This is a genomic window from Actinoallomurus vinaceus (assembly GCF_039542055.1).
In the GTDB taxonomy this organism is placed as follows: domain Bacteria; phylum Actinomycetota; class Actinomycetes; order Streptosporangiales; family Streptosporangiaceae; genus Actinoallomurus; species Actinoallomurus vinaceus.
The window spans coordinates 617,313-844,419 of record NZ_BAABHK010000002.1 but is presented as its reverse complement, the minus strand read 5'-3'; the positions used below and the strand labels follow the sequence as shown (position 1 = coordinate 844,419).

The window sequence follows — 227,107 nt, the reverse complement described above, 5'->3', positions numbered from 1 at the left end:
AGCAAGGGCTGGCACGCCACGCAGGTGGGCCGGACGGTCACCTTCACCTGGACCTTCACCGCGCGCCACCGCACCACCGACTGGCAGTACTACATCGGAAACACGCGCGTCGGCGTGTTCAGCGGCAACGACACCCAGCCGCCGGCCACGGTGTCGCACACCGTCAACCTCGGCAACGTGTCCGGCCGCCAGAAGCTGCTGGCGATCTGGAACATCGCCGACACCGCGAACGCCTTCTACTCCTGCGTGGACCTGCAGGTCGGCTAGGCCGTAGAGCCCGGCTCGGGAGCGGGTGGCCGGCACGACCGCGCGTGCCGGCCACCCGCTCCCGAGCCATGCCTGAACATCTGGGTGGGGCCAGGCTGTCCGAACGCGATGGGGCTCGGCCATCCGTCCTGCCGGAACTCCAGGCCCAGTCGCCCGACAGGCCAGGCTCGACGGTTATCTCGAACATCTAGTGATGGGTTCAGCAGTAGACGATCAGCCATTCACCCACGTAGAGATTGTTCAGATTCTTGCCGGGGTTGAGGGCCTGGAGCTGGGCGAGAGTCATTCCGAATTCAGAAGCGATGGACCGTGCGGTTTCCCCAGATTGAACGGCATGGCCGCACTCCAGTGCGGATCGAGTTCCGGGCGCACTGGTCGATGCGAACGTTACCCCTGACGTTGTTCCAAGGATCGACGCACATGCCACAGTCGTGACGACCGCCTTTTGAAACACGCTGAAACGCATTAGATCCTCCTGAAACTATTGAAACGGCTCGGTGTCCGGCATCGCCGCGCCGCTGTCGGCCTTCTACTGCGGGCGCAGTATGCCCCGGCTACTCCCTGGGGCCAACGGAGGCGCGTCGGGCTGCGGATACCGTGGGCGGGTGAGTCCGCTGACCGAGGTCAGGCGCGTCGCCGGCTGCCATCCGTTCCTGTCGGACGGGCTGTTGGCGGCGGCGGTGTACGCCCTGGCCCTGTGGGTGCCGTCGGGGCCGCATGACGTCGGGCCCGACCCGTCGACCTGGCAGATGGCGGTGTTCGGCGCGCTGGCCGCCGGCCCGCTGACGGTGCGGCGGCGCTGGCCGACCGCCGCGCTGGCGTTCACGCTGGCCGGGACGGCGTGTTACCTGGCCGTGGACGGCAAGGAAGGCCCGCTCCTGCTCGCGCCGATGATCGCCGTCTACACCGTCGCGCTGCGCGGCGCACGCCGGACGACGGTCATGACCGCCGCGGCGTCGGGATTCGTCCTGATCATCGCCAAGCTGGTGGGGGTGGCTCGCGATCCCGCGGTGCACGGGCTGGTGCTCTTCGATCCCCGGCTCGTGAGCGTCATCGCCCAGATCGCCCTTGCCACCGCGGTGGGCGACGCGGTGCGCAATCGCCGCGCCTACGTCGCGGCCATCGAGGAACGCGTGCGCCGCGCGGAGCGGACCCGTGAGGAGGAGGCCGAGCGGCGGGTCATCGAGGAGCGGCTGCGGATCGCCCGTGAGCTCCATGACGTGCTCGCCCACCACGTCGCGTTGATCAACGTGCAGGCCGAGGTGGCGGCGTACGTCATGGAGACCGATCCGGATCAGGCGCGCGAGGCGCTGTCCCACGTCCGCCGCGCGGGCCAGGAGGTGCTGGACGACCTCGGTGCCACCGTGAGCCTGCTGCGCCGGCCGAACGCGCAGCTCGAATCGGCCCCGGAGCCCGCTCCCGGGCTCGACCGGCTGCCCGGCCTGCTCGAGGCGTTCGCGGCTGGCGGGCTGACGGTCGACCTGCGCGTGGTGGGGGAGCGGCGCGAGCTGCCCGCCACCGTCGATCTGGCGGCGTACCGCATCGTCCAGGAGGCGCTGACCAACGTGCACAAGCACGCCGGCGACGCCCCGGCGACGCTGCGCATCGCCTACACGCCTCGGGAGCTCCGAGTGGAGATCACCGACTCCGGGCCCGGCGGGTCGGCTCCGGGAGAGGGGACCGGTCACGGCCTGCTCGGCATGCGGGAACGCGCGTACTCGGTCGGCGGCGCCTTCGAGGCGGGTCCCCGGCCGGAGGGCGGCTTCCGCGTCCACGCGGTGCTGCCGTCGGCCGACCATTCGCCCCGGCCCGTGTCGCCACCCGCCCGAGCGGCAGGGACGGGGCCCGCATGACGATCCGCGTGGTGCTGGCCGACGACCAGTCCCTGGTGCGGGCGGGTTTCAAGGTGCTGGTGCAGGCCGCGCCCGACCTCGAGGTGGTGGGTGAGGCCGCGAACGGCGACGAGGCGGTCGCGCTGGCCCGCGAGACGCGCCCGGACGTCGTGCTCATGGACATCCGGATGCCCGAGTCCGACGGGCTGGTCGCGACCCGGACGATCACCGCCGACGCGGCGCTGGCCGCCGTACGCGTGCTGGTGCTGACGACCTTCGAGATCGACGAATACGTGTTCGCGGCGTTGCGCGCCGGCGCCAGCGGATTCGTCGGCAAGGGGGTGCAGGCCGGGGACCTGCACGAGGCCATCCGCACGGTCGCCCGGGGGGACGCGCTGCTGTCCGCGGCGGCGACGCAGGCGCTCATCGCCCGTTTCCTCAGCGGCCCCGGGGACGTCGCCGACGGCGCGGCGGAACGCCTGTCCGACCTGACCGAACGCGAACGCGAAGTGGTCGTCATGGTGGCGCGCGGGCTGTCGAACGACCAGATCGCCGAGCGGCTGCGCATCCGGCCGCTGACGGTCAAGACCCATGCGAACCGGGCGATGATGAAGCTCGGGGCGCACGACCGCGCGCAACTGGTGATGATCGCCTACGAGACGGGGCTCGTCCGTCCGGCCGCCCCGCCGCGGTAGCCGTCCCGGTCGTCCGAGCGGCCCCCGCCCGGCCGCGTAACCGGCCGGCCACCTCGCCGTAGTATCCGCACCGGCCGCCTACTGCGGGCGCGGTATGCCGAAGACCCTTCCCCAGGTGGACGGGAACGACCGTCCCCCGGCACCAGGATTGTCCTGGCATCCGATGACAACTGGGGGTTCCTCTCATGTCCGTTCTCGCGCGATGGTGCCACCGCCATCGCATCGTCGTGGTCCTGTTGTGGCTGGCCGCGCTCGTCGGCCTGGGCGTGCTGTCCCAGACTGCGGGCTCGGCCTACAAGGACGCCTTTTCCCTGCCGGGGACCGAGTCCACGAAGGCCCTGCAGCTGCTGCAGAGGTCCGCGCCGGCGCAGTCGGGCGACTCGGCGACCGTCGTCTGGCGCGCGCCCGCGGGCGGCACCGTCCGTGACGACGCCGTACGGCGGAAGATGACCGCCACCCTCGCCAAGATCTCCAAGCTGCCCTCCGTGACCTCGGTGACCGGCCCGTACGACGGACCGCGGGGTGCCCGCCAGATCAGCGGGGACAGCAGGACCGCCTACGCCCAGGTCGGCTTCGACAAGCAGGGCGACAAGCTGGCCAAGGCGGACGTGCAGCGTGTGATCGACACCGCCGAGGCCGCCCGGGGCGACGGCCTCCGCGTCGAGCTCGGCGGCAACCCGATCAGCCAGGTCGAGCGGACCCCGCCCGGCAACTCCGAGCTGATCGGGGTGGCCGTCGCCGCGATCGTCCTGCTCCTCGCCTTCGGGTCGCTGTTCGCGATGCTGCTGCCGATCCTCACCGCCATCGCCGGTGTCGGGAGCGGCCTGATGGTCGTCGGCCTGCTCACCCACGTCGTCACCATCGGCCAGATCGGGCCCACACTGGGCGCGCTGATCGGCCTCGGCGTCGGCATCGACTACGCGCTGTTCATCGTCACCCGGCACCGTACCGGCCTGAAGAACGGGCTGAGCGTCGAGGAGTCGGTGGTCAAGGCCATCGACACGTCCGGCCGCGCGGTGCTGTTCGCCGGGGGCACCGTGGTGATCGCCCTGCTCGGGCTGTTCGTCCTGGGCATGAGCTTCCTCAACGGCATGGCCATCGCCTCGGCGGTCACCGTGGTGTGCACCGTACTGGCGGCGATCACGCTGCTGCCGGCGCTGCTCGGCCTGCTCAAGACGCGGGTGCTCAGCCGCCGCGAACGCCGCCGCCTCGGGGCCCACGCGGCGGGCGGCGCGGCCCGGCCGGACGTCTGGACCCGCTGGGCGGGTGTCGTCGAGCGGCGGCCTCGTACGCTGTCCGTGGTGGCTCTCGTGGTCGTCGCGGTGCTGTGCGTGCCGGTGTTCTCGCTGCGCCTGGGCTCCTCCGACGCGGGGAACAACCCGACGTCCACGACCACGCGCCAGGCGTACGACCTGCTGGCCGAGGGCTTCGGCCCGGGGTTCAACGGCCCGCTGCAGCTGATCGCCGAGACGCACGGCGCGGCCGACCAGCAGGCCTTCGCCCGCCTGGTCGGGGAGGTGTCCCGTACGCCGGGGGTGGCGACCGCTGTCCCGCTGCCCGCTCAGCCGGGTGCGACGGTCGCCATGGCGCAGGTGATCCCGACGACCTCGCCCCAGTCCGCCCAGACCTCCGACCTGATCGGCCGGCTCCGCCACGACGTCGTCCCGGCCGCCGAGCGCGGCACGTCGCTGCGGGTCTACGTCGGCGGCGCGACGGCGATCTTCGACGACTTCGCGGACGTGCTGACCGGCAAGCTCCCGCTGTTCCTCGGTGTGATCATCACACTCGGGTTCCTGCTGCTCATGCTCGCCTTCCGCAGCCTCCTCGTGCCGGCGATCGCCGCCGTGATGAACGTGCTGTCCGCCGGTGCGTCCTTCGGCGTGGTCGTCGCCTTCTTCCAGTGGGGATGGGGCTCGGATCCGCTCGGGGTGGGCGCCGCCGGGCCGGTCGAGGCGTTCCTCCCGGTGATCATGCTGTCGATCCTGTTCGGCCTGTCAATGGACTACCAGGTGTTCCTGGTCAGCCGGATGCATGAGGAGTGGGTGCACAGCGGCGACAACCGCCGGGCCGTCACCGTGGGCCAGGCCCACACCGGAAGGGTCATCACCGCCGCCGCGACCATCATGATCGCGGTGTTCGTCGCCTTCGTCTTCGGGGGCCAGCGGGTCATCGCGGAGTTCGGCATCGGCCTGAGCGCCGCCGTCGCGCTGGACGCCTTCATCCTGCGGACGATCCTCGTCCCGGCCGCGATGCACCTGTTCGGCCGCGCCAACTGGTGGCTGCCCTCCTGGCTGGAGCGCCGCCTCCCGCACCTGTCGGTCGAGCCGCCGGAGGAGCGGCCGATCGAGGACGCCGCACCCCTGGAGCCGGCCTCCCGCTGAGATTCAAGGCGGGGCGGTCGGTGGCGACCGCCCCGCCTTCGGCGCTCCAGAGATTCCCTATGCGTCGTCTTGCCGTCCCTTGCCATTGATGCGGGCAGGTTCAGGAACAGGCCTGGCCGTGCCGATGACGATCGGGGGATCTCGTGGCGGATGAGGACGCTGTCTTCGATGTGATCGTGATCGGCGCTGGACCGGTCGGCGAGATCGCCGCCGCACGCGTCGTACGGGGCGGGCTCACGGCCGCAGTCGTGGAGAAGCGCCTGGTGGGCGGCGAGTGCAACTACTACGCGTGCGTCCCGAGCAAGGCACTGCTGTGGCCGATGGAACTGGCGTACGCGGTGAGCCGGATGCCGGGCCTGGGGCTGCGCGGCCCGATCGACACGCCCGCGGTGCTGGCCCGGCGCGACGAGGTCGTGTCCAACTACGACGACAGCGGCTATGTGGACTGGGTGGAGAAGCTGCCGGCGACGTTCGTCCGCGGGCATGGGCGCCTGGCCGGACCGCGCCGGGTGGAAGTGACGACGCCGGACGGCGACGTCCGCGGGCTGCGGGCGCGGCACGCCGTCGTCATCGCCACCGGCAGCGCCCCGGACGTCCCCGACGTGCCCGGGCTGCGCGAGGCGCGTCCGTGGACGAATCAGGAGGCGACCAGCGTCCAGCAGGTGCCCAAGCGGCTCGTCGTGATCGGCGGCGGGCCCGTCGCCTGTGAGATGTCGCAGGCCCTGCACTCGCTCGGTGCCCTGGAGACCACCGTCATCGTCCGGGACGGCCGCCTGCTCTCCAGGATCGAGCCGTTCGCCGGGGAACTGCTGGCCCTGTCGTTCGCCGACGCCGGCATCGACGTGCGCTTCGGCCGCTCCCCGGTCCGCGTCGAGCGGCTGGACCCGGGCGGCCCGGTGACCGTCCACACCGACGACGGCGCGCGGATCGAGGCCGACGAGATCCTGGTCGGCACCGGCCGCCGCCTGGCCGTCGACGACATCGGACTCGGCACGATCGGCCTGGAGCCCGAGGGCCCCATCGAGGTCGACGCGAGCATGCGGGCGACGCAGGTGCCGGACGGCTGGCTGTACGCCACCGGGGACGTCAACGGGCGCAACCTGCTCACCCACATGGGCAAGTACCAGGCCCGGATCTGCGGCGACGTGATCGTCGCCCGCGCCAATGGCCGGCCCGACGACCTGCCGTCGCTGCGCGACACCGCCGACGACCGGGGCGCGCCGCAGGTCATCTTCACCGACCCGCAGGTGTGCGCCGTCGGGCTCAGCGAGGCCCAGGCGCGCGCCGCCGGGTTCCCCGTACGCGCCGTGGAGTACGACCTGGGTCAGGTGATCGGCGCACTGCTGCAGTCGCCGGGCTACACCGGCCGGGCGAAGCTGGTCGTCGACGAGGGTCGCCGCGTGCTCCTCGGCGCCACCTTCGTCGGCCCGGCGACGGTCGATCTCCTGCACGGAGCCACCATCGCGGTGACCGGCGAGGTCACCCTCGACCGGCTCTGGCACGCGGTTCCGTCCTTCCCGACCACGAGCGAGATCTGGCTGTACCTCCTGCTCGAGTGCGGCCTGTGAGGTCTCGAATTTGCGGTAACCACCGAGCTCCCCCAACACTCGGCCAAATCACGGCAATAGGGCCAAGGGCGGGCGAATAACTGGGAATGGCTCTGCCATGGAGGCCGGTCCGCGGAGGTGGTCATGGCGACTTACGAGTACGCGTGTCCGGGCTGCGGCTCCTTCGACGTACGGCTGGCGCTGGGCACCGCGCCCGCGACACGGGAGTGTCCCGTGTGCGGGCGCGAGTGCCGTCGCGTGTACTCCGCGCCGGCGCTGACGCGCACGTCCCCGACCGTACGGGCGAGCCGGGAACGTGAGGAACAGAGCCGGGAGACGCCGGAGGTCGTGTCGGAGGTGCCGCCGTCCCGACGGGCCGCCCGGCGGCCGCACCCGGCGCTCGCGCGCCTGCCGCGGCCGTGACCACGGCCCGTGATGCGAGATCGCGGGCGGGAACGACGTGACGACGCCCCGGGGCCGGCGGCCGAGGGGTGAGGTTGATGGCGAACGTAGGGCTTCTCTATGTGGGAGCGGTGCTGTTCCTCAACGGGATGATGCTGCTCGGAAAGGTCGCGCCCAAGGCCGCGGCGATGCTCAACCTGTTCGTCGGCGCGATGCAGGTGGTCTTCCCGACCGTGCTGATCGCGACGGCTGGAAAGGACACCCGCACGATCCTGGCGGCATCCGGGCTGTACCTGTTCGGGTTCACCTACCTGTACGTCGGGATCGGGCTGCTGACCGGGATCGACACCAGCGGCGTCGGATACTTCTCGCTGTTCGTGGCCGTGATGGCGGTCGGCTACGCCATCGTCAACTTCCGCATCCTGCGGGACCCGCCGTTCGGCGTCATCTGGCTGTACTGGGCGTTCCTGTGGTTCCTGTTCTTCGTCCTGCTCGGGCTGAAGGTCGAGGGGATCACCACGTACACGGGCTGGGTGACGGCGATCGAAGGCTGGGTCACCGGCGCCATACCGGCGATCCTGCTGCTGTGCGGCTACTGGGGCACGCACACGCCGGTCGCGGTCCTGCTGGCGGTGTTCGCCGTGGTGGTCTTCGGCGGCCTGTGGTTCATGGTCGGCCCGGGACGCCATGTGCGCCACCGGCCCGGCGGCGTCGCGGCGCCGGGACGGCCCTGAGGACCGCCTCCTGATTTGAGATCGTGAATTCGGCAGGGGAGTGAGTGACCATGCCAGACGTCGTATTCCACGTTGACCAGTCACGGTCAATGCGTGATCAGAAGATACCCGGCCACAACAGGTGGCATCCGGCCGTCCCGCCCGCCGACTCCGTACGGCCGGGCGACGAGTTCCGGATGGAATGCCGGGAGTGGACCGACTGCCAGATAGGCAACAACAACTCCGCCAACGACGTGCGGGACGTCAACCTGAAGCTGGCCCACATGCTGAGCGGCCCGATCCGGATCGAAGGGGCCGAGCCCGGCGATCTGCTGATCGTCGACATCCTCGACCTCGGGCCCGTTCCGCAGCACGTCGGCGACGCGGCCGGCGAGGGCTGGGGCTACACCGGCGTGTTCGCCAAGGTCAACGGCGGGTCGTTCCTGACCGACTACTACCCGGACGCCGTCAAGGCGATCTGGGACTTCCACGGCCAGCAGGCCACCTCGCGGCACCTGCCCGGCGTACGGTACACCGGCATCACCCACCCGGGGCTGTTCGGTACCGCGCCGTCGCAGGAACTGCTGGAGCGGTGGAACCGCCGGGAGCAGGCCCTGATCGACACCAATCCCGACCGGGTGCCGCCCCTGGCACTGCCGCCGGAGCCGGACGGCGCGCTCGCGGGCCACGCCCACGGCAGTGACGCCGACAGGGTCGCCCGGGAGGGCGCCCGCACCGTGCCGGCCCGCGAGCACGGCGGCAACCAGGACATCAAGAACTTCAGCCGCGGATCCCGCGTGTTCGTCCCCGTCTTCGTCGACGGCGCGAACCTCTCCGTGGGCGACCTGCACTTCAGCCAGGGCGACGGAGAGATCACCTTCTGCGGTGCCATCGAGATGGGAGGCTTCATCGACTTCCACGTCGACCTGATCAAGGGCGGCATGGAGAAGTACGGCATCATGACCAACCCGGTCTTCATGCCGGGCAACGTCGAGCCCAGGTACTCGGAGTTCATGAGCTTCGTCGGCATCTCCGTCGATCCCGACGACGACACGAACCTCTACATGGACGCGACGCAGGCGTACAAGTGCGCCTGCCTCAACGCCATCGAGTACCTCAAGAGGTGGGGCTACAGCGGCGAGCAGGGGTACCTGATCCTCGGGTCCGCGCCGGTCGAAGGGCGGATCAGCGGGATCGTGGACATCCCGAACGCGTGCTGCACGCTGTACCTGCCCACGGCGATCTTCGACTTCGACATCCGTCCCACCAAGGACGGTCCGCGAAGCGCCAACCGTGGGGCGTGCGCCGTCACATCCTGACCGGCCGTGGACGGTGCGCCGTCCTGAACGCGATCGTGGCGCCGGAGCCGGGGGTCTCCGGCGCCACGCCATTCCCGGCGGGGGAGTGGGCGTCAGCGGGGAGCGCCGAGCGCGGCGGGGGACAGGTAGCGCCGCTCGACGTCGTCCAGGGCGCTTCGGACCCCGCCGAGCGCGACGGCGGTGTCGCCGAGGGAGGACAGCGCGAGCCGGGGCCGTACGAGGGTGCGGCGGCCGAGATGCCGCTCGACGACCGCCAGCAGCCGCTCGCCGGCGCGGGACACGCCTCCGCCGATCACGATGAGCTCCGGGTCGAGGAGCAGGCACGCGGCGGCGAGACCCCGGGCGAAACGGGCGGCGATCTGGTCGATGATCGACTCGGCGAGGGCGCTGCCGGCCGACGCGGCGTCGAACAGCGCGGCCGCGTCGTCGTGCGGCCTGGCCCGCAGCATGACCTCCGTCAGCCGGGTGTCGCCCTGACCCTCCGCCTCCGCGAGCGCGAGTTCGATGATGGCGGAGGCGCCGACCTGGTGTTCGAACGGTCCCATCGTGTCGCGGGTGACGCCGTCGGATCCGGGGTGCTCGGCGAGGTCGAGGAAGCCGATCTCACCGGCCGCCGCGTTCGCCCCCTGGAGCAGCCGGCCGTCGATCATGATGCCCGCGCCTACACGGGCGCCCCACTGCACGAACACGAGGTCCTCCGTCGCGGTCGCGGTCCCGCGCCAGCGCTCGGCGAGGACGGCGAGGTTGACGTCGTTGTGGACCGCGATCGGGCCGGCGAGCAGCGAGCGGAGCTCGGCGGCGACGGGAAGGGAGGCCCAGCCGGGGATGCTCGGTGCCAGCGTCACCGCGCCGGTCGTCGGGTCGACGAGCCCGGGGCTGCCGATCGCCGCGGACAGCACCCGGTCGGCCGGGACGCCGGCCTCCGCCAGGACGTCGGTGGTGATGCCAAGGAGGGCCCGCAGGACGTCCTCGCCGCCGTGGAGCCGGTGGGTGTCGTGGCGTTGCTCGGCGATCACCTTGCCGTCCAGGTCGGCGACCATGGCGAGGATCTTGTGCGGCCCGACGTCGGCGCCGAGGACGTGGCCCGCGCCCGACCGGAACCGGATGACGGCCGCGGGTCGGCCGATCCTGGCCTCGCGGCCGGCTCCGGGTTCCTCGCCCTGATCGGCGTCCTCCGCCCAGCCTTCGGCGCGCAGCGTCTCGATGGCCCGGGTCACGGCGGGCCGGGACAGGCCCGTGGCCGTGACCAGGTCCGCCACGCGCTGGGGTCCTCCCGCGCGCAGCGCGTCGAGCACCGTGGCGACGTTGATCCGCCGCAGCACATGCGGTCCCGTCCCGGCCGACGCCGACTCCATCGTCACAAGATCACCCCTTGACCGGACCCGTGGCGGGCGCTTTAGTTACGAACGATACGTTACTAAGTTCCGCCGAGCCGCCCGTGTCCGGAGAACACCGGACCTTCCACCCACCCCCCCGCCGTTCCGCGTCTTCCGCCCCAGAAGGCAGGTTCGCCATGCGATCGTTCCTCCGCCGCGCCCAAGGGCACATCCAGTGGATCTCCGTCCGGCTGCGCGGCGTCCAGAGCGCGCCTCGCCGCGTTGTCGTCGGTCGGCAGCCAAAACCAGGCTGCCTCCCTCCTCCGCCTTGCGAGGCGCACTCTGGACGCCGCTCGCTACGAACAAGATCCACCGGACGCGCCCTGGCGCTCGCCGTGCCCCCGGCGCTGGCGCTGGGCCTCATCACCCCCGGATGGGCCGCGGCCCCCGGGCCCGCCCGCTCCCGGCCGGGATCGCCCGCGCTCGTCCAGGCGACGACCGGCGCCTCCGGCTACGGAAATCCCTACAACGACTACCGGCGCTCCCCGTACGGGGTGATGCAGACCTCGCAGGAGCAGCAGTCCCTGCCGCCGGTCAAGGACGACCCGAACGAACCGTTCGACTGGTACCGCTATCCCCGCGCCGCGATCGGGGTGTACGGCGGACCGGAGCGGTCGATCATCACCCCCGAGGGCTACCTGCAGACCGAGTACGGAGCGCTCACCTTCGCCACCGGAGACTCCCGGACTCCTGTGAACCAGCGGGTCAAGACCTGGGTGGACGGCTACCTGCCGATCATGTCGGAGCAGTTCGACTCCGGCGGCGTCCAGCACGCGATCCGGTTCTTCGCCGCCAAGGTCCCGGACGTCGCCAAGGTCCCCTTCACCCAGCCGTACGGCCTGCCGGCCAAGAAGGTGACGGCCGACGTCGACAACATGGTGAACTTCGTCAAGGTCAGCCTCACCAACCCGGGCTCGTCGCCGGTCACGCACCGGTTCTCGGCCACCCTGGACGTCACCAAGGGCATCGGCGCCCTGAACGGCAACACCGGCCCGAGCAAGCCGACGGATCCGGGGTGGGACGACGACCACCGCGTCTACGGGGGCGACGGCAAACTCCTCCTGGTCTCCGGGCAGGCGCCGAGCGGCGTCGACGGGGCCACCCAGGACTATGACGTCACCCTGGCACCCCACCAGACCCGGACGCTCACGTTCGCGATGCCGTACTTCGTGGGACAGGGCTCCGACACGGCGCCGATCAAGGGCGCGGGCTACGACGGGTACGAGCAGCAGACCGCTCAGTTCTGGCACCGGACCCTCGACCAGGCCGGGACGGTCCTGCAGGTCCCAGGAAGCGGCGTCGAGACCAAGGTGCTCGACGCCTACAAGGCCAACCTGGCGTTCTCCCTGATCCTGATGAACGTCATCGACGGCCGGTACTACTGGAACGCCAACCCGACCATCTACGCCCACTACTGGCTGCGCGACACCGCCTTCGACATCGACGGCATCCTCAACGCGGGCTTCACCGACGTCGCCAAGCAGGTCACGCTCGAGATGCTCGACTGGCAGTCCGACTCCGGGCAGTTCATCTCCCAATCGGGGCAGTACGACGGCAACGGGGAGGTCCTGTGGGCCTTCGCCAACTACTACGAACGCACCCATGACACCGAGTTCGCCCGCCAGGTCTGGCCGGCCGTCCAGCGGGCGATGGACTGGGAGTGGCAGGTCCGCCGGCAGTACTGGCAGTCCGACGACGGCCTGTTCCCCGCCTCCACGATGAAGGACGACGAGGGCGTCCGCGGGCACGTGCTCACCTACGACCTGTGGAACATCGCCGGCGAGGAGGGGGCCGCGAAGATCGCCGAGGCGGTCGGCGACGGCGCGACCGCCGCGACGTGGAAACAGCGCCGCGCCGAGTACATCGGCATCCTGCGGTCCAAGCTCGCGCCGCAGGTGAAGAAGCTGGGCGTCATCCCGCCGACGACCGAGGGCATGGCGGCGCCGGGCGTCCGCGACGGCTGGTACGGCGGCGTGTACGGGATCGACTGGGGCAACCTCGAGGCCGTCTGGCCCGCGAACGCCTTCAGCCCGGACGACCCGTGGATCACCAAGAGTCTCGCCGCCTGGCGAGGTAAGACGTTCGAGGGCATCTTCGGCTACCCGTCCGGCGGCGTGGAGAGCACCCTGCACTCCTACACGCCGATGTCCCTGTCGATCACCGACATCCTCCGCGGCGACCAGGACGCGGCGCTGTCGTCGCTGTACTCCCTGCTGACGCACACGTCGGCCGCGCACATGGCCTCGGAGGGCATGGCCTCGGCCCAGCGCTGGGGATGGTCGTCCACGGACCAGACGCAGCCGCACGCCGAGTTCGCCGGCAAGTATCTGACGTTCCTGCGTGACATGCTCGCGTACGAGGCGTCGGACGGGTCCCTGCACCTGGCCAACGTCTGGTCGCCGCAGTGGAGCAGGCCCGGCCAGACCGTGGGCTTCACCGGGGACACCGACTTCGGGCCGATGTCCTACACCGCCGCCGTCGACGGGAAGGGCGCCACGATGCGCCTCACGCCGCCGACCCGCGGCACCCCGGACAACGTCGTGATCTCGGCGCCGGGCGGGACCGTTCTCACCTCGGTGACCGTGGACGGCCACCGCGCCGGCCGGATCTCCGGGCACCAGGTCACCCTGACCTCGCCCCGGAAGGCGAGCGTGATCCGGCTCAACTGGACGAGGACACGGTCCGTGCCGCAGCTCGGCGTCGCCCGCGCGGCCGCGGACTACGAGGCGAACTACCAGCGGATGACGTCGCCGATCGACGCCACGGTCACCGCCGTCAAGGCCGATCACCACGCCATCGAGGCGGGCGCGCCGCTGACGGTCACCGGGACGGTGGTCAACGACGGGGGAGCCGGCTACCTCGCCGACCCCCGCGTCGTGCTCTACGTGAACGGCCAGGCGACCCAGACCGACACGACGACGTTCGCCCGGGGGATCGGGTTCACCACCCCCGCGCGGGTCGTCTCCTTCGGCCACCACGGCGAGGGCACCGTGCCCGTGGTGTTCTCCCCGCAGTTGTGCGCTCCGGGGCACTACACGATCGGCATCGGGCTCGGATCGGCGGCGCCCACCCGCACCGTCGAGATCGACGTCCGCGCACCGTCGAAGGCCACGCCGCCGACGGCGACCCTCGAGCTGTCGCCCGGCTCGCCGTACGTCGACGGCGGCGGGAAGGCCACCGTCACCGGCAAGGTCACCAACACCGGCTGTCTCGCGGTGACGGGAACGAAGGCGACCCTCGCCGCGCCGGACGGCTGGACTGCGACGCCGCAGGACCCGGCCGACCTCGGCACCATCGAACCGGGCGCCTCGGCGACCGCGTCCTGGACGCTCACCCCGCCCGCGACGCTCCCGGATCCCGACACGAGCGTGAGCGTCGGCGCCTCGGCGACCTTCGCGGACGGCACGGGCGGCACCGGGAAGGCGAGCGGTTCGACGACCTTCACCGCCTTCGCCGCGCCGTCGGCCGACTATCGCTCCGTCGCGGGCACCGCCACCCACGTCGGGCAGCTCGGCGACCGGTACGCCGTCTTCGCCGACGGCAAGGACCAGTGGGGACGCACCGACCAGTTCGGCGCCCTCTACCGCAAGGGCGCGGGCAAGGAGGCCATGACGGTGACGACCAAGGTCACACGGCAGGACCCGACGGGTGTCTGGGCCAAGGCCGGCATCGTCGTCCGCAACGACCTGTCGGCCAAGAGTCCCGGCTACGTGATCCTGGCGGCCACACCCGCCAACGGCGTCGTCATGCAGTGGGACGCCAACGGCGACGGCTACCTGGACACCACGCTGAACACCGGTTTCTCCGGCTACCCCGTGCAGCTCAAGCTCGTACGGTCCGGAGCGACGTTCACCGGGTCCTTCAGCCTCGACGGCAAGACCTGGCAGCAGGTCGCCACCGCCCAGGTGCCGAGCGCGGCGGCCACTCAGGACGTCGGCCTCTCGGCGGCGGCCGTCACGGGTGACGCCTCAGGCAAGATCTCCGGCACGGAGTTCACCGGCTTCGGCATCGAGTAACGGAGAGTCGACACGGGCGCCCGCGCCTCCCGAGACCCGGGAGGCGCGGGCGCCCCCGTCTTGCCAGGGGAGTGCCCGGTCCACGATGCCGGGGCGGAGTAACGCGCCCGCGCTCGTACCGCCATCGCCCAGCGGGTATGGCTCTGAGCAGGGACCCGGGGAAGGAGGCTGTGACATGACGCTGTTCCTGGCCCTCATCATCGTGGCGATCGGGCTCGGCATCGCCGGAGTCGCGGTGAAAGGCCTGTTCTTCCTACTGATCATCGGCATCCTGGTCTTCCTGGTCGACCTGGTGCTCGGCGGATTCCGGATCGGCCACCGTCGCGGTGCCCGCTCTGCCCGCTGACCCGCCACGTCGCCGGCCTACACCAGCGTGTCCGTCTCGATCGCGGCCGCACGGAGCGCGGCGGCGAGGCGGACCGCGGGCTCCGGTAGGGGCTGCGGGAGCCGTGCGAGCAGGATGCGCCGTTGTTCTTGCGGCCCGCCTCGTACCGGCAGGACGCGGACCCCGGCGGGAACGGCGCGGGCGAGCGCGGCGGGCACGGTGGTGATGCCGCAGCCGGCGGCGACGAGGTGAAGCTTGGCCAGCCAGTCGCGAGCGGTGTGGGCGACGTCGGGCCGCTCGTCCAGGCCGGGCCAGACTCCCAGCACACGGTCCTCGCCCGGGCCCGCGATCCAGCGCTGGCCGTGCAGATCGGCGACGTCGGCGAAGTCGCCGCGCGCGAGCGGGTGGGTGGCGGGTACCGCCAGGAGCAGGCTTCGTTCGGTGAGCGTCTGTAGTTCCAGGGCCGGTGTCTCGGTGTCGGGCGGGCGGAACGGCGGTGCCGACGCCAGCAGGGCGAGGTCGAGGGTGCCGGCTCGCAGCGCGCGGACCAGCGCCGGTGTGCTGCCCTCGCGGGTGATCACGGTGATGGCCGGGTGCGTGCGGCACAATGCGGCCAGCGCGCGAGGCAACAGCCCGGCCCCGGCGCTGGCGAACCAGCCGAGCCGGACCGTGCCGTGCTCGTCGGGCAGGCCGGCGAGCTCGCGCGCGGTGGCGTCGACCTGGTCGATCACGGTGGCGGCGCGACGTACCACGATGTGCCCGGCGGAGGTCAGCCGCACCCCGTCGTGGCGTCGTTCCAGGAGCGGCGTGCCCGCCGCGCGTTCCAGTGAGGCGATCTGGCGGGAGACGGCGGACTGGGTGTAACCGAGCGCGGCAGCCGCGGCGGTGAGCGTGCCCCGCTCGGCCACCTCGCGGAAGACACGCAGTGCGGTCAGGGAGGCGTCGGTGAAGGCCATGACATTTAGGCATACCACGGTTGAGAAAGTCTCGCTGGTGGCATGGCCGCCGCCTTCCTAACGTGGTCGGTATGAACCTGATTCAAACCCCGTTCGGTTTCGCCAATACCGCGGCCGAGGTCGCCGCCGGCATCGACCTGACCGGCCGGCGTGCGGTGGTGACCGGCGCCTCGTCCGGCATCGGTGTGGAGACGGCGCGCGCCCTGGCCGCCACCGGCGCCGAGGTCACCCTGGCAGTGCGCGATGTCGCCGCGGGCGAGCGCGTCGCCAAGGACATCACCGCGACCACCGGCAGCACGGCGCTGCACGTCGCGCCGCTGGAACTGACCGACCCCGCGTCGGTCGCCGCGTTCACCGCCGCCTGGGAAGGGCCGCTGCACATCCTGGTCGACAACGCGGGCGTGATGGCCTGCCCCGAGCGGTACACGCCGCAAGGCTGGGAGTGGCAGTTCGCCACCAACCACCTCGGCCACTTCGCGCTGGCCGCCGGGCTGCACGCCGCGCTGGCCGCCGACGGAGCGGCCCGCATCGTCGTGGTCAGCTCCACCGGCCACCAAATCTCGCCGGTGGTCTTCGACGATGTGAACTTCGCCTTCCGGCCCTACGATCCGTGGCTGGCCTACGGCCAGTCGAAGACGGCGAACATACTGTTCGCCGTCGAAGCGACCCGGCGCTGGGCCGGCGACGGGATCACCGCGAACGCGCTCATGCCCGGCGCGATCTACACCAACCTGCAGCGCCACACCGGCGGTCGCGGCAGCGGCAGGGTCCCGCCGGAACTGATCAAGTCGGTGGAGCAGGGAGCGGCGACCTCGGTCCTGCTCGCCACCTCACCCCTGCTGGAAGGTGTCGGCGGACGCTACTTCGTCGACTGCAACGAAACCGAGACCGTCGACCGGCGCAGCGGCACCCTGCACGGCGTGGCCCGTTACGCCCTCGACCCGGCCAACGCCGAGCGCCTGTGGACCCTCTCGGAGGCCCTGCTCGCCGACACCGAAGGAGTGGCATGAGCACCACGCCGAAGGTGGCTCTGGTCACCGGGGCCACCCAGGGCCTGGGCCTGGCTCTGGTCGAAGGACTCGCCCAGCGCATGGCCTCCCACGACACCGTCTATCTCACCGGCCGCGACCTCGACCGCGTCACCCAGACCGTCGAAGCCATGCCCAGTGGCGGAGCCCGCGTCCGCGGCGAGATCCTCGACGTCGCCGCCCCCGAGGCTGCCGACCGGCTGGCCGCCCGATTGAAGGAACTGCACGGCGGCGTCGACATCGTGTTCAACAACGCCGTCATGCGGGTGGGTCCCGACGACGACCCACGCGAGATCGTCGAGGAGTACGCCGAGGTCAACAACTTCGGCACCACCCGGGTACTGCGCGCTTTCGCGCCACTGCTGCGGGACGACGCGCGCCTGATCGTCGTGGCCAGCGCGCTGGGCACACTGCACTTCCTCGCGCCCGTGCTGCACGACCGCTTCGACGGCCTGGCCTCCCTGGACGAGGTGGACGAGCAGGTCACGGTCTGGCGCGACGCCGTCAAGGACGGCAGCGCCCGCGGCGGACCCTGGCCCGGCTTCGTCAACATCCCGTCCAAGATCGGCCAGGTCGCCGCCGTGCGCACGCTCGCGCGGCAACGACACGAGCAGGACACCCCGCGCGGCATCCTGCTCGCCGCCGTCTGCCCGGGAATGATGAACACCCCCACCTCCGCCATGTGGTGGGACGTCGGCAACGCTCCCACCCCGGCCGAGGCCGCCGTCGCTCTCCTGGATCTCGCGCTCGAGCCGGTCAGACCGGGCCACTACGGCGAACTCCTCCGCGACGGAGAAGTCCTGCCGTGGGCTCCCCGAGCGTACGGCGGGAAAAAGGCGCGCCGGCCCTGACCAACGGCTGACCAAAACCGCGCGGGCGTCCTCTTCTCCGCAGCACCGGCCAGAGGGGGTTCCAGCGCCGCGACCAGCACCGACACGTACGCTCAGGCCGAGACGCGGACACTCGCGACCGGGGCGGTGGGCTCTTGGCCGGGTGCGGCCGCGGCCTCCTTGGGGCAGTATCGGGCGGGGAGTGAGGTGCGGGTGGGCGGCTTCGGGTGGCGCGATCCGGCTTGGTCGCTGATCGGCCGGGAGAAGGAGATCGAGTTCGTCGGCTCCTTCGTCGAGCGGGCGGCTGTGGAGGGCGGCGCGTTGCTGCTGTCCGGGGAGGCCGGTGTCGGCAAGACCGCGCTGCTGGAGGTCGCCGTGGCGCGCGCGAAGGCGGCCGGGGTCGGGGTCTTGGTCGGGATGGGGGCGGAGTTCGAGGCCGAGGTGAGCTTCGCCGGGCTGCACCAGCTCCTGGATCCGGTCCTGGACGAGCTGCCCGGGTTGAGCCCGGTCCATGCGCGGGCGTTGGGTGTGGCCCTGGGCTTGCGAGTGGGGGAGGCGCCGGCTCAGCTCACGGTGGCCGGTGCGACGCTGGCGCTGCTACGCCATCTCGCCCTCGCCCGCCCCTTGCTGGTAGTGATCGACGACCTGCCGTGGCTCGATCGGGCCAGCGCCACCGTGCTCGGCTTCGTGGCGCGCCGGCTGGCAGGCCACCGGGTCGGGCTGCTCGCCGCGGCGCGGTCGGGGCCGGAGGGATTCACCGGCTGGGGTGACCTACCGGAACTGGAAGTGCCCCCACTGGACGACGCCGGGGCGGCGGCCCTGCTGGCGGCTCGGTTCCCGGCGCTGACGCCGCGGGTACGCCAACGGCTGTTGGCTGAGGCGCAGGGCAATCCCCTGGCTCTGCTGGAGTTGCCGGTGGCGCTGGCCGGGCCGCAGCACGGCGCGCTGCCGGCCGTGCTGCCGCTCGGCCGTCGTCTGCGCGCGGTGTTCGCCGCGCGGATCGGTGGCCTGCCCGAGGAGACTCGGCGCCTTCTCCTGCTGGCCGTGCTGGACGGTACCGGGGACCTGGGCGTGCAGGGTGATACCTCCGGCATCGCTGCGGCGGAACGGGCGGGGCTGATACGTGTCGTCTCCGGCCGGTTGATGTTCCGCCATCCGCTGACCCGGGCCGCCGTGGTGGAGCTGTCGACGATCGAGCAACGCCGCCAGGCACACCGGGAACTGGCCGAACGACTCGCCGATCAGCCGGCACGCCACGCCTGGCACCTGGCAGAGGCCGCCGAGGGGCCCGACGAGCGCGTCGCCGCACTGCTGCAGGACGTGGCGCACGCGAACCTGTTCCGCGGCGACGGTGTCGGCGCCATCGCCGAGCTGATCCGTGCCGCCGAGCTCAGCCCCGGCGGCACCGGTCGCGCCGATCGTCTGGCCGAGGCCGCCTATCTCGGGTCGATCGTGACCGGCGACCTGCAGGACGCGCCCCGCCTCCTGGAGGCCGCCAGACGCGCCGCGGCCGAGCGGCGGCCGCCGCTGTCCGTGGCGGTCGCCGGTGCCTACCAGTTGCTCAACGGCGACGGCGACGCCGATACCGCGCACGCCCTGCTGGTCGCCGCGATCGAAGGCCTGGACGACCCGGGCGACGCCGGCAACAAGACCCTTATCGAAGCTCTGTACACCCTTCTGATGGTGTGCTTCTTCGGCGGCCGCACCGAGCTGTGGACGCCCTTCCACGCCGCGGTCGATCGGCTCAGGCCAAGCACGCCCGAGCTCCTGGACGTGCTGCGGGGCACCTTCTCCGATCCCGTGCGGCTGGCGGCGCCGACGCTGGGCAGGCTCGACGCCGCCATCGCCGGCCTGGAGGAGGAGATCAATCCGGCCAGGGCCGTACGCATCGGGATCGCCGCCTCCTACCTGGACCGGCTGGCCGGCTGTCGCGGAGCTCTGCGCCGGGTCGTACGCGACGGACGCGACGGCGGGGCGGTCACCTCGGCGATCGAGGCGCTGTACCTGCTCGGTAACGATGCCCTCTTCACCGGACAGTGGGAGTACATGGAGGAGGTCACCGACGAGGGACTGGCCCTGTGCGACGCCCACGGCTATCGGCTGCTGACGTGGCCGGGGATCTTCTTGCGCGCGGTGCTTGCCGCCGTACGCGGCCAGGAGGACGTCGCCCGGGGCCTCACCGACCAGATGACCGCATGGGCCGGGCCGCGGCGCCTGCGCGCGGTTCACAGGTACGCGGCGCACACCCGTACGCTCATGGCGCTGGGCCGCGGCGACTTCGAGGACGCCTACCGGCACGCCGTCCAGGTCACCCCGGTCGGCGAGCTCGCCTCGCACGTACCGCAGGCGCTCTGGCTGGTCATGGAGCTCACCGAGGCCGCCATGCGCAGCGGCCGCACCACGCGGGCCGCCGCCCACGTCGCCGCCGCCCGTCATGCGGATCTGCCCGGCCTCTCGCCCCGGCTCGCCCTCGTCACCGCGGGAGCCGCCGCGATGGCCGATCCCGACCTGCACGAGCACGTCCTTTTCGAGGAGGCCATGGCGGTCCCCGACGCCGACCGCTGGCCGTTCGACCTGGCCCGGATCCGGCTCGCGTTCGGTGAACGCCTCAGGCGTGTCAAGGCCACCACCGAAGCCCGCGCTCACCTGTCCGGCGCGCTGGAGGCGTTCCAGCGACTGGGCGCCCGCCCCTGGGCGGCACGCGCCGCCGCCGAGCTGCGGGCCACCGGCCTGTCCGTCGGGCAGACCGAGATCAGCGGCCCGGCCTCCCTCACGCCCCAGCAGTGGGAGATCGCGCGACTTGCGGCCACCGGCCTGACCAACAAACAGATCGGCGAACGGCTGTTCCTGTCGCCCCGCACCGTGGCGACCCACCTGTACCAGCTGTTCCCCAAGCTCGGCGTCACCTCCCGCGCCGCCCTCCGCGACGCGCTGGCCGACCACCCATCCAAGTCAGATGACTGAATCGAGGTTGTTCGCAGCGGCCTAACGTCGCCTGTACGTCACCCCCTCTTCTGTGAAGGAGATCTCCCATGAGTGCAGGCGTGCGCAACGTCGTCCTGGTCCACGGCGGATTCGTGGACGGGTCAGGCTGGCAGGGCGTCTACAACCTGCTGCGGCAGGACGGCTTCAACGTCGCCGTCGTGCAGAACCCGACCCTGTCCCTGGAGGACGATGTCGCCGTGACCCGGCGGGTCATCGACGCCCAGGACGGCCCGGTCGTGTTGGTCGGCCACTCCTACGGCGGCGTGGTCATCACCGAGGCCGGCTCCCACGACAAGGTGGCGTCGCTGGTCTACATCGCGGCGTTCGCGCCGGACAAGGGCGAGTCGGTGAACACCCTGATCGCCGACCCGCCGCCCGGCGCCCCGGTCCCGCCGATCCTGCCGCCCGCCGACGGCTTCCTCTACCTGGACCGCGAGAAGTTCCCCGCCTCCTTCGCCGGCGACCTGCCCGCCGAGCAGGCCGCGTTCATGGCCGACTCCCAGGTCCCCTGGGGCGTGGACGCGCTGGCCGGAACGGTGAGCGAGCCGGCCTGGCGGCACAAGCCCAGCTGGTACCTGATCGCCGCCGACGACAAGATGATCCCCCCGCCGGCGCAACGTGCGATGTCGGAGCGCGCCGGCTCGGTAACGGCGGAGAGCCCCGGCAGCCACTCGGTCTACCTGTCCCAGCCCGCCGCGGTCGCCGCCCTCATCAAGCAGGCCGCCGAGTGATCGCGAACTGACCTCCGGCCGCCCGGCGTCCTCGCCCGCCGGGCGGCCCAGGCTTCCTGCTGGACGGCAAGGACCACAACCGACCTACGGCCGGCCTGGGCATTCCCGGCCGTTCCCGCGTAGTCCGGTGCGGCGGCTTCTGCCCAGGTCAGTGCGATTTTCCTATGAAATGATCTCGTGAGGTACCCGGCCCAGGGGATCCTCCGAGCCGCGATGAGTCCTGCGGCGTCCGGCGGTCGTACTGTCGAACCCGTTACCGAGGAGGACTTCTGATGCGCAGTGTGACCTATTCGATGGGCGTCTCACTTGACGGCTACATCGTCGGGCCGGACGGCGGCTTCGACTGGACGGCGCCCGATGAGGAGGTCTTTCGCTCCTGGATCGACGAGATACGAGAGGTCGGCGTCCACCTGTTGGGACGGCGGCTGTACGAGACGATGCTGTACTGGGAGACCGCCGACCAGGATCCATCGCTCGACGACTCAATGCTCGAATGGACCGCGATCTGGAAGCCGCTCCCAAAGGTGGTGTTCTCCACCACGCTGTCGGCGGTGCAGGGCAATGCCCGCCTGGCCTCCGGCGGCCTGGCGGAGGAGATCGAGCGGTTGCGAGCCGAGCCGGGGGAGGGCGACATCGCGATCGGCGGCGCGACTCTCGCCGCCGAGGCGGCCGCGTTGGGTCTGATCGACGAGTACCGGGCCAGGGTCTACCCGGTGCTGGTCGGCGGTGGCGTTCCGTTCTTTCCCCAGCGCGAGCGCCGGGTGGATCTCGAGCTCGTGGAGACCCGCACCTTCAGCTCGAGAGTCGTCTACCTCCGCTACCGCGTGACGCGCTAGCCGGCTCGTCGTTGAGCAGCCGCCGGGCCCATACGGCGACGGCCGGGGCGTCCGGCCGCGCCGCCGGATCCTTGACGGTCAGCGCCCGCACCAGATCCCGGGCCGTCCCCGTAGTCGTACACGCCGGCGAGTCGCGGATGGGACCGGGCGGCCAGGTGACGACCTTCCAACCGCAGCCTCTCCCGGTACTCCTCGTTGTCGGCGTGCTCCGGCCGCAGCAGCTTGACGGCCACGCAACGATCGAGCACGGCCCCCTCGGCCCGCCAGACCTCGCCCACGCCACCGACCGCCAGCCGCTCCCGCAACCGGTAACCTTCCCCGACCAAAGCCCCCGCCGAAGCGGGGGCTGCACGGCCGCACACGCCGGAGGCCGTAAATCAGGGAGGGTCAGGCTTGCTCGATCTCGTCGCGGCTACCGACTGCCACCTCAACGCAGTCCGTGTTTGATCCGCCGCTATAGGTGGACTTGCGGAAGTCGATCATCTGATCTCCTCCATGACTCGCTTGATCAGGTCCCGGGATGCCGACCGGACAGGGCGTCTGCTCCGATCTCGTCGAACCGTAAAACGAACCGTGCTACGCCTGTCCCATCGCGTCGGCATGGACGGTGCGGTGCCTGGTTCGTCCGCGTTCGCGGGTCAATAGCGGCGGCAAAGGCGGAAGGGCGGCCTCGGCCCTCGCCGGGCGGTGCTTGGCCGGTCGCCGTCAGGTGAGCGTTCCACGGGATGGCGACGACGCTCCCGCACTCGAGTTGCAGCCACTCGGTCTCGGCGGCGCGTACGGCCGGCAGTTCAGCCAGGCCAGGACCCTCAAGACGCCGACTGAGCTGGACAGACGCCACCGCACTGGACTGCGCCGGAACGGCCGGGAACGCCCGGGCCGGCCGTCTCGCGTCAGGGCCGGTTGCGCGAAAATGATCACGGCATGTGCGGAACTGGGCGATCATGAAGGGGTGAGCGAAGGCAGCGCCATCGATGTGACCACTCCGAGCACCGCGCGGATCTATGACTTCCTGCTGGACGGCAAGGACAACTTCGCGGCGGACCGGGAGGCGGCGGCGCGGCTGCTGGAGGCGTCGCCCAGCGCCAAGGCCATGGCGCAGGGGAACCGTCGCTTCATGGTCCGGGCGGTCCGCGTGCTGGCGGAGGCGGGGGTCCGGCAGTTCATCGACCTCGGCACCGGCATCCCCACCTCGCCCAACGTGCACGAGGTGGCGCGGCGGATCCACCCGGACGCCCGCGTGGTGTACGTCGACCACGACCCGATCGTGATGGCGCACAACCGGGCGCTGCGGGCCCGGCCTGAGGGCGTCGCCGCGATCGAGGGCGACGTCCGGCGGCCGCAGCAGATCCTGGACCACCCCGAGGTGCGGGAGCTCATCGACTTCGACCGGCCGGTCGGCGTGCTGTGCCTGGCGGTCCTGCACTTCGTCTCCGACGAGGAGGACCCGGACGGCGTCCTCGCGGCGCTGCGCGCCCGGATGGCGCCCGGCAGTCACCTGGTCATGAGCACCACCTCCTCGGAGGGGTTCTCCGATGAGGAGGTCGAAGCGATCACTGGGAGCTACACCGGTGTGACGTCCGGGCTCACGTTGCGCTCCCGGGCGCGGATCGAGCGCTTCTTCGACGGACTGGAACTCCTGAAGCCCGGCGTGGTCGACATCTTCAAGTGGCGGGCTGACGAGCCGCTCGTCGAAGGCGGGAAGCTGCTCGCCGGCGTCGCCCGCAAGAACGCCTGACCACCACGGTCACCTGGTTCCCAGGAGGCGGGACAGCGCGCCGAGCACGGCGGGCCAGGCGTCCGTGAGCGGGTCGATCACCGCGAAGTGACCGACGCCGGGCAGCTCGTCGAGGGTGCAGTCGTCTCCCGCCGCCCGGGCCGCGCTCGCGTACGCCCGTGACTGCTCGACCGGGACAGCCTCGTCCGCCGACCCGTGGACCAGCACGGACGGGATCGAGGAGGGCAGCAGCGCCGACGGGTCGGCGAGCGCGGTGCGTTCGGGGAGCCCGGCCGCCGGGCCGCCCAGCAGTTCGTCGGCGGCGCCGTTGCTCAGGCCCAGCTCCGACGCCACGGCGAGGGCGGCCACGGGAGCCAGCGCGACGACGCCGCGTACGGCAGGAGGCTTGGCCAGGTGCCAGGGGGCCGACGCGGGCAGGCGTGCGCGGGAGGCGGCCCACAGAGCGAGGTGCCCTCCTGCGGAATGGCCGAGCAGCACGACGTCGCCGATCCCGCCCGGGACGGCCTCGGCCGCGAGTGCCGGCACGGTGTCGACGGCGCGGGCGACGTCGTCGAAGGTGCCCGGCCAGCCGCCGCCGTCCTGACCGACGCGGCGGTACTCGATCGCGGCGGTGGCGAAGCCGCGGGAGGCCAGGTCGTCGGCCATCGGGCCGGTGTGCGCCCGGTCGAACCGGGAACGCCAGAAACCACCGTGCACGATGATCACCAGCGGGGCGCGCGCAGCGCCATCCCGAGGGAACCGCAGGTCGGCGACCTGGTCCGGCAGGCGCCCGTAGGCCACCGTCGCGTCCGGATCGGGCGCCGAACGGGTCAGGACGTCGGAGGACGGACGCACGGGATGCCCTTTCTAGAAGCCCGGGAACACCCGGCGCAGGTCGTCGAGCGTGATCGCGTCCGAGGTGAGTGCGACCGAGTCCGGCGTGTGCGCGGGGGCGTGCCGGCCGGTGACGAGGCGCAGCCACCACTCTCCGGGAGCGGTGAGGACCCCGTCGGGCCGGTCGGGGGACTCCACGAGCGCGACCGCGGGACGGGTCTCCTGGTCCGACCCTCGCTCCGCGAGCGCCACCGGGTCGCGCACGTCGAGGCCGAACTCTCGCTCCGGGGCGGTCGTCCGGATCGCGAGGGTCACCTGGCGGCCCCCGAGCGCGTCGGCCTTGCCGAGGAAGCCGACAAGCATGCCGGCGTGGTCGATCAGCAGGTCGGTGCCCTCCGGCGACAGGGTCGCCCCGGGGTCGAACGCGACCTCGATATCCCACGTGTGATGGGTGAACTCGCTGAGGCGCAGGCCCGTCGCGGTGGCGACGTCCACCGGGACCGGCATGAACCCCATGTCGATGCGCAGCTCTTTCCTGGTCGCGGCGTCGAGCTCCTCGTAGCGGGTGACGAGCACGTCGTTCGAGCGCACGAACGCCTCGGCCCGTTCGGTGGGCGACATGGCGTCCCACCGCGCCCAGACGGTCTGGGCGAACTCCCCGCCGGGATGGCCCTCGCCGCTCAGCGCGCCGTCGAGCACGGCGAGGAAGATCTCGGCGCCGCTGCCCAGGTGGCTCAGCACCTGGGAGACGTCCCACTCGGACGCTCCCGACGGGCGGGTGAGGTCGGCCTCGCCGAACCCGCGTACGCGGGCGGCGAGCAGGTCGTGGCCGGTGCGCAGCGCCTCGATGTTCCGGTCGGCCCGCTCTGTCATCCTCGGTCTCCCAACGGCATTGTGATCGTACGGGGGCATCGCGGAAGCCATCATGTCACCAAGGCCTTCCCGCCTCAGGAACGGAGTCCCGGAGATCTCCGGCGGGGGGAGGGAGACCACGTAACATCGGCACATGAACGCGCGCCGGGACGTCGAGCACGTTCGTCCCGCGTCGCTGCCGGCCGGCCGCGACGGCGACGTGCGGAGGGCGAACGCCATGGCCTGGGGCGGCGGGTCGCCGGAGGCCGGTCCGCCGGAGACGGGGGCCGCCCGGCTCACGGTCCGCGACATCCTGGGGCTGGACTTCGTCGCGACGTGGGGGCCGGAGGTCGTGGCGGGCGCGGCGCACCTCGACCGGCCGGTCCGCTGGCTGCACGTCGCCGAGGCCGCCGACGTCGCCGTGATGCTCACCGGCGGGGAGATGGTGCTGACCACCGGCCTGCTGCTGGCCGACGACGAGCGGGTCCAGACGGAGTACATCGAGTCGATGCGCCGCGCCGACGTCGCTGCGGTCGTGCTCGGCCTCGGCAGGGCGTTCCGGACCACGCCGGAGGCCATGCGCCGGGCGGCCGAGCGCTGCGGGGTGCCGCTGATCGTCCTGCACCGGCCGGCGCCGTTCGTCCGGCTGACGGAGGAGGTCCACTCGCGCCTGCTCCACGGCCGGTTCGCCACGCTGGACCTGTCCGACCGGATCCGGTCCTCTCTCACCGCCCTGAATCTCTCCGGCGCGACGTTGCAGCAGCTGCTCGACGAGATCGCCTGCTACGGCGGTTGTCCCGTCGTGCTGGTCAACCTCGCGCAGCGGGTCCTCGCCTCGGCCGGCGACAAGGCGTCGCTCAGCGAACTGCTCCGCGACTGGGACCGTGTGTCCCGGCAGGTCGCCGAGCTCGCCGGGAGCGGACCGGTCACCGTCGAACCCGACGGGTGGATCGTGGTCTCCCTGGAGGCCCGTGGCCGGCGGTGGGGGCGTCTGGTGTTCTTCGGCTACGCCGGCTCCGACGAGTTCGGCCTCGTGCTGGGCATGCGGGCGGCCGAGGCTCTGGCCATGCACCGCCTGCTCGGCGACCGCGACCACGGCTGGGAGGCGCAGGCAGCGGAGGCGCTGCTGCTGGACCTGGCCTCCGGCTCGGCCCGGCCCGAGCAGTTGGTCACCCGCGTACGGGCCGCCGGCCTGCCGGTGAACCGCCGGACGTTCGTTCCTCTGGTGGTCCGGCTCCTCGCCGACGGGCCCGGCGAGACGGAGCACGACGGTGTCCCGGAACTGATCGAGCGGGCCGTGTCGGAGGTCCCCGAGGTGGCCGGGCTCGTCGCGCGGATCGGCCAGGAGAGCACGGCCGCCCTGCTGAGCATCTCGTACGGTGAGGACTCCGACGCCGCCGTGTGCCGTGTCGCGGTGCGCATCCGGGAGGCCCTGAACTCCCGCGGCCGCAGAGCCGTGCTGGGCGCCGGCTTCGCCTGCTCGGTGCTGGACGAGGTGCGCCGGTCCTTCGTCGAGGCGGTCCACGTCGCCGACGCGGCCGTGGCCGCGCCGCCGGAGGGTCCCGTGGCGCGGCTCGGCGACGTACGCCTGCGCGGGCTGGTGCGCCTGCTACGGGACGATCCGGAGCTCCAGGCCTTCATCGAACGCGAACTCGGCCCACTGCTGCGCGAGCCGTCGCTGCTCGGCGTCCTGCGCACCTACATGGAGACCGGACGCAACAAGTCCCTCGCCGCTCAGGCGCTCCACGTCAGCCGCCCCACGCTCTACCGCCGTCTGCAGCGCATCGAGGCGCTGCTCGGCATCGACCTGGAGGACTGGGAGCGCCTCACCTCCCTGTACGTCGCCCTCCTCGCCCACGAGGGCCAGCGCGCGACGGGCGCCTGATCCCGAGTCAGCGCCCGGCTTCGGCCATCGGGAGTATCCGGGGCGCGATGGCGGCGGCCGCCGTGCCGGCGGCCGAGGACGCGGCGACGGTTCCCCAGCCGATCGGGCCGAGCGGCGTGCAGCCGAAGAAGTGGCTGACGCCGGGCGTCTCAACGATGCCGACCAGCACCGCGGCGGAGGCGACACACGTGACCAGGACGAACGGATTGCCTCGTCCGATGATCAGGGTCTGGCCCAGTTGGGTGCTCACCAGTGCCGCCAGGCCCATGGTGTCGGCCCGGCGCGATCGGCCGGTGAGACGGCCCGCGTACCACGCGAGGCTCGCACCGAGAGCGGTGGCGCCTCCGCGGGTGGCGAGGGTGCGTGCCAGGTCGGCTCCGGACAAGGTGACCGGACCGGCGGCGAGGATGCCGTCGCCATGTCCGCCAGGCGAACGATCGTCGGTTCCGAGCGCGACGGCGAGGGCCGGCAGCATGTCGGTGAGCATGTTCACCAACAGCAGTTGCCGGGTGTTGAGGGGGGCTCTGCCGCCGATCGCGGTGCCGAGGAGTGTGAAGGCGACCTCCCCGGCGTTACCGCCCACCAGGATCGACACCGCGTCGCGTACCCGGCTCCACAGTGCGCGTCCCTCGGCGAGCGCTTCGATGAGGCGGAGCGGGTCGGAGTCGGTGAGCACCAGGTCGGCGGCGCCGCGCGCGGCCGTGGACGACCTGGCGGCCATACCGATTCCGACGTCGGCGAGCCGGATCGCCGCCGCGTCGTTCGCGCCGTCCCCGGTCATCGCCACGACGTGCCCGGCCTGCTGCAATGCCTGCACGATACGGACCTTGTGTTCGGGTGAGACCCGGGCGAACACGCTCGTGCGGCGCACCCGGTCGAGTCGCTGCTGTTCTGAGAGCCGGTCGAGTTCGGCTCCGGTGAGGACCGCATCGCCGTCGGGAATGCCCAGCTGCCGGGCGACGGCCGTGGCGGTGGCCGGGTGATCACCGGTGATCAACGTGATCCGGACACCTGCCTGCGTGAGCCGCTCGATCGTCGCCGACGCGGTGGGCCGCGGCAGATCGGCGATCGCGACGAATCCGAGCAGGCTCAGCTCCTGGGCGAGCGCGTCGATGTCGCACGGCGGGGGTTCACCGTGGGGATGGCTCTCGGCGACGGCGATGACCCGCAGCCCGTCGGCGGCGAGGCTCTCGATCCGGGCGGTGGCGGCCAGCAACCGGTCCGGCGTCATTGGCCGGCCGTGATGGTCTCGGGTGCAGCGGCCGAGGATCACCTCCGGTGCCCCCTTGACGGCCAGGGCAGGGCCGGGAGAGTCCGTGCCGAACGACGCGGCGTATCCCCGGTTCGTCTCGAACGGGATCTCCCACGACAGCTGCCAGTCCTCATCCGGGCCGAGCCGCTCACCGGCCCGCTCCACGATGGCCCGGTCGGTGGCGTGGATGATCACGTCCTCGGCCTTGGGGCAGGCGCGGGCGGCGGTGCGCAGCAGATGACGCCCGTGGTCGTCGTCCTCGCGCAGTTCCCGGTCGATGTCGGCGAGGCGGGCGAGGGTGAGTCTGCCTTCGGTGAGGGTGCCGGTCTTGTCGAAACAGAAGGTGTCGACGCGGCCGAGCGCCTCGAGGGTCCGCGGCGACCGCACCAGGATCCCGTGCTTGGACAGCCGCCGTGCCGCCGCCAGCTGGGACACCGTCGCGACCAGCGGCAGCCCTTCGGGAACGGCGGCGACGGCGATCGCGACACCGGAGGCGATCGCCTGCCGGACCGGCACGTGATGGGCCAGCGACAGCGCGGTCACCGCGGCGCCCGCGATTCCGGCCGTGGGCATGGTGATGCGGGTCAGTTCTCCCAAACGTGCCTGCACACCGATCGGCTGCGTCCCATCGCCGACGGCCGACGCGGCTCTGCCCGCCTCGGTGGCCGAACCGGCCGCGACGACCACTCCGCGTGCCCTTCCGGTGATGATCGTCGTGCCCTCGTACAGCATGCAGGACCGATCCGCCAGATCGGCACCGGGGGTGGCAGCAGGGTCCTTGGGCACGGGCAGTGACTCGCCGGTGATGGTGGCCTCGTCGACCTCCAGGAACTCACACTCCAGCAGCCGCACATCCGCCGGGACGACATCGGAGCCGTGCAGACTGATGACGTCTCCAGGTCTGAGCCGATCGGCGGGCACGGACCGGACGGACCCGTCTTCGGTGATGAGCCGCGCGGGCAACCGCTCACCGAGCAGCAGGGATCGCAGGGCACGTTCGGCGCGGACCCGTTGCAGCCCGCCGATCACCGCGTTCCCCGCCATCACCCCGCCGACCAGCGCGGCGTCGACGCCCGATCCGACGATCGCCGAGGCCGCCGCCCCCAGCGCCAGCACCGGCGTCAACGGGTCCCGTAGTTCCCCGCTCACCGCGTGAGCGAGCTGTGCCGTCAGCCCGACGGACCGCGTCCTCTCGCGGTCGCGTTCCCCATCCGCGGTGGCGGTTTCGCTGAGCCGGTGAAGTACCTGCTCGGCGGCCATCTCGTGCCAACGGCCTCGTGGTGCCGGTTCGGGTACGGGGGACCGGGCCAGCCGCCGGGCGCTGATCGCGCCGCTGAGAACGGCGACGCCCGCGGCGCTGTGGGCGGGGGCGAGCCCGGCCCGGGTACGCCGCCGGCCCGATGCCGCGAGCAACGCTCCCAAGGCGCCACCGCCGACCGCCAACCTGGCGGATCGTTCGCTGACCTGCCGTGCCACCTGAACGCTCCGCAGAACCCGCCAGGCCTGCTCCAGACCCGAACCGCAGATGAGATCGGCGGACCAGCACACCCACGGCCCGCGCAGCACGGCGACCCCGACATCCGCGGCGGCCAGGGCCGCGCCGTCGCGGTCACTGATCACCAGCACGCAATGCCCCTCCGCCTGCAGCCGGCGGACCCGGTCGGCGACTTCCGCCCCGGCCGGTACCGTCTCATCCGCGCAGGAGGCGAATTCGGCGACGGCCGGATGCTCGGTCAAGAGCACCCGAAGTCCACCGGATCGCGCCGCCCCGATCAGCGCGTCGGCCAGCGGATCCGGTTCACCGTCGCCGGCGAGCACCACCGAGTCGATGACCACCGTCGAGACACGGTCCAGGTGGCGGAGCGCGGAGGTGTTCATCGGCAGTATCCCCGCCCGGCTCAGCTCGTGGCAGAGCATCGCGGCGAACCCCTCACGGCCGGTCCGGGCCGCCTTCGGCACCGTCCCGAGCAGCAGGTCCGCGGCCTTACCGGCATCCCGGGTCCAGGCGAGCACGCCGCCTGCGGCGGCCAGCGCGGCGAGCGAGGATCGCTCGCTGGTCTTCTCGATCGGGCCGGGCGGCAGCGGCACCGGGCGGGCCGGGCGCGATGCGGCGATCGGCACGGACTGATACGCGCGCAGTTCCAGTGCCCGTCGTTCCCAGACCAGCCGTCGTGATCGTGCCTCCATCAGGCCCAGCGCACGTGCGGCCACGTCCACCGCCAGCGGGAACGGATCGGCGGTGGCGACGTAGGCAGCGGAATCGACAAGCTGGAACAGTAGGTCCGAGTGCGTCCTACCGAGCCGGCCCTCCAGCGCGGCGCGCAACCGCGGCTGGGATTCGGCCAACACGATCGGCAGCCGTATCGCCTGGGACGGCAGCGTACGCAGGCTCACCCGGCCCGCGGTGGCCAGCACCATTCCGGCCAGGCCGGAGGCGAGCGCCACGGTCGCCGCGTACTCCGGCGACCGGTCACCGGGAATCTCCGGTTTTGAGCGTGAAAAAGGCTGCGCCTGTGCCTCGTGTTCCTCTTCAACCGCCTCGATGGTGCCGAGGATCGCCTCAAGATCCACGTGGTCCTCGTCGAATGAGACGAGAACCTGCTGAGTGACGGCGTTGATCTCGGCCCAATGCACGCCCTTCAGCCGGCCGAGAGCCTCGGTGACCTCATCGCCCAGCACGTCCCCAGCGGCGAGCGCCAGCCCGCGGACCTCCAGATGAGCCTCACCGTCACGGCACCACATCCGCCGCCGAAGCCGGTACAGCCCCACGTCGCGCAGTTCTCCGGCCATCGCGACGAAGATCTCGCCGGCGCGTAGCCTCATCTCACCGGCCGCCGCGGGCACCCGCCACGCCCCGCCCGCAGCCGGCAGCACCGCCGACACGACCCGGCCGCCCCACTCGGACACGGCACGGCGACCCGTCCCCGCCCCGCGGCCGGTCCAGCGGGCGGCACGCCCGGCCACGCACCCGGTGGCCGCCACACCGCCACCGGCCAGTCGCAGCGACCATCCCGCGGCCGCCATCGCCGAACCCCCGAGAGAACCGATCACACCCACCCACCCGCCCATGTCATCGACCAGGCGATACTTCCCCGGCGCAGGTGGGATATCCCCCCGCGACGAGTAAGGAGATCGTTGTAGCTTTCACGGCCGCCGACGGCCGGGCGGCGACATGCTCTCGGGCGTCCCCGCACGTCAAAGCGGTCCGATCGACCGCCCGCCCGGGGTGGGAAGCCGGGCGGCCGGGCCGCCGGATTGATCGCGCTTCGCCGGTCGTCCTAGTGTCGTCGCGAACGCTCCCACCTGCGTCGCCGTGTCCCGCTGTACCAGCATCACGACCTGGGGCGTCACCGACAAGTACTCCTGGCGGAGCGGCAGCACCCCGCTGCTGTTCGACGGCAACTACGCCAAGAAGCAGGCCTACTACTCCGTCATCTCCGCCCTCGGGGGCTGATCGGGCGTCCGCGAACGACGGCGTCCCTCGACCGCCACAACGGTCGAGGGACGCCGCTGCGCGCCGAGGGCTACGCCGGGGCTCCTTCGACCGGCGCGGGCGTCACCGCCCGACCGGTCGCCGGGAACAGGCGGGTCAGCAGGATGTACAGGACGAACGCCGAGGCCAGGCCGACGGCCCAGCCGTAGTCGGCGAGGGGTTTGAGCATCGGGATCATGCCGTCCGCGGGGAACGGCCCCGTGCCGGGCGCGGAGTACGAGCCGCCGATGGCGAGGAAGCCGCCGACCGCGAACGCGGCGACGGCGCGCCAGTTCCAGCCCCCGTCGTACCAGTAGCGGCCCTCCGCCCGGTACAGGTCGGCCAGGTCCAGCCGGGTGCGGCGGAGCACCCAGTAGTCGGCGATGAGGATCCCGGCCACGGTGCCGAGCAGGCCGCCGACCGTGCCGAGCCAGGTGAAGATGTACGCCTGCGGGCTGGCCAGCAGCTTCCACGGGAAGATGACGACGCCGATGACCGCCGTGATCAGGGCGCCGGTGCGGAAGGTGATGTGACGCGGCGCGATGTTGGACAGGTCGAACGCGGGCGAGACGACGTTGGCGGCGATGTTCACCGAGAGGGTCGCGATGAGCACGGTGACCAGCGCGTACAGGACGCCCGCCCAGTTGTCGAGCTTGGCCGTGAGCTCGATCGGATCCCAGATCGCCTTGCCGTACACCGCCTGCGAGCCGGAGGTCACCAGCACCGACAGCAGCGCGAACGCGGTCATCGTGGTCGGCAGGCCCAGCGACTGGCCCCAGAACTGTGCGCGCTGGTTCGCGCCGTACCGGGTGAAGTCGGGGATGTTCAGCGACAGGGTGGACCAGAAGCCGATCATGCCCATGAGAGCCGGGAAGAAGACCTTCCAGAAGCCCGAGCCCCAGCCGAGTTTGGACGGCTGGTCGATGATCGGACCGAACCCGCCGGCCTTGACGCTCATCCAGATCAGCAGCGCGATCGCGCCGACGATGACGAACGGCGCCGCCCAGTTCTCGAAACGGCGCAGCGTCTCCATGCCGCGCACGATGATGCCGATCTGCAGGACCCAGAACAGCGCGAAGGACAGCCACTGCGTCCAGGGATAGCCGCCGACGTGGGCGGCGCCGGTCCACCAGTCGCCGAGGAGCTTCCCGGCGAGCAGGAAGATGCCGGACCCGCCGATCCAGGTCTGGATGCCGAACCACGCGCAGGCGACGGCGGCGCGGACCAGCGCGGGCAGGTTCGCGCCCCGGACCCCGAACGAGGCGCGCGCGAAGACCGGGAACGGGATGCCGTAGCGCGGCCCGGCGTGGCCGGTGAGCAGCATCGGCACGAGGACGATGACGTTCGCGAGGGCGATCGTGAAGACCGCCTGTTTCCAGTCCATGCCGAGTGCGACGAGGCTGGAGGCGAGCGTCCAGGAGGCGAGGTTGTGGGCCATGCCGACCCACAGCGCGGTGAAGTTGTAGGTCGTCCACCGCCGCTTGGCGATGGGGACGGGCAGCAGGTCCTCATTGGCGTACGGGCCGGTGGGCACGGCCGCGCCGGGCGGGAGCTCGACGCGGCCGCCGGAGACGGTGGGTTCGGCGGGCGAGGGCGAGGTGGCGGTCATGGGCGGCTCCTCGGGAGGGGCTGGGACGAAGGGGACGCCGTAGGAATGGTCGGCTTCCGGAGGCGACCGGCAGGGGCCCTCCGGACGGTCGCCTTTCGGGGGCGACGGGCGGTCGCCCCCGGACGACGCCGGACGGCCGGCCGCGTCGGGGTCAGCCGGTGAGCGCGGGGATGATCGTCTTTCCGTAGGCGTCGATGGTCGATTCCTTGGCGTCGTGCATGTCGTAGACGGCGAACTGGTCGACGCCGAGATCCCGCAGGGCCGCGAGCTTGGCGATGTGGGTCTCGGCCGGGCCGATCAGGCAGAACCGGTCGACGATCTCGTCCGGGACGAACGCGGTGTCCGGGTTGCCGGAGCGGCCATGGTGCGCGTAGTCGTAGCCCTGACGGGCCTTGATGTAGTCGGTGAGCTCGGCCGGCACGAGCGAGGACGCCTCGCCGTACCTGCTCACCAGGTCGGCCACGTGGTTGCCGACCATGCCGCCGAACCAGCGGCACTGCTCGCGGGCGTGCGCGAGAGCCTCGGGCGCGTCGTCCTCGGTGACGTACGCGGGCGCGGCGACGCAGATGGTGACCTCGCCGGGGTCGCGGCCGGCGGCGACCGCGGCGTCCCGGACGGCCTTGACCATCCACTCGGTGAGGTAGAGATCGGCGAGCTGGAGGATGAAGCCGTCGGCCTTCGCACCGGTCAGGGCCAGGGCCTTCGGCCCGTACGCCGCCATCCAGACCGGCAGCCGGGCGCCCTCCTCCACCCACGGGATGTGGATGGAGGTGCCGTCGACCTCCGTCGTGCGCCCCTCCGCGAGGTCGCGGATGACGTGCATGGCCTCGTCGAGCACGGCGAGGGTGTTCGGCCGGCGGCCCGCCACGCGCATCGCGGAGTCGCCGCGGCCGATGCCGCAGATCGTGCGGTTCCCGAACATCGAGTTGAGGGTGGCGAACGTCGAAGCGGTCACCTCCCACGTGCGGGTGCCGGGGTTCGTGACCATGGGGCCGACGATCAGGCGCTGGGTCTGCGCCAGGATCTGGCTGTAGATCACGAACGGCTCCTGCCACAGCACCGCCGAGTCGAAGGTCCAGCCGTGGGTGAAGCCGGCCTGCTCGGCGCGGCGCATCAGCTCGATGACGCGCGAGGCGGGCGGATCGGTCTGCAGGACGAGTCCGAACTCCATGTCACGCGCCTTTCAGCCGAGGTACTGGCAGGTCTCGCGGGCGGTGAACCGGCCGTGGCCGGCCCGCCCGGTGTAGGACCGGTCGTCGACGACGACCTCGCCGCGCGACAGGACGGTCTGGACCCGGCCGGTGACGGTCCGCCCCTCGTACGCCGAGTAGTCGACGTTCATGTGGTGGGTCTCGGCGGACATCACCTGGGTGGCGCCCGGGTCGTAGATGACGATGTCGGCGTCGGCGCCGGGCGCGATCGTGCCCTTGCGGGGATACAGGCCGAACATCCGGGCCGGGGTCGCGCAGGCGATCTCGATCCAGCGGCGGCGGGAGATGTGGCCGTCGACGACCGCCTGGTGGAGCAGGTCCATGCGGTTCTCGACCCCCGGCAGCCCGTTCGGGATCTTGGAGAAGTCGCCCAGGCCGAGCTCCTTCTGGCCCTTGAAGCAGAAGGGACAGTGGTCGGTGGAGACCACCTGCAGGTCGTTGGTGCGCAGGCCACGCCAGAGGTACGCCTGGTGCTCCTTGGGCCGCAGCGGCGTGGAGCAGACGTACTTGGCGCCCTCGAAGTCCGGCTCGGCGAGGTTGTCGGTGGACAGGAAGAGGTACTGCGGGCAGGTCTCGCCGAAGACGTTGAGACCCATGTCGCGGGCCTGGGCGAGCTCGGCGACGGCCTCCATCGCCGAGACGTGGACGACGTACAGCGGCGCCCCGGCCACCCGGGCGAGCTGGATCGCGCGGTGCGTGGCCTCGGCCTCCAGCAGCGCGTGGCGGACCTCGCCGTGGTACCGCGGGTCGGTACGCCCGGCGGCGAGAGCCTGCTCGACCAGCACGTCGATCGCGATGCCGTTCTCGGCGTGCATCATGATCAGCCCGCCGTTCCCGGCGGACCGCTGCATCGCGCGCAGGATCTTCCCGTCGTCGCTGTAGAAGACACCCGGGTAGGCCATGAACAGCTTGAAACTGGTGACGCCCTCGTCGACCAGGCCGTCCATCTCCTTCAGCGTGTCCTCGTTGACGTCGGAGAGGATCATGTGGAACGCGTAGTCGATCGCGCACTGCCCGTCGGCCTTGGCGTGCCAGACGTCCAGCCCGCTGCGCAGCGACTCCCCGACGGTCTGCACGGCGAAGTCCACGATCGTCGTCGTGCCGCCCCACGCGGCCGCGCGGGTGCCGGTCTCGAACGTGTCGGAGGCGGACGTCCCGCCGAACGGGAGCTCCATATGCGTGTGCGCGTCGACCCCGCCCGGGATCACATACTTGCCGGCGGCGTCGATGACGCGGTCGGCGGACTCCGCCCAGCGGCGCGCGACCTCGCTGTCGCGGGCGGCGAGCGCGGTGACCCGGCCGGACTCGATGAGGATGTCGGCGTTCGTCTCGTCGGCGGCGGTGATGACCAGCCCGCCGCGGATCACGGTGGTCCCCATGCGGCTACCTCCCTCGGTCGGCTCTGCCGGTCACTGGTCGATGAGCGGGCCGTAGGCGTCCGGGCGGCGGTCCCGGTAGAACGCCCACTGCTGCCGGACCTCGTCGATCAGGCCGAAGTCGAGGTCGCGGACGACGAGCTCCTCCTCCTTACCTGAGGCGACGTCGCCGACGAACTGGCCGCGCGGGTCGACGAAGTAGCTGGTGCCGTAGAAGTCGTTGTCGCCGTACTCCTCCACGCCGACCCGGTTGATCGCGGCGACGAAGTACTCGTTGGCGACGGCTGCGGCGGGCTGCTCCAGCTTCCACAGGTACGACGACAGCCCCCGGTGTGTCGCCGACGGGTTGTAGACGAGCTGCGCGCCGGCCAGGCCGAGGGCGCGCCAGCCCTCCGGGAAGTGCCGGTCGTAGCAGATGTAGACCCCGATGCGGCCGACGGCCGTGTCGAACACCGGCCAGCCCAGGTTGCCGGGCCGGAAGTAGAACTTCTCCCAGAAGCCCTTGACCTGCGGGATGTGGTGCTTGCGGTACTTGCCGAGGAAAGTGCCGTCCGCGTCGATGACGGCCGCGGTGTTGTAGTAGAAGCCGGACTGTTCCATCTCGTAGACCGGCACGACGATGACCATGCCGGTCTCGCGGGCGAGCGCCTGCATCCGTTGCACGGTCGGCCCGTCCGGCACCGGCTCGGCCCACCGGTAGTGCTCGGCGTCCTGGACCTGGCAGAAGTACGGAGCGTTGAAGACCTCCTGGAAACCGATGACCTTCGCGCCCTGCGCGGCGGCCGCGCGGGCGTGCTCCTCATGTTTCGCGATCATCGTTTCGGTGTCGCCCGTCCAGGTCGCCTGGACGAGGGCCGCGCGCACGATCGGGCTCATCGGATCTTCCCTCCGGAAAAGATGTCGTCCCTAAGGACGAAAAGGGCAACGCCCGCCTATGACGGCTGACGCTACGAGCCCGCCGATAGGACGTACAGTGCCACGCTGTAACGCGATCCTCTTTCCATGTTCCACCACGTCACCTGCTGCGATCCTGCTCAGGCGCATGTTAGGGACAGAAGTGACCGGTGTTAATTCCCGGTTTCCTCTTGTTCGATGACCCAGCGCGCGATCTGTGTTCTGGAGTGGAACCCGAGTTTGTGGAGGATGCGCTCGACATGGCCCTCCGCAGTGCGCTCCGCGACCACGAGCGCGGTGGCGATCTGCCGGTTGCTCATGCCTTTGGCGACGAGCCGGGCGACCTCCGTCTCCCGCCGGGTGAGCGGCGAGTCCGGAGCGGCGCCCGGCGGACCGGAGGAGGGCGAGGGCTGTTCGAGGGCGTAGGCGAGCGCCTCGTCGTCGGGCATCGAGGCTCCGCGCCGGACGGTGGCCCCGAAGGCCTCGTCGCCGAGGGCGGCGCGGACACGGGCCTCGCACTCGTCGTGATACGGGACGAGATTCCCGTACCCGGACAGCGGCGCTCTGATCGCCTGCCAGGTCCGCCGCCGGATCCCGATGAGCAGGGCGGCCCTCTCGTGGTTCCCGCCCGTGGCGGCGATCCAGGCCAGCACCTCTTCGGCGACCGCGACGCCCAGCCGGTCGTCGAGCGCGTGGTTGAATCGCAGGCTCTCCTGTTCCAGGGAGGCGGCGCGCCGCAGGTCGCCCTGGCGCCACACCTCGACGCCGAGCGCGAACATCGTGTACGCCTTGTGCCATCCCTCCCCGTGGGCGTCGCACTCGGCGATGCCCTCTTCCGCTGCGGCGACGGCGCGTTCGGATTCGCCGCGCAGGGAGTAGGCCAGGGCCAGCCGCATGAGCGAGAGCACCAGGCCGGCCAGGTCACCGGTGGTCCGGTGCTTGGCCACGGCCTCCCGATAGCAGGCGATCGCCGCTTCGGCCTGGTCCCGGGAGACGGCGATCATCCCGGTGTAGAGCGCGACATAGCCCTGGACCGACGTCAGCCCGAGACGCTGCCCGATGGCACGGCTCTCTTCGAGCATCGACTCGGCCGCGTCGAGGTCGCCCTGAATGATGGCGATCCAGCCGCAGGTCCACAGGGCGCGCGCCCGGACGGCGTCGGGCCGGGGACATGCCGCGAGACCCTGCTCGAGCCAGTCGCGGCCTTCACCGAGGTAGTAGCTGCTGATCCAGTGGTAGAGCAGGTCGGTGGCCATGCTCAGGCCGGTCGCGGCGTCGTCCGGATCGGCGTGGTGGTGCTCCAGCGCGGCGCGCAGGTTCGGGTGGTCGGCTCGCAGCCGGGTGAACCACTCCACCTGCGACGGACCGAACAGGTTGGCGCACGCGTCGGCGGCCAGTCTCCGGTAGTGGTCGCGGTAGCGGCGCCGCAGCGTCGCCTCCTGCCCGGACTCGGCGAGGCGTTCCCGGCCGTACTCCCGGATGACATCGAGCAGCCGGTATCGGACCGCGGACGGGCCCTCCTCCCGGGTCAGGACGGACTTCTCCACCAGCCCGGCCACCAGGTCGACGATCTCCTCTTCGGCGATCCCGTCACCCGCGCAGACCGCTTCGGCCGCGGCCAGGTCCAGACCGCCGTTGAACACCGAGATCCGCGCCCACAGCAGGCGCTCCTTCTCGTCGCACAGGGCATGGCTCCAGTCGACCAGGGCGCGGAGGGTCTGGTGGCGGGGCAGCACGGTCTGTGAGCGCGTCGTCAGCAGCCGGAAGCGATCGTCGAGCCGGTCGAGGAGCTCGTGCGCGGACAGCACCCGCAACCGTACGGCGGCCAGTTCCAGCGCGAGCGGGATGCCCTCGAGCCGCTGACAGATCCGCTCGACCGCGTCGCGGTTCTCGTCCGTGACGGCGAAGCCGGGCACCACCGCCTGGGCCCGTTCCGCGAAGAGTCGCATCGCGTCGGAGGTGGCGGTCGCGAGGGGGCGTCCGTTGCCGCCCGGCAACGCCAGCGGTGGCACGGCCAGCGTCCGCTCGGCGAAGATCGTCAGCGGCTGCCGGCTCGTGGCGAGGATCCGCAGCTCCGGTACGGCGGTCAGCAGGGCGTCGGCCAGGACGGCGCACGCCTGCACCAGGTGCTCGCAGTTGTCCAGGACGATCAGCGTCCGCGAGCCGTCGAGGTGTTCGGTGAGCACCTCGAAGGGTGGCCGGGAGGATCGATCGCGGATCTCCAGGGCCTCGACGATGGCGTGCACGAGCAGCTCCGGCCTGTCCAGAGACGCCAGCTCGATGAACCACACCCCGTCGGGAAAGACCCGTTGCAGGCAGTCGGCGACCTTCAGGGCCAGCCGGGTCTTACCGACCCCGCCGGGACCGGTGAGCGTCACCATCCGGCTCTCGGACAGCACCCGCCGGACAGTGTCGATCTCCTGCCGGCGTCCCACGAAGCTGGTCAGCTCGGCGGGCAGGTTCGACGTTCGGCGTCGGTGCAGGACGTTGGACGACATGGCGCGCACGAGAGGTATCCCTGGAGCCCGGCCCGGCCTCCTCGGCCGGGCCGGATCCGGCTCAGGGCATGCGTCCTTCCGGGGCCGGCTCGAGCCGGGCCCCGTCGTAGAACCCGGCGCCCATGTACACCAGTGGGGCCGTGTCCAGGCAGGTCGCGGCGAGGACCCGGCCGATGAAGATGGTGTGCGTGGCGGCGCGGACGCGTTCGCGGACCTCGGCCTCGAGACTGGCGCACGCTCCGTCGAGGATCGGACTGCCGTGCTGACCCGTATGCCAGCGCACGTCGCGGAACTTGTCGGGGTTCTTGGTCGCGAAGTGCCGGGCCACGCCGACCTGGTCGCCGGCGAGGAGATTCACCGCGAACCGCTCCGCGCGGAACAGCGGTTCGTAGGTCGAGGAGGTCTTCGCCACGCAGACGAGGATCAGCGCAGGATCGAGCGAGACGCTGGAGAACGCGTTGACCGCGAGGCCGCGCGGCGTGCCGCGGTCCATGGTCGTGACGATGGTCACGCCGGTGACGAACTTGCGGTGGAACGCACGCAGCTGATCGGCGTCGACGACCGGTGGGGCGATGTTCGTGGTGTTTGTCATGTGACGTCCCGGAGGGTCAGGATGCCGAGAGTGGTCAGGAGATCGCGCGGATCCCAGGTGACCCACTCCTCGGCGACGAAGGGTCCGTCGAAGCGCGCGATGGTGATGCCGGAGACGACGACCTCGCGTTCGGTGGGCGGCACGTCGAGGAACTCTCCCTGGTGGGTCCCCACGCTGTGCCAGCGGACCACCGTCTTCTCATTCTCGCTGATGAGGTCGTCGATGGTGGTACGGAGGTCGGGAAAGGCCCGCTTGACCATGGTGATGGCCTTCTTCAGGCTCGTGGCGTCCTGATCTCCGGACTGTGTGTGGCGCACGTATCCGGGTGCGAGCAGCTCGTCGAGCGCGTCGACCCGGCCGTCGTTCCAGGCGCGGTGCCAGACGTCGGCGATCCGCTGCTTCCGGTGCTCGGTGGCGTTCATGATCCCGTCCCGATGGTGCTCGTCGGTCCGCCCGGGTCAGCGCATGACGAAGGGGTCGGCCATGGGCTCGTCGCTGGTGTTGATCCAGACGCTCTTGACGCGTGTGTACTCATGGATCACCTCGGGTCCGTTCTCCTTGCCGAGGCCGCTCTGCTTGAAACCGCCGAGCGGCGACAGCGGTGACATGGCACGGTAGGTGTTGACCCACACCGTGCCCGCGTCGATGGCGGCCGCCATCCGGTGCGCGCGGGCGAGATCGCGGGTCCAGACGCCGGCCGCCAGCCCGTACGACGTGGCGTTGGCGAGGGCGACCGCCTCCTCCTCGTCCCGGAAGCGCATGACGGTCAGCACCGGGCCGAAGATCTCCTCCTGGCAGATCCGCATCGTGTTGTCGGTCTCGGTGAAGATCGTCGGCTGGTAGTACCAGCCGTCGCCGAGCCCTTCGGGTTCCGCGGCCCCGAGCACGACCTTGCCGCCCTCCTGGAGGCCGAGCCCGACGTAGTGGCGGACCTTCTCGAGCTGTTCGCGGAGGGCCAGCGGACCGAGCTCGGTGGCGTCGTCCAGCGGATCGCCGAGGCGGATCGCCGCCGCCCGCTCGGTGACCAGGCTCAGCACCTCGTCGTGCACGTCCTCGTGCAGGAACGCTCGCGATCCGGCGACACAGGTCTGCCCCGCGGCGGCGAAGATGCCCGCGACGATCCCCATGGCGGCGCTGCGCGCGTCCGCGTCGGAGAAGACGATGTTCGGCGACTTGCCGCCGAGCTCGAGGCTGACGCGGGCCAGCCGGGAACCGGCGGTCCCCGCGATGGCCCGCCCGGTCTCCGTGCTGCCGGTGAACGCGACCTTGTCGATGCCCGGATGCTCGACCAGCGCGGCGCCCGCCGCGCGCCCGTGTCCGGTGACGACGTTGACGACGCCGGGCGGGAAGCCCGCCTCGTCCAGCAGCGCGACCAGCCGCAGCAGGGAGGCGGAGGTGTGCTCGGACGGTTTGACGACGACGGTGTTGCCGGTCGCGAGCGCCGGCGCGAGCTTCATGGAGGTGAGCAGCAGCGGGGAGTTCCACGGCGTGATGGCGCCGACCACGCCGACCGGCTCGCGCCGCGTGTAGTTGAAGATCGCGGGATCCATGGTGTGCAGCACCTCGCCGCCGACCTTGTCCGCGATCCCGGCGAAGTAGTAGAAGTACTCCGGCAGCACGGCCAGCTGCCCGCGCATCTCACGCAGCAGCTTGCCGTTGTCCAGCGACTCACACCGTGCGAGGTCCTCGGCGTGCTCGCCGATCAGGTCGCCGAGCCGGCGCAGCAGCCGGCCGCGCCGGGTGGCGGTCAGGCCGCGCCAGCGCGGGTCCTCGAACGCCGTACGGGCGGCGCGCACGGCGCGGTCCACGTCGGCGGCGTTCCCGGCGGCGGCCTCGTACCAGGGCCGGCCGGTCGCGGGATTGAAGCTGGGGATGTACTCGCCGCTCTCCGGGGCGACCTGCTCACCGCCGATGTGATGCTGATGCCGCGGAAGGGTCGTGGCGGATGTCGGCACTGGCGCTCCTGACATGGGTGCGGATTGCATGGCAGAGCTCGGCGGGCCGCTCGAGCGGCAGCAGGTGCCGTGCTCCGGGGATGATCAGGGACCTCGCCCGGGGGATCGCGGAGGCGATTCGCCGGGCCATCGCGGGCGTGGATCCGGGATCGTCCGATCCGGTCACGGCCAGGGTGAGAGCGGAGATCTCGCCGAGGCGGGGCCACAGGTCCCGGTCGGCGGTGGCGAAGACCTCATAGCAGGCGAGGTACGACGTCCGGTCGTTGGCGAGGAGCGTGGCGAGCACCTCACGGCGCCGCCGTGGCTCCCGGGCGGCCCACTCGTCGGAGAACCAGCGCTCCACCGCCGCGCGGGCGGCGCCCTCGAAGTCGGCGGCCGCCCGGTCGAGCCGGGCGCGCACCGCGGCGGCCTCCTCCGGGCCGCGATCGGCGACCGAGGCGACCAGCGTGAGGCTGCGCACGCGGGCCGGGGCGGCGAGTGCGAGCTCCTGGGCGACGAGGGCGCCGAGCGAGAAACCGACGACATGGGAGGCGCCGGCCGCCACCTCGGCGACATCGGACGCCAGATCGGCCACCGTGATGCCCGGCTCGGCACGCGGCGAGCGGCCGTGACCGCGAAGCTCGACGACCGTGACCCGGTGGTGCCGCGCGAGCTCCGGCAGACATCGGTCCCACATCGACCGGTCGAGCCCGACCCCGTGGATCAGCACGAGGTCCGGGCCGTGCCCGGTCGTCCGGTGGTGGATCACTGCTCGCTCGACAGCGGTGCGAGCCGCGCCTGAGGCCGTCCCTGCGCGGCGGCGGCGAGACCGACGACGATCTCATCGGCCCGGGGCGCGTCGGCGACCCGCGCCTCGACGGTCTGATGGTGCGACCGCGTCGTCGCGTCGGTGACGTGCTTGAGCGGGATGTCGAACACTGTCCCCGCCGGAGCGCGTTTCTCGACGGCGGGCAGCAGCGTGGTGGCGTTCGCCGCCGTGCGGAAGTGATCGCCGAACTTCAGGGTGTGGATCAGCGCGGAGCCGTGCTCGATCTCGCCGTCCAGCCCGACGATCGCGGCCTTGCCGTACGCCTCGACCGGAGCCCCGAGAGCCTCGACGACACGTGGGGCGAGCAGGGCGCCCAGCTCGGGGGCCACCTTGTCGATCAACGGGGCCAGGTCGTCGACGAATCCCTCGCCGGCCCAGGGGTTCTCGATGACGGCGAGGACGACGGCGGTGCGCGCCGCGGGCCGTACGGCGTTGCCGCCCTCGGAATGGATCTCTTCGACGAAGGTGACGATCTTCCGGACGTTCATGGGGTGGCGCCCTCCAATTCGGTGATCTCGACGGCGGAGTCGGTGGTGCGGTCGCCGATGCGGGCGTTGGGCCGCGAGCCGGACGACGCGGCGGCGATGACGACGATCTCGTCGGGGCGCGGAGCGTCGCCCACCCGGATCTCCACGGTCTGATAGTGCGAGCGGGTGGCGCTCGCGGTCTTGTGCCACAGCGGCACGGTGAGCGGTGCGCCCGGAGCGGCGCGCTGCTCGGCGAAGGCGATGATCGAGGTGCCGTCCACTGCGTCGCGGAGGACATCGCCGAAGTACGGGGTGTGGATCAGCGCGGAGCCGTGCTCGGTCTCGCCGTCCACCCCGACGATGGCCGCCTTGCCGAACGCCTCGACCCGGTCGGCGCCGCCCAGCGCATCGATCAGCCGGCCGGTCAGCGCCCGGGCGAGGCAGGGCGCCACGTCGCGGACCTCGGGCTGGAGATCGGCGACGTAACCGCGGCCGTGCCACGGGTTGCGGATGACCGCGGCGGCCACGGCACGGCGGGTGATCCGGTCGACCGGCCGGCCGAGTTCGGCGACGACGTCCTCGGTCATCGTGACGATCTTGCGGATGAGCGGGTCCACGGTCAGCCGCCCTGCGCTCCGGCGAACTGCGGCATGACCTTCTCGGCGAACAGCTCCAGGCTCCGCATGGCGTTCCGGTGCGGCAGGCCGGGATGGGTCGTCCACAGCAGCAGGTGCTGGAGGTTGATCTCGTCGCGCAGCTCGGCGACCTTCTCGGCGACGTACTCGGGGGTGCCGACGAGCATGTTGCGCGGGAACAGGAAGTCGAACGACAGCTCGTGCTCGTCGGTGAGCTCCTCGCCGGCGTTCATCAGGTTGCGCAGCCCCCGCCAGTGCATGATCCACCGGTAGGAGGTCATCACCGCCTCTTCGAACTCCCGCCGGGCCTGCTCCATCGTGTCGGCGACGTAGACGTCGCGGACCAGCCCAATGCCCTCGCCGAGCGCATACTCGCGGCCGGACGCCTCACTCGCGGCGTCCCGGTACAGCGCGAAGCGCTCCTTGAGCGCCGAGACCGGCGGCAGCCAGAACATGCCCTGAATGCCGCGCTCGGCCGCCCACCGGATCGACCGGGGAGAGTCGATGACCTGCCACAGCGGCAGCGGCGACTGCAACGGGCGCGGGGTGACGGCCATCTTGGTGATGACGCCGTCGTCGGTGAAGTCGGGGGTTGAGGGGGAGAGCGGGTGGCTCCAGCGGACACCCGGGGCCGGGAACTCGTAGCAGCGGCCCTTGTGCGCGAAGAACTCACCGCTCCACGCCTTCTGCATGATCTCGAGGGTCTCCTCGAACAGCGCGCGGTTCTGCTCCTCATCGCGCGGATCGGCCAGCGCGTTGAGGTTCAGGGCCTCCCGGCCGTACAGCCCCCGGCCGACTCCGACCTCCACCCGCCCGCCGGACAGCCGGTCGAGCATCGCGATGTCCTCGGCGAGGCGCAGCGGGTGCCAGAAGGTGGCGATGTTGGCCGCCTGTCCGATCCGGATCCGGCTCGTGCGGGCGGCGATGTCCGCGCCCATGAGCACCGGGTTCGGCGTGATCTCGAATCCCTCGTGGCCGAAGTGGTGCTCGGTGTACCAGATCGACCAGAATCCGGCCTTGTCGGCGGCGCAGGCGAACTCCCGTGCCTCGTCCATGACCTGGTGATATTCGCCCAGTCGTCCCGGCGCGCCGAGGTTGTGGAAGATCGAGAAGCGCATAGGGTCACCTTTCTTCTTCGCCCGCGCTGGAGCGGTCCTGCGTCTCCATTCCGGCCACGAGCGCGTGGTGGCTCGCCCGGACGTGTTCGCGCATCACGCGTTCGGCGCCATCGCCGTCTTTGGCCTCGATGTACTCCAGGACGCGGTGGTGCTCGGCGTTGGAGTTGACCAGGCGCCTGGGCTGTGCCAGGGACGTGCGCACCAGGCGGTGGTAGGCCAGCTGGTTCATCAGGATGCGGTAGTGGGCCTCGAGCTTGCCGTTGTCCGCGCCCTCGATGAGCAGTTCGTGGAACTCGTGCACCAGCTCGGCGTAACGCTCCACGTCACCGGCGGCGACCGCCTCGTCGGCCGCGCGGACGCTGGCGCGGAGCCGATCGAGCTCGGGGACCTGACCGCGGAAGGCCAGCAGGCGGGCGGCGGCGGCCTCCAGCAGCTCCTTCATCTGGAACAGCTCGGTGACCTCCCGGCGGGACGGGGTGGAGACGAAGGTGCCCACACGCGGCCGGATCTCGACGAGCCCCTCCGTCTGGAGCTGCTTGAGAGCCTCGCGGATCGGGGTGCGGCTGACACCGAACGCCTCGGCGAGGGCCACCTCGGACAGGCTCGACCCGGGGGTGAGGTCGCCCTTGGTGATCTTCCGGCGGAGCCTGTCGGCGACGCCGGCCTGAATGCTGACGCCGCCGTTGCGCTGCGCCCGTCTCCCGGGCTCGGCCGTTCTGGAGGACTCTTGCATGGTACGAGACGGTAAGTTGGCCGGCCCAACGCGTCAAGGCATCTCCGACCCCTTACCTTCGCATGCAGGTAGGTCGCGTTGATCGAATCCGTGTCGAGCTATTGACAGTGCCGAGGGCTTGGGTCGACCCTCGTGGCTACCATGCAAGTCGATAGAGATACGGAGCGCCCCATGGCCCACATCGACTCTGCTGCCGACGCCAGGGACCGCGGCTATCGCGACGCCATCGCCAAGGTCGAGCCGTACGGCGTCGACCACATCCCCGACGCCGAACGGCATGGCCGGCCCAGCTCCCAGTTCTTCACGTGGTTCGGGGGGAACCTCACCCTGCCCCTGCTCCTGCTCGGGTTCTGGCCGATCTACTTCGGGCTGTCGCTGCCCCAGGCCCTCCTGGCCATCGCCGTCGGCACCGCCGCGGGCGCCCTGCTCATGGGCGTGCTCGCCGCCATGGGGACCCGGCTCGGCCTACCGCAGCAGGTGCAGGCCCGCGGGGCGCTCGGCTACTACGGCAACTATCCGTCCGTGGCGATCGTCAACGTCTTCGCCGCGGTGGGCTGGGCCGTTGTCAACACGATCATCGGCGCGGAGGCCCTGAAGGAACTGCTGCCGGTTCCGTTCTGGGCCGGGATCGTCGCCATCTCGGTGGGGCAGGGACTGCTGGTCGTGTTCGGGTACAACATGATCCACTTTGTGAACCGGATCGGCAGCGCCCTGCTCGGCGTCCTGTTCCTCGCGATCACGATCGTGGCTCTGACCAAGGCGCACTGGACCGTGCACGCCGATCCGCACGCATCCTTCTACGTCGGCGTGGCGGGCGGCTGGATCACCTCCGCCGGATATTTCTTCTCCTTCCTGCTCGCCTGGGCGCCCTTCGCCTCCGACTACTCCCGGTACCTGCCCGCCGACACGCCGGGCCGCCGGGTGCGGCTCAACACCGCGGCGGGCAACTTCTGCGCGATCTTCTGGCTCGGCGCCATCGGCGCCCTGGTCGCCAGCGCGGCGGGCAAGGCCGGCGTCATCGAGTCGGTCAAGCACCTGACCGGTGGCTTCGCCCCGTTGGCGATGCTCACCATCGTCGTCTCGACCTTCCCGGTGAACGGGCTCAACCTGTACGGCGGCGCGATCTCCCTGCTGACCCTCCGAGTGCCGGTGTCCCGCAAGGTCGCGGCGATCGTCGCGACCATCCTGACCATGGTGCTGTCGCTCTGGCTGAGCGGCGACATCTACGCCAGGTTCCACGACTTCCTCGTCGCGTCCGGCTACCTGATCGCGCCCTGGGTGGCCATCGTCTTCCTCGACTACTTCCTCGCCGACAGGGTCAACAGGATCAACGAGTTGTACGACCGCTCACGGACCGTCGAGTGGGGCTTTCTCGCCTGGCTGATCGGCTGTGCGGCGTCCCTCCCGTTCTGGGTGTCCAACGTGTGGACGGGCCCGGTCGCCCACGCGCACGCGGGTCTCGGCGACATCTCCTACTACGTCGGTGCGGCCGTCGCCGCCGTCGTGTACCTCCTCACGTACCGTCTCTCGCCGCTGTCGGGGTACCTGCACGGTCGGAGGAGCAGCGCCGTGCAGCCGGCGCAGACCGGAGTCGCCGACTCCGGAACATCGTCCGTCCAGGCGGGGTAGCCCGGCACACGTCCGGCGCGCCGGTGGGGCAAAGGCCCACCGGCGCGCTTGTGTTTTGGGGGAGTGACCCACGTCATACCAGGCATTCAGAGGGCCGATGCCCCGTTCCCGCGCCGCGCCGTGCCCGACCTCGCGCCGGTGTATGAGGCCCTGATCCGGCAGGGTGCCGGCGAGGTCATGAAACCCGGGCCAGCTCCGGCGTGTTACGTAGCGGTCACTGGAGGGCGTTGAGTTGCTGTGGTTGCTTACGATGGCGAAAGCGAGGTTGTGCTCGACGGCGTTTCGCTGGTGGGTGGTCGGCGCCCTGAGGGCTGATCTCGAGCGAGTGCTGGTGCTGGCCGCGGTGGACCGGCAGCAGGCCACGCTGGAACGCGCCGAGGACGACCCGGCGAGGGTGTTGCTGCGGGTGCAGTTGCCCACCCGCCCGGATCCGCGCTCGTATGCCGACTGGTCCTGGGTGGCCTGTCCGATCACGCGGCCGCCCACCGTTCCGCCGGACGCGGTACTGCACCTGCCCACACTGCGCCCCACAACCAGGCTGGGCGGTGGTGGCAAGGTGCTCGCCGACCTGGCGTTCTCCCACGCCGTCCCCAGAGCCGAACGGACCGGGCACACGGTGGCGCTGGGTGTGGACTGGGGGCTGAACACCCTGCTCAGTGTCGGGGCCTGCCGTTTGTATCCCGACGGCCGCATCACCGCGTTGGGCGCCGGGGCGATGTTCCGGGCCGGTGGGGTGATGGCGCGCCAGCACCGGCTGCGCCGCCACGGCGAACACCTGCACGCCAAAACCGACACCTACACCCGCCTCATCGGCAGCAACGAGGACCACCACCTGGCCGCCAAACGCGCCAAGCTGGCGGCCGAGAGTCGGCATGTGGCCGATCGCGGTCGGGTCTGAACGACGCACTGGCCTGGTCGGCGGCGCGCTGGGCGGTGGATCAGGCGATCGCGGTGGGTGCGAGTGTGATCTATGTGGAGGATCTGCGGTCGATGGAGGCCAAGGGCATGGGCCGCACCCTCAACACCCGGCTCTCCGAGGCCGTGCGGGGGCAGATCGTCGGTAACATGCGGCACCTGGCCGCCGAGGCCGGCATCGCCGTGGTCACCGTCCCGGCCCGCAACACCTCAAAGCACTGCCCGCGCTGCCTGCTGCCGCTGCGGCACTGCAAGGCCCCCGACCGGCCCACCACACCCGGGTGGAAGTGGGCGCTCTGCCCCGACCCTGACTGTGGCTGGCAGGGTGACCGTGACCACGGTGCATGGCGGCGCATCGCCGCCCGTGGCATGACCCACCAAAACAACACCACCGTCGTCGATCGCGCCACCGGTCAGATGGCCATCGGCCGTATCGTCGGCACCCTCGAAGCGAGCGCGGTCATCACTGCGACCGCGACTGCTCCAGCGAGCGGGAGTGACCGGTCCAAGACTGGGCCGACCCCGCGCCGACCTCCACGCCCCGCGCCCAGGCGACGCAGGGCACCCTCCACCCCCGGCCCTCAAAGGCCGGCGGGTCAGCGTCCGGAGGGACACGCTCACACGGACCACAGACCGCCCCGCGCGGCCTGCCGGTACCAGGGCGTGCGCACCACTATCGTGCACACGATCAGCCCAAGCACACCCACCACCAGCCGGGGCCGCCCACGGCACCGGCCGCGAGGGGCGGCACTGGGCGCAGGCTTCCACCTGCACGCCCACGCCAACCCACCCCGGTGGACAGATCCCCAGTCACAACGCCCAGAATCAATATGACTACGGATCCCTAAGCTGATCAGAGACGCTGGAAGAGCGCGAGGTCTCGCACTGCGTCGTGAACTCCCCGGACCCGGCCCGGCTCCGCGCGTTCTACGAACGCCACCTCGGGTTCCGGCTGTCCGACACGCTGTCGCGCACGGGCGATCTCATGTACTTCCTGTGGTGCAGCCCGCTGCACCACAGCTTCGCATCGCTCGCGGCCCCGCACGTCTCCCTCCACCACGCGTCGTTCGAGATGCGCGGCGTCGAGGAGTACGTGCGGGGCACCGGCCGGGCGCTGCGCGCCGCATCCCGGACTCCACGACGTTGACGACCCGCTGACGCAGGATCAGTGGGGCACCGCCGACCCGATGAGCGAGGTGATCGCCAAGGAGCAGTTCAACGACCCGGACGTGCTGTTCACCGCGCCGCCGGTGTGACGAGATGGAACCTCCCGAGAAGGGCGCGGCCGTGGAGTCCTTCCGGCTCTCGGCGGAGCGGGTCGAGCCGCGTGGCTCACAGGGGCAGGGGCCGGTCCTCGACGATGCTCTTCATGACGAGGGTGGACGTGAGGCGCTGGACGCCGGGGAGGGCGGCGAGACGGTCGTCGTAGAGCCTCTGGAAGGCGGGCAGGTCGCGGGCGATGACGCGCAGGAGGTAGTCGGGGTCGCCGAAGAGCCGTTGGGCCTGCAGGACGTGGGGAACGGCGGCGACGGCCTCTTCGAAGGCGGCGATGGTGTCGCGGTTCGCGTCGCGCATGGTGACGAAGACCAGCGCGTCGAAGGTGAGGCCGAGGGCGTTGGCGTCGAGGTGCGCACGGTAGCCGCTGATCGCCCCGGAGCGTTCCAAGGCGCGCAGGCGGCGATGGCAGGGCGAGACGCTGAGGCGGACCCGCTCGGCGAGTTCGGTGATGGTGAGGCGACCATCCTGCTGGAGCTCAGCAAGGATCCTCCGGTCTACGTCGTCCATGTAGCAGATTCTTCCCTATCCGCGCCGTATCGGGGAAAAGGTTGGAAGCACATTCCATGCATACTTCCCTAATCTCCTTTCCGGGGCCCTCAGGCCTTCTGGGGCTCCGCGAGTGCGAAGGAGAAGTGAGGTCATGGCGATCGGTACCGTCGCCGCGTTCTGGGCGGTGTCCTTCCTGTTCGTGCTGACACCGGGGGCGGACTGGGCGTACGCGATCGCGGCCGGGCTCCGGCACCGGACGGTGCTGCCGGCGGTGGGCGGGATGCTGGCCGGGCATCTGGTGGCCACCGCGGTCGTGGCGGCCGGGGTGGCCGCGCTGGTGGCCCGCACCCCGCTGGTGCTGACCGCGCTGACGGTGATGGGCTCGGTGTACCTGGTGTGGCTGGGGATCGGCACGCTGGCTCGCCCGCCGGCCCCGCAGACCAGCGGGGAGCAGGTGGCCGGCTCGTGGGTGCGGCGGGCGGTGAAGGGCGCGGGGGTCAGCGGGCTCAACCCGAAGGTGTTCCTGCTGTTCCTGGCCCTGCTGCCGCAGTTCACCGACCCGGACGCGCGCTGGCCGATCGCGATTCAGATCGCGATGCTGGGGTCGGTCCACGTGGCCAGCTGCGCCGTGGTCTACACGGGGGTGGGCACGGGAGCGCGCCTGGTACTGCGGGTACGGCCCACGGCGGCCCGGGCGGTGATCCGCTTCTCCGGCGCCGCGATGGTCGGGATCGGTGTGCTGCTGCTGGTGGAGCGACTGGCCGGTTAGACGCGGACTCCGCCACGGAGTCAGGGGATGCCACGAAAGACCAGCTCAGCGGTCACCCGGCGCCGCAGTGCCGCGTTGAGTCGCCGCAGGGCCGGGCGCGAAGCGTCCGGCCCTGCGGCGACGAGAGGAGATCGATGGTTCCCGGCGCCGAGGCGCCGATCGGCGCGTCAGGCGGTCGCCGTGGCCTCGGCCGCCGACAGCTCGTCGGCGTCCTCCTGGACCCGGCCCCGGAGGGCGACGAGCGCCAGCAGGCAGGAGACCAGCGCGGCCGCGCCGCAGACGACGAAGCCGATCGTGTAGCCGTGCCCCAGCGCGTCCAGGGCGATGGGCGCGGCGCCGCCGGGCGGGGAAGAGGGCGGGACGGAGTTCACCGCCAGTGGGCCGCCTTCGGCGGCGACGTGCCCGGCCGCGGCCTTGACCTGCGGGCTCAGCGACGAGGTGGCCAGCCCGGTGGTGAACTGCGAGGCCGCCCGGCTCAGCGCGACCGCGCCGATCACCGCTGGGCCGAGCGTGAAGCCGAAGTCGCGGAGCAGGCTCGTCGCGGCGCTGGCCATGCCGGCGTAGTGGATCGGCACCGTGTTCACGGCGGTGGCGGTGATGGAGGAGACGGTCAGCGCGAAGCCGACGCCGACCAGGCCGAGCGGCAGGACCAGGGAGGTCAGCGCCCGGTCGGAGACCGGCAGCGTCGCGGCGAGGAAGTCGCCGGCGGCCATCAGCGCCAGGCCGATCGTGAGGATCCAGCGGCCGGCCATCCGCTCCAGCAGCCGGGACGTGACGGGAAGCAGGACCAGCGCCAGGCCGTTCAGCAGCAGGAACGCCACGGAGGAGCGCAGCGGGCTCTGGTGCTGGATCGGGCCGAGTCGGATGCTCGTCGCGTACGCCGTGCCGAGGAAGCTGAACATGCCGACCACGGCGACGAACGACGCGATCGCGAACGCCCGGTTGGTGAACAGATCCAGGCGCAGAAGGGGGGAGCGGGCCCGGCGCTCGGCCACGATGAACAACACGACGAAGATCGCCGCGATGGCGAAGGCGGCGAGCACCGGGGCGGAGCCCCAGCCGTCGGTCGGCCCCTGGATGACCGCGTACAGCAGCGCGAACAGGCCGATGCCGATCGTGACCTGGCCGCCCAGGTCGAGTGAGCGTCCTTCCGGCGCGCTGGAGTCGGTGGCCAGCAGGAGGCTGACCACCGTGCTGACGACGGCGATCAGCGTGACCACGACGAAGGCCCACCGCCAGGATCCGTAGTTCCCGGTGATGCCCCCGAGCACCGGCGCGATGAAACCGCCGGTGGACAGCGACGCCGCCCAGATCGCGATCGCCCGGGAACGGGTCTGGTGGGTGCGGGTCCCCGCCGCCACCATGGCCAGGGAGGTCGGGAACAGCGCGGCCGCGCCCAGGCCGGCGATCGCCTGACCGGCCCAGAGCAGGTGGACGCCGTGGCCGGCGGCGGCGACGATCTCACCGACGACGATCAGTGATGAGCCGCCGACCAGCAGCCGCTTGCGGCCGAAGAGGTCGCCGAGCACGCCGAAGGTCAGCTCGAGCACGGTGACGGGCAGCAGGAACGCGTCGGAGATCCAGGTGAGCTGCGAACCGATCGGGTGCAGGTCCTCCTGGAACAGGCCGTTGAGGGTGGCCGGGATGGCGAGGGCGATCTGGGCGAGGCAGACGGCGAGGCAGCCCGCGATGAGCGTGCCGAGGGGGAGCCTGGCCGGCCCCGGGTCGGAGTGTTCGCGCAGCGACATGAGGGTTCCTGGGGAGAAGAGCGGTGGGATGGGACGCCCCGGTCGGTGGCGGTTCGCTCGGCCGGGAAAGGGGCGGCTCGGCGGCCGCCGACGAGGTGGCGGGCAGGGGAGGGGCGGTTCGACGGCTGCCAAGGTGGCCTGCTCGGGAGGAGACGGCTCGGCGATCGGCTCGAAGAGGCGGTTCGGCGGCCCCCGGCGGGACGGTCAAGTCAGGGGGGTGGCTGACGGTCGGGTGGGCGGAAGGCCGTTCAGCGTCCGCGGGCGCCGACGAGCGGGCCGGGGCGGTAGGGGACGAAGGCGGCGCCACCGAGGTTCAGGGCCAGCGCGGCGCGCTGCAGGGCGGCGGGTTCGGCGACGTCGTCCCAGCGCCCGGTCGCGACGCGGTGGCCGATCGCGTGCACGCCCGCCACCATCTCGGCGGTGGTGAACGCGCAGTGACCCTGACGGGCGACGTACGCCTGCCGGAGCCGGGCACCGTCGCCGGCCGCCCGGACCCGCGCGGCGAACGCCGCCTCCTGCTCGACGGGGACCAACTGGTCGGAGGTGGTGTGCAGGTCGAGCAACGGCGCCGCCAGGCCCTGCCCCGCGGTGGAGGTGGCCTGCAGCGTGCGCCGTGCCTGCGCGTCGGCGTGCAGGTGCGCGCCCCGGGTCAGGCTCGTCAGGTCGGCGCGCAGGTCCAGGCCGGCCTCGCGGTAGAGGGCCCGTACCTCGGCGGCGTGCTCGGACCGGCGCAGCAGTGCCGCGTAGTCGACACCGGCGTTGAACGACGTGTTCCCGCCCGCCGACTGTTCGATGGACCAGCGGCCGTTCTCGATGAACGCGAGGAGTCCCTGGCTCAGCCAGGCGAACTGCTGCGCCTCCTGGCCCTCGGCGTCGCCGGCGGCCGGCGGGTTCTGGCCCGGGGCCCAGTCGGTCAGGTTGAGGTACGCGGCGGCGAGCGCGATCCGGGCCCGTCCGGCGGGAGTCGCCTGCGCGGCGGTGACGGCCGCGGTCAGCCGCTGCGCGGTCGCGGCGGCCGCGCCGGCGTCGGCGAACCCGCTGAGCGGGACGTCCTGGCCGGGCAGCAGCAGGGAGGCGATGGCGTACTCGGCGTCGTACTGGTAGTCATCCAGGTCGACCCCGCCGCCCACCAGCCCGCACAGGCCGAGGGCGCCGTCCACGCGACCCGCCCCGTCGCGGGCGATGCGGGCGTTGACCAGCCCGCCCATGGACTGCCCGACCGACAGGGTCCGGGCGGGCCGGGCGACCGTACGGGTGAAGGCGTCCAGGGTGGCGAACTGGTCGCGTTCGGCGCTGTTCAGCGCCCACCAGGAGCCGTGCGGATCGTACGAGGAGCCGGCGAGCGCGTAGCCCTCGGCGAGGAGGGCCGTGCGGGCGTCGTCGGAGGGCGCGTCCTGCGCCGTCGTCGGCCCGTAGCCGTGGCTGAACAGCAGGAGCGTGCCGTTCCAGTGGGAGGGCAGGTCGGCGACCCAGGTCGCGCCGTCGGCGAGCGTGCCGCCGAGGTGGGACGGGACGGCGGGCGGGGTGGCGGAGGCGGATCCGGTCAGGGCGGCCGCGCCGAGAGCGAGAGCGGCGCTGACAGCGGGGATGCGGAGGAGGCGTCGAGGCACGGAGGCGCTCCGTTCTCGGGAGAGATGTGTCCTGGGACACACGGAGGAACGGCACGAATGTATGGCTGTTTTTTTACCGCCGTCAAGACTGTGCCGAATGTTGATGAACGGCGTCCGCCGCTCAGCGGTCCGGGCGGCCTCGCACACGCCGGCGACAGGCCGCGGACCTGGACCCGTTGCCGCAGGCGGTCATCCCGCTTGCCGTAGGCGGTCATTGCGCTTGCCACAGGCGGTCGTCCCGCGCGGGCGCGCGTGGCGAGGGCGAGCGTCACAGGTCGAGGATCAGGCGGGGGCCGCACGACCGGGAGACGCAGATCATCATGGTCTCGCCGCCCGCCCGCTCCTCATCGGTGAGGACCGAGTCGCGGTGGTCGGGCTCGCCCTCCAGCACGTCCGTCTCGCAGGTCCCGCACGTGCCCTCGGTGCAGGAGTAGAGCACCTCCACCCCGGCGGACCGGACGACGTCCAGGACGCTCCGGTCCGGTGGCACGGTCAGCGTCCGCCCGGATCGGGCCAGCACCACCGCGAACGAGGACGTCCCCGCCGGTGCGGTCTCCTCCTTCGGCTGGAACCGCTCGATCCGAAGGGCGCCCGGCGGCCATCCCGCTCGGCACCGCTCCTCGACGGCGGCCAGCAGCGGCTCGGGACCGCAGCAGTACACCAGGGTGCGGTCGTCGGGCTCGGCCAGGAAGGCGTCCAGGTCCAGCAGCCCCGTCTCGTCCTGCGGCCGAACGCTCACCGCGTCGCCGTGGACGGCGAGTTCGTCGAGGAAGGCCATGGACGCACGCGTGCGGCCGCCGTACAGCAGCCGCCATCGGGCGCCGGCCCGCTCGGCGGCCGCCACCATCGGCAACAGCGGCGTGATCCCGATGCCGCCCGCGACGAACAGGTAGCGGTCGGCGGGCCGCAGGGCGAAGTTGTTCCGGGGGCCGCGCACCCGCAGCCGGGAGCCCTCGACGAGCCGGTCATGGACGTACGCGGAGCCGCCGCGGCCGCCCGGCTCACGGAGTACGGCGATCCGCCAGACCGCACGGTCGGCCGGCGATCCGCACAGTGAGTACTGCCGGACGAGGCCGTCGGCCAGGAGCAGGTCGGTGTGGGCGCCGGGCTCCCAGGCGGGCAGCGGCCCGCCGTCCGGGCGGCGGAGCGTCAGGCGGACCACGCCGTCGGCGGCGTGGTCCCGCCCGACGACGATCACCTCGGTCTCGTCTCCGGCGTTGCTCACGGTCGATGCAGCCTCTCTCAGTGTGCGGGGACGCTCGGGCGTCCGCGACGCGTCGGGACGCGTCTCAGCCGGTCGCCGCGCCGGCGGTGAGCGGGGTGCCGCCGGGAGGCCCGGCCGTGGCCGGCGGGCGGTGCCCGGCGGGGTGCGCGAGCAGCCAGTCCCACAGCTCGATCGGCTCCTGGGCGGTGTGCTCGGCTCCGCAGTGGCAGATGCCCAGCAGCGTGTCGGTGCCGGGCAGCCAGCGGACCCGGTAGACCTGCGCGGATGCCCTCGGGCCGGTCATCGCGCGCCGGTCCCGGCCGGGGCCTCCTCACCGGCGGCGAGGCGCGCCAGGATTCGGCGGGCCGCCAGGCCGCCCGTGTCGATGTTGATGCTGAGTTCCTGGTAGCCGTCGGGTTCGGCGGCGATGACCTTCTCCAGCGTGTTCAGCGCCTCGACGTCCTGGAGCACGACCGTGCGGTTGGACTCGCGCAGGAAGGCGCTGACCTCCTCGTCGTCGCGGGCGAAGTCGCGGGCGACGGCCCAGAAGTCGTACGTGGTGTTCTCGGTCGACGGGGTGATGGCGTAGACGACCTCGACGTGGAAGGCGCCGCTGTCGTCGCCGTCCGGGCCGGGCGTGACCCCGGTGGGCGCGACGCGGCTGTGCAGGATGTACAGGCACGGCGCGTGGTACTCGATGTCCTGGAACCGGTCGATCCGGCCCTCGACGCCGGTTGAGCGGGCGTAGAACGGCGGGCACTCGGCGTCGTGCATGTGCCGGCCGACCCGGACGATGCCCGCGTCCTCGTCGACCTCCGTGGTGATCGGCGTCTCGGCGACTTCCGGGGTGCCGATGTAGCCGCCGTGCAGGTAGGTCTCGTGGGACAGGTCGAGGAGGTTGTCGACCAGCAGGCAGTAGCGGGCGTCCAGGGGCTCCATTCCGCTGACCGTCGTCCACTCCGGATCGGCGAGCCAGGGCGCCCGGGGGACGCCCGCGGGGTCGGCGAGCGCGCGGTCGCCGACCCAGACCCACACGAAGGAGTCCTGCTCGACGACCGGATAGGAGGCCACCCGGGCGGTGCGCGGAACGCGCTTCTGCCCCGGGACGGAGACGCAGCCGCCGTCCGGCGCGTACGTGAAGCCGTGGTACCCGCAGACGATCCGGTCGCCGTCCAGTCGGCTCTCCGACAGCGGGAACCGCCGGTGCACGCACCGGTCGGCGAGCGCCACCACCTCGCCGGCCTCGGTGCGGTAGAGCACCAGCGGCTCGCCGAGCACGGTCCTCGCCAGCAGGTCCCGGCCGACCTCCCGGCCGTAGGCGGCGACGTACCACTGATTCCTCGCGAAAGACGTCATCGGCCCCTCTTTCCGCAGGTGGAGGTGGCCTCAGCGTCGCGCCCGGAGAGCCGCGACCGCCATGCCCTTTCCACCTGGTGGAAGGCCGGTCCCGCGGTCCGAGCGGTTCCTTCCAGGGCGCCATCCCAGTGCCCGCGAGATCCCGCCCGCGGCGACCTGCACAGTGGCCGTCAGCGCCGGTACCCGCGCGTCCTCGGCGTCCACCACGACGGACACCGCGGCGACCACGTGCCCGTCGGCTCCCCGTACGGGCGCGGCGAGGGAGATCGCGTCCTCGGTGATCTGGCGGTCGCTCACCGCGCAGCCGCAGCGCCGCACCTCGGCCAGCACGCGGCGCAGCACGGCCGGGTCGGTCACGGTGTACGGGGTGAAGGCGCGCAGCGGCCGGGCGCACACCGTCTCCTGCAGCGCCCGGTCGCCGTACGCCAGCAGGACCAGCCCCACTCCGGTGGCGTGCAGCGGCCAGCGCGCCCCGACCCGGCTGAGCACCCGGACGGCCGAGCGCGCCGAGATGCGCTCGACGTAGACCGCCTCCAGGCCGTCGCGCACCGCGAGGTGGACGTTCTCGTGGGTCGCCTCGTACAGGTCCTCCAGGTACGGCATCGCCGTCTCCCGGAGCGCGAGGCCGCGTGGGGCCAGCGACGCGACCTCCAGCAGCCGCAGCCCGATGTGGTAGCAGCCGTCGGCGTCGCGCTCGAGGGCTCCCCAGGCGACGAGCCTGGCCACGAGCCGGTGCGCGGTGGCCAGGGGCAGGCCGGCCCGGCGGGCGATGTCGCTGAGCGACAGCGCCCGCCGGTCGGCGGTGAAGGCGTCGAGGACGCCGAGCAGCCGGTCGGCGACCGACGTGCCCGGCCGGCCGAGGTCCGGGGACATGGCGGGGCCCGTCAGGCGTAGAAGCGGTAGACCGCCTGGGCGACGCACGCCGGCTTGTCGACGCCGTCGATCTCGACCGTGAGGTCCACGACCACCTCGACGCCGTCGCCCTTCACGTCGGTGATCGACGCGATCGCGCCGTGCACCCGGATCTTCGAGCCGACGCGGACGGGGGAGGGCAAGCGGACCCGGTTCAGGCCGAGGTTCACGGCCATCCCGACGCCGGTGACCTCCAGCAGCTCGCTCCAGAGGGGGATGAGCAGCGACAACGTGAGGTAGCCGTGCGCGATCGTGCCGCCGAACGGCCCGTCCTTGGCGCGTTCCTCGTCGACGTGGATCCACTGGTGGTCGTCGGTCGCGTCGGCGAAGGTGTTCACCCGGTCCTGGGTGATCTCCATCCACCGGCCGTATCCGAGGTCGGCGCCGGCCTGGGCCTTGATCTCATCGAGGCCGTTGACGGTGATGGTCACGGAGTGCCTGCCTTTCAACTCGTCGCCGGCCCGCCGTCGGGGCCGCCGTGCGCGGAGCGGATCGCGGGCTTGAGCAGCTTGCCGCTGGGAGTGCGCGGCAGCGTGCCGGCGAACACGACCGACTTGGGGATCTTGTATCGGGCCAGCCGGCCCTCCAGGTGGGCGAGCAGTTCCTTCTCGCCCGGGTCCGCGCCCGGCTCGGGAACGACGACGGCCCGGCCGACCTCGCCCCAGCGGGGATCCGGGACGCCGATGACCGCGCAGTCGCGCACCGCCGGGTGCTCGAGCAGAGCGTCCTCGACCTCGGCGGGGTAGATGTTCTCCCCGCCGGAGATGATCACGTCCTTGAGCCGGTCGACGATCGTGACGTAGCCGTCCTCGTCGGCGCGCGCGACGTCTCCGGTGTGGAACCAGCCGTCGCTGATCGACTCGGCGGTGGCCTGGGGAAGGCCCCAGTACCCCGAGGTGACGTTCGGCCCGTGGACCAGCACCTCGCCGCGCTCGCCGGGCGCGACGTCCCCGCCGAGTGGGTCCACGAGACGCACGTCGGTGAAGAAGTGCGGGACCCCGGCGGAGCCGGCCTTGGCGAGGGAGTCGGCCCGGTCGAGCAGGAGCACGCCGGGGGAGGCCTCCGTCATCCCGTAGCCCTGGACGAAGGCGAGCCCGCGATCCAGGTAGGCGCGGATCGTCCGGGCCGGCACGGGAGCGCCTCCGCACAGCAGCGACCGCACGCTGGACAGGTCCGCGGCGGCGAACCCGGGCTCGGCGGCGATCTGGTCGTACATCGCCGGCACCCCGAACAGGCAGGTGACGCGGTGTCGCGCGACCAGCTCCAGGGTCCGCGCCGCGTCGAAGGACTGCTCCAGGACGACCGTGCCGCCCTTCAGGAGCGTCGGCAGGCAGGTCATGTTGAGCGCGGCGGTGTGGAACAGGGGCGCGCTGACGAGCATCACCTCGTCACCGGCCAGGTCGACGTCGACCAGGACGTTCATGCTGTTCCAGGTGATGTTGCCGTGCGTGAGCACGGCGCCTTTGGGACGCCCGGTCGTCCCCGAGGTGTACATGATCAGGCAGGGGTCGCCGAGGCCGACCTTCTCGTCGATCGGGTCGGCCGGAGCGTCGTCGACCAGCGCGTCGTACGGGAGGTCCGCCGGATGCACCGGTTCGCCGACGGCAAGGCTCGCGCGCGGGGCGGCGCCCGTGTGGACGGCCTTGAGGGTCTCGACGCCGCGGCCGGTGTGCACGAGGACCGAGCTGCCGGAGTCGGTGATCTGGTAGACCAGCTCCGGGTCGGCCAGGCGGCTGTTGAGCGGCACGAAGACGGCCCCGAGGATGCCGGTGGCGAACAGCGTCTCCAGGTACGCCGGATGGTTGGGCCCCAGGTAGGCGACGCGGTCACCGCGCCGTACGCCCCGCGCGCGCAGCACGTGCGCCAGGCGCGTGGCGCGGTCGTGCAGCGCGGCGTAGCTCGTGAGGCGGTCCTCGAAGACCAGCGCCGTCCGGCCGGGGGTCTTGCGGGCCCGGCGCGCGGTCCACGAGCCGATGCCTTGGTTGCGCATTGAGGGCTCCTCTCGCCCGGCGTGGACCCCAGGTCAGTCCTTGCGGAGGCCCAGGAGCCGGGCGGCGTTCTCCTTGAGGATCCTGGGGCGGACCTCGTCCTTGATCGGCAGCTTGGCGAAGTCCGCCAGCCAGCGGTCGGGGCTGATCATCGGATAGTCGGAGCCGAAGAGGACCTTGTCCTTCAACAGCGAGTTGGCGTACTGCACCAGCTGCGGCGGGAAGTACTTCGGCGACCAGCCGGACAGGTCGATGTAGACCTTCGGCTTGTGGGTGGCGACCGCCAGGGCCTCGTCCTGCCAGGGGAAGGACGGGTGCGCGAGGATGATCGTCAGCTCCGGGAAGTCGACGGCCACGTCGTCCACCTCCATCGGGTTGGAGTACTTCAGGCGGATGCCGCCCCCGCCCGGCGCGCCGGCGCCGATGCCCGTCTGCCCGGTGTGGAAGACCGCGGGCACACCGAGCTCCTCCATCACCTCGTACAGCACGTACGCCCGGCGGTCGTTCGGATGGAACGCCTGCACGTTGGGGTGGAACTTGAAGCCCCGCACCCCGTACTCCTCGACCAGCCGCCGCACCTGGCGGGCGCCGGCCTTCCCCCGGGCGGGATCGACGCTCGCGAAGGGGATGATGACGTCCGGGTTGGCGCGGGCGGCCTCGGCGACCTCCTCGTTCGGCACGGGCGGGTGGCCGGTGGCCGACTCGGCGTCCACGGTGAACACCACGGCCGCCATCCGCCGCTCGCGGTAGTACGCCGCGATCTCGGTCAGCGTCGGGTGGCGGTGCTCGGTCTTGAAGTACGCGCCGGCGGCGGCGTCCAGCTCGGCGGACAGGGAGTGCTCGCCGCGCTCGGAGACCTCCGCGTGCGTGTGCATGTCGATCGCCGTCACGGCGTCCACGTCGATCATCGTCGTCTCCTGACCGGTCACAGCTTCGGCGCCGGGATGCCGTACGTCTCCGGGCGCTGGCCGGCCGACACGGGCCAGGCGGCCGCGATCGCGTCGGCGGTCCAGCCGCCGTCGGTGTAGGCGGCACTGACCTCCTGCGGGTGGGACCACAGCGAGAGCTTGTCCCCGCCGATGCCGATGCACTGCCCGGTCACGTCCTTCGACGCGTCCGAGGCCAGGTAGACGACCAGCCCGGCGCAGTCCTCGGGCGTACCGAAGGCGTACCCCTTGCGCAGCGCGTCCGGCAGCGGGGTGCCGTCCTTCTCGTACGCCTCGACGTACGGGGCGAACGCCGGGATGGTCCGGGTCATGGCGGTGGCCGCGTTGGGGACCACGGCGTTCGCGGTGATGCCCGCCTTGGCCAGCTCCATCGCCCACGTGCGCACCATCGCGGCGATGCCGGCCTTGGCGGCGGCGTAGTTGGTCTGGCCGAAGTTCCCGCGCTGCCCGGCGGGGGAGCCGGCGACGATGATGCGCCCGCCCTCGCCCTGCTCCCGCAGCCGTGCGGCCGCGGCGCGCACGCACGTGAACGTGCCGCGCAGGTGCACCCCGATCACGGTGTCGAAGTCCTCGTCCGACATCTTCCACAGCACCCGGTCGCGCAGGACGCCCGCGTTGGTGACCATCACGTCCAGCCGGCCGAACTCGTCCACGGCCCGGGCGACCAGCGCCTCGGCGGTCTCCGTGGTGCCGACCGGGCGTACCTCGGCGGCGGCCCGGCCGCCGGCCTCGGTGATCTCCTTGACCGCCGTCCCGGCGGCGTCGGCGTCCACGTCGTTGACCACGACGGCCGCGCCGGCGGCGGCGAGCGCGGATGCGTAGGCGAAGCCGAGGCCGCGGCCGGCGCCGGTGACGACGGCGACCTTGCCGGTGAGATCCATCAGGAGGTCCTTTCGGAACGCGGAGCCCGGAGACGTGCCTCCGGCAACGCTAAAGCTAGGCAGATCTCGTACCGTCGTCAATATGTTGCCCAATGATTGCTCGCATCACCGCACGTCGGAACCGACCAGCGCCTACGCTGTCCTGGTGACCCGTACCGATCAGGTCGAACCCGACATGTCCTCCGTCGCCGCCCTCGACGGGGGCGACGCGGCGGAGAGCGCCCCGCGCCCGCAGTCGCTGATGCTCAGCTTCTTCGGCATCCACGTCCTGGGGCGCCAGGTCGCGCTGTCGTCCGCCAGCATCATCGAGGTCCTGGCGCGTGTCGGGGTCGGCGAGGACGCCGTACGCTCGACGCTCACCCGGATGGTCCGGCGCGACCTCCTGGAGCGCCACCGGCGCGGCCGCAAGATGTACTTCGGGCTCACGCCACGCGCCGTCGAGGTGCTGCGCGACGGGCATCGGCGCGTGTGGCAGACCGGCGCCGTCAACCGCGCGTGGGACGGCACCTGGACGATCGTCGGGTTCTCCCTGCCCGACTCCTGGCGGCGTGAGCGGCACGACCTGCGCTCACGCCTGCTGTGGGGCGGGTTCGGACCGCTGCAGAGCGGCATGTGGGCCGCGCCCGGCCGGGTCGACGTCGCCGCCCTGGTCGACGGTCTCGGCCTCGACGCCCACCTGAAGGCGTTCCAGGGCGCCGCCGTCGCACCCACCGACGCCGCGCGCCTCATCGACGCGGCCTTCGACGTGCCCGGCATCGCCCGCCGCTACGAGGCGTTCCTGTCCCGGTGGGACCGGCCGGAACCCGCCGCCGAGGCCGACGACCTCGCCCGCCAGCTGCTGCTGCACACCGACTGGCTGGACCTCGTCCGCCGCGACCCCCACCTGCCCGCCGAGCACCTGCCCGCCGACTGGCCCGCGGTCCGCGCCGAGAAGGTCTTCCACTCCCTCGCCCACCGCTACGAGGAGCCGGCCCGCGCCCGCGCCGCCGAGATCCTCGACGGAATCGCCCTCGACTAAGCCGGGCGCACGCCTTCCGGACGCCGAGAGCGGGCGGATCCGGCGTCCGTTCCGAGGCGGCGCCGGGACCGGGCAGGCCCGGCGTCCGATCGCAGCGGGCGCCGTGGGACGGTTCGGCGTCCGGTCCTGGGCGGTGTCGTGGGTGGGTCCGGGGCCCGGTCCGGGGGTGCCGTGAGACGGCCCGGCATCCGATCCGGGGGGTGCCGTGAGACGGCTCGGGGAGTCAGCGTGAGGCCTCCGGGGACGGCTCGGTGTCGGTGATCCGCATGATCGAGGGCCTCTCCGTGGCGCGCAGCCCACGGGCCACGTCCTCGGCGCCGCGCAGCAGGCGCAGGGCGTTCTGCCAGGTCAGCTTGGCGAGGTCGGCCTCGCTCCAGCCGCGGCCGAGGAGTTCGGCGATGAGGTGCGGATAGCCGGACACGTCCTCCAGCCCCGCCGGGGTGAACGCGGTGCCGTCGTAGTCGCCGCCGATCCCGATGTGATCGATTCCCGCCACCTCGCGCATGTGGTCCAGGTGGTCGGCCACGGTCGCGGCCGTCGCGACCGGCCTCGGGTGCGCGGCCTCGTACGCCCCCTGCACCTTCATCGCCTCCGGCGTCGTGTCCAGCGGGGACAGGCCGTGCGCGCGCATGTTCTGGTCGGCCGCCCGCGTCCATGCGATGGCCTCGGGCAGCACGAACTTCGGCACGAACGTCGCCATCGCCACCCCGCCGTTGGCGGGCAGCCGCTCCAGTACGTCGTCGGGGATGTTGCGCGGATGGTCGCACACCGCTCGCGAGGAGGAATGCGAGAAGATGACCGGCGCCCGGCTGACCCGCAGGGCGTCGCGCATCGTGTCGGGGGACACGTGGGACAGGTCCACCAGCATGCCGAGCCGGTTCATCTCCCGCACGACCTCCTCACCGAACGTGGTGAGGCCGTGCGCGGCCGGCTCGTCGGTGGCGGAGTCCGCCCACGGCACGTTGTCGTTGTGCGTTAGTGTCATGTAGCGGACGCCCAGCTCGTACAGCGCCCGCAGCGTCGCCAGGGAGCAGGCGATCGAGTGCCCGCCCTCCGCGCCCAGCAGCGAGGCGATGCGTCCGTCCGCCCGAGCCGCCTCCACGTCTTCGGCGGTGAGGGCGAGCCGCAGTTGATCGGGGTAGCGCTCCACCAGCGCCCGTACGCAGTCGATCTGCTCCAGCGTGGCACTGACCGCCGCGTCGCCCGCCAGGTCCGACGGCACGTACACCGACCAGAACTGCGCGCCCACCCCGCCCGCGCGCAGCCGCGGCAGGTCGGTGTGCAGGAAGGCCGACTGGTCGACCGCGACGTCACGGCGGTCCAGGTCGTACCGGACCTGCTCGCGCAGCGCCCACGGAAGGTCGTTGTGACCGTCCACCACCGGGTGTTCGGCCAGCAGCGCGCGAGCGCGTTCCACCATGACCGGATCGGCGACATATGCCATTGCTGTCCTGGGCCCTCACTGTGCTCGGATGATCGTTTGGTACTGGTCCCAGCCTAGGCGGACGACCGGCCCGGAGGTAGACGCGGTGGGGACCACCCGGCGCCATGCCGACCGGAGCCCTGCCCGTCGCGTCGCCACGTCCATGAACCTTCGGCGGTCATCGACGGCGCTTCGGAATATTGGCCCGGAGAGATAGTGATTTGTTCCGGCTGCGGCCTCCTACGGGGGCTTCACCGTCACTTTGGCATTTCCAGTACGGCCGTTACTGGCAGATCAATGGACCGCGCGATAACTTGCGTTCTGCCTATCTGGATGCGTGAGTGCGCGGGGGAATGCTTTATTGCTGTACGTGTCACTCTGCCCTGAAGGTGACTCATATCCGGCTACATCCATCGCGAGACGGCGCAGGAATCGCCGCGCGGTGGGAGATGGAGACGAGAATGAAGATCCGCGTCGCCATAGGTATGGTGGCCTTGCTGTCCTGCGGGACGATCGGCTTTGCGCGAGTCGGCGACGCGGCGACGGTGGACGGGCACGACACGCCGTCGACCGCCGCCGCGCCACCTGACGCGCAACGCTCTGACCGGCCCGTCCGTGTCACCGAAACCCTACGGGCGCCGGTCGCGGGCTCGCAGCCCGCCCAGCAGCCGACGTATCTCGGGCGGTACCGGATTCACAGTTCCTACAACAACAGGTGTCTCGACGCGGATCTGGGCACGATCAACGGGAACGGCACCAAGGTGCAGTTGTGGGACTGCATCGCCGCCAACAGGAACCAATGGTGGTACGCGTACGGCTACGGCACCTACATTCGGTTCCAGAACGTCTACAGTGGACGCTTCCTGGACGCGGATCTGGGCACGATCAACGGCAATGGCACGAAGGTTCAGCTGTGGGACTTCATCAGCGGTAACCGGAACCAATGGTGGCCGGTCATCAACTATGGCTCCTACTCGCGGATCGTCAATTCATACAGCAACCGGTACCTCGACGCGGATCTGGGCACGATCAACGGGAACGGCACGAAGGTTCAGCTGTGGGACTTCATCAGCGGAAACAGGAACCAGTGGTGGTGGTTCGAGAGGATCTAGTCGCCGTCTCGCGGTAGCGCCGTGAGGATCCGTCACCGGCCGGCCGAGCGGCAAAGGCCGGCCGGTGACGGGCGCATCGACGTGCCGGGTTCCCGACCGCCGGCCGGCCGAGGCCGCCGGGCCGCGGCGCTTCCCGGGCGCGCCTATCCCGGGACGGCGCCGGGGCCGCCGGTCAGGGTCCGGAGTGGGCGGCGGCGACGTCGCGGAGCAGGTCCACGAACGCGGACAGTGCGGGCCGGTCGCCGAGCGGCTCCTTGACCACGACGAAGATGGACCGGACCGGCGTGGGCCGGGTGATCGGAACGCACGCCACCGCGGTGGCGGGCAGCAGCCCGAGCGCGAGCCGCGGCACCACGGTCACGCCGAGGCCGGTCGCGACGAAGGCCGCCGCCGTCGCATAGTCGTGGGCCTCCACCACGAAGTCGGGCGTGAAGCCCGCCGCACCGCACGCCTCGATGATCGTCTCCCGGCAGAGTGTGGTCGGCCACTCGTTGTCGACCCACTTCTCGCCGCTCAGCGCGCCCAACTCGACGGTCTCCTCGGCGGCGAGCGGATGCCCGGACGGCAGGACCGCCACGAACGGATCGTCCAGCAGGGGGACGGCCCGCAGGCCCGCGGGCACCTGAACGGCGTCGTCCATCACCATGATCTCGGCGTCCGCCGGCTCCCCGGTCAGGCCCTTTCCCAGCCGGAGCTCCAGGCGGACCTCGGGAAAGCGCCGGTCGAACTCGGCGACGATGGGCGGTATCAGCACGGCCCCGGCCGTGGCGAAGTAACGCACGGTCAGCCGCCGCGACTTACCCGCCCGCAGGTCGGACAGGGCGGTCTCCGCCTCGGCGATCCGCCGCTGGATCCCGCGGGCGTGCGAGGCGAGGAGCCGTCCCTCCTCGGTGGGGCGGACGCCCCTGCCGTGGCGCTCCAGCAGCAGCGTGCCGGTCTCGCGCTGCAGTGCCGCGATGTGCTGGCTGATCGCCGACGGGGTGTAGCCGAGGTGGGCGGCGGCCGCCTGGATCGAGCCGGTCTCCACGACGGAACGGAGCACCGCGAGGCGGTGAACGTCGAGCATGAACGCACAATGTAGTGCCACTTAAACGTGCGCCAGAAATCATCGCTTGTGCTGTCGTTTCGGCAGCGCCCAGAATCCACCGCATGAGCAGCGAGAAGATCGTTCGTCTGGGCGTCATCGGCCTGGGCGCGATGGGGTCCGAGATGCTGGACGTGGCGGCGCGCCACCCGGAGTTCGACGTCGTGATGGCCGCCGATCCGAGCACGCCGGCGCTCGACCGGGCGCGGGCGGCACACCCGGCAGTCAGCTACGTCGCGGAGCCGGAGCGGCTGCTCGAAGAAGAGGGACTCGACGCCGTCTACATCGCCTCGCCGCCCGCCACGCACGCCGCCTTCGCCGTACGGGCCATGAAGGCGGGCAAGGCGGTGTTCGCCGAGAAGCCGCTCGCGGTGGACCTGGCCGAGGGCGAGGAGATGGTCGCCGTGGCGGCGAAGACCGGGGCGGTGAACGCGCTGAACTTCGTGCTGTCCGACCGGAGCGCCGCGCTCGCGGTCGCCCGGGCCGTCCGGAACGGCGAGGCCGGGACCGTGCTCGGCGTGGAGATGCGGTTCGGGTTCCCCGAGTGGCCGAGGTCCTTCCAGCGGGACGCCCACTGGGTGGCGGGGCGTGCGCAGGGCGGGTTCCTTCGCGAGGTCGCCTCGCACTACGTCTTCCTCACCGACCGGCTGCTCGGTCCGCTCTCTCCCGTGCACACGCGAGCGGCGTACGGCCCGGCGAGCGAGGACACCGCGACGGGCCTGTTCCTCGCGGGCGACGTACCGGTGCGGCTGTCCGGGCAGGTCGCAGCCGGCCCGGAGAGCTATGAGTGGACCCTCTACGGAAGCGACCGGTCGTACCGCATCACCGACTGGGCGGACCTGTGGGTCGGCGACGTCTCCGGCTGGACCCGCGTCGATCCGGAGGGACCGCGCGGTAGTGAGGAGACCCGCCTGGGCGAGTTCGCGCGAGCCGTCCGGGGAGAGGAGCACACCCTCGCCGACTTCGCCGCCGGTCTGCGCGTCCAGCGCGTCGTCGAGCGCTTCCACAGCGCACCGTGATCGACCTGCGTGCGGAGTATGAGGACGCGAGGCCGCTGGCAGGGACGACCGCGGCCTCACCTCGCAGCACGAGCATAGGATGGGCATGCGATTTCGGGGGAGGTCGCGTCCGCGTGAGTAAAGTGCGCGTGTCCTGGGCGTGACGGCATGCTCGAGGGCGAGTGGGAGATGCATCGGCCCGCGGTCTTCGGCGTACCGCAGGGTCCTCAACCCGGAGAAGATCACGCACCTCTGAGCCGTCACACCCGCGTGGGCTGCCTCGTCTCCCTGATGACGACCCAGAGCGGGACCGGCGAAAGGGGACGTCACCATGGCCCGGCCGGGCGACGACGGCCCGGCGGTCGTGGCGGCGGTAGTGAGCCTGCCGGCCCCACGAAAACCCATCACGAGAGGAACCGTCATGCGAGCCATCACCGTCCGAGACCGCGCCGCCGGTATCGGCGGACTCTCCCTGACGGAAATGCCGTACCCTCACGCCGCCGAGAACGACGTCATCGTGCGGGTGCATGCCGCGGGATTCACCCCGGGAGAGCTCGACTGGCCGGGTACGTGGACTGATCGCGCCGGCCGTGACCGGACGCCGAGCGTGCCCGGACATGAGCTGTCGGGTGTCGTCGCCGCGCTGGGTTACGGAACCACCGGCCTAAGCGTCGGCCAGCGGGTGTTCGGGCTGACCGACTGGACGCGCAACGGCTCACTGGCCGAGTACGCCGCGGTGGAGGCCCGCAACCTCGCCCCGCTTCCGGCGGACGTCGACCACACCGTGGCCGCCGCACTGCCGATCTCCGGGCTGACCGCGTGGCAGGGCCTGTTCGACCACGGCCGCCTCGCAGTGGGTCAGACCGTCCTGATCCACGGCGCCGCGGGCGGTGTGGGTTCGATCGCGGTGCAGCTCGCGCGCGAGGTGGGAGCCCGAGTGATCGGCACGGGCCGGGCCGCCGACCGGGACACCGCACTCGGTCTCGGCGTGGATCTCTTCCTGGACCTGCAGACCGATCAACTGGAAGACGCCGGTGAGGTCGACGTGGTGTTCGACGTGATCGGCGGCGAGATCCTCGACCGCTCGGCCGCACTGGTGCGCGCCGGTGGCACGCTCGTCGCCATCGCCTCGCCATCCAAGGTCCAGCCCAAGGACGGGCGGGCGATCTTCTTCGTCGTCGAACCCGATCGCGCCCGGCTCGCGGACCTCGCCCAGCGGCTCCGGGACGGACGGCTCAAGCCGATCGTCGGGGCCGTGCGGACGCTCCCCGAAGCGCCCTCCGCGTTCGCCCCGGATCGGCGCACCCCCGGCAAGACGATCATCCGGATCATCGAGGACCGGGTAGGAGAGCAATCATGATCGGAATACGGCCTGCCTGCGGCTTCCTGGCTGCCGGCATGGTGGCCACGGCCACCGCATGCGCCCCAGCGGCACAGCGTGCGACCGGCAGGGTGGCCGCTGTTGCCACGGTTTCGAAACAACCGTCCGAGACGTTGACGCCTCTGCTCGAACAGGCGCTTCCGAACGTCAAGGGCAAGAGGTTCACCTCGGCGATCGTGGACTTCCCGCCCAACGCGCGCGCGGTGCCGCATCGGCACGGCTCGGCTTTCGTTTACGCCTACGTGCTCCAGGGCACTGTGCGCAGCCGGCTGGCCGGCGGGCCGGTACGTACGTACCACCAAGGACAGAACTGGGTCGAGCAGCCCGGTGCCCACCACCTGCTCACCGAGAACACCAGCCGGACGAAACCGGCGAAGCTGCTGGTCATCTTCATCTCCAACACGGGCGAAAAGCTCAAGGTCGACGATCCGCCAAGGTAGGACGGCGGTCAGCCGATCGGCATGGCTGAAGAGCACGCTGACGGGGCGTGACGCGGATTTCCTTTCGGCCTGAGTTCCAGGCGACCTCGATCGCGCACCATCCCGTCAGCGCATGCCTTGAAGTTCACGCTCCCAATCGGCTCTGGTCAGCGCGTACTCGACCACGCCGTGCTCGAAGCCCTCGATGGAGTCCAGCCCGTCGCGGTGGAAGGTGCGTACGAGTGTCAGGCCGGCCTTCTCCATCACGCGCCGGGAGCCGAGATTGACCGTCATCGTCTCCGCGACCACCCGTTCCACTCCCAGCTCGGTGAAACCCTTGCGGATCAACGCACGCGACCCCTCGGTGGCGTAACCCTTGCCCCAGGCCGACCTGCGCAGCCGATAGCCGAGCTCGATCTCGCCGTCACGTGGTTCGTCTATGTTCGGTCGGAAGTGGAACCAGCCCAGAAACCGTCCGGTGGCCTTCTCCTGCGCCGCCCAGAACCCGAAACCTTCGAACCGCTCGTAGTAGCCGAGAAGTCGCGGGATCCGGTCACGGATCTCCTCGCGGGGAGTCGGCCTGCCACCGGTGAGGAAGCGCATGACCTCGGGATCGCTGTCGAGCTCGACCAGGTTGTCCTCGTCATCCTCGGTGAATTGGCGCAGCGTCAAGCGGCTGGTCTCCAGGAAGATCGACATTTCTCGATTATCGCGTCTCCGAGACCGCGTGCTCGCGCCCCGATCGCCACCGGGCACCCCGGCGCGGCGGCACGTCGGCGCCCCAACCGCGGCTGCGGCCAACACCGCCATCGTCCGGTCAGCGCTGAGGGGCCTCGCGGAACACGATCCAGCGCATGACGCTGTACATATAGACCGCCTCGCACAGGCCTGCGGTGATCCGGGCCAGGTGGTACTCCAGGCCAAGCCAGACGAGGCCGTCGCCGACGCCGAGGATGAACACGACGTAGTTGATCCCGATGGCCACCAGATACAAGACGACCTGCGGCCCGGCCGGGGCGTGCGAACGGAAATTAAGCCTGCGGTTCAACAGGAAGCTCAGCCCGAACGCCAGCAGATAGGCCGAGGTGATGGCCAGCGGCAGCGGCCAGCCGAGACCACCGTGGAACACCGTCAGCAGTCCGAGGTCGATCGTGAACGTCAGCCCGTTGATGAGCGCATAACCCAGGAAGCTGGCCGCGACGACGCGGGACAGGCCGAAGGGCAACCTGCGTACGACGACGGCCATGAACGCCTGGAAGCGCCCCCGGTCCGCACCGGCGACGGCGTGACCGGCCGCCTTGGTCTGGGGGTCCTGAGGGACGGAGACGGCCGTGTCATCGCGAAGGCTCACCAAAAGAACTCCCTGCCGGAACGTACTGGCTCCAGACACGCTAGAGGTCTCAGGGGTGGCCGCACCTCGACTCCGAGAACGATTCCGGAGTCATCCGCAGGACGTAGCCCGTGTCGGTCACTTGGTGCGGAGCACGAGCACACGGCTGTCCACGAGAACGAACTCGGTGGGGGATTCATCGCTACCACCTTTGGGACGGCGGTCAGCCGATCGGCATGGTGACGGCGATCGGCCAGGCCAGCAGGACGCCGCCGAGGACGGCGGTCAGCCATACCGGTGCGCGGAGCGTACGCAGGGCCGCCGCCTGGACGGCCTGCCACACCAGCAACGCTGCGAGGAGCGGTGCCACCAGCAGGACGAATGACGGCGCCGTGCCGAGGAGGACGGCCACGCCCAGGCCGGCCAGCGCCCCTGCGGCGGTCCAGGCGTGGATCATCGTCGCGGCGAGCCGGTCGTACCCGGCGCACAGCGCCTCGACTCCGCCGAAGAACGCGGCGGCGCACGCGGCGACCGCGATGAGGGCCCAGGGCCGTGGGCCGACGGGAACGGCATGCGCCCAGCCCAACTGCGCCGGTACGGCGAAGGACGCCACCGTCAACAGGACCAGCGTGACGGCCGCCACGGCCGTCACCGGCCACGAGCGCCCGCCGCCGTTCCTCACCTCACTGTTCCCGGCGTCGGCACGCCTGATGAACAGTGCGACGGCCAGTGTCACGATGCCGATGACGCCGAAGAACCCGGCGAGCGGACCCGCCACGGCGAGTGGCAGCAGGCGCCGGGGGATCACCGCCATCGCCGCCACGGCCGTCAGGACGGCGACCGCCGGGACGCCGAGCGCGAGGGGGAGCGGGAGCCGGCGGCGGTCCCGGCCCGACCCGGAGGGCCGCCCCAGGAGAGCGGAGGCGATCGCGCCGAAGCTCAGCACCGCCGCCAGGTGCAGCAGCATCGCCGATCCGGCACGCTGCACGGGCCGGATGCCCACCCCGTGGCCACCGGCGGTGGAGCGGCCGAAGGACGTGTCGAACCAGGCCGCGACCTCGCGGTGGGTGCGTGGGCTGAAAAGCACACTGACGTGTTCGACACCGCCGACGAGTACCGCCCGGCGCGCGGTCCCGGCTCGCGGATCGCCGTACGTGACTCCGGTCTGCCCTCCCGGATAAGCCGCCCGCAGCGCGTCGACGGCGCCCTCGCGGTACCCGGGGAACTCCAGGCCGCCGGCGAGCAGGAGCAGGTCCCGGGGACGCGACACGGAGCCGACCGGCATCAGCCCCTGAGAGACGGTCACCGTCGCGCGGATGGCCGGATGCGCGGTGGCGTACCGTACGACCGCGGCGGCGCCCATCGAGTGACCGAGCAGGCCGATCCGCTCGCCGTCCACCCACGGCATGCTTCGCAGATGCCGGACCGCGACGTCCAGGTCGCGGGCGAGGCGCGCGTCGGCGGCCGGGCCGTCTCCGGCGTCGGGCAGCCGTTCGGTGTTCGCCCCGCCGCCGGCGAGATCCACCAGCTCCACGGCGTATCCGCGGCGCGCCAGAGTGTCCGCGAAGCCCCGCATGAGCTGCATGCTTGCGGCGAGACCATGCGCGACCACCACGCCGGGGAGCCGGCCCGTCGTCTCTGTGGGCCGGACGACCTCCACCGGCACTCCGGCCACCACGGCGGAGCTCCGCTCGATGCCCTGGTCCGCCGTGGCGAGGCCCACGGCCCCGACCGCCGCGGACACCAGGGAGATCAGCAGCGCCACGCCGCGGAGCGGCGTGAAGAAGGCCGGTGGGCGGTCTGTCTCGGCCGTCCGCCGGCGCGGCCCCACGTCTTCCTTGGTCTCCAATGTCCGTCCTCTGCCGATCGAGCGACCCCCACCGCGCAGGCGCCTGGAGGACAGGCGCCCACGGTACGGCTCATCGGAGGACGCGGAACCACATGTTTGTTGCTTTTGACGCCTCGGTCAGGCCGAGGGGTTCGAGCCTGTCGGTCGGAGGTGGTCCGGTGAGGCACGCACGTCGCCGTCCGGCCCGGTGACGAAGCCACCGTGGACACGCGGTCAGCGCGCGGAGAAGGCCTTGCGGTAGGCGCTCGGGGGGACGCCGACGGTGCGGGTGAAGTGGTGGCGGAGGTTGGCGGCGCTGCCGAGTCCGGAGTGTTCGGCGATCCGGTCGATGGACAGGGCGGTGGTCTCCAGGAGTTCGCGGGCGTGATCGACCCTGATGTTCCGCTCTTCAATACGAGAAACTGGCAGCCCGCGGGGGTCCTCGCCGGTCACTCCAACGACGTCTGGTCCGTGCGCTGGTCACCCGACGGCAAGTCGCTCGCGACCGGCTCACACGACCACACCGCCATCATCTGGGATGCCGCTTCAGGTGAGGCGGTCCGCGTCCTCGCGAGCCCGTCCGGCTCCGTCCTCGCCCTTGACTGGTCGCCGGACGGCACGCTGCTGGCGACGGGGTCGCTGGGGCGCCGGCTGTGCATCTGGGATGCGCTGACGGGCCGGCTTCGGAACACTCCGGGCGGCAGCCCCGAAGAGACGGTCCGAGCGGTCCGATGGTCGCCTGACGGACTCCGGATCGCCTGTACCTCGGCCAACCGGCTGGTCTTCCTCGAACTCCTCGACGACGAACTCCACGTCATGCCGGGCCACACCGACCTGGTCTGGTCCGCTGCCTGGAGCCCTGATGGGCGCAAGATCGTCACCGGGTCCGAGGACGGCACGGCGCGGATCTGGAACACCACGGCCCGCGGGGCTGAGATCGCGATGCTGGAGGTGGTGACCGGCGAAACGGACAGCAGAAGGGGAACGGCCGCGCTCTCACCCGACGGCACGACGATCGCCATCGGTTCCTGGGATGGGGACCTTCTTGTCCAGTGCATCGACCAGAGAGACCTGTCTCCTGCTCTGTCCGGCCATGAAAAGGACATCAACGCCGTCGCCTGGTCACCAGGAGGTGAGAGCGTCGCCACCGCCTCGGACGACAGGACCATCCGTGTCTGGAACCCTTCGGACCGCAGCCATCAGGTCATTGCTCGTTGTTCCAAGGAGGTCGAGGCCCTGGCCTGGTCCCCGGACGGACGGCGACTGGCCGTGGGGAGCAAGGACGCCATGGTCCGAATTCTCGACCTCGAGGATGCGAACCGTTCCACAGAGCTCGCGGGTCATGCCGACTGGGTCGGATGCCTGGCCTGGTCACCGAGTGGAAGACTGCTGGCCTCGGGATCCGCCGACCACACCGTCCGTGTCTGGAGCCCTTTCTCAGGGAGAGACAGTGCTGTGATCGGCGTTCATTCGGGATCGGTCGGTACGCTCAACTGGCTTCCCGACGGCAACCGAGTCATCTCGGCATCGGCCGACCGGACGATTCGCATCTGGGCCGTCGACCTCTCCGATCACGACCTCCTCCGCATCGCGAACACAAGAGTGACCCGGAGACTCACCATCGGCGAACGGCGCGCGCATCTCCTGCCCGAACAGACGGTGATCACGTCGGGGGATGAGCGTTGAGCCAGGCCGCGGCTCGGCGAGCTGACGCACGTGGGCGTCGGCCGGGTTCGGCGGCCGCCCGGTGGCGGATAGCGTTGGCGTCCTATGACAGCCACTCTTGTCGCCAAGGACCTCGCCGCCGGGCACGGCGACCGTGCCCTGTTCTCCGGCCTCGACCTGGTCGTTTCCTCTGGAGAAGTCATCGGGCTGGTCGGCGTCAACGGCGCGGGGAAGTCCACCCTGCTCCGGACCCTCGGTGGGTTGCTCACCCCCGAGGGCGGTTCCGTGACGCTCAGCCCGTCGTCGGCGGCCGTCGGCTACCTGCCACAGGAGCCGGAGCGGCGCGACGGCGAGACGGTGATCGACTTCCTCGCCCGGCGCACCGGGGTGGCGCGGGCTCAGCGGGACCTGGACGCAGCGACCGAGGGTCTGGTCGGCGGGCGTGAGGGGGCCGAGGACGAATACGCCTCCGCCCTGGAACGGTGGCTGGCCCTGGGAGGCGCCGATCTCGAGGACCGGGCCGGGGAGGTGGCCGCCGAGCTGGGACTGGCGGCCGGCCTCGACCAGCGGATGACCTCGTTGTCCGGCGGGCAGGCGGCCCGCGCGGGGATGGCGTCGCTGCTGCTCAGCCGCTATGACATCTTCCTGCTCGACGAGCCGACCAACGATCTGGACCTGGACGGGCTGGAGCGGCTGGAGCAGTTCGTCACGAGCCTGCGGGCCGGTACGGTGCTGGTCAGCCACGACCGCGAATTCCTGGACCGGACGGTCACCCAGGTGGTGGAGCTGGACCTGGCGCAGCAGCAGGTGAACGTCTACGGCGGCGGTTACGCGGCGTACCTGGCCGAGCGGGAGGTCGCCCGCAGGCACGCCCGCGCCGACTACGAGGAGTACGCGAGTAAGGTCGCCGCGCTGGAGCAGCGGGGCCGTACGCAACGGGAGTGGGCCGCCAAGGGCGTCCGGAACGCGAGGAAGAAGGCCCGGGGCGCCAACGGGGGAGACAACGACAAGGTCGGCCGGAACTTCCGCGCCGACGCGAGCGAGAAGCAGGCCTCCAAGGTCCGCCAGACCGAGCGTGCGATCGAACGCCTCGACGTGGTCGAGGAGCCCCGCAAGGAGTGGGAGCTGCGGATGGAGATCGCCGTCGCGCCACGCGCCGGTGCGGTGGTGGCCACCCTGCGCTCCGCCGTGCTGCGGCGCGGAGACTTCACTCTCGGACCCGTCGACCTCCAGATCGGCTGGGCCGAACGGGTCGCGATCACCGGAGCCAACGGGGCGGGCAAGTCGACGCTCCTGTCGGCGCTACTGGGCCGGGCCGCTCTCACCGAAGGCCACGCCGCGCTCGGCCCAGGCGTGATCATCGGCGAGGTCGACCAGGCGCGGGCCCTGTTCCTCGGCGAGAGTGCCCTCCTGGACGCCTTCGGCGCGGAGGTTCCCGACCTGCCGCCGGCCGAGATCCGTACCCTGCTGGCGAAGTTCGGCCTGCGCGCCGCGCACGTGACCCGCCCCGCGGCGACACTGTCCCCTGGTGAGCGCACCCGGGCGGCCCTCGCGTTGCTTCAGGCGCGGGGCGTGAACCTGCTCGTCCTGGACGAGCCGACCAACCATCTCGACCTGCCGGCGATCGAACAGCTGGAGTCCGCACTCGACTCCTTTCCCGGAACCCTGCTGCTGGTGACCCACGATCGCCGGATGATCGACGCAGTGCACACCACCCGCCGTCTGCACCTCACCGACGGCCGCGTCGCCGAGATGCACCACCCGGGCTGAACCAGAACGGGGCCGGCCTGGAAGTTCGTGCGGATGGGGTGGGCGGAAAGGGCAGCCGTGGCGGCGAACATGGAGCATACTGGCAGGTAATGAAGAGTTCCCGCGCCGTCGCTCGGCGTCACCTGCCCACCAGTCCCTTCAAAGCCCCGGTCATCCCACCTGTTGAGGAGTTCGCCTTGCAGGACAAGGTGAGCCATGACAGGTACGGCCTCGGTGTGGTCACCGATGTCGAGGAAGGCATCGCCGTGACCGTGGATTTCGGCTCACAGACGGAACGAATCCCGGCGCCCTACGCCAAGCTCGTCAAGCTGTGAGACGGCCGGCGCTACGAGCCGTAGCGCCGCGCCGACACTCCTGCTGCCGCCGCGGGCATGCCCGCGGCGGCGTCGAACTCACGCATGCCGTGTGGTCGCCCGCTCAGGCCGCGATCATTGTGGCGGCGTTTCGATTCTGCGGCTGTAGGCGGTCATCGCGCTGTGCGCGTGTCGCCAGGTGATGTGGTGGCTGCTGGAACCGATCGGCGTCCATGCTCGGGCGAGAAGCCGAAAGAAGTCGTCATCGGCACATCGGCCGCCCGCTCCTTGCCCGATGTAGATCAGTAGGTCGCCTGTGTAGGCCTCGAGGGCCTCGTTCGCCCACGGGTCGCCGTTAGACGGCCAGCACAGCAGCAGCGCCCGGTCGGGATGGTGCCGGGCTGCGGTCGGGCCGTCTCGCCGGATGGCGAAGTACTCAGTGCCGTCGGTGTAGGCGTTGGCGGAGGAGCCGACGGGCTCGTAGGCGATGGCGTCGATGCCGGCTTGTGTTGCCTGCCACGCCCAGTAGCCCGAGCCCGCACCGATCTCGACCAGCCCGCGCCCGTGGAGGATCTGGGTGAGCCAGGCGATGTCACCGGGTGAGGGGATCGCCCAGGAGTAGCGCTTGGTCAGCAGGTGATGCCCGACGGGAAGCCCGCGGGCGAAACCGTCAGGACAGACGCCCTGCCCGGCTTCGCGCACCGACGGCAGCTGTCGGACGATCTTCCAGTACGGGTTGTCGACACCGGCGGGGGTGACCTGGTCATAGGCGCTGCCGGCGATCCGGAAGGCCGCCTCATGGCTCGTGAGGCCGGATCGCCGCGCCCACCACTGGTGGATCTCGGCGAGCTCTGCTGACACGGTCACCCTGACCTCCTTGGCAGACTCCTCGGACGATATCCCCCCGACTGCGGACGAAGGAATGAGGATGCAAGGTCCGGCGCTTGGTCACGTCGGGGGATGAGCGTTGAGCCAGGCCGCGGCTCGGCGGGTTGACGCGCGTGACAACCACGCGTCCTGAACCACCTCTGCCAGCTCGTCCCGGGTGAGCTCACCGATACGACTGGCTCGCAAAAGCACAGACGGGTGGCCGTTGAAATGCGCGGTGGTGAAACACGGCGACGCCTCGTCCTGTACCAGGATCTTGTCCGTCCACACCGGACGCAAAAGGCAAGGAGTATCCACTCCCTGCCATTTCCAACGTATAGCGCACTGGGGGGCTTGCGGCAAGACCCGGGTCGTGCCGCAGAATCTCCGGCGAAGCCAGAACCTGCGGAAATCAGGGATTCGCGGAGTGCGCGTGCTCGCAGGGCGTGGGCCGTCGTCCCGCGCGGATCAGCTGGCCGAAATGCAATCTCAGTGAACGGGGGGTTCATGTTCGACGTGATCATTGCCGGCGGCGGACCGACCGGCTTGATGCTGGCCGGTGAGCTGCGGCTGCACGGCGTGCACGTGCTCGTGCTGGAGAAGGACGCGGAGCCGACCAGGCAGGTCCGCGCGCTCGGCCTGCACGTGCGCAGCATCGAGGTGATGGACCAGCGCGGTCTGCTGGAGCGGTTCCTCGCGCACGGCCGGCAGCACCCGCTCGGCGGTTTCTTCGCCGCCATCACCAAGCCCTCGCCCGACCGGCTGGACACCACACATCCCTACGTCCTCGGTATCCCGCAGACCACCACCGAGCGCCTGCTGGCCGAGCGCGCCACAGAGCTCGGCGCCGAGATCCGGCGCGGCTGCGCGCTGGTCGGGCTGAGCCAGGACGAGGACGGGGTGACCGTCGAGCTGGCCGATGGCAGGCGGCTGCGCTCGCACTATCTCGTCGGTTGCGACGGCGGCCGCAGCACGGTGCGCAAGCTGCTCGGCGTCGGCTTCCCCGGCGAGCCCACCAGGGTCGAGACGCTGCTGGGCGAGATGGAGGTGGACGTGCCGCCGGAGACGCTGGCCGCCGTGGTGGCCGACGTCCGCAAGACCAATCTGATGTTCGGCCTCGGGCACTTCGGGGACGGGGTGTACCGCGTCGTCGTGCCCGCCGAGGGGGTGGCCGAGGACCGCTCGGTCCCGCCGACCCTCGAGGAGTTCAAGCGACAGCTGCGGGTGTTCGCCGGCACCGACTTCGGCGTGCACTCACCGCGCTGGCTCTCCCGCTTCGGCGACGCCACCCGGCTGGCCGAGCGCTACCGGGTCGGCCGGGTGCTGCTGGCCGGCGACGCGGCGCACGTCCACCCGCCGACGGGCGGGCAGGGGCTCAACCTCGGTATCCAGGACGCGTTCAACCTGGGCTGGAAACTGGCCGCGGAGGTCGGCGGTCGGGCACCGGAGGGGCTGCTGGACAGCTACTACACCGAGCGACACCCGGTCGCCGCCGCTGTGCTGGACAACACCCGCGCGCAGATGGTGCTGATGTCCACCGATCCGGGTCCCCGGTCGGTGCGCCGGCTGATGGCGGAACTGATGGAATTCGAGGAGGTGAACCGGTACCTGATCGAGAAGATCATCGCGATCGGGGTCCGCTACGACTTCGGCGGGGGCCATGAACTGCTCGGCCGGCGGATGCGCGACGTGGGGCTGAAGCGGGGGCGCCTGTACGAGCTGATGCACGGCGGACGCGGGCTGCTGCTCGACCAGACCGGCCGGCTCTCGGTGGCGGGGTGGGCGGATCGGGTCGACCACGTCGTCGACGTCAGCGACGAACTGGACGTACCCGCCGTGCTGCTGCGCCCGGACGGCCACGTGGCGTGGGTCGGTGACGACCAGCAGGATCTGCTCGACCACCTGCCTCGGTGGTTCGGCGCCGCCGTCGGCTGTCGATGACTGGACCGCGGGTGCTGATCGGAAGCGGAGTTTCAGTACTTCTTGCTGTCGTGCATCACCCGTCGGCGAGGCGTTGGATGGTGGCGCTCAGCCAGGCCTGGAGATCAGCGGGGTCGCCGAGTTCGGAGCGCAGGACCCGGCGGCGGGTCGAGACGCCGAGCACGAAGGCGTCGATCGCTGCGGCTCGGCTGCGGGCGTCCGCGTCGTCCAGGCCACTGTCGCGCAGGTAGCGGTGCAGCGGCTCCAGCGAGTTCGTGTCGAGGAAGGCGGCCAGCGCCTCCGCAGCCTCCGGGCGTTCGCCGGACGCGCGTTGCAGCACGAGCAGCGGATCCTCCCCGGGTGCACCGAACCAGCGCTGGACGATGCTCGCCGCGAGGCGCGAACCCAGCGCGGAACGGTCGCCGTCGAAGGAGATGGAGACCGGGATCTCCACCCGGGTTGCCGCCAGGAAAAGGCCATCCTTGCCGCCGAAATAGCGCGTGATGAGGTTGGGCGACACGCCGGCCGCGTCGGCCACGCCTTTGACGGTGATCGCCGCGTACCCGCGCTGGGCGAACTGGCGTTGCGCGTGTTCCAGGATCCGCTGTTTGGTGGCGGCCGCATTGCGCGAGGTCATGTGTACGAGCATACACATAATGTGTACGCTGATACACATGAACGACGAGATGCGGGAACGACTCCAGCGGGCGCGGCGTGTCACGATCCCGTGGAGTGACGACGGGACGCGCGGTATCAGTGGCACTCACCTCGACGAACTGCTCGAACGCTGGGCGAACGGGTACGACTGGGGCGTGCACGAGCGCCGCATCGGCGAGTTCCCTTGGGCGACGGTGCAGGCAGGCGACACCGACCTGCGTGTGATCCACCAGCGGTCCGCGGATCCCGGCGCCCCGGTTGTCGTGCTGCTGCATGGCTGGCCGGACTCGGTGTTGCGTTTCGAGCGCGTCCTGCCTTTGCTCACGGACATGCATGTGGTGGTTCCCGCGCTGCCGGGCTTCCCGTTCGCGGCCCCGCTCACCGCTCCCGGTATGTCGGTCAACCGGATCGCTGGGATCGTCGCGGATGCTCTCGATGAGCTTGGTTACTCGCGGTACACGGTGTCCGGCGGCGACGTGGGTGGCACCGTCGCGGAGATCCTCGCGGCCGAGCACCCGGACCGGGTGGCTGCGCTGCACCTCACGAACATCGCACCGCAGCGTGTGCTCACGGCGGACCCGGCGAAGCTCGCGCCCGACGCGGCGGCCTACCTCGGCCGGTCGGCGCAGTGGTTCCGGACCGAGGGCGGGTACATCGCGGAGCAGTCGACGCGGCCGAACACGCTCGCCGTCGCCCTCGGCGACTCACCCGCCGGCCTCGCGGCGTGGATCGTCGAGAAACTGGAGTCCTGGTCCGACGAGTCGGCCTTCACCCCGGACGAGCTTCTCACCTGGGTCACCGCCTACTGGGTCACCGGCACGATCGGCACCTCTTTCACCACCTACGTCGAACCGGCCGCCCTCCCTGACCGGATCGACACGCCGACCGTGCTCTCCGTGTTCCCGCGCGACATCAAACCGGAGCCGCGAAGCTACGCCGCGGCGTTCCTGAACATTTGCGATTATGTGGAACACCGTGCCGGCGGCCACTTCGCAGCCTGGGAACAGCCCGAGGCTTACGCCGACGACGTACACCGCGCGGTCAAGCTGGGCGGCTGAAACGGAGCGTGCGGATGCTCCACCACTGCAACGCCGTGCGCCCGGCGGTGACGAACCGAGTGGTGCGCGAGGCGAGTTCTTGAGCGCCGATACGGTTGGGAGGTGACGACCGACCGCCCGGGCCGGGCCGACGAGCCATGGCAGCGGCGGTGGACGTGGAATCGGCGGGTTTCGCCGCGTTGGCTGCTCGTCGGACACACCGGCACACCGCAGTACCCCGACGAGGACGCCTTGGCGTTGTGCGCCGACATTGACGGGCTGTTCATCGATCTGCCGCCCCGGCCGCGGGAACGCTTCACACTCCTCGGCTGTATGCCGGACGGCGCGCTCGCCTCAATCCTCGACCGCGTGACCACCGGGACCGCCGGCCCCGAGCGAGCGTGGCTGGGCAACCTTTGGGTATCGGCGAGATCCGACGACCCGGCGACGCGGCACGGCTGGATCGGCGAGGAACTGCTCGATGTGACCGTACTGGACCACCGGCCGTCAGAGACCTCGCCGGGGCGTGTCGACATCGAGTTGGAGGGCCTGGTCGGTGTGTACGACCGCACGGACGGCGTCGATCGTCCTGATGACGTCACCGGATTCGTGCTGAGCGGTCCGGACGACACGCGGTGCGGTGTCTGCGTCGACGTCACCGGCGTCTTCCGGGAGCCGACCGAGCCGCCGGTGCCGCACGTCATCCTGGTCGGCTGCCGGCCTGAGCCGTCGCTGCTGGCCGCGATCGCCGCAGTACAACAGTCGACAAAGGCCGGCCTGCGCCGCCGCCGGGTGTCGGCGCAGGTCGGAGCCGTCGCCGCCGACGGTTCGGTGGTTTCGCTGGTCAATGGCTTTGTGTCCGGGACGCTCGTGTCGAGCGTGTCGTCCGCGCTCGGTGCCGGCCTCCTCGACGTCACCATCGCCAGTGACGCACGTGAACCGTTCCCGGCGGGGACGCGCGGCATTCTGGACCTGTGGTTCACCGGCCGACCCACCGAACGCAACCTGTGGGCCCGCTATGACCGGACGCTGCGGCACGAGTGGGCCGGCGTGGCACTGGCCCATCATCGCTCCGATGCCCCGGACCAGCCGGCAGGGACCGTGTTCGACCTCGACGGCCGCTTCGTCACCGACATCGAGGGCTTCTACTGCGCCGTCGGGGAGGCGATCAACGGTCCGGGTGGCTACTTCGGCTGGAACCTTGACGCCCTCAATGACTGCCTTCGCGGACGGTGGGGTGCTCGAGCGCCGTTCCGACTGGTCTGGCGCGACTCGGCGGTGGCCGGTGAACACCTCGTCGCCGGCTACGACCGGCATCGGTACGCGCCAACGGTCACCCTCGACTCTCTCCTGCAGATGTTCGCCGAACACGGCGTCGAGGTCGAACTGCGCTGAGCGCCTCACCCCACCCCTCTGCCCGCACATGCGCCTAACCCGGCGCAACAACGGCCAGAACGTCGTCGCCGCCTCCCCGCCGGCGGAAACCTTTGAGAGCGGCGGGAGCGTGCGGTGCGCGGCGTCGACCACCCGGTGTGTTCGGGCTTCATATGGGCCCGTCGGGCTGGGCTGTGGGGACCGGGCCCCGGGTGTCACTGTGCGTCGGGCTCAGAGGCGGTGGTCGTCTGATGGTCGGTCGTGTGGTGCGGTGATTCGTCGATCGGGAATTGGATCAGGCTCATCAGGCGGGGGCTTCGGCCGGGTTCCGGCCGGTTGCGCGTCCTGGCCGCGACGACGGCGCGGAGCTCGCCGATCATCTCGGTGAGCTCGTCCTGGCTGAGCCAGAGGATGCCCTGCCGATAGCCCACCAGGTCGGCGTACGGGTCGGCGCCGGGACGGTCGAGGTAGGCGTTGAACTCCGCGTGCAGGGCGGCCATGGCCGCGGCGAACCCGTGGCGGTGGTCGTCCAGCGACATCGACGCGCCCGCCTCCGCGTCGATCATCGCCCGGTCCCGACGCAGGCGGTAGCGGCGCTCCACCGCACCTCGTACCCGCTGCTCGCCGGCGACCTCCAGCACTCCACCGTCGGCCAGCAGGCCGACATGCCGGTACACGGTGGTCTTCGGAACGTCGGGCAGGCTCGCGCAAAGGTCGGCGGTCGAGCCGACACGACCGCCGGACAGGGCGTAGACGATGCGCAGCCGTACCGGGTGCAGGAGCAGATCTAGCGTGTCCATCGCCGAATTATCCCATGTTCGGTACCATTCCCAATATTGGGAACATTCGAGCGAGGGGTACGAATGACCGAGGGCACCTCCACGGCGACGGCCAGACTGAGCGGCCAGGCGGTGATGCCGCTGCGCACGCTGGATCCGCACGCGCCGCTGGACGATCTGGAATGGCTGGATGAGGCGATCGGCGATGCGCGGGTGGTGGCGATCGGCGAGAGCGCGCACTACAACGGCGAGACTTACCGACTCCGCCACCGCCTGCTGCGCTACCTGGTCGAGCGGCACGGGTTCAGCGCGTACGCGATGGAGTCGGGATTCGCCGAAGGATGGCGGACCGACGCGTGGGTACGGGGCGGTGACGACGATCTCGGCCAGGTCCTGGCGAACGGGATGACCTCACTGATGGGACTGTGGACCCAGATGCGCGCACACCTGGAGTGGATGCGGCACCACAACCGGACCGCCGCACCGCCGGTCGGCTTCTACGGCGCCGACCTGTCCGGCTCCAACGCGTCCCTGCTGCCGAGCCTGGACGCCGTCATCGCCTACCTGGCGCAGGCCGATCCCGACTACCAGGTGGATCCGAACATTCGGGAGACGGCCGCCGTCTTCGCCGCGTCATCGGCGTTCTCCATCCCCGCGGCCATCGGCGCCTACGCACAGCTCGCGACCCAGACCAAGGACGCGCTGACCGCGGGCCTGGCCGAACTGACCGTACGCCTCACCGGACGCCGCCTCGAGTACGCCCGGCGGACCACGGCCGGCGCGTACGAGCGCGCACTGCGCTCGCTGCACCTCACGATCGTCCTGGACGCGCTCGCCGGCGCGATGGCCCGCGGCGACCGGCCGACGGTGATGTTCGACCGCGACGCCGCGATCGCGGACAACCTCGAGTGGATCCTGCGCCGCGAAGACCGGATCGTGCTGGCCGCCCACAACGGCCACATCCAGCGCTGGCCCTGCCTCCTGCCCGGCATGCCGGAAGCGGCGACCCCTGCGGGCATGCACCTGGCCGACCGGCTCGGCGAGGACTACCTCGTCATCGGCACGACCACGGGAACCGGCCAAACCCTCAACACCGATGCCGACTTCTACACCGGCACGCTCTTCACACGGATGGGGCCGCCGGAGCCCGGCACCATCGACGCGCTCATGGCCGCCAGTCACGACGGGCCCTTCGCGACCGACCTCCGGCGGCTGTCACCGGCCGACGCCGACGCCGTCCGCGCCGCCGCCCGGCAACGTTTCGGCACCTTCCATGTCGACCTGAACCCACTCGACGCCTACGACCTCATCGTCCACCTCCCCAACGTCACGGCGGCCGAACCCGACCCGGCCGCCCTCGCCTGCTCTCCCGACGACGTACAAGAGACGTTCTCGCGCTGGAACCCGCAGTGAAACCCACGTCGACACGACCGGAAACACCAGCACCCTCTTCTGCCGCGATCCGGTTCGCCTCGCTGGCAATGGGCCACGCTCCTTGATCGATAGAACGGGCGTGGCGAACGATGTCAGGAGTGTGCCGACCGGGGCGCCTCGGCGGCGAGTTCCCGTATCGTGTCGGCATGCCGGGCGATGACAGCACGATCGGGGACGACCCGCTCGTTGACGGAATGGCCCTGTCCTTTCGGCTGCGGCGCGATTTCACGGTTACCGACGCCGACCATCTCCTTACGGCCGCGCGCCGCATCTTCCGGGAACTCGATCCTGACACGAGCGCCGCCGAAGCCGCCGCGATGGTGAGCTGCGCCGCAGACGCGTTGTTCGTCATCTTTGAGCACGCTGGCCTGCTCGGTGACGCAGCCGATGACCGGCTGTCCGGTCACGCCGTCGACGGGCTCGCGGTCGGTGGGTGGCGCGCGCAGATCGTCGTCGACGAACCGGCTCCCTTGTCGCCCGAACCCAGGAGTGACTGTCTTCGTGGTGACGTCTTCGCGCTTCCATCCAGCCACAACGAAGACTGATCGTGGCACAGACAAGCGAATTTCGGCAGCACTTCGCAATGCACCCATCCGCCGCGTTGTCCCTACACGTCTGGCCACGGCGGGGTACTGGGCGCAGCGTCGGTTTATGACCGGTTTTGAGCAACAGGCGCCGGAAGTGGCCGGCGTCACGACCACTGGGCCGCTGCGAATGGCAGCTGCGGCCTACCTGGCCCGCTATCTCGGCTCCCGGCCGGCTCCGCTCATCCTGGACCTGGGGTGGGCGAATCGGCCGCGGCGTCAAGGTCGCCGACGAGCGTGTCCGGCGTACGCATGTGCCAGGCGTCGGTGATGAGTTCTTCCAGACGGTCGAGGTCCACTTTTTCCAGCCACAGCATGACCAGAGGCATCCCGTCGTAGGCGGGCGTGGTGAAGAAGCGTTCCGGCTCGCCGAGCAGCAACGCCTGCTTCTCCGCCTCGTCGCCGACGTACAGTACGGCGATGTCGGTCCGGATGACACGCGGCTTGCCCGGTCTGCGCTCGGGGTAGGACCAGACGAACCCTTTGCCGGCGACCCGGAAATCGAAGCCGTCGCTGTCGATCTCGACCACGTGAGGTAGCGCAAGCGCCAACCGGCGGACGTCATCGTCGTCAGCCATCGTGGTCGCTCCCGGACACCGCCTTCTGCACATGTGCAGGCTATCGGCCCCGATACCGCGAACGGGAGCCGAGTTGGGTGGATCTGTCGCAGCCGGGCACCTCCAAGGTACTCGTAGTCGTGATCCACGCTCTGGTCTCGCACGGCCCGAAGTCACTCTCATGCCGACGAGCGGATGTTCCGCGGAGTGGTCTCGGCTACGTGCTGGGCGTCCAGGTTCGAAGCCGGTCCCCCGCCATTTCGGCGAAGGCCCCACTGACCGGGTTGTGGGCCACTGGCCCGAAGCCGCTCACCAGCCCTGTCCTGACCCCGTGGGCGGGGTCCCACACCTCAAGGCCTGCCGTAGCGCTCACGTAGAGCAGACCCTCATGTGCCCACATCATCCCCGCCGGTCCGGCGAACATCCCAATTCGACGACCGCTGGGGGCGTCGAAGAGCTCAACACCGTCGATCATCGCCTTGTCATGAGGTCCGATTCGCTGGATGGCGACGGTGTCGTCGTCGATCCACGCCGCGGGCTGATCCCAGGCATAGTCGCGGTAGCTGAGCGCCCAGCCGTGCTCGGTGGCGTACACCTCACCGGCGAGCCATGCCGCCACGTCGATGAGCACGGGCACACCAACAGGGCTCCACACCCACCCGTCGTCGAGGAGCCAATTCTCTCCGGGACTCGGTCGCAGTGCTCCGTGGAAGTAGTTCAGGGCATGCTCTGGTGGCTGGTCCTTTGTCCAGGTGGTGTCGCGTTCGGTCAGCAACCGGCCGGTGGACAGGTCGAACGCATCCAGACGGTTCCAGTCCGTGGCCGCTACCACTGCCGTTGTCCGGCCCGCGCGAAGGAAGGTGATCGGGAACGGGGTTGTTTCGACGTGATACTGGCCCCGGTCCAGTGTCAGGACGGTCGAGCCACTGCTCAGCTCCACCACGGTCCCGTGCTGACCGTAGTCACTCACGACCGCCGCGAAGCGACCGTCCGGCGAGGCGTGCAGCGCAGGCCCGCGTCGTCGCTTCGCTCACTCATTCGGCGGCTCGGCAACCAGTTCGACCGGCCCGAGGGCGCGGACATCGCCTGCGTCGGGGACTTCCACCAGTCCGTCGGCAGTGAGAACCAACCAGCCGCCGGGCAACCCGACCAGGCACCTCGCGTTCAACGGGCGGACAGCGCGATCCCGTGTCGTCCATGTGCCCGTCAGCGGTGTGTCACGGTGCCGCACCGGCACCTCGAGCCGATCATGGTGACGGCTCACCCTGTCGCGGACGCCACCATCATCCTGCCGGAGGATTCTCCACGTCGCCACGGCAGGCGTAGCCGAGGACCGCACATGCAGCCGCAGCAATGTCCGGTCATGCCGCGATGAGTCGGCGACGTCCGACGTACACGCTCGTTTGCCGATGAGCGGATACGCCATGATGGTCCGGTGATACCGCCTGGCGTGTCGACGACCGACTACCACACCGCTGGGGAGCCGTTCCGGATCGTGGCAGACCCGCCGGTGGCGCTGCCCGGGGTCACCGTCGCGGACCGGCGGATGCGCGCGCTGAACAGCCCGGATGCCCAAGGGCTACGGGAATTGCTGTGCTTCGAGCCGCGCGGGCACGCCGACATGTACGGCGGATTCCTGGTGCCTCCGGACGACGAGGGCGCCGACCTGGGCGTGCTGTTCTGGCACAAGGACGGCTTCTCCACTGCCTGCGGGCACGGCACCATCGCCCTCGGCGTCTGGGCGGTGGACACCGGGCTGGTGCAGGCTCCCCGGGACGGCGCCGTCGACGTCGTCATCGACGTCCCGTCGGGGCGGGTCACCGCGCGCGTGCACCGCGACCGCGGGCGCACCGTGGCCGTCGACTTCATCAACGTGCCCAGCTACGTGCTCGCCCGCGACATCGTGCTGAGCACATCCCGCGGCAACGTCGCCGTCACCGTCAGCTATGGCGGGGCCATCTACGCCGGCATCGACGCCACCAGCGTCGGCCTGGCCGTGAACCCGTCACATTACCGAGACCTCATCGCACTGGGCCGCGAGGTCAAAGAGGCGCTGAACGACAGCGAGCACGCCGTACATCCCAGCGATCCTCGGCTCAGCGGGATCTACGGCACGATCCTGCACGAGGACCTCGGCGTCGTCGACGGCCAGGTGCATCAGCGCAACGTGACGGTCTTCGCCGACGGCGAGGTCGACCGCTCACCCTGCGGATCCGGCACCTGCGCGCGGCTGGCCGTTCTCGCCGAGCAGGGCCGCGTGGCGCCGGCGGGTCCGAGCATGCGCCACGAGTCGATCGTCGGGTCCCTGTTCACCGGCACCGTCGTGGCCACGACCACCGCCGCCGGCCGCCCGGCCGTCGTCCCGCAGGTCACCGGCATGGCCTACCGGACGGGTGAGCACACGTTCGTCGTCGACCCCGCCGACTCGCTGGTCCCCGGGTTCGTGCTCCGGTGAACGCCCCGCTGGTCCTCGACGCCGACGCGGTGCGCGCCGCCTGCGGCCCCGTCGACGCCGTCGAGGCGATCACCGCTGCTCTCGTCTCCGGACTCGATCCGGCCGCCGACCTGCCCCGCCACGCCGTTCCCGTACGCGCGGGCCAGTTCCTGCTCATGCCGTCGGAGGGCTCTCGCTCCGGGGCACATGTGGGGATCAAGGTGGCGACCGTGGCGCCTGGCAATCCCGCCCGCGGCCTTCCCCGCATCCAGGCGTCCTACCTGCTCTTCGACGCCGGCTCCCTCAATCTGGTCGCTGTGCTCGACGGTACGGCGCTGACCACGCTGCGCACGCCCGCGGTGTCCGTGGCGGCCGTTCGACCGCGCCTGCTGGCCGCATCCGGCCCGCTGCGGCTGGCGGTATTCGGCGCCGGACCCCAGGCGCACGGGCACGTCGCGACCCTGGCCGCGGCACTGACACCGCACCGGTCGCTCGCGACGGTGACTCACCTCGTCCGAAACACCCGGGTCAAGCCCGCCGACGGCGCGGACGTCGTCGCCCTGGACAGCCCGCAGGCAGACGACGTGCTACGCGCGGCGGACGTCATAGTCTGCGCCACCTCGGCCCGGACCCCCCTGTTCGACGCCGACCTGGTCCTCGACACCGCCGTCGTCATCGCCGTCGGCTCCCACGAACCAGACGCCCGGGAGGTCCCCGCCGCGCTGTGTGCCCGAGCCACGGTCGTCGTCGAAGACATCGCCACCGCACTCCGTGAGGCCGGCGACGTCTGCCTGGCTCTTCACGAAGGCGCCCTGCAAACGCAAGAACTCGTGCCGATGCGCGACGTCGTCACCGGGCACACCAACCCCGCGCCCGACCGTCCGTTGCTGTTCAAGAGCGTCGGCATGTCCTGGCAGGACCTCGTCACCGCCGAGGTCGTCCTGTCCAGAGCCGGCTGACCCTGCCGCTTGGACGTCGCGACAGGTAGGTCAGGGGATGTCGATCCGGACCAGATAGCCGACGAACGCCAGCTCATCGCGTGCCGGCGTCCAGCCGTCGGCCGAAGTCACTGCGCTGAATGCGGCCGAGCCCGCCACGGGATAAAGCGTCCGCGATTCCCCTCCCGGCCGTGGCGCATACCGGCAGTGCACCGCGGTAATCCGGCTGACTTTCGCCCGAGTGACCGGGGTCTCCTCTGACAGGCCGCCATGGTGCTCCTCCGCGGCGTCCACCGTACCCGCGACATCGCTGCCGAGGACCGATGCCAGCCACCCTGAGTCCACTTCGCGAAGTGTCCAGGACACTTCCGAACCGACCGTGAACGGTTCACCGCAGCACTGCATCTGCCAGTTATCGACCCAAACGGTCATCTCCACGGAACGAGTCCGCCCGACCGCGCTCAGCTTCTCTACCCGGTATCCGCTCATGCCGCGATCCGCGCGTTGAGCAGCGTCGCGAAGGCCGGATCATCCTGACGTCCGGTCGTGCCGATGAGCGGGCACTTCGTTCTGCCCGTCCACCGAGAAAACCCGTTGCGAGTGGCCGACATCGAGAGTCTGATTGACTGGCCATTAATCACGGGAGGGAACATGACGCGCATGGCGCTGCCCACCCCCACATTGCACACCGCTCGCCTTCGGCTGCGTCCCTTCGACGACGCGGATGCGGACGACCTCTTCGCGCTGCACAGCAGCGCCTACGTGCTGCGCTACTGGGACGCGCCGCCGTGGAGCGAACGAGTGCGCGCCGAGCGTTTCATCACGGCTTGCCGGCAGATGGCACAGGGAGGCACCGGGGCGCGGCTGGCCGTGGATCGTATCTCCGACGGGACGTTCATCGGCTGGTGCAGCCTGAACCGGTGGAATCCGGACTACCGCAGCGCATCGCTAGGCTACTGCTTTGATGATGCAGCGTGGGGCCACGGCTACGCGACGGAGGCCGCGCGCGTTTTGCTGCGGTGGGCATTCGACACGCTGGACCTAAATCGCGTCCAGGCTGAGACCGATACGCGCAACGTGGCATCTGCCCGCGTGCTGGAGAAGCTCGGCTTCGTGCGTGAAGGGACGTTGCGGGAAGACTGCGTCGTGAACGGCGAGGTCTCTGACTCGTGGGTCTACGGGCTGATCAGGCGGGAATGGCGGCCGTCGTCCGAGCCAGTTCCCGCCCGCTGAATCCTCGCTCCCTCGCGAGACGTCGCCCGGCACCCGGGTGCTTCGCTTCGCCGCGTCGAGGGGCCAGCATCGGGCACTCTCATGCCGCCGATCGCGCTCATGGCTCATCGGCTCATGGCCGCGAAGCGGCGGTCATTGGTGGTGTTCAGCGTTTGGTGGAGACGAGCGTGGTTGCGTCCGAGGCCGTTAGGTCTGTGTCGGAGGGAAGTTGTTGGCCGGCGCCCCCGCCGAGGGCGGGTAGGTGAACTGCGAGTTCACGCGGGGCTCACCCGCCGTCTTCGGTCAGCCGATTCGGGTGAGGCTGTCGATCGCGGTGATGTCTTCGGGTGCGAGGTGGAAGCTCTCGAGTTCGTAGTTGGTGGCGATGCGTTCGCGGCGCGATGACCGGGGCAGGATCACGATGTCGTGTTCGAGATGCCAGCGGAGGACGACCTGGGCGGAAGTGACCTGGTGCCTTCGGGCGATCTCGGTGAGGACCGGGTTGCGCAGGTCGGTGTTCTTGAGGCCGCTGTAGCCCTCGACAACCACCCCTCGGCGGCGGTGCTCCTCCAGCAGAGCCGGGTCGTGCTGGGCCGGGCTCCACGGAATCTGGTTGACGGCCGGCTGCTGTCCGCTGCTCTTGGTCAGCAGGTCGATCTGTACCGGGCTGTAGTTGCTGACTCCGACGTTGCGGACCAGCCCGGCGTCCTTGGCGGACAGAAGTTCCTGCCAGGTCGAGACGAGCTCGTCCTGGCCGGTCGGCCAGTGGATCAGCCAGAGATCCACGTAGCCGGTGTTGAGCAGGCGAAGGCTCGACTCCAAGGTACGACGGGCATGCCGCGCGTCCTGCGGGCGGAGTTTGGTGGTGACAAAGACCTGCTCACGGTCCAAGTCGCTGTCTTTCACGGCTCTACCGACGTCCGATTCGTTCTGGTACAACGTCGCGGTGTCGATGTGCCGATAGCCGATCTCCAGCGCCGCACGCACCGACTCGTACGCCGTCTTAGGCCGCAGCTGCCACGTCCCAAAACCGATCAACGGCAGCGCAGTCCCACCAGGCAGGTTCACTGTCTTAGTCATGCGTAGCATTCTGCCCCCACACCGTAGCTTGATCGACAGCTACTCGCCTGCCCGGGAAGCCATGGCTCTTTGTCGAGCTGCTGGTGCGGACCCTGCCGCCGCGCTAGCCGAGGCATGTCTAATCAAGATCAACAGTAGGCTGCCGGGGGCCGACGGCGCTCAATCTGGTGAGCGGCCCCGAGCCCGGCTGACAAGATCAGCATCTGGATGCGGTCTATTCGTGTGTCGAACACCCTCTTCTGCCGTGATCCGGTTCGCCTCGCTGGCAATGGGCCACGCTCCTTGATCGATAGAACGGGCGTGGCGAACGATGTCAGGAGTGTGCCGACTGGGGCGCCTCGGCGGCGAGTTCCCGTATCGTGTCGGCATGCCGGGCGATGACAGCACGATCGGGGACGACCCGCTCGTTGACGGAATGGCCCTGTCCTTGCGGCTGCGGCGCGATTTCACGGTTACCGACGCCGACCATCTCCTTACGGCCGCGCGCCGCATCTACCGGGAACTCGATCCGGACACGAGCGCCGCCGAAGCCGCCGGGACGGTGAGCTGCGCCGCAGACGCGTTGTTCGTCATCCTTGAGCACGCTGGCCTGCTCGGTGACGCAGCCGATGACCGGCTGTCCGGTCACGCCGTCGACGGGCTCGCGGTCGGTGGGTGGCGCGCGCAGATCGTCGTCGACGAACCGGCTCCCTTGTCGCCCGAACCCAGGAGTGACTGTCTTCGCGGTGACGTCTTCGCGCTTTCGCCCCGCGACCACGAAGACTGATCACAGCGCGGACGAGCGATATAGGCAGCATCTCCAACGCACTCTTCTGCCGCGTGTCCTACACGTTTGGCCACGGCTGGGGGCTGGGCGCAGCGTCGTTGTATGACTCGTTTCCGGGAACAGGCACCGGAGGTGGCCGGCGTCACGTCTGCCGGGCCGCTGCAGATTGCGGCTGTGGCCTACCTGGCCCGCTACAAGGGCACCTCACGGATGCACACGGAGTCCGACCTTCGGATTTACCTGAGCTGGTGTGTCGACCACGACCTGAACCCGCTGAAGGCCCGGAGGGGCGACGTCGAGTTGTACGTGCGCTGGTCTCAGGTGGAGCTGAGCGTTCTCGAAGCGACCGGCAGCGACATCACCGACCTCGGCGAAGAACACGGCCACCGCGTTCTGCGCGTGGTCGGTAAAGGAAACCGGGCCACGCTGGTGCCCCTCCCACCAGCGGTCGGGCGTGCGATCGACCGCGCCATCGCGGACCGGATGAGTGGGCCGATCCTGCTCAACGGCCGCGGAGCGCGGATGGATCGGCACGCGGCGACCCGCCGGCTTCGCCAGCTCGCCGAGGCCGCGGTCATAAGAATGCCGCGACTGCATCCGCACATGCGGCGTCACACGTTCGTCACCACGATGCTGGACGCCGGTGTCGACCTGCGGGATGTACAGATCGCCGCCCGACACGCCGACCCGCGCACGCCGATGCGTTACGACCGAGCACGCAACAACCTCGACCGCCATCCCAACTACGTCCTCGCCGCCTACATGGCCTCCGGAACTTAACCCGGCGAACACGCTCGTCTGCCTACGAGAGGGCAAGAAGAGTGATCAGCCAAGGGTTGTCTCGTCATCACCCGGAGTCGACACCAACCCGGTACTGGGTGAAACTCGAGTTCAGCGGAAGTCGTCGGCATGACCGACGGCCCATTGGGCGTAGGTGTGCGCTGGCGCGCCGGTGACCTTTTCGACGATGGTGGAGGTCAGGGCCGGGACACCGGAGCCGGCGGCCCACTGACTCACGATCGCCTCGGCCACGACCGGATGCATTGTCCTGCCGACTTCCGCGCGAGCCTGCTCGTCGGAGACGTGTTCGATCCGGATGGAGCGGTCGATGGCCTCGCCGATGTGCTCGACCTGGCGTTGCAGGGTCAGGGACTCGGCCCCGTAGACCGTGTAGGTCTGGTGCGAGTGGCCCGGTTCGGTCAGGGCGGCCACCGCAAGCGCCGCGATGTCCTTCTCGTGCACCGGCGCCGATTGTGCCAGTGGATAGGGCAGGCGGACGACGTTGTCGGCGCGGATCGAGTCGGCCCACCAGGTGCGGGTGTTGACGGCGAAGCTTCCCGGCCTGAGGAACGTCCAATCCAGGCCGGACCGTTGGATGGTCTGCTCGATCGTGCGGTTCAGCAGGGGGACCGGGTGGTCGGCATCAGGTTCCAGCACCGACACCGACGAGAGCAGAACCACCTGGCGGATCCCCGCGGCTGCGGCCGTCGCAACGACCTTCTCGATGTTGTAGGGCCGCTGGGGGTCGAGCATTCCGTACAGGAACATCTTGTCGGCGCCGTCGAACACTGTAGGCAGCGTCTCGGGACGGTCCAGGTCGGCGCGGACAGCGTCCAGCCCTGGCGTCAAGTCCGCGGCTGGGGTTCTCACGACTGCTCTGACCTGCTCACCGGCGGCCAGCAGACCATCGGCTACGTGATGGCCCACATTACCTCGAGCGCCGAAGACGACTACCACCATGACGAGACCTCCTGTTGGTGTGCACGTGAATTGCCGCGTAATCGGCGTTGCCAGTGGAAACCCGCTTCGGCACGGGGATGTCGACGGTGCCGGACCTTCGCCACGCGGCTGGCGGTCCGGCGGCAGCGGGCCCACCCCATGTTCCGGGTTACCGGTCAGGGCTGGATGTTCTCCAAGTCCTCCAGCAGGCTCGGGTGCTTCGGCTCCCAGCCGAGCGCCTGCCGGGTGTGGGCGCTGGATGAGGGCTGGTCGGCCGCGAAGATGACGCCGAGGGGGCCGTAGGTCTCCACCGGCACGGACTCGACGGGCAGGCCCAGCCGCCGGCCGATGACGGCCGCGATGTCCCGCACCGGGTCGCCCTCGTCGGCCACGGCATGCCAGGAGGTGCCGGCTTCGGCCTGCTCCAGGGCGAGCCGGAAGAGGACTGCGGCATCGAGGGCATGCACGGCCGGCCAGCGCTGCGTGCCGTCGCCGGGGTAGCCGGACACTCCGCTCTGACGCGCGATCCCGGTCAACACACCGGCGAACCCGCCCGCGCCGTCATTGTGGACGGTCCGCGGCAGGCGGACGGCCGAGCTCCGGACCCCGCGCGAGGCCAGGCTCAGGACTCCCGTGACCGCACGACCGCGACCACCGACCGGCCCCTCGGTCGGAATCGGGTCGGCCTCGGTGGAGGCGCGGCCCGGCACGGCGGGCGTGCCCGAGCAGGCGACGAAGGGACGGTCGCTGCCGACGAGCTCCTCGCCGAGGGTAGCGAGGGCGGCGCTTTCCTCGGCGACCGCGTTCGCCAGGGCTTCGGGGCTGCTGAAGTCGTTGGCGAAGGCCAGGTGGATCACGCCGTCGGCCTGGGCGGCGCCGGCGCGCAGGACGTCCAGATCGGCCAGCCCTCCCCGGATCGGCTCGGCGCCGGCCGCCGATGCGGCCTGCGCGGAGGCGTCGGAGCGGGTGAGTGCGAGGACGGTGTGGCCGTTGCCGAGCAGCTCGGCGACGACGGCGGACCCGATCAGACCGGTGCCGCCGGTGACGAAAACACGCATGGAACTCTCCCACAAGTGATGGGACTCTTGTCTCATCACCGTACCAGAGTGATGGGACAAGAGTCCCATCACGTATGATCGACCCATGGGTCGATGGGAGCCGGGCGCGCGCGAACGCCTCGTCGTGGCTGCCGTCGACCTGTTCACCGAGCAGGGCTACGACGCCACGACGGTCGCGCAGATCGCCGAGCGCGCCGGGGTCACCAAGAGCACCTTCTTCCGGCACTTCCCCGACAAACGCGAGCTGCTGGTAGCCGGGCAGGAGTCGCTGAGCCGGCTGCTGACCGAGGGCATCGCCGAGGCGCCCACCGACGCCAGCCCGCTCGAGGCGGTCGCTGCGGGTCTGGAGCGCGCCTCGACCGCGATGGGCCCGATGAGCCGGGAGATCGCCCCGCGTCTGAAGGCGGCCGTCGCCGCCAGCGCCGAACTTCAGGAGCGTGACGCCCTCAAGAGCGTCGGCCTCGCGGCCGCGATGACCGCTGCCCTGGTCGCCCGCGGCGTGCCCGATCCGACCGCCGCCCTCGCCAGTGAGCTCGGCGTCCTCGCCTTCAAGCGGGGGTACGCCGAATGGTCCGAAGGCGACCGTGCCCCCGAGGACGGGTTCGCCGCCTACCTCCTGAAGGCCCTCGACGAGCTGCGCGCCGCGAGCGCATCGCTGGGCTGACCGGACCACCCGCTCGTCGGCTACATGCCGAGCCACACCTCAGCCGTTCTGCCCGTACTGATGTCGGAACGCATTCTCATGCCGCTGAGCGGGAGCCGTGACCGGAAACGGTGCGGTGAATCGACGGCCGAGTGCCTTCCCATCACCTGCACGCAGGAGATCAGGGGAGTCCGTCCCTGGTCTCGTCGAGGCGGTAGTGGAGGCGTAGGGCGGGCAGGGACCACAGGCTCAGGGTGTGGTCGGTGCGCAGGACGCCTTCGGTGTCGACGAAGATGTGGAACTTCTCGTGTACGGGGATGCGCCGGGCGCGGATGGGGGAGTCGTCGCCTCGGTCGAGGACCAGGTAGGCGCCGTCGTCGCCCCAGCGTCCGGCGGGGGAGGTGAGGGTGAGGCCGCCGTCCGGTGTGACCTCGGGGCGGAGAAAGACCACCAGCCGTCCGTTCGGAAGCGGGAACACCGCGCGTACGCTGGGCTGTCGCCGGCCGGGCAGGGTGACGTGCTGGTACCAGCCGCTGAACACGGTGGCGCCGTTCGCCCGGAGTCGCCGCCGCCAGGAGGTGCCGATCAGCCGGCCGTCGGCGTCGATCACGGGCGTGATCTCGCTGCTCATCCCGTGCGCCACGTCCAGCGGTCGCAGCGGGAGGCTCAACTGCTCGAGCCGGCGGGCGAACAGGGCCGAGATCAGCCAGCCGAACGGCCAGGCGACGGGCGACCACTGCGACCAGAGTTCGAGCCGCCACCGCGTGGTGTGCTCGTAGAAGTCGCGCACCTGTGGCCGCAGAGCGGCCGAGTCGAAGGCCGGGCCGTCCAGCGACGCGATCGACCGCAGCAGCCCCGTCGTCTCTTTCCCGTCCATCACCCGGGCGTCGTGCCGTGCCGCCTCCCGTTCGAGCCAGGAGTCGCCGACCCGGTCGCGGTCGCCGTGGGGACCGTCGAGCCAGGGCTCTACCCGGAGATCGACCCGCCGCCCGGTCGAGCGCACCCACTGCTGCGTCCACCGGTCGAGCAGCCACCCCGCCCCTTCTGCCACGAGTCGAGGCTACGCAAGAATGATCATCTCTGGCGATCGCCAGGCCACTCCCGGCAACGACCGCCAGTGCCGACGCACGCCCGGCGATCACCGCACCGCTTCCAGCGGCGATCGCCGGGGGATCGGGTCAGGCGATCTGCCAGACGTGGAGCAGGCGGTCGTGGCTGGTCAGCACCTGGTGCCAGGTGGACGGGATGCCGGGGAGGACGGCCTTCGCGGTGTCGCCGCAGCGGGGGCAGGCGTCACTGCCGACGCTGAAGACGACCACGTAGTCGCCCGCCGCCGGACCCGTCGCGTTCGTCAGCGGCCGGAGGTGGCCGCGCCACACCCGGTGGCCGGTCGGGCTGACGAAGTAGATCGGGAGGATGCGGTACAGCTTCGCGTCCGCCCACACCGTCCGGGCGCCCGAGTGGGCCAGCCAGGAGCGGAACTCCGGCAGCGCGTCCGACGACACGCGCGGTGAGCCCGCCCAGCCGGGCTTACCCGGGAGGCCGAGCACGGACAGCCCGGTCACGGCCAGCCCGACGCAGCACACGACCACCGCGGGCGCGGCCGACCGGACGCGCTCCGGCAGCCGTACCGCGCGGGCGAGCAGCCACAGCACCGCGACGCCGCCGAGGACGAAGGCGGGGAACAGGGGATACCAGTACCGCAGGAGCTGCAGGCGCAGCTTCGGATGCGCGGGGTCGAGCACGCCGCCGAGCAGGGTGAGCGGCACCCACAGCAGCCCGATCCACAGCGCGAACACCCCGGCCCGCCGCACGTACGGCCCGCCGCCTTCCGCCCCTCCCTCGGCCGGCCGTTCCTCGGGAGAGTCGTTGCGCCGCACCCACGCCCGTACGAGCCGGACCGCGCAGAGTACGCCGGCGCCGAGCGTCAGGGCGAGGAGGAGCAGCATGCCCGGTCCCTCGGGGAGCGCGGCGAGCTGCTGCGGCAGCCGCCACAGGTAGACCCACAGTGGCAGGTCGTGGAAGGTCTTGGCGACCTCCGGGCGGGACGGCAGGTTCCCGAGGCCGGAGCCGGCGTGCAGGCGGGCCAGCGGGTCGCGGTAGAGCCACGCGTTGAACGCGGTCTCGCCCACGCCCGTCAGCGCCACCGGGACGAACGCCCACAGCGCGTCCCACCGGCCGATCCGCCGCCACAGCAGCACGGGGACCAGCGGCCAGACGAACACGATGAACTCGCGGACGAGGTAGCTCCACCCCATCAGCACGCCGATCGCGACGAGCCAGATCCGGCGGTGCGCGAGCAGGCCCTGGCGGATCGCGACGGCGAGCGCGACCGCGGCGGTGAACAGGGCGGTGGCGGGCAGGTCCGGCAGCAGTTCGGTGCCGGCGACGACCACGATGCCGACGCAGGCGAGGACCACCGCCGACACCGCGCCGACGAGACGGTCGAACAGCATGCGGCCGATCGCGTACACGGACGCGAACAGCAGCAGCGCCGCCGCGACCGGGAAGGCGTGGTAGGTCACCTCGGAGTACCCGAAGAAGCGCATCACCAGGGCGGTCGGCGCGGTCAGCCCGATCCGCAGGTACTGGTGGTTGAAGATCGGGTCTGCGGGCCGCGACGGGAAGGACCGGGCGGCGTCCATGTAGCGGCTGTGGTCGACCGGCTGCGGCACCGACAGGTTCCACAGCAGCAGCACGGCGTAGGCCACCAGCAGCGCGGCGGGCAGCAGGAGCTCCCCGCGGCGCGGGTGCGGGGCCGCCGCCGCGACGGCCGGTTGGGAGGCGGTGTCCAGCATCAGAAGATGACGTGCTCCTCGGCGGGTCCGTGGAACGCGACGCGGCCGTGCCGCATCAGCTCCTCGTCGCTGACCTTCCAGGTGTGCGCCTCGCGGTCGCCGCGCACGGAGACGAAGTTGAAGCGGTCCGCGGAGTAGATCCCGACGCCCTCGGCCTGCGCGCGGCGCAGCAGGTCGCTGTCGACCGCGCGGGGCAGGTCGGAGAACCGCAGCTTCCGCATCGCGTCGCCGTCGGCGAGGATCGTGCCGCCCTGGATCAGCTCCGCCTCGGCGTGCTCCAGGTGCGGGAAGCGCAGCAGGGTCACGCCGTGGGTGCGCATCTCGCAGTAGTGCGCGCCCTTCCCGATGAGGCCGGCCGTCGTGTAGTCGAAGGCGTACGCGAGGTCGCTCAGGTAGTGCGGGCCGTACAGGTTGTCGTCGTCCATCTTGGCGAGGTACGCGCCGTCGGCCGCGTCGATGCCGAGGTTGAGCACGGCGCCGAGCGTCAGCCCCGCGTCGGCGGACAGGACCACGACGTTCTCCAGTCCGGCGGCGCGTGCCTTGGCCTCGGCCCGCTCGGAGGAGAAACCGTGCGTGACGAGCACGAGCTGCAGCGGCCGGTGGACCTGGCGGGCGACCTGCTCGATGGCGTGGTCGATCTGCTCGGGCCGGTTGGTCGGCAGGATCACCGAGATCGAGCGCTCCCGGCGGGGCGCGGACACGCCCGCCGCCGACAGGACCGATTCGGCGCGGTGCCCGTACAGGTGCTTGTCGAACACCTCGCGCATGGCCAGGTGCCCGATCTGATCGCGCAGGTCCGCGCTCTTCATCAGCTCGACCAGCGCCTCGGTGGTCTGCTCCGGCGTGGTCGACAGCCGTACGAGGTCGCCGAAGACCTCCTCCAGCGCCCGGGAGTGCCCGGAGACCACCGGCGTGCCGCAGGCCGACAGCTCGAACACGCGGCGCGCGCACATCGTCGGCGACTTCGTCACCGAGTTGACGTTCAGGAAGATCTTGTACGCCTTGTACGCGGCCAGCATCTTCTCGTACGGCAGCGACCCGACGATGTGGTCGGCGTACTCCGGCGGGAACTGGAAGTCCGGGTCGTCGGAGATGCGGCTGTAGATGTGCAGGTCGAACTCGCGGGCCGGGGCGAGGATCGTGTCCATCTGCGCGGCCCGCTCCGGGTACTTCTTGGAGTGGTACGTGCCGGCGAACGCCACCTCGTACTTCCGGCCGCCCGGCACGGCGACCGGGTTGTGGATGCGCGGCTGCGCGCCGAACGGCAGCAGCGCGACCCGGTCGTGGCCCAGCTCCTCGACGTAGCGCGGGATGCAGTCGGCGTCGACGGTGAAGACCCGGTCGAACAGCTTGGCCGTCTCGATGAACCGCTCGAAGTTCGGCGGGTCCTCCTTGTTCCAGAACACCGTCGGGATGCCCTGGGCGCGACACCAGGCGACGAGGTCGCGCACGGGCTGCTTCGGCGCGCCGGCCGCGCTCATCATCGTCGCCCACCGGCCGTCGTTGCCGTGCCACGCGGACTCGACGAACAGTAGCGCCGGCTTCTCGCGCTCCAGCACCTCGCGCCAGTCGTCCGGGCCGAACTTGATCTGCTGCCACTCGTACCGGAACGCCGTCGCCGAGAACACGTCGAGGATCACCGCGACCTTCAGGTCGCGCGCGACCGGCCCGTCCGGGACGACGACCTCGGGGATCGCGATCGCGGAGTAGTGCCCGCTCTGGTCCGGCGAGCCGGTGGTCGTGGCCGGCTTCGGCTCGGCCAGGCGCGGCGGGGCCTTCAGCGCGCTCGCCACGTTCTTCGGCAGCTTGAGCGCCTCGGCGGGGCGCTTCGCGCTCCACAGCGCCTCGCCCAGGCGCCACCACTTGCGGCTCTTGGCCGACTTCAGCTGCCAGGTGACGTACTCGGTGCGGTACGCCTGGTGGGCCAGGCGCGCCTCGAGGTTCTTCATCCGGGCGTTGACCTGCTCATAGCGGGCGATCGCGACGTCGTAGCGCCGCATCCGCTCCTTCTCGTCCTGCATCGCCTCCTGGATCGCGATGAAGGCGCGCTCCATCATCGGCTGGGAGTCGAGGATGAGCCGGTCCGGGTCGGCCATCGCGCCGGGCCGCGCCCGTACCCGCAGGTACTTGTCGACGATGTCGAGGCTCTCGATGGAGACGTACGGGGCGAGCAGCCGCACCACGGAGTCCACGTAGAAGGTCGCGTAGTGGTCGTGGTGCTTGCTGAGGCCGAACGGCGTCGTGAGGGCGAGCAGCCCGTCCGGGCGCAGCACCCGCGCGGCCTCCTTGAGGAAGGGGGAGGCATCCGGGATGTGCTCGATGATCTCGCCCATGATGACCGTGTCGAACGAGTCATCGGGCAGGTCCAGGGCCGACGCGTCCGCCAACCGGTACGTCAGGCGCGCCTGCACGTCCTCCGGCTCGGCGTCGCGCTCCTTGTTCGCGTACTCGACACGGTCGGCCTGGATGTCCACGCCCAAGGCGGTCAGCCCACGCCGTGCGCACAGGAGCGAGGCGATGCCCTGCGAGCACCCGATATCGAGCACCTCTCCGGTGGCTTGGTCGACGAGCCAGTGGATACGATCACGAGCGACCCGCTGCGTGCTTTCGGCCCAGATCTCGCCCTTGTAGACCTCGGAGATGCGATCGGAGTTAGCCATTGAGCCTCTTGTCGTTGGGAGTGGCGCAGAGACGCTAGCCGCGTCCGGCGAACGGACGGTGTCGAACAGGCGACGCCGGGGTAATCGACGGAGAATTAAGGTGGTCACCGTGGCAGAGACGGGCTCCCCTCGGTAGATGGCATCTCCGCATCCGCCGGAGACGGTCCTGGGGTGGGTCCGTGACGTAGTAGGCGGCCGGATCACCTCGATCCGTTCGATGGGCGCCGGCTCGACGACCCTGCACGCGATCGACGCCGGAACCGATCCAGTGCGCCGCCTGGTGGTCCGCCGGTTCCACGACCTGGCGCGGCTGCGGTCCGATCCCTGGTACGTCCCGGCCAACGAGGCCGCCGTCCTCGAACTCCTCGACGATACCGAGGTCCCCGCGCCGCGTCTGCTCGCCGCCGATCCGTACGGCCGCATCTGTGATGTGCCCGCGCTGCTGGTGACGCGCGTGCCGGGACGTCCGGCCGCCACGCCGTGGGACATGGACGCCTACCTGACCACCCTGGCCCAGGCCCTCGCGCGGGTCCACGAGGTGCCGCCGGAGGCGGACCTGCGGGCCTACGCGCCCTACCACGACCCGGCCGTGTACGGCGAGCGGCGCCCGCCCGCCTGGTCGGGCAGCCCCGAACTGTGGCAGCGGGTCTTCGAGGTCGTCTCCGGCCCCGCCCCCGAGACCGCCACCGGGTTCATCCACCGCGACTTCCATCCGGGGCAGATCCTGTGGTCCGGGGACCGGCTCACCGGCATCGTCGACTGGACCACCGGATGCCGGGGCCCGTACGGCGCCGACCTGGCCCGGATGCGGATCAACCTGGCCATCGAGTACGGCGTCGAGGTCGCCGAGCGTTTCCTGGCGATCTACCAGGCGACGGTCGGCCACGACGGCCACCACCCCTACTGGGACCTCCTGGACGCCGCCGACATGATCCTCGACATGCCCGGCCCGGAGACGCAGGCCGTCGCCGACGGGTACTCCCGCTTCGAGCACTGGACGGCGATCGCTCTGGCGAGCCTGTGAGCCCCACGTGACCCGCGGATCCCGCGGCCTTGGGCGGCATCCATGACGTTCAGGCCCGTCCCGGTGACGCTCGGTCATTGATCCGCCGGACCCATTCCCGGCCGTCACGCGGTCCGTAAGCTTCATGATCGTTATGGCCATGCGTGAACCTTCGGCGGAGGTGAGATGACCGCCGGAACGACGGCGGCGCGCACGGATCGCCCGGCGACCTTCGCCGACCTGTTCCGCTCCGGCGAATATCGGGCGCTGTGGATCTCCGGCCTGGTCTCCAGGGCCGGGGATCAGCTGGCCCGGGTGGCGCTGGCGCTCCTGGTCTTCGACCGCAGCGGTTCACCGTTCCTCACCGCGCTGACGTACACGCTCACGACGCTGCCGGCACTGGTGGGCGGCCCGCTGCTGGGCGGGCTGGCCGACCGCTACCCCCGGCGCGGGCTCATCGCCGTGTGCAACCTCGTTCGCGCCGCCCTCGGCGTGGCGATGGCCCTGCCGATGGTGCCCTTCGCCGTGCTGTGCGCCCTCGTGTTCGCCATGCAGCTGCTGGAGCCGCCGGAACGGGCGGCGCGTACGGCACTCATCCACGACGTGCTGCCGGAGGAGGTCTTCTCCCTCGGCGTGGCGGCCAACCAGCTCACCTATCAGGTCACCGTGCTGGCCGGGTTCGCCGGCGGCGCGGTGGTCGTGGCGGCGATCGGCCCCTATCCGGCGCTCGCGGTCAACGCGGCGACATTCCTGTGCTGTGCCCTGATCGTGTGGGCGGGCGTGCGGCGACGCCCCGCCGCGGCGGCCGGGGCGTCCGTGCGCCGCCCGATCGGCGCGGGGGAGGGACTGCGGGTGATCGTCGGCTCGCCACAGCTGCGATCCGTGCTCGCGATCGCGCTGCTGGCCGGCTTCCTGGTGATCCCTGAGGGGATCGCCGTCCCGTACGCGGCCCAGATCGGCATGCCGGCGCGGCTGATCGGGCTCCTGCTCGCCGCCATCCCCGCCGGAAACGTGCTCGGCATGCTGCTGATCGGCCGGATGCTGCGCAAGGAGACCCAGGTCAGGGCGATGGGGCCGCTCGCCGCGCTCGCGGGCGTCCCGTTCATCGTCTGCGCCCTGCGTCCGGGCTCCATCCTCTCGGTGGCGCTCTGGGCGCTGTCCGGCGTGGCCCTTTCCTACCAGATGGTCGCGCAGGCGGAGTTCGTGCGCGCCACGCCCGATCGACAGCGCGGTCAGGCCGTCGGCCTGGCGGGCTCGGCGATCAGCGCAATCCAGGGGATCGGGGTCCTGCTCGGCGGCGCTCTCGCCGACCACGTCGGCGCGGCGTCCGCGATCGCCGTCACGGGCGTCGCGAGTCTCGTCGTCGGGACGCCGCTCGCGGTGGCCTGGCACCGGGTCCGCGCGAACGCCTCGTCGCCCGCCCCGGCGGCGGAGGACGGCGCGGAAGCCCACGTGGCCGCCTGAGTCCCGGCTCCACGGTCTTGCGTGGCCGACTGAGCCTCGGCTCCGGGTCTTTCAATGGCCGCCTCAGTGCCGGCTCGGCTCCAGGGGTCTTGACGGTGAGTGCCCGTCTTTCCTAGCCTCCGGGTAAGGAAAGCTTCTTAACTAATGCTCGTCGGGGTCCCCGGCCTCCCGTGCCGGGAGCGGGCGTGACCGGCCGCGGCCCGTGCGGCCGCCGATTCCCACCGGAGGTCGACCTTGACATCCGTCCCCACCGTGCCGTCGCGTGCGCCGCGTCGGCCCCGGCTCCCCAGGGTTCTGGCGGCCTCGGCGGCGGCCGCCGCCCTGGCCGTCGTGCCGGGCGCGCCCGCCGTCGCCGCCGTACCGCTCCCCACGGCGAGTCCCGCCGTCGCCGCGCCGCACGTCGTCCCCGCGCCGGCGTCCCTTCGCACGCTCCCCGGCGTGTCGTTCACGCTCACCCGGCGCACGCGGATCCTCGTACGGCCCGGGGCGGACCACGCCGGGACCTACCTCGCCGGGATCCTGCGCCGCTCCACCGGCTACCCCGTGCCGATCTCGCGTACCGGCGCTACCACGGGCTCCATCGCGCTGTCCGTCACCGGCGGGGGAGGCGGTGAGGCCTACCGGCTGAGCGTGCGCCGCGACTCGGTGCGGCTGTCCTCCGGGACGCCGGCCGGGCTGTTCCGCGGCGTGCAGACGCTGCGTCAGCTGCTGCCGCCCGCGGTCGAGTCCACCACCGTACGGCCGGGGCCGTGGGGCGCGCCCGGCGTCGAGATCGAGGACGCACCGCGCTTCGCCTGGCGCGGCACGATGCTCGACGTGGCCCGGCACTTCTTCACGGTGCGGCAGGTCGAGCGCTACATCGACACCGCCGCCCTCTACAAGATCAACATGCTCCACCTGCACCTCACCGACGACCAGGGCTGGCGCATCGCGATCCCCGACCGGCCGCGCCTCGCGTCGTACGGCGGCAGCACCGCCGTCGGGGGCGGCCCCGGTGGCTTCTACACGGAGCGCGACTTCGCCGAGATCGTCCGGTACGCCGCCGAGCGCTACATGACGGTCGTGCCCGAGGTCGACGGGCCCGGCCACACCAACGCGGCGCTCGCCTCGTACGCGGAGCTGAACTGCGACGGCCACGCCCCGCCGCTGTACACCGGCACGGACGTCGGCTTCAGCTCCCTGTGCATCGGCAAGCCCGTGACGTACGAGTTCCTCGACGACGTCCTCGGGCGGCTCGCGAAGCTCACCCCCGGTCCGTACCTCCACATCGGCGGCGACGAGGCGATGAGCACCAAGCCGGCGGACTACGCCGAGTACCTGCGGCGGGTCGAGGAGATCGTGCGGCGGCACGGCAAGACGCTGACCGGGTGGGCCGATATCGGGGCCGCCACCGTCCCGCGCGGATCGATCGCGCAGTACTGGCAGCCGGCCAAGGGCTCCGAGGAGGGCACCGCGACCGCCCGCGCCGCCGTACGCCAGGGCGCCCGGCTCGTCATGTCGCCCGCCGACCACGCGTACCTCGACATGAAGTACACCGCGAGCACCCCGCTCGGCCAGGACTGGGCCGGCCTCGTCGAGGTCCGCGACGCGTACGCGTGGGACCCGGGAACGCTCATCGACGGGGTGACGGACAAGGACGTGGCCGGGGTCGAGGCGCCCCTGTGGACGGAGACCATCGTCACCGACCACGACATCGACTACATGACGCTGCCGCGCCTGCCCGCCATCGCCGAGATCGGCTGGACGCCGCAGCGTGGGCGGTCGTGGAACGACTTCCGGCTGCGCCTCGCCGCGCAGGGGCCGCGATGGGCGGCGCTCGGCCGCGCCTACTACCCCTCGCCCCAGGTGCCCTGGCCCACGTCCTGAACGGCCCGGTATCCGGACAGTCCGGCCGGGTCATCATTCACGACCGAAATCAGACAGGAGTTGTGATTTTCCGTAAAGTAAAGACTTCTTCCCCTGCGCTCACCTGGGGCGTTAGTTTCGGAATGTTCCGGTAGTAGGCGGGTGTGCCGATCCTACGAGGATCTTCCCAAAATGAATCGCACCGCCCAGCCCGCCGCGCCGGGACCAGAGATGGAGAGGCGCGTCGATCCGCCCCAGTAGATCCAGCCTCTCCACAGACCGGCCTCTCGCGCATCCGGGGCCGGTGATAAGGGCGCTGGACGCCGTGGGTGACGAGACACCGGCGTCCAGCGCCCCATTAACGGGGAGGGCCGACGTGACCGACAGGACCGGACGGGCGGCGGCCTGGATCGGCAGGCCAATGACCGAACTCACCGACGAGGAACTGGCGGAGTTCGCCGAATGGCTGGCCGGCGAGCGTCCCGCCGACGATCCCATGCTGATCGCCGTCCAGCGACTGCGCCGGGAGCGGATGCCGGACGAGGAGTGGGAACTGCGCGGGGCGCGGGGGCGGCGCGGGGAGCAGCGCACCCGATAATGGCCTGTCATGGAGGAACGTCTCATTGACAGGATCGGCCGGCGCGTGTCGGTCGTAGGGCTGGGCACCTGGCAGCTGGGCGCCGACTGGGGTCAGGTGGAGGAGAAGGACGCGGTCGCCGTCCTCGAGGCGGCGGTGGAGTCCGGGGTCACGTTCCTCGACACCGCCGACGTCTACGGTGACGGTCGCAGCGAGCAGATCATCGGCCGCTTCCTGCGCGCACACCCAGGGCTGTTCGTCGCGACGAAGATGGGGCGTCGCGCGCCGCTCGATCCGGCGGAGTACACCCTGGACAACTTCCGCGCCTGGACCGACCGGTCTCGGGCCAACCTCGGCGTCGAGACGCTCGACCTAGTCCAGCTGCACTGCCCGCCGACGCCGGTGTACTCCCGCGACGAGGTCTTCGACGCCCTGGACACCCTCGTCGACGAGGGGCGTGTCGCCGCGTACGGGGTCAGCGTCGAGACGTGCGACGAGGCGCTGACCGCGATCGCCCGCCCGGGCACGGCGAGCGTCCAGATCATCCTCAACGCCTTCCGGCAGAAGCCCCTCGAGCGGGTCCTGCCCGCCGCCGCCGAGGCCGGCGTGGGCATCATCGCCCGGGTGCCGCTGGCGTCCGGTCTGCTGTCCGGGCGCTACCGCCACGACACCGAGTTCGGCCCGGCCGACCATCGGACGTTCAACCGGCGAGGCGAGGCGTTCGACGTCGGTGAGACGTTCTCGGGGGTGGACTTCGACACCGGGGTGGAGGCGGCGCGGGAGTTCGCCGCGCTCGCCGCGCCGGGCGCCGTCCCGGCCCAGATCGCGCTGCGGTGGATCATCCAGCAGCCCGGCGTCAGCACGGTGATCCCCGGCGCCCGCAACGCCGAGCAGGTCCGCGCCAACGCGGCCGCCGCCGATCTGCCGCCGCTGCCCGAGGCGACGCTCGACGCCATCCGCGACGTGTACGACGACCGGATCCGCCCGCAGGTCCACCACCGCTGGTGACACCCGTGCCGGGGCCGGATCTTCCGTGACCGCGAATTTCTCGGCATGTGCACAATGCACATGCCGAGATATGATGCCGATCACATGAGGGTGCCGGCCGTGCCCCGGCGGATCAGCGCGTCGATCCGCGGGCCGTTCCAAGGGCCGATCGGCGCGGCGGTGCCCCAGAGGGGGTCACATGCGGCGGACAGACAAGGGCGTCCCATCGCCGGACCACGGCTGGCGCAAGAGCCGGTACAGCAATCCCAGCGGCTGCTGCGTGGAGCTCACGTGGGCCTTGCCGCCCACACCCACCACGTCGGGAGCAGCGACGTCGAGACCGCCGGAGGGCGGCCCGCCCACCGAGCGCCACGGCCCGGCCTGAGCGTCCGGGCGAGGACCGCCTGGCCGCGGGGACGGCGGGAAGCCGGCCGCGCGTACGGCGGGGAGAACGACACGGGCGGCTCGGAACGCTCCAGCCGGAGCGATGGCGCGCCTGCGTCCCGCCGTGCCCCGGACCGGGTGATCTCGGCATAACACGCCGTCCGGGGGCGCGGCCACCCTCGCCTCGCCGATGGCCGGACCCGGACGAGTCGATCTCCAGGGCACGATTCGCCCGTTCGTCGGCGAATCCGCCGATCATGCGCCCGGCCTGGGCTGCCCGTCGGCGGCGACCTCTCGCCGTGGGGGCGGACCGGCGACGCCGCACGGCGGTACCGACAGGTAAGGTCATGACCAGCGTGGGGGAGCGGGAGGTGGGCGTTTGAACGACCGTCTGTGGACGTGGCCGAACGCATTGAGTTTCGCGCGTCTGATCGGCGTTCCCGTCTTCTTGTGGCTGGTCCTCGTCAAGGAGGACTGGTGGGCGCTCGGCATCCTCGTCTTCGCGGGGCTGTCCGACTGGCTCGACGGCAAGCTGGCGCGCATGCTGGACCAGACCAGCGAGCTCGGCACACTCCTCGACCCGGCGGCCGACCGGCTCTACATCTTCGCGACGCTCATCGGGCTCGTCGTCCGGGACGTCGTCCCTCTCTGGGTGGCGCTCCTGCTGGTCGCCCGTGAGGTGTACATGGCCGTGCCCCTCGGGATCCTCCGGCGGCACGACTACGCCGCGCTCCCGGTGCACTTCGTGGGCAAGACGGCGACGCTCTGCCTGCTCTACGCCTTCCCGCTGCTCTTCCTGGGCGCGCATTCGGGGACCGTTGCGACCTTCGCGAAGGTCCTCGGCTGGGCGTTCGCGATCTGGGGAACGGGTCTGTACTGGTGGGCCGCTGTCCTCTACACCGTCCAGGTCCGCCGGCTGGTGCTGGCCGACCGCAGGCCCGGCGAGCTGAAGGGAGCGGAACCCCGACCATGATCGGCGCACCCATCGTGAAGGAGTGGCTCCATTGAAGGCCGTGGTGATGGCAGGCGGCGAAGGTACCCGCCTACGTCCGATGACCGCCAACCAGCCAAAGCCGCTTCTGCCGGTGGTCAACAAACCGATCATGGAACACGTGCTGCGCCTGCTCAAACGGCACGGCTTCACCGAGACCGTCGTCACCGTCCAGTTCCTCGCCGCGCTCGTCCGCAACTACTTCGGCGACGGCGAGGAGATCGGCATGGCGCTGAGCTACGCGACCGAGGAGATGCCCCTCGGCACCGCCGGCAGCGTCAAGAACGCCCAGGACGCACTGCGCGACGACCGTTTCCTCGTCATCTCCGGCGACGCGCTCACCGACATCGACCTGACCGAGATGGTGCGCTTCCACCGGGAGAACGGCGCGCTCGTCACCATCGGCCTCAAGCGTGTGCCCAACCCGCTGGAGTTCGGCATCATCATCGTGGACGACGACGGCCGCATCCAGCGGTTCCTGGAGAAGCCGACGTGGGGGCAGGTGTTCTCCGACACCGTCAACACCGGCATCTACGTCATGGAGCCCGAGGTCCTCGACCACGTCGCGGCGGGCGAGTCCGTTGACTGGTCCGGCGACGTCTTCCCCAAGCTGCTCGCCGAGGGCGCTCCGCTGTACGGCTACGTCGCCGACGGCTACTGGGAGGACGTCGGCACCCACGAGAGCTACCTCAAGTCCCAGGCCGACATGCTGTCCGGCAAGATCCAGGTCGAACTGGACGGGTTCGAGATGTCACCGGGCGTCTGGGTCGGCGAGGGCGCGGAGGTCGACCCCGAGGCGATCCTCAAGGGCCCGCTGTACATCGGCGACTACGCCAAGGTCGAGGCCGGCGCGGAGCTGCGGGAGTTCACCGTCCTCGGCAGCAACGTCGTCGTCAAGGAGGGCGCCTTCCTGCACCGCGCCATCGTCCACGACAACGTCTTCGTCGGACCGCGCACCAACCTGCGCGGCTGCGTCGTGGGCAAGAACACCGACATCATGGCCGCCGCCCGCGTCGAGGAGGGCGCGATCATCGGCGACGAGTGCGTGATCGAGGCCGAGGCGTACATCTCCAGCGAGGTCAAGGTCTACCCGTTCAAGACGATCGAGGCGGGCGCGGTCGTCAACACGAGCGTCATCTGGGAGTCCCGCGGCCAGCGCACCCTGTTCGGGCCCCGAGGCGTGTCCGGGCTGGTCAACGTCGAGATCACGCCCGAGCTCGCGGTGCGGCTGGCCAGCGCGTACGCCACGACCCTCAAGAAGGGGACGGGCGTCACCGCGTCCCGCGACGCCTCCCGGGCCGCCCGTACGCTCAAGCGCGCCGTGCAGAGCGCGCTGACCTCCAGCGCGATCAACGTCCAGGACCTCGAGGCCTGCCCGGTCCCCGTGGCCCGCTACGAGACCGCCCGGGAGGACTGCTCGGGCGGCATCGTGATCCGTACGACGCCGGGCGACCCCCAGGGCGTCGACATCCTCTTCCTCGACGAGAACGGCGCGGACCTCTCCCAGTCCGCCCAGCGCAAACTGGAACGCGTCTTCAGCCGGCAGGAGTACCGGCGGGCGTTCCCCGGCGAGATCGCCGAGCTGACCTACCCGCCCCGCGTCTTCGAGACCTACGCCCGGGACCTCTTCCGCTGCATCGACACGCGCGGCGTCCGCGAGGCCGAGCTGAAGATCGTCATCGACTGCGCCGGCGGCACCGCCTCCCTCGTCCTGCCGCAGCTGCTCGGCCGCGTCGGAGTCGAGGTCCTCACCGTCAACAACCGCCTCGACGAGGTCTCGCCCACCGAGACCCTCGCCGAGCGCATGCGCGACCTGCAGCGCCTGGGCGACCTCGTGTCCTCCTCACGGGCGGCGTTCGGCGTCCGCTTCGACACCGTCGGCGAGCGCGTCAGCCTCGTCAACGAGAACGGCGAGCTGATCAGCGACGACCGCGGGCTGCTCGTGGTCCTCGACCTCGTCGCGGCCGAGCGGCGCGGCGGCCGGGTCGCCCTGCCGGTCACGACGACGCGGGTCGCCGAGCAGGTGTGCCGCTTCCACGGCGTGCAGGTCGAGTGGACCTCCACCTCCCAGGACGTGCTGACCAAGGCCACCACCGCCGACGACATCATCTTCGCCGGCGACGGCCGAGGCGGCTTCGTGATCCCCGAGTTCAGCCCCACGGTCGACGGCATCGCGGCGTTCATGCGACTCCTCGGCCTGGTGGCGCGCACGCGCCTGACCCTCTCCCAGATCGACCAGCGGATCCCCGAGGCGCACCTGCTCAAGCGGTCGGTGCCCACCCCCTGGGCGGCCAAGGGCAGCGTCATGCGGCACGTCGTCGAGGCGGCCGGCGACCGCACCATCGACACCACCGACGGCGTCCGCGTCGTCGAGGACGACGCCGGCTGGGTGCTCGTGCTACCCGACCCGGCCGAGGCGGTCACCCACCTGTGGGCCGAGGGCACCGACCGCGACTCCGCCCAGGCGCTCCTGGAGAGCTGGGCCGGCGTCGTGGAGGCCGCCGGCTCATGATCGACCAGAACACCGGCGGGACCCCGAGCGGGCCCCGTCCAGAAACCGACGGCCGTACGGGCGTCCCCGGCGGGATGCGTGCCGACGCGGCGGATCCCGGCGCCCGCGCGGACGTCAACGGCCGGACCGGCCTTCCCAGCGGAGCGAGTGTCGACGGCGCGGTTGCGGATGTCGACGGCGGGTCCGGCCTTCCCAGCGGAGCGAGTGTCGACGGCGCGGTTGCGGATGTCGGCGGCGGGTCCGGCCTTCCCGGCGGGGTGCGTGCCGACGAGGCGGATTCCGGCGCCCGCGCGGACGTCGACGGACGGACCGGCCTCCCCGGCGGAGCGAGTGCCGACGGCGCGCGTGTGGACGCTGATGGCGGGGCCGGCGTTCCTGGCGGAGCGAGTGTTGACGGTGCGGGTGCGGATGTCGACGGCGGGGCCGGCGTTCCCGGCGGGGTGCGTGTCGACGAGGCGGGTCCCGGCGCGCCTGCGGACGCCGACGCTCCGACCGGATCCGACGACCCGGCGGAGGCCGTACCCGTTCAGGCGGACCCCGGGGAGCGCGCCGGAGCCCCGCCGTCCCGGCCACGGCGCCCGTGGTGGCGGCGATGGGCGCGGCGGCTGGGGCTGACCGCGCTGGTCCTCGCCGTCGGCGTGACGCTCTTCTCGGTCGTCTTCAACGCCGCCACCGCCGGCCGCGCCCGGGTCCCGGCCGGGCTGACCTACGTACGGACGGGCGATCTGATGACCCGGTATCGCGTCTGGGGCACCGGAGGGTCGCCGGTCGTCCTCGTGCACGGGGCCGCCGAGTCCGCCGACACCTGGGAGCCGGTCGCCGACCTCCTCGCCCGCGACCACCGCGTGTACGCCCTCGACCTCAACGGGTCCGGATACACGTCCCGGCGCGGCCCGTACAACCTCGATCATCAGACACGGCAGCTGCTGGCCTTCCTCGACGCGCTGAACCTGCGGCGGCCCGTGCTGGTCGGCCACTCGTCCGGCGCGGCGGCGATCGCGGAGGCCGCGCTGCGCGCACCGGACCGCACCGGCGGGCTGATGTTCCTCGACGGCGACGCCCTCAGCACCGGCGCCGGGCCGCCGACCGCCGCCCGCTACGTGGTCGTCCCGCCCTATCGGACCACCATCCTGCGCCTGGTCGTGCGCTCCGACTGGCTGATCCGCACGATCTACTCCGCGCAGTGTGGTCCGGGCTGCCCCCGGCTGGACGCGGCAGGGGTGGACCGGTGGCGCAGGCCCTTCCAGGTGACCGGCGCCGAGTCCGGGATCTGGGGCATGCTGCGGTACGGCGTTCCCGGCCTGACCGAGGACCGGCTCACGCTGCTCCGGTCGGTCGGCGTGCCCAAGGCGGTGGTGTACGGAGCCCAGGACGCCGTGTTCGCCAAGGACTCCGCGGCTCAGACCGCGCGCCGGATCGGCGCCCCCGATCCGACGCTGATCCCCGGCGCCCGACACCTGACGCTGATCTCTGCGCCCTCACAGGTCGCCCGGGCCGTCGAGGTCCTCGCCGCCCGCCGAGTCCCCTGACGGCACCGCCTGAGCGCATGGCCCCGGCGGCCTGATCGGGGGTGCCGGCCCGCCGGGGTCGTGCGTACGGAAGAGAACGCGGGCTCGGCGGTGTGATCGGGGTGCCGGTCTGTCGGCGGTCCTGCGTATGGGAGACATGCCGGCTCGGCAGCGTGATCAGGGTGCCGGCCGTCCGCGGTCGTGTGTGCGGTGGAGCCGTCGGCTCGGCCGTGCGATCGGGGTGCTGGCCCGCCCGTGGTCGTGCGTACGCACGCCGGCTCGGCGGTGTGATCGGGATGTCGGCCCGTCAGCGGTCGTGCGTACGGGAAGGCACGACGCCTCGGCGGCGTGATCGAGGTGCCGGCCCGTCGGCGGTCAGGTGTGCGGTGGAGTCGCGGGCTCGGCGGCGATCTGTCAGCGGCCGCGGACGCGGCGGAGCCGGCCGGAGATCAGCGCGGGCCCGGCGTGCACGGTGACGCCGGCGAAGTCCCCGGACGCCTCCGCCACCCAGTACGTGCGTTCGATGATCACGGCGGGCACGCGGCTGATGACCGGCGTGCGGCCCGACCCGGTGAACTCCGCCGTCACCGCCGACACCCCGGCGGGCAGTTGACCCCAGGCCAGTGCCCATCCGGGGCCTCCCCGGGGATTGCGCCAGGCGCCGCGGAGGATCGACACCGACACCGGCGTGGCGACGCAGACGTCCGTCAGCCGGCGCCCCTCGTACACCTCCAGAGCGGCGCGATCGGCGGCGGCCCGGCCGACCCGGACCGTCCAGCCACTGATCGGCAGCCGCATGAGCGGGACCACGTCCGCGTGTTCCCCCGTCATTCCCCCATGTCCCCTGCTGCGCATGGAACCAAGTCCACCGTGCGTTTCTGGGAAGGCCGTGCACGCTTCCTAAGAGTTGTCTGTGAAAGCCCCGTCGATCGGATAGGGCGTTCGTGCCGGTCCCGACCGCTCGTCCTTCTCACTGGCTTCGCGGGCGGCCTCCGCCGTGCCGGAGGCGCGCCGAAGGACACTGTTCGGCCGCCCCCTCCGCTCGCTCGCCCTTCCACTCGCTTCGCTCGTTGCGGGCGGGGCTCGCGCCGCTGTTGCGCGCTCGCCCTTGTCACTCTTTTCGTGGGCGGTCTCGTCCCCCGGCCGCCCGCTCCGCTCGCGGCGGCGGGCTCGCTCGGGTCCGGCCGGTGCTGCGGGCTTGGGAGAATATCCGGATGAGTGAACGGGGAGAGGGGGCGCGCTGGAACCGGCCCGACGCCTCGATGTCGCTGCTCGCCGACCTGCTCGCCGGAAAGGGGCTCGATCCCGGCTACGAGGAGGCCGCCGCCCGGCGGGCCGCCGGCGGCGACCGGAGCAGCCGCACGGGCCGGTCGGCGCGGCTGCTCGCCGGCACCCTCGTCCTCGGTCTGCTCGGGGCCGTCGCCGTCGTCGAGGTACATCGTGGGGAACCCGTCGCGCAGCGGCAGCGCAGGGCGCTGCTCACCCAGATCCGGCAGCGGACCGAGGAGGGCGAGGCGCTGCAGCGGCAGGCCGACCGGATGCGGGGCCAGACCGACCGCCTTCGCCGGACCGTCCTGGCCCGCAGCGCCGCCGGGCGTACCGCGCGCCAGGAGATGGACCGGCTGGCCGCGGACGCGGCGGACGCCCCGGCTCGCGGAGCGGGGCTGACGGTCGTCCTGGACGACTCGCACCCCCGGGGGGACCCGCAGGACGGGCGCGTGACCGACCAGGACATGCAGCGGCTCGTCAACGCACTCTGGGCCGCCGGGGCGACCGCCATCGCGGTCAACGGGCAGCGGATGACCGCCACCACCGCGATCCGCTTCGCCGGCGATGCCATCCTGGTCGACTACCGGCCGCTGTCCCGGCCCTACACCGTGACCGCCCTCGGCGATCCGCGCCGGATGGACGGGACGTTCGCCGGTTCACCGGCCGCCCGATCGTTCCGTACTCTCAAAGCCGCGTTCGGCATCCGCTTCGACATCCGCCAGGAGGACAGCGTGCGACTTCCCGCCGCACCGGCCCCCAGTCTCCGCTACGCGGGGGAGGTGCCGCCGAAGTGATCGCTCTGGTCGGCCTCCTGGCCGGGATCGCCCTTGGCCTGTTCTTCCATCCCGACGTGCCGTTGTGGCTGCAGCCGTACCTGCCGATCGCGATCGTGGCCGCGCTCGACGCCATGTTCGGGGGCCTGCGCGCCCGCCTCGACGGGATCTTCGACGAGAAGGTCTTCGTCGTCTCCTTCCTCAGCAACACGATCATCGCCGTGCTCATCGTCTTCTTCGGCGATCAGCTGGGCGTGGGGTCGCAGCTGTCCACCGGCGTCGTGGTCGTCCTCGGCATCCGGATCTTCTCCAACGTCGCCGCCATCCGCCGCAAGCTCTTCCAGGCATGACCGAGCCGGAGGAGAGCCCGGTGCACGGGCCGGAGACGGACGCGGGCCCCGCGCGGCGGCCTCGCCGGTTCGACCGGGGACGGCTGCTCATCGGGGTGCTGTGCGCGGTCCTGGGGTTCGCCGTGACGGCCGAGGTGCGCTCCAACGACCGGACCACGAAGTTCGCGACCGCCCGGCAGGACGAGCTCGTCGGGATCCTGGGGGACCTGTCCCAGCGTTCGGAGCGGCTGCGGGGCGACATCCGGGATCTGGAGAACACCAAGTCCGGGCTCGAGCGCGACACGCAGGGCCAGACGGCGGTCGAGGACGCCCGGCGGCGCGCCGCGACGTACGGCATGCTGGCCGGCACCCTGCCCGCGGCCGGTCCCGGTATCCAGTTCACCATCGACGACCCGCGCGGTCGCCTGCGGGCCGAGGACCTCCTCGACGCGCTGGAGGAACTGCGCGACGCCGGGGCCGAGGTGATCCAGGTCGACGACGTGCGCGTCGGCGTCAGTACCTATTTCGCCGACGCGGCCTCCGGCGGCGTCGTCGCCGACGGGCGGATCCTGACGCGGCCGTACCGGTTCCTCGTCATCGGCGACCCGCACACGCTCGTCACCGCGCTCGGCATCCCGGGCGGGGTTCTGCAGACGCTTCGGAACTCCGGCGCGCGGGGGTCCGTTGCCCAGGAGCAGAGGATCGTCATCCGTGCGATACGGTCGCCGTAGACCGCGGTCGGGGCCGCGCGCCGGGGCTTCCCCGCGCGGCGGCGTGGACCGACGATCACTGTCGAAGGTAGCTTGAGGGGACAGGACTCTTGTCATGGTTGACCCCTCGGTCAATGCCGCGTAGGTTGCGGCAACCGTCGTGATGGCGGACGAGGGAACGAAAGCGCCATTGCCGACGGTGCTTGAAGGGGGGATCGTGTGCTGGGGCTGACCGGAGGTACGGTGCCGATGGTGCCGTCAGTGCTCGACTTCCGTGCCGTACGGTGCCAGAGGCACACCCGAGGCCATAGGTAGGAGGCCGAGCCGATCAATGCCGAGCGTCTACTGCACGCAGTGTGGTCACGCCAACCCGGAGGATGCCCGATTCTGCTCGCAGTGCGGAACTCCACTCACCCGTAGCGCGGCGCCGCCGCCACCGATGCCGGGCGAGCCGGGAGACTCGACGTCGACGATCTCGCTCGGCGCGATTCCCGACGTGGAGCCGGGCGGCGATGAGCTGTCCGCCGACCAGATGGCGGTCGAGGCGCTCCCGCCGGACACCGCCCTGCTCGTCGTGAAGCGGGGACCGAACGCCGGGAGCAGGTTCCTGCTCGACAGCGACCGGACCACCGCGGGGCGTCACCCGGAGAGCGACATCTTCCTCGACGACGTCACCGTGTCCCGCCGCCACGCCGAGTTCTACCGCCGCGGGTCGCAGTTCTCCGTGCGCGACGTGGGCAGCCTGAACGGCACCTACGTCAACCGCGAGCGGATCGACGAGGCGGGCCTGTCCGGCGGGGACGAGGTCCAGATCGGCAAGTTCCGGCTGGTGTTCCTCACCAACCCGCAGTACGTCGCCGACGGAAGGGGCGATGGCCGGCCGGCGGGAGGGCCGTGACGAAGCCGGAGGCGCGGTGTGGCCGATTCTGAAGGGGCGCGCGGGGGCCGCGCGCCCGAGGATGCGGTGAGCGGCGAGCGCGACGGGCGCCACGGGGGCCCGCGGGTGCCGCGAGACGGCGCGCGGCTGCGCGCGCCGTCGGACCGGGGGTAGGAATGAGCACGTCCGCGGCCCGTGCGTACATGACGATCGGGGAGGTGCTCGGACTTTTGTCCGCCGAGTTCCCCGACATCACCGTCTCGAAGATCCGGTTCCTCGAGGCGGAGGGGCTGATCGAGCCCGAGCGCAGTCCGTCGGGCTACCGCAAGTTCGTCCCGGCCGACGCCGAGCGGCTGCGGTTCATCCTGGCCGCTCAGCGCGACCACTACCTGCCGCTGCGCGTCATCAAGGAGCACCTGGACGCGGTAGACCGCGGCCTGGACCCGCCTCCGCTCGGCGGCCGCCGCCGGGCGCCGCGGGGCCTCGTCGCGACCGACAGCGTCGCCGATGAGAACGCCGAGGTGCGCCTGACCCGCCGGCAGCTCGCCGACGCGGCGGGGATCGACGGCGACGCCCTCGCCGAGCTCGAGGAGTTCGGGCTGATCCGCCGGGCGGGGAGCCACTACGACCGGGACGCGCTCACGATCGCCCGCGCGGCGGCGGCACTGCGGTCGTTCGGGTTCGAGGCGCGTCACCTGCGGGCGGTGAAGGCCGCCGCGGAGCGCGAGATCGGCCTGATCGAGGCGGCCGTGGCGCCCACCATGCGCCAGCGCAGCCCGGGCGCACGCGACCGGGCCGCCGAGACCGCCCGGGAGATCGCGGCGCTGTCGCTGAAGTTGCACGCCGCCCTGGTCTCGATGGGGTTGCGGGAAGGCCTCGATCCGTAGAGATCGCGACTTCGACCTGTCCTCCGCTCCCCGGCTCGGCGTGACTGGGGTGTACGTTGGCTACAAGGGTTTCGGGTAGCCGTCTTCAGCAGGGAGCCGCTGTGAAGCAGATGGAGGTCGTCGGCGTACGGGTCGAGATGCCCTCCAACCAGCCGATCGTCCTGCTGAAGGAGACGGACGGCGACCGATACCTGCCGATCTGGATCGGCGCGGTGGAGGCGACCGCGATCGCCTTCGCCCAGCAGGGCGTGCTGCCGGCGCGTCCGCTCACCCATGATCTCTTCCGCGACGTCCTCGAGGCCTTCGACGTCCAGTTGCGCACGGTGAACATCACGGCGCTGCGGGAGGGCATCTTCTTCGCCGATCTGGTGTTCTCGAACGGCGCCGAGGTGAGCGCCCGACCCTCCGATTCGATCGCCCTGGCCCTGCGGACCGGCGCGTCGATCTTCGCCAGTGAGGACGTCCTCGACGAGGCGGGTGTGGCGATTCCCGACGAGCAGGAGGACGAGGTCGAGAAGTTCCGGGAGTTTCTCGACACGATCTCTCCGGAGGACTTCGGCCGCGCCACCTGAGCGGCGGCCACAGGCCCAACACCACCACCCGTCCCAGGCGCCTACCGGCCACGACTCGTCCCGGGCGACCGGCGGAGCCAGGGCTCCACGCCCCGTCCTGGGCATCTGAGTGGTGCCCTCAAGCCCGAGGCCGACGGCCGTCCCGGGGTGCCTCCCGGCGCGTACCGAGCATGCGCCGCCACGACTCCTCTCGGTAGCAGGATCGTAATCCCCGGGGAAAAGTTCCTCCTCGCTTCCCGGGAACTTCTGTGCCCGGAAGAGCGTCACAACGTGGGTAGGTGCCGCCGTTAACGCCGATTGCGGGGTTTAGTAGAAGTCGTAACAGTTTGTGTTGGCTGCGACGCGCCGACCGCGAACGTTGACCCTGCAGGGGCCGCGACCTACCGTGCTGCTTGAACACCTGCGGCGTAATTCCGTCAAACCCCCTTGGTGGATCGCTGCGGGATGATAGAGCCGGAGGTCCGCGTGGCGGCAAGCAGCGGCGAGGGCAAGGCGGCCCGCGATAGGCACGATGCGTCTCAACGCGCCGGGGAGCAGGGGCTCCTGTTCGGCGGGAGCGTGTCACCCCTGCCCGACGACGTCGGGTTTCGCGGTCCAACGGCATGCGCCGCGGCGGGCATCAGCTACCGCCAGCTCGACTACTGGGCGCGCACGGAGCTCGTGGTGCCCAGCGTGCGCTCCGCCCAGGGCTCGGGCTCCCAGCGCCTCTACAGCTTCCGCGACATCCTGGTGCTGAAGGTCGTGAAGCGCTTGCTCGACACCGGCGTCTCCTTGCAGCAGATCCGTACGGCGGTGGAGCACCTGCGCGACCGCGGGGTCCACGACCTGGCGCAGATCACCTTGATGAGCGACGGCGTGAGCGTCTATGAATGCACGTCTCCCGACGAGGTCGTCGACCTCGTGCAGGGGGGCCAGGGGGTGTTCGGGATAGCGTTGGGCCGGGTGTGGCAGGAGGTCGAGGGCAGCCTCGCCGAGATGCCCGCCGAGCGCGCGCACGCGGGCGGCGACAGCCCGCACGACGAGCTGGCCCGCCGCCGAAGAGTCCGCAAGACCGGTTGAGGACGGCCTGAAGATTGAGCGTCACGCAGCAGAAGGACGACAAGGAGTTCAAGCGGTCGCCAAGTCACTTCACCGACCGCATCACCGCCGACGGATCCTCACCCTGGCCGGTCGAGCCCGGGAGGTACCGCCTGGTGGTGAGCCGTGCCTGCCCCTGGGCGAGCCGCGCCGTGATCGTACGGCGGCTGCTGGGCCTGGAAGAGGTGATCTCGATGGCGATCACCGACCCGATCCAGGACGAGCGCAGCTGGCGGTTCACCCTCGACCCGGACGACCGTGACCCGGTCCTCGGCATCCGCTTCCTGTCCGAGGCGTACCAGAAGGCCGAGCCGGGCTATGACGGCGGGGTGAGCGTCCCGGCGATCGTCGACGTGCCCAGCGGACGGCTGGTGACCAACGACTACCACCAGATCACGCTCGACCTGTCCACCGAGTGGACCGCACAGCAGCGGCCCGGTGCGCCGGACCTGTACCCGGAGCGGCTCCGGGACGAGATCGACGCCGTCAACGAGGACGTCTTCCGCGACGTGAACAACGGCGTGTACATGACCGGGTTCACCCGGGACCAGGAGGCGTACGAACAGAGGTTCCGCCGCCTGTTCGACCGGCTCGACGCGCTGTCCGAACGCCTCGAACACCGGCGCTACCTCGTCGGCGACTCGATCACCGAGGCCGACATCCGGCTGTTCGTCACGCTCGTACGGTTTGACGCCGTCTACCACGGCCACTTTAAGTGCAACCGCAGCAAGCTGACCGAGATGCCGGTGCTGTGGGCGTACGCCCGTGACCTGTTCCAGACGCCGGGCTTCGGGGACACGGTCGACTTCGACCACATCAAGCGGCACTACTACTACGTCCACCACGAGATCAACCCGACTCGGATCGTGCCGCTCGGCCCGGATCTGCGCGGCTGGACGACCCCGCACGGCCGCGAGTCGCTCGGCGGCCGGCCGTTCGGCGACGGGACTCCGCCCGGCCCCGTGCCTACGACCGAACGGGTTCCCGACCTGGCGTGACGACGGGCAGTTCACGGCGCGTCCGGACCGGCGAGAGGAAGACCGGGAGGAACGCCACGGACAGCACGACGCCGCCCACCCACAGCGTGGTGCGGACCGTGGTCAGCTCGCCGAGCGCACCCGAGACGGCGGACCCGACCGCGAGCGCGCCGGTGAGCATGAAGCGGAACGTCGCGTTCATGCGGCCGAGCAGGGAATCGGGCGTCAACCGCTGACGCAGGCTGACGCCGAGCACGTTGTCCGCGCCCGTCTTGGCCATGACGAGCAGCCACCCGGCCCCGGCCACCCAGAGCCACAGGCCATGGTCGACGAGCGGGACCAGCAGCCCGGCAGGGGCCAGGCACGGTCCGACGACGCCCAGGGCACGGCCGTGCCCCAGGCGGGCGGCGATCGGCCGTGCGCAGCGGGATCCCAGAAGGAGACCGGCGCCGCCCGCCGCCCAGAACAGCCCCAGCGCCGCCGGCGACAGGCCGAGCCGGCCGACGAACAGCACCGGCAGCATCGTGTTGACGATCTGAGAGCCGAGGTTCGTCAATGTCGCCGTGAGGGCCAGGGCCCGCAGTTCGCCGTTGCGGAGCACGTGCCGCAGTCCTTCGGCGATCTGGGCCCGCAGCATGCGCGGCGTTTCAGGGGAGACCGCGGACGGCGGCGTCGGGGCGATGGCGACCAGGCGAAGCGCCGAGCCCAGGTAGCTCGCCGCCGTGAACGCCACGGCGACGGGCGCCGTGAGCAGTTGGACGAGCACGCCCCCCGCGCCGCGTCCGGCCACGTTCCCGGCGGCGATCAGGCTGACGACGGCGGCGTTCGCCTGGACGAGGCTCTCGCGTCCGACCAGCCGCGGCAGGACGCTCTGCGATCCCACGTCGAAGAAGACGGTGGCACAGCCGTTCAGCAGGGCGACCACGTACAGCTGCCCGAGGGTGAGGCCGCCGAGCCAGCCGGCCGGCGGGACGGAGGCGAACAGCGCCGCGCGTACGAGGTCGGCGCCGATCAGCACCCGCCGATGACGCATCCGGTCCACCCACGCGCCGGCGGGCAGTCCGATGAGCAGGAAGGCGACGGTGCTCAGGGTGGCCAGAGCGCCGACCTGGCCGGGTCCCGCCTTGAGCGCGGAGACCGCGATGAGCGGGAGGGCGACGTAGCCGGTGTTGGTGCCGAGCTGGCTGAGGCCGGTGGCCGTGAACAGGGTGCGGAAGTCGCGGATCCGCCAAGGGGAGTCGGGTCGCATCGTCTACTCGTCCGGAGGTGGTCGGGTTCGCCGTCGTCCGCGGTGAGTTGGGCCGGCGGCACCGCCGGCCGCCGCGTTGTCACGAGGTCGGTGAGGTGAGAGTCGCCCGGCTCTCCGGGACCGGCGACGGTGCCGGGCGGTGCCGCCGGGTCAGCGCGACGCCGGCGAGCACGACCGCCATTCCGGCGATGACGCGAAGGCCGAGCCGCTCGCCGAGCACGATCGTTCCGAGCGCCACCGACACGACCGGCAGCAGATACCCGACGGTGGCGGCGGCGGTCGCGCCTTCGTCGGCGATGATCCGGTAGTTGAGGTGGAAGGTCAGCCCGGTGCTGAAGATCCCGAGAATGACGACCGCGATCAGCGCGGTCGCGTTGGGGTGCACGGACATCGGCGCGCCGATGGGCAGGGCGAGCGCGCTCAGCCCGGTGGCGGTCATGAGCTGGGCCGCGGACAGCGCCAGGGGCGCGGTGCCGGTGCCCGTCAGCCTGCGTCCCATGTACGCGAAGGCGACGGCGTAGCTCGCCGCGGCCCCGAGGAGGGCGAGGGCGGGCAGGCTGAGGAGCCCGGTCGCGTGCCAGGGCGCGAAGATCAGCAGTGTGCCCGCGAAACCGAGCAGGAGGCCGGCCAGGCGGATCGGACGGAGCCCGCGCTCGGTGCCGATGACGACCCCGATCAGCAGCGACCACAGGGGAGTGGTCGCGTTCAGCACGCCGGCGAGCCCCGAGTCGATCCTCTTCTCCCCGAGACCGAACAGGAAGAACGGCAGGGCGTTGCAGAAGAACGCCGCGACGACGAGGCGACCCCACGTCGTACGGTTCCGGGGGAGACGCTGGTGAGCGGAGCGGGCCAGTGCGAACAGCACCGCCGATCCGAGCGCGGAGCGGGCGAAGGTGATCTGAAGAGGGGTCAGCCCATTGCTCAGCGCCAGCTTGATCCATAGGAAGCCCGACCCCCAGAGCAGCGCGAGAACGCCCATGCGCGCCAAAGATCCGTGTCTGCGGTCGATCACCTGCGGCCTCCCCGGTCCCGATGGTTGCCGTACCACCGTGCCGGAGCCGATCCGGAAGGACAAGTGAAGAGTTCTGCATGTACCTTTAAGCTGTTGTACATGCTTGACGTTCGGCGCATGCAGATCCTCCGTGCGGTCGTCACCAGCGGTTCGGTGACCGCCGCGGCGGCGAATCTCGGATACACCCCGTCCGCCGTCAGCCAGCAGGTGGCGGCGCTGGAGAAACAGGCCGGCATCCCCCTGCTGGAGCGCGTCGGCAGGGGTGTACGGCCGACGGCAGCGGGCCGGTTGCTCACCGAGCACGCGGCCGTCATCGGCAGGCAGGTGGCCGAGGCGGAGACGGCGCTGGCCGACCTCCGGGCGGGGCGGACGGGGCATCTGGCGATCCGCTACTTCGCCACGGCGGGTGCGACGCTGGTGGCACCGGCGCTGGCCCGGTTCCGCCGGGAGCTCCCCGGTGTGCGGGTCGACCTGAAGATGACGGACCCCGAGGACCCGCTGCCGGCGGTGACCCGGGGCGAGGCGGACGTGGCGATCGTGGTCCGGGCGCACGACCTGCCGCACGACGGCGTTCACCTGGTCCACCTGCTGGACGACCCCTTCCACGCGGTCCTCCCGCAAGGACACCGGCTCGCCGGCAAACCGGTCCTGGACCTCGCCGACCTGGCCGACGAGCCGTGGATCGCGAGCGAACGGCCCGGGCCGTGCCTGGACCCCGTGCTCGACGGCTGTGCGGCAGCCGGCTTCAGCCCGAACTTCGTGGTGGAGAGCGAGGACTACGCCACCGCCCAGGGGTTCGTCGCCGCCGGCCTCGGAGTCAGCCTGATCCCCGCACTGGGCCTGGCCGGTCGCCACCCCGCCGTGATCGTACGCGAGGTGCGCCGCCCGCAACCCGTCCGGGCGATCCACGCGGCGGTGCGTGAGACGGCGCTCGGCCTGCCCGCGCTCGACGGCCTGCTCGCCGCACTGAGGGACGCGACGACGTCCCCGGCACCGGACATGGCGGGGTGAGCGCCGGGGACGGTCAGATCGCCTCTCTGCGCTGCAGATAGGACAGCGATGCCCAGCCGGGCAGGACCGGCAGCCAGAACGTGTGCAGGCGGAACAGCAGCACCGCCGAGGTCGCCGTTCCGGCCGGCAGCCCGGCGAGGGTGAGCCCCAGCGAGAGCGCGCCCTCCACGGCGCCGAGCCCGCCCGGCGTCGGCGCGGCCGAGCCGAGGGCGTTGCCGGTGAGGAAGACCACCGCGACGGTCGTCAGGCTCAGCGAACCGCCGAACGCGCGGATCGACGCGTCCAGGCACAGCACGAACGCCACCGTGAGCAGGACGGTGCCGCCCATGCCGGTCGCGAGCTTCTTGGGCGACTGCAGCACGTCGAGCAGGCGGGGGAGCACTCCGGAGAACATCGAACGCATCCGTGCGGCGACGAGCCTGCGCAGGGGCCCGATCGACAGCACGAGGATCGCCAGCACGGCCGCCGCGAGCAGCGAGACGATGATGATCCGGGACGGCGGGAGCGACGGGCTGTTGTCACTGCCCGTGATGTACGCGAACAGCGCCAGCATCGTGATGTGGAAGGCCATCCCCGTCAGCTGCGAGGCCCCGACGCTCGCGGCCGCCTGGCCGGCCGGCACGCCCGCCCGCTGGAGATAGCGCGTGTTCACGGCGATGCCGCCGACCGCGGCGGGAGCCACGAGCTTCACGAAGGACGCGACGAGCTGCACCAGGACCGTACGGCCCAGCGGCAGCCGTTCGGGCACGAATCCGATCAGCATGAGGGCCGCCGCCAGATAGCTGACCGCCGAGGCCAGCGCGCCGACGGCGAACCAGCGCAGGTCGGCGTGGGCCACGAGGTCCGGCAGGTTGACGTTGCTCAGCTGCGACAGGAGGAGGTACGCGCCGACGGTTCCGGCGATCACGCTGAGGAGCGTGCGCGGCCGGAACCGGTCGAGGTGCAACGGCTGGGCGGCCGTCACGAGCTCCGGCCGCAGGACGCGGATCTGTTCGCGGATCCGGCTCAGCAGTTTCCGGTCCCGGCGCAGCGCGTTCCTCGTCGACCGGGCGAGCGCGACGTTCTGCAGCAGTGGCACGGCGGCGCCCAGGGCGTCGGCGCCGAGTACGTCGGCGGCGGTGCGCACGGCCCGCTCGGCGCCGACGCGCAGGGCCAGCTCGGTCAGCAGCTGCGCCAGGTCGATGCGGAGGACCAGGTCACCGGCGGCGGTCTCCCCGGCCCGCAGGTCGACGAGGTACGGGCGTCCGGCCTCGTCGACGAGGACGCTCTCACCGGCCAGCCGCCGATGGGCGAGGCGCCGGTCCTGCAGGAGCTTCAGCTGGGCCCAGATCGCGGTGAGCAGTTCGTCGGTCAGCTCCTCGTCGGGAAGGTCGGCGAGGAGCCGGCCGGGGACGTGCTCGTAGGCGAGCAGCGCGGCCTCACTGCCCACCTCCGACGTCGCCAGCAGCCGCGGGGTCGAGGCGCCCGCCGCCGTGGTGGCGTAGGCCATCAGCGACTCCTGCTCCAGCGAGCGCCGCAGCGACCGGATCGTGCGCGGCGGAGTCCCGCCCCGCAGCCGCGCCCGCCGCCACAGGCGGTAGAGCAGTCCCGCCGTCTGCTGGTCGCGGTCGAGCACGGTGACGTCGAGGGCCCGCCCGTCGGCGAGCGTCGCGGTGTAGCGACGCGTGTCCTCGGGGCCGTCGTCGGCGCGCGCGGCGCGGACCGGCGCGAGGCCGACCCGCCGGAGCGCGGCCACCACGGCGTCGCCGGGCGGCCGGATGTTGGGCGACCCCACCGCGTACAGCGTGGCGTAGCCGACGGCGCGCCCGATGAGGTACGTGGTCAGCACCGCGAGCGGCGTGATGGCGCCGGTCGCCAGCGAGGCGACGGCGTCCAGGCCGATCACGGTCCACGTCACGAGCTGCCAGCGGGTGCGGCCGCCCAGCCCCACGGCGGTGACGTAGGCGATCACGGGCGTGATGTCGATGTGCGCCGGACCGGGGAACCACCCGCCGTGCCGCCTCCACGTCAGGTACCACGCCAGGTCGCGCATGCCCGCCGCGGTGATCCACGAGTCGAGGGTGAGGGAGACGCCCAGGGCGACCACGGCGGCGAGGACGCCGATCGCCACCCGCAGGCCGTTGCGCCGGATGACGCGGTCCACGCCGAAGGCGACCGGCACGGCGAGGACGCCGATCCCCGAGGCGAGGTTGGCGAGGGTGAGGAGCAGGTGCGGCGCGCGCTCGGTGCCGCTGGCGATGTCGGAGGCCAGGCCGCTGGTCGTGTGCCGGGCGACGTGGGCCAGCAGCAGGATGAGCGCGATGACGCTCACCGACAGCAGGAAGCGGATGGCGTCCGACGGCCGCCGGATCCGCCGGGGCAGCGACGGCTCGTCGACTCGGACCCCAGCGGCCTGCCCGTCGGCCAGGATGCCTGAGGTCCGCTGGTCGGCCGGGTCCCCTGCGGCTTGCTGCTCGGCCGGGACATCCGAGGTCCGCCCCGTGGCCCGGTCTCCGGCGGTTTGCTGGTCTGCCGGGATGCCTGAGGTCTGCTTTTCGGCTGGGTCCCCTGTGGCTTGCTGTCCGTCCGGGGGACCCGAGGTCTGTCGGTCCGCCGGGTGTGCTGCGGCCTGCTGGGCGGCCGGGACACCCGGAGTCCGCCCCGCGGCCTGGTCTCCGGCGGTCTGCTGGTCTGCTGGTCTGTCTTCGGTTTGCTGGTCTGCGGGGTCCCCTACGGCTTGCTGTTCTACCCGGATCCCAGCGGCCTGCCCGTCCGCCGGGTTCCCCGCGGCTTGCTGGTCGGTCGGGGTACCCGAGGTCCGCAGGTCCGCCGGGTCGCCTGCGGCCTGCTGCTCCGCCCGGGCGCCCGAGGTCGGCCCTTCGGCCGGGACGCCTGCGGCCCGTTCCTCGGCCTGGTCTCCGGGGGCCTGCTGCTCGTCCGAGGGGCCTGCGGGCGTCCGGGCGCCCGGGCTCTCCGCGGCCGCCTCGGCGCCCGGCGCCTCCGCCGTGGGCCGGGCCGCCGGGATCTCCGCCGCAGGGCGGTCTCGAGACGGCTCCGCGGCCTCCGCGGGGGCCGTCTCGGTGGCGGGCGGTGGCGGAGGGTTTCCCTGAACGGCGGGGTCGGGGCCGGGGCGCCGGCCGGGGGATTCGTTCACGGACACGGAGTGAATCCTCCCAGCCCATCGCCGGGAACGTGCGGGAGGTATCCGTTGTGTCGCCCGATCGACGCCTCGGCGGGGGCGCGAATCAGATCCCGAGCCGGGCCGCGATGCCGTCCAGGACGCATTCCAGGCCGAATTCGAACTGCCACTGCGAGTCGTCCTCATTGGAGCCCTCGATGACGTAGCGGGTGAGCGTCGGATAGCGGCCGGTGCCGATCAGCCACCGGACGTACGGCAGGTGGGCGATCCTCGCCTCCTCCTCCGATGCCCAGCCTCTCTTCCGCATGGCCTCCCGCTGGAGCACCTCGTCGGCCGTCGCCCCGCGTACGAAGGCGTTGACGGTGCCGAACACGGCCATCATCGTGTCGACGTCGAGACCGAGCCCGTCGAGTGAGCGGAGCATGTCTTCGACGCGCTCGACCAGATTCGGCGTGAGCACGTGGGGCGTGCGCGAGAGCGCCGCGGTCAGCCAGTGGTGCCGCAGGCCGACGGCGCGGAGCTCGCCGGCGAAGCCTCGTGCGAGCTCCCGCCAGCCGGTGTCCCGAGGGATCTCGATCTCGGCCGCCACCGCGTCGATCATCAGCTCGAGCACGTCGTCCTTGCTCGCGACGTACCGGTACAACGCCATGGTCGCGACGCCCAGGCGCTCGGCCAGCCGCCGCATCGAGACCGCGTCGAGCCCCTGCTCGTCGGCGATCTCCACCCCAGCGCGCGCGATCTGGTCGTGGGTCAGCGCGGGCCGGGGACCGCGGGCGGGGCGTTCGAGGCGCTCCCAGATGGTCACGCGCGCTTCCGGTGCCGTGCCGCCGTCGCCGTCCTCCGCCGTCATCAGGCCCCTTCCCGCAGGTCAATGTGCGTACATCGTATCAGCGCTTGTACGGCGTACGCAGAAGCGCGTACGCTGTACACGACTCGTGTACGACGTACGCTGTTTCAGGACGGGGTGACGATGAGCGATTCAGAGATCGCTGTCTGGGCCGAAGGGCTGCGCAAGCGGTTCGGCCGGACCGAGGCCCTGCGAGGGCTCGACCTGGAGGTGGCACGCGGCACCGTCTGCGGGCTCCTCGGGCCGAACGGCGCAGGCAAGAGCACCGCGGTGCGCGTGCTGACCACCCTCGCCCTCCCCGACGCGGGGCAGGCCAGGGTGGCCGGATACGACGTCGTCCGCGACGCCGACGAGGTGCGTTTCCGCATCGGCCTGGCCGGCCAGCACGCCTCGATGGACGACAAACTCAGCGGCCGCGACAACCTGCGGATGTTCGGCCGTCTCTATCACCTGCCCGAGCGTGTCGCCCGTGCCAGGGCGGACGAGCTCCTCGAGAGGTTCGGCCTGGCGCACGCCGCCGACCGGATCGTGCGGACCTACTCCGGCGGCATGCGGCGCCGCATCGACCTGATCGCCAGCCTGATCATCGCCCCACCGGTGCTGTTCCTCGACGAGCCGACCACCGGCCTGGACCCGCGCAGCCGCGGCGAGATCTGGGACACCGTCCGCGAACTCGTCGCGAGCGGGACGACGGTCGTGCTCACGACGCAGTACCTCGACGAGGCCGACCAGCTCGCCGACCGGATCGCGGTGATCGACCTCGGACGGGTGATCGCCTCCGGCACCCCCGACGAGCTGAAGGCCACGATCGGCACCCGGGTCGACGTCGTCGTCCGGGACGCGGCGACGCTCGAGACGGCCGCGGCGGTGCTGAGGCGGACCGCCGGCGCCGAGCCCGAGGTCGACCACGCCAACCGGAGGGTCGGGGTCCCCGTCAAGGGCTCGGTGTCCTTCACCGACATGGTGCTCGAACTGGACCGGGCCGGCGTCGCGGCCGAGGACGTCGCCATGCGCCGCCCGACGCTCGACGAGGTGTTCCTCCGTCTCACCGGCGCTCCCGAGGCCGAGGAGGTGGCGGCGTGAGCGGGGGAGACGGCGTGAGCGTCCTGCGGCTGCCGACGCGGCCCGCGTCGGTCACCGGACGGCTCCGGTGGGCGTTCGCCGACGGACGGACGATCGTGCGGCGGAATCTCGGCCACCTGAAGTCGCAGCCGGGAGAGCTGGTCGGCCAGCTGGTGTTCCCGGCGGTCATGGTGGTGATGTTCGGCTACGTGTTCGGCAGCGCCATCCCCGTCCCGGGCGGGGGGAACTACCGCGAGTACCTCATGCCCGGCCTGTTCGGGATGACCGCGTTCACGGGCGTGCTGGCCACCGCGACGGTGGTCTCCCAGGACGCCGGCCGCGGTGTCATGGACCGGTTCCGGTCCATGCCGATGGCACGGTCGGCGGTGCCGTTCGGGCAGACGGGCGCGGACATCATCACCGGCACCCTCGGCATGGTCGTCATGGTCGCCTGCGGTTTCGCCGTCGGCTGGCGCCCGCACGAGGGGCCGGTCCGGACCCTGACCGCCTTCGCCCTCCTGGTCCTGCTGCGTTACGCGATCAGCTGGGCCGGTGTGCTGCTCGGCCTGCTGATCAAGGAGGAGACGCTGGACCAGCTCATCCCGCTGATCTTCCCGATCACCATGGTGTCCAACTCGTTCGTGCCGACCACGGGCATGCCGGCGTGGCTGCGCGCCATCGCCGACTGGAACCCGGTCAGCGCGATCGTCGCGGCGTGCCGGGATCTGTTCGGCAGCCCCGGCGTGGTTGGGAACGCCCACCTCGTGTGGCCGCTTCGCCACCCGGTGGCCGCGACCCTGCTGTGGTCGGCCGTTCTGCTGGTCGTCTTCGTCCCGTCGGCGGTGCACCGGTACCGGACGGTGAACCGCTGACGCCGCCCCGCCCCGGACCGGCCGAGGTCATGACGGCGCCACGTCCTCGGCGCCGTCGCCGGGCCGGGGCATGGCCATCGCGTTCGGGAAGGGCAGGGCGCCGGCCTCGACGATCCGCCGCGCGAGCGGGCGAAGGCGGTCGGCCAGCCGGGCCGCGCCGTCCCGGCCGAGGGCGTCCAGCGGCGGGCGGGCGAGCCGGTCGGTGACGTCCTCGATCGCCCGCCGGTCCGCACGGCCCTCGGCGGTGAGAGCGCCGTCCGCGTCGAGGAGGCCCCGGTCCCGCAGCCGGTCGGCGGCGGCCGTCCACTCCTGTTCGGTCCAGCCCCGGTAGCCGCGCTGCTCGGGCGGGGCGAGGCCGAGTGCGCAGGCGACGACGTTCGCCTCGCAGCCGTCGAGCCCGGCGGCGAGCAGGGTGGCGACGTGCCCGTCCCCGCGGAACTCCCGGAGCGCGGTGACGGCGTGCCACAACGCCAGGTGCGGCTCGGCGGGCCTGGGCAGGGCGGCGTGCGCCGCGAACAGGACGCGGCCCGTGGCCGGCGCCGCCTCCACCGCCCGTCCCGCCAGGTCCGCGGCCTCCGCGACGCCGGCCGAGTCCACCAGGTCGCCGAGCAGGCGGCGCAGGGACCGGCCGGCGACGGCCGTCCGGGCGGCGAGGACGGTCTCGGGTGAGGAGTAGCGCCAGGCGTCCGGGATCGCACGGGCGACCATGCGCGGCGCGAAGTTGTAGAACGCGGCCGTGACGACCTCGGGAGCGGGCGCGCCCAGGGCCGCCGACCGGGAGGCGAAGTAGCCCATCCAGAAGCCCTTGAGGCCCGCGTCGGCGTACGCCGCCTTGGCCTCCGGCGCGAAGTAGACGAACGCGTGACAACACTCGATCAGCCGCCAGGTCTCGTCCATCGGACCTCCTCGTCGCCGCCGGGCCGGCCCATCGTCGCATGGGGGCGACGCGCCGATCTCCCGGGGCGTTGATCTCCGGAGCACCGGGCCCGTGGAGAGGGGCGAGGCCTCCGGTAGGGTGGAACCGCCGTCGACCTCGTACGGGAGAGACCTCGCACAGCGTGGTGCGGGGCGCCGAAGGAGCAACCCTCCCCGGAACCTCTCAGGCAAAAGGACCGTACGAGGAAGGCACCTCTGGAAAGCAGGGCCGGCGATCCAGCCGGGTCTCACCGAAGGTGCAAGCCGCGCCCCCGGCGCGGTGAAGCTCTCAGGTTCACTGACAGAGGGGGAGACCGGCCACCGGCCTGCCCGGTGGTGGCTGCGCATCCATCGCACCAGGAGGCTCCCCAATGACCGAGGTCCCCTTCGCCGATCGGCATATCGGGCCGTCGCGCGGCGACCGCGCCGAGATGGCCAAGGCCACCGGCTTTCCGAGTGTCCAGGCCCTCGTCGACGCCGCCGTGCCCACGGTGATCCGCACCGACCGTCCGCTGGACCTGCCTCCGGCGCTGACCGAGGTGCAGGCGCTGGCGCGCCTCCGTGAGCTGGCCTCGGAGAACCAGGTCCTCACCTCGATGATCGGCCTGGGCTACCACGGCACGGTCACGCCCGGGGTGATCCTCCGGAACGTCCTGGAGAACCCGGGCTGGTACACCGCCTACACGCCGTACCAGCCGGAGATCTCCCAGGGCCGCCTCGAGGCGCTGCTGAACTTCCAGACCGTCGTGAGCGACCTGACGGGGCTGCCGGTCTCGAACGCCTCCCTGCTCGACGAGGGCACTGCGGCGGCCGAGGCGATGACCCTCGCGCACCGGGCTGCAAAGGCCGGGGACACCTTCCTGATCGACGCCGACGCGCTGCCGCAGACGATCGAGGTGATCCGCACACGGGCGCTGCCGCTCGGCATCGAGGTCGTCGTCGCCGACCTGTCCGGAGGGCTGCCCGAGGGCGAGTTCTTCGGCGTCCTGCTGCAGTACCCCGGCGCGAGCGGTGTCGTGCGCGACCTGTCGGCCGTGACGGAGGCCGCGCACGAGCGCGGCGCGCAGGTCGTCGTCTCCGCCGACCTGCTGGCCCTGACGCTGCTCACGCCGCCGGGGGAGTTCGGCGCGGACATCGCGGTCGGGACGTCGCAGCGGTTCGGCGTGCCGTACGGCTTCGGCGGCCCGCACGCCGGCTACATGGCCGTGCGCGAGGGCCTGCAGCGGCAGCTGCCCGGCCGCCTCGTCGGCGTGTCCGTCGACGTGGACGGCGACCCGGCCTACCGCCTGGCGCTGCAGACCCGTGAGCAGCACATCCGCCGCGAGAAGGCCACGAGCAACATCTGCACCGCCCAGGTGCTGCTGGCCGTGATGGCGAGCATGTACGCCGTCTACCACGGCCCGGAGGGACTGCGGGGCATCGCCGAGCGGGTCCACGAGCAGGCCGTGCGCCTCGCGGGCGGCCTCGCCGCGCTGGGCGCCGAGATCGCCCATGAGACGTTCTTCGACACCGTGCTCGCCCGCGTTCCGGGCCGCGCCGAGGAGGTCGTACGGCGGGCGCGCGAGGGCGGGATCAACCTGCGCCTGGTGGACGCCGACCACGTGGGGATCGCCTGCGACGAGACGACGACGGACGAGCACGTCACCGCGGTGTGGCGGGCGTTCGGCCTGGCCGGCAACGAGGCCCTGTCCGTGATCGCGGGGGCCGCGCTGCCCGAGACGGTCCGCCGGGAGAGCGAGTACCTGACGCACCCGGTCTTCCATGCGCACCGCTCGGAGACGGCGATGCTGCGGTACCTGCGTCGCCTGCAGGACAAGGACATCACGCTGGACCGCTCGATGATCCCGCTGGGCTCCTGCACGATGAAGCTCAACGCGACCACCGAGATGGAGCCGATCACCTGGCCGGAGTTCGCGCAGATCCACCCGTTCGCGCCGCTGGAGCAGGCCCGCGGCTACGTCCGGCTGATCGAGGAGCTGGAGACCTGGCTCGCGGAGATCACCGGGTACGCCAAGGTCTCGGTGCAGCCGAACGCCGGCTCCCAGGGCGAGCTGGCCGGCCTGCTCGCCGTGCACGGCTACCACGCCGCCCGCGGCGAGGGCCACCGGAACGTCTGCCTCATCCCGTCCTCGGCGCACGGCACCAACGCCGCCAGCGCGGTCATGGCCGGGATGCGCGTGGTCGTCGTCAAGAGCACCGACCACGGCGACATCGACCTCGACGACCTGCACGCCAAGATCGACAAGCACCGCGACCAGCTCGCCGCGATCATGGTCACGTACCCCTCGACGCACGGCATCTACGAGGAGACCATCACCGAGGTCTGCAAGAGCGTGCACGACGCGGGCGGGCAGGTGTACGTCGACGGCGCCAACCTCAACGCCCTGGTCGGCCTGGCCCGGCTCGGGGAGTTCGGCGCGGACGTCTCGCACCTGAACCTGCACAAGACCTTCTGCATCCCGCACGGCGGCGGTGGTCCCGGCGTCGGCCCGGTGGGGGTGCGCGAGCACCTGGTGCCGTTCCTGCCCAACCACCCGCTGCGCCCGGAGGCGGGCCCGGAGACGGGCAGCGGCCCGATCTCCGCCGCGCCGTGGGGCTCGGCGGGCATCCTGCCGATCTCCTGGACCTACATCGCGATGATGGGCGCCGACGGGCTGCGCGCGGCGACGGAGACGGCGGTGCTGGCCGCCAACTACGTCGCCAAGCGCCTGTCCGACCACTACCCGGTGCTCTACACCGGCCGGGGCGGCCTGGTCGCGCACGAGTGCATCATCGACCTTCGCCGGATCGCCAAGGACACGAAGATCACGGCGGAGGACGTCGCCAAGCGGCTCATCGACTACGGCCTGCACGCGCCGACCCTGGCCTTCCCGGTCGCGGGCACGCTGATGATCGAGCCCACGGAGAGCGAGGACCTGGCCGAGCTCGACCGCTTCTGCGACGCGATGATCCAGATCCGCCAAGAGATCGAGCGGGTGGTGGCAGGGGAGTACGACGCCGACGACAACCCGCTGAAGAACGCCCCGCACACCGCCGCGTCGCTGCTCACGGCGGACTGGAAGCACTCCTACAGCAGGGAGGACGCGGCGTACCCGCTGCCCGCCCTGCGGGAGAACAAGTACTGGCCGCCGGTGCGCCGCATCGACCAGGCGTACGGCGACCGCAACCTGGTGTGCTCCTGCCCGCCGCCGGAGGCCTTCGAGTCCTGAGGCCGGGCCGCCGAACGACGGCGGGACCGCGGGTTCGCCCCGCGGTCCCGCCGTTTTCACCGTGCCGTCAGATGACCTTCTTCGTGGTGCACCAGTGGTCCTTCTTCTTCGGGATGTCGAAGATGAACTTGACGTGGTAGTAGCCGAACGACCGGCCGTACTGCTGCGAGTGGAACCGGTGGACCTTGTTGTCGGACCAGGCCTTCCCGGTCGAGTACTTCTCGTCGTCGGGGAGCCCGCCCTCGTCTCGGACCTGGATGTCGTTGGCCGTGCGCTTCCCGTAGCCCTTGAGCTTGATCCGGTAGTCGACCTGGTAGATCCCCCAGCTGGCCTTGTAGACGTAGAGGGTTCCCTTGTCGCCCTGTTTGCTCGTGCAACTGACGGTGACGGGCTTGACCTTGGCCGCGGCTTCGGCGGTCCCGCCCAGGCTCGCCGTGGCCAGGCCGATGACGGCCGCCGTGGCGACGAGCGCGGTCTTGCGAAGGGTGAGGCGCACTGCGTTGCTCCTTGATCTCGTTGCTTCGAGCAAAGATCAACTCTGCTGAGCCGGGCGTGCCCGGGACAAGGGCCTCCGGTCCCCATCGCCGCCCCTCGCCATAGGGCCGAGGACCCGGTGCGTACGGCACGCCCAGGCGGCGGCCGTGCCACGAGGTCGTGTGTTCGGCCGGCGCGCCGGGCGGCCTCGGCCGCGGCGCCGCGCCGTTCCCGCAGCCGGCCGGACAACTCGTCGAGCGTCGTGCCGTCCTACACGGCGGTCTCCTGGCGGTCGTCATCACGGTTCGGGCGGGCGATGAGTTTTTCGGCTCGCCGTGGTCTAACGTGAGTGACCTGCGAACCCGCAGGTCAACGTGGATATGTCGGGTATCGGACCGCATTCTGGGCGACGCCAGGGCGCTCGGGGTGCGGAGAGGAGTGAGTATGAGCGGCGTACGCGTACTCGTCGGCACGCGCAAGGGCGCGTTCATCCTGACCTCGGACGGCCGGCGGGAGGACTGGGAGATCAGCGGCCCGCACTTCGGCGGCTGGGAGATCTACCACCTCACCGGTTCTCCGGCAGACCCGTCACGGCTGTACGCCTCGCAGTCCACCGGGTGGTTCGGGCAGCTGATCCAGCGGTCCGACGACGGCGGCCGGACCTGGGAGCCGGTGGGCAACAAGTTCGAGTACGACGGCGTCCCCGGCACCCACCAGTGGTACGACGGCACACCGCACCCCTGGGAGTTCGCGCGGGTCTGGCACCTGGAGCCGTCGCCGGCCGACCCGGACACGGTCTACGCCGGAGTCGAGGACGCGGCGCTGTTCCGGTCGACGGACGGCGGTCAGACCTGGCAGGAGCTGCCGGGGCTGCGCGAGCACGGCACGGGACCGTCCTGGCAGCCGGGCGCGGGCGGGATGTGCCTGCACACCATCATCCTCGACCCGGCCGACGCGCGGCGGATGTTCGTGGCGATCTCGGCCGCGGGCGCGTTCCGCACCGATGACGGCGGCGAGACCTGGCGGCCGATCAACCGCGGCCTGCGCTCCGAGGGCATCCCGGACCCCGACGCCGAGGTCGGCCACTGCGTCCACCGTCTCGCGATGCACCCGTCGCGGCCGGAGACCCTCTACATGCAGAAGCACTGGGACGTCATGCGGACCGACGACGCCGGCGACTCGTGGCGCGAGGTCAGCGGCGACCTGCCGACCGACTTCGGCTTCCCCATCGGGGTGCACGCCCACGAGCCGGACACGGTCTACGTCGTCCCGATCAAGAGCGACTCCGAGCACTACCCGCCGGAGGGACGGCTGCGCGTCTACCGCAGCCGTACGGGCGGGAACGACTGGGAGCCGCTCACGAAGGGGCTCCCGCAGCGCGACTGCTACGTCAACGTGCTGCGGGACGCGATGGCCGTCGACGCACTCGACTCCTGCGGCGTCTACTTCGGCACGACCGGCGGGCAGGTGTACGTCTCGGCCGACGCCGGGGACACGTGGGCGCCCATCGTCCGGGACCTTCCGGCCGTCCTGTCCGTCGAAGTCCAGACCCTGCCATGATCCGCGTCGTGCTGCCGGCGCACCTGAAGGTCCTGGCCCAGGTGCACGGCGAGGTGGAGCTCGACGTGCCCGCGCCGGCCACGCCGGGCTCCGTCCTCGACGCGCTGGAGTCCCGCTACCCGGTGCTGCGCGGCACGATCCGCGACCACGCCTCGCAGCGGCGCCGGGCCTTCGTCCGGTTCTTCGCCTGCGAACAGGACCTGTCCCACGAGCCACCCGACACGCCACTGCCCGAGCCGGTCGCGACCGGAGCCGAGCCGTTCATGATCGTCGGTGCCATGGCGGGCGGCTGAAAGCCGGGCGTCACCATGCCCGCGAGCACGTAGAGCGTGGCGGGCGGCTGACGGCCGGGCGTCACCCCATGCCCGCGAGCTTGTAGAGCACCAGGGACCCGGCGACAGCGACGTTCAGGCTCGCGCCGGTCCCGATCATCGGGATCTCGACCACCTCGTCCAGCAGATCGAGGGCCTCGGGCGGGATCCCGCTCTGCTCGTGGCCCAGCACGAGCACCGTACGGCCGGGCGCCATCGGCAGGTCGGCCAGCCGTACGGCGCCCTCGGCCAGCTCGACCCCGAGGATCCGGGTGCCCTCGGCGCGTCGCTCGGCCAGCCAGCGGCACGGGTCGTTCACCCAGTGCACACAGCTCTCGCTCCGCAGCGTGTTGCCGCGGCGGAGCGCCTCGGGCACCCAGGGCAATCGCGGCACGGCCAGGCACGCCCCGACGGCGTCGCAGGTGCGCAGCAGCGTGCCGAGATTCGCGCCGTGCAGCGGCCACAGCGGCGCCGCGATCAGGTGGTCCCAGCAGCGGTGGGCGCGCCGCCGGCGCGCGGCGCGCAGGTCACGACGGGAGCGGACCCGGATCGCCCGGCCTGCGGGCGCCTCCTGGCTCACCTCGTACGGGCGGGAACGCCCTTCGGGAGAATCGTCATGTGCGGCGCCCTTCGCGGCGGACGCGAGCCATCGACGTGCCCGGCGATCGACCGGGCGTTGAGGCCGATCGTACTCCGGCCGGTGCCCGCTCACCATCAGGCGTGGGGCCGGGTGTTGTTCAGCGGCGCCCCCGCCGACCTCCTCTGTACGACCGATTCGGTGACCGCGCACCACCTGCGCCGAGCCGTCGGCCGCGGAGAGGGGTGAAGAGGCCGGGCGCCCTCCGCCGGTGCGGCGGAGGGCGCCCGGTCACGGGGGTCAGGCACCGGCGAGGACGAGCAGCGTCGATTCGGCCGTCTCGTCGACCAGGGCGCCGCGGATCTCCTCGGGCCGGTAGTGCCGCAGCGGCACCGCGAACACCGCCGTGGCGCGGCGGCCCTCGTACTCCGCCGTGTAGCAGAGCACCCGGACGTCCTCCTCGTCCCAGGTCTCCTTCAGCCCCGACCGGAGCAGGCCGCTGACGCGGCGGTACGCCGGGCTGTGGTGGAGCTGCTGGAGACTGGACTCCAGGGGCATCTCGAACGACCGGTCCGCGAGCGGATGCCGCAGCCGTACCCGCAGCCGCCGTAGCGGCAGCAACCACAGCCGGTCCGCCTCCGGCGACAGTGCGACCAGCATGACCACCTCGCCGAGGAGCGTCGCTCCGGCGGCCCACGGGCGGGCGGCCAGGCCGCCGGCCCACCACCGGTCCGCCTGCGTGCCGAGCAGCGCTGCGACCAGCAGTACCCCGGCGCGGCCGAAACCGCGTCCGGTCACCGGCGTACGGCGCGTGCTCATGCAGCCGCAGGAGGAGTCGGGCGCGGCGATCCGCGCGTAGGCCAGGTACCCGAGGAAGCCGGTGGCGAGCACGGCGGCCGCCACCGCCTCGCCGGCGTACACGGGCGGCAGGAGCAGCACCGCGGCCAGCGCCAGTTCGAGCGCACCGGTCAGCCGGTAGGCGAGCAGCGCGCGGCCCGCGCCGACCAGCGACGGCAGCGCCGACCGCTCGGCGGAGCGACGGGCCGATCCGCCGGCGAACTTGATCGCGCCGGACCACAGCAGGGTGCCACCGACGAACAGCGGCTGAACCGACGCCGGCCACTCGATCATCTGTGTCTCCCTCCCCGGCTATACGCCGGCGTAGACGGTCGCGATGTCCACCTCGTTGGTGTCGGGCCGCCAGGCGCCGATCACCTTGACGTGCTTGCCGACCTGCAGGCGGGTGAGGTCGGCGACGGCCGGGGCGTGGTTGTAGACCGCGGCGGTCGTGCCACTGATCACATGTCCGACGACCCTCTTGCCGGCGTGGTCGAGGTGCAGCCGCTTGCTCTCGATGGACGCGATCGACGCGTCCAGGTTCACGATGTTCACCCAGATCGCGTCGGCGGCGAGCGAGCCGTCGGGCAGGCGTACGCCGCGGGCGTAGAACCCGTCACCCACCTTGATCTGATCGAACGTCGTCGGGCGGAGCTTCCAGATGCTGGTGCCGTCGGTGACATGGATGCGGTGCAGGGTCCGGTCGGAGCCGGACGCCTTGATCAGGGATCCGCTGATCGCGGTGATCCGGCCTTCGGCGAAGTTCGGGTCGAGGGCACCGGGGTCGAGGTCGATCCGGGGAGGGGCGGCGAAGGCGGCCTCGGGGGCGAGCGATCCGAGCGCGGTGGCGCCGGCGACGGCGGAACCGCCCAGGACCGCGGAGGTCAGGAATCGGCGGCGGTCTGGCTGGGGCATGGCGGGGCCTCCGGTCAGCTGTCGATTCGGGCGGCGGAAAGACCGCTGGACAGGTCGAGGATGGCGCTGTACGCCGAGGGGGTCAGGTCGATGAGGCGGTTCGTGTAACACGTCGAACCGCAGCAGGACCGCTCGCCGCAGAAGGCGTTGGTGTCCGGCCCGCAGTCGGCGATCGAGACGCTCACGCACTTGCCGCTGCAGGCGCTGGTCACGTAGAAGACGTGGCCACAGGTGCGCCGGGACAGGCCCTCACCGCACTGGTCCGGCCGGGTGATGTTGAAGCAGGCGTCGGACGTGTTGGGCCACGCGCACTGGTGGGAGCCGGAGTTGCAGGTGCCGCAGGCGCCGTGGCCGGCGCTGCCGCACGGGCCCCAGGAGCTACCACAGCAGAACCAGGACATCTCGCCAAAGGCGGGAGAGCTGCTGTTGGAACAGCCCATGACAGTCTCCGTTCGGTGGATTCGAGGTGACAGGCCTGCCCGGGGTGCCTCCGATGGTGAGGAAGGAAACTTACGGAGTCAACGGACGGATAAAAAGAAAGTTTCTACAAACGGCAGCGTGCGTTATTAGCAGATCCCCGTGCCTTCGCTCGTCAGAGCGGCTGGCTAATCCGTGCCGTATGTCCAAATCGCTGGGAGATGTCCAGATCAGGCCACTGTCGCGGGAGAGTCGCTGAGCGCATGTCCTGTGTGCGAATTGCGACGAACCGCTTGCGGAGAGTCATCGCTCTCGCGACGATGGTGCTGCGGAATCCCCCCAAGGAGGCACGATGGCGATCAAAGACAGCCCGACGTTCCGGCGGCGCCGCGTGGCGCTGGAGCTGCGCAGGCTCCGGGAAGGAGCCGACCTCACGCTCGAGCAGGCGTCGGCGCACCTGGAGTGCTCACCCACCAAACTCAGCCGCATGGAGACGGCGCGGACACCACTGCATCCGCGCGACGTCCGCGACCTGCTCGACCTGTACGGCGTCACGGACGAGAAGGTCCGCGAAACGCTCACCGGCCTCGCCCGCGACTCGCGGAAGAAGGGCTGGTGGCAGGGGTACGACGACGTGCTCCCCGCCAAGTTCTCGATCTTCCTTGGGCTGGAGACGGCCGCCTCGTCGATCGAGGCGTACCGCTCCCAGCTCCTCTACGGCCTCTTCCAGACCCCCGACTACGCCCGCGCCCTGATGAGCGTCGACGTCCTCCGCCTCAAACCGGAGGAGGTCGACCGCCGCGTCGAGCTGCGCATGGCCCGGCAGGAGCTCCTCACCAAGGAGGACCCGCTGCGCGTCTGGGCCATCCTCGACGAGTCGGTCCTCCACCGCATCGTCGGCGGCCGGGAGGTCATGCGCGCCCAGCTCCAGCACCTGCTCCGGCTGTCCGAACTCCCCAACGTCGTCATTCAGGTCCTCCCGTACGAGGCGGGCCCGGTGCTTGCGACGCCGGAGTCGTTCAACTACCTCCGGTTCCCCGATTCGAACGACTCGCCGATCGTCTACATGGAGTACTCCACGGGCGCGCTCTATCTGGAACGCGAGGAGGAAATCCAGGAATATAGGAACATGATCGATCACCTGATCGCGAACGGCGTGGGCATCGACAAATCGCTCGCGATGATCGCGGCGGTGATGAAAGAGCTGTAGCCGACCGACGGAAGAGGGCGTGTCGTGGCAGCATCGGAGCTGGCAGGAGCCGACTGGCGCAAGAGCAGCCGCAGTAATCCGCAAGGCGGCGACTGCGTCGAGGTCGCGGCGGTGCCCTGGCGCAAGAGCGCGCGCAGCAATGCCGAGGGCGGCTCCTGCGTCGAGGTGGCGGTGGTCGTCCGCTGACGGGCCGTCCGCTCGTACGACGCCGGGCCCGTTGAGGTTGAGATAGGCGTCGCTCGCCCGCCTCGTGCAGCAGGTAGTCGCCGACCAGGCCGATCGGCCGGACACCGGTGGCGATGTCCGGCGGTCCAGTGGTAGATGTCCTCGCTGACGACCAGACGGCGAACGCGGCGGCGCGCCATCGCACGAGACCACCGACGCCGCGGGCCGCGTTCCGGATAGGGGGCGATGGATGACGGCGTCCATGCATCGGACAACGAGCCGCCGGGCACTCGACGATGTGGACTCGACGTTCCGCGCGCTCGTGGACGACGATGTCGTACCGGGGCTCGCGTACGGGGTGGTGGACCGCGCGGGATCGGTGCACGCTGCCGGTCACGGCGTCGTCCGCCTGGGCGGGGCCGCCCCGGACGCGGCGACGGCCTTCCGTATCGCGTCGATGACCAAGAGCTTCACCGCAGCCTCGGTCATGATCCTGGCTGATCGGGGAGCGGTGAACCTCGCCGACCCGGTCGGCCGGTACGTCCCCGAGTTCGGGGCGGTGCGGCTCCCGACGAGCGACTCTCCGCAGGTCACGGTGGGCATGCTGCTGTCCATGTCGGGTGGTCTGCCCACCGATGACCCGTGGGCCGATCGCCAGGAGTCGATGACCAGAGAGGACTTCGGCCGCCTGCTGACCGGCGGCGTCCGCTTCGTCGGCGTTCCGGGAACCGGCTTCGAGTACTCCAACCTGGGATACGCGGTCCTCGGTTGCGTGGTCGAGGCCGCCTCCGGGATGCCCTATCGCGAGTTCGTGGACCGGCACCTGATCCGCCCGCTCGGGATGACGGCGACCGGGTTCGACACCTCGGTCGCGGCGCCCGGTGGCGTCGCGACGGGCCACTTCCGGTTCGAGGAGAGCTGGCGGGCGGTGCCGTTCTCCGGCCCAGGAGTGTTCTCGGCCATGGGCGGCCTGTTCAGCACGATCGAGGACCTCACCCGGTGGGTGCGCTGGCTCGCCGACGCCTTCCCGGCGCGCGACGGCACGGACGCCGGCCCGCTGCGCCGGGCGTCCCGCCGCGCCATGCAGCAGGCGCACCAGGCCGTCGCACCCCCACGCACCGCGAACGCGGGCGACGGATTTGGGCCCGTCACCGTGGGCTACGGCCATGGCTTGATGATCCAGCACGACCCGACGTACGGTCCGGTCGTCGCGCACAACGGCGGCTACCCCGGCTTCGGATCGCACATGCGCTGGCATCCCAGTACGGGCCTGGGGGTCATCGTGCTGACCAACGCCAGGTACGTCACGGGCGCCGCACAGGCGACGGCCGCCCTACGCACTCTCCTGGCAGACCGGGCCGACCCGTCGGCTCACGCGGTGCTCTGGCCGGAGACCGTCCGGGCACGGGCCGCCGTCGAACGGCTACTGCGAGAGTGGGATACCACCGTGGTCGATCAGTGGTTCGCCGACAACCTCGAAATGGACCTGGACCTGACGCACCGCCGGGCGCAGCTCAAGATCCTGATCGACGAGGTGGGGCCGCTGCTCGAACCGGCCGCACCGGAAGAGGTGATCCGCTCGGACTCACCCGCCCATGTCGTGTGGCCGGTTCACGGCGCACGCGGGGATATCCGCTGCGAGATCCGCCTCAACCCCCAGGATCCACCGAGGATCCAGACGCTCAAGCTGACGCGCGACGCCTCCTGACTCTGAGATAGGTCGCTTGTTCAAAAATAAGCAATCCGTGCTCGTGGTCGAGTCGCGCCACCACATCCGAGCTCCGGGCGGGCCGAAATGTCCCCCGTAAATTGCGGGAAATGGCGGACACCTAGACACGGCTCTACAGGCCAATGGGGTAGCAGCGACGAAACGCCAACCTGGCTCAGTGTAGCCATTCAGATACCCAGCGTGATAATTGTGGGATCGCACAGTTCCGAGACACCAGAAAGAGGATCCCGTGATCACGCGTGTTCCGCTGGCCGGCCTGGCCATGGCCGCCGCAATGGTGGGTGCCGGCGTCAGCCCGGCCGTCGCCACTGCGGCTCAACCACCCCTCCCCGGCTACCGCTGCCACCTGCTACACCCCCACGGAGACGGCGCCTGGATGGGGCAACACAACTGCTTCCCGTTCCATGGAGCCCCGCATCGTGGCCCGATCGTCGGCGCCTTCACCATCACCGGCCATCACGAGGGGGCCGAGAAGACCGTGACCTGCAGAGCACACGAAGGGCAGCACTCCGGCTTCGCCGAGATCCCGGTCTGGGTCCGCGGCTTCCACTGCGAATAGCCGCCACGCCGCCGACCGGCACGCACCTCGGCGCCCGCCACCCCCAGAACGCAGGGTGGCGGGCGCTTCCGCGAGCCGATGTAGCGGTGGGACAACGCGTTCGCGCGGCTTCTCCGCTCCGGTGACCTCCAGCGGGCCAGATCGACGGCGCGGGAGGGGGCGAAGCGGGCTCCGCCCCGTTAGGCTCGTCGCAAAAAGCGGCGCCTACCCCCAAGGGCACGGAGAATGAGTGCGAGCGACGAGGCATCACTACGGACCCCGGCCGACGGGTCGTCGTGCGATCGGAGGGAGCGATGAGCACGACTCCGGACGAGGCGACGGCCGACCCGTCGACCATTCTCGAAGAGGCCCGTAACCACGCCGAGAACGGCGATCTCGAACGCGCCGCCGAGTTGTTCCGCAGGGTCCTGGAGACCGGCGACACCTCCGAACGGGCGCAGGCGGCGCTGGGCCTCGCGGTCGTGCTGGAGGGCCGTGGAGATCACGAGGGTGCCCGCGAGGCGGACCGGCTTGCGATCGGGACGGGGGATCCGGAGTACGGCCCCCGCGCCGCGTACCACCTCGCGCTGTCATGGGAGCGGGCCGGCGAGCGCGACCAGGCCCGCGACGCCTGGCGCACCGTGGTCGACTTCGGCAACCGTGCCTACCTTCCGCCGGCCTGCCTCGCGCTCGCCCAGATCGCCGACGAGGACGGCGACGCCCGCCAGGCGTGCGAGTGGTGGGAGCAGGTCATCGCCACCGAGGATCCGGAGTACGCGCCGGTCGCAGCCCACGACCTGGCCCTTCGCCTGATCGAGTGGGGCGAGCCGGCGCGCGCCCAGCGGGTGCTGTCCAGCGCGCTGGAGCTCGTTGACCGGGGTCGCGATCCGCAGGCGCACGCGCGGCTCGCGGTCAGCCTGGGCATCGCCCACCTGGAGCAGGCGATCAACGCGTTCGGGAGTGTGACGCCGGGGGAGGACGCCGACCCGGAGGTCGTCCCCCTGGCCATCGAGCTGCTTGCCCGGACGCTTCCCCTGCGGGGCCGCGACGAGGCCGCCCAGGAGATCTGGCGGCGGGGTCTCGACGACCCGGCGCTCGGCGAGAACGTACGGGCCCGGCTGCGCCGGACGTTCGCGGCCGAGGGCGAGGATCTCTGGTGGGAGGGTGAGGTGGAGGCCGCCGTACGCGCCAGCTCCCTGCCGGCGCTCACCAGTGAGGTCTTCGGGGCGCTCGACCACATGTACGCCGTGATCGCCGCCCGCTACGCCGACGGCGCGGACGGCCTGCCCACCGAGGCCTACGAGGTGCTGGGGGAGGCCGTACGGGTGCCCACGGCCTACCCGTGGGGGCGCACACTGCAGGAGAGCTTCGCCGAGCGCCTCCGGCAGGCCATGGGTTCCGACGTCCCCGTCCTGCCCCCCGACTGGCCCGACACCGACCTCGGGTAGGGGCGGCATTGCCAAGCAGGATCTCCGTCGTTCGTCGGCTGGTTGTTCCCATCGCCATGATCCTGGCGATCGGGGTTCTCCTGCCGGCGGATACAGCGGTGAAAGGTGCTGCCGGGCGCTGGTTAACGATATTGGCGATGTGTCCGCATTCCCCTCCTCTCGCAGGACGCGCTCGGCAGACGCGGGAATTTCGAGAGCTCGATAGAGGGGGCTTTACGGATGCCCTATGGAGGCCTCTGAGCGGCAATTGCTGTTCATCGCGAGATATCCCAGCGCGCCTGAGCTCAGAGTCTCGATTCTGTACGCCTGTGGTACCGCGAGCAACGGCATTCTGAACGGAGCCTTCGTATCGCCGGTTACGGACCGGGAACTCTTGAGAATATTCCACCGCCGCTGAATCGCCGGTCGCCAAGACGGCCGCCGGGAGGTCGATGACCGCGGTGGCGGTCCGTCTGCGTGAGGTCGTCCGTTCGACCTCATGCCGGGGTGCGGGCGACCTGTGCGGCTCCGAGTAGCTCCGCGTCGTCGCCGAGTTTGCCGACGGTGAGCGTCAGTGCCTGGTACGCCCCGGCGGGCATGTGCCGACGCAGCCCGTCATGGAGACCTTCGATGACGGGAGCGGCCGCGGGGCCGAGCGTTCCGTCCACGACGATCATTTGCGGGTTGAGCATGACGCAGGCGGGGGCGAGGTGCTGCCCGACCAGGCGGCCGAGGTCGTCGAGAACGCGCCGGACGGCGGGGTCGCCCTGGGCCACGAGCCCGAGGATGTCGTAGATGCTCACGTCGGCGCCGAGCAGTGGGCGCGCGGCGTCGAGGATGTGGTCGGGGCTGGCGACCGTGCCCAGGCATCCGCGCGCCCCGCAGCGGCACATCGGCCCGGCGGCGTCGACGTGGAGATGGGAGAGCTCGCCGGCGAGGCCGTTCGAGCCGCGTACGAGCCGGCCGTTCACGATGAGACCGGCACCCATCCCGGTGACCAGTTTCAGGTAGATGACGTGCTGGCGGCCCCGGGCGGCGCCGAACGCCACCTCGCCGAGTGCGGCGAGGTTGCACTCATTGTCGACCGTCGCAGGCACCGCGAAGGCGGCGGTCAGGTCCGGTGCGAGGTCCCTGAACAGCCACGCGGACATGGGCGGAGGATCCGCGGGACGCGCGACAGACGCCTCGAGCCGCGAGAAGCCGACGCCTTGCTGGTAGGGGAAGGGCACGCCGAGAACGACGTGGTCCAGAGACGCCGGGCCGGCGGCCTTCTCGCGGGCGGTGGCCAGCAGCCGGGCGACCTCGGCGACGATGTCCGGGCACTGCAGCCAGTCGTACGGCGCCTCGACCCGCCCGTACAGCCGCCCGTCGGTGGAGACGAGAGCGGCACGGACGACCCGGTGCGTGACGACGACCGCGCCGACCAGGGACGCCCTGCGTACAAGCCGGAGCGTTGTGGCGGGCCGGCCCCGCACGGGCGCCGGATCGTGCCCGGATTTAGGAGCTTCTTCGAGTACGCCGCGTGCGAGCAGCCGGGCCGTCGCTCCCGTCACCGTGCTGACCGGAAGTGCGGCGAGGCGGGCGAGCTCGGCGCGGTTGAGGGCCTCGTGCTGGTCGAGGAGCTCGACGACGCGGCGTTCCGCGCCGCGAAGACCCGCCGTCTCGAGTCCGTGCGTCACGCCCGCAAGCCTAGGTCATTTATCGCTGATTCGGCGATTAATTGGCTGGATCGCAACACTTCTAATCGTTGTATCCGGAGGAGTCCGACGGTTAGGTTCCGGCAGACGACCTGCGCCGTCGCCTCGGCGCGGCCGCCGGAACATGCGCGCATCGATGCGTGCCCTTAAGGAGAGTCATGGCAGAGACCCCCGCCCGCCAGGGCCTCACCCGTCGTCAGATGCTCGCCGGCGGTGCCGCCGCGGCCGGTTCGGTGCTGGGCGCTGAGCTGCTCCGCCCCGGCACCGCGGCGGCGGCCGAGACCCGGTCCACGGGTGCCCAGGTCATCGTCGACCTGACCAAGCCGACCTCGCCGTTTCCGCACGTGTGGGAGCGGGTCGTCGGCGGGGACTGGGCGAAGCAGGCGCTGCGCCGGGACTACCAGGACCAGCTGTTCGCGTGCCATGACGAGCTCGGCATCCAGTCGCTGCGCTTCCACGGGGTGCTCAACAGCTCGATGAGCACGTACTTCCCGACGGTCAACGGCCGGCCGCGCAACCCGGCGTTGTCGAACGACGACTACTCCTTCTTCAACGTCGACCAGATCTACGACGCACTGGTCGACCGCGGTATGCACCCCTATGTCGAGCTCAGCAGCATGCCGGCGGCCCTACAGGCCTCCCCGCAGCCCTTCGGTGTCTTCCTCTACGACTTCAACCAGATGGAGCCGAAGGACTACGCGCTCTGGGGCAAGGTCGTCGGGGACTTCGCGCGGCACATGGTTGACCGCTACGGCATCGGCGAGGTTCGCAAGTGGCCGTTCGAGGTCTGGAACGAGCCGAATCTGTCCGTGTTCTTCAACGGGGACCAGCAGGCCTACTTCAAGCTGTACCGATACGCCGCGGAGGCGATCAAGAACGTCGACGCGAGCCTGCAGGTCGGCGGCCCGGCGACGTCGGCCGGCCAGCTCAGCTTCGGCCCGCCACGCTCTCCCGGCGTGAAGTACTACCGCGAGTTCATGCAGTGGGCCACCGCCAACGGCGTCCCGGTCGACTTCGGCGCCGCACACGGGTACGAGACGGACACCGGTGCGGGGCCGGAGGGAGCGGCGACGTTCTTCAAGCAGAACCGCGCCGACACCCCCAAAGGCATTCCCCTCTACATCTCCGAGACGAACGTCTCGGCGGACCTCGGCGACGCCGAGCTCGACCGATCCGACGCCGCCGCGAGCTTCCTGCGGACCATCGCCGAGACGGCGGGGGTCGTGGACGCGTTGTCCTACTGGGCGTTCACCGACATCTTCGAAGAGGCCGGCCAGGCCGACAAGCCGTTCCACGGCGGGTTCGGCCTGCAGACGATCCACGGCATCAAGAAGCCGTCCTATCGACTGCTGCAGATCCTCCACAAGGTGGGGCAGCGCCGCGTTCCGCTCACTCTGTCGGGCGCGCCGGCCACAGCCGGCGGGATCGCGATCACGGGGGCCGCGGGCGGCGGAGTCGACGTCCTCCTGTACAACCACGCCCTCGCCACCGGCGACGGCAGCAAACCCACTCCTGCCCAACCCGCGAAGCTGACCGTTGAGGTGCGGGGTCTGCGGTCCCGGGCACGGGCCCGGGTCCAGCTCATCGACGAAGACCACACCAACCCCCAGCGCGAGTGGGTCCAGATGGGCTCCCCGGAGTACCCCAGCCGACGCCAACTGCGCGCCCTGCAGGACGCCAGCGAGCTCCACGGCCACCCCCTCGAGCTCAAGACCGACCGCGCCACCGGCATCACGAGCTTCTCCCTCACACTCCCCGCCGAAGGAGTCGCCGCGATCCACATCACGTCCTGAACGGACGTTCGGCCAAGGGGATTAAAACCGTTCAATAAGGAACTGATTCGTGAGTCTTAACTCGCCCCCGCTCCGCCGGCGTGGCGTCGGCAGGATGCTCGCCATCGGCGCGGTGGCCGTCGGCATGAGCGTCTCGTCGGCGGCAGGCGCGGTCACGGCGGCCCCGCCGAGCGCCATCGCCATCGTGCCGGATCGCGCACCGACGCTGACGGCAGGCACCTTCCAGAACCCGCCGGCAAACGTGCGGCCCAAGTACCGGTGGTGGGTGCCGCTCGCCCACACCGACGACGACGAACTGCGCGCGGAGGTCCAGCAGATCGCGGCGTCCGGCGCCGGCGGCGTGGAAGTGGCCCCGTTCGGGGTGCCGGGAGCCGGAAACCAACAGCCTGAGTTCTTGAGGACCTACGGCTGGGGCACCAGGCTGTGGACGCGAAAGCTGCAGGTCATCATCGCCGAGGCGAACAAGTACGGGTTGACGGTGGACCAGAACATGGGCCCCCATTACCCGCCGACCGTGCCCACCGTCACAGACGTCAACGACCCCGCGGCGGCACAGCAGCTCGCGTACGGCACCGCGTTCGTGAGAGGCGGGACGGCCTTCCGAGGAGCTCTGCCCACGCCCACGTCGGGCGTGCCGGCCGGGGCGAAGACCACACTCGTCGCCGTCGCGGCCGTCAAGTGCGTCGAGGACTCATGCCCGATGCCCGAGGGCGGGTCCCGGCAGCTGGACAGGTCCACGGTCACCGATCTGACCAAGGATGCCAAGGACGGCACGCTGGACTGGACCGCGCCGAAGGGCACCTGGGCGCTGCTCGCCTTCTACCAGACGGCCGACGGCCTGACGAAGACGGGCTTGTCCGCGACCACGCCGAACTACGTCGTCGACCACCTCAGCAGCGCCGGAGCGAACGCGGTCGCCTCCTTCTGGGACTCCGCCATCTTCACTCCCGAGACCAGGCGGCTGCTCAGCAGGATGAACGGCACCGGCTCCATCTTCGAGGACTCCCTGGAGATGGGCGCCGACCAGCTGTGGACCTGGGACTTCGCGTCCCAGTTCACCAAGCGCCGCGGCTACTCCATCATCGAGGCGCTTCCGGCGCTCACCGGCGTCGGCCAGCAGGGAGCGGCCCGCCCGGCGTTCGACTTCAGCGACGGCAGCGGAGCCCGCTTCCGGCAGGACTACCGCCAGACCTGGAGCGACCTCTACATCGACCGGTACGTGACCGGCCTGCAGCGCTGGGCCAGGTCGCACAGTGTGAACTACCGCGCCCAGGCCTACGGCGACCCCATCCAGACCGGCCGGGCCGCCCGGGTGACGGGCGTCCCCGAGGGCGAGTCGCTCGACTTCGGAAGCCCGAACGCCTACGGCGCCGAGCAGGACTACAAGGTCCTCGCGGGCGGGGCGCACAGCGTCGGCACGACCCGGATCTCCACCGAGTGCTGCGCCGTCTTCAACGGCGCCTACCGGTCTACCGTCTCCGGCCGCGACCTTAATCAGGACCTCACGACGGACCAGCCGTGGGTCAACGGCGACGCCCAGAACGGCAACCTCGACAGCGCCTACAAGGCGTTCGCCGGAGGCGTCACCCAGGTCGTGTGGCACGGCTTCGCCTACAAGGACGCACCGGCCGGACTCGCATCTCCCAACCCCGGCGAGGGCGGCACGTGGCCGGGATACAACCCGTGGAACATCCGGGGCTACCTCAACGTGGGAGAGCTGTTCGGACCGCGTGCCCCGCAGTGGCGGGACTACCGTACGGTCAACGACCACCTCTCCCGGCTCCAACTGGTCCTGCGGCAGGGCAGGCCACGGCTCGACCTGGCCGTCTACTACCAGGATCTCGGCCTCGCCGGGCAGAGCGTCGGCTCCCACGAGGCGCCGGCGCACATGCTCGGCGTCGACTCGGCCACCGCCGCCGCGGGCTACACCTATGAGTACCTGACGCCCGACACGCTCGCCGGCGCGCCTAACAAGGACCGCCGTCTCCTGCCCGACGGCGCCGCCTACAAGGGGCTCGTCCTGAACGACCAGACCACCATCACCCTTGACGCGGCCGAGCGCATCCTCACCCTCGCCCGGCAGGGCCTGCCCGTCTTCGTCATCGGCGACACCCCCTCGGCCGTGCCCGGCGCGGGCACCGCGAGCCAGGACGCGCGCGTCAAGGCCCTGATCACGCAGCTGCTGCACCAGCCCGGCGTCCGGCACCTCGCCGACGAGGCCGGACTCCCGGCCGCGCTCGACGACGCCGGCCTGGGGCCCGACGCCAAGGCCGCATCGTCCGCAGGAGCGCTGGAGACGGTGCACCGGAACGCGGGCGACGCCGACTACTACTTCATTTACAACCGATCCGGCTCTCGGGCCGACACCACGATCTCCCTCGCCGGCAGTGGACGCCCCTACCGCCTCGACAGCTGGACGGGCACGATCGATCCGATCGCCGCCTACACCAAGGAGCGGGGCTCCATCAGGGTTCCTGTGAAGTCGGCGCCGTACGACGTCACCGTCATCGCCGTCACCGGTAAGGGTTACGGCGCCAAACCGAACGCAAGGTACGCCGTCGACACGAACGCGGACGTTCGCTACGGCGGCGACGGTTCGCTGCTCGCCCGCGCCACCGGCGACGGTGACTACACCGCCGTCCTCGACATCGGCCGTAGGGTCTCCACCGTCATCAAGGACGTTCCGCCGCCACAGAAGCCGACGTCCTGGCGACTCTCCGCCGAATCCTGGACCCCCGGAGCCACCCAGGGCCAGACCAGGAAGACGACCCTCCCCACGACAGAAGTGGTCGCGAAGCACGACGGCACGCTGCCATCGTGGAGTGAGATCACCACGAGTCCCGACCTCGGCAACGCCTCTGGCGTCGGCACCTACACCACCACCGTGGTGATGCCCGCCGGCTGGAACAAGGACAACGGCGCCTACCTGGATCTCGGCAAGGCGGTCGACACCGTTCGCGTGGAGGTCAACGGCCGCCTGGTGAGCGGGATCGACCAGAGCGACATCAACCGCATCGACCTCGGCAAGCAGCTGCACGCCGGCTCCAACACCATCACCGTGACCGTTTCGACCACCCTCTACAACGCGGTCAAGGCCACCGGAGGCGCCACCTACCGCCTGCCGAACCAGCGAACCGGCCTGCTGGGCCCCGTCGTCCTGACCCCGTACGCCGAGTCCCCGCTGCGCTGACGACCGTCCGCGAACGCACGGCGACCCGTCCTCTGCCCCGGCACCCGCCGGGGCGGAGAAGACCGACTGCGACAACCGACGCGAACCATGGCGCGTCGATTCCGCACCAAGGATGCCGCCGGCCAAGGATGCCGCCGCCGATCGATTCGGCGGCGGCATCGCCGTCAGATCAGCCCTGCTGGAGCTTGGCGAGCGTCAGGACGTCGCCGCCGATGCCCCAGCCGCCGTCGGCGACCTCCTCGACGAGCACCATGGTGTTGGCGCGTGCCCGGTCACCGTAGATCTCCGCGTACAGGTCGGTGGCGCGGGTGACCAGCTTCTCCTTCTCCTCCGGGCTCAGCGTTCCCGCCGGAACCTTGAAGTTGGCGAACGGCATTTCGTTCTCCCCTCGATCGGACGACCGTCGGCGGCCCGTATCGGTGATTTCGCTGTCTTGTTAGCGACGATACAACCTATGTAACGTCGATTGCAACATATTGTTATCGACGCTAACGTCAGTGCTGCGGGGGCTGATCAGGGAGCGTGTTACCGTCGATATCGTGGATGCGAGAACGCGGATACTCGAGGCGGCGGCCGACCTGCTGTCCCGCTCCTCGGAGGCCGACTTCTCGACCCGGGCGGTCTGCGAGGCCGCAGGGGTCGGGGCGCCTGCGCTGTACCGGCAGTTCGGCGACAAGGAAGGCCTGCTGTCGGCCGTCGTCGACTTCGGATTCGAGCAGTATCTCGCTGCTAAACGCGCCGCACAGCCGTCGGCGGATCCGGTCCAGGACCTGAGGGACGGCTGGGACAACCACGTCGCCTTCGCCGTGGAGAATCCGAACTACTACCGGCTGATGTTCTCCCCAGGCCTGTCGGCCCCGCCTGCGGCGGTCGCGGAGGCGCACGATCTCCTGCTGGCCGTCCTGCGCCGATGCGCGGCGGCGGGGCGGCTGCGCACCTCGCCGGAGACGGCGGCCCGGATGATCATGTCCGCCAACTCCGGCGTCGCGCTGTCGCTGATCTCCCGGCCCGCGTTCTACCCCGACCCGGACTTCTCCCACCGGGTCCGGGACGCCGTCATCGGGTCGATCACCGTCCCCGAGGACTCACGGGCCGTCGATTCCAGGGATCCCGCCGCCGACACGACCGCCGTGATGGCCGCGGCGCTGGGAGCCCGCCTCCAGGAGGAGTCCCCGGACGCCCTGACCAAGGAGGAGACGGCCCTGCTCCGGCAGTGGCTCAGGCGGCTGGCCGACGCCTCCGCATCGGCCTGAGCCGGCCGGCCCTTCCGCATCGGCCTGAGCCGGCCGACGGCTCAGTCGGCGATGTCGCGCTGGGCGACGATCTTGGTGATCCGGACGCGGACAAGGTACTCGCCGGGCACGCCGTTACGGGCGCCGTACTCCTCGGCGCGGTCCGCGCCCATGTACCGGGCGCCGATCACGGTCGCCCAGCGGCGCACCTCGTCCAGGTCCTCCGACAGCGACGCCTCGCCCCACAGCGAGACGAAGGAGTACGGCGGGGTCTGGTCGTCCACGCTGATCGAGATGCGCGGGTCGCGGCGCAGCGCCTTGCCCTTGATCCCCGCCTCGTGCGTGTTGAACAGCAGATCGGGCCCGTCGAGGACGAACCAGATCGGCGTGACGTGCGGCGCGCCGTCGGCCTTGACGACGGCGGCCTTGCCGGTTCGGGTTCCGGTCGAGATGAAGTCGCGCCACTCGTTTTCGGTCATGGTTTCGGCCATGCGCCGATTCTCTCCGAGCGGCGCGCCGGTCTCACTCTGGGGGTCAGGAGACGGCCGTGCCGATGAGGTGGCCCACCAGGAACGTCACCCCGGCGGCGAGACCGCCGGCGACGACCTGGCGCACGCCCGAGCGCACCACGGGCCGTCCGTTGAGGGCGCCGATGCCCGCGCCGACGCCGAACAACGCGAGGACCGCCAGCCCGATCGCGGCCAGCAGCGCGGCCGTGCCGCCTCCGATCAGGTACGGCAGCACCACGACGAACGCGCCCATCGCGAACGCGAGCAGGCTCGACGCCGCCGCGCCCCACGGGGAGCCGAGCTCGTCCGGGTCCAGGCCCAGTTCTTCCCGCGCGAGCGTGTCGAGTGCGACCTTCTTGTCGCTCATGATCCGGTCGGCGAGGCGCTCGGCGTCGGCGCGGTCCAGCCCCTTGGCGCGGTAGAGCAGGACCAGCTCCGCGTGCTCCTCTTCCGGGGTCTCCTCGAGCTCCTGGGCCTCGAGCGCGATCTCCCGCTCGAACATCTCCCGCTGGCTGGACATGGAGACGTACTCTCCGGCGGCCATGGAGAACGCTCCGGCCAGCAGTCCGGCGACGCCCGCCAGCAGGATCGCCGTCCGGGAGGATCCGGATCCCGCGAAGCCCATGACGAGGGCGGTGTTCGACACCAGGCCGTCGCTGACCCCGAAGATACCGGCGCGCAGCGCCCCGGAGCGGTCCGTGCGATGCCAGCCCTCCCGGCGGGAGATCTGCGTGCGCGGATCGGGCTTCCCGCCGTCGATCAGCTTGGCGAGCGTACGGGCGTGGCCTCGCTCGTCGTCGGCCATCCCCGGGGCGGCGTCCGGGTCACGGTCGTAGAGCCCCGCGTCCGAACGCTCGGCACGTTCGATCATCGGCAGGACCGCGCGCGTGGACAGCCGTCGCGCCGCCACCGCGAGCAGCCGGGTGCGCAGACTGGGCGGTCCGGGCGCGGGCACCTCCGCCCCGGCCGCGCGGAGCTTCTCCTCCCAGTGGGCCGCGTGCTTGAGCTCCACCGTCGCGAGCTCCTCCAGGATCTCGCGGCGTTCGCCGTTCTCGGCCCGCGCGAGACTGGAGTAGAGAGCGGCGGCGTCCCGTTCGCTGGCGAGAAGGTCCCGCCAGCGCTTGACGCGTTCTCGATCAGCAGCCTTGCCCATGGCGCTCCTCGGGCTCGTCGTCCCCATCCGTAACCGACAACCTGCCAGGAGCGGAAAGTCATCCCTGCACCGGGTGCCGCGAAGCCGGGCGTCGCGGCACCCGGTGACGCCTCCGAGCGGCGTCATCGCAGCTCCACCATGGTCTCGCAGTACCGGGGGCGGCCGGTGGCGGGGGCCGTTCAGGCGCGCCTACGCTAAAGCCGTGGGCAACCTGCCGGCCGGTGGGACACGCTTCGTGGGGCGCGAACGAGAGGCACGCGAGGCGATGGCGGCGCTGCGCCGTGCCCGGCTGCTGACGCTCACCGGAGACCCGGGGGTGGGCAAGACACGCCTCGCCCTGCGGATCGCGGGGCGCGCCCAGCGGTCCTTCCCCGACGGGGTGTGGTTCGTCGAGCTGGCGCCGTTGCGGGACGCCGAACTCCTCGTCGCGGCCGTCGCCGAGGCACTCGAGATCTACGAGGCGTCGCTCGCCACCCCGCAGGACTCGGCCCGTACCCTCCTCGAGGTGCTCGTCGATCACCTGGCGGACAAGCGTGCGCTCCTCATCCTCGACAACTGCGAGCACCTGCTGGACTCCTGCGCGCGGCTGGTCCACATCCTCCTGCGCGTCGGCCGGGATCTGCACATCATGACCACCAGCCGGCAGACGCTCGGCCTCGCCGGAGAGCAGGTCCTGCCCGTACGGCCGCTGCCGATGCCGGATCCGGAGCAGACGCCCTCCCTGACCGCGGTGTCCGGGTCCGACGCGGTACGCCTCTTCGCCGACCGGGCGGCGAGCGCGTCCCGTGGTTTCCGCGTCACCGAGGCCAACCACGGCGCCGTCCTGCGGTTGTGCCATCGGCTCGAGGGCAACCCGTTGGCGATCGAGCTCGCCGCGGTCCGTGTCCGGGCCATGCCCGTGGACCGGGTCCTGCGGAGGCTGGACGACTACTTCGGGCTGCTGACGGAGGGAAGCAGCACGCACCTTCCCCCGCTCCAGGCGCCGCGCACGGCGATCGACTGGAGCTCTGGGCTGTGCTCCCCGCTCCAGCGGGCGTTGTGGCGGCGGCTCACCGTCTTCGAGGACGGGTTCGACCTGGAGGACGCCGAAGCCGTCTGCGCCGACGACGGCATCGCCACCGACGACGTGCTGGACCTCCTCACCGACCTGATCGACATGTCGATCGTCGTGCGGGTGCCTCCGGAGCGGCTCTGCCGGTACCGCCTGCCCGAGATGATCCGGGAGTACGGCCAGGAGATCCTGGCCCGCTCGGAGGAGCGGACCCGGGTACGGGACCGGCACCGCGACCACTACCTGTCGCTGGCCGAGCGCGCCATGGCGGAGTTCATGACCCCCCGTCAGGCCCTCTGGCTCTCCCGTCTGCGGCTCGCGCATCCCAACCTCCGCACCGCGGCGGACCACGCGCTGGCCGCTCCCGGCGAGGAGACGGTCGCCGTGCGGATGGCGACGGCCCTGGGCCGCTACTGCGTCATGATGGGGCTGCTCAGCGAAGGCCGTCACTGGCTGCACCGGGCCCTGGAATACGGCCGGGTCCCCGGTCGCGTCCGCGCGGACGCGCTGTGGGTCGCGGGCCGGCTCGGCGTCCTGCAGGGGGACACGACGACGGGCCTGGATCTTCTGGACCAGTGCCGGGTCCTCGCCGAGCGGATCGGCTATTCACAGGCGCAACGACGTGCGGTGCAGTTCGCCGGCCTGGCGGCGATGTTCGAGGGCCGGTTCGCGGACGCCCGGGCACTGATGAGCCGGGCGTTGGAGAGCAACCGGGCCGCCGACGACCCCGATGGTCAGTGGCTGACCCTGTTCCACCTGAGCATCGTCCACAGCGCTCTCGGCGACCATGAGGGGGCGCTCTCCTGCGCCGAGCGTTCCCTGGCGATCTGCCGGGAGCACGGCGCGGTCTGGTCGGAGTCCCACGCGCTGTGGGCGACGGCGATCGCCACCTGGCAGCTCGGCGACGGGGCGGGGGCCAGGCCGTTGCTGCGCGCGGCGCTCGACCTGAAGTACACGCTGAGCGACCGATGGGGGATGACGTTCTGCCTGGAGGCCCTCGCCTGGACGATGGCGGACGCGGACGCGGAGGCCGCTGCCCGCCTGCTCGGCGCCGCGGACGCCATGTGGCGCTCGATCGGATCGTCGGTGCATCGGCTCCATGGGCTGGCCGAGCCCCACCGGTGGTGCGAGGGCGTGGTGCGCGGCGCGCTCGGCCCGGACCGGTTCGGGCAGGCCTTCGACGAAGGGGCGGCCCTCCCGCTGGACGCCGCGGTCGCATTCGGGCTCGGCCGTTCGGCACACGCCGCCTCCTGAGCCGCCATCCGCGGCGTGTCGCGACAGGCTTGTCCTCCCGGGAAGGGCACCTTGGCTGAAAGCGCCGACCGGCCGGGGAGTACGGTTTCGGCATGGACATCGCGACCCCGCAGGGGCCGGCCGAGGTCACCTTGGACGCGTCGGCGGAGCCGGCGTTCCTCCTGGTCATGACCCACGGTTCGAACGGCGGGATCGACGCTCCCGACCTGCTCGCGGTCCGCGAGGAGGCGCTCGCGCTCGGCGGGGCCGTGGCCCGCGTGCTCCAGCCGTTCCGCCGTGCCGGACGGCGTGCGCCCGGATCCGCGGAACGCCAGGATGAGGCCTGGCTCACGGTGATCGGCGCGCTTCGTGAGAGGTTCCCCGATGTACCCCTGATTCAGTGCGGGCGGAGCAACGGCGCGCGCGTCGCGTGCCGTACGGCGCTCAAGGCCGGGGCGCGCGGGGTGATCGCGCTGGCGTTTCCGCTGCACCCGCCGGGGAGACTCGAACGTTCCCGCGCACCCGAGTTGAGGGCGGCGGGCGTGGAGGTCGTGGTCGTCAACGGCGACCGTGATCCGTTCGGTGTCCCGGATCCCGCGGATGCCACCCGGGTCGAGATCCTGCCGGGGGAACGGCACGATCTGGCCAGGAGGCCCGCCGCGGTGGGGGCGGTCGTAGGGGAATGGCTGCGCCGATGGAGCGCCGGGTCGTGCTGAGTCCCCCGAGGTCTATCATCATCACGGACTTGTCCCCCGAAGAGAACGCGTCACGCCGCCGTGTGCGCCGGAAGGTCGGTCGGGCGGTGGGGTGCGATGATTCCCCCGTCGGGAAGCAGCTCGCCGGTGTCCTCGAACAGCACGACCCCGTTGCAGAGCAGACTCCACCCCTGCTCGGGGTGGCAGGTGATGGTCCGAGCGGCCTCACGGTCGGGTGCGGTCGCCGAGGGGCATGGCGGCTCGTGCGGGCACATGTGCGTGCCTCCGGTCTCGACTACTCGTAGGTTCGGTTGCTTCATGTCACTAAGACGTCTTCGAGTGTGCTGCGGTTCGCCCGTGCGTCGACATAGCCCGGCCGGGCGGTTTTCCGATGGCCCCAGTGACTCCTCGTGACAGAGATCACTTTACGGCTTATCGGTCCGTACCCGCATCCAAATCGGCCAAAGAACAACTCTCAGTACAGACAACGATCCGGCGGGGTAGCCTGATTCCGCAGGTCGGACGGTGCTTCGCCCGCATTCCGCCGGGCCGGGCGGGCACCGGGGCGACGCGTCTTGCCCCCACGGGGCCCAGGCGACGGCCAGGCGCCGGGCAGTTTTCGGTCATGTGGCGGGGCGCGCCTTTGCGTCGTCCCCAAATGGGCCGGGCCGTACGCGGCGCGGCCCTGACGGACCCTGCGACGGACGCGTTCTACCGAGATCTTGTTGTCGCGCCCGTGCGGAGGGCCGCTCAGGCCGTCCGCCGGCCGGGGTCGTCGACCCAGGCCGGGCCGATGTCCTTCAGAGCGTAGCCGTCGGGATACGAGCGGGTGTACGGCTTCTTCGGCCGGGAGGACGGACGCGGCGGCATCAGCCGGACCGCGAGCGCGCGCAGCTTCAGCGCCCGGCCCGCGGCGATCTCCAGTGCCCGCGGCGCGCGGGGCAGGCCGAGCGCCTGGCGCAGCGGCGCGTCGGTCATCGCCAGCACCCCCCGGCGGGCGAGCGGGCGCAGGAACCCCGGGAACCACCCCTCGAAGATCGCGATCGTCGCCTCGGCCACCCGATGGTTGGCCTCGGCGTAGGCGTAGTTCTTCCGCTCGTACCGGTCGAGGAAGCCGGAGAACTCCTCGTACGTCTCCGGGATCTCCTTCAGCCCCATGAGGCGGCCGATGTGGCGGAAGGTGTTCGCCGTGGCGCGCACCTCGTGCCTGCTGTACGGCCGCCAGCCGTACTCGGCCATCCAGCGCACGGGGATCACCACGAACGTCGACAGCACGTAGAGGAAGTCGTCGTTCGAGATGGAGTACCGGCCGTGGATCCGGTTCATGCGGCGGAGGGCGGCCCGGCCCCGCTCGGCGTCCAGCCCGCCGTCCTGCGTCATCTCGTACAGCAGGGCGACGGTGTCGTCATAGCGTTTCTGACCTTGCCGGGCGAACTCCCCGGTTCGGTCGAGCAGCTCGCCGATCGACGGCACCGCGTAGGTGCGGAACAGCGCGAGCTCCAGCGACCGCTGAAGATCCCAGGGGAACTCGTATTCGGCGCTGATCCGATAGATGTCCTGGTAGTCGCGCTCGGGGTCGAGGGCCTGGATCTGCCGGAGGCGGGTATAGCGGGCCATCCAGATTCTCCGTGTAAGGGGGTAATTACCGGAATCGGACGCCATGATCGTACGGGAGACCGCCGAACGGCGCAGTGGCCGAGCCCACAAAGCGCGGACCGATCTTCAAGGGACGAAGGGGGCCGCGCGGTGTGAAGGGGGCTGCGTGTCCTCAGGGGATGAAAGGTACGAGCGGTCAGGCGATCCCGGCGAGGACGCGGTCCAGGCCCGCGAGGAAGCGGGCGTCCCAGTCCACGTCCTCGCCGACCGCGGTCCCGGCGGCGCGCTCGCGGGCCTCGAGGGCGACCGTGCCGAGCAGGTAGCCGAGCAGGACGTGGGCGCCGACGGCCTCCTCGGACTCCGGTAGGCCGGCCGCGCGCAGCACCTCGCGTATGGAGACGGTGGTCGTCACGAGCGCGCCCGGGTTGCGGCGGGTCACGATGAGCGGCATCACGCCGACGTGCTCGAGCAGCCGGTCGCGGTAGGCCCGCGCCCAGGAGCGCAGCCGCTCACGCGGGTCGCCCTCGCCGGGAGGCACCGGCAGTGCGGCGACGTGGGCGATCAGCTGCTCGAGCAGCTGCTCCTTGCCGTGCGGGAGGTGATGGTAGATCGCCATCGCCTCGACCTGCAGCGAGTCGCCGAGGCGGCGCATCGTCAGCCGGCCGAGCCCCTGGCCGTCGATGAGGTGGAGTGCGGTCTCGATGATGCGCTCACGTGTGAGCGGTGCCCGCTGCGACATGATCGCACCTTACTGCGTAAAGGCGGTCGCGCGAAAGCATCCCGGCCGCATGTCCCAGTGCCGTACCCTCTACCCTTGGCTCAGAGAGCATCGAGAGAAGGGGAGCCGCCATGGTCCTGGGTCGCAAGGTGAGCCCGGAGGTCGCTGAGCGCCACGCCGCGGACAAGACGCTCGCCGCGGAGCTGCACGACCGGCTCGCCGCCGCGCAGGACGCCGAGCGGGAGTTCCACGCCGCTCAGGTCGAGCGCAGCCCCCTCGACGGGTTGCGCGAGCTCGCGGTCGCCTACGATCGCGCGCTGTACGCCGCCGTCCTCGCGGCCGAGGCCGCGCAGCGGGTGGCGATGGGTCCGAAGACGTACGAGCATGGGGACGCCAAGCAGCGCCGCGCCGCCCAGATCGCCGCGCGCAAGGCCCAGGCCAAGCCGGGCGTCCGCCCGTACGCCGACGAGGTCGACCGGCTCCGCACGCTGCGCGAGGCCCACAAGCTGGCGGTGCGCACCACCCCGCCCGCCCACGTCTGAGCGACCACCGCGCGACCGGCCGCGCGGGGCGACCGGCCCGGTGTCACCGGGCCGCGGCCCCGCGGGCCGGCGGAGCGCCGCCGGCGGGGGCCGGACGGTGATCCGGCCGCGGTGCCTTCGCGGCCCGCGTCGCCGGGGGGCGGTCTCGTCACCATGACAGCGCCACGCCGCTGGGGATCACGGGGTGACCTGGCCGATGGGGCGTCTTGACCCTCGGTGCGCTTCGCTCGCGCCGTCGCCACCTGTCCATGAAATCGCCGCTGGTTTTCATCCAAGGGGTACAAGACAGTGCCCCACCAGCGTGAACACGGCCAGGTCGGAGTGGCACGGGCCGATGAACTCTGAGACTCTACCGACTCAGGTGTCGTCGTGGGCAACAGCGGCCGTCCCGGCCACGGCGATGCGGGCCAGCAGGAAGTGCTCTGTCCGGGGGGATGACTTGGAGCGCACGCCGCCGGATCGGCGAGACCTTCTCGGCGCATGCCGGGAAGGCGTCCTCGCGATCTGTGAGCTGGCCGCGCACTTCTCGGACTGGTCCGTGCCGACGCCGTGCAAGGAGTGGCAGGCCATCGACCTGGCCGGTCACCTGCGCTGCGTCGCCGAGAACTTCCACGAATACCTCAACGACGCCCCCAACAGCCGGCTGTCGCGGCTGTTCGCCCAGGACGCCCCGGCCGCCCTCATGATGCGCCAGCTGTCCCGGCAGAACGCCGCCGAGCTGGCCGTGCTGCCGCCGGCGACGGGGCGCGAGCACATCATCGCGTTCGCCGTCTCGGCCGAGGCGTACTCCGACCGGCTGCTCGACGTGTGGGACGAGCCGTACCTCTCCTACCGGGGCACCAAGCTGACCGCGGGCGACTACGCCGGAGCGGTGTGCGTCGAGTGGCACCTGCACGCCTGGGACCTGGCCCGCGCGCTCGACAAGGACCACCGCCCCAGCCGCCCCGACGTCATCGCCGCGGCCTGGCGCACCGGGGTGCCGCACCTGCCGGTGCCCGGTAGGGGAGACGAGTGGGAGGCGGTGCTGCGCGCGTCAGGGCGCTCACCGGACTGGCATCCCGAGTGAGGGCGGGCCACGGACTTACTCGGTGAGCAGCGGCTCCAGCAGGCGGTGCGGGCGCAGCAGCGCTCGCGAGACCGGATCGTCGCGGTGGGGCCGATCGGCGCCCGGGCCGGGTCGCACCTCCAGCTCCTCCGGCGGGGCGAACCGCCCGCACGCCGGGCAGGTGCCCGTCCGGTCGACGCGGGTGCCGCAGGGGAGATGGGTGTAGAGCCGCGCCGGCCCGACCGGAGAGGCGTGCTCCCCGCCCCAGTGGCCGAGCGCGTTCAGCGCGGGCCAGAGATCACGGCCGCGGTCCGTCAGCACGTACTCGTGGCGCCGGGGTGACTCCTGGTACGGCCGCCGGTCGAGCACCCCGGCGTCCACGAGGGCCTGTAGCCGCGCCGCGAGCACCGCCCGGGGGACGTCGAGGTGGGCGAGGAAGTCGCCGTAGCGGCGGACCCCGTAGAAGGCGTCGCGGACGATCAGCAGCGTCCACCGCTCGCCGAGCAGCTCCAGCGCGCGGGCGAGCGCGCAGTCCTGGGCGACGTAGTCCTTGCCGAGTGCCATGGGGTCCAGGCTAGTTCATTCAACGAACCGACGGTGCTACAGTCGGCCCGTCCTAAGTTCGTTGATTGAACCGAGGTGATGAGCGTGCAGACGGCCGTACCGGTCGGCGAACGCGTCCGGGAGGGACGGACCCTCGCGGTCGTCTCCGCCGCGACGATGCTCGCGCTGATGAACTACAACGCGACCTTCTCGACGCTCGCCGCGATGGCGCGCGACCTGAACGCCGGAACGGCGGGGCAGACGTGGATCCTCGGGAGCATCGCGCTCGGCACCGCCGTGCTGCTGCTCGCCGTGGGCGGGCTCGCCGACGACCGCGGGCGCAAGCGGGTCTTCGTCGCGGGCGCGCTCACGCTGGCGATCTCCAGCGTCCTGTGCGCGCTCGCCCCGACGACATCCGCGTTCGTCGCCGGCCGCCTCCTCCAGGGCGGCGCGACCGCCGCTCTCCTGGCGGCCGGGCTCGGCCTCATCGGCCATGCGTTCCCCGCCGGCCCGGAGCGGGCGCGGGCGACGGGCGTGTGGGGTGCGATGCTCGGGCTGGGCATCGCGCTCGGGCCTGAGGCGTCCGCCGGGCTGGCCGAGCTCGCGGGCTGGCGGGCGTGGTACGTCGCCGCGGCGGTCGCGTCGGCCGTGCTGGCGGGGGCGGCCGTGACCGGGCTGCGCGAGTCCCGGGCCGAGCACCGGCGCAGCGGCGACCTGCCCGGAGTGCTGACGCTCGGGACGGGAGTGGCGGCGCTGCTCGGCGCGATCACCCTGGGGCGCGGGGGATGGGCCAGGGCGGAGGTGCTCGTCCTGTTCGCCGCCGCGGCCGCCCTCCTCGCGGCGTTCGTGGCCGTCGAGTCGCGGACCCGCGAGCCACTGCTCGACCTGCGGCTGTTCCGGCGGGCGGACTTCGTCGTCGCGACCGGGGGCGCGTTCGTCACCGGTGTCGCGGTGATCGGGGTGATGAGCTATCTGCCGACGGTGGTGGGCCGCGTTCTCGGGGAGCCGCCGCTGCTCGCGGGTGCCGTGCTGAGCCTGTGGGCCGGCGTCTCGTTCGCCGTCTCCCTTCAGGTCCGCCGCGTGGCGGTCCAGGGGCGGCACCTCATCGCCGCCGGCCTGGTGCTGTGCGCGCTCGGGGACGTCGCCCTGATGGGCCTGTCGGCCGGCTGGGGATGGTGGCGGCTCGCCCCGGGCCTGGTGGTCAGCGGGGCGGGCAGCGGCCTGCTGAACGCCGCCCTCGCCCGGCTGGCCGTCGAGAGCGTGCCCGCGTCCCGTACGGCCATGGGGTCCGGCGCGAACAACACCGCCCGGTACATCGGGGCCTCGGTCGGGGTGGCCATCGTGGTCGCCATCGCGACGTCGGCGCCGAGTCTCACCCGGGGAGCCGACATCGCCCTCGCCGCCTCCGCCGCGATCGCCCTCGCGGGGGCGGTAGTCGCCGTCGCGGTGCGCGGACGCCGATCGGAGTGAGCGGCGCTGCTCTGCGCGTCAAGTGATGGCGCGGTACAAGAACCGTAACGTATTTCTTGTTCCTCAAAGGGAAGGACGGTACGGAGCCGAGACGCCAGACTGACGGGCACTCGTCCGTGGAAAAGGGTCACCGTGTTCTTCTCGCTCCTCAAGCACGTGTTGCTGGGACCGCTCCTGCGGGTCGTCTTCCGGCCGAAGGTGACCGGCACTGTTCCCGACGGCGCCGCGATCCTGGCCTCGAACCACCTGTCGTTCTGCGACTCGCTGTTCCTGCCGCTCATGGCGCCGCGGAAAGTGGTCTTCATCGGCAAGGAGGAGTACTTCGTCGGCACCGGGCTGAAGGGGCGGCTGATCGCGGCCTTCTTCCGCGGCGTCGGCACCATCCCGGTCGACCGCAAGGGCGGGACGGAGGCGGCCGACGCGCTCGACACGGCGCTGCGCGTGCTCCAGGAGGGCCGGCTGTTCGGCATCTATCCGGAGGGCACGCGCTCTCCGGACGGCCGGCTCTACCGGGGCAAGACGGGCGTCGCCCGGCTGGCCCTCGCGTCGGGCGCACCGGTGGTGCCCTGCGCGCTGATCGGCACCGACCAGGTCCAGCCGATGGGGCACAAGCTGCCGAAGAAGATCATGCGGGTCGAGGTGCGCTTCGGGGAGCCCTTGCGGTTCCCGAAGGACGCCGACCCGCGCGCCGTCACCGACGAGATCGTCACGGCGATCCAGAAACTGTCCGGGCAGGAGTACGTCGACGTCTACGCCGCCTCGGTGAAGAAGGCCGCCGCCGCGAAGAACGGCTGACGGGAACAGATCCGCGCCCGCCGCGGTTGAAGCGGGCAAGAGTTCACGCGGGGCGGACGAAGCCGGACTCGTAGGCCACGATCACCGCCTGGGTGCGGTCACGCGCCCCCAGCTTGGCCAGCAGGTTCCCGACGTGGGTCTTGATCGTCTCCACGCTCACCACGAGGTCGGCGGCGATCTCCGCGTTGGACAGGCCCCGGGCCATCAGCGTGAGCACCTGCTCCTCCCGCTCGGTGAGCCGCGCCCGCCGCACCCGGTCGGTCTCGCGGCCCGCCGCGTGCCGGGCCGCCAGGCCGCGGATCGCCGCCGGGAACAGCAGCGAGTCGCTCAGCGCGACCGTGCGGATCGCCTGCAGGATCTCCGGCGGGCGGGCCCGCTTGAGCAGGAAGCCGCTCGCCCCGGCGCGCAGCGCCTCGTACACGTAGTCGTCGTTCTCGAACGTCGTGACCACCAGGATGCGAGGCGGTTCGGGGATCGTTCCGATGATCGTCCGGGTCGCCTGGATCCCGTCGACCGCGGGCATGCGGACGTCCATCAGGACGAGGTCGGGCCGCAGCGTGCGCACCATCGGCAGTACCTCGGCGCCGTCGGCGGCCTCGCCGACGACCGTGAAGTCGGGTTCCGCGTTGATGATCGCGCGCAGGCCGGTGCGGATGAGCGGCTCGTCGTCGGCGATGAGAATGTCGGTCACTGTTGCTGTAGCTCCAGCTCCATCAGGGGGACGACCGGGATCGTGACGTGCACCCGCCACCGCGTGCCGTCGGAACCGGCGGTGAACCGCCCGCCCAGGAGGGCGACGCGTTCGCGGACGCCGCGCAGTCCGCTGCCGCCGCCGGACCGGGTTGCGGCGGCGGTCGCGACGGGGTTGGTCACCTCCAGTTCGAGGCCGTCGGCGCGCACTCCCAACCGCACGTCGACGGGCACCTTACCGGCGTGGCGGAGGACGTTCGTCAGAGCCTCCTGCAGGATGCGGTACGCCTCCCGGGACACCACCGGCGGGATGCCGCCGGTCTCCCCGACCTCGGCGCGCACCTCCACACCGGCGGACCGGGTCTGCTCGAACAGGGCCTCCGCGTCGGCGAGCGTACGCTGCGGGGTCCGGGCGCTCGGGTCCTCCCGCAGCAGGCCGAGCACGTGGTCGAGGTCCTCCAGGGCCGTCCGCCCGGTCTCCTCGATCGCCGACAGCGCGCGGCGGGCGAACTCCGGGTCCGAGTCCAGCAGGCGGACGGCGGCACCGGCCTGAAGCGTGGTGACGGTCAGCGCGTGCCCGATGGAGTCGTGCAGCTCGCGAGCGAGCCGGTTGCGCTCGATGAGCTGCTCCGCACGGCGCTCGAGCTGGATCAGCCGGTCCGCCGGCGACGGGCCGAGCAGGGCCGGCGCCAGCCGCGCCAGGACCGCTCCGACGCCCGCCCCCAGGTAGACGACCAGCGGCAGGACGATCAATCCGAGGGCCACCGTGAACCAGGTCGGCAGCTCCGAGTACCGGCCGAGGAACTCTCGGCCGATCCTCTCGCCGGTGTACGGCGTCTGGAGCAGGAACAGGGCCAGCGGCAGGGCGAGGACGGCGAGCATCCCGGTCCCGCCGCCCACGCCGATGTGCAGGACCCACCAGGCGGCCGTGCGCCGGCGGGACCGCCACGAGCGCATCCCCTCCGCGGTCTCCGCGGGCAGCCGTACGCCGAGGAGCGTCTCCGCCGCCGTCCGGGACAGGATCCGCACCGCGGGGATGAAGGCCACCGCGCTCGAGATGGCGATGTAGACCACCAGCATGACCAGGCTCTCCAGAACCCGGTCGGCGGTCTGCCGGTCGGCATGGCCCATGATCTGCAGGAGCCCCGCGTAGATCAGAACGTACGGCACCAGGATGGCCGTGCCGCCGAGGAGGAACGTCCAGCGGCGGTAGGTCGTCACGCTGACGAGGGGGCGGACCAGGGACTTCACGCTGAGATCCTGGCAGATCGGCGCGGCGTCGCGCCTCCCCCGCAGGAGCGAGTTCCGTGCGCGGGAAATTCGCCGGCTGGTGCCGGGGCGTCCTGTGCTATATGGTGTGCGCAGCGCCGGGGTTTCCCGTTCCATCGGATGAGGCGCTTTCCCGTCGGGCGTTGTCCCACCGCCGCCGTTGATTTCTCCGGCAGGCGACGATTCACCCCCGAAAAGGCCTTCTTCTCATCGGGTACCGATCACGCGTACCCGTTCCCGGCGGCCCGACCGGCCGCCCCGTCTTCTCGCGCGCCGCGCTGACGGCGCCGCTTTTCGAAAGGAATTCCATGACCAGCACTCTTGAGTCCACCAGCACTCTAAAATCCACCACCGCTCCGCCCCGCGTGCCGGGTGAGCGGGACGACCCCGCCACTCCCGTCGCGGGCGTCCTCGAGATCGGCGACAAGCACGCGTTCGTCCGGGCCTCCGGCCATCTTCCGGGCCCCACCGACGCGTACGTCTCCCTCGCGCAGGTCCGTAAGCACGGGTTGCGCACCGGCGACCTCATCGAAGGGGCGGCGCGCCGCCCGCGGCCGGACGGCAAGCGGGAGAAATTCAACGCCCTCGTCCGTGTGGACACGGTGAACGGGCTGCCGCCGGAGAACGCCACGGCACGGCCGCATTTCGCCGAGCTGACGCCCCTGTATCCCCAGGAACGGCTCCGTCTGGAGACCGGGCGTAATGACCTGGCCGGCCGGATCGTCGACCTGATCGCGCCGATCGGAAAAGGACAGCGCGGCCTCATCGTCGCCCCGCCGAAGGCGGGCAAGACGATGATGCTGAAAGCCCTCGCCACCGCCATTCGCGCGAACCACCCCGAATGCCACCTGATGATCGTGCTGGTCGACGAGCGGCCCGAGGAGGTCACCGACATGCGGCGGTCCGTCGACGCCGAGGTCGTCCACTCGACCTTCGACCGCCCCGCCGCCGAGCACATCGCCGTCGCCGAACTCGCGATCGAACGTGCCAAGCGGCTCGTCGAGCTCGGCCGCGACGTGGTCGTCATCCTCGACTCGATCACCCGGCTGGGGCGGGCGTACAACCTCGCCGCGCCCGCGGGCGGCCGGATCCTCGCCGGCGGTGTGGCCACGACGGCGATCCACCCTCCGCGCCGGTTCCTCGGCGCCGCCCGCAACATCGAGGACGGCGGCTCGCTGACCATCCTCGCGTCCGTGCTCGTCGAGACCGGCTCCCGCATGGACGACGTCTTCTTCGAGGAGTTCAAGGGCACCGGCAACATGGAGCTGCGGCTGAGCCGCGAGCTCGCCGACAAGCGGACCTTCCCGGCCGTCGAGGTCACCGGATCGAGCACGCGCCGCGACGACCTGCTCATGTCCTCGGCGGAGCTCGAGATCGTCGGCCGGCTGCGCCGGGTCCTGCACGCGCTCGGCCCGCAGGAGGCGGCCGAACTCCTCATCGGCAAGCTGCGCGACACGCCGACCAACGCCGAGTTCCTCCTGCAGGTCATGCGGGACACCGCCAGATAACGCCCTCCCGGCGCCGCCCCCGGACGTTACGGTTGATCCTCGACGTATGCGAACGGGTACGGAGGACCTGTGGCGGCAGCGGACGAACAGGCTCAGGCACCTCCCGGCATCGACGTGACCAAGCCCAGCATCGCGCGGGCCTATGACGTCGTCCTCGGCGGCAAGGACAACTTCGCCATCGATCGCGCGATCGTCGGCGAGATGCTCAAGATCGTGCCGCAGCTTCCCGAGGTGGCCGCCTACAACCGGCAGATGCTCATCCGGGGGCGTCCGCCACCTCACCGAGGTCGTCGGCATCCGCCAGTTCATCGACCTGGGCTCCGGACTCCCGACCCGCGAGAACACCCACCAGGTGGCACAGCGGTACGCCCCCGACGCGCGGGTCGTCTACGTCGACAACGACCCCATCGTCCTGGCCCACGGGCGGGCGCTGCTCGCCGAGAACGAGAACACCACGGTGGTCACCGCCGACCTGCGGGATCCCGCAGCCATTCTCGCGCACCCGGACGTCAGGCGGCTCATCGACTTCTCCCAGCCGGTCGGCGTCATGCTCGTCGGCATCCTCCACCACCTGCACGACGGCGAGGACCCCGAGGGCGTCGCGAAGGCGTACATGGCGGCCGTGCCCTCCGGCAGCCACCTGTTCATGACGGCGTTCTGCGCGTCCTTCCCCGAGGCCGCCGAGCTGGAGGAGACCTACCTGCGAGTCCTCGGCACCGGCAGGTTCCGGACGATGGAGGAGCTGCAGCGGTTCTTCGGCGACCTGGAGATGCTCGAGCCCGGCCTGGTCTCCCTCCCGGAGTGGCGGCCCGACGAGCCGATCCCCGGTGAGCTGACGGTGGCCGAGCGGCTCATGGCCGGCGGAATCGCCCGCAAACCCTGAACCGCCCGGCGGTGCGTCACGGCCGCAGGGCCAGTCTGAGCGCGAAGCCGAGGAAGGCCGTGCCCGCGACCCGGTCCAGCACGCGGCCCACGGCGGGCCGGCGCAGCAGCCGCCCGAGGCGGTCGGCCAGCACGGCCAGCACCGTGCACCAGGCGACGCCCTCGGCGACGTGCACGCCCGTCAACAGCAGGCTCCACGGCAGCACCGGCGCGCCCGCCGGCACGAACTGCGGCAGCAGCGACAGGTAGAACACCCCCACCTTCGGGTTCAGCGCGTTGGTGAGCAGGCCGCGGAGGAACCAGCCGCGCCCGGGAGAGTCGGCCGTGGTCTCGGTCGTCTCCGTCCGGTTCACCAGGAGCCGTACGCCCAGGTAGAGAAGGTAGGCCGCGCCCGCCCAGCGCAGCACCGTGTACAGCGTGTGCGAGGCCGCCAGCACCGCGGTCAGGCCGAACCCGGCCGCCGCGCCCCACCACAGGCAGCCCGCCTGGATGCCCAGCGCCGCGATGAACGCCGTGCGGCGGCCGTACGCGATCGCCGTCCGCAGCACGAGCAGCGAGTCCGGTCCCGGCACCAGCGTGAGCAGCGCCGCGACCCCCGCGAACGTCAGGAGCCCCATCACTCCACCGTCACGCTCTTGGCGAGGTTGCGGGGCTTGTCGACGTCGTGGCCCAGCGTCACGGCCGCGTGGTAGGCCAGCAGCTGCAGCGGGATCGACAGCAGGATCGGATCGAGCTCGGGCTCGTTCTTCGGAATGACGATCGCGTCGTCGCCGAGCTCCCGGTGCCCGACCGTCAGCACCCGGCCGCGCCGGGCGCGGATCTCGCCCAGCGTCGACAGGTTCTTGTCCAGCAGCTCGTCGTCCGGGACGACCGCGACGGCCGGCAGTTCGGGGCTGACCAGCGCGAGCGGCCCGTGCTTGAGCTCGCTCGCCGGGTACGCCTCCGCGTGGACGTACGACACCTCCTTGAGCTTCTGCGCGCCCTCCCGGGCGACCGGCCAGCCGCGCACCCGCCCGATGAACAGCATGCTGCGGTAGGCGGCGAACTCCCGCGCGAGCTCGGCGATCCGGTCCTCCTGCTTGAGGATCTCTTCGATCTGCGCGGGCAGGGCGCGCAGGCCCTCGGCGATCCGGCGGCCGTCGGCGGGGGACAGGTCGTGGATGCGTCCGAGGTGCAGCGCGATGAGGGCGAAGACCACGGCCGTGGAGGTGTACGCCTTGGTCGAGGCGACCGCGATCTCCGGGCCGGCGTGCAGGTACACGCCGCCGTCGCACTCGCGGGCGATCGCGCTGCCGACGGCGTTGACGACGCCGAGGACCCGCCCGCCCTTGCGCTTCAGCTCCTGGACGGCGGCGAGGGTGTCGTAGGTCTCGCCGGACTGGCTCACCGCGACGTACAGCGTGTCCGGCTGGACCACCGGGTTGCGGTAGCGGAACTCCGAGGCGGGCTCGGCGTCGGCCGGGATCCGGGCCAGCTCCTCGATGAGCTGGGCGCCGACCTGCCCGGCGTAGTACGCGGAGCCGCAGCCGAGGATCTTGACGCGGCGGATCTCCCGCGCCTCGCGGGGGTCGAGGTTCAGGCCGCCCAGGTGCGCGGTGTGGAACCGCAGGTCCACCCGGCCGCGCAGCGCGCGCTCCACGGCGCCGGGCTGCTCGTGGATCTCCTTGCGCATGAAGTGCGTGTAGCCCTCGGCGTCGTACGCGGCCTCTTCCGCCTCGATGACGGAGGGCTCCTTGCTGGTCGCCCGCCGGTCGAGCGTCGATGTGCGGAACCCGTCGGCCCGTACGGTCGCCAGCTCGCCGTCGTCCAGGTGCACCACCTGCCGCGTGTAGCGGACCAGCGCGGCGACGTCGGAGGCGACGAACATCTCCTTCTCGCCGATGCCGAGCACGACCGGGCTGCCGTTGCGGGCGGCGACCAGGACGTCCGGGTGGCGCGTGTCCACGACGGCGATCCCGTACGTGCCGACGACCCGGGACAGCGCGTCCCGTACGGCGTCCTCCAGCTCGTCCGCGCCGGACCGGGCGATCAGGTGCGGCAGCACCTCGCTGTCGGTCTCCGAGGTGAGGACGACGCCGTCGGCGGTCAGCTCGGCGCGCAGTTCGTCGGCGTTCTCGATGATGCCGTTGTGCACGACGGCGATGTTCCGGGCGACGTGCGGGTGGGCGTTGAGGTCGCTCGGCTCGCCGTGCGTGGCCCAGCGGGTGTGCCCGATCCCCGGGGCGCCCTTGAACCGGGCGGGCAGTTCGGCCGCCAGCTCGCCGACGCGCACTTTAGCCTTGCGGACGCGCAGGTCACCCGAGCGGCCGACGACCGCCAGGCCCGCCGAGTCGTAGCCCCGGTACTCCAGCCGGGCCAGGCCCTCGGTCAGGATCGGGACGGCGTCCCTGGGACCGACGTAGGCCACGATTCCGCACATGGTTCTCCTTCATCCGTAGACGATCCGGCGGAGCTGGCGCAGCGAGAGCTCGGGGGGAGCGACCCGCCGCGACCGCAGCTCGGCGGCGACGCGTTCGAATATCCGGTCGTTGGTCAGCCCGCGCGCCTTCAGCTCCGCGTGCCGCCGGCGGACGAAGTCCTCGGCGGGCTCGGCGAAGTAGGCGAGCACGTCGGCGACGACGCGCGCCGCCTCGCCGGGGGTCAGCGGGGACGTACGGTTGAGGTGCGCGACGAGCTCTTCGTGGGGGTGTCCGGACACGAGCGTCGATGTTGCCGGTCCAGTGCGGACAAACGCAAGAATCCTGCCCGGAATCGGGCAGGATTCTCGGTGGTGCGGGGTCAGCCTTCGAGGATCTTGTTGTACCGGTACGGCCGGTAGTGGTTGTAGGTGATCGGGTGGACGCGGTGATGGGTGCCGCCGTCACCGGACTGTTCGTACACCGAGTACGCGGTGTGCCCGGGGTTCGCCCACCCCTCGAAGAGCATGACGTGCCCGGCGTCGCCGATGCTGCCCGCGCCGAGGAAGCCGATCGCGTCGGCCGGCCGCAGGTCGCCCCATCCGATCGGGTGCACGACCGGTCCGGGCGTGCCGTACCCGCCGCGCAGCATGCTGTCGGTGTTGTGGTTGAGCGGTGTGCCGTTCGCGTTCCGGAGGTTCCAGGCCATGGAGACGTAGCCCGAGCAGTCGGTGCGCCAGCCGCCCAGGTACTGCGTCTGGCTGTAGGGAACCGGGCCGCCGTGCCAGGCGGTGAGCCAGGTCCGGGCGCGGGCGATGGCGACGCTCCGCTTGGTCGGGATCATCGCCGCGGCCGGTGTCGCCGCCGCGGCGTCCTGCCGGTGCGCGATGCCCGCGGGGCTGGGGAGCGGGCCCTTCGCCCCGGCGGGCGTCGTGGGCGCCACGGCGGTCGCGAGCGCCGCCATGGCGCCGAGCGCTACGAGGTTGCTGTGCCTCATGTGCGTCCTTTCCTCGGGAGCTTCCGTCAGGAGTTGAGGTCGCGGTGGATGACGCGGGCGACGCCCTCGATGGTCTCGTGGCCGTACGCCTCCGTCGGGTTCCCCTGGGTGAGCACGACGATCTGGTAGTCCTTGCCGTGGCCGTCGAACGTGCCGAGGCTGTTGACGCGCCACCCGGCGCCGTCGGACCGATCCACCCAGCCGTTCTTGACGTGGACGTTCACCCCCGCCGGGGCGCCGGCCGGGGTGCCCCAGCGCTGGCCCGGCACGACCGCGGCCATCAGCCGGAGGACGTACGAGCGCGAGGCGGCGGTGAGCGCCGTGGTGCCGCTGAACGTCAGGAGCTTCAGGAGGATGAGCTCGTCGCCGGCGGTGATCTGGGTCTTGCCCCAGTAGCCCGACGCGTCGATCCGGGTGTCGGCCATCCCGGCGAGGGCCAGGAAGTGCCGGATGCCCGCCTGCCCGACCTCGTCCCACAGCGCGGTCGCGGCGGCGTTGTCCGATCGTGTGATCATGCTCTCGGCCAGCCGCTGCTCCTGGGCGGTCAGCCCGCGATGGGCCTCCTCGGCCCGGCGCAGCAGCGCCGCCAGGATCGTGACCTTGACGACGCTGGCCGACTGGAAGTGCGCCGTGGCGGCGAGCGCGCAGCGGGTGTGCGTCGGCCGATCGAAGACGCCGACCGCGACGGGCCCGCGGCGCCCCCGGAGCGCCGCGGGGATGTCGGCGGACAGCCGGGCGGCGAGGGCGGGGGAGTGGTCCGACGAGCAGACGGGGGCGGCGGCGCCGGCCGGGAGCGGCGACGCCGTCACCGCGCACACGGCGGTGAGTGCGGATGTGACGGCGGCGATCGTTCGTTGCGTTCTCATGACCCTCACCAGTGTGACGGATTGCACTGGGAGGATAACAGAAAGTAGTCGGATGGTCTCGGTGCCACCTTCGCCGAGGATGTGAGAGGGAATCTCGACCGCTCGTTACGGATACGGCTGGCGTTCGCGGTCAGGGCCTGCTCGTCACTCGAGGGCGGCCAGGGCCTGGTCGGCCGCGTCGCGGAGTCGTGCCGGATCGGGGTGGGCGCGGCCGAGCACCCGCATTCCCTGCAGGAGTACGAGCAGGAAGCGGGCCAGTGCCCGCGGATCCTTGTTCGCCGCGAGTTCGCCCTGGGCGCGGGCCCTGGTCAACGCCGAGGTCAGGGCGGTCTCCACGGTGTCCCAGCTCGCCTCGACCCGGCGGGCGGCCTGCGGGTCACGGCTCCCGAGCTCGACCGCGGTGTTCACGACCATGCAGCCACGCCGATGCGGGTCGGTCGCCGACTCGTCGGCGTAGGCGTGCACCAGCGCCCGTACGGCGGGCAGGGCGGGGCCTGGCTGGGAGAGGGCCTCGACGACGTTGAGGTCACGGCTCTGTATGTACCGTTCGTACGCCTTGAGGTAGAGGTCGTGCTTGCCGCCGAAGGTGGCGTAGATACTCGCCCGCGCGATGCCGAGATGCTCGACGAGGTCGGCCATTGACGTCGCCTCGTACCCGCGCTCCCAGAACAGCTCCATCGCCTTCTGCAGCACGGCGTCCGGATCGAACTCCTTCGTCCTCGCCACGTATGGACGCTAACGATTTCAGACCGGGCGGTCAAATATTGCGGACGGGCGGTCAGCCGCGGGTTCGCACGAGCGGAAGGAAGATGTCGTCGACGATCTCCGTGATCGTCGCGTCGGATGCCGGTTGCAGCGTCATGAGCAGTTCGTGCCGAAGGAGATCGGTCGGCAGGTCCGCGATCCGCCGGGTCAGCCGCTCCGGGTCGATCTCGCCGCGCTCGATCCCCCGGCGCAGTACCTCCTCGACGCCGAACGGCTGCCGCCTGCCGCTGAGCAGCTCATGGCGGAGGTCCTGCGGGCTCTTGCCCGTCTCGGAGAAGTACTCGCCCATCTGCACGCTGAACAGGGCGGCGATCTCGGCCCGGTGCGACGAGGCCCTGCGCAGCAGCTCGATCAGGTCCTCGCGGACCGAACCCGTGTCGGGCGTGGAGACCGGGTCCTTGGCGCCGTGGTGCCGTACGGCGGCGACGGCGAGGTCCGACCGGTTCGGCCAGCGCCGGTAGATGACCGGCCGGCTGGTGCCGGCGCGGGCCGCCACGCCTTCGATCGTGAACCGTCCGTACCCGACTTCGGCCAGCTCCTCCCAGGCCGCGTCGAGCAATGCGTCCTCCAGCTCCTGTCCGCGGCGGCGTGATGAGACGTGACGGTCCATTAGATACACATCCGTATCTTATTGACGGCGGGTTGGCTCTCGATGTAGATACAGGGACGTATCTTATTTCCGTCTCTGGGGAACCGCCATGTCCGCCTCTCCCGCGCCGCCGAGGGAACGCCTGGATCCGGCCTTTGTCCGGCTCGCCCTCGTCCTGCTCATCGGCGTGCTCGCCGTCGTCTTCGACACCACGATCGTCAACGTCGCACTCGACACGCTCGGCGGCGACCTGCACGCCGCGGTCTCCACGATCCAGTGGGTGACCACCGGCTACCTCCTCGCGCTCGGGATGGCCGTCCCGGTCACCGGCTGGCTCGTCGACCGGTGGGGCGGCAAGAACGTCTGGCTGTGCGCGCTCGCGATCTTCCTCGCGGGCTCGATCGGCGCGAGCCTCGCCTGGAACGCCCCCGCCCTCATCGCCTGCCGGATCGTGCAGGGCACCGGCGGCGGCCTGATGCTCCCCGTCCTGCAGACCCTGCTCTTCCAGGCGGCGGGCGGCCGGTCGCTCGGCCGCGTCACCGCGCTGATCTCGTTCCCGGCCCTCCTGGGGCCCATCCTCGGGCCGATGGCCGGAGGTCTGATCGTCGGGCATCTGGGCTGGCGCTGGATCTTCTGGGTGAACGTCCCCTTCTGCGTCGCCGGCCTGATCCTGGCCTGGCGGCTGATGCCGGCCTTCCCGGCCACCCGGAGGTCACGCCTGGACGGCGCCGGTCTCGCCCTGCTGTCACCCGGCATCGCCGCCGTCGTGTACGGCCTGGCCCAGGTCGGGAGGGACGGCGGCTTCGGACACGCCGCCGTGCTCGTCCCGCTGACGGCAGGGGCCGCGCTGGTCGCCGTCTTCGCCGTCCGGGCGTCGATCGTCGGTGACGACGCCCTCGTGGACGTACGGCTGTTCCGCGTCACGTCGTTCAGCGCCGCCGGAGGTCTGCTCTTCCTGTCGGGTTTCGCGCTGTACGGCGCCATGCTGCTCGTCCCGTTGTACTTCCAGCAGGTACGCGGGCAGGACGCGTTCACCGCCGGCCTGCTGATCGCCGCACAGGGCGTCGGCGCGCTCGTCAGCCGAGGGCCGGCCGGCGTCCTCACCGACCGGATGGGCCCACGATGGGTGGCGTTCGCCGGACTCGTCCTTGTCGCGGCGGCCACCGTGCCGTTCGCCGTCGTCACCACCGGAACCCGCGAATGGTGGCTGGTCACGGCACTCGTCGTCCGCGGGGTGGGGCTGAGCGCGGTGACGGGCCCCGTCATGGCCGGCGCCTACCTGGGACTCGACCGCGCGGCGGTACCCCACGCGAGCATCATCACCCGTACGGCCCAGCAGGTCGGGGGATCCTTCGGCACGGCCGTCCTGGCGGTGGTCCTGCAACGCTCCGTCGCGGCCCACGCCGACGCGGGCCCGGCGGGCCGGGCGAGAGCGTTCGACGTCGCGTTCTGGTGGTCGATCGGATTCACCGCCGTGGCGATCGTGCTCGCACTGTGGCTCCCCACCGGCTCTGAGGACACCTGAGTCATGTCGGATTTCGCCGCGCCGAACGGACGATCTTGGGACACTGGGCCACGTACCGCCGAGGCAACGGAGGAGCACCCATGCCCGCCCGTAAGAACCTGTTCGACGACATCGACTCCATGGACCCCGACCGGTACAGCGTGCACCTGGCCGAGGACATCGTCATGCGCTTCGGCAACGCGGAGCCCGTCCACGGCCGCCAGGCCGTATCTGACGCGTGGGCCTCGTTCTTCAGCAGCATCGCGGGCGTGTCGCATGAGAGCGTCGGGCAGTGGGAGCAGGGCCCTGCGACGATCGCCGAGTCGAACGTGACCTACACCCGCAAGGACGGCAGCACGGTCACCGTCCCGGCCGTGACGATCTACCGCTCAAACCGGGACGACGGCCTCATCGAGGACTACCGCATCTTCATCGACCTGGCACCGCTCTTCGCCGAAGGGTGATCCGGATGGGCGGACGAACACCGCCCATCGCGACGCCGGTCGTCCCGATCAGTGTGGTGCCCGACGACCGGAGATGATGCTCAGGACGTCCGCGACGGTCTCGGCCACGGCGTCGCGGGCGGGCCGGAGGTACTTGCGCGGGTCGGTGCGCGCGTGGTCCGCGAGCTCCCGGCGCACCGCGCCGGTGAAGGCCACGTTCAGCTGGGTGCCGACGTTGATCTTCGTGAGCCCGGCGGCGACGGCCCGCCGCAGGTCGTCTTCCAGGACGCCGCTGGAGCCGTGTAGGACGAGGGGGACCGGCACGGCGGCGCGCAACCTGCCGACCAGCTCGATGTCCAGGCTCGCGCTCTTGGCGGTCATGGCGTGCGAGCTGCCGACGGCGACGGCGAGTGCGTCGACTCCGGTGCCGGACACGTACGCGACGGCCTCGTCCGGGTCCGTGCGCGCCGTCGGCGAGTGCACGCCGTCCTTGCCGCCGACCTCCCCGAGCTCCGCCTCGATCCACAGGCCGTTGTCGTGCGCCCAGGTCGCCGCCGACCGGGTGGCCGCCAGGTTGTCGGCGTAATCCAGGTGTGAGGCGTCGAACATCACCGATCCGAATCCCGCGTCGGCGGCCCGGTGCAGCAGGTCCAGGTCGTCGACATGGTCGAGGTGCAGGGCGATCGGCACGGCGGCCGCCTCGGCGATCAGCGCGCAGGCGGCCGCCAGGGGCTCGACGCGGTTCTGGCGGTAGCGGACCGCGTTCTGGCTGATCTGCAGGATCGCGGGGGCGCCGGCGGACTCCGCGCCGGCCACGACGCCTTCGGCGTGCTCGATGGTGATCACGTTGAAGGCCCCGACACCTTCTCCGGCGTTGCGCGCCGCGGCGACCAGGTCGCCGGTGGGGGTCAGTGACACGGGGAGGCCCCTCCTCATGAACCATCCGCTGACGTGCGGACTCTTGACGTATCCAAGGAATCCCAACTATAACCATGTAATCTCCAATTAACCAGGACGAAATCCAACCCTGGATGGTGGCTCACGTGCCTGACCTGCTGGTAGGCGTCGACGTGGGGACCAGCTCCGTGAAAGTCGCCGTGTGCACGGCCGACGGACGGGAGGTCACCCACGGAAGCGCCGCGCTGACCTGGAGCAGTACGCCCCAGGGCACCGAGACGGACCCCGCGCGGGTCCTCGCCGCGGTGCGCACCGCCCTCGACGGCGCGCTGGCGTCGGCGCCGGACGGTCGTGTCGCCGCGCTGGGCGTGGCGAGCATGGCCGAGGCCGGGGTGTACCTCGGCCGGGACGACCGGCCCGTCGCGCCGCTCATCGCCTGGCACGACAGCCGGGACGGAGAACAGGCCCGGCGGCTGGGCGAAGAGCTCGGCGCGGAGACGTTCGCCGCGGCGACCGGCCTTCCGCTCGGCACCCAGTGGTCGCTGACCAAGCACCGATGGCTGCGCGACAACGACACCGGGATCGAGCGCGCCGTCCGGCGGCTCAACGTCGCCGAGTGGGTCGTGTACGCGCTCGGCGGCGAGCCCGCGTCGGAGTTCTCCCTCGCGTCCCGTACGGGCTGGTTCCACCTGCGCGACGGGAACTGGTGGACGCCGGCGATGGAATGGTCGGGCCTGGACCCGGCGCTGCTCCCGCCGTTGGCGCGAGGGGGGACGCCGCTCGGAGAGGCCACGGCGGACCGCGCCGGCGACCGGCTGGCGGGCGCGGTGCTCACCCTCGCCGGCCACGACCACCTCGCGGCGGCGGTGGGCGCCGAGGCCACCGGCGACGGCGACGTCCTCGACTCCTGCGGGACGGCCGAGGCGCTGGTCCGCACCGTGCCCGTCCCGCTGCCCGATCCCGCGGTGGTCGAGCTGACACGCCACGGCGTCACGGTCGGTCGGCACGTCCTGCCCGACCGGCTGTCCGTGCTCGGCGCCACGCGTGGCGGCCTGCTGCTCCAGCACGTCCTGCGGCTGCTCGGCCTCGGCCGCGACGAACTCCCCGAACTCGACCGCGCCGCGCTGCGGACGGACCCCGGGCCGCTGCGCGTACGGCTCGCCGAGGACGGCACCGCGACGATCACCGGCGCGGGCCGGGAGGTTTCACCCGCGGCCGTGTGGCGGGCCGCGCTCGACGAGGCCACCACGCAGGCGGCGGCACTGCAGAAGGTCGTCACCGACGCCGCCGGCGACCACGGCGGAGTCGTGATGACCGGCGGCTGGTCGAACAGCGAGGCGATGGTCGAACTGCGCCGCCGCGCCTTCGGCAACGCCCGCCGCAGCACGGCCGTGCAGGCCGGCGCGCGCGGTGCCGCACTGCTGGCCGGCCGCGCGGCCGGCCGGCTCACCGAGAGGAACTCATGACCGAACCACTGCTTGAGGCCCGTGGCATCGAGAGGAGCTTCGGGCAGGTGCACGCCCTGCGCGGCGCCGACTTCACGGTGCACCAGGGAGAGATCGTGGCGCTCATCGGCGACAACGGAGCCGGCAAGAGCACGCTGGTGAAGATCCTCTCCGGTGCCGACCAGCCGAACGCCGGGCAGATCCTCGTCGAGGGTTCGCCGGTACGGCTCGACAGCCCGCACGCGGCCCGCGACCTCGGCATCGAGACCGTCTACCAGGACCTCGCGCTCGCCTCCGATCTCGACCCGGCGGCCAACCTCTTCCTGGGCCGCGAGGTGCTCCGGCCCGGCCTGCTCGGCGGCCTCGGCTTCCTCGACAAGCGTGCGATGGCCCGGGACACCGCGAGCGAGATGGAGCGTCTCGGCGTACGGCTGAAGGACGCCGCCGCGCCCGTCGCCGCCCTGTCCGGCGGCCAGCGGCAGAGCGTCGCGGTGGCGCGGGCGGCGATGTGGGCCCGCCGCGTGATCTTCATGGACGAGCCGACCGCCGCCCTCGGCGTCGTACAGACCCGGCAGGTGCTCGAGCTGGTCCGCCGGGTCCGCGACGCGGGGATCGCCGTCGTGCTGATCAGCCACAACATGCCCCAGGTGCTCGAGGTCGCGGACCGGGTCGAGGTCCTGCGGCTCGGCGCCCGGGTGGCCACGTTCAACGCGGCCGAGGCCACCGTCGAGGACCTCGTCGCCGCGATGACCAGCGGAACAGCAGAGGAGCGTGCCGCATGACGACCGTCGACTCCCGGCCCGTCGACCAGGGGCGGCCGACGCCGGACCGCTCCTGGCGGTCCGCGGTGGACCGCCTGCGCCGGAGCGAGACCGGCCGGATCTTCGGCGCACTGGTGATCCTCTGCGCGGTCTTCTCGATCCTGCGGCCGCACGCCTTCCCGACCACGGGCAACATCGTCAACATCGCGTCAGACGCGTCCGTCCTGCTCGTCCTCGCGGTCGGCGCCACGTACGTCATCCTGACCGCCGGCATCGACCTGTCGGTGAGCGGCGTGCTGGTCTTCGCGGGCGTCATCGCCGCGAAGGTCATGCAGGCGCTCGGCGGGCAGTCGGTCGGCGTCCTGCTGCTCGGCCTGCTCGCCGGCATGGTGGCCGGCCTGGCGTGGGGGCTGGTCAACGGCTTCCTGGTGGCGAAGGCCCGGATCCCCGCCCTCATCGTCACGCTCGGCACGATGGGCGCCTCCCAGGGCGCCGCGCTGCTCATCACGAACGGCGTCGACGTACGGGACGTGCCGTTCAACCTCGTCCTCAGCGTGGGCTCCGGCACGGTCGCCGGGGTGCCCTGGCTCGTGGTGATCGCACTCGCCATGGCGATGATCGGCGGGATCGTCCTGTCGCAGACGCGGTTCGGCCGCTACACCTACGCGGCCGGCTCGAACCGGGAGGCACTGCGCCGTACCGGCGTCAACGCCTCCCGGCATCTCATCAAGGTGTACGCCGTCGCGGGCCTGCTGGCCGGCCTCGCCGGATACCTGTCACTGGCGCGTTTCGCCACCACGACGCTCGGCGGCCACGCCACCGACAACCTGTCCACCATCGCGGCGGTGGTGATCGGCGGCACGAGCCTGTTCGGCGGCCGCGGAACCATGATCGGCACCGTCATCGGCGTCTTCATCCCCACCGTGCTCCAGAACGGGTTCGTCGTGCTCGGCGTCCAGGCGTTCTGGCAGCAGGTCGCGGTCGGCGTGGTGCTGATCGCCGCCGTCTACCTCGACCAGATGCGCCGGGCCGCCCGAGAACGGCCCTAGATAATCCAGGAGGAACCATGCGGACCATCACGTGGCTCGGAGCCGCGGCGGCACTGGCGCTCGGCCTGTCCGCCTGCAGCAGCGGCGGAGCCGGGGTCGGCACGACCGGCGGGAGCATCAAGGGCAAGACGATCTCCTTCGTCCCCGGCGTCTCCGGCGACAGCTTCTACATCACGATGCAGTGCGGCATCCAGGCCGAGGCCGCCAAGAGTGGCCTCAAGGTGGACATGCAGGCGCCGCAGCAGTTCGACGCGTCCCTGCAGACCCCGATCGTCAACGGCGTCATCGCCAAGAAGCCGGCCGGGATGCTCATCGCACCGACCGACGCGAAGGCGATGGTGCCGCCGCTGCTGCGGGCCAAGCAGGCCGGGATCAAGATCGGCCTGGTCGACACCAAGCTCGCGCAGGACGGCCTCGCGGAGTCGAGCGTGTCGACCGACAACCGCGCGGGCGGCGCCGCGGCCGCGGACGCCCTGGCCAAGCTCATCGGCCAGAAGGGGAAGGTGCTGGTGATCGCTTTCAAGGCGGGCGCCTCCACCTCGGACGATCGGCAGCACGGCTTCGAAGAGCAGATCAAGAAGTACCCGAACATCAAGTACCTGGGCGCGCAGGTCAACGACAACAGCCCGGCCAAGGCCACGTCGATCGTCACCGCCACCCTGGCGGCCAACCCCGACCTGACCGGCGTGTTCGCGACCAACCAGTTCGCCGCCGAGGGCGCCGCCACCGGCTTGCGCAACGCCGGAAAGCAGGACAAGGTCAAGGTCGTCGGCTTCGACGCGGGTCCCGTCCAGGTGCAGCAGCTGCAGCGCGGTGACGTGCAGGCGCTCATCGCCCAGCAGCCGTACCAGATCGGCGTCCAGGCGGTCGACCAGCTCGTCGCGTCCCTGACCGGTCGTAAGCCCAACGCCGAAATCGGGACAACGACCACGACGATCACCAAGGATGTCTTGTCGAGCGAGAACGGCCGTCAGGCCGTCTACAAGACCTCTTGTTAGACCACCCGAGAAGGGAGAGACCGACGGTGGAACCGACTGGTGATCCCGGCCGGCGAGCCGGACGTCCTCCGTACGCCGCGCAGCGTCGGCAGATCCTGCTCCAGACGCTGCGCAGCGCCGGACGTATCGACGTCACGGACATGGCCGATCGCCTCGACGTGTCGACCGAGACGATCCGCAAGGACCTCACCGAGCTCGAACGCCAGGGGCTGCTGCACCGCGTGCACGGCGGGGCGGTGGCGGTGGAGGACCTGTCGTTCGAGCCGGCGGTCGCGGCCCGGACCGAGTACACCGACGAGAAGCACCGGATCGCGCGCGCGGCCCTGGCCGAGGTGCCCCTCGAGGGCGCCGTGCTGATCGACGCCGGGTCGACGACGGCCTGTCTCGCCGACGTGATGCCCGCCGACCGCGACCTGGCGGTGTTCACCAACACCCTGACGATCGCGCTGACGCTGGCCACCCGGCCGCGCCTGACCGTTCACACCCTCGGCGGGCGGGTGCGCAGCCGCACGTTCGCCGAGGTCGACAACTGGGCCGTCCGCGCGCTGTCGGAACTCCGCGTGGACGTGGCGTTCCTCGGCACGAACGGATTCACCGTCGACGACGGCCTGCGGACGCCGGACGAGTCGGAGGCGACGGTGAAACGGCTGATGCTCAAGGTCGCTCGCCGCCGCGTCCTGCTCGCCGACCACAGCAAGCTCGGCCGGATCAGCCTTTTCAAGTACGGCGACCTGAGCGACATCGACCTTCTGATCACCGATGCCGGCATGCCCGACGCGGAGGTCCGCCGGCTTGAGGACGCGGGAGTGAAAGTAGTGCGCGCATGATCGTGACCGTCACGCCGAACCCGAGCGTGGACCGGACCCTCACCGTGCGACGGCTGGACCATGGTGCCGTCATGCGGGCCACCAGCAGCTGGAGCGAGCCCAGTGGAAAAGGGGTCAACGTATCCCTGGCCCTGAGCGGCCACGGATACGCGAGCCGCGCCGTCCTTCCCATCGGCGGCGTCGAGGGAGCGCGCCTGGAGACGATGCTGCGGGCGGCGGGGCTGGACTATGTCGCCGTCCCGATCGACGGGGATATCCGCAGCAACGTCAGCGTCCTCGAGCCGGACGGCACGGTCACCAAGGTGAACGAGCCCGGCCCGGAGCTGTCGGACGCCGAGTTGAAGGCCCTCATCGACGCGGTCGTCACGATCGGGGAGCGGGCCGAGTGGATCGTCGGCTGCGGGAGCCTTCCGGTCGGCGCACCCGCCGGCTTCTACGCCGAGCTGGTGGGCGCCGCCCGCCGTACCCCGGCCCGTATCGCCGTGGACGGCTCGGGACCGCCGCTCGCCGCCGTGCTGGCGGCCGGACCGGACCTGATCAAACCGAACGCCCACGAACTCGCCGAGGCGGCCGACCGGCCGGTCGAGACCCTGGGCGACGCTCTCGCCGCAGCACATGACCTGCGGGAACGGGGAGCGCGGTCGGTCCTGGCCAGTCTCGGGGCGGACGGCGCGGTGCTCGTCGACGAGGACGGCGCCGTGCATGGAGAGGCGTACGTCCCGGAGACCCGGAGTACCGTCGGCGCGGGCGACGCCCTGCTGGCGGGATTCCTGGCGGCCGGGGGGAAAGGACCGGAGGCGCTGCGTTCCGCACTCGGCTGGTCGGCCGCCGCCGTACGACAGCCGGGCACCGTGCTGCGAGCCGACGACGAGGACCGCACCGGTGACGTCACCCTTCACGACCGCGTCGACACCCGTCGCCGGTTGCGCCACTCGTGACGGAGCCCGATCACGCGGACACCGTGTAGGTGTGACCGGCGACGGTGTCGAAGGAGAAGGTCGAGCCGTCAAAGGCGACCTTGACCTTGCGGTGGCCGGACACGTCGACCACGGTCGGGCGGCGTCCCGTCCCCGGGTCGGCGAATTGACACCGGGCGACCCCGCCGCCGCGTCCGTCCGCGCGGCCGCGGCGGAACTCGCCGAACCGGCGGTCGACTACGTGCGGCTGGAGTTCTCCACCCTGCGCGCTCTGACCTCCGCCCTGGCCTTCCGCCGCGTCCAGACTTTCAGGCGCCACACGGCTGCCCGGCCGTCAACCGCAGTTCCAGCACTTGCCGAATGAGCCGGAAAGGCGGCCGCAAAGGGGACCCGACCACGTGTGCCTCCCGGTGCCGTGCGGAGCGAAGACATCGTCCACCGAGCGGCGCACCTCGCGCTCGAGCAGCGCCCTGACGAGCTCGGGCCGTTCCAGGTCTGCGTCCGCGAGTGCGAGCCGGAGGCCGTGCAGCGCGCCGTCGCAGTGGCGGCGCGCTTCGGCCAGGGAGGTGCCGGTGGCCCGCAGCGGGTTGTAGACGCCCGCCACGTCATCGGCCTCGAGGTCTTCGACGGCGTCGATCAGGTGGGCGAGACGCCCGAAGAACCGGCCCGCCTCGGCGAGTGCTTCCGAGTTGTGCGGCCGGTCGGCCAGTACCGCGGTGTGCGCGAACATCGCCGCGACGGCCGTTTCGGTCGGCTCTGTGAGGTCCAGCAGGCCGAGGCCCCCGGCCGACTCCACGAGCGGCTGGCGTGCCACCGCCTCGAGCACCACGCCGACGTCGAAGCCTACGGCGGTACCGGTCCGTGAGCCGGCGGCGGCCCAGCGGTCGGCCATCCGTCCGGCGGAGGCGGCGACCAGGCGTCGGGCGTAGATACCGTCTCCGTCCGCCACGTGGTCGCGGGTCTTCGCGGCGGCGAGCAGCAGCGAGAATGTCGCGGCCAGGCGGGCGCCGGTGGCTCGAGCGTCGACGACGTCCGTGGTCCGCATGCCCCGGAGCGCGCAGGGCCCCGCTTTGCGATGCGGCGAACGTTCCGGATTCTGGGCCTCGACCAGGACCGAGATCAGCAAGCCGTCGTAGTTGGTCGCCAGTCGCGCGGCCTGGCCGTGCTCGGCACGCAGGGTCAGGCACAGCCCGCACAAGTGGGCCATCCAGTCCTCGAACAAAGTCCCGCACAGCACGTGACGGCACGGGCGTACGACTCCGAACATCACCTACACCTTTCGACCGGGTCTAATCGATTAGATCTTAACTTGAGGGAAACATGACCGCAGATGTTTCATGAGATGCCGATGCGGCCGGACCCGGCGGCAACCGCCCGCCGTGACCTCCGCCCCTGCCGTACGGTCTACGTCGGGTCACCGCTGTTCACGGCTCTGCTCTGAATTCGGCTCGGACACCGAGCAGTCGTACGGGGCGGCGTTCGGTGAACCGATCGAGGGCGGCGAGTGCGGCCTGCTCGATCGCCGTCGCCTCACGGGTCGGCGTCGTCGGCGTGTGGCCGTGGGTGCGGGTCGTGAACGGGACGTACCGCACTTTCACGACGACGCGGCTGACGGGCCGTCGTTCAGCGGCCAGGTCGTCGGCGACCCGTCGGGCCAGGGAGGCGACTTCGCGACGTACGGCGTCCCAGTCGTCCAGATCGTGCTGGTAGGTGGTCTCCCGGCCGCGCGAGCGCGGAACGTGCGGCGCGCTGGTGACCGACGAGCTGTCCTGACCCGAGGCCAGCCGGACCAGCCACGGCCCGATCGCGGGGCCGAAGCGCGCGGCCAGCATCCGTGGATCGGCGGCGGCGAGTTGTGCGATCGTGTCGATGCCCACCGTGGCGAGCCGCTTGGCGGTCTTGGGACCGATGCCCCACAGGGCATCGGTCGGCTGATCACCGAGCACCGTGAACCACGTCGCGTCGGTCAGCCGGAAGACGCCCGCCGGCTTGCCGAGCCCGGTCGCCAGCTTGGCCTGCAGCCTGTTCTGCCCGATGCCGACGGTGCAGGCCAGGGCGGTCGCCGCGTGGACGCGCGCCTGGATCCGGCGCGCCACCTCCTCTGGCTCGTCGCCGTCGACGGCCAAGAACGCCTCGTCCCAGCCGAGTTCCTCCACAGTGCCGAACTCCCGCAGTGTCGCCATCACCCGTGCCGACGACGCCTCGTAGACCTCCCTGTCGACCGGCAGGAACACCGCGTCCGGGCATCGACGTGCTGCGGTGCGCAGAGGCAGGCCCGAGTGCACCCCGTGCGCGCGCGCCTCGTACGAGGCCGTGCTGACCACGCCGCGCTTGGCCGGATCACCGTCGCCGCCGACCACGACCGGCCGTCCGCGCAGTTCCGGTCGGCGGAGAATCTCGACCGCTGCCAGAAACTGGTCGAGGTCGATGTGGAGCACCCAGTGAGCCACACTCCATGATTACCCCCTCCAGGGCGATGACCAGGGCGGTGCCCGTCTCCGCCCCAGAGGTTCGGCGCAGACGCGCTTACGCGGACACCGTGTAGGTGTGACCGGCGACGGTGTCGAACGAGAAGGTCGAGCCGTCGAACGCGACCTTGACCTTGCGGTGGCCGGACAGAGGCTGCGGCCATCGTTCGCGCCTTCGCGCAGGACCTGGCCAAGGGTGTCGGCGCCGCCGTGCTCACCATGGACCCCGAGCTGGTCGTCCTCGGCGGTGGCCTGTCGGGCGCGGGAGAGCTCCTCGCCGGGCCCCTCCGCGAGGAACTCGCCGAGCTCTGTCTCTTTCCGGTGCGCGTGGAACCGTCCACGCTGGGCGCCGAGTCCCCGGCTCTCGGTGCGGTACGGCTGGCCCTCGACCACGTGGAGCGCGCCCTGTTCGGTGTGTGATCGCGCGCTACCCGGCCGACGCGGGCTGACGGTGACCCTTGCCGTCCGCTGTGTCGTGTACATACCGTCTGGTCGGTATGTCCGGCCGCTCGACCGGACCGAGGGAGGCTCAGGTGAGCGAAGCGGACGATCAGGGCACGTCTACCGGGCCGGAGGACTGGGCACCGGAGGTCGAAGAGATCCGACATCGCCGATCGCTGGCAGGGCGCATGGGCGGGCCGGCGAAGGTGCGGCGCCAGCAAGAGTCGGGCCGGCTCACCGTACGGGAACGCATCGACCGGCTCGTCGATCCAAGCACCTTCGCCGAGATCGGCGCGCTGACCGGCTTCGCCGACCATGACGACGACGGCCGGCTCACGTCCTTCCTGCCGGCGAACTTCGTCGCCGGCACCGCGCGCCTCGACGGGCGTCCCGTGATGCTCGGCGCGGACGACTTCACCGTGCGCGGCGGCTCCGGCGACGCGGCGATCCACGCCAAGCAGATCTACGCGGAGGAGTACGCCGGGCGGATGCGCCTGCCGATCGTCCGGCTGCTGGACGGTGCGAGCGGCGGCGGCAGCGTCAAGATGGCCCAGGAGGCGGGCTACAGCTACCTCCCGGTCAATCCCGCGTGGGACGCCGTGGTCGGCAACCTCTCGCTCGTTCCGGTCGTGGCGGCGTGCCTGGGCCCGACGGTCGGGCTGGGCGCGGCACGCCTGGTCATGTCCCACCTTGCCGTCATGGTCGAGGGCATCGGCCAGCTGTTCACCGCCGGGCCGCCCGTCGTCCGCGGCGGGACCGGCGAGGACCTCACGAAGGAGGAGCTCGGCGGGGCGGCCGTCCACCGCCGCAACGGCACGATCGAGCGTTTCGTGGCCACGGAGGAGGACGCCTTCGCCGTCATCCGCCGGTTCCTGGGATATCTCCCGGGCAGCGTGTACGAGCTGCCGCCGGTGGTCCCGGCCGGCGATCCGGCCGATCGCCGCGAGGAGTCGCTCCTGAGGGCGGTTCCGCGTGATGCCCGGCGTCCGTACCGGATCGGGCCGGTCATGGAGGCGATCTTCGACCACGGATCGGTGTTCCCCTACGCGGAGTACGGCGGCGCCACCGTCACCGCGCTCGCCCGGCTCGACGGCCACCCCGTCGGAGTCCTCGCCACCGACCCGTACCGGGGCGCCACCATGTCGGTCGAGGGCGCCCAGGCGATCACACGCCTCGTCGACCTGTGCGAGACGTTCCACCTCCCGATCGTCAGCCTCACCGACCAGGGCGGCATGACGATCGGACGGGTCGCCGAGGAACGCGGCACGATCCGGGCCGGCGCCCGCGCCATCACGGCCGTATACCAGGCGCGAGTGCCGCAGGCGGAGCTGATCCTGCGCCGGGTGTACGGCGTCGGCGGCGCGGGGATCGTCAACCGGCACCGGGCGGGCCGGAGCTGGGCCTGGCCGTCGGGCGACTGGGGGTCGCTGCCGGTCCAGGGCGGGATCGAGGCGGCGTTCCGCGCGCAGCTCGAACAGGCCGAGGACCCCGAGGCGGAGATCGAACGGATCCGCCGGACCCTCGCCGCGATCGCCTCACCGTTCCGCACCGCCGAGCGATTCGGCGTCCAGGACCTGATCGACCCGCGCGACAGCAGGCCGCTTCTGTGCGCCTGGGTTCGCGACGCGTACCGGATCCTGCCCGAGCTCACCGGACCCCCCTCCTTCGGGACCCGTCCCTAGAGACACGTGCGGCCGGCCCCGCGTCTCTCGGGAGTGCCGTTCATCGATGGCCGCCGCCGACGAACCCGGCTACTCTGCGGACATCCCGGTGGCCCCCGTAGTCGCCTCCATCAGGGAGCAGACGTTGTCCGTCGACGGAGATCTGAGTGGCCTGGTCGGTGACCGGCCGGCGGAGTCGATGCCGGGACGCGGGCGCTGGTGGGCCTGGTGCTGCGGGGCGTTCGTGCTGTCGGTCGCCGCCGTCGCCGCCGCGGGCTCGACCGGACCGGGCGCCCTGGTCACGCTGGCCGTTTTGCCGATCGCGCAGCTCGTCGTCTTCGCCCTCGGGCCGCCCTTCCGGGCCCTCCGGCTACGGCAGCTGCTGGGTGACGGCCGTTACCGCACGGTCTCCGCGGACGCCGTCGGCGCGGCCGTTCTGAGCGCCGCCGCGCCGAGCGGAGTGCGCCGGGTGACCGTGCGCGTGGGCCCGGTCGGGGGATTCGCGCGCAGTTTCCGGGCCGGCGGGCATGCCGTCCTGCTCGTCCATGAGCGTCTTCCGCTCCGGCCGGAGGCCGCCCGATTCATGGTCGCCCACGAGTGTGCTCATCTGGCGCGGTACGACCAGGTGCGGCGGCCGGCTGCGACGGTTTCGATCCTCATCTGCTGGATCGGTCTTACGACGATCTGGCCTCCGGCGGCGGTGGTCGGAGCGGCGGCGGTCGTCGTGGGCATCGCCGTCCTCAACCGGGCCATGGAGCTGGACTGTGACCGGCTGGGAGCCCGTTGGGCTGGGACGGCAGCGGCCGAGCAGGCGTTCTCGCTCATCGAGGCCGCGCACCGGCGTACCCCCCAGAACCCGATCCGGACCGTACGGTCGCTGCTCACCTATCCCTCGCCACGCCGCCGACGCGCGATCTGCCGAGCCGAGCAGGACCGGTGACGGGCGGGGCTATCGGCCCGTGTCGTCCTCCTCGCGCTGCTGAACGGCCGTCAGGTGGCCCGTGAGCTCGTCGACGGTGACGGCGCCGGCGGCCACGGCCGTATACAGCGTCTCCAGGTTCGGGTGGCCCATTTCGGCGCCCAGCTGCAGCATCGTGCCGTCGCCCTCCAGGTCCAGAAGGTTCTCCCCGCGTGCGGCGAGCGCGTCGGCGACCAGCCGCCGTCCGGCGAGCCCGGCGGTCTCGGCATGCCGGTCGGCGAGCCACTGGGCGATGTGGACGCGGGCGTGCCCGGTACGGGCCGACTCCAGCCACGCCTCCGACGGGCCGGACCCGCCATCGCCCGCGGTGAGGATCTCCACCACCTGGCCGTCTTCGAGCGGCGCCGTCATCGAGGACAGGCGCCCGTTGGTGAGCGCGCCGACGGCGCGATGGCCGGTGTCGGCGTCGAGCGCGTAGGCGAAGTCGATGGCGGTCGCACCGGCCGGGAGCGGGACGACGTCCCCGGCCTGGGTGAAGGTCACGATCCCGGCGCTGCGCAGGTCCACCCGCAGGCTGTCGAGGAACTCCGCCGAGGGGGCGTGGGCCTGCCAGGCGAGCAGGTTCCGCAGCCACTGCAGGTCGGCCCGGTGCGCGGCCTGGCGGGCGTGGGTGCCGGACGCCTGGGCGGCGTCCTGGATCTGGCTGATGATGCCGGACTCGGCGATCCGGTGCATCCGCGGAGTGCGGACCGCCAGCTCCAGGGCCTCGCCGCCGGGGAGGACCACCGCGGTGTGCAGCGACTGGTACATGTTGTACTTCGGCAGCGCGATGAAGTCCTTCATCCGGCCCGGCAGCGGACGCCACAGCCCATGGATCGCCCCCAGCGCGACGTAGCAGTCGGCGGCGTCGCCGTCGACGAGCACGGTGACCCGGGCCGCCTCGCCCATCCGAGGCGGATCGGCCGGGCCGATCGGCGGCGTTCGGCGGTCCTGGTGCAGGGAGTACAGGTGCCGGTCCCGGGAGACCACGCGTGCCTTCAGGTGCGCGGCGGTGAGGGCCTTGCGCAGCTGTTCGAGCAGCGGGTCGAGCCGGGCGGCCCGGTCGGCGGCGCTGCCGACGACGGCGGCGTGCGTGCGCTCGTACTCCTCCGGGTGCAGGCACGCGAAGGCGACGTCCTCCATCTCGCGCTTGAACACGTAGATGCCCAGCCGTTCGGCGAACGGCACGAGCAGCTCCAGGGACGCCCGTGCGATCCGCCGGCGTTTCTCCGGCTTCGGATGGAACCGCAGGGTCCGCAGGTTGTGCACCCGGTCAGCGAGTTTGATCACCAGGACACGCAGATCGCCGGCGGCGGCCAGGATGATCTTCCGGAACGTCTCGGCCTCCGCCCGGTCGCCCCATTTGGAGCCGTCCAGCTTGGTCACGCCGTCGACCAGGACGGCGACCTCCTCGCCGAACTCCGCGTGAACCTGGCCCAGCGTCAGGTCGGTGTCCTCGACCGTGTCGTGCAGCAGCGCGGCGACCAGCGTGGTGGTGTCCATGCCCAGATCCGCCAGGATGAGCGCGACCGCGAGCGGATGCGTCACGTACGGCGCACCGGACTTACGGGTCTGCCCGCGGTGGTACCGCTCGGCCACCGTGTAGGCGTACCGCAACAGCCGTACGTCGGCCTTCGGAAAGTGCGCCTTGTGCGCGGCGACCAACGGATCGGCCGCACGATCCTCACCGTCCGAGCGGAAGAACCCCGCCGGGTCGGTCAACCGGCTCAACCGGCCGAGAAGGTGGCCATGACGCGGCTCACCGATCGGCTCCTCACCCATCCGTCCACCCTCGCCGATGCTCAGTCCTCCGCCTCATCCAACACGCGTCCGCCGCGGCGCGCCTCCCCTTCAATTGATTCCTGCCGATGCGGCCGGGATTCTCTCCTCGCCAGAGGCGATCGGATTTTTCGTCGCAGCACCGATGAGTTCTTCCGACGGGCGTCGTTACATGGCCCAGAACGTCGGTGACCGACCAACCGATCCGACCTGAGAGGCCGCAGCATGGACATGAAACCGGAGCTCGTCGTCGTACCCGTCGTCCGGAGCCGCGGTGGCGCGGCATGACCGCCGCCTCCGCGATGATGATGAGCGTGAGCGACGAGATCGCGGCGGCCGTCGCGGGCGACGAGTCGGCGTTCGCCGCCCTGACCGAGCGGCACCGGCGGGAGCTGCACGTCCACTGTTACCGGATGCTGGCCTCCTTCGACGAGGCGGAGGACGCGGTGCAGGAGACGTTCCTGCGGGCGTGGCGGGGCCGGGAGGGTTTCGACGGCGGCACGCTGTTCCGCGCCTGGCTCTACCGGATCGCGACCAACGTCTGCCTCGACCAGCTCCGGCGCGGCTCACGCCGTACGGCGGCGTCCTCCTTCGCCGAGGTGCCGTGGCTGCAGCCGTACCCGGACGGTCTGCTCGACGCGGCGGCGCCCGCCGGCGAAGGACCCGACGCGGTCGTCGTCGAGCGGGAGACGATCGAGCTGGCGTTCGTCGCGGCTCTGCAGGCGCTGCCACCGCGACAGCGTGCGACGTTCATCGCCCGCGACGTGCTCGGCCGGTCGGCGGCGGAGACGGCGGAGCTGCTGGACACGAGCGTCGCCGCGGCCAACAGCGCGTTGCAGCGGGCTCGTGCCACGATGCAGCGGCAGCTTCCGGCGCGACGCAGCGAATGGTCCGCGGGGGAGCTCAGCGGGACGGAACGCATCCTGCTCGATCGGTTCATCGACGCGCATGAGCGGTGCGACGCCGCGGCCGCGATCGCGATCGCGGCCGAGGACCTGCGCATCACGATGCCGCCCTACCCGCGCTGCTACGAGGGTCTGGCGGCGTTCGTGCCGCTGCTCGAGCGGGCGTTCGGGGAGGACCGCGACGGTGACTGGCGTCTCGTCCCGACGTCGGCCAACCGGATGCCGACCGCCGCGAGCTACCTGCGCCGGCCGGGCGACTCGGAGTTCCGGGCGTTCAAGTTCGACGTCCTGCGGGTCGAGGACGGCCGGATCAAGGAGATCACGACTTTCGGCCCGGCACTGTTCCCCGCCTTCGGCCTCCCGCCGACCCTCTGAAAGCGGCCCTCGGAAAGCGGCCCTCGGAAAGCGACCCTCGGAAAGCGACCCTCGGAAAGCGACCCTCGGAAAGCGACCCTCGGACGGCGAGCATGGTGCGACCCCCGGCCCGATCGGCCGGGGGTCGCACCGGGGGCTCAGACGCCGGTCAGTCGCCGAGGGGACCGGCGGAGGAAGACGGCCCAGGTCACGGCGAAGCAGAGGGCGTAGTAGGCGATGAAGGCGATGTAGGCGCCGTTGCCCGTCTTGTAGGTCAGGAACGACTGGCGGAAGGCCAGGTTGACGAGGACGCCGCCGAACGCGCCGATCGCGCCGGCCACACCGATCAGGGCGCCGGACAGGCGCCGGGCCTCGTCGTCGGTCGGGGCCTTGGCGCGGAAGATGGCGGGGATCATCTTGTACGTCGAGCCGTTGCCGAAGCCGCTGAAGATGAACAGCAGCACGAATCCGGTGAGGAACAGCGGCAGCGACTTCTCGACGGAGGCGGTCAGGACGATCGAGGCGCCGATCGCCATCGCCACGAAGTTCCAGAAGGTGACCTTGGCGCCGCCGAGTCGGTCCGCGGCCCAGCCGCCGACGGGCCGGATCAGCGAGCCGAGCAGCGGCCCGAGGAACGTCAGGTACGCGGCCTTGATGGGCGTGTCGAAGTCGGCCTTGAACTGCACCTGCAGCACCTGGCCGAAGGCGAAGCCGAACCCGATGAACGACCCGAACGTCCCGATGTAGAGCAGCGACATGATCCAGCTGTACGGGTCCTTGATGACGTCCCGCATGGCGCGCTTGTCGTTGCGCATGCCGGCGAGGTTGTCCATCCACAGCGAGGCGCCCAGCGCGGCCAGCACGATGAAGGGGATGTAGATCCCGGCCACCAGGCGCGGGTGGTCCTTGCCCGCCGTCGCCAGCACGGCGAGGCCGACCAGCTGGACGACGGCCACGCCGATGTTGCCGCCGCCCGCGTTGATCCCGAGTGCCCAGCCCTTGAGCCGCTGCGGGTAGAAGGCGTTGATGTTGGCCATCGAGGAGGCGAAGTTGCCGCCGCCGACACCGGCGACCGCGGCGAGGATGAGCAGGGTGCTGAAGGACACGCCCGGCTTGACCAGGATCGCGGCCGACACCGCCGGGACCAGGAGCAGCCCGGCGCTGAACATCGTCCAGTTACGGCCGCCGAACTTCGCGACCGCGAAGGTGTACGGCAGACGCAGGGCGGCGCCGAATGCCGTGGGGACCGTCGTCAGCAGGAACTTCCCGGCGGGGTCGATGTGGTACGCGGGGCCGAGGAACAGCACCAGCACCGACCACAGGCTCCACACGGAGAACCCGATGTGCTCGGAGAAGATCGAGAAGATGAGGTTGCGTCGCGCGACCTTGGCCCCGGCCTCCTTCCAGAAGTCGTGGTCCTCCGGTTGCCAGTCCGCGATCCACCGGCGCCCGGCGGTGCCGGCGCCGGGGAGGCGTTCTTCGATGGTGGTCATTCGGGTTCCTCCTGGCTGGGGTGCTGCGCCGAAGCTAGGAGCCGCCGGTTTCCTCGGTGTGTGTCGCGTAATGCGGCAGTGATAACTTCCCTGCACCCTACCCGGGCCGCGCTGTGAGGTTCCGTTCATCGCACCGCAGGTCAGAGGCCCCGGTGAAGTGCTTGTTGCGGGCCGGTAACACGCGGGACGTCGTAGCGAAACGCCTCAACCACACGATCGAGGCATGTCGCCCACACCTACCCACTGTCCGTACTGCGCGCTGCAGTGCGGGATGCTCGTCGGCCCCGGCACGATCGCGCCGCGTGACGACATCCCGGCCAACGGTGGCGGAGGCGGGGCACTCTGCCAGAAGGGGTGGACCGCCGGGGACCTGCTCACCACCCCGGACCGGCTGACCGTCCCTCTGATGCGGCCGCACCGGGACGCCCCTCTGGAGCCGGTGTCCTGGGACACAGCGCTGGACCGGATCGTGGCCGAGATCCGCCGGATCCAGCGGGCGTACGGGAACGGGGCCGTGGCGGTCTTCGGCGGCGGCGGGCTGACCAACGAGAAGGCCTACCAGCTCGGCAAGTTCGCCCGGGTGGCGCTGCGGACGCCGAACATCGACTACAACGGCCGCTTCTGCATGTCCTCGGCGGCCGCCGCGCAGAACCGCGCGTTCGGCCTGGACCGGGGACTGCCCGTGCCGATCACCGACATCGCCGCTGCCGACACGATCCTGCTGGCCGGCGGCAACGTCGCCGAGACGATGCCGCCGTTCGTGCGGCACCTGACCGCCCAGCGCGAACGCGGCGGGAAACTGATCGTCGTCGACCCGCGGGAGACCTCGACGGCCCGCCGTGCCGACCTGCACCTGCAGGTCACGCCGGGCACCGACCTGGCCCTGGCCAACGGGCTGCTGCACCTGGCGATGACCGAGGGGCTGATCGACAAGGCGTACCTCGACGCGCGCACCACGGGGTTCGAGACGGTCCGCACCGTGATCAACGGGTACTGGCCGGAGCGCGTCGAGCGGATCACCGGCGTGCCGGTGCCGAAGATGCGCGAGGCCGTGCGCCTGCTCGGCGAGGCCGCGAACGCGCTCATCCTCACCGCGCGCGGCGCCGAACAGCACGCCACCGGCACCGACACCGTCACCGCCTTCATCAACCTGGCGCTGGCGCTCGGCCTGCCCGGACGCCCCGGGTCCGGGTTCGGGTGCCTGACCGGGCAGGGCAACGGCCAGGGTGGCCGGGAGCACGGGCAGAAGGCCGACCAGCTGCCGGGCTACCGGAAGATCGACGACCCGGCGGCACGCGAGCACGTCGCCCGTGTCTGGGGGATCGATCCGGACGACCTGCCGGGGCCCGGGCTGTCGGCCACCGAACTCCTGGGCGCCCTGGGCACGCCCGGCGGGCCGCGCGCCCTGCTGCTGTTCGGTTCCAACCCGGTGGTGTCGGCCCCGGACGCGGGCCGGGTCGAGGAACGCCTCGCGGCACTCGACCTCCTCGTCGTCGCCGACTTCGTGCCGTCCGAGACCGCCGCGCGCGCCGATGTCGTGCTGCCGACGGCGCAGTGGGCCGAGGAGACCGGCACGATCACCAACCTGGAGGGCCGCGTGCTCCTGCGCCGCGCGGCCGTGCCGAGGCCGCCGCAGGTCCGCGGCGACCTGGAGATCCTCGCCGCGCTCGCCGAGCGCCTCAAAGCGCCCGGCCGGTTCAGCGCCGAACCGGCCGAGGTGTTCGACGAGCTGCGCGCGGCCAGCGCCGGCGGGCTCGCCGACTACTCCGGCATCACGTACGAGCGGATCGTCGCCGAGACCGGGGTCTTCTGGCCCTGCCCGGGCGAGGGCCACCCGGGTACGCCGCGCGTCTTCCTCGACCGGTTCGCCACGCCGGACGGGCGCGCCCGGTGCGTCCCGGTCGAACACCGCGGCCCCGCCGAGGACATCAGCGCCGACTACCCCGTCTACCTCACGACCGGGCGGGTGCTCGCGCACTACCAGAGCGGCGCGCAGACCCGGCGGATCCGCGCGCTGGTGGACGCGGTCCCCGAGGCGTACGTGGAGATCCATCCCGACCTGGCCGAGCGCCTCGACATCGCGGAGGGGGCCGAGGTCCGCGTCACCAGCCGGCGGGGCCGGGCCGTCGCCAAGGCGCGATTCAGCAGGGCGATCCGGCGCGACACCGTGTTCATGCCCTTCCACTGGGCCGGTCCCGCACGCGCCAACCTGCTCACCAACCCGGCACTCGATCCGACGTCCCGGATGCCGGAGTTCAAAGTCTGCGCCGTCCGACTGGAGAAATCGTGAAGAAGAGAATCGTGGTCGTCGGCAACGGGATGGCGGGCTCCCGGCTCGTCTCCGAGCTGCGGGCCCGCGACCGGGAGGCGCGGATCACCGTGTTCGGGGCCGAGGCCGCGCAGCCGTACAACCGGGTGCTGCTGTCGAACGTCCTGGCCGGCGTCACCGCGCCCGGCGACATCGGCCTGACCGATCCGGGGTGGTACGCCGCGAACGACGTCGACGCCCGGCTCGGGCAGGAGGTCGTCGCGATCGACCGGGAGCGCAGGACGGTGACGTCGGCCGACGGGACCGTCACCCCGTACGACACGCTCGTCCTCGCCACCGGAAGCGCCCCGGTCATGCCGCCGCTGCCCGGGCTGGACGCCGACGGCGTCGTCGCGTTCCGCACGCTCGACGACTGCCGGGACATCATGGGCCTCGCGGACGATGCCGAGTCAGCCGTCGTGGTCGGCGGCGGGCTGCTCGGCCTCGAGGCGGCCCGCGGACTGGCCGGGCGCGGGCTGCGGGTCACCGTCGTCCACCTCGCCGGGCACCTGATGGAGCGGCAGCTGGACGCCGAGGCCGGGGGCGTGCTGCAGCGCACGATCGGGGACCTCGGGGTCCGTACCCTCGTCGGGGCGCGGCTGACCGGGGCGCGGGCCGAGGACGGGCGCGTCACCGGGGTCGAACTGGACGACGGCACGGTGCTGCCCGCCGACCTGGTGGTGCTCGCCTGCGGCATCCGCCCCGAGACCGGGCTCGCGCGGGCGGCGGGCCTCACCGTGGGCCGGGGCGTCGTCGTCGACGACCGGCTCCGCTCGGTCGACGACCCCGACGTCCACGCGATCGGGGAGTGCGCGCAGCACCAGGGCACGGTGTACGGGCTGGTCGCGCCCGCGTGGGAGCAGGCCAGGATCCTCGCCGACCTGCTCACCGGCGGCGACGCCCGGTACGAGGGTTCGCGGCAGGTCACGCGGCTCAAGGCGGCCGGGATCGAACTGGCCGCCATGGGGGAGACCGCGCTCGGCGACGACGAGGCCGAGGTCGTCCGCTTCGCCGACCCGACGCGCGGCACGTACAAGAAGGTCGTCATCAGGGACGACCGCCTCATCGGCGCGATCCTGATCGGCGAGACGACCACGGCGGGGCTGCTGACCCAGCTGTACGACCGCGCGGCGCCCGTGCCGTCCGACCGTCTGGGGCTGCTCTTCCACGGGCTGAACCCTGCTACGCCCGCCGAGACGCCGGTGCGCATGCCGGACGCGGCGACGGTCTGCGCGTGCAACAACGTCAGCAAGGGGCGGATCCGCGCCTGCTGGGAGGCGGGCGGGCGCGACGTCGCCGACGTCGCCGCCGAGACCCGCGCCACCACGGGCTGCGGCGGCTGCCGCGACACGGTCGAGGGGATCCTCGAGTGGCTCGGAACCCAGGAGGTGACGTCTCCCACCAGGTCAGGCCGTACGTGAGCGGCTTGTAGCACAGCGGTAACAAGCGGGACGCAGACGCGAAACGCCTGATCGTCAAGATCGAGGTCAGAACGCGTCGGGGAGGATTGAATCGGATGACTGGCCGTCTTGTCGTCGTGGGGCATGGCCCGGCGGCGCATCGCCTCGTCGAAGCGTTGCGGGAGCGGGACTCGGCCGGCCGGTGGCAGATCACCGTGGTGGGGGAGGAGCCCCGCACGGCGTACGACCGGGTGGCCCTGACGTCCTATCTCACCGAGGGGGCCGATCTCGGCTACCCGGCCCACGACGAGAGCGTGACCGTACGGACCGGCGAGCGGGTCGCCGCGATCGACCGGGACGCCCGCACGGTGACCACCGACGCGGGGGAGACCCTGCCGTACGACGCGCTGGTGCTGGCCACCGGGTCGGTGCCGTTCGTGCCGCCGGTGCCCGGCGCCGAGCACGCCTTCGTCTACCGGACGATCGAGGACCTGGACGCGCTGAGCGCCGCGGCCGGAAGCGCCGACCTTACTATGTCAAGGCCGCGGGCCGGTGTGGTCGTCGGCGGCGGACTGCTCGGCCTGGAGGCCGCCCGCGCGCTGCAGGGGCTCGGCCTGGACACCCACGTCGTCGAGGTGGCTCCCTGGCTGATGCCGCGCCAGCTCGACGAGGGCGGTGGCGCGATGCTGCGCCGCCACATCGAGGCCCTCGGCATGACCGTGCACACCGGCGTCGGGATGGAGCGCATCGAGCCCGGCGCCGTGCGCCTCGCCGGAGACGTCGTGCTCGACGCCGACGTGGCCGTCTTCTCGGCGGGCATCCGCCCGCGTGACGACCTCGCCCGCGCGGCGGGCCTGGCGGTGGGGGAGCGCGGCGGCATCGTCGTCGACGACACCTGCCGCACCGAGGACCCGCGCGTCTTCGCGATCGGCGAGTGCGCGCTGATCGGCGGAATGGTCTACGGCCTGGTCGGGCCGTGCTTCACCATGGCCGAGGTCGTCGCGGACCGGCTCCTGGACGGGGAGGCGCGGTTCACCGGCGCCGATCTGTCGACCCAGCTCAAGCTCATGGGCGTCGACGTCGCCAGCTTCGGCGACCCGTCCGCGGACGCCCTCGACGTGATCTACACCGACCCGGTCGCCGGGATCTACAAGCGCCTCGTCGTCAGCGACGACGCGCAGACCCTCCTCGGCGGTGTGCTGGTCGGGGACGCCTCGTCCTACCCGACCCTCCGCGCATATGTCGGCGCGAAATTGCCCGGCACGCCGGAGCAGGCGCTGTTCGGCGGCACGGAGGCGGCGGGCGGCGCGCTGCCCGAGTCGACGGTCATCTGCAGCTGCAACAACGTGACGGCCGGGGCCATCCGCTGCGCGATCACCGAGGACAAGCTCACCGACGTCGGGGCCGTGAAGTCGTGCACGAAGGCCGGCACCGGCTGCGGTAGCTGTGTGCCGCTGGTGAAGAAGATCCTCGACGCGGAGCTGACCGCCGCGGGCATCGAGGTCAGCAAGGCGCTGTGCGAGCACTTCGACCACAGCCGCGCGGAGCTGTTCGACATCATCCGGGTGCGCGGCATCACGACCTTCTCGCAGCTGATCACCGAGCACGGGCGCGGGCGCGGCTGCGACATCTGCAAGCCGGCGGTCGCCTCGATCCTGGCCAGCCTCGGCAACGGCCACATCCTCGACGGCGAGCAGGCCGGCCTGCAGGACACCAACGACCGGTTCCTCGCCAACATGCAGAAGAACGGCACCTACTCGGTCGTGCCCCGCATCCCCGGCGGTGAGATCACGCCGGAGAAGCTGATCGTCATCGGCGAGGTCGCCCAGGAGTTCGGCCTCTACACCAAGATCACCGGCGGGCAGCGGATCGACCTGTTCGGGGCCCGTGTCGAGCAGCTCCCGCACATCTGGAAGAAGCTCATCGACGCCGGCTTCGAATCCGGCCACGCGTACGGCAAGGCGCTGCGCACGGTGAAGTCCTGCGTCGGCTCGACGTGGTGCCGGTACGGCGTCCAGGACTCGGTCGGCCTGGCGATCCGCCTCGAACTGCGCTACCGCGGCCTGCGCGCCCCGCACAAGCTCAAGTCGGCGGTGTCCGGGTGCGCCCGCGAGTGCGCCGAGGCGCAGAGCAAGGACTTCGGGATCATCGCCACCGAGAAGGGCTGGAACCTCTACGTCGCCGGGAACGGCGGGATGCGGCCGCGCCACGCGGACCTGTTCGCCAGTGACCTGGACGAGGAGACGCTCCTCCGCTACATCGACCGGTTCCTGATGTTCTACATCCGCACCGCCGACCGGCTGCAGCGCACTGCGTCCTGGCTGGAGAGCCTCGACGGCGGCCTCGACTACCTGCGCGAAGTGATCATCGAGGACAGCCTCGGCATCTGCGCGGAGCTGGACGCCGCGATGGAGCGTCACGTGGCGGGCTACTCCGACGAGTGGCGGGCGATCCTCGATGATCCCGACAAACTGCGCCGCTTCGTCTCGTTCGTCAACGCGCCGGGCACGCCCGACCCGAGCATCGTCTTCGAGCCCGAGCGCGACCAGATCAAGCCGGCGATGGCGGAGGTGACCCCGTGACCGACGCAGGGGCACGTCCGGAGATCGGAGTGAAGGGAGCATTCGATGACCGAGATCTGTGAGGCGCCGGCGGGCACCGGCACGCTGACCGCGGCACGCTGGACCCCGGTGTGCGACTACGACGACCTGCAGCCCGAGCGCGGCGTGTGCGCGCTCGTCGAAGGCCGCCAGGTCGCGATCTTCCGCACCCACGACGGTGAGCTGTACGCGCTGTCCAGTCATGATCCCTTCAGCGGGGCCAACGTCCTGGCCTGGGGGATCGTCGGGTGCCGCGGCGGGCTGCCGACCGTGGCCTCCCCGATGTACAAGCAGGTGTTCGACCTGACCACGGGCCGCTGCCTGGACGACCCGGAGGTCTCGGTGCGGACCTTCCGAATACGGCGCAACGGCGGCCGCGTGGAGGTGGCCGAGTCGTGAAGGACGAGCCACTGGCCGGATTCACCGTGGGCGTCACGGCGGCGCGGCGTCACGAGGAGCTGTCGGCGCTGCTGGAGCGCAAGGGCGCCCGCGTCGTGTACGCCCCCGCGATCCGGCTGGTGCCGCTTGCCGACGACGCGGAGCTCCTCGACGCGACCCGCGACATCCTCGCGGACCCGGTCGACGATGTGATCGTCACGACCGGCATCGGCTTCCGCGCGTGGCTGGAGACGGCGGACGGCTGGGGGCTGCGCGACGATCTGATCAAGCGGCTCGGCGACGTGCGCATCCTGGCCCGGGGGCCGAAGGCCCGCGGGGCCGTGCGCGCCGCCGGGATGGCCGAGGAGTGGTCGCCGGAGTCGGAGAACTGCGACGAGGTCCTCCGCCACCTCCTGGAGGAGGACCTCACGGGGCGCCGCATCGCGGTCCAGCTGTACGGCGAACCGACGCCTCACCTGACGGGCGCGCTCCGCCGCGCGGGCGCCGAGGTCGTGGAGATCCCGGTGTACCGCTGGTCCCGTACGGACGACCCGACGCCGCTGCGCCGGCTGGTCGGGCAGGCGGTCGCCGGCACCGTCGACGCGATCACGTTCACGAGCGCGCCGGCGGTGTCGGCGACCCTGGCCGTCGCGGACGAGGACAACCTCGAAGACCTCTTGCTGGAGGCCCTGCGCACCCAGGTGGTCGCCGCCTGCGTCGGTCCGGTCACCGCCGCGCCGCTGGAGGAGCGGGGTGTGGCGACGGTACGCCCCGAGCGCGCCCGCCTCGGCGCCCTGGTCCGGGCGCTCGCCGCCGAGCTGCCGGTCCGGCGGTCGAGCCGGATCGCCGTGAACGGCCACGCCCTCGAGCTGCGCGGCCACGCCGTGGTGATCGACGGGCAGCTCAAACCGATCGCGCCCGCCCCGATGGCGATCCTCCGTGCCCTCGCCCGCCGGCCCGGGCACGTCGTCTCGCGTGCCGAGCTGTGCACGGTGCTGCCCAGCCGGTCCCTGCCGGGCGGAGCGGGCCAGGGACGCCCGCATCCGGACGAGCACGCCGTCGAGATGGCGGTGGCACGGCTGCGCCGGGGACTGGGCCGCAACGGGCTCGTCGAGACCGTGGTCAAACGCGGCTACCGGCTGGCCTGCGACCCGATCCGCTCCGAGCCTGCCACGTTCGCCGGCGCCCCGGGACCGGCATGACGCTGCTCGCCGTCGGGCACGGCACGCGGGACCCCGCCGGAGTCGCCGTCATCCGCGCCCTGCTCGACCGGGTGCGCGCCCTGCGCCCCGGCCTGACCGTCATCGAGTCCTACGCCGAGATCACCGCGCCGTCCCTGGAGGACGCGCTGGCGGTGTGCCCGGGCCCGGTGGTCGCGGTGCCGCTCATGCTCGGCCGCGGCTACCACGCCCTGGTCGACATCCCCGGCCGCGTCGGCCCCGACGTCACCGTCGCCCGGCCCCTGGGGCCGCATCCGCTGCTCGCCGGGGCCCTCACAGACCGGCTGGGCACGGGCCGGTACGCCGACGCCGTCGTGCTGGGCGCGGCCGGCACCTCCAGCCCGCAGGGACTGGCCGACGCCGCCTCCGCCGCGCACCTGCTGGGCCGCCGCCTGCGCCGCCCCGTGCCGTACGGGCTCGCGGCCGGAGCCGGACCCGAGCTGAGCGAGGTCGTCCGTGGGCTGCGCGCCCAGGGCGCCCGGCGGATCGCGGTCGCGTCCTACCTGCTGGCCCCCGGACACTTCCACGACCGCCTGGCGGCCGCCGGCGCCGACGTGGTCGCACCGCCCCTGGGCGTGCACGACGCGCTGGCGCGAGTCGTCCTACGCCGCTACGACGAGGCGATGGCGGCCGTCGCCGCCGAGGCGCGAAGCCGCGACCGCGAGACGCTCGGCCGCACCGGATGATGTGAGCCACGGGCCAGCGGGCCGGGACTCCCCCCCGGGGCCGGCCGCATCGGATGACGCGGGTCAGCCGCCGTCGAGCCGGGTGGCGACGCCGTCGAGCACCTGGTCGAGGCCGGTGTCGAACACGGTCTCCGCGTCGGGATGTTCGGCCTCGTGAACGACCTTCGCCAGGGTCGGATAACGGCCGGTGGCGAACATCCGGACAAGGTAGGGGCCCGTGGTGGCCTGCCACTCCCGCTCGTCCAGGCCGCTGGCCCGTTCGGCGCGTGAATTGACGATCTCGCTCCGGACCGCCCCGAACACGTAGGCGTGCACGGTGTACGAGGCCTGCATGACGGCGTCGATGCCGCCGAATCCGGGCACGCCGTCCAGCGCGGCCAGTGACGCCTCCAGGTGGGCCAGCGCGTTGGGGCCGAGATTCGGCCGCCCGCCCAGCAGGTCGGCGAACCATTCGTGCCGTAGCGCCGTCCGCCGGACGCCGTGGGCGAGGGCCCGCAGGGCGCCGCGCCAATCCCCGCCGGCCGGCTCCGGCGTGGGGATCTCGCCGTACACCGCGTCCACCATGAGGTCGAGCAGTTCCTCCTTGGTCGACAGGTAGCCGTAGAGCCGCATCGGTCCCGCGTCGAGCGCGGCGGCGACCTTGCGCAGGGACACGGCCTCCAGTCCGCCGGCGTCGGCGAGCTCGATCGCCGCGCGGACGATCCGATCCCTGCTGAGCGGGCTCGGAGCCGGCCGGCTCGGCGGCTCGGGGCGCTCCCAGACGAGCGTGGGCTCGTCGCCGGTGTCTCGTCGTCTCGCCATCACACCTCGTCTTCTCCGGCCTTCGGACGCCGAGGCAACGATACATCGCGGTTGATCAATACACTGTATCGCGCTATACAGTGTATCGACCGCTTTTGAGAGAGTGGAGTCCTCGTGACCATTCATGACGCCCGGATCGCCATCGTCGGAGGCGGGCTCGGCGGGCTGACCCTCGCCCGCGTCCTGCACGTCCACGGCATCGACGCCGTCGTCTACGAGCGCGACGCCTCCCGCGCCGCCCGCGGCCAGGGAGGCATGCTCGACCTGCACGCCGACGGCGGGCAGCACGCCCTGAGGGAGGCCGGTCTGGAGGAGGGGTTCCTCGCGATCGCCCGCCGGGAGGGCCAGGATCTGCGCCTGCTCGACCCCGACGGCACCCTCCTGCTCCAGGAGGACACCCCCGACGACGCTCCGCTGGACCGGCCCGAGGTCGACCGCACCGCCCTTCGGGACCTCCTGGTCGACTCACTCCCCGAAGGGGCCGTCGTGTGGGGACGCGCGTTCGAGCGCGCCACCGCGCTGCCCGGCGGTGGCCACCGGCTCCACTTCGCCGACGGCACCACCGCCGAGTGCGATCTGCTGGTCGGCGCGGACGGCGCCCGTTCCCGGGTCCGCCCGTTGCTCACCGACGCCCGGCCGTTCCATATCGGCCAGAACGTGGTCGAGAGCGGCATCCCCGATATCGATCGCACGCATCCCGAGCTGGCTGCCATGGTCGGGCGGGGCAACTACTGGGTGCTCGGCACGGACCGGTCCTTGTCGGCTCAGCGCAACGGGGACGGCCGTGTCCGCGTCTACTTGGGCTTTTACACCTCCGAGGACTGGCTCACCACCTGCGGGATCCCCTTCGAGGACGGCGAGCGGGCCCGCGCGGCCCTGACGAAGCGGTTCGCCGACTGGGCGCCGCAGTTCACCCCGCTGATCCAGGCGTGCACCGACCCCTTCGTGCCCCGTCCGATCGCCATGCTGCCGATCGGCCTGTCCTGGGCCCCCGTCCCCGGCGTCACGCTGCTCGGTGACGCCGCCCACCTGATGCCGCCCGTGGGGGAGGGCGCCAACCTCGCCATGCGCGACGGCGCCGAACTCGGCCTGGCCCTCGCCGCTCACCCGGGCGACCCGGCCACCGCCGTCCGGGCCTACGAGACCGCGATGTTCGAACGCGCGACGGCCGTGGCGCGGCGGTCCGCCGACATCGTGAAGATCCTCATGTCGGGTGCGCGCGGCCTGCTGGAGTTCTTCCAGCGGCGCGCCGGGCAGTGAGGACGCCACGCGCCGAACCGGTCACGGCCGCCGTCACCGGGGGGACGAGCCGGGACCGTCGGGCGGTGAGCCGCGCGGGCCCGGCAATGCGGGTATGGACCTGACAGAAACCTCTACATAGCCTTGACCGGTATCGCCGCCGATCGAGGGAGCGTTCATGGCCGCGGCATCAGGGGTGCCCGATATCCTGTCCGCCGAATTCGCCGCAGATCCGTACTCGGCCTACCGCATGATGCTGGAAGAATTTCCATTGATCAGGCAGGAGTCGAGCGGCGGTTACGTCATCTCACGCTATGAGGACGTGCAACGCGCCTTCCGGGATCCGGTCTTCACGACCGACAACTACGAGTGGCAGCTCGAGCCCGTGCACGGGCGGACCATTCTGCAGATGAGCGGCCGGGAGCACGCCGTGCACCGCGCGCTGGTGGCGCCGGCGTTCCGCGGGAACGAACTGCAGGAGAAATTCCTGCCCGTCATCGAGCGCAACTCGCGCGAACTGATCGAGCGCTTCGCCGGCCGCGGCACCGTCGATCTGGTCACGGAATTCTCGACCCGGTTCCCGATCAACGTCATCGCCGACATGCTCGGCCTCGACAAGGCGGATCACGACCGGTTCCACCGGTGGTACACCGCCATCATCGCGGTCTTCGGCAACCTGGCGGGCGACCCGGAGGTGGCGGCGGCCGGCGAGCGGACGCGCCGGGAGCTGGGGGAGTACCTCATTCCGATCATCCAGGAGCGCAGGGCGAACCCGGGGGACGACCTGCTGTCGACGCTCTGCGCCGCCGAGATCGACGGCACCAGGATGACCGACGACGACATACGGGCCTTCTGCAGCCTGCTGCTCGCCGCGGGGGGCGAGACCACCGACCGCGCCATTTCCAGCCTCTTCCGAAACCTTCTCGAGCACCCCGACCAACTCGCCGCCGTACGTCGCGACCGCACGCTCATCCCGAAGGCCTTCGCCGAGACGCTGCGGTACACCCCGCCGGTGCACATGGTCATCCGCCAGGTGGCCGAGGACGTCGCGCTCAGCGGAGGCACCGTGCCCGCCGGCGGCACCGTCGTGTGCGCGGTCGGCGCCGCCAATCGCGACCCCCGGCGCTATTCCCGCCCGGATGTGTTCGACGTCTTCCGCGATGACCTGGCGGCCTCGACCGCGTTCTCCGCCGCGGCCGACCACCTGGCCTTCGCGCTCGGGCGCCACTTCTGCGTCGGCGCCATGCTGGCCAAGACCGAGGTGGAGGTGGCGACGAACCAGTTGCTGGACGCCATGGACGACATCGCGTTCCGGGACGAGACCGCGCCGGCCGATCAGGGGGTGTTCACCCGCGGCCTCGTGACGCTCCCCCTGGTGTTCCGGCCGGTGGCGGCGGGCGCCTCAGCCACGGAGGAGGCGCCCGCCGCCACCGGCTGATCAGACGGAGACGTACGACGGGGTGAAACTCACCGGCAGGGAGACCAGGCCGCGCATCCAGACGGACGGCGACCACTTCAGGTCCTCGACGTTCACCGCCGGCCGGATGTCCGGAAGCCGGTCGAGGAGCACCTCGACCGCGGTCTGGCAGATCACCTCGGCGAGCTCCGGTGCCGGAATCGGGCACCGGTGCTCGCCGTAGCTGAACGACATCATGGCCTGGTTGCCGGCCGCCGCCTCGGACACGGGGCGGACCTGCGGGTCGCTGTTGGCCGCCGCCAGGCCCAGGACGAGCAGGTCACCGGTGTCGATCTGCTGTCCGCCGAGTTGTACCGGCCGGGCGGCCCAGCGGCCCAGGTAGTTCTGCGTGGGGGTGTCCTCCCACAGCACCTCGTTGAGCGCCTGGCCGACGCTGCGGCGGCCACCCGAGATGTTCATGGAGAACCGGTCGTCGGTCAGCATCAGCCGGACGGTGTTGCCGATCCAGTACGCCATCGGCTGCTGGGCGGCGGTCATCACCAGGACCAGGTCGGAGATGAGCTCATCCTCCGTCAGTCCGGCGGGATGGTTCAGCACACGCGTGACGAAGTCCGGGCCCGGCTGCTCACGCTTGTGCGCCACCAGCCGCTGCATCGTCGCGCAGATGCCCTGGTACGCCTCCAGCGCGCCCTCGTCGCCGTTGACCGTGGTCATCATGTCCCGCAGCAGGCCCGGTGTCTCCGCCTCCGGCAGGCCGAAGATCTTGGCGACCGCGAGCAGCGGCAGCGGGTGCGCGAACTGGGCCATCAGGTCGACCTCACCCGCCGCGACGAACGTGTCGATCAGGTCGTCCGCGATCCTCTCGGACTGGTTCCGCAGGTCGAACTGGTCGACCGCGAACAGGCCGTCGCTGATCGCACCCGCCCGGCGCCGGTGCTCGTCGCCCTCCGTGAACAATGTGGAGGGCTGGTAGCCGACGAACGGCATCAGCGGCCAGTCGAGCGGGATGTTGTCCCATTCGTTCCAGCGGCGGGAGTCGCGGGCGAAGACGTCCGGGTTGCTCAGCACGTGGCGGACCTCCCGGTAGTCGATCACGAACCAGGCGGGGATGTCTCCCTCGATCACCACGGGAACGACCGAGCCGTGCTCCTGCCGCATCTCGCGGTACAACTCCGACGGATTCCGCAGAAATCTCGGCCCGTACAGGGGCACGGCACCGGCGTGGGCGGGACAGCCGCCCGATGGGGCGTCGGCGGGGGTGGTGGCATGTCGAGGGTCCGTCATGGCCTTCTCCGATGATGCACTCAGATCCGTCGGCGGCACGTGCCGACGCGATGTCACGGTTCGCGTACGGCAGACTACGGTCAAGATCCGCCGAGGGCCAGAGCCGGGAGGATCTCAGCGGCACGCCGGGCGGTGAGGGCGCCCCCCGCCGAAGCGGTCACGGCCGCCGACGCCGCGGAGACGAGCCGGGGCCGTCGGGCGGTGAGCCGCGCAGGATCACGTGCGGCGGTCGTCCCAGGTCGAGGAACATCTTCACGTCGTCGTAGCGCTCGTCGCCCACCTCGATGGCGTTGGGCAGACGCCCCCACTCGCGGAAGCCGAGCCGCTCGTACAGCTCGATCGCGCCGTGGTTGTTGCCCCGCGCGCCGAGGGTCAGCACCTCGACGCCGTTCGAGCGGGCGTCGTCGATGAGCGCCTCCACGACGCGCCGGCCGAGCCCCAGCCCGCGCGCCATCGGGTGCGCCATGACCTTCTGCACCTCCGCCTGGTGGCGGAAGACGTCGGTGGCGCCGCGGCGCCACAGCCCGCCGGCGGCCACCTCACCGTCGAGGAGGGCGAGCGCCAGGGCGGCGTCGCCGGCCCGGACGCGGTCGAGGGCCTCGTCCAGCCACCGGTCGGTCTCCGCCCGGTCGGGCGGGGTCAGCCAGCCGACGGCCCCATCGAGCTGGACGACGGAGTGGATCATGCGGTGCACGCCCGCGCGCAGGCGCTCGTCGGCCGTGGCCGGCCAGTGGATCTCTATGCGGGGACTCACGGTCACCCATTCTCCCCGGTGGCGTCGTAAGCCGCGCGGGCGGTGTGCACCTCCTCGATGTGCGTCTCGGCCCACTCCTTGGCCGCGCGGACGAGCGGCAGCAGGCTCACGCCGAGCGGGGTCAGCTCGTAGTCGACGCGGACCGGCACGGACGGTGTGACGGTGCGGGTCACCATCCCGTCCCGTTCGAGCCCGCGCAGCGTCTGGGTGAGCATCTTCTGGCTCACGCCCGCGATGATCCGGCCGAGATCGCTGTAGCGCCGGGGGCCGTCGGCGAGCGCGTTGAGGATCAGGGTGACCCACTTGTCGCTGATCCGGTCGAGCAGCTCACGAGCGGGGCAGGCGGCCATGTACGCGTCATAGGCGGCACGGGCGTCGGCCCGTCGCTGGGCGGCGGTCTGGGTGGGCATGGCACTCCTGTGGGTCCGTTACACACTTCCAGGTACGTACTTACCGATGGAGAGTAGCGGCTCGTAGGTTCGCCGTGTCATGCCGATTCACGCACGTAGAGAGGACCACACCATGCGCGCGGTCGTCGTTCGTTCCTACGGAGGCCCGGAGGTCCTGGAGCTCGCCGAGGTCCCGGTCCCCGAGCCGGGCCCCGGGCAGGTCCGCATCCGGACCCGCGCCGCCGCCGTCAACCCCGTGGACCTCGCCACCCGGGCCGGGCACCTCGTCCAGGGCGGGCTCATGGCATCCCGGGACGTGACCGGTCTCGGCTGGGACGTCGCCGGTGTCGTCGACGCGGTCGGCCCGGCCGTGGCCGGGTTGTCTCCGGGGGATGAGGTCATCGGGCTGTCCGACCGGCTCGACCTCGCCCTCGGCACGCACGCCGAACAGGTCGTCCTGGACGCGACCGCGGTGGCGAGGACACCGGCCGGGCTGTCGCCGGAGGCGGCGGCCACCCTCCCGCTGAACGTCCTCACCGCCGACCAGGCCCTGGACTTCCTCGACCTGCGGGCCGGGCAGACCCTGCTGGTCACCGGCGCGGCAGGCGCCGTGGGCGGATTCGCCACCGAGTTGGCGGCGCAGCGCGGCATCCGCGTCGTCGCGGTCGCCGGAGCGCAGGACGAGGAGCTCGTCCGCGGCCTGGGCGCCGAGATCTTCGTGCCCCGCACACGCGAGCTGTCGGCGGCCGTCCGCTCGGCCGTGCCCGGCGGCGTCGACGCCGCACTGGACGCGGCCGTCGTCGGGCCCGCCGCGCTGGAGGCCGTACGAAACGGCGGGGCGTTCGCCGCCGTCGTCGGCGGAGCGGCCCCCGTCCCGCTGCGCGGCACCCGGGTCGCCAACGTGTGGATCCGCGCGGACGGACCACGCCTGGCCGAGCTGGCCCTGCTCGCGGCCGGCGGGCGCGTCACGCCGCGGGTCGCGGGCACGTTCCCGCTGGCGGATGTGGCCACCGCCCATCGGCTCCTGGAGAAGGGCGGCGTGCGCGGCCGCCCGGTCCTCACCCCTTGAGAACCGGGCGGCGAAGCGCGACGGCCGCCGGGACCGGCCGGGCGGCGGCATGCTCGGCCGGTCGCGCGCCATGGGCGGTGGTTCAGGCCGGGACGGTGAGGGTGGCGGTGTAGCCGGCGGTGGTGTTGCCGGTGACGGTGGCCAGCTGGGTGGCGTACCCGTCGCGGAAGACCATGTCGGTGTCCAGGCTGACCCGGGACAGGTTCGAGGCGCTCGATCCGTAGCCGCTGGTGGCGTACACGGACTGGCAGGCGGCTGCGGGAAGGGCGAGCTGTGAGGTCTTCAGCGGGTCGCCCGCGGCGGTGGCCTCGGCGAGGGTGCGGTAGACCTCGAAGTGGATGTGGGGCCATCGGCCGGAGTAGCAGCCGGGGAAGATGCTGGTGAAGGTGACCAGGCCGGAGCTGTCGGCCACTTGGACGCCGCGCAGGTAATTGACGTTGGTCAGGCCGGCGGAATAGAGGGAGTATCCGCCGGTGGCGTTGCAGTGCCATAGGTAGACGGCCGCGCCGGGGAAAGGCGCGCAGGAACTGGTCTCGATGGTGAGCTTGATCGTGAGGGGGACCCCGGTGGCGGTTCCGCTCATGCCGCCGAAGCTGGATCGGATGTCGCTGCGGACGATGCCGCTCTGGGTCAGCACGTTCGGCCCGTTGGAGCCGTCGGCCGGGTAGGGGCCGGCGGTCTCGCTGGGAATCTCCGTGCAGGCGGCCGCGTCGGCGTCGGCCTTGCCCGGCAGGGCCGATGCCACGGCTGCGATGCCCGCGCCGCCCATGAGCAGGAGTGCCCTGCGCCGGTTGAGTGTGACCAGGTCGAATGACAGACCTCGGTCGTGGTCGTGTAGTTCTTCATTCATGACCGGGAGCGTAAAAGGCGCTCAGCGAGCCGTGAAGGTCCCTTTCGTGGGAGTTGCATGAGAAAATTCAACACTTAATTTAAGTTTTATTAGACTTAGTCAAAACGCCTTGACTCAATTTATTAATGTGTGTAAAGTAGGTGTGGATTGCGTGTGTTAACGGGCGGTCGCGCCACCCCGCCCGGCGGGCGGGAACGCGAAGGCCCGCCGGGAGCGAGTGCTCACGGCGGGCCTTCGTGCGGCCGGCTCGGTCCGCTCAGCTGGCGAAGTCGAGCAGCGGCTGGGCGTTGCTCGGGTGCCGCAGCTTGGACAGCGACTCCTTCTCGAGCTGGCGGATCCGCTCGCGGGTCAGTCCGAGGTGCTTGCCGATCTCGTCGAGCGTGCGGGGCGTGCCGTCGTACAGCCCGAACCGCATCGCCATGATCTTCTCCTCGCGCGGCGAGAGCACGGACAGCGCCCGGCGCAGCTGGTCGGCCATCAGCTGCCGGTCGACCAGCTCGGACGCCTCCGGGCTGTCGGTGTCCTCGATGAGGTCGCCGATGCGGGTCTCACCGTCCTCGCCGATCGTCGAGTCGAGGCTGATCGGCTGACGGCTCGTCCGCAGCAGCTCCTGGACCTGGGCGGGGCTCTTGTCGAGCTCCACGGCCAGCTCCTCCGGAGTCGGCTCGCGGCCGAGACGCTGGTGCATGTCCCGCTCGACCCTGCTGAGCTTGCTCAGCATCTCCAGGACGTGGACGGGCAGCCGGATCGTGCGGGCCGAGTCCGCGAAGCCGCGCTGGATGGCCTGCCGGATCCACCACATCGCGTACGTGGAGAACTTGTACCCCTTGGTGTAGTCGAACTTCTCCACCGCGCGGATCAGGCCGAGGTTGCCCTCCTGCACGACGTCGAGCAGCGACAGGCCACGGTCGGCGTACTTCTTCGCCACCGAGACCACGAGCCGCAGGTTCGCCTCCAGCATGTGGGCCTTGGCCCGGCGCCCGTCCTCGGCGACGAGCTCGAGGCCCTCGCGGTCGCTCTCGGACAGCCGCGTCTCGGTCTCCAGCTTGTGCTCGGCGTACAGTCCGGCCTCGATGCGCTTGGCGAGCTCGACCTCCTGCGCCGCGGTGAGCAGCTGCCTGCGGCCGATGGCCTTGAGGTAGGTGTGGACCGAGTCGCCCATGACCGAGGACTGGTCGTCCAGGTCGGTCGGGGCGTCCATCTCGAAGTCGTCGGATTCCAGCTCGCCGGCCGGGACGTCCACCGTGTCGGGCTCGGCCGGGGCCTCCGCGGCCGGTGCCGTCGGCTCGGCCTCGGCGGTCTCGGCCTTGGTCGCCGTGGCCTTCGTCCTGCCGCCGGTGGTCTTGGCCGAGCTCTTGGCGCGAGCGGGCTTGGCCTTCTTGACAGTGGCCGTACCCTTTTTCTTGGTGGGCGTGGTCTCGGCCTTGTCCTCACTGGCCAGCCGGACTCCGGCGTCGGTCAGCTCGCGAATGATGGAGCGGCCCTGCGTGGGGGTGATACCGGCTTCCTGAAAGGCCGACCGCACCTCGTCCAGCGAGAGGTGCCCCTGAGATCGGCCACGGTCGAGAAGCTCCTCGAGGGGCGTAGGCCCTGCGTGCATGGTCGCAGCAGCGTTTCGCGGCATGAGGACACCTCCCTCCCTTCGTGTCCTATAGCGGTACGGGACGTGATGTCCGTTTTGCGTCGTGCTCTATGCTGAAACGCGCGATTGTGCCCGGGTTGTTCCCGCAGAGCGAAAAACTTCATGTGCGCACGCGCCCAGCCGGCGCACAGCCCCGCTCGCCCGCCAACCCCGCAGGCTATCAGCGCACGCCCTCACCTGCGGCGACGCCCGATCGGCGCGTCGTATTCCCGTGTGACCAACGCCACGCCGGCCTCGACGGTCACGATGGTCGCCTGGACCGCGTCGACGCTCAGGAGTGAGTCCGGATCGTCGCGACCTTCGACGTGCACGTGGTGATCCCGCCCCGCGTCCCGCAGGTCCAGTGGCCGATGACCACCAGCCCCGCCGTCCCCTCGGCCGGGGTGTCGGGGTCGTTGTACTTCTCGAAGACCCGCATCGCCTCGACGCAGGTCGTACGTCCCCGTACGACCTGGACCCTGGCCTGTGCGCCGGTCACGGTCGTCACCTGCCCGCACTCCGTGCCGGGACGGGCCGGTCGCGGCTTGCCGGTGGGGGAGGGCGACGGCGTCGGGATCACCAGTGGCCGGCTCGGCCGCGGCGCCGCATGGCGCTCACTCGAGCAACCCGCGACGGCGATCAACACCAACAGGGCGAATGCAGGGCGTACCACCACGGTCACGGATTCTCTCAGAGCGGCGGGCCCGCGGTGCCGCCGAGTCCCTTCGCTGGATCAGGCGCGCTTCCAGCGACCTGGCCGGACGCGACCGTCAAGGCCGGCCGGCCGCCGTCGGCGTCGCGCACCGTACGGAGCGCGTGGCGAGGCGCAGTGGAAGAATTCACTATCTTTTGGCGATCCGGGTCTTTATGGGGGCGGCCCTAACCATGATCATGACTGGTGTCCGTCCCCCTCGTAAGGAGGCTCCGTGCACACCCGCAAACGTCCCCGCTCCGTCTGGACGGCGCGGCTCGCCGTGACGACCGCCGCCGCCGCGTCCCTGACCGGAGTGGTCGCCACGACCAGCGCCCACGCGTCGGTCTACAGCTCCTGCACGATCTCCCGGTGCGCCGACGCCCGCTCGGCCGACTCGATCTGGGCCTCGAAGGGCTACCCCACGAGCAGTGGCTGGTATTCCTGGCCGGACGGGAAGTACAACTACACCGGCGGGCGGTTCTACAACCGTGAGGGCGAGCTCCCCAGCGGGGCGACCTACTACGAGTACGACGTGTACTCCCGGGCCAAGGGTGCCTCGCGCGACGCGTACCGGATCGTCGTGAACCGCAGCAGCGGCGTGGTCTGGTTCTCGCCGAACCACTACACCGACTTCTACCAGCTCTAGACCGATCCGCGCCGCTCAGCGCCGGCGCAGGCGCTCCAGGTCCGGCTTGCCGGAGGGCAGCAGCGGAAGCTCCTCGACGAGTTCCAGCTGACGCGGTGCGGCGTACGCGGGGAGCTCCGCGCGGACCCACGCGCGGAGCTCCTCCAGGCCTGGCGGGTCGTCGCCGGCAGAAGAATTCACCATGTTTCGGTAGCAAGGGTCTTTATCTGCGCGGTGCGAACGAAGATCATTACGGGTGTCCGTCTCCCTCGCCCCCTCGCAAGGAGGCTCTGTGCACGCCCGCCTACGCCCCCGCTCCTCCTGGCCGGGCCGGATCGCCGTCACGCTCGCGGCGACCGCTTCCGTGGCCGGAATGGTCGGTACCGCCCCCGCCGAAGCGTCGGTCCACAAGTCCTGCACGATGTGGCGGTGCGCCGACGCGCGCTCGGCCAAGTTGATCTGGGCCTCGAAGGGCCCGAAGGGCTATCCGACCAGCAGAGGCTGGTACTCCTGGAAAGGCGGGAAGTACAACTTCACCGGCGGGCGGTTCCAGAACAGGGAGGGCGAGCTGCCCCGCGGTGCCACCTACTACGAGTACGACGTGTACCCGCGGAAGAAGGGTGCCCACCGCGACGCGTACCGGATCGTCGTGAACCGCAGCAGCGGCGTGGTCTGGTTCTCGCCGAACCACTACACCGACTTCTACAAGCTCTAGTCCCGCCGGGATCCCCTTCGGCTTACGCCCGGCGCAGGCGCTCCAGGTCCGGCTTGCCGGAGGGCAGCAGCGGAAGCTCCTCGACGAGTTCCAGCTGACGCGGTGCGGCGTACGCGGGGAGCTCCGCGCGGACCCACGCGCGGAGCTCCTCCAGTCCGGGTGGGTCGTCGCCCGGGACGACCACGGCGGTCACGCGTTGACCCCACTCAGGGTCGTCGCGCCCGACCACGGCGACGTCCCGTACGGCGTGATGGCGGGCCAGCACCGCCGCGACCTCGCCCGCCACGACCTTCTCGCCGCCGGTGATGATGACGTCGTCGGCCCGCCCCCGCACGCGCAGCCGCCCGTCATCGAGGGCGCCGAGGTCCTGGGTGACGAACCAGGCGCCGTCGCGCACGGCGGCGGTCAGGTCGGGCCGTAGCCGGTAACCGGTGAACAGCACCGGCCCGGCCAGCCGGATGCGCCCGTCGGCGCCGACGTCGACGGAGACGCCGTCGAGCGGGACTCCGTCGTAGACGCAGCCGCCGCACGTCTCGCTCATCCCGTACGTCGTGAAGACCCGGGCGCCGCGTGAGCGCGCCGTCTCCACCAGGCCAGGAGACGCCGCCGCCCCGCCGAGCAGGATCGAGCGGAAGCCACCCAGGTCGACGTCCGCGTCGAGGAGGCGGCGCAGCTGGGTGGGCACCACCGAGAGGTGGGCGGCACCGGACCCGGCCACCCGTTCGACGTCGAATCGGGGGTGGATCACCGGGTCGGTGCCGGCGACCAGAGAACGTACGAGCACCTGGATCCCGGCGATGTGGCTGGGGGGAAGGCAGCACAGCCAGCGTTCGCCCGGCTGAGCGGCCACCCGCGAGAGCGTCGCCGACGCCGAGTGCCGGAGCGCGGCCGCCGACAGCTCCACGACCTTCGGGGCGCCGGTCGACCCCGATGTGGCGATCAGCACGGCGGTGTCGTCGGCCACGGCGGGGCCCGGCGCGCAGCCCGTGTTGCAGTCGTACCGCTGTCTCCCCGCCTCGGTCTCCACCCAGGTGGGACGCAGTACGTCGAGCAACCTGCCGAGCGCGGGAGCGGGCAGCTCAGGGGAGAGGGGGCAGATCGCCGGGCCGCTGCCGTCGAACGCCGCCTCAAGGCGGCGGAACAGGGCGGGCCCGGGTGGCAGGACGACGGCGTGCAGGCTTCGGCTCATGACGGCGATCAGCTTAGTCCGGTGCCGGGCAGGCCTCCGCTGAGGTGGTTGAGACTTGAATTACTATGTAAAGGCGGGTGGCGTGGTGTGCCCGCTCGACAGGTCCGGGGAACCGGCTGCGAGGCGACGAGCCGGAGGCGCTTGAATAGAGCGGGCGCCTGCAGGCGGCGGGCCGCCGACGGGCTGGAAGGGAACACCGCATGGTCTCCGAGCTGTTCGACCCGGACGCGTGGAAGACGGTCGAGGGCTTCGACTTCACCGACATCACGTATCACCGCGCGGTCGACCAGGGCACGGTGCGCATCGCGTTCGACCGGCCGGAGGTCCGTAACGCGTTCCGGCCGAGCACCGTCGACGAGCTGTACCGGGCACTGGACCACGCCCGGATGTCCAGCGACGTGGGATGCGTGCTGCTCACCGGCAACGGCCCGTCCCCCAAGGACGGCGGGTGGGCGTTCTGCTCGGGCGGCGACCAGCGGATCCGCGGCCGTGACGGCTACAAGTACGCCGAAGGCGAGACGGCCGACACCATCGACCCCGCGCGCGCCGGCCGGCTGCACATCCTGGAGGTGCAGCGGCTGATCCGGTTCATGCCCAAGGTCGTCATCTGCGTCGTGCCCGGCTGGGCGGCCGGTGGCGGGCACAGCCTGCACGTCGTCGCGGACCTGACCCTCGCCAGCCGCGAGCACGCGCGGTTCAAGCAGACCGACGCGGACGTCGCCAGCTTCGACGGCGGGTTCGGCTCGGCGTACCTCGCCCGGCAGGTCGGGCAGAAGTTCGCCCGGGAGATCTTCTTCCTGGGAGAGACGTACGACGCCGAGGCTGCGCACCGGATGGGCATGGTCAACGCCGTCGTGCCGCACGCCGACCTCGAGCGGACCGCGCTCGAGTGGGCCCGGAAGATCAATGGCAAGAGCCCGACCGCGCAGCGGATGCTGAAGTACGCCTTCAACCTCATCGACGACGGTCTCGTCGGGCAGCAGGTCTTCGCCGGTGAGGCCACCCGCCTGGCGTACATGACCGACGAGGCCGCCGAGGGCCGTGACTCCTTCCTGGAGAAGCGCGCCCCCGACTGGTCCCGTTTCCCCTGGTACTACTGAGGTCCCATCCGCTCGGAACCGTCGTGATCGTTCCCCCTGGTTACTACTGACCGTCCCGTGCACGCGCGGGGCGCAGGCGGCTCTAAGGTAAGGCGGGAAGGAGCGTCTCCGGACAGGGGGTCAGGCCATTGCGCGTGTTCGCGATCCCGATGCGCACGCGGTTTCGCGGGGTGACACGGCGAGAGGGGATGCTGGTCCGCGGCCCGGCCGGATGGGGGGAGTTCTCCCCTTTTCCGGAGTACGGGGCGAAGGAGTGCGCCCGCTGGCTCGCCGCGGCCCGTGAGGCGGCGCATGACGGATGGCCCGCGCCGCTGCGGCCCCGGATCCCGGTCAACGTCACCGTCCCGGCCGTCGACGCCGAGACGGCCCACCGGATCACCCGCGCCTCCGGCTGCCGTACGGCCAAGGTGAAGGTCGCCGAACCCGGGCAGTCTGAGGCGGACGACCTGGCGCGCGTCGAGGCGGTCCGGGACGCGCTCGGGCCCGGGGGAAAGGTCCGGGTCGACGCCAACGGCGCCTGGGACCCCGACACGGCCGTCCGCATGCTCGGGCTCCTGGGCGAGCTGGAGTACGCCGAGCAGCCCTGCGCGACGCTGGAGGAGCTCGGGCTCGTACGCCGGCGGGTGGACACGCCGATCGCGGCCGACGAGTCGATCCGCCGCGCCGAGGATCCGCTGCGGGTCCGCGCCGCCGAGGCCGCCGACGTCGTCGTGCTCAAGGTGCAGCCGCTGGGCGGGGTGCGCGCCGCGCTGCGCGTGGCCGAGGCGTGCGGGCTCCCGGCGGTCGTCTCCAGCGCGGTCGAGACCTCGGTCGGGCTTGCCGCGGGGGCCGCGCTGGCCGCCGCCCTGCCCGAGCTGCCCTACGCCTGCGGGCTGGGCACCCTGGCGCTCCTGGAGGGCGACGTCGTCTCCGACCCGCTGACCGTGACCGACGGCGCGATCGACGTGCGCCGGCCCGAGGTGGACGAGGACGCTTTGCGCCGGTACGAGATCGACGGTGCGGCCTGGCGGCGCCGGGCGGCCGAGGCACAGGAGGAGCTGGGCGGCGCCCCGCCGGCGACGAACGCAGAGGCGGTGTGATGAACCCGGCGACCGCGCTGGCGACCGTGCTGGTCGACGAGCTGATGCGCTGCGGCATGACCGACGCGGTGCTGGCGCCCGGCTCGCGGTCCGCGCCGCTGGCCCTGGCGCTGTACCAGCAGTCGAAGATCCGCCTGCACGTCCGCATCGACGAACGGTCGGCCTCGTTCCTGGCGCTCGGCATCGCCAAGCGCAGCGGCCGCCCGGTCGCGCTGGTGTGCACGTCGGGCACTGCCGCCGCGAACTTCCACCCGGCCGTCGTGGAGGCGCACGAGGCCGGCGTGCCACTGCTCGTGCTGACCGCCGACCGGCCGCCGGAACTGCGCTACACCGGCGCGAACCAGACCATCGACCAGGTCAAGCTGTACGGCTCGGCGGTGCGCTGGAGCTGCGAGGTCGGCACGCCCGAGGAGCGCCCCGGCATGGTGGCGTACTGGCGGTCGCTGGCCAGCCGCGCCTGGCACGTGGCGCAGGAGCCCGACCCCGGGCCGGTCCACCTGAACCTCGCGTTCCGTGAGCCGCTGATCCCCGACGGGGACGAGGACTGGTGCGAGCCGCTCGACGGCGACGTCACCGGCGCCTGGACCAAGGTGCGGGCGGCGACGCCGGGCTCGGTGCTGCACGTGCCCCCGACCCGGCGCGGGGTCCTCGTGGTGGGCGACGGCGCGGTGAACGTCAAGCGTTACGTCGCGGCGGCGTCGATGGCGGGCTGGCCGGTGCTGGCCGAGCCCAACGGCAACGCCCGCTACGGCGACCACGCCCTGTCGGCGCACCACTTCCTGCTGGGCGTTCCGGAGTTCGTCGACCGGCACCACCCGGACGTCGTCGTGACGCTGGGCAAACCGGGGCTGTCCCGCCCGCTGCTGTCGTTCCTGCGCCGCGCCGAGCAGCACGTCGTCGTCTCGCCGTCGCTGGCGCGCTGGCCCGACCCGGTGCGGTCGGCGACGCAGGTGGCGCAGGAGGCGGAGATCCCGGTCGTCTCGGGCGACGACTCGTGGCTGAAGTCCTGGCGGACCGCCGACCTCATCGCGCGCAACGCCGTGGACGGGATCTTGGAGTCCACCGACGAGCTGACCGAGCCGAGGCTCGCCCGCGACCTCGTGGCGACGATCCCCGGGGGTTCGCTGCTGCTGGCCGCGGCGAGCATGCCGATCCGCGACCTCGACCAGACGATGCATCCCCGCCGGGGCATCCGCATCCTCGCCAACCGGGGGGCGAGCGGCATCGACGGGCTGGTCTCGACGGCGATCGGGGCGGCGCTGGCGCACGGCAACCGGTCCTACGCCCTGCTGGGCGACCTGGCCTTCCTGCACGACCAGAACGGACTGATCATCGGCCCGCAGGACCAGCGTCCCGACCTGGCCATCGTCGTGATCAACAATGCCGGAGGCGGGATCTTCTCGCTGCTGCCGCAGGCCACGTTCCCCGAGCCGTTCGAGCGGGTGTTCGCGACGCCGCACGAGGTCGACATCGCCTCGATCGCGGCGGCGCACGGGGTCCCGTACGCCCGGCTGGAGTCCCTGAGCGACCTGCCGAAGGTCGTGGCCAAGGAGGGCCTGCGGATCGTGGAGGCGCGGACCGACCGCGCGGCCAACGCCGAGTTCCACGGCCGGATGCGCGAGGCGGCACACGACGCGGTCCGGGCACTCCTGGGCGTCTGACCCGTCCGGCGTCGCCCGTGTCGCGTCGGTCCGTGCGGCGTCCGCTTGCGCGGCGTCCGCTTGCGCGGCGTCCGCTTGCGCGGCGCGGTCCGTCCGGCGCGGTCATGTGGCGTCGTCTGTGCGGCGCCGTCCGTGTGGCGTCCGCTTGTGCGGCGCGGTCCATGTGGCGTCCGCTTGTGCGGCGTCCGGCCTTCCGCGGTCCGTGCGGCGGGGGTCTGCTCAGCCGGTCTCGTACGCCCTGGCCTGCAGGGTGAACAGCTGGGCGTAGCCGCCTCCCTGGGCGAGCAGAGTCTCGTGGTCGCCCACCTCCGTGATGCGGCCGCCGTCCAGCACGATGATCAGGTCGGCCGTCCGTACGGTGGAGAACCGGTGGGAGACCAGCAGGGTGACGCCGCCGGCCCGCCGCCCGGACCGGGACAGCTCGGCGAACCGGCCGAACAGCTCGGCCTCGGCGGCGGGGTCCAGACTGGCGGTCGGCTCGTCGAGGACGGTCAGCAGCGGTTCGGAGCGCATCAGGCCGCGGGCGAGCGCGATCCGCTGCCACTGCCCGCCGGACAACTGCTCGCCGCCGGTGAACCAGCGGCCGAGGGGAGTGGCGAGCCCCTCGGGCAGCCGGGCCGCCAGACCGTCGCCGCCGGCGGCCGTCAGCGCGGTGCGCACCGCCTCCTCGTCGTCGGCGCGGGGCAGGTCGCCGATGCCGACGGCCTCACGGGCCACGAGACTGGGGCGGAGGAAGTCCTGGAACACCGCGGTCGTACGGGCGCGCCACTCGTCGGGGGACAGGGCGGCCAGGTCGATGCCGTCGATCAGGATCCGCCCGGCGGTCGGCCGGTACATCCCGGTGAGGAGCTTGGCCAGTGTCGTCTTGCCGGCGCCGTTCTCGCCGACGACCGCGATCGTGGCCCCGGCGGGCAGGTCGACGGTGAGGTCGTGCAGGACGTCGTCGGTCTTTTCGGGGTAGTGGAAGCCCACGCCCTCCAGCCGGATGCCCGCGCGGAGCCGGTCGGGGACGCGCGCCGTGGCGGGGGCACGGGTCTCCTCCGCGACGTAGCCCTCGAGCCACCGCAGCCGCCGGGCCGTACGGAGCGCCGTCGCCAGCGACCCGGCGGTGTCGGAGGCGCCCGCGACCTGGCTCTGGGCGCGCCGCATCAGGCTGATGGCCATGACGACCTGACCGGGAGAGGTGTGCCCGTGGGCGGCACGCAGGACCAGCACGATGATGGCGGCGACGAAGGCGACGGCGTATCCGGTCCAGCCCAGGGCCTCCCACGCCGCGCTCCGGATCGCTCCCCGGACGTCGCGCCGACGGGCGTCCTCGGTGAGCGCGGCGTGACGGGCGGCCAGGGCGCCGGTGACACCGTACGTGCGCAGTTCCTTGGCGGTGCCGGCCGTCGTCGCGAGCGTGAACAGGTCGCCGATCAGCCGCTGGACCGGGGCGAGGTCGTCGCTGGTGCGCGCCTGGACGCGGGCGGCCCGCCGGTCGGCGAGCGCGGGGATCAGCCCGAACAGCGGCATCAGCATGACGGGCGGGTACACGGTCGCCAGCAGCACCATGATCGCGCCGCTTCTGATCACCACCTGCCAGGCGCGCAGGAGCTGCCGGGGCGCGGCGGCCAGCGTGCGGCGGTCGCCGCGGAGCTGGTCGATCTCCGACAGCAGGTCCTGGCGTTCGAAGTGCTCCAGCCGGGGCGCGGTGCTCACCAGCAGCGCGATGCGTTCGGAGACGAAGCGGTTCAGGCGGTCGGTGAGCGTCCAGTTGCCGGTGACGGACAGTGTCCCGACGGTCGTCGCCACGCTGAACAGCAGGGCCACGACGACCACGCCGACGACGACCTCGCCGGAGCGGTGGTCGAGGGCCCCGTCGACCATGGAGTGGAAGCCGACGGGGAAGGTGGCCGAGGCGACGGCCGAGACGGTCGCGGCGACGACCGCCCACACCAGCGTCGCGGGGGCCGCCCGCCAGGCCGTGCCGATCAGTATCGCGATGGTGCGGATGCCGCTCACCGGCGTGCCTCCTGGGCGAAGCGGGCGGCCTGGACCGTGAACATCTCGGCGTAGGCGCCGCCGGCCCGCAGCAGCTCGTCGTGGCTGCCGAGCTCGGTGATGCGGCCTCCGTCGAGAACGGCGATCCGGTCCGCCTTGCGGACGGTCGAGAAGCGGTGCGAGATGATCAGGCTCGTGACGCCCTCGGTGATGGTCAGGAACCGGTCGTAGAAGCGGGCCTCGGCGCGCACGTCGAGCTGGGCCGTCGGCTCGTCGAGGACCAGCACGCCCGCACCGCGCTCGACGGCGTACAGGGCGCGGGCCAGCGCGATCCGCTGCCACTGCCCGCCGGACAGATCGCGGCCGCCGTCGTACTGCGCGGACAGGACGGTGTCCCACCCGTCCGGCAGGTCCGCGACCAGGCCGGCCGCGCCGGCGCGGCGCGCCACCGCCTCGAGGACCTCGGTGTCCGCCGACTCGCCGTCCAGGCCCATCGTGACGTTCTCCCGGGCGGTGAGCGGCAGCCGGGTGAAGTCCTGGAACACCGCCGCGACGTTGCGCTGCCAGTCGCGCACCGGGAACTCCTCCAGGGGGACGCCGTCGACGAGGACGCGGCCCTCGGTCGGCGTGCGCAGTCCGGCGAGCAGGGTGATGAGCGTGCTCTTCCCCGCTCCGTTGACGCCGACGATGGCGGTGGACCGGCCCGCCTCCAGGACGAGGTCCAGGCCGCCGAGCACGTCGTGATCGGCGCCGGGATACCGGAACGAGACGCCCTCGAAGCGGATCTCCCGGCGAGGTGTTCCGGCGACCGGCCGTCCGCCTCCCGCGGGCAGGGGAGGAGGCCGTAGGTCGGCGGTCAGCGAATCGAGGTCGGGGACGGACGACAGCATGGTCTCCAGGGCGATGTCGGCCGCCGTCAGCCCGCCGACCTGCAGGGTGGACGGCAGCATGGTCAGCATCGTGACGAGGGTGCCGAGGGGGATCGCGTGCCGGTACGCGGCCGTGCCCAGCGTCACCGCGGCCGTGCCGTACCCGGCCAGGACCGCCACGGTGGACAGGGCGATCCACCGGTTCAGCCGGCGGATCTCCTTTTCGGCGGGCCGCATCGCCTCGGTGTTGCGATCGCCGTAGCCGGCGACGAGCCAGCGGCCCAGGCCGAAGACCCGGACCTCCTTGGCGGCGGTGGTCCCGAAGGCCAGGTGGAGGTAGTACCAGCTGCGCCGCAGCGGCTCGGTGGCCTTCCGGAACGTCGCGATCCGCGCCCGGACCAGCGCCCGGAGCGGCCGCCGGACCAGCAGCCACATCACGAACAGGCCCAGTCCCAGCCACCACCGGAACCCGGCCAGGACGAGGCAGGCGAGCGCCCCCGACAGCCGGTCGCCGAGCTGCCCGATCAGCGTCATCGCCGCACCGGCGGGCTCGTACGCGGACAGCTCGCCCTGCGCGGACGCCAGCCGGTCGAGCACGGCCGGGTCCTCCAGGTGCGCGATCCCGGCCGGCGCGCTGACCGCCTCGATCAGCCGTCGCTGCTGCACCGCGCTCATCTTCGCCCGGACCATCGCCGTCAGGACGTCCTCGGCCGGACCGCGCAGCAGCGACAGGGCGTACAGCACACCGGCCACGACGAGCCGCGTCAGCAGGACGTGCCCGTCGTGGGAGCCGAGCCCGGACCGGACCACGCCCGGGATCGCGCCGACCGTACGGCCCATGGCGATGAGGACCAGGTTCGGGACGAGACCCTCGGCGATCATGAAGACCAGTGCGCCGGCCAGCAGGCCGGGGGAGTCGGCCGCCAGGGTCTTCAGCACGCGATGGCGCGGCGAGGCCCGCAGCGCTTCCAGGGGCCTCACGGGGCGACCGCCGGATCGTCCCAGGAGGCCAGCGACTCCATCAGCGCCCCGGCGAGCCGCAGCAGCTCCCGCTCGGTCGGCGTCAGCCGCTCCATGGCCTGGTCCAGCCACGCGACCCTCGGCCGCAGATGGTCGGCCAGGCGCTCCCGCCCGGTGTCGGTGAGCCTGATCCGCAGCCGTCTGCGGTCGGCCTGATCGGGGACCCGGTCGATCAGGCCCTCCTCCTCCAGCCGTGTCAGGGTCCGCGTCATCGTCTGCGGCTCGACCTTCTGCCGCTCGGCGAGGACTCCCGGGGTGAGCGGCCCGGACCTGTCGAGGTGGTCCAGCACGCTGACCATCGACAGCGTCAACCCGTCACGCGGCCGCTCGGACCGCATCCGCTGCGCCAGGCTCGTCGCTCCGCGGAACACCACCTCCGCCGTGTTCTCCATGGCAGCGCAATGTAGTTCGCATCTACGTACCAGTCCACCGAATTTCCGGCCCGTCAGGCCGAAATCAATGCGCTCATGCGAACCATCAGGCCATGGCTCAGTCCATGATCCTGATGTCGTGGCCGGTGCCGTCGGCGGCGAAGGCCAAGAGCCGGGCGCCCTCCTCGGCCAGTGCCGTACGGTCCCGGGCGGACAGCGGCGCGTACGGCTCCACGTTCAGGACAGCGCGGTCGCGCTCGCGGGTGATCCGCCAGGTGCCGTGGACGAACCCGTCGATGAGGAAGGTCGGCCGGGGGGAGTCGTTCGGGGTGGCGAGCCTGCCCCGGTGCTCGTCGGAGAGCACGTGGCTGCGGTCGGCGTGCGACCGCAGCAGGTTGTCGTACTCGGGCAGGAACCGCGGTGGGGCCGGGGTGTCCGGGTCGGGCCGCGGCGCGTCGGGCAGGTCGAGCAACTCGGTGCCGTCCTCGGACCGGAGGGACACCAGGCGGGGACGGAGCCGGTCGACCACCTCGCGCTGCCGGGTCAGGCCCGACCAGGTCTGCAGGTCCTTGACCGTGGCCGGACCGTACGCCGCGAGGTAGCGGAGTACGAGGTCCTCCGGCGAAGGGTCGGGTGACAGCGGCCGGCCCAGCCAGGCCTCGGCCGACGTGTGCACCGCCTGCCCGCCCCGTCCCCAGATCCCCCGCGGCGGCAGCTGCACAAGCGGCACCCGCGTCCGTACGACCGCGGTGAGCGCGCCGCCGTCGTGGTCCGGCAGGCGCTCGCCGAGGAGCGTGCCCAGTTCGGCGAACGTGCGGGGCCGTTCCTCCACGAGCGCCCGGCCCGCCGACACGACCTCCTCGAGGTCCAGGCCGGTCAGGTGCCGGCCGTACCCGCTCTTGAGGGCGCGGTCGAGCATGGGCTGGATCAGCGGCCGCAGCCACCGGCAGTCGTCGGCGCTGACCAGGTGGATCGTGCCGCGCATGACCGTGATGCGGACGAGGTCGCGGCCGATGATCCGATCGGCGAGGTCCTCAGTCCGGAAGCCCTCCACCCGGGTCCACAGCCCGACGTACGGAGCGAGCGGTGCCTGGGCCTGCATCCCGACCAGACGCTCGACCGCCCGCACGGCGGGCAGCGTCTCACGGGCGAGCAGCATCTGGCGGGCGAGCAGCGCGCGGTTCAAGGCCCGCCTGCTGAGCACCTCATTCGCGGGGACCCGTGCCGGTTCGGACGAGCGAAGCATCTCCATGCCCGGCACAGTAGGGGCAAAAGCGGTCAGTTTCCTTCCGCAATGGCCGGAACGACCCGCGACGCCCGCCTCACGATCGACGGCCGAGCCGCCTGCCAAGGTCACTCACGCGCGACGTCACGCTCGGAGGGTGGTGCGGAGGGCGGTGGTGTCCTCGTCGGTCCAGCCGTGGTGTTCGAGCCAGCCGAGCGGGCCGCCGAAGCGCTCGTCCACGCTGGCGAGGAACTTCTCCATCGTGTAGGCGTGTGGCGTGTGCGTGTCGGCGGGCCGGGAGTCGAGGTCCTGGGCGTAGACGGGGCTGGAGCGCAGCCGGGCGAGGATGGCCTCCAGGCGTTCTCCGGTCGCGGTGTAGTCGGCGACGATCTCCTCGCGGGGTACGCCCGCCACGTCCAGGGCGAAGGCGACGACGACGCCGGTGCGGTCCTTGCCCGCGGCGCAGTGGACGATCGAGGTGCCGCCGGTGATGACCCGCAGGGCGTTCACGACGGAGTCGGGGCGGTCGGCGAGGTAGCCGAGGTAGTGCCCGACGGAGCGGTCGCTCTCCGGGCCGGTGTCCGTGCGGCTCTGCCAGGGCAGGACCTTGTCGGTGTCGACGGTGTCCGCCTCCACGTCGGTGTACCGGCCGCCTTCGGTGAACAGGGACAGGTGGTGGATCGTGACGGTGGGCTCGCGGGTGAGCGGGCCCGGGCCGAGGAGGTTCACCTCGGCCTCGCTGCGCAGGTCGACGACGTTGCGCAGGCCCAGGTCCGCGACGAGGCGGCGGACGTCGGCCGGGGTGAGGTCCTGCAGGTTGTCCGAGCGCAGCAGCGCGCCTGGGCGGATCTCGCCGCCGTCGGTGGTGGGCAGGCCGCCGAGATCCCGGACGTTGACCGCGCCCTCCAAATCGATCCATCTGTTCATGAACTGGACCCTATCCGGCGCCCGGGAGGTCGGTCGGGGTCGGTTGGTCGGGGGGAAGTGCTTTCGGCTCCGCGTCCCGTGGGGGCGCGATGATCGGCGGTGCGGTGACGAGGCGGGGCGCGTACGGCCCGCGCCCCGCCGTTCCGGGCAGGTCAGCCGCTGCCGAGCCGCCGGAACCTCCGTACGGACAGGGGGAAGAAGATCGCCGTGATCAGCGCCGGCCACAGGACCGCGAGGAGCAGGGAGTGACGCGCCGCCCAGGAACCGCCGCCCCATCCGGGATTCCCGAACAGCTCCCGGGCGGCCGACACGGTGGCCGACAGCGGGTTCCACTCGGCGACGGCGCCGAGCCAGCCGGGCATGGTCGACGGCGCGGCGAACACGTTGGACAGGAAGCCGACCGGCCACACCAGGATCTGCACGGCCGCCAGCAGCTCCGGGTTCCCGGCGACCAGCCCCAGGTAGATCCCCGCCCACAGCAGCGCGAACCGCAGGAGCAGCAGCAGCCCGAACGCCGCCAGCGCCCGCCCTGGTCCGTCGTGCCAGCGCCAGCCGACCGCGAGCCCGCACGCGATCATCAGCGCGAGCGCGAGCGCGGAGTTGAGCAGGTCGGCGGCGGCGCGGCCGGTCACCACGGCCGAGGAGGCCATCGGCAGGGACCGGAACCGGTCCGTGACGCCCTTGGCCGCGTCCCCGCTGATCGCCGCGAACGTGGTCTCGAGCCCGAAGGCCATCGTCATGGCGTACATGCCCGGCAGCAGGAACTCGGCGTATCCGCCGCCTCCGGGCACCCGCATCTGCCCGCCGAACAGGTAGCGGAACATCAGCACGACCATGACCGGGAACAGCAGGCCGACGACGACCTGGGCGGGCCGCCGGGCCCAGTGGGTCAGGGCGCGGCGGGTGAGCGTCCACCCGTCGGAGAGCGCCCAGCGCAGGCGGGCCGCCGGCGTCCGGGGGATCGCGGGGACGTCGATCGTCATGCCGCCACCTCCTGCACATCGCCTGCGGGACGCCCGGTCAGGTGCAGGAACACCTCGTCGAGGGTCGGGCGGCGCAGCCCGATGTCCTCGGCCTCGATCCCCGCGTCGGCCAATGCCTGGACGACCTCGGTGAGGGCGGTGGTGCGGTCGCGCACCGGAGCGCCGGCGCGCCGCAGGTCCGGGTCGGTGTCGGCCGTGACGCCGCTGACGCGGCCGAGGATCTCGGCGGCGGCCGGCAGCGTAGCGGGGTCGTGGACGACGACGTCGATCCGGTCGTGCCCGGTCCGGGCCTTCAGCTCGTCCGGGGTGCCCTCGGCGACGACCCGGCCGCGGTCGATGAGGGAGACGGCGTCGGCCAGGTGGTCGGCTTCGTCGAGGTAGTGCGTGGTGAGCAGCACGGTGGTGCCCTCTCGGGCGAGTGTGCGGACGGCGTCCCACATCTCCAGGCGGGCGCGCGGGTCCAGGCCGGTGGTCGGCTCGTCCAGGAAGAGCACCGCCGGCGCGAGGATCAGCGCGGCCGCGAGGTCGAGACGCCGGCGCATGCCGCCGGAGTACCGCCCGACGGGCTTGCTTCCCGCGTCGCCGAGACCGAAGCGGTCCAGGAGCTCGGCGGCGCGGGCCCGGGCGGTCCGGGTGCCCAGGTGGTGGAGGCGGCCGAACATCTCGAGGTTCTGCCGGCCGCTGAGGATCTCGTCCACCGCGGTCCGCTGGCCGAGCAGCCCGATCCGGTGGCGGACCTCGGCGGGCCGGGCGACGACGTCGAACCCGGCGACGGTCGCGCGGCCTCCGTCCGGCCGCAGCAGCGTGGTCAGGATCCGTACGGTCGTCGTCTTGCCCGCGCCGTTCGGCCCCAGGAGCCCGCGCACGGTGCCCGCGGGCACCGCGAGGTCGATCCCGTCCAGGGCGGCGGTGTCGCCGTACCGCTTGCGCAGTCCCTCGGCGGCGACCGCCATGTCGGTCGTTGTCATCCCATCCCCTTAACTCTGTACATCGTACGGAGTATCTGCCGGCAAGAATACCGTACGTTATACGGAGTTCAAATCGATGCGGCGGCCCGGGGAGAATGGCGGGGTGACGACGGAGTACAGCGGCAGCGGCGACCCCACGCGCACCATGGAGCTGCTGTGGGGGGTCCAGGCACGTCCTCGGCGCGGGCCGAAGCCGCGGCTGACGATCGAGCGGATCACGCAGGCGGCCATCGAGGTCGCCGACGAGGAGGGACTGGGTGCGCTCGCGATGCGGCGGGTGGCCGAGCGTCTCGGCGTGGGAGCGATGTCCCTGTACACCTACGTGCCCGGCAAGGCCGAGCTGCTCGACCTGATGGTCGACGCCGTCTGCGGCGAGCGGTCGGCTCCCGCCGACGCCGACGGTGGGTGGCGCGAGCGGCTGGAGCGGGTGGCACGGGCCAACTGGGCGCTCTACCGGCGGCACCCGTGGATGCTGCAGGTCGCCACCGTCCGCCCGGCGCTGGGGCCGAACGCCCTGGCCAAGTACGACGAGGAGCTCCGCGCCGTCGAGGGGATCGGCCTGACCGACGTGGAGATGGACTCGGTGCTGACCCTCGTCCTGCAGTACGCCGTGAGCTCGGCGCGCCTGCTCGCCGAGACGGCCGAGGCGCAGAGCCGTACGGGCATGACCGACGAGGAGTGGTGGGCGGCGCACGCCCCGCTGCTGGAGAAGGTGTTCGACGTCGACCGCTACCCCGTCGCGGCCCGGGTCGGGGCCGCGGCGGGCGAGGCCCACCAGGCGGCCTACGACCCGGAGTACGCCTTCGAGTTCGGGCTCGCCCGCGTCCTCGACGGGATCGGCGTGCTCGTGGAGTCGCGTTCCTCCTGAGCCGCGGCCGCCCGGTGTTCGATCGGAGGCGGAGTGGTCAGCCTTCGATGGCGTACTGCATCGCCCGCAGTTTCGTCTGGGTCTCGGCCAGCTCGGCCTCCGGGTCGGACCCCGCGACGATGCCGCCGCCGGCGTACAGGCGGGCGCGCGGGCCCTCGATCCGCGCGCAGCGCAGCGCGATGCCCCACTCGCCGTCGCCGCGGGCGTCGATCCAGCCGACGGGCCCGGCGTAGCGGCCGCGGTCCATGGCCTCCAGCTCGCGGACGAGGTCGAGGGCGGCGTCGGTGGGCGTGCCGCCGACCGCCGGGGTCGGGTGCAGGGCGCCGACGACGTCCAGGACCGAGCGCTCCTCGTCCAGCCGCCCGCGTACGGGGGTGGCGAGGTGGATGAGGTTGGACAGCCGCAGGATCTGCGGCTCTGCGGGCACCGTCAGGTCGCTGCAGAGCGGGGCCAGCGCGGCGCGGACCATGTCGGCGGCGTAGGAGTGCTCCTCGCGGTCCTTCGCCGAGGCGAACAGGCTGGCGGCGCTGGAGTCCTCGTCCGGGCCGCGGGCGATCGTCCCGGCCAGCACGAGTGACTCGACCGCACCGCCGATCCGCCGGACGAGCAGCTCGGGCGTCGCGCCGACGAGCCCGCCGCAGGCGAACGTGTAGCAGGAGGGGAAGCGGTCGGCGAGGCGCCGGAGCAGGACCCGGCTGTCGATCGGCTCCTCGGCCACGGCCAGCAGGTCCCGGGCGAGGACCACCTTCGACAGGTGGCCGGCGCGGATGCGTTCGACGGCCGCGGTGACGGCCCGCATGTGCCTCGGCGCGGTCACGTCGCCGTCGGCCCAGCGAACGCCGGAGGGCGGCGCCGGGCGGCGGAGCAGGGTCAGCGGCTCGGCGTGGTCGCCGATGGTGGTGTACCAGGCCTGGCCGTCACGGAGGCCGAGGACGGTGCGCGGGACGATGAGGACCGAGTCCCCGGAGTCCGGGTCGAAGGAGAAGCTGCCGAAGGCGACCGGTCCGGATCCGGGCACCTGGAGGGGGTCGTCGACGGTGGCGGCGTCGAAGAGCGCCGTGAGCCACTGCCGCGCCCACGTGAAGCGATCCTCGCCCGGCGGGACCGCGACGCGCGCGGCCTCTCCCCACCCGACGAGCCCCTCGCCGTGCCGTACCCAGGCGAGCGCCTCGGAGTGGGGGAGCCGGGCCAGCAGGTCCTCCGGCGCGCGCACGGGGACGGTGCGTACGGCGAGCCGCTCCGGCACTCCTACAGCGAGGTTCACGAGAACCCACTGTACGGGAAAGTTGAACCCGTTCAAACAGCGGGGTCCCCTGGGTTCTCCGCGCTCCAGGAGACCGGTCTCACCTGGATGTATGTCCGGCTTGGAGAGTAGCCGCCGTGTCCGCCCCTAAACATCACCGCATATCGGGTTGTTCGGCGAACGTTCTAGATATATCGTTAACGTATCTAGATGATCGTCGAGAAGAGTCGGGAGGGGCCATGCGTCATCTGCCGCCCCACGGGGGCCATCCGCATGATCCGGCAGGGCATCCGATGTGGAACGAGGCCAGGGGAGTGCCGCACGACCACGGCGGGGGCATGCCCTTCCCGCCGGGGCTGCCGGGACCGCCGATGCCTCACCTGCTGCCGCCGCCTCCGCCCGGTCCGCCGGGATTCGGGTTCGGCGGTCCGATGCCGCCCGGCCCCGCCCCGAAGGTCAAGAAGGGGGACGTCCGCGCGGCCGCGCTGAGCCTCCTCGCCGAGGGCCCGCGCAACGGCTACCAGATCATCCAGGAGATC

General features: G+C 71.5%; 207 protein-coding genes, 5 pseudogenes and 2 riboswitches (2 of these 214 only partly in view). Of the genes and pseudogenes, 111 read left to right on the top strand and 101 right to left on the bottom strand.

The genetic code is table 11. The features are described 5' to 3' along the window. Positions 1 to 267, top strand: the 3' portion of a protein-coding gene (locus ABEA24_RS09685; RefSeq protein WP_345430354.1) for a lytic polysaccharide monooxygenase auxiliary activity family 9 protein. The gene continues 243 nt to the left of window position 1, outside the view; only the last 267 of its 510 coding nucleotides appear in the window; its start codon lies beyond the left edge, outside the window; its stop codon occupies positions 265 to 267. Between the two features lie 199 nt (positions 268 to 466). On the opposite strand, the gene ABEA24_RS09680 is transcribed toward ABEA24_RS09685, so the two are convergent. Continuing rightward, positions 467 to 733 carry a LysM peptidoglycan-binding domain-containing protein gene (locus tag ABEA24_RS09680; RefSeq protein ID WP_345430353.1) on the bottom strand — a complete coding sequence of 89 codons (267 nt, stop codon included), beginning with the start codon at positions 731 to 733 and terminating at the stop codon, positions 467 to 469. Between the two features lie 139 nt (positions 734 to 872). Here ABEA24_RS09680 and ABEA24_RS09675 point away from each other — a divergent pair, with 139 nt between their 5' ends. The 7 genes from ABEA24_RS09675 (at position 873) to fmdA (ending at position 9,156) form a co-directional block, all read left to right on the top strand. Then, positions 873 to 2,120 carry a sensor histidine kinase gene (locus ABEA24_RS09675; RefSeq protein WP_345430352.1) on the top strand — a complete coding sequence of 416 codons (1,248 nt, stop codon included), beginning with the start codon at positions 873 to 875 and terminating at the stop codon, positions 2,118 to 2,120. Beyond that, positions 2,117 to 2,794: a response regulator transcription factor gene (locus tag ABEA24_RS09670; protein WP_345430351.1), complete on the top strand. Its 678-nt coding sequence runs from the start codon at positions 2,117 to 2,119 to the stop codon at positions 2,792 to 2,794. The genes ABEA24_RS09675 and ABEA24_RS09670 overlap by 4 nt, the downstream gene beginning before the upstream one ends. 185 nt (positions 2,795 to 2,979) lie before the next feature. Continuing rightward, the gene (locus tag ABEA24_RS09665) at positions 2,980 to 5,175 is read left to right on the top strand and encodes an MMPL family transporter (protein WP_345430350.1); all 2,196 of its coding nucleotides are present in this window, start codon (positions 2,980 to 2,982) and stop codon (positions 5,173 to 5,175) included. Between the two features lie 176 nt (positions 5,176 to 5,351). Next, positions 5,352 to 6,743, top strand: a complete 1,392-nt coding sequence (locus ABEA24_RS09660; protein WP_345430348.1) for a dihydrolipoyl dehydrogenase family protein — start codon at positions 5,352 to 5,354, stop codon at positions 6,741 to 6,743. Between the two features lie 123 nt (positions 6,744 to 6,866). Next, a complete protein-coding gene (locus ABEA24_RS09655) occupies positions 6,867 to 7,145 on the top strand; it encodes an FmdB family zinc ribbon protein (protein WP_345430346.1) in 279 nt (92 codons plus the stop codon). A 77-nt stretch (positions 7,146 to 7,222) separates the two neighbouring features. Continuing rightward, a complete protein-coding gene (locus tag ABEA24_RS09650; RefSeq protein WP_345430345.1) occupies positions 7,223 to 7,858 on the top strand; it encodes an AmiS/UreI family transporter in 636 nt (211 codons plus the stop codon). A gap of 50 nt (positions 7,859 to 7,908) precedes the next feature. Beyond that, entirely contained in the window at positions 7,909 to 9,156 is a 1,248-nt protein-coding gene (gene fmdA / locus ABEA24_RS09645) for a formamidase (protein ID WP_345430344.1), read from the top strand. A 92-nt stretch (positions 9,157 to 9,248) separates the two neighbouring features. Here fmdA and ABEA24_RS09640 read toward each other — a convergent pair whose 3' ends face one another. Then, a complete protein-coding gene (locus ABEA24_RS09640) occupies positions 9,249 to 10,511 on the bottom strand; it encodes an ROK family transcriptional regulator (RefSeq protein ID WP_345430635.1) in 1,263 nt (420 codons plus the stop codon). Between the two features lie 356 nt (positions 10,512 to 10,867). Between ABEA24_RS09640 and ABEA24_RS09635 the strand changes: the two genes are divergently transcribed. Together ABEA24_RS09635 and ABEA24_RS09630 are read left to right on the top strand one after the other, a co-directional pair. Next, on the top strand, positions 10,868 to 14,548 hold the full coding sequence (locus ABEA24_RS09635; protein WP_345430343.1) for an NEW3 domain-containing protein: 3,681 nt from the start codon (positions 10,868 to 10,870) through the stop codon (positions 14,546 to 14,548). Positions 14,549 to 14,723: 175 nt separating this feature from the next. Further along, positions 14,724 to 14,894, top strand: coding sequence for a hypothetical protein (locus tag ABEA24_RS09630; protein WP_345430342.1), 171 nt, complete (start codon positions 14,724 to 14,726; stop codon positions 14,892 to 14,894). Positions 14,895 to 14,911: 17 nt separating this feature from the next. Here the strand turns inward: ABEA24_RS09630 and ABEA24_RS09625 are convergent, their stop codons facing one another. After that, positions 14,912 to 15,829 carry a LysR family transcriptional regulator gene (locus tag ABEA24_RS09625; RefSeq protein ID WP_345430341.1) on the bottom strand — a complete coding sequence of 306 codons (918 nt, stop codon included), beginning with the start codon at positions 15,827 to 15,829 and terminating at the stop codon, positions 14,912 to 14,914. Between the two features lie 71 nt (positions 15,830 to 15,900). Between ABEA24_RS09625 and ABEA24_RS09620 the strand changes: the two genes are divergently transcribed. From ABEA24_RS09620 to ABEA24_RS09600, 5 genes are all read left to right on the top strand, one after another. Further along, the gene (locus ABEA24_RS09620; RefSeq protein WP_345430340.1) at positions 15,901 to 16,839 is read left to right on the top strand and encodes an SDR family NAD(P)-dependent oxidoreductase; all 939 of its coding nucleotides are present in this window, start codon (positions 15,901 to 15,903) and stop codon (positions 16,837 to 16,839) included. Then, positions 16,836 to 17,708 carry an SDR family NAD(P)-dependent oxidoreductase gene (locus ABEA24_RS09615; protein WP_345430339.1) on the top strand — a complete coding sequence of 291 codons (873 nt, stop codon included), beginning with the start codon at positions 16,836 to 16,838 and terminating at the stop codon, positions 17,706 to 17,708. Before ABEA24_RS09620 ends, ABEA24_RS09615 begins: the two co-directional genes overlap by 4 nt. 192 nt (positions 17,709 to 17,900) lie before the next feature. Continuing rightward, positions 17,901 to 20,651, top strand: coding sequence for a helix-turn-helix transcriptional regulator (locus ABEA24_RS09610; RefSeq protein WP_345430338.1), 2,751 nt, complete (start codon positions 17,901 to 17,903; stop codon positions 20,649 to 20,651). A 68-nt stretch (positions 20,652 to 20,719) separates the two neighbouring features. Continuing rightward, a complete protein-coding gene (locus ABEA24_RS09605) occupies positions 20,720 to 21,403 on the top strand; it encodes an alpha/beta hydrolase (RefSeq protein WP_345430337.1) in 684 nt (227 codons plus the stop codon). Positions 21,404 to 21,675: 272 nt separating this feature from the next. After that, positions 21,676 to 22,239 carry a dihydrofolate reductase family protein gene (locus ABEA24_RS09600; protein WP_345430336.1) on the top strand — a complete coding sequence of 188 codons (564 nt, stop codon included), beginning with the start codon at positions 21,676 to 21,678 and terminating at the stop codon, positions 22,237 to 22,239. Here the strand turns inward: ABEA24_RS09600 and ABEA24_RS09595 are convergent. Together ABEA24_RS09595 and ABEA24_RS09590 are read right to left on the bottom strand one after the other, a co-directional pair. After that, positions 22,236 to 22,544 carry a protein kinase family protein gene (locus tag ABEA24_RS09595; RefSeq protein WP_345430335.1) on the bottom strand — a complete coding sequence of 103 codons (309 nt, stop codon included), beginning with the start codon at positions 22,542 to 22,544 and terminating at the stop codon, positions 22,236 to 22,238. The two genes, ABEA24_RS09600 and ABEA24_RS09595, sit on opposite strands and share 4 nt — an antisense overlap. A gap of 82 nt (positions 22,545 to 22,626) precedes the next feature. After that, positions 22,627 to 22,722: a DUF397 domain-containing protein gene (locus ABEA24_RS09590; RefSeq protein ID WP_345430333.1), complete on the bottom strand. Its 96-nt coding sequence runs from the start codon at positions 22,720 to 22,722 to the stop codon at positions 22,627 to 22,629. 469 nt (positions 22,723 to 23,191) lie between these two features. Between ABEA24_RS09590 and ABEA24_RS09585 the strand changes: the two genes are divergently transcribed. Further along, the gene (locus ABEA24_RS09585) at positions 23,192 to 23,977 is read left to right on the top strand and encodes an SAM-dependent methyltransferase (protein WP_345430332.1); all 786 of its coding nucleotides are present in this window, start codon (positions 23,192 to 23,194) and stop codon (positions 23,975 to 23,977) included. Positions 23,978 to 23,986: 9 nt separating this feature from the next. On the opposite strand, the gene ABEA24_RS09580 is transcribed toward ABEA24_RS09585, so the two are convergent. Together ABEA24_RS09580 and ABEA24_RS09575 are read right to left on the bottom strand one after the other, a co-directional pair. Beyond that, positions 23,987 to 24,811, bottom strand: coding sequence for an alpha/beta hydrolase (locus tag ABEA24_RS09580; RefSeq protein WP_345430331.1), 825 nt, complete (start codon positions 24,809 to 24,811; stop codon positions 23,987 to 23,989). 12 nt (positions 24,812 to 24,823) lie between these two features. Continuing rightward, on the bottom strand, positions 24,824 to 25,663 hold the full coding sequence (locus tag ABEA24_RS09575; protein ID WP_345430330.1) for a maleylpyruvate isomerase family mycothiol-dependent enzyme: 840 nt from the start codon (positions 25,661 to 25,663) through the stop codon (positions 24,824 to 24,826). Between the two features lie 133 nt (positions 25,664 to 25,796). Here ABEA24_RS09575 and ABEA24_RS09570 point away from each other — a divergent pair, with 133 nt between their 5' ends. Next, entirely contained in the window at positions 25,797 to 27,527 is a 1,731-nt protein-coding gene (locus tag ABEA24_RS09570; protein ID WP_345430329.1) for a PucR family transcriptional regulator, read from the top strand. A gap of 7 nt (positions 27,528 to 27,534) precedes the next feature. Here the strand turns inward: ABEA24_RS09570 and ABEA24_RS09565 are convergent, their stop codons facing one another. Beyond that, a complete protein-coding gene (locus ABEA24_RS09565) occupies positions 27,535 to 31,830 on the bottom strand; it encodes a cation-translocating P-type ATPase (RefSeq protein WP_345430328.1) in 4,296 nt (1,431 codons plus the stop codon). A 259-nt stretch (positions 31,831 to 32,089) separates the two neighbouring features. On the opposite strand from ABEA24_RS09565, the pseudogene ABEA24_RS09560 reads away from it, so the two are divergent. After that, a pseudogene (locus ABEA24_RS09560) lies at positions 32,090 to 32,233 on the top strand (endo-1,4-beta-xylanase); the annotation flags it as partial. Positions 32,234 to 32,303: 70 nt separating this feature from the next. On the opposite strand, the gene ABEA24_RS09555 reads toward ABEA24_RS09560, so the two are convergent. The 13 genes from ABEA24_RS09555 to ABEA24_RS09495 all read right to left on the bottom strand — a co-directional run bounded on the left by ABEA24_RS09555 (position 32,304) and on the right by ABEA24_RS09495 (position 46,147). Beyond that, positions 32,304 to 33,860 (bottom strand): NCS1 family nucleobase:cation symporter-1, encoded by a 1,557-nt coding sequence (locus tag ABEA24_RS09555; RefSeq protein WP_345430327.1) that lies wholly within the window; start codon positions 33,858 to 33,860, stop codon positions 32,304 to 32,306. A 151-nt stretch (positions 33,861 to 34,011) separates the two neighbouring features. Then, complete coding sequence (locus ABEA24_RS09550) at positions 34,012 to 35,031, bottom strand: TIGR03842 family LLM class F420-dependent oxidoreductase (protein ID WP_345430326.1); 1,020 nt, start codon at positions 35,029 to 35,031, stop codon at positions 34,012 to 34,014. 12 nt (positions 35,032 to 35,043) lie between these two features. Next, positions 35,044 to 36,450 carry a dihydropyrimidinase gene (gene hydA, locus ABEA24_RS09545; protein ID WP_345430325.1) on the bottom strand — a complete coding sequence of 469 codons (1,407 nt, stop codon included), beginning with the start codon at positions 36,448 to 36,450 and terminating at the stop codon, positions 35,044 to 35,046. 30 nt (positions 36,451 to 36,480) lie between these two features. Further along, positions 36,481 to 37,323, bottom strand: a complete 843-nt coding sequence (locus ABEA24_RS09540) for a nitrilase-related carbon-nitrogen hydrolase (RefSeq protein ID WP_345430324.1) — start codon at positions 37,321 to 37,323, stop codon at positions 36,481 to 36,483. A 191-nt stretch (positions 37,324 to 37,514) separates the two neighbouring features. Further along, positions 37,515 to 39,839, bottom strand: coding sequence for an ATP-binding protein (locus tag ABEA24_RS09535; RefSeq protein ID WP_345430323.1), 2,325 nt, complete (start codon positions 39,837 to 39,839; stop codon positions 37,515 to 37,517). A gap of 61 nt (positions 39,840 to 39,900) precedes the next feature. Beyond that, entirely contained in the window at positions 39,901 to 40,431 is a 531-nt protein-coding gene (locus ABEA24_RS09530) for a flavin reductase family protein (protein ID WP_345430322.1), read from the bottom strand. Beyond that, on the bottom strand, positions 40,428 to 40,853 hold the full coding sequence (locus ABEA24_RS09525) for an ester cyclase (RefSeq protein ID WP_345430321.1): 426 nt from the start codon (positions 40,851 to 40,853) through the stop codon (positions 40,428 to 40,430). Before ABEA24_RS09525 ends, ABEA24_RS09530 begins: the two co-directional genes overlap by 4 nt. A gap of 36 nt (positions 40,854 to 40,889) precedes the next feature. Then, a complete protein-coding gene (locus tag ABEA24_RS09520) occupies positions 40,890 to 42,386 on the bottom strand; it encodes an aldehyde dehydrogenase (protein ID WP_345430320.1) in 1,497 nt (498 codons plus the stop codon). Beyond that, entirely contained in the window at positions 42,334 to 43,134 is an 801-nt protein-coding gene (locus ABEA24_RS09515) for an alpha/beta fold hydrolase (protein WP_345430319.1), read from the bottom strand. The genes ABEA24_RS09520 and ABEA24_RS09515 overlap by 53 nt, the downstream gene beginning before the upstream one ends. Then, complete coding sequence (locus tag ABEA24_RS09510) at positions 43,131 to 43,682, bottom strand: amino acid synthesis family protein (protein ID WP_345430318.1); 552 nt, start codon at positions 43,680 to 43,682, stop codon at positions 43,131 to 43,133. The genes ABEA24_RS09515 and ABEA24_RS09510 overlap by 4 nt, the downstream gene beginning before the upstream one ends. Then, complete coding sequence (locus ABEA24_RS09505; RefSeq protein ID WP_345430317.1) at positions 43,679 to 44,278, bottom strand: amino acid synthesis family protein; 600 nt, start codon at positions 44,276 to 44,278, stop codon at positions 43,679 to 43,681. The genes ABEA24_RS09510 and ABEA24_RS09505 overlap by 4 nt, the downstream gene beginning before the upstream one ends. Positions 44,279 to 44,280: 2 nt before the next feature. Next, positions 44,281 to 45,414, bottom strand: coding sequence for an LLM class flavin-dependent oxidoreductase (locus ABEA24_RS09500; RefSeq protein ID WP_345430316.1), 1,134 nt, complete (start codon positions 45,412 to 45,414; stop codon positions 44,281 to 44,283). A gap of 4 nt (positions 45,415 to 45,418) precedes the next feature. Beyond that, positions 45,419 to 46,147: a GntR family transcriptional regulator gene (locus ABEA24_RS09495; protein WP_345430315.1), complete on the bottom strand. Its 729-nt coding sequence runs from the start codon at positions 46,145 to 46,147 to the stop codon at positions 45,419 to 45,421. Between the two features lie 171 nt (positions 46,148 to 46,318). Here ABEA24_RS09495 and ABEA24_RS09490 point away from each other — a divergent pair, with 171 nt between their 5' ends. From ABEA24_RS09490 to ABEA24_RS09475, 4 genes are all read left to right on the top strand, one after another. Continuing rightward, complete coding sequence (locus tag ABEA24_RS09490) at positions 46,319 to 47,776, top strand: purine-cytosine permease family protein (RefSeq protein ID WP_345430314.1); 1,458 nt, start codon at positions 46,319 to 46,321, stop codon at positions 47,774 to 47,776. 250 nt (positions 47,777 to 48,026) lie between these two features. Further along, complete coding sequence (locus ABEA24_RS09485; protein WP_345430313.1) at positions 48,027 to 48,674, top strand: hypothetical protein; 648 nt, start codon at positions 48,027 to 48,029, stop codon at positions 48,672 to 48,674. 65 nt (positions 48,675 to 48,739) lie between these two features. Next, entirely contained in the window at positions 48,740 to 49,525 is a 786-nt protein-coding gene (locus ABEA24_RS09480; RefSeq protein WP_345430312.1) for a zinc ribbon domain-containing protein, read from the top strand. 58 nt (positions 49,526 to 49,583) lie between these two features. Continuing rightward, positions 49,584 to 49,838, top strand: coding sequence for a VOC family protein (locus tag ABEA24_RS09475; RefSeq protein ID WP_345430311.1), 255 nt, complete (start codon positions 49,584 to 49,586; stop codon positions 49,836 to 49,838). Between the two features lie 185 nt (positions 49,839 to 50,023). Here the strand turns inward: ABEA24_RS09475 and ABEA24_RS09470 are convergent, their stop codons facing one another. Next, positions 50,024 to 50,476 (bottom strand): Lrp/AsnC family transcriptional regulator, encoded by a 453-nt coding sequence (locus ABEA24_RS09470; RefSeq protein WP_345430310.1) that lies wholly within the window; start codon positions 50,474 to 50,476, stop codon positions 50,024 to 50,026. Between the two features lie 133 nt (positions 50,477 to 50,609). Here ABEA24_RS09470 and ABEA24_RS09465 point away from each other — a divergent pair, with 133 nt between their 5' ends. After that, positions 50,610 to 51,227 (top strand): LysE family translocator, encoded by a 618-nt coding sequence (locus ABEA24_RS09465; protein WP_345430309.1) that lies wholly within the window; start codon positions 50,610 to 50,612, stop codon positions 51,225 to 51,227. A gap of 167 nt (positions 51,228 to 51,394) precedes the next feature. On the opposite strand, the gene ABEA24_RS09460 is transcribed toward ABEA24_RS09465, so the two are convergent. From ABEA24_RS09460 to ABEA24_RS09415, 10 genes are all read right to left on the bottom strand, one after another. Beyond that, complete coding sequence (locus ABEA24_RS09460) at positions 51,395 to 52,975, bottom strand: MFS transporter (RefSeq protein WP_345430308.1); 1,581 nt, start codon at positions 52,973 to 52,975, stop codon at positions 51,395 to 51,397. 248 nt (positions 52,976 to 53,223) lie between these two features. Further along, positions 53,224 to 54,585: a hypothetical protein gene (locus ABEA24_RS09455; protein ID WP_345430307.1), complete on the bottom strand. Its 1,362-nt coding sequence runs from the start codon at positions 54,583 to 54,585 to the stop codon at positions 53,224 to 53,226. A gap of 268 nt (positions 54,586 to 54,853) precedes the next feature. Further along, the gene (locus tag ABEA24_RS09450; RefSeq protein WP_345430306.1) at positions 54,854 to 55,810 is read right to left on the bottom strand and encodes a PDR/VanB family oxidoreductase; all 957 of its coding nucleotides are present in this window, start codon (positions 55,808 to 55,810) and stop codon (positions 54,854 to 54,856) included. Positions 55,811 to 55,874: 64 nt separating this feature from the next. Beyond that, positions 55,875 to 56,093 (bottom strand): hypothetical protein, encoded by a 219-nt coding sequence (locus ABEA24_RS09445; RefSeq protein WP_345430305.1) that lies wholly within the window; start codon positions 56,091 to 56,093, stop codon positions 55,875 to 55,877. Further along, on the bottom strand, positions 56,090 to 57,145 hold the full coding sequence (locus ABEA24_RS09440) for an aromatic ring-hydroxylating dioxygenase subunit alpha (RefSeq protein ID WP_345430304.1): 1,056 nt from the start codon (positions 57,143 to 57,145) through the stop codon (positions 56,090 to 56,092). The genes ABEA24_RS09445 and ABEA24_RS09440 overlap by 4 nt, the downstream gene beginning before the upstream one ends. A gap of 30 nt (positions 57,146 to 57,175) precedes the next feature. After that, on the bottom strand, positions 57,176 to 58,018 hold the full coding sequence (locus tag ABEA24_RS09435) for an IclR family transcriptional regulator (RefSeq protein ID WP_345430303.1): 843 nt from the start codon (positions 58,016 to 58,018) through the stop codon (positions 57,176 to 57,178). 11 nt (positions 58,019 to 58,029) lie between these two features. Next, a complete protein-coding gene (locus ABEA24_RS09430; protein WP_345430302.1) occupies positions 58,030 to 58,488 on the bottom strand; it encodes a MaoC family dehydratase in 459 nt (152 codons plus the stop codon). A gap of 14 nt (positions 58,489 to 58,502) precedes the next feature. Beyond that, entirely contained in the window at positions 58,503 to 60,047 is a 1,545-nt protein-coding gene (locus ABEA24_RS09425) for an acyl-CoA synthetase (RefSeq protein ID WP_345430301.1), read from the bottom strand. A 33-nt stretch (positions 60,048 to 60,080) separates the two neighbouring features. Next, positions 60,081 to 60,953 (bottom strand): amidohydrolase family protein, encoded by an 873-nt coding sequence (locus ABEA24_RS09420; protein WP_345430300.1) that lies wholly within the window; start codon positions 60,951 to 60,953, stop codon positions 60,081 to 60,083. Positions 60,954 to 60,970: 17 nt separating this feature from the next. Beyond that, positions 60,971 to 61,873: an SDR family oxidoreductase gene (locus tag ABEA24_RS09415; RefSeq protein WP_345430299.1), complete on the bottom strand. Its 903-nt coding sequence runs from the start codon at positions 61,871 to 61,873 to the stop codon at positions 60,971 to 60,973. 145 nt (positions 61,874 to 62,018) lie between these two features. Between ABEA24_RS09415 and ABEA24_RS09410 the strand changes: the two genes are divergently transcribed. After that, positions 62,019 to 62,891: a PaaX family transcriptional regulator gene (locus tag ABEA24_RS09410; RefSeq protein WP_345430298.1), complete on the top strand. Its 873-nt coding sequence runs from the start codon at positions 62,019 to 62,021 to the stop codon at positions 62,889 to 62,891. Between the two features lie 223 nt (positions 62,892 to 63,114). Here ABEA24_RS09410 and ABEA24_RS09405 read toward each other — a convergent pair whose 3' ends face one another. Further along, positions 63,115 to 64,335 carry a dipeptidase gene (locus ABEA24_RS09405; RefSeq protein ID WP_345430297.1) on the bottom strand — a complete coding sequence of 407 codons (1,221 nt, stop codon included), beginning with the start codon at positions 64,333 to 64,335 and terminating at the stop codon, positions 63,115 to 63,117. A 440-nt stretch (positions 64,336 to 64,775) separates the two neighbouring features. Between ABEA24_RS09405 and ABEA24_RS09400 the strand changes: the two genes are divergently transcribed. Beyond that, a complete protein-coding gene (locus ABEA24_RS09400; protein WP_345430296.1) occupies positions 64,776 to 65,426 on the top strand; it encodes an RICIN domain-containing protein in 651 nt (216 codons plus the stop codon). Between the two features lie 172 nt (positions 65,427 to 65,598). Here ABEA24_RS09400 and ABEA24_RS09395 read toward each other — a convergent pair whose 3' ends face one another. After that, positions 65,599 to 66,492, bottom strand: coding sequence for a LysR family transcriptional regulator (locus tag ABEA24_RS09395; RefSeq protein WP_345430295.1), 894 nt, complete (start codon positions 66,490 to 66,492; stop codon positions 65,599 to 65,601). Between the two features lie 83 nt (positions 66,493 to 66,575). Here ABEA24_RS09395 and ABEA24_RS09390 point away from each other — a divergent pair, with 83 nt between their 5' ends. The 3 genes from ABEA24_RS09390 to ABEA24_RS09380 all read left to right on the top strand — a co-directional run bounded on the left by ABEA24_RS09390 (position 66,576) and on the right by ABEA24_RS09380 (position 69,329). Continuing rightward, entirely contained in the window at positions 66,576 to 67,529 is a 954-nt protein-coding gene (locus ABEA24_RS09390) for a Gfo/Idh/MocA family protein (protein WP_345430294.1), read from the top strand. Between the two features lie 400 nt (positions 67,530 to 67,929). Beyond that, positions 67,930 to 68,868, top strand: coding sequence for an NADP-dependent oxidoreductase (locus tag ABEA24_RS09385; protein ID WP_345430293.1), 939 nt, complete (start codon positions 67,930 to 67,932; stop codon positions 68,866 to 68,868). A gap of 134 nt (positions 68,869 to 69,002) precedes the next feature. Further along, positions 69,003 to 69,329, top strand: a complete 327-nt coding sequence (locus ABEA24_RS09380; protein WP_345430292.1) for a cupin domain-containing protein — start codon at positions 69,003 to 69,005, stop codon at positions 69,327 to 69,329. Positions 69,330 to 69,434: 105 nt separating this feature from the next. Here ABEA24_RS09380 and ABEA24_RS09375 read toward each other — a convergent pair whose 3' ends face one another. The 4 genes from ABEA24_RS09375 to ABEA24_RS09360 form a co-directional block, all read right to left on the bottom strand. Then, positions 69,435 to 70,007 carry a GNAT family N-acetyltransferase gene (locus ABEA24_RS09375; RefSeq protein ID WP_345430291.1) on the bottom strand — a complete coding sequence of 191 codons (573 nt, stop codon included), beginning with the start codon at positions 70,005 to 70,007 and terminating at the stop codon, positions 69,435 to 69,437. A 118-nt stretch (positions 70,008 to 70,125) separates the two neighbouring features. After that, positions 70,126 to 70,659 (bottom strand): GtrA family protein, encoded by a 534-nt coding sequence (locus tag ABEA24_RS09370; RefSeq protein WP_345430290.1) that lies wholly within the window; start codon positions 70,657 to 70,659, stop codon positions 70,126 to 70,128. A 202-nt stretch (positions 70,660 to 70,861) separates the two neighbouring features. Beyond that, positions 70,862 to 72,487 (bottom strand): dienelactone hydrolase family protein, encoded by a 1,626-nt coding sequence (locus tag ABEA24_RS09365; protein ID WP_345430289.1) that lies wholly within the window; start codon positions 72,485 to 72,487, stop codon positions 70,862 to 70,864. 213 nt (positions 72,488 to 72,700) lie between these two features. Then, positions 72,701 to 72,919: a helix-turn-helix domain-containing protein gene (locus ABEA24_RS09360; protein WP_345430288.1), complete on the bottom strand. Its 219-nt coding sequence runs from the start codon at positions 72,917 to 72,919 to the stop codon at positions 72,701 to 72,703. Between ABEA24_RS09360 and ABEA24_RS53455 the strand changes: the two are divergent. From ABEA24_RS53455 to ABEA24_RS09345, 4 genes and pseudogenes are all read left to right on the top strand, one after another. Continuing rightward, positions 72,851 to 73,120 (top strand): annotated as a pseudogene (locus ABEA24_RS53455) (WD40 repeat domain-containing protein); the annotation flags it as partial. The gene ABEA24_RS09360 and the pseudogene ABEA24_RS53455 overlap by 69 nt on opposite strands. 162 nt (positions 73,121 to 73,282) lie before the next feature. Further along, positions 73,283 to 74,152 carry a WD40 repeat domain-containing protein gene (locus tag ABEA24_RS09355; protein WP_345430287.1) on the top strand — a complete coding sequence of 290 codons (870 nt, stop codon included), beginning with the start codon at positions 73,283 to 73,285 and terminating at the stop codon, positions 74,150 to 74,152. 84 nt (positions 74,153 to 74,236) lie between these two features. After that, positions 74,237 to 75,901: an ABC-F family ATP-binding cassette domain-containing protein gene (locus ABEA24_RS09350; protein ID WP_345430286.1), complete on the top strand. Its 1,665-nt coding sequence runs from the start codon at positions 74,237 to 74,239 to the stop codon at positions 75,899 to 75,901. Positions 75,902 to 75,990: 89 nt separating this feature from the next. Continuing rightward, the gene (locus ABEA24_RS09345) at positions 75,991 to 76,215 is read left to right on the top strand and encodes a hypothetical protein (protein ID WP_345430285.1); all 225 of its coding nucleotides are present in this window, start codon (positions 75,991 to 75,993) and stop codon (positions 76,213 to 76,215) included. Positions 76,216 to 76,329: 114 nt separating this feature from the next. Here ABEA24_RS09345 and ABEA24_RS09340 read toward each other — a convergent pair whose 3' ends face one another. Then, a complete protein-coding gene (locus ABEA24_RS09340) occupies positions 76,330 to 77,061 on the bottom strand; it encodes a hypothetical protein (RefSeq protein ID WP_345430284.1) in 732 nt (243 codons plus the stop codon). A 507-nt stretch (positions 77,062 to 77,568) separates the two neighbouring features. On the opposite strand from ABEA24_RS09340, the gene rox reads away from it, so the two are divergent. Further along, positions 77,569 to 79,002 (top strand): rifampin monooxygenase, encoded by a 1,434-nt coding sequence (gene rox, locus ABEA24_RS09335; RefSeq protein WP_345430283.1) that lies wholly within the window; start codon positions 77,569 to 77,571, stop codon positions 79,000 to 79,002. A gap of 55 nt (positions 79,003 to 79,057) precedes the next feature. On the opposite strand, the gene ABEA24_RS09330 is transcribed toward rox, so the two are convergent. Continuing rightward, positions 79,058 to 79,618, bottom strand: a complete 561-nt coding sequence (locus tag ABEA24_RS09330) for a TetR/AcrR family transcriptional regulator (RefSeq protein ID WP_345430282.1) — start codon at positions 79,616 to 79,618, stop codon at positions 79,058 to 79,060. A 37-nt stretch (positions 79,619 to 79,655) separates the two neighbouring features. Between ABEA24_RS09330 and ABEA24_RS09325 the strand changes: the two genes are divergently transcribed. Then, positions 79,656 to 80,696 (top strand): epoxide hydrolase family protein, encoded by a 1,041-nt coding sequence (locus ABEA24_RS09325; RefSeq protein ID WP_345430281.1) that lies wholly within the window; start codon positions 79,656 to 79,658, stop codon positions 80,694 to 80,696. Positions 80,697 to 80,798: 102 nt separating this feature from the next. After that, a complete protein-coding gene (locus ABEA24_RS09320; protein WP_345430280.1) occupies positions 80,799 to 82,070 on the top strand; it encodes a barstar family protein in 1,272 nt (423 codons plus the stop codon). Positions 82,071 to 82,264: 194 nt separating this feature from the next. Here the strand turns inward: ABEA24_RS09320 and ABEA24_RS09315 are convergent, their stop codons facing one another. Then, positions 82,265 to 82,849 (bottom strand): helix-turn-helix domain-containing protein, encoded by a 585-nt coding sequence (locus ABEA24_RS09315; protein WP_345430279.1) that lies wholly within the window; start codon positions 82,847 to 82,849, stop codon positions 82,265 to 82,267. A gap of 63 nt (positions 82,850 to 82,912) precedes the next feature. Between ABEA24_RS09315 and ABEA24_RS09310 the strand changes: the two genes are divergently transcribed. After that, positions 82,913 to 84,241: an erythromycin esterase family protein gene (locus tag ABEA24_RS09310; RefSeq protein WP_345430278.1), complete on the top strand. Its 1,329-nt coding sequence runs from the start codon at positions 82,913 to 82,915 to the stop codon at positions 84,239 to 84,241. Positions 84,242 to 84,408: 167 nt separating this feature from the next. Then, complete coding sequence (locus ABEA24_RS09305) at positions 84,409 to 84,807, top strand: hypothetical protein (protein WP_345430277.1); 399 nt, start codon at positions 84,409 to 84,411, stop codon at positions 84,805 to 84,807. Between the two features lie 221 nt (positions 84,808 to 85,028). Here the strand turns inward: ABEA24_RS09305 and ABEA24_RS09300 are convergent, their stop codons facing one another. Further along, positions 85,029 to 85,424: an MmcQ/YjbR family DNA-binding protein gene (locus ABEA24_RS09300; protein WP_345430276.1), complete on the bottom strand. Its 396-nt coding sequence runs from the start codon at positions 85,422 to 85,424 to the stop codon at positions 85,029 to 85,031. Positions 85,425 to 85,620: 196 nt separating this feature from the next. After that, positions 85,621 to 86,346: a hypothetical protein gene (locus tag ABEA24_RS09295; protein ID WP_345430275.1), complete on the bottom strand. Its 726-nt coding sequence runs from the start codon at positions 86,344 to 86,346 to the stop codon at positions 85,621 to 85,623. Positions 86,347 to 86,838: 492 nt separating this feature from the next. On the opposite strand from ABEA24_RS09295, the gene ABEA24_RS09290 reads away from it, so the two are divergent. Both ABEA24_RS09290 and ABEA24_RS09285 read left to right on the top strand, forming a co-directional pair. After that, positions 86,839 to 87,858 carry a proline racemase family protein gene (locus ABEA24_RS09290; RefSeq protein WP_345430274.1) on the top strand — a complete coding sequence of 340 codons (1,020 nt, stop codon included), beginning with the start codon at positions 86,839 to 86,841 and terminating at the stop codon, positions 87,856 to 87,858. After that, on the top strand, positions 87,855 to 88,796 hold the full coding sequence (locus ABEA24_RS09285) for an ornithine cyclodeaminase family protein (RefSeq protein WP_345430273.1): 942 nt from the start codon (positions 87,855 to 87,857) through the stop codon (positions 88,794 to 88,796). Before ABEA24_RS09290 ends, ABEA24_RS09285 begins: the two co-directional genes overlap by 4 nt. 30 nt (positions 88,797 to 88,826) lie before the next feature. Here ABEA24_RS09285 and ABEA24_RS09280 read toward each other — a convergent pair whose 3' ends face one another. Continuing rightward, complete coding sequence (locus ABEA24_RS09280) at positions 88,827 to 89,264, bottom strand: DUF6578 domain-containing protein (RefSeq protein WP_345430272.1); 438 nt, start codon at positions 89,262 to 89,264, stop codon at positions 88,827 to 88,829. A 63-nt stretch (positions 89,265 to 89,327) separates the two neighbouring features. Between ABEA24_RS09280 and ABEA24_RS09275 the strand changes: the two genes are divergently transcribed. Beyond that, positions 89,328 to 90,008, top strand: a complete 681-nt coding sequence (locus tag ABEA24_RS09275; protein ID WP_345430271.1) for a GNAT family N-acetyltransferase — start codon at positions 89,328 to 89,330, stop codon at positions 90,006 to 90,008. Positions 90,009 to 90,290: 282 nt separating this feature from the next. Here the strand turns inward: ABEA24_RS09275 and ABEA24_RS09270 are convergent, their stop codons facing one another. Continuing rightward, complete coding sequence (locus tag ABEA24_RS09270) at positions 90,291 to 91,067, bottom strand: aldo/keto reductase (RefSeq protein ID WP_345430270.1); 777 nt, start codon at positions 91,065 to 91,067, stop codon at positions 90,291 to 90,293. Between the two features lie 367 nt (positions 91,068 to 91,434). Between ABEA24_RS09270 and ABEA24_RS09265 the strand changes: the two genes are divergently transcribed. Together ABEA24_RS09265 and ABEA24_RS09260 are read left to right on the top strand one after the other, a co-directional pair. After that, positions 91,435 to 91,833, top strand: coding sequence for a hypothetical protein (locus tag ABEA24_RS09265; protein WP_345430269.1), 399 nt, complete (start codon positions 91,435 to 91,437; stop codon positions 91,831 to 91,833). A 102-nt stretch (positions 91,834 to 91,935) separates the two neighbouring features. Continuing rightward, positions 91,936 to 92,613: a tyrosine-type recombinase/integrase gene (locus ABEA24_RS09260; protein WP_345430268.1), complete on the top strand. Its 678-nt coding sequence runs from the start codon at positions 91,936 to 91,938 to the stop codon at positions 92,611 to 92,613. A gap of 111 nt (positions 92,614 to 92,724) precedes the next feature. Here the strand turns inward: ABEA24_RS09260 and ABEA24_RS09255 are convergent, their stop codons facing one another. Together ABEA24_RS09255 and ABEA24_RS09250 are read right to left on the bottom strand one after the other, a co-directional pair. Beyond that, positions 92,725 to 93,573 (bottom strand): NAD(P)H-binding protein, encoded by an 849-nt coding sequence (locus tag ABEA24_RS09255; RefSeq protein WP_345430267.1) that lies wholly within the window; start codon positions 93,571 to 93,573, stop codon positions 92,725 to 92,727. A 155-nt stretch (positions 93,574 to 93,728) separates the two neighbouring features. Continuing rightward, positions 93,729 to 94,610 carry an SDR family oxidoreductase gene (locus ABEA24_RS09250; protein WP_345430266.1) on the bottom strand — a complete coding sequence of 294 codons (882 nt, stop codon included), beginning with the start codon at positions 94,608 to 94,610 and terminating at the stop codon, positions 93,729 to 93,731. Between the two features lie 85 nt (positions 94,611 to 94,695). Between ABEA24_RS09250 and ABEA24_RS09245 the strand changes: the two genes are divergently transcribed. Then, positions 94,696 to 95,274, top strand: a complete 579-nt coding sequence (locus tag ABEA24_RS09245) for a TetR/AcrR family transcriptional regulator (protein WP_345430265.1) — start codon at positions 94,696 to 94,698, stop codon at positions 95,272 to 95,274. A gap of 160 nt (positions 95,275 to 95,434) precedes the next feature. Here ABEA24_RS09245 and ABEA24_RS09240 read toward each other — a convergent pair whose 3' ends face one another. The 3 genes from ABEA24_RS09240 to ABEA24_RS09230 form a co-directional block, all read right to left on the bottom strand. Then, complete coding sequence (locus tag ABEA24_RS09240) at positions 95,435 to 96,304, bottom strand: hypothetical protein (RefSeq protein WP_345430264.1); 870 nt, start codon at positions 96,302 to 96,304, stop codon at positions 95,435 to 95,437. Between the two features lie 127 nt (positions 96,305 to 96,431). Beyond that, positions 96,432 to 98,051: a glycosyltransferase family 39 protein gene (locus ABEA24_RS09235; protein ID WP_345430263.1), complete on the bottom strand. Its 1,620-nt coding sequence runs from the start codon at positions 98,049 to 98,051 to the stop codon at positions 96,432 to 96,434. Further along, positions 98,051 to 100,711, bottom strand: a complete 2,661-nt coding sequence (locus tag ABEA24_RS09230) for a methyltransferase domain-containing protein (RefSeq protein ID WP_345430262.1) — start codon at positions 100,709 to 100,711, stop codon at positions 98,051 to 98,053. The genes ABEA24_RS09235 and ABEA24_RS09230 overlap by 1 nt, the downstream gene beginning before the upstream one ends. A 136-nt stretch (positions 100,712 to 100,847) precedes the next feature. On the opposite strand from ABEA24_RS09230, the gene ABEA24_RS09225 reads away from it, so the two are divergent. The 9 genes from ABEA24_RS09225 to ABEA24_RS09185 all read left to right on the top strand — a co-directional run bounded on the left by ABEA24_RS09225 (position 100,848) and on the right by ABEA24_RS09185 (position 112,003). Continuing rightward, entirely contained in the window at positions 100,848 to 101,735 is an 888-nt protein-coding gene (locus ABEA24_RS09225) for a phosphotransferase family protein (RefSeq protein WP_345430261.1), read from the top strand. 165 nt (positions 101,736 to 101,900) lie between these two features. Continuing rightward, complete coding sequence (locus ABEA24_RS09220; protein WP_345430260.1) at positions 101,901 to 103,178, top strand: MFS transporter; 1,278 nt, start codon at positions 101,901 to 101,903, stop codon at positions 103,176 to 103,178. Positions 103,179 to 103,412: 234 nt separating this feature from the next. After that, positions 103,413 to 105,044: a beta-N-acetylhexosaminidase gene (locus ABEA24_RS09215; RefSeq protein WP_345430259.1), complete on the top strand. Its 1,632-nt coding sequence runs from the start codon at positions 103,413 to 103,415 to the stop codon at positions 105,042 to 105,044. Positions 105,045 to 105,399: 355 nt separating this feature from the next. Continuing rightward, positions 105,400 to 105,621: a hypothetical protein gene (locus ABEA24_RS09210; protein ID WP_345430258.1), complete on the top strand. Its 222-nt coding sequence runs from the start codon at positions 105,400 to 105,402 to the stop codon at positions 105,619 to 105,621. A 9-nt stretch (positions 105,622 to 105,630) separates the two neighbouring features. Next, complete coding sequence (locus tag ABEA24_RS09205; protein WP_345430256.1) at positions 105,631 to 106,608, top strand: aldo/keto reductase; 978 nt, start codon at positions 105,631 to 105,633, stop codon at positions 106,606 to 106,608. A gap of 178 nt (positions 106,609 to 106,786) precedes the next feature. Continuing rightward, the gene (locus ABEA24_RS09200) at positions 106,787 to 106,972 is read left to right on the top strand and encodes a DUF397 domain-containing protein (protein WP_345430255.1); all 186 of its coding nucleotides are present in this window, start codon (positions 106,787 to 106,789) and stop codon (positions 106,970 to 106,972) included. 378 nt (positions 106,973 to 107,350) lie between these two features. Next, the gene (gene clsA / locus ABEA24_RS09195; protein WP_345430254.1) at positions 107,351 to 107,944 is read left to right on the top strand and encodes a cardiolipin synthase ClsA; all 594 of its coding nucleotides are present in this window, start codon (positions 107,351 to 107,353) and stop codon (positions 107,942 to 107,944) included. A gap of 31 nt (positions 107,945 to 107,975) precedes the next feature. Further along, a complete protein-coding gene (locus tag ABEA24_RS09190) occupies positions 107,976 to 110,474 on the top strand; it encodes a sugar phosphate nucleotidyltransferase (protein WP_345430253.1) in 2,499 nt (832 codons plus the stop codon). Next, a complete protein-coding gene (locus ABEA24_RS09185) occupies positions 110,471 to 112,003 on the top strand; it encodes an alpha/beta fold hydrolase (RefSeq protein WP_345430252.1) in 1,533 nt (510 codons plus the stop codon). Before ABEA24_RS09190 ends, ABEA24_RS09185 begins: the two co-directional genes overlap by 4 nt. A gap of 393 nt (positions 112,004 to 112,396) precedes the next feature. On the opposite strand, the gene ABEA24_RS09180 is transcribed toward ABEA24_RS09185, so the two are convergent. Continuing rightward, positions 112,397 to 112,813, bottom strand: coding sequence for a hypothetical protein (locus ABEA24_RS09180; RefSeq protein WP_345430251.1), 417 nt, complete (start codon positions 112,811 to 112,813; stop codon positions 112,397 to 112,399). 383 nt (positions 112,814 to 113,196) lie between these two features. Between ABEA24_RS09180 and ABEA24_RS09175 the strand changes: the two genes are divergently transcribed. The 8 genes from ABEA24_RS09175 to ABEA24_RS09140 all read left to right on the top strand — a co-directional run bounded on the left by ABEA24_RS09175 (position 113,197) and on the right by ABEA24_RS09140 (position 119,474). Further along, positions 113,197 to 114,045, top strand: coding sequence for a DUF881 domain-containing protein (locus ABEA24_RS09175; RefSeq protein WP_345430250.1), 849 nt, complete (start codon positions 113,197 to 113,199; stop codon positions 114,043 to 114,045). Beyond that, a complete protein-coding gene (locus tag ABEA24_RS09170) occupies positions 114,042 to 114,374 on the top strand; it encodes a small basic family protein (RefSeq protein ID WP_345430249.1) in 333 nt (110 codons plus the stop codon). The genes ABEA24_RS09175 and ABEA24_RS09170 overlap by 4 nt, the downstream gene beginning before the upstream one ends. Beyond that, the gene (locus ABEA24_RS09165) at positions 114,371 to 115,084 is read left to right on the top strand and encodes a DUF881 domain-containing protein (RefSeq protein WP_345430248.1); all 714 of its coding nucleotides are present in this window, start codon (positions 114,371 to 114,373) and stop codon (positions 115,082 to 115,084) included. Before ABEA24_RS09170 ends, ABEA24_RS09165 begins: the two co-directional genes overlap by 4 nt. Before the next feature lie 310 nt (positions 115,085 to 115,394). Further along, positions 115,395 to 115,961, top strand: a complete 567-nt coding sequence (locus ABEA24_RS09160; RefSeq protein ID WP_345430247.1) for a double zinc ribbon and FHA domain-containing protein — start codon at positions 115,395 to 115,397, stop codon at positions 115,959 to 115,961. 155 nt (positions 115,962 to 116,116) lie between these two features. After that, positions 116,117 to 116,827 carry a transcriptional regulator FtsR gene (gene ftsR / locus ABEA24_RS09155; RefSeq protein WP_345430246.1) on the top strand — a complete coding sequence of 237 codons (711 nt, stop codon included), beginning with the start codon at positions 116,117 to 116,119 and terminating at the stop codon, positions 116,825 to 116,827. A gap of 101 nt (positions 116,828 to 116,928) precedes the next feature. Next, positions 116,929 to 117,399 (top strand): bifunctional nuclease family protein, encoded by a 471-nt coding sequence (locus ABEA24_RS09150; protein ID WP_252781406.1) that lies wholly within the window; start codon positions 116,929 to 116,931, stop codon positions 117,397 to 117,399. Between the two features lie 465 nt (positions 117,400 to 117,864). Next, positions 117,865 to 118,458: a MerR family transcriptional regulator gene (locus tag ABEA24_RS09145; RefSeq protein WP_425551156.1), complete on the top strand. Its 594-nt coding sequence runs from the start codon at positions 117,865 to 117,867 to the stop codon at positions 118,456 to 118,458. A 14-nt stretch (positions 118,459 to 118,472) separates the two neighbouring features. After that, on the top strand, positions 118,473 to 119,474 hold the full coding sequence (locus ABEA24_RS09140) for a glutathione S-transferase family protein (RefSeq protein ID WP_345430245.1): 1,002 nt from the start codon (positions 118,473 to 118,475) through the stop codon (positions 119,472 to 119,474). Here the strand turns inward: ABEA24_RS09140 and ABEA24_RS09135 are convergent. Together ABEA24_RS09135 and ABEA24_RS09130 are read right to left on the bottom strand one after the other, a co-directional pair. Beyond that, complete coding sequence (locus ABEA24_RS09135) at positions 119,443 to 120,702, bottom strand: MFS transporter (RefSeq protein ID WP_345430244.1); 1,260 nt, start codon at positions 120,700 to 120,702, stop codon at positions 119,443 to 119,445. The genes ABEA24_RS09140 and ABEA24_RS09135 overlap by 32 nt on opposite strands. 79 nt (positions 120,703 to 120,781) lie before the next feature. Then, positions 120,782 to 121,714 (bottom strand): DMT family transporter, encoded by a 933-nt coding sequence (locus ABEA24_RS09130; RefSeq protein WP_345430243.1) that lies wholly within the window; start codon positions 121,712 to 121,714, stop codon positions 120,782 to 120,784. A gap of 99 nt (positions 121,715 to 121,813) precedes the next feature. Between ABEA24_RS09130 and ABEA24_RS09125 the strand changes: the two genes are divergently transcribed. Next, complete coding sequence (locus ABEA24_RS09125; RefSeq protein ID WP_345430242.1) at positions 121,814 to 122,725, top strand: LysR family transcriptional regulator; 912 nt, start codon at positions 121,814 to 121,816, stop codon at positions 122,723 to 122,725. A 13-nt stretch (positions 122,726 to 122,738) separates the two neighbouring features. Here the strand turns inward: ABEA24_RS09125 and ABEA24_RS09120 are convergent, their stop codons facing one another. Both ABEA24_RS09120 and ABEA24_RS09115 read right to left on the bottom strand, forming a co-directional pair. Further along, positions 122,739 to 125,864 (bottom strand): lysylphosphatidylglycerol synthase domain-containing protein, encoded by a 3,126-nt coding sequence (locus ABEA24_RS09120; RefSeq protein WP_345430241.1) that lies wholly within the window; start codon positions 125,862 to 125,864, stop codon positions 122,739 to 122,741. A gap of 85 nt (positions 125,865 to 125,949) precedes the next feature. Further along, positions 125,950 to 126,693, bottom strand: coding sequence for a TetR/AcrR family transcriptional regulator (locus ABEA24_RS09115; RefSeq protein WP_345430240.1), 744 nt, complete (start codon positions 126,691 to 126,693; stop codon positions 125,950 to 125,952). Positions 126,694 to 126,813: 120 nt separating this feature from the next. Between ABEA24_RS09115 and ABEA24_RS09110 the strand changes: the two genes are divergently transcribed. Together ABEA24_RS09110 and ABEA24_RS09105 are read left to right on the top strand one after the other, a co-directional pair. Next, positions 126,814 to 127,773, top strand: a complete 960-nt coding sequence (locus tag ABEA24_RS09110; RefSeq protein ID WP_345430239.1) for an ATP-binding cassette domain-containing protein — start codon at positions 126,814 to 126,816, stop codon at positions 127,771 to 127,773. After that, a complete protein-coding gene (locus ABEA24_RS09105) occupies positions 127,770 to 128,624 on the top strand; it encodes an ABC transporter permease (RefSeq protein WP_345430238.1) in 855 nt (284 codons plus the stop codon). Before ABEA24_RS09110 ends, ABEA24_RS09105 begins: the two co-directional genes overlap by 4 nt. 27 nt (positions 128,625 to 128,651) lie before the next feature. On the opposite strand, the gene ABEA24_RS09100 is transcribed toward ABEA24_RS09105, so the two are convergent. Further along, complete coding sequence (locus ABEA24_RS09100) at positions 128,652 to 129,521, bottom strand: SCO6745 family protein (protein WP_345430237.1); 870 nt, start codon at positions 129,519 to 129,521, stop codon at positions 128,652 to 128,654. A 131-nt stretch (positions 129,522 to 129,652) separates the two neighbouring features. Further along, positions 129,653 to 129,749, top strand: a riboswitch (glycine riboswitch). A 1-nt stretch (position 129,750) separates the two neighbouring features. After that, a riboswitch (glycine riboswitch) is annotated at positions 129,751 to 129,851 on the top strand. A gap of 59 nt (positions 129,852 to 129,910) precedes the next feature. Here ABEA24_RS09100 and gcvP point away from each other — a divergent pair. Further along, entirely contained in the window at positions 129,911 to 132,748 is a 2,838-nt protein-coding gene (gcvP, locus tag ABEA24_RS09095; protein WP_345430236.1) for an aminomethyl-transferring glycine dehydrogenase, read from the top strand. 67 nt (positions 132,749 to 132,815) lie between these two features. Here the strand turns inward: gcvP and ABEA24_RS09090 are convergent, their stop codons facing one another. Next, the gene (locus tag ABEA24_RS09090; RefSeq protein WP_345430235.1) at positions 132,816 to 133,244 is read right to left on the bottom strand and encodes a hypothetical protein; all 429 of its coding nucleotides are present in this window, start codon (positions 133,242 to 133,244) and stop codon (positions 132,816 to 132,818) included. A 422-nt stretch (positions 133,245 to 133,666) separates the two neighbouring features. Here ABEA24_RS09090 and ABEA24_RS09085 point away from each other — a divergent pair, with 422 nt between their 5' ends. Together ABEA24_RS09085 and ABEA24_RS09080 are read left to right on the top strand one after the other, a co-directional pair. Beyond that, positions 133,667 to 134,782: a WD40/YVTN/BNR-like repeat-containing protein gene (locus tag ABEA24_RS09085; RefSeq protein WP_345430234.1), complete on the top strand. Its 1,116-nt coding sequence runs from the start codon at positions 133,667 to 133,669 to the stop codon at positions 134,780 to 134,782. 8 nt (positions 134,783 to 134,790) lie between these two features. Further along, positions 134,791 to 135,075 carry a MoaD/ThiS family protein gene (locus tag ABEA24_RS09080; protein ID WP_345430233.1) on the top strand — a complete coding sequence of 95 codons (285 nt, stop codon included), beginning with the start codon at positions 134,791 to 134,793 and terminating at the stop codon, positions 135,073 to 135,075. A gap of 61 nt (positions 135,076 to 135,136) precedes the next feature. On the opposite strand, the gene ABEA24_RS09075 is transcribed toward ABEA24_RS09080, so the two are convergent. The 4 genes from ABEA24_RS09075 to ABEA24_RS09060 form a co-directional block, all read right to left on the bottom strand. Beyond that, a complete protein-coding gene (locus ABEA24_RS09075; protein WP_345430232.1) occupies positions 135,137 to 135,673 on the bottom strand; it encodes a TrmH family RNA methyltransferase in 537 nt (178 codons plus the stop codon). Positions 135,674 to 135,970: 297 nt separating this feature from the next. Further along, on the bottom strand, positions 135,971 to 136,801 hold the full coding sequence (locus ABEA24_RS09070; RefSeq protein WP_345430231.1) for a MauE/DoxX family redox-associated membrane protein: 831 nt from the start codon (positions 136,799 to 136,801) through the stop codon (positions 135,971 to 135,973). An 18-nt stretch (positions 136,802 to 136,819) separates the two neighbouring features. Next, positions 136,820 to 137,422 carry a cell wall protein gene (locus ABEA24_RS09065; RefSeq protein WP_345430230.1) on the bottom strand — a complete coding sequence of 201 codons (603 nt, stop codon included), beginning with the start codon at positions 137,420 to 137,422 and terminating at the stop codon, positions 136,820 to 136,822. Between the two features lie 14 nt (positions 137,423 to 137,436). Beyond that, a complete protein-coding gene (locus ABEA24_RS09060) occupies positions 137,437 to 137,862 on the bottom strand; it encodes an RlpA-like double-psi beta-barrel domain-containing protein (RefSeq protein WP_345430229.1) in 426 nt (141 codons plus the stop codon). Between the two features lie 329 nt (positions 137,863 to 138,191). Between ABEA24_RS09060 and ABEA24_RS09055 the strand changes: the two genes are divergently transcribed. The 5 genes from ABEA24_RS09055 (at position 138,192) to ABEA24_RS09035 (ending at position 142,929) form a co-directional block, all read left to right on the top strand. Continuing rightward, a complete protein-coding gene (locus ABEA24_RS09055; protein ID WP_345430228.1) occupies positions 138,192 to 139,049 on the top strand; it encodes a helix-turn-helix domain-containing protein in 858 nt (285 codons plus the stop codon). A 24-nt stretch (positions 139,050 to 139,073) separates the two neighbouring features. Further along, the gene (locus tag ABEA24_RS09050; protein WP_345430227.1) at positions 139,074 to 139,235 is read left to right on the top strand and encodes a DUF397 domain-containing protein; all 162 of its coding nucleotides are present in this window, start codon (positions 139,074 to 139,076) and stop codon (positions 139,233 to 139,235) included. 241 nt (positions 139,236 to 139,476) lie between these two features. Further along, positions 139,477 to 140,922 carry a serine hydrolase domain-containing protein gene (locus ABEA24_RS09045; RefSeq protein ID WP_345430226.1) on the top strand — a complete coding sequence of 482 codons (1,446 nt, stop codon included), beginning with the start codon at positions 139,477 to 139,479 and terminating at the stop codon, positions 140,920 to 140,922. A 250-nt stretch (positions 140,923 to 141,172) separates the two neighbouring features. Then, complete coding sequence (locus ABEA24_RS09040; protein ID WP_345430225.1) at positions 141,173 to 141,502, top strand: hypothetical protein; 330 nt, start codon at positions 141,173 to 141,175, stop codon at positions 141,500 to 141,502. Between the two features lie 293 nt (positions 141,503 to 141,795). After that, positions 141,796 to 142,929, top strand: coding sequence for a tetratricopeptide repeat protein (locus ABEA24_RS09035; protein WP_345430224.1), 1,134 nt, complete (start codon positions 141,796 to 141,798; stop codon positions 142,927 to 142,929). Between the two features lie 476 nt (positions 142,930 to 143,405). Here ABEA24_RS09035 and ABEA24_RS09030 read toward each other — a convergent pair whose 3' ends face one another. Next, positions 143,406 to 144,587 (bottom strand): ROK family protein, encoded by a 1,182-nt coding sequence (locus tag ABEA24_RS09030; protein ID WP_345430223.1) that lies wholly within the window; start codon positions 144,585 to 144,587, stop codon positions 143,406 to 143,408. 176 nt (positions 144,588 to 144,763) lie between these two features. Here ABEA24_RS09030 and ABEA24_RS09025 point away from each other — a divergent pair, with 176 nt between their 5' ends. Both ABEA24_RS09025 and ABEA24_RS09020 read left to right on the top strand, forming a co-directional pair. Next, positions 144,764 to 146,398: a GH39 family glycosyl hydrolase gene (locus tag ABEA24_RS09025; RefSeq protein WP_345430222.1), complete on the top strand. Its 1,635-nt coding sequence runs from the start codon at positions 144,764 to 144,766 to the stop codon at positions 146,396 to 146,398. A gap of 49 nt (positions 146,399 to 146,447) precedes the next feature. Continuing rightward, entirely contained in the window at positions 146,448 to 149,588 is a 3,141-nt protein-coding gene (locus ABEA24_RS09020; protein WP_345430221.1) for a glycosyl hydrolase, read from the top strand. Between the two features lie 169 nt (positions 149,589 to 149,757). On the opposite strand, the gene ABEA24_RS09015 is transcribed toward ABEA24_RS09020, so the two are convergent. Continuing rightward, positions 149,758 to 149,964, bottom strand: a complete 207-nt coding sequence (locus tag ABEA24_RS09015) for a tautomerase family protein (RefSeq protein ID WP_345430220.1) — start codon at positions 149,962 to 149,964, stop codon at positions 149,758 to 149,760. 163 nt (positions 149,965 to 150,127) lie between these two features. Here ABEA24_RS09015 and ABEA24_RS09010 point away from each other — a divergent pair, with 163 nt between their 5' ends. Beyond that, a complete protein-coding gene (locus ABEA24_RS09010) occupies positions 150,128 to 150,841 on the top strand; it encodes a TetR/AcrR family transcriptional regulator (protein WP_345430219.1) in 714 nt (237 codons plus the stop codon). A gap of 41 nt (positions 150,842 to 150,882) precedes the next feature. Here the strand turns inward: ABEA24_RS09010 and ABEA24_RS09005 are convergent, their stop codons facing one another. Together ABEA24_RS09005 and ABEA24_RS09000 are read right to left on the bottom strand one after the other, a co-directional pair. Next, positions 150,883 to 151,311 carry a PPOX class F420-dependent oxidoreductase gene (locus ABEA24_RS09005; RefSeq protein WP_345430218.1) on the bottom strand — a complete coding sequence of 143 codons (429 nt, stop codon included), beginning with the start codon at positions 151,309 to 151,311 and terminating at the stop codon, positions 150,883 to 150,885. Between the two features lie 43 nt (positions 151,312 to 151,354). Further along, complete coding sequence (locus tag ABEA24_RS09000; RefSeq protein WP_345430217.1) at positions 151,355 to 152,482, bottom strand: VIT1/CCC1 transporter family protein; 1,128 nt, start codon at positions 152,480 to 152,482, stop codon at positions 151,355 to 151,357. A gap of 202 nt (positions 152,483 to 152,684) precedes the next feature. On the opposite strand from ABEA24_RS09000, the gene ABEA24_RS08995 reads away from it, so the two are divergent. Both ABEA24_RS08995 and ABEA24_RS08990 read left to right on the top strand, forming a co-directional pair. Further along, positions 152,685 to 154,787 (top strand): ATP-binding protein, encoded by a 2,103-nt coding sequence (locus ABEA24_RS08995; protein ID WP_345430216.1) that lies wholly within the window; start codon positions 152,685 to 152,687, stop codon positions 154,785 to 154,787. A gap of 92 nt (positions 154,788 to 154,879) precedes the next feature. Further along, positions 154,880 to 155,482, top strand: coding sequence for an alpha/beta hydrolase family protein (locus ABEA24_RS08990; protein ID WP_345430215.1), 603 nt, complete (start codon positions 154,880 to 154,882; stop codon positions 155,480 to 155,482). A gap of 50 nt (positions 155,483 to 155,532) precedes the next feature. Here the strand turns inward: ABEA24_RS08990 and ABEA24_RS08985 are convergent, their stop codons facing one another. The 3 genes from ABEA24_RS08985 to ABEA24_RS08975 all read right to left on the bottom strand — a co-directional run bounded on the left by ABEA24_RS08985 (position 155,533) and on the right by ABEA24_RS08975 (position 157,796). Continuing rightward, entirely contained in the window at positions 155,533 to 155,736 is a 204-nt protein-coding gene (locus ABEA24_RS08985) for a DUF5999 family protein (protein WP_252840513.1), read from the bottom strand. 475 nt (positions 155,737 to 156,211) lie between these two features. Further along, positions 156,212 to 157,078: an oxygenase MpaB family protein gene (locus ABEA24_RS08980; protein WP_345430214.1), complete on the bottom strand. Its 867-nt coding sequence runs from the start codon at positions 157,076 to 157,078 to the stop codon at positions 156,212 to 156,214. Positions 157,079 to 157,253: 175 nt separating this feature from the next. Continuing rightward, the gene (locus ABEA24_RS08975) at positions 157,254 to 157,796 is read right to left on the bottom strand and encodes a TetR/AcrR family transcriptional regulator (protein WP_345430213.1); all 543 of its coding nucleotides are present in this window, start codon (positions 157,794 to 157,796) and stop codon (positions 157,254 to 157,256) included. A gap of 110 nt (positions 157,797 to 157,906) precedes the next feature. On the opposite strand from ABEA24_RS08975, the gene ABEA24_RS08970 reads away from it, so the two are divergent. Together ABEA24_RS08970 and ABEA24_RS08965 are read left to right on the top strand one after the other, a co-directional pair. After that, positions 157,907 to 158,317, top strand: coding sequence for a plectin (locus ABEA24_RS08970; protein ID WP_345430212.1), 411 nt, complete (start codon positions 157,907 to 157,909; stop codon positions 158,315 to 158,317). 439 nt (positions 158,318 to 158,756) lie between these two features. Continuing rightward, entirely contained in the window at positions 158,757 to 159,383 is a 627-nt protein-coding gene (locus tag ABEA24_RS08965) for a maleylpyruvate isomerase N-terminal domain-containing protein (protein WP_345430211.1), read from the top strand. Positions 159,384 to 159,398: 15 nt separating this feature from the next. Here ABEA24_RS08965 and ABEA24_RS08960 read toward each other — a convergent pair whose 3' ends face one another. Continuing rightward, complete coding sequence (locus tag ABEA24_RS08960) at positions 159,399 to 159,926, bottom strand: winged helix-turn-helix transcriptional regulator (protein ID WP_345430209.1); 528 nt, start codon at positions 159,924 to 159,926, stop codon at positions 159,399 to 159,401. 78 nt (positions 159,927 to 160,004) lie between these two features. Here ABEA24_RS08960 and ABEA24_RS08955 point away from each other — a divergent pair, with 78 nt between their 5' ends. Together ABEA24_RS08955 and ABEA24_RS08950 are read left to right on the top strand one after the other, a co-directional pair. Then, positions 160,005 to 161,375, top strand: a complete 1,371-nt coding sequence (locus ABEA24_RS08955) for an MFS transporter (protein WP_345430208.1) — start codon at positions 160,005 to 160,007, stop codon at positions 161,373 to 161,375. A gap of 132 nt (positions 161,376 to 161,507) precedes the next feature. Beyond that, entirely contained in the window at positions 161,508 to 162,170 is a 663-nt protein-coding gene (locus ABEA24_RS08950) for a lysophospholipid acyltransferase family protein (RefSeq protein WP_345430207.1), read from the top strand. A 43-nt stretch (positions 162,171 to 162,213) separates the two neighbouring features. Here the strand turns inward: ABEA24_RS08950 and ABEA24_RS08945 are convergent, their stop codons facing one another. Beyond that, complete coding sequence (locus ABEA24_RS08945) at positions 162,214 to 162,861, bottom strand: response regulator (protein ID WP_345430206.1); 648 nt, start codon at positions 162,859 to 162,861, stop codon at positions 162,214 to 162,216. After that, entirely contained in the window at positions 162,858 to 164,111 is a 1,254-nt protein-coding gene (locus ABEA24_RS08940; RefSeq protein WP_345430205.1) for a sensor histidine kinase, read from the bottom strand. Before ABEA24_RS08940 ends, ABEA24_RS08945 begins: the two co-directional genes overlap by 4 nt. A 398-nt stretch (positions 164,112 to 164,509) precedes the next feature. Between ABEA24_RS08940 and rho the strand changes: the two are divergent. The 3 genes and pseudogenes from rho to ABEA24_RS08925 all read left to right on the top strand — a co-directional run. Next, positions 164,510 to 165,637 (top strand): annotated as a pseudogene (rho, locus tag ABEA24_RS08935) (transcription termination factor Rho); the annotation flags it as partial. Positions 165,638 to 165,706: 69 nt separating this feature from the next. Further along, positions 165,707 to 165,841, top strand: a pseudogene (locus tag ABEA24_RS08930) (SAM-dependent methyltransferase); the annotation flags it as partial. Beyond that, on the top strand, positions 165,780 to 166,520 hold the full coding sequence (locus ABEA24_RS08925) for an SAM-dependent methyltransferase (protein WP_345430204.1): 741 nt from the start codon (positions 165,780 to 165,782) through the stop codon (positions 166,518 to 166,520). The pseudogene ABEA24_RS08930 and the gene ABEA24_RS08925, both read left to right, overlap by 62 nt. Before the next feature lie 16 nt (positions 166,521 to 166,536). Here ABEA24_RS08925 and ABEA24_RS08920 read toward each other — a convergent pair whose 3' ends face one another. The 7 genes from ABEA24_RS08920 to ABEA24_RS08890 all read right to left on the bottom strand — a co-directional run bounded on the left by ABEA24_RS08920 (position 166,537) and on the right by ABEA24_RS08890 (position 172,153). Then, positions 166,537 to 167,136, bottom strand: a complete 600-nt coding sequence (locus ABEA24_RS08920; protein ID WP_345430203.1) for a LysE family translocator — start codon at positions 167,134 to 167,136, stop codon at positions 166,537 to 166,539. Then, positions 167,136 to 168,938, bottom strand: coding sequence for a glutamine--fructose-6-phosphate transaminase (isomerizing) (gene glmS / locus ABEA24_RS08915; RefSeq protein ID WP_345430202.1), 1,803 nt, complete (start codon positions 168,936 to 168,938; stop codon positions 167,136 to 167,138). Before glmS ends, ABEA24_RS08920 begins: the two co-directional genes overlap by 1 nt. A gap of 9 nt (positions 168,939 to 168,947) precedes the next feature. After that, complete coding sequence (locus ABEA24_RS08910) at positions 168,948 to 169,217, bottom strand: hypothetical protein (RefSeq protein ID WP_345430201.1); 270 nt, start codon at positions 169,215 to 169,217, stop codon at positions 168,948 to 168,950. Between the two features lie 80 nt (positions 169,218 to 169,297). After that, a complete protein-coding gene (locus ABEA24_RS08905; protein ID WP_345430200.1) occupies positions 169,298 to 169,912 on the bottom strand; it encodes an NlpC/P60 family protein in 615 nt (204 codons plus the stop codon). A gap of 26 nt (positions 169,913 to 169,938) precedes the next feature. After that, on the bottom strand, positions 169,939 to 170,778 hold the full coding sequence (locus tag ABEA24_RS08900; protein WP_345430199.1) for a serine hydrolase: 840 nt from the start codon (positions 170,776 to 170,778) through the stop codon (positions 169,939 to 169,941). Between the two features lie 144 nt (positions 170,779 to 170,922). Beyond that, positions 170,923 to 171,504 carry a TetR/AcrR family transcriptional regulator gene (locus ABEA24_RS08895; RefSeq protein WP_345430198.1) on the bottom strand — a complete coding sequence of 194 codons (582 nt, stop codon included), beginning with the start codon at positions 171,502 to 171,504 and terminating at the stop codon, positions 170,923 to 170,925. A gap of 52 nt (positions 171,505 to 171,556) precedes the next feature. Next, positions 171,557 to 172,153, bottom strand: a complete 597-nt coding sequence (locus ABEA24_RS08890) for a TetR/AcrR family transcriptional regulator (protein WP_345430633.1) — start codon at positions 172,151 to 172,153, stop codon at positions 171,557 to 171,559. A gap of 88 nt (positions 172,154 to 172,241) precedes the next feature. Here ABEA24_RS08890 and ABEA24_RS08885 point away from each other — a divergent pair, with 88 nt between their 5' ends. Further along, positions 172,242 to 173,657, top strand: a complete 1,416-nt coding sequence (locus ABEA24_RS08885; RefSeq protein ID WP_345430197.1) for an MDR family MFS transporter — start codon at positions 172,242 to 172,244, stop codon at positions 173,655 to 173,657. Between the two features lie 80 nt (positions 173,658 to 173,737). Then, on the top strand, positions 173,738 to 174,100 hold the full coding sequence (locus tag ABEA24_RS08880) for a nuclear transport factor 2 family protein (RefSeq protein WP_345430196.1): 363 nt from the start codon (positions 173,738 to 173,740) through the stop codon (positions 174,098 to 174,100). A gap of 48 nt (positions 174,101 to 174,148) precedes the next feature. On the opposite strand, the gene ABEA24_RS08875 is transcribed toward ABEA24_RS08880, so the two are convergent. Beyond that, positions 174,149 to 174,997: a class II fructose-bisphosphate aldolase gene (locus tag ABEA24_RS08875; protein WP_345430195.1), complete on the bottom strand. Its 849-nt coding sequence runs from the start codon at positions 174,995 to 174,997 to the stop codon at positions 174,149 to 174,151. A gap of 125 nt (positions 174,998 to 175,122) precedes the next feature. Between ABEA24_RS08875 and ABEA24_RS08870 the strand changes: the two genes are divergently transcribed. Genes ABEA24_RS08870 through ABEA24_RS08845 form a run of 6 tightly spaced genes read left to right on the top strand, consistent with a single transcriptional unit; the run spans position 175,123 to position 180,994 of the window. Then, positions 175,123 to 176,442: an FGGY-family carbohydrate kinase gene (locus ABEA24_RS08870; protein ID WP_345430194.1), complete on the top strand. Its 1,320-nt coding sequence runs from the start codon at positions 175,123 to 175,125 to the stop codon at positions 176,440 to 176,442. Beyond that, the gene (locus tag ABEA24_RS08865; RefSeq protein WP_345430193.1) at positions 176,439 to 177,203 is read left to right on the top strand and encodes an ATP-binding cassette domain-containing protein; all 765 of its coding nucleotides are present in this window, start codon (positions 176,439 to 176,441) and stop codon (positions 177,201 to 177,203) included. Before ABEA24_RS08870 ends, ABEA24_RS08865 begins: the two co-directional genes overlap by 4 nt. After that, on the top strand, positions 177,200 to 178,231 hold the full coding sequence (locus tag ABEA24_RS08860) for an ABC transporter permease (RefSeq protein ID WP_345430192.1): 1,032 nt from the start codon (positions 177,200 to 177,202) through the stop codon (positions 178,229 to 178,231). Before ABEA24_RS08865 ends, ABEA24_RS08860 begins: the two co-directional genes overlap by 4 nt. A 17-nt stretch (positions 178,232 to 178,248) precedes the next feature. Next, entirely contained in the window at positions 178,249 to 179,229 is a 981-nt protein-coding gene (locus ABEA24_RS08855) for an ABC transporter substrate-binding protein (protein ID WP_345430191.1), read from the top strand. A gap of 26 nt (positions 179,230 to 179,255) precedes the next feature. Continuing rightward, positions 179,256 to 180,056: a DeoR/GlpR family DNA-binding transcription regulator gene (locus ABEA24_RS08850; RefSeq protein WP_345430190.1), complete on the top strand. Its 801-nt coding sequence runs from the start codon at positions 179,256 to 179,258 to the stop codon at positions 180,054 to 180,056. Further along, positions 180,053 to 180,994 carry a 1-phosphofructokinase family hexose kinase gene (locus ABEA24_RS08845; RefSeq protein WP_345430189.1) on the top strand — a complete coding sequence of 314 codons (942 nt, stop codon included), beginning with the start codon at positions 180,053 to 180,055 and terminating at the stop codon, positions 180,992 to 180,994. The genes ABEA24_RS08850 and ABEA24_RS08845 overlap by 4 nt, the downstream gene beginning before the upstream one ends. Positions 180,995 to 181,004: 10 nt before the next feature. Here the strand turns inward: ABEA24_RS08845 and ABEA24_RS08840 are convergent, their stop codons facing one another. The 3 genes from ABEA24_RS08840 to ABEA24_RS08830 all read right to left on the bottom strand — a co-directional run bounded on the left by ABEA24_RS08840 (position 181,005) and on the right by ABEA24_RS08830 (position 183,411). After that, positions 181,005 to 181,292, bottom strand: a complete 288-nt coding sequence (locus tag ABEA24_RS08840) for a hypothetical protein (protein ID WP_345430188.1) — start codon at positions 181,290 to 181,292, stop codon at positions 181,005 to 181,007. Between the two features lie 15 nt (positions 181,293 to 181,307). Continuing rightward, the gene (locus ABEA24_RS08835) at positions 181,308 to 182,240 is read right to left on the bottom strand and encodes a DUF5685 family protein (protein WP_345430187.1); all 933 of its coding nucleotides are present in this window, start codon (positions 182,238 to 182,240) and stop codon (positions 181,308 to 181,310) included. A gap of 157 nt (positions 182,241 to 182,397) precedes the next feature. Continuing rightward, on the bottom strand, positions 182,398 to 183,411 hold the full coding sequence (locus ABEA24_RS08830; RefSeq protein ID WP_345430186.1) for a DNA polymerase IV: 1,014 nt from the start codon (positions 183,409 to 183,411) through the stop codon (positions 182,398 to 182,400). Positions 183,412 to 183,600: 189 nt separating this feature from the next. Here ABEA24_RS08830 and ABEA24_RS08825 point away from each other — a divergent pair. From ABEA24_RS08825 to ABEA24_RS08815, 3 genes and pseudogenes are all read left to right on the top strand, one after another. After that, positions 183,601 to 183,861 (top strand): annotated as a pseudogene (locus ABEA24_RS08825) (ROK family protein); the annotation flags it as partial. Between the two features lie 113 nt (positions 183,862 to 183,974). Further along, a complete protein-coding gene (locus ABEA24_RS08820) occupies positions 183,975 to 185,564 on the top strand; it encodes an acyl-CoA carboxylase subunit beta (protein WP_345430185.1) in 1,590 nt (529 codons plus the stop codon). 124 nt (positions 185,565 to 185,688) lie between these two features. Further along, on the top strand, positions 185,689 to 186,483 hold the full coding sequence (locus ABEA24_RS08815; RefSeq protein WP_345430184.1) for a M48 family metalloprotease: 795 nt from the start codon (positions 185,689 to 185,691) through the stop codon (positions 186,481 to 186,483). A gap of 9 nt (positions 186,484 to 186,492) precedes the next feature. Here ABEA24_RS08815 and ABEA24_RS08810 read toward each other — a convergent pair whose 3' ends face one another. Beyond that, a complete protein-coding gene (locus ABEA24_RS08810) occupies positions 186,493 to 188,283 on the bottom strand; it encodes a RelA/SpoT family protein (protein ID WP_345430183.1) in 1,791 nt (596 codons plus the stop codon). A gap of 281 nt (positions 188,284 to 188,564) precedes the next feature. Here ABEA24_RS08810 and ABEA24_RS08805 point away from each other — a divergent pair, with 281 nt between their 5' ends. Continuing rightward, the gene (locus ABEA24_RS08805) at positions 188,565 to 189,560 is read left to right on the top strand and encodes an RNA polymerase subunit sigma-70 (RefSeq protein WP_345430182.1); all 996 of its coding nucleotides are present in this window, start codon (positions 188,565 to 188,567) and stop codon (positions 189,558 to 189,560) included. Between the two features lie 137 nt (positions 189,561 to 189,697). Here ABEA24_RS08805 and ABEA24_RS08800 read toward each other — a convergent pair whose 3' ends face one another. Further along, positions 189,698 to 191,032 (bottom strand): nitrate/nitrite transporter, encoded by a 1,335-nt coding sequence (locus ABEA24_RS08800; protein WP_345430181.1) that lies wholly within the window; start codon positions 191,030 to 191,032, stop codon positions 189,698 to 189,700. Positions 191,033 to 191,255: 223 nt separating this feature from the next. Between ABEA24_RS08800 and ABEA24_RS08795 the strand changes: the two genes are divergently transcribed. The 6 genes from ABEA24_RS08795 to ABEA24_RS08770 all read left to right on the top strand — a co-directional run bounded on the left by ABEA24_RS08795 (position 191,256) and on the right by ABEA24_RS08770 (position 199,624). Next, the gene (locus ABEA24_RS08795) at positions 191,256 to 193,322 is read left to right on the top strand and encodes a molybdopterin oxidoreductase family protein (protein ID WP_345430180.1); all 2,067 of its coding nucleotides are present in this window, start codon (positions 191,256 to 191,258) and stop codon (positions 193,320 to 193,322) included. Then, positions 193,319 to 194,761 (top strand): FAD-dependent oxidoreductase, encoded by a 1,443-nt coding sequence (locus ABEA24_RS08790; RefSeq protein WP_345430179.1) that lies wholly within the window; start codon positions 193,319 to 193,321, stop codon positions 194,759 to 194,761. Before ABEA24_RS08795 ends, ABEA24_RS08790 begins: the two co-directional genes overlap by 4 nt. A gap of 95 nt (positions 194,762 to 194,856) precedes the next feature. Then, positions 194,857 to 197,322, top strand: coding sequence for a nitrite reductase large subunit NirB (gene nirB, locus ABEA24_RS08785; protein WP_345430178.1), 2,466 nt, complete (start codon positions 194,857 to 194,859; stop codon positions 197,320 to 197,322). A 45-nt stretch (positions 197,323 to 197,367) separates the two neighbouring features. After that, entirely contained in the window at positions 197,368 to 197,739 is a 372-nt protein-coding gene (gene nirD, locus ABEA24_RS08780) for a nitrite reductase small subunit NirD (protein WP_345430177.1), read from the top strand. Then, positions 197,736 to 198,920 (top strand): uroporphyrinogen-III synthase, encoded by a 1,185-nt coding sequence (locus ABEA24_RS08775; RefSeq protein ID WP_345430176.1) that lies wholly within the window; start codon positions 197,736 to 197,738, stop codon positions 198,918 to 198,920. Before nirD ends, ABEA24_RS08775 begins: the two co-directional genes overlap by 4 nt. After that, the gene (locus tag ABEA24_RS08770; RefSeq protein ID WP_345430175.1) at positions 198,917 to 199,624 is read left to right on the top strand and encodes a sirohydrochlorin chelatase; all 708 of its coding nucleotides are present in this window, start codon (positions 198,917 to 198,919) and stop codon (positions 199,622 to 199,624) included. The genes ABEA24_RS08775 and ABEA24_RS08770 overlap by 4 nt, the downstream gene beginning before the upstream one ends. A gap of 63 nt (positions 199,625 to 199,687) precedes the next feature. Here ABEA24_RS08770 and ABEA24_RS08765 read toward each other — a convergent pair whose 3' ends face one another. Further along, on the bottom strand, positions 199,688 to 200,425 hold the full coding sequence (locus tag ABEA24_RS08765) for a TetR/AcrR family transcriptional regulator (protein WP_345430174.1): 738 nt from the start codon (positions 200,423 to 200,425) through the stop codon (positions 199,688 to 199,690). 114 nt (positions 200,426 to 200,539) lie between these two features. Between ABEA24_RS08765 and ABEA24_RS08760 the strand changes: the two genes are divergently transcribed. Then, a complete protein-coding gene (locus ABEA24_RS08760; protein WP_345430173.1) occupies positions 200,540 to 201,685 on the top strand; it encodes an FAD-dependent oxidoreductase in 1,146 nt (381 codons plus the stop codon). A 157-nt stretch (positions 201,686 to 201,842) separates the two neighbouring features. Next, on the top strand, positions 201,843 to 203,102 hold the full coding sequence (locus tag ABEA24_RS08755; RefSeq protein WP_345430172.1) for a cytochrome P450: 1,260 nt from the start codon (positions 201,843 to 201,845) through the stop codon (positions 203,100 to 203,102). Here the strand turns inward: ABEA24_RS08755 and ABEA24_RS08750 are convergent, their stop codons facing one another. The 3 genes from ABEA24_RS08750 to ABEA24_RS08740 all read right to left on the bottom strand — a co-directional run bounded on the left by ABEA24_RS08750 (position 203,103) and on the right by ABEA24_RS08740 (position 205,529). Then, on the bottom strand, positions 203,103 to 204,365 hold the full coding sequence (locus ABEA24_RS08750; protein WP_345430171.1) for a cytochrome P450: 1,263 nt from the start codon (positions 204,363 to 204,365) through the stop codon (positions 203,103 to 203,105). A 157-nt stretch (positions 204,366 to 204,522) separates the two neighbouring features. Next, a complete protein-coding gene (locus ABEA24_RS08745; protein WP_345430170.1) occupies positions 204,523 to 205,119 on the bottom strand; it encodes a GNAT family N-acetyltransferase in 597 nt (198 codons plus the stop codon). A gap of 2 nt (positions 205,120 to 205,121) precedes the next feature. After that, positions 205,122 to 205,529 (bottom strand): winged helix-turn-helix transcriptional regulator, encoded by a 408-nt coding sequence (locus ABEA24_RS08740; protein ID WP_345430169.1) that lies wholly within the window; start codon positions 205,527 to 205,529, stop codon positions 205,122 to 205,124. Positions 205,530 to 205,641: 112 nt separating this feature from the next. Here ABEA24_RS08740 and ABEA24_RS08735 point away from each other — a divergent pair, with 112 nt between their 5' ends. Continuing rightward, positions 205,642 to 206,577, top strand: coding sequence for an NADP-dependent oxidoreductase (locus ABEA24_RS08735; protein ID WP_345430168.1), 936 nt, complete (start codon positions 205,642 to 205,644; stop codon positions 206,575 to 206,577). An 82-nt stretch (positions 206,578 to 206,659) separates the two neighbouring features. On the opposite strand, the gene ABEA24_RS08730 is transcribed toward ABEA24_RS08735, so the two are convergent. The 3 genes from ABEA24_RS08730 to ABEA24_RS08720 form a co-directional block, all read right to left on the bottom strand. Further along, on the bottom strand, positions 206,660 to 207,427 hold the full coding sequence (locus ABEA24_RS08730; RefSeq protein ID WP_345430167.1) for an intradiol ring-cleavage dioxygenase: 768 nt from the start codon (positions 207,425 to 207,427) through the stop codon (positions 206,660 to 206,662). 256 nt (positions 207,428 to 207,683) lie between these two features. After that, complete coding sequence (locus tag ABEA24_RS08725; protein ID WP_345430166.1) at positions 207,684 to 209,051, bottom strand: RNA polymerase sigma factor; 1,368 nt, start codon at positions 209,049 to 209,051, stop codon at positions 207,684 to 207,686. Between the two features lie 289 nt (positions 209,052 to 209,340). Beyond that, positions 209,341 to 209,556 (bottom strand): hypothetical protein, encoded by a 216-nt coding sequence (locus tag ABEA24_RS08720; protein ID WP_345430165.1) that lies wholly within the window; start codon positions 209,554 to 209,556, stop codon positions 209,341 to 209,343. A 418-nt stretch (positions 209,557 to 209,974) separates the two neighbouring features. On the opposite strand from ABEA24_RS08720, the gene ABEA24_RS08715 reads away from it, so the two are divergent. Next, positions 209,975 to 210,388 carry a ribonuclease domain-containing protein gene (locus ABEA24_RS08715; protein WP_345430164.1) on the top strand — a complete coding sequence of 138 codons (414 nt, stop codon included), beginning with the start codon at positions 209,975 to 209,977 and terminating at the stop codon, positions 210,386 to 210,388. 15 nt (positions 210,389 to 210,403) lie between these two features. Here ABEA24_RS08715 and ABEA24_RS08710 read toward each other — a convergent pair whose 3' ends face one another. After that, a complete protein-coding gene (locus ABEA24_RS08710; protein ID WP_425551155.1) occupies positions 210,404 to 210,571 on the bottom strand; it encodes an AMP-binding enzyme in 168 nt (55 codons plus the stop codon). An 88-nt stretch (positions 210,572 to 210,659) separates the two neighbouring features. Between ABEA24_RS08710 and ABEA24_RS08705 the strand changes: the two genes are divergently transcribed. Then, entirely contained in the window at positions 210,660 to 211,082 is a 423-nt protein-coding gene (locus tag ABEA24_RS08705; protein ID WP_345430163.1) for a ribonuclease domain-containing protein, read from the top strand. Between the two features lie 22 nt (positions 211,083 to 211,104). Here ABEA24_RS08705 and ABEA24_RS08700 read toward each other — a convergent pair whose 3' ends face one another. Beyond that, on the bottom strand, positions 211,105 to 212,271 hold the full coding sequence (locus ABEA24_RS08700; RefSeq protein WP_345430162.1) for an AMP-binding protein: 1,167 nt from the start codon (positions 212,269 to 212,271) through the stop codon (positions 211,105 to 211,107). Between the two features lie 200 nt (positions 212,272 to 212,471). On the opposite strand from ABEA24_RS08700, the gene ABEA24_RS08695 reads away from it, so the two are divergent. The 3 genes from ABEA24_RS08695 to menD all read left to right on the top strand — a co-directional run bounded on the left by ABEA24_RS08695 (position 212,472) and on the right by menD (position 216,111). Continuing rightward, the gene (locus tag ABEA24_RS08695; RefSeq protein ID WP_345430161.1) at positions 212,472 to 213,371 is read left to right on the top strand and encodes a 1,4-dihydroxy-2-naphthoyl-CoA synthase; all 900 of its coding nucleotides are present in this window, start codon (positions 212,472 to 212,474) and stop codon (positions 213,369 to 213,371) included. A 128-nt stretch (positions 213,372 to 213,499) separates the two neighbouring features. Further along, the gene (locus tag ABEA24_RS08690) at positions 213,500 to 214,450 is read left to right on the top strand and encodes an o-succinylbenzoate synthase (protein WP_345430160.1); all 951 of its coding nucleotides are present in this window, start codon (positions 213,500 to 213,502) and stop codon (positions 214,448 to 214,450) included. Then, positions 214,450 to 216,111, top strand: coding sequence for a 2-succinyl-5-enolpyruvyl-6-hydroxy-3-cyclohexene-1-carboxylic-acid synthase (gene menD, locus ABEA24_RS08685; RefSeq protein WP_345430159.1), 1,662 nt, complete (start codon positions 214,450 to 214,452; stop codon positions 216,109 to 216,111). The genes ABEA24_RS08690 and menD overlap by 1 nt, the downstream gene beginning before the upstream one ends. A 219-nt stretch (positions 216,112 to 216,330) precedes the next feature. On the opposite strand, the gene ABEA24_RS08680 is transcribed toward menD, so the two are convergent. The 7 genes from ABEA24_RS08680 to ABEA24_RS08650 form a co-directional block, all read right to left on the bottom strand. Beyond that, on the bottom strand, positions 216,331 to 218,115 hold the full coding sequence (locus ABEA24_RS08680) for an ABC transporter ATP-binding protein (RefSeq protein ID WP_345430158.1): 1,785 nt from the start codon (positions 218,113 to 218,115) through the stop codon (positions 216,331 to 216,333). Continuing rightward, positions 218,112 to 219,944: an ABC transporter ATP-binding protein gene (locus ABEA24_RS08675; RefSeq protein ID WP_345430157.1), complete on the bottom strand. Its 1,833-nt coding sequence runs from the start codon at positions 219,942 to 219,944 to the stop codon at positions 218,112 to 218,114. Before ABEA24_RS08675 ends, ABEA24_RS08680 begins: the two co-directional genes overlap by 4 nt. Then, positions 219,941 to 220,375, bottom strand: a complete 435-nt coding sequence (locus ABEA24_RS08670; protein ID WP_345430156.1) for a MarR family winged helix-turn-helix transcriptional regulator — start codon at positions 220,373 to 220,375, stop codon at positions 219,941 to 219,943. The genes ABEA24_RS08675 and ABEA24_RS08670 overlap by 4 nt, the downstream gene beginning before the upstream one ends. A 97-nt stretch (positions 220,376 to 220,472) precedes the next feature. Beyond that, positions 220,473 to 221,606 carry a winged helix DNA-binding domain-containing protein gene (locus ABEA24_RS08665; protein WP_345430155.1) on the bottom strand — a complete coding sequence of 378 codons (1,134 nt, stop codon included), beginning with the start codon at positions 221,604 to 221,606 and terminating at the stop codon, positions 220,473 to 220,475. Between the two features lie 117 nt (positions 221,607 to 221,723). Continuing rightward, positions 221,724 to 222,506 (bottom strand): tyrosine-protein phosphatase, encoded by a 783-nt coding sequence (locus tag ABEA24_RS08660; protein WP_345430154.1) that lies wholly within the window; start codon positions 222,504 to 222,506, stop codon positions 221,724 to 221,726. A gap of 152 nt (positions 222,507 to 222,658) precedes the next feature. After that, positions 222,659 to 223,489: an ABC transporter permease gene (locus tag ABEA24_RS08655; RefSeq protein WP_345430153.1), complete on the bottom strand. Its 831-nt coding sequence runs from the start codon at positions 223,487 to 223,489 to the stop codon at positions 222,659 to 222,661. Beyond that, positions 223,486 to 224,457, bottom strand: coding sequence for an ATP-binding cassette domain-containing protein (locus ABEA24_RS08650; protein ID WP_345430152.1), 972 nt, complete (start codon positions 224,455 to 224,457; stop codon positions 223,486 to 223,488). Before ABEA24_RS08650 ends, ABEA24_RS08655 begins: the two co-directional genes overlap by 4 nt. Before the next feature lie 103 nt (positions 224,458 to 224,560). Here ABEA24_RS08650 and ABEA24_RS08645 point away from each other — a divergent pair, with 103 nt between their 5' ends. Further along, positions 224,561 to 225,325 carry a TetR/AcrR family transcriptional regulator gene (locus tag ABEA24_RS08645; RefSeq protein ID WP_345430151.1) on the top strand — a complete coding sequence of 255 codons (765 nt, stop codon included), beginning with the start codon at positions 224,561 to 224,563 and terminating at the stop codon, positions 225,323 to 225,325. A gap of 37 nt (positions 225,326 to 225,362) precedes the next feature. Here ABEA24_RS08645 and ABEA24_RS08640 read toward each other — a convergent pair whose 3' ends face one another. Further along, positions 225,363 to 226,589, bottom strand: a complete 1,227-nt coding sequence (locus ABEA24_RS08640; protein ID WP_345430150.1) for an isochorismate synthase — start codon at positions 226,587 to 226,589, stop codon at positions 225,363 to 225,365. A 218-nt stretch (positions 226,590 to 226,807) separates the two neighbouring features. Between ABEA24_RS08640 and ABEA24_RS08635 the strand changes: the two genes are divergently transcribed. Further along, positions 226,808 to 227,107, top strand: the 5' portion of a protein-coding gene (locus ABEA24_RS08635) for a PadR family transcriptional regulator (protein WP_345430149.1). The gene runs 372 nt beyond the window's last position; the window shows 300 of its 672 coding nt (coding positions 1-300); the start codon lies at positions 226,808 to 226,810; the stop codon falls past the right edge of the window.

Bases quoted from the DNA above. Each gene is read 5' to 3' on its own strand.
- ABEA24_RS09680 (WP_345430353.1), bottom strand. From the start codon at position 733: ATGCGTTTCAGCGTGTTTCAAAAGGCGGTCGTCACGACTGTGGCATGT.
- ABEA24_RS09670 (WP_345430351.1), top strand. From the start codon at position 2,117: ATGACGATCCGCGTGGTGCTGGCCGACGACCAGTCCCTGGTGCGGGCG.
- ABEA24_RS09665 (WP_345430350.1), top strand. From the start codon at position 2,980: ATGTCCGTTCTCGCGCGATGGTGCCACCGCCATCGCATCGTCGTGGTC.
- ABEA24_RS09655 (WP_345430346.1), top strand. From the start codon at position 6,867: ATGGCGACTTACGAGTACGCGTGTCCGGGCTGCGGCTCCTTCGACGTA.
- ABEA24_RS09650 (WP_345430345.1), top strand. From the start codon at position 7,223: ATGGCGAACGTAGGGCTTCTCTATGTGGGAGCGGTGCTGTTCCTCAAC.
- fmdA (WP_345430344.1), top strand. From the start codon at position 7,909: ATGCCAGACGTCGTATTCCACGTTGACCAGTCACGGTCAATGCGTGAT.
- ABEA24_RS09640 (WP_345430635.1), bottom strand. From the start codon at position 10,511: ATGGAGTCGGCGTCGGCCGGGACGGGACCGCATGTGCTGCGGCGGATC.
- ABEA24_RS09630 (WP_345430342.1), top strand. From the start codon at position 14,724: ATGACGCTGTTCCTGGCCCTCATCATCGTGGCGATCGGGCTCGGCATC.
- ABEA24_RS09625 (WP_345430341.1), bottom strand. From the start codon at position 15,829: ATGGCCTTCACCGACGCCTCCCTGACCGCACTGCGTGTCTTCCGCGAG.
- ABEA24_RS09620 (WP_345430340.1), top strand. From the start codon at position 15,901: ATGAACCTGATTCAAACCCCGTTCGGTTTCGCCAATACCGCGGCCGAG.
- ABEA24_RS09615 (WP_345430339.1), top strand. From the start codon at position 16,836: ATGAGCACCACGCCGAAGGTGGCTCTGGTCACCGGGGCCACCCAGGGC.
- ABEA24_RS09605 (WP_345430337.1), top strand. From the start codon at position 20,720: ATGAGTGCAGGCGTGCGCAACGTCGTCCTGGTCCACGGCGGATTCGTG.
- ABEA24_RS09600 (WP_345430336.1), top strand. From the start codon at position 21,676: ATGCGCAGTGTGACCTATTCGATGGGCGTCTCACTTGACGGCTACATC.
- ABEA24_RS09590 (WP_345430333.1), bottom strand. From the start codon at position 22,722: ATGATCGACTTCCGCAAGTCCACCTATAGCGGCGGATCAAACACGGAC.
- ABEA24_RS09575 (WP_345430330.1), bottom strand. From the start codon at position 25,663: ATGACAGAGCGGGCCGACCGGAACATCGAGGCGCTGCGCACCGGCCAC.
- ABEA24_RS09570 (WP_345430329.1), top strand. From the start codon at position 25,797: ATGAACGCGCGCCGGGACGTCGAGCACGTTCGTCCCGCGTCGCTGCCG.
- ABEA24_RS09555 (WP_345430327.1), bottom strand. From the start codon at position 33,860: ATGACCGCCACCTCGCCCTCGCCCGCCGAACCCACCGTCTCCGGCGGC.
- ABEA24_RS09550 (WP_345430326.1), bottom strand. From the start codon at position 35,031: ATGGAGTTCGGACTCGTCCTGCAGACCGATCCGCCCGCCTCGCGCGTC.
- hydA (WP_345430325.1), bottom strand. From the start codon at position 36,450: ATGGGGACCACCGTGATCCGCGGCGGGCTGGTCATCACCGCCGCCGAC.
- ABEA24_RS09540 (WP_345430324.1), bottom strand. From the start codon at position 37,323: ATGAGCCCGATCGTGCGCGCGGCCCTCGTCCAGGCGACCTGGACGGGC.
- ABEA24_RS09535 (WP_345430323.1), bottom strand. From the start codon at position 39,839: ATGTCGTCCAACGTCCTGCACCGACGCCGAACGTCGAACCTGCCCGCC.
- ABEA24_RS09530 (WP_345430322.1), bottom strand. From the start codon at position 40,431: ATGACAAACACCACGAACATCGCCCCACCGGTCGTCGACGCCGATCAG.
- ABEA24_RS09525 (WP_345430321.1), bottom strand. From the start codon at position 40,853: ATGAACGCCACCGAGCACCGGAAGCAGCGGATCGCCGACGTCTGGCAC.
- ABEA24_RS09510 (WP_345430318.1), bottom strand. From the start codon at position 43,682: ATGAACGTCCGGAAGATCGTCACCTTCGTCGAAGAGATCCATTCCGAG.
- ABEA24_RS09500 (WP_345430316.1), bottom strand. From the start codon at position 45,414: ATGCGCTTCTCGATCTTCCACAACCTCGGCGCGCCGGGACGACTGGGC.
- ABEA24_RS09495 (WP_345430315.1), bottom strand. From the start codon at position 46,147: ATGCAAGAGTCCTCCAGAACGGCCGAGCCCGGGAGACGGGCGCAGCGC.
- ABEA24_RS09490 (WP_345430314.1), top strand. From the start codon at position 46,319: ATGGCCCACATCGACTCTGCTGCCGACGCCAGGGACCGCGGCTATCGC.
- ABEA24_RS09485 (WP_345430313.1), top strand. From the start codon at position 48,027: ATGGCGAAAGCGAGGTTGTGCTCGACGGCGTTTCGCTGGTGGGTGGTC.
- ABEA24_RS09470 (WP_345430310.1), bottom strand. From the start codon at position 50,476: ATGGACGACGTAGACCGGAGGATCCTTGCTGAGCTCCAGCAGGATGGT.
- ABEA24_RS09465 (WP_345430309.1), top strand. From the start codon at position 50,610: ATGGCGATCGGTACCGTCGCCGCGTTCTGGGCGGTGTCCTTCCTGTTC.
- ABEA24_RS09460 (WP_345430308.1), bottom strand. From the start codon at position 52,975: ATGTCGCTGCGCGAACACTCCGACCCGGGGCCGGCCAGGCTCCCCCTC.
- ABEA24_RS09445 (WP_345430305.1), bottom strand. From the start codon at position 56,093: ATGACCGGCCCGAGGGCATCCGCGCAGGTCTACCGGGTCCGCTGGCTG.
- ABEA24_RS09440 (WP_345430304.1), bottom strand. From the start codon at position 57,145: ATGACGTCTTTCGCGAGGAATCAGTGGTACGTCGCCGCCTACGGCCGG.
- ABEA24_RS09435 (WP_345430303.1), bottom strand. From the start codon at position 58,018: ATGTCCCCGGACCTCGGCCGGCCGGGCACGTCGGTCGCCGACCGGCTG.
- ABEA24_RS09425 (WP_345430301.1), bottom strand. From the start codon at position 60,047: ATGCGCAACCAAGGCATCGGCTCGTGGACCGCGCGCCGGGCCCGCAAG.
- ABEA24_RS09420 (WP_345430300.1), bottom strand. From the start codon at position 60,953: ATGATCGACGTGGACGCCGTGACGGCGATCGACATGCACACGCACGCG.
- ABEA24_RS09415 (WP_345430299.1), bottom strand. From the start codon at position 61,873: ATGGATCTCACCGGCAAGGTCGCCGTCGTCACCGGCGCCGGCCGCGGC.
- ABEA24_RS09405 (WP_345430297.1), bottom strand. From the start codon at position 64,335: ATGGCATATGTCGCCGATCCGGTCATGGTGGAACGCGCTCGCGCGCTG.
- ABEA24_RS09400 (WP_345430296.1), top strand. From the start codon at position 64,776: ATGAAGATCCGCGTCGCCATAGGTATGGTGGCCTTGCTGTCCTGCGGG.
- ABEA24_RS09395 (WP_345430295.1), bottom strand. From the start codon at position 66,492: ATGCTCGACGTTCACCGCCTCGCGGTGCTCCGTTCCGTCGTGGAGACC.
- ABEA24_RS09390 (WP_345430294.1), top strand. From the start codon at position 66,576: ATGAGCAGCGAGAAGATCGTTCGTCTGGGCGTCATCGGCCTGGGCGCG.
- ABEA24_RS09385 (WP_345430293.1), top strand. From the start codon at position 67,930: ATGCGAGCCATCACCGTCCGAGACCGCGCCGCCGGTATCGGCGGACTC.
- ABEA24_RS09375 (WP_345430291.1), bottom strand. From the start codon at position 70,007: ATGTCGATCTTCCTGGAGACCAGCCGCTTGACGCTGCGCCAATTCACC.
- ABEA24_RS09355 (WP_345430287.1), top strand. From the start codon at position 73,283: ATGCCGGGCCACACCGACCTGGTCTGGTCCGCTGCCTGGAGCCCTGAT.
- ABEA24_RS09350 (WP_345430286.1), top strand. From the start codon at position 74,237: ATGACAGCCACTCTTGTCGCCAAGGACCTCGCCGCCGGGCACGGCGAC.
- ABEA24_RS09345 (WP_345430285.1), top strand. From the start codon at position 75,991: ATGAAGAGTTCCCGCGCCGTCGCTCGGCGTCACCTGCCCACCAGTCCC.
- rox (WP_345430283.1), top strand. From the start codon at position 77,569: ATGTTCGACGTGATCATTGCCGGCGGCGGACCGACCGGCTTGATGCTG.
- ABEA24_RS09330 (WP_345430282.1), bottom strand. From the start codon at position 79,618: ATGACCTCGCGCAATGCGGCCGCCACCAAACAGCGGATCCTGGAACAC.
- ABEA24_RS09325 (WP_345430281.1), top strand. From the start codon at position 79,656: ATGAACGACGAGATGCGGGAACGACTCCAGCGGGCGCGGCGTGTCACG.
- ABEA24_RS09315 (WP_345430279.1), bottom strand. From the start codon at position 82,849: ATGGACACGCTAGATCTGCTCCTGCACCCGGTACGGCTGCGCATCGTC.
- ABEA24_RS09310 (WP_345430278.1), top strand. From the start codon at position 82,913: ATGACCGAGGGCACCTCCACGGCGACGGCCAGACTGAGCGGCCAGGCG.
- ABEA24_RS09305 (WP_345430277.1), top strand. From the start codon at position 84,409: ATGCCGGGCGATGACAGCACGATCGGGGACGACCCGCTCGTTGACGGA.
- ABEA24_RS09300 (WP_345430276.1), bottom strand. From the start codon at position 85,424: ATGGCTGACGACGATGACGTCCGCCGGTTGGCGCTTGCGCTACCTCAC.
- ABEA24_RS09280 (WP_345430272.1), bottom strand. From the start codon at position 89,264: ATGAGCGGATACCGGGTAGAGAAGCTGAGCGCGGTCGGGCGGACTCGT.
- ABEA24_RS09275 (WP_345430271.1), top strand. From the start codon at position 89,328: ATGAGCGGGCACTTCGTTCTGCCCGTCCACCGAGAAAACCCGTTGCGA.
- ABEA24_RS09270 (WP_345430270.1), bottom strand. From the start codon at position 91,067: ATGACTAAGACAGTGAACCTGCCTGGTGGGACTGCGCTGCCGTTGATC.
- ABEA24_RS09265 (WP_345430269.1), top strand. From the start codon at position 91,435: ATGCCGGGCGATGACAGCACGATCGGGGACGACCCGCTCGTTGACGGA.
- ABEA24_RS09260 (WP_345430268.1), top strand. From the start codon at position 91,936: ATGACTCGTTTCCGGGAACAGGCACCGGAGGTGGCCGGCGTCACGTCT.
- ABEA24_RS09255 (WP_345430267.1), bottom strand. From the start codon at position 93,573: ATGGTGGTAGTCGTCTTCGGCGCTCGAGGTAATGTGGGCCATCACGTA.
- ABEA24_RS09250 (WP_345430266.1), bottom strand. From the start codon at position 94,610: ATGCGTGTTTTCGTCACCGGCGGCACCGGTCTGATCGGGTCCGCCGTC.
- ABEA24_RS09245 (WP_345430265.1), top strand. From the start codon at position 94,696: ATGGGTCGATGGGAGCCGGGCGCGCGCGAACGCCTCGTCGTGGCTGCC.
- ABEA24_RS09235 (WP_345430263.1), bottom strand. From the start codon at position 98,051: ATGCTGGACACCGCCTCCCAACCGGCCGTCGCGGCGGCGGCCCCGCAC.
- ABEA24_RS09230 (WP_345430262.1), bottom strand. From the start codon at position 100,711: ATGGCTAACTCCGATCGCATCTCCGAGGTCTACAAGGGCGAGATCTGG.
- ABEA24_RS09225 (WP_345430261.1), top strand. From the start codon at position 100,848: ATGGCATCTCCGCATCCGCCGGAGACGGTCCTGGGGTGGGTCCGTGAC.
- ABEA24_RS09220 (WP_345430260.1), top strand. From the start codon at position 101,901: ATGACCGCCGGAACGACGGCGGCGCGCACGGATCGCCCGGCGACCTTC.
- ABEA24_RS09205 (WP_345430256.1), top strand. From the start codon at position 105,631: ATGGAGGAACGTCTCATTGACAGGATCGGCCGGCGCGTGTCGGTCGTA.
- ABEA24_RS09200 (WP_345430255.1), top strand. From the start codon at position 106,787: ATGCGGCGGACAGACAAGGGCGTCCCATCGCCGGACCACGGCTGGCGC.
- ABEA24_RS09185 (WP_345430252.1), top strand. From the start codon at position 110,471: ATGATCGACCAGAACACCGGCGGGACCCCGAGCGGGCCCCGTCCAGAA.
- ABEA24_RS09180 (WP_345430251.1), bottom strand. From the start codon at position 112,813: ATGACGGGGGAACACGCGGACGTGGTCCCGCTCATGCGGCTGCCGATC.
- ABEA24_RS09175 (WP_345430250.1), top strand. From the start codon at position 113,197: ATGAGTGAACGGGGAGAGGGGGCGCGCTGGAACCGGCCCGACGCCTCG.
- ABEA24_RS09165 (WP_345430248.1), top strand. From the start codon at position 114,371: ATGACCGAGCCGGAGGAGAGCCCGGTGCACGGGCCGGAGACGGACGCG.
- ABEA24_RS09160 (WP_345430247.1), top strand. From the start codon at position 115,395: ATGCCGAGCGTCTACTGCACGCAGTGTGGTCACGCCAACCCGGAGGAT.
- ftsR (WP_345430246.1), top strand. From the start codon at position 116,117: ATGAGCACGTCCGCGGCCCGTGCGTACATGACGATCGGGGAGGTGCTC.
- ABEA24_RS09135 (WP_345430244.1), bottom strand. From the start codon at position 120,702: ATGCGACCCGACTCCCCTTGGCGGATCCGCGACTTCCGCACCCTGTTC.
- ABEA24_RS09125 (WP_345430242.1), top strand. From the start codon at position 121,814: ATGCTTGACGTTCGGCGCATGCAGATCCTCCGTGCGGTCGTCACCAGC.
- ABEA24_RS09115 (WP_345430240.1), bottom strand. From the start codon at position 126,693: ATGACGGCGGAGGACGGCGACGGCGGCACGGCACCGGAAGCGCGCGTG.
- ABEA24_RS09110 (WP_345430239.1), top strand. From the start codon at position 126,814: ATGAGCGATTCAGAGATCGCTGTCTGGGCCGAAGGGCTGCGCAAGCGG.
- ABEA24_RS09100 (WP_345430237.1), bottom strand. From the start codon at position 129,521: ATGGACGAGACCTGGCGGCTGATCGAGTGTTGTCACGCGTTCGTCTAC.
- gcvP (WP_345430236.1), top strand. From the start codon at position 129,911: ATGACCGAGGTCCCCTTCGCCGATCGGCATATCGGGCCGTCGCGCGGC.
- ABEA24_RS09085 (WP_345430234.1), top strand. From the start codon at position 133,667: ATGAGCGGCGTACGCGTACTCGTCGGCACGCGCAAGGGCGCGTTCATC.
- ABEA24_RS09070 (WP_345430231.1), bottom strand. From the start codon at position 136,801: ATGATCGAGTGGCCGGCGTCGGTTCAGCCGCTGTTCGTCGGTGGCACC.
- ABEA24_RS09065 (WP_345430230.1), bottom strand. From the start codon at position 137,422: ATGCCCCAGCCAGACCGCCGCCGATTCCTGACCTCCGCGGTCCTGGGC.
- ABEA24_RS09060 (WP_345430229.1), bottom strand. From the start codon at position 137,862: ATGGGCTGTTCCAACAGCAGCTCTCCCGCCTTTGGCGAGATGTCCTGG.
- ABEA24_RS09055 (WP_345430228.1), top strand. From the start codon at position 138,192: ATGGCGATCAAAGACAGCCCGACGTTCCGGCGGCGCCGCGTGGCGCTG.
- ABEA24_RS09045 (WP_345430226.1), top strand. From the start codon at position 139,477: ATGCATCGGACAACGAGCCGCCGGGCACTCGACGATGTGGACTCGACG.
- ABEA24_RS09035 (WP_345430224.1), top strand. From the start codon at position 141,796: ATGAGCACGACTCCGGACGAGGCGACGGCCGACCCGTCGACCATTCTC.
- ABEA24_RS09025 (WP_345430222.1), top strand. From the start codon at position 144,764: ATGGCAGAGACCCCCGCCCGCCAGGGCCTCACCCGTCGTCAGATGCTC.
- ABEA24_RS09015 (WP_345430220.1), bottom strand. From the start codon at position 149,964: ATGCCGTTCGCCAACTTCAAGGTTCCGGCGGGAACGCTGAGCCCGGAG.
- ABEA24_RS09005 (WP_345430218.1), bottom strand. From the start codon at position 151,311: ATGGCCGAAACCATGACCGAAAACGAGTGGCGCGACTTCATCTCGACC.
- ABEA24_RS09000 (WP_345430217.1), bottom strand. From the start codon at position 152,482: ATGGGCAAGGCTGCTGATCGAGAACGCGTCAAGCGCTGGCGGGACCTT.
- ABEA24_RS08990 (WP_345430215.1), top strand. From the start codon at position 154,880: ATGGACATCGCGACCCCGCAGGGGCCGGCCGAGGTCACCTTGGACGCG.
- ABEA24_RS08985 (WP_252840513.1), bottom strand. From the start codon at position 155,736: ATGTGCCCGCACGAGCCGCCATGCCCCTCGGCGACCGCACCCGACCGT.
- ABEA24_RS08980 (WP_345430214.1), bottom strand. From the start codon at position 157,078: ATGGCCCGCTATACCCGCCTCCGGCAGATCCAGGCCCTCGACCCCGAG.
- ABEA24_RS08975 (WP_345430213.1), bottom strand. From the start codon at position 157,796: ATGTCGCAGCGGGCACCGCTCACACGTGAGCGCATCATCGAGACCGCA.
- ABEA24_RS08970 (WP_345430212.1), top strand. From the start codon at position 157,907: ATGGTCCTGGGTCGCAAGGTGAGCCCGGAGGTCGCTGAGCGCCACGCC.
- ABEA24_RS08960 (WP_345430209.1), bottom strand. From the start codon at position 159,926: ATGGCACTCGGCAAGGACTACGTCGCCCAGGACTGCGCGCTCGCCCGC.
- ABEA24_RS08955 (WP_345430208.1), top strand. From the start codon at position 160,005: ATGAGCGTGCAGACGGCCGTACCGGTCGGCGAACGCGTCCGGGAGGGA.
- ABEA24_RS08925 (WP_345430204.1), top strand. From the start codon at position 165,780: ATGACGTCGTCCTCGGCGGCAAGGACAACTTCGCCATCGATCGCGCGA.
- ABEA24_RS08920 (WP_345430203.1), bottom strand. From the start codon at position 167,136: ATGGGGCTCCTGACGTTCGCGGGGGTCGCGGCGCTGCTCACGCTGGTG.
- glmS (WP_345430202.1), bottom strand. From the start codon at position 168,938: ATGTGCGGAATCGTGGCCTACGTCGGTCCCAGGGACGCCGTCCCGATC.
- ABEA24_RS08905 (WP_345430200.1), bottom strand. From the start codon at position 169,912: ATGAGGCACAGCAACCTCGTAGCGCTCGGCGCCATGGCGGCGCTCGCG.
- ABEA24_RS08900 (WP_345430199.1), bottom strand. From the start codon at position 170,778: ATGAGAACGCAACGAACGATCGCCGCCGTCACATCCGCACTCACCGCC.
- ABEA24_RS08890 (WP_345430633.1), bottom strand. From the start codon at position 172,153: ATGGACCGTCACGTCTCATCACGCCGCCGCGGACAGGAGCTGGAGGAC.
- ABEA24_RS08885 (WP_345430197.1), top strand. From the start codon at position 172,242: ATGTCCGCCTCTCCCGCGCCGCCGAGGGAACGCCTGGATCCGGCCTTT.
- ABEA24_RS08880 (WP_345430196.1), top strand. From the start codon at position 173,738: ATGCCCGCCCGTAAGAACCTGTTCGACGACATCGACTCCATGGACCCC.
- ABEA24_RS08865 (WP_345430193.1), top strand. From the start codon at position 176,439: ATGACCGAACCACTGCTTGAGGCCCGTGGCATCGAGAGGAGCTTCGGG.
- ABEA24_RS08860 (WP_345430192.1), top strand. From the start codon at position 177,200: ATGACGACCGTCGACTCCCGGCCCGTCGACCAGGGGCGGCCGACGCCG.
- ABEA24_RS08855 (WP_345430191.1), top strand. From the start codon at position 178,249: ATGCGGACCATCACGTGGCTCGGAGCCGCGGCGGCACTGGCGCTCGGC.
- ABEA24_RS08845 (WP_345430189.1), top strand. From the start codon at position 180,053: ATGATCGTGACCGTCACGCCGAACCCGAGCGTGGACCGGACCCTCACC.
- ABEA24_RS08835 (WP_345430187.1), bottom strand. From the start codon at position 182,240: ATGTTCGGAGTCGTACGCCCGTGCCGTCACGTGCTGTGCGGGACTTTG.
- ABEA24_RS08810 (WP_345430183.1), bottom strand. From the start codon at position 188,283: ATGGGTGAGGAGCCGATCGGTGAGCCGCGTCATGGCCACCTTCTCGGC.
- ABEA24_RS08805 (WP_345430182.1), top strand. From the start codon at position 188,565: ATGACCGCCGCCTCCGCGATGATGATGAGCGTGAGCGACGAGATCGCG.
- ABEA24_RS08800 (WP_345430181.1), bottom strand. From the start codon at position 191,032: ATGACCACCATCGAAGAACGCCTCCCCGGCGCCGGCACCGCCGGGCGC.
- ABEA24_RS08795 (WP_345430180.1), top strand. From the start codon at position 191,256: ATGTCGCCCACACCTACCCACTGTCCGTACTGCGCGCTGCAGTGCGGG.
- nirB (WP_345430178.1), top strand. From the start codon at position 194,857: ATGACTGGCCGTCTTGTCGTCGTGGGGCATGGCCCGGCGGCGCATCGC.
- nirD (WP_345430177.1), top strand. From the start codon at position 197,368: ATGACCGAGATCTGTGAGGCGCCGGCGGGCACCGGCACGCTGACCGCG.
- ABEA24_RS08770 (WP_345430175.1), top strand. From the start codon at position 198,917: ATGACGCTGCTCGCCGTCGGGCACGGCACGCGGGACCCCGCCGGAGTC.
- ABEA24_RS08765 (WP_345430174.1), bottom strand. From the start codon at position 200,425: ATGGCGAGACGACGAGACACCGGCGACGAGCCCACGCTCGTCTGGGAG.
- ABEA24_RS08755 (WP_345430172.1), top strand. From the start codon at position 201,843: ATGGCCGCGGCATCAGGGGTGCCCGATATCCTGTCCGCCGAATTCGCC.
- ABEA24_RS08750 (WP_345430171.1), bottom strand. From the start codon at position 204,365: ATGACGGACCCTCGACATGCCACCACCCCCGCCGACGCCCCATCGGGC.
- ABEA24_RS08740 (WP_345430169.1), bottom strand. From the start codon at position 205,529: ATGCCCACCCAGACCGCCGCCCAGCGACGGGCCGACGCCCGTGCCGCC.
- ABEA24_RS08735 (WP_345430168.1), top strand. From the start codon at position 205,642: ATGCGCGCGGTCGTCGTTCGTTCCTACGGAGGCCCGGAGGTCCTGGAG.
- ABEA24_RS08730 (WP_345430167.1), bottom strand. From the start codon at position 207,427: ATGAATGAAGAACTACACGACCACGACCGAGGTCTGTCATTCGACCTG.
- ABEA24_RS08725 (WP_345430166.1), bottom strand. From the start codon at position 209,051: ATGCCGCGAAACGCTGCTGCGACCATGCACGCAGGGCCTACGCCCCTC.
- ABEA24_RS08710 (WP_425551155.1), bottom strand. From the start codon at position 210,571: ATGGTGAATTCTTCTGCCGGCGACGACCCGCCAGGCCTGGAGGAGCTC.
- ABEA24_RS08700 (WP_345430162.1), bottom strand. From the start codon at position 212,271: ATGAGCCGAAGCCTGCACGCCGTCGTCCTGCCACCCGGGCCCGCCCTG.
- ABEA24_RS08695 (WP_345430161.1), top strand. From the start codon at position 212,472: ATGGTCTCCGAGCTGTTCGACCCGGACGCGTGGAAGACGGTCGAGGGC.
- menD (WP_345430159.1), top strand. From the start codon at position 214,450: ATGAACCCGGCGACCGCGCTGGCGACCGTGCTGGTCGACGAGCTGATG.
- ABEA24_RS08670 (WP_345430156.1), bottom strand. From the start codon at position 220,375: ATGGAGAACACGGCGGAGGTGGTGTTCCGCGGAGCGACGAGCCTGGCG.
- ABEA24_RS08665 (WP_345430155.1), bottom strand. From the start codon at position 221,606: ATGGAGATGCTTCGCTCGTCCGAACCGGCACGGGTCCCCGCGAATGAG.
- ABEA24_RS08660 (WP_345430154.1), bottom strand. From the start codon at position 222,506: ATGAACAGATGGATCGATTTGGAGGGCGCGGTCAACGTCCGGGATCTC.
- ABEA24_RS08655 (WP_345430153.1), bottom strand. From the start codon at position 223,489: ATGACGATCGACGTCCCCGCGATCCCCCGGACGCCGGCGGCCCGCCTG.
- ABEA24_RS08650 (WP_345430152.1), bottom strand. From the start codon at position 224,457: ATGACAACGACCGACATGGCGGTCGCCGCCGAGGGACTGCGCAAGCGG.